We start from the raw sequence: 230686 nt of genomic DNA, 5'->3' as shown, positions 1-230686 counted from the left end.
ACCTTCGACGTCATGCTCGAGCGGCTCGAGGACCATGTCGCCCAGCAACGACGCTTCGCCGCCAACGCCTCCCACGAGCTGCGGACGCCCCTGGCCACCTCGCAGACCCTCCTGGAGGTGGCTCGATCGGACCCGAACGGGACGGATCGCGAACTGGTCGAGCGCCTGCACGCGGTCAACGCCCGGGCGATCGCGGTGACCGAGGCGCTGCTCCTGCTCAGTCGCGCCGACGCCCGCTCCTTCGACCCCGAGACCGTCGATCTCTCCCTGCTCGCCGAGGAAGCGGCCGAGCAGCTGCTCGAGATGGCGGAGCGCCGCGGCATCACCCTCGAGGTGACCGGCGTGCCCGCGGAGGTGCACGGCTCGCCCGCGCTGCTGTCGCGGCTGGTCGAGAATCTGATCCAGAACGCGATCGTCCACAACAGCGGGGACGGCGGATGGGTGGTCGTGCGCCTCAGCAGCGGGCCGAGGGGCAGCACCCTCGAGGTCGAGAACACCGGGGAGGTGATCTCCCCGGCGCTCGTGCGGACCCTGGCCGAGCCCTTCCGCCGCGGCACCGACCGTCTCCGTGAGCACCGCGGTGACCACGTCGGGGCCGGCCTGGGGCTCGCGATCGTGCGCAGCATCGTGGCCGCCCACGACGGCACGCTCGACCTCAGGCCGCGCACTGCAGGCGGCCTTATCGCCACGGTGCGTCTGCCGCGGACGGGCTGAGCACCCCGCCCCCGCCAGCGCTCCCGCTCCCGCGCCCATGCGCGAGTTCTGCTGGCCGCAGGACCGGTGCGGCCGTCGGCATCGGTCGTGCCGGTACATTCTCGGCCGATGCGATGGGGCCGATGGGGCCGACGCTGCCGGCGGGGAGGGCCGCGGGCTCAGGGCGCGGATCTCGGCGGTTCGCGCCAGGGCCTTGTGCTCATGGCCCCGCTCGGCTTATGATCCTTCGCTCTCCCTCGTGAACCCCGGTCGATCCAGCGCGCCCGCGCGCGCAGAGACGGAGCTTCTGTATGCCCGAAACCGGCCGCCCCGCCCGCACCCCCCAGAACGCTGACCAGCCCGCCTCCGGGCAGCCCGGCTCCGACGACCAGCCCGCCGACCGACCGACCGCCGACCACCTCGCCGCCGAGCAGCAGCACGTCGACCGTGCCTACGCCCAGCTGGACGCCGAGCTCGCCCAGCTCGGCGAGCGTCAGGAGGCGGCGCTGGGCCAGGTGGCCGAGGACGGGGTCGCCCTCAACGAGCGCGACGCCGAGGTGCGGCGGCTCGGCGCCCGACGGAAGGCGCTGCAGCACGCCGAGCACGGCGCGGTCTTCGGCCGCCTCGATCGGGAGGACGGCCTGCGCCTGCACATCGGACCCGCCGGGATCCGCGAGGGCGATCAGCGCCTGGTCATCGACTGGCGGGCCCCCGCGGCCGAGCCGTTCTACACCGCCACCGCCCGCGCCCCGCAGGGGCTGCGGCGCCGGCGCCACCTCGCGATCGAGGATCGGGCCGTGGTCCATGTGGACGACGATCTCTTCGGCGACGTCGACGGGGCTGAGGGGCCGGACGGGGCCGAGGGCGTCGCCGGGGAGGGCGCGCTGCTGCGCGCGCTGAGCCGTTCCCGCGATGGCCGCATGCACGAGGCGGTCGCCACCCTGCAGGCGGAGCAGGACGCGATCGTGCGCGCCCCGCGCTCCGGCGTGCTGGTGGTCCAGGGCGCCCCCGGCACCGGCAAGACCGTCGTCGCCCTGCACCGCGCCGCCTACCTTCTGTACAGCGCGCCGGAGGTGCTGCGTCGCGGCGTGCTGGTGATCGGCCCGTCGGCCCGCTTCCTGCACTACATCGGCGACGTGCTGCCCGCTCTCGGCGAGACCAACGTCGTCACCAGCACCATCGCCGGCCTGCTGCCCGGCCTCGACGACGTCGGTCCCGCCGCACCGGAGGTGGCCCGCCTGCTGGGTGAGGCCTCGATGGCCGAGATCCTCGACGCGTTCCTCACCTCGCTGCAGGGCGCGAGCGAACCCGCGGGCCACACCCTGGTCTGGGACGGGGACGAGCTGCTGATCCCGCGCGAGAGCATCGAGCGCGCCACCGAGCGCGCCCGCACGCAGCACCGGCACCACAACGACGCCCGCGAGGTGTTCGTCGAGATCCTCCTCGGCGAGCTCACCGCGCTGGTCGCCGAGGCCGACGCCGCCCTGCTCGCCGACGTCGAGTCCGGTTTCGAGGCGGAGGTCGGGCGGCTGGACGCCTCCCTGGAGAAGGATCCGGACGCCCTCGGCCCGCGTCAGGACGAGGAGGATCGGGCAGGTCAGGAGGCGCTCACCGAGGCCCAGCTGCGGGCCGAGCTGGCGGCCGACGACGCGGTCGCCGAGGCCTTCGATGCCCTGTGGCCGTGCCTGACCCCGGAGGGCGCCGTCACCAGGATGCTGCGCGAGGGGCTCGACGAGACGACCGCCCCGCAGCTGAGCCCGGCCCAGCGCAGCCTCCTCGCGGGCACGGCGGAGGAGCCCTGGACCTCGGCGCACGTGCCGCTGCTGGACGAGGCCGCCGAGCTGCTCGGCGAGGACGACGCCGACGACGCCGCGGCCGCCGAGACCGCCCGGCGCCGACGCGTCGATCACGCCCGACGGGTGATCGCCTCGACCCCGGACCTGGCGGGCCTGGTCTCTGCCGAGGAGCTCGCCGAGCGCTCCGCCGAGGCCGACACCCGGGACCTCGCGACCCGAGCCCTGGCCGATCGCACCTGGGTGTACGGGCACGTGATCATCGACGAGGCCCAGGAGCTCACGCCGATGCAGTGGCGGATGCTCGCCCGCCGCTGCCCCGTGAAGTCCATGACCGTCGTCGGCGACATCGCCCAGACCTCCGCCGACCTCGACACCACCACCTGGCCCGAGAGGCTCGCTGCGCTGCGCGCCACCCCACGGGTGGAGGAGCTCAGCATCTGCTATCGCTCGCCGCGTGAGCTGGTCGCGGCCGTCGAGCCTCTGCTGCGGGTGCTGCGGCCCGATGCGCGGCGCCTCGATGCCGTCCGCGCCACCGGGAACCTCCCGGTGATAGCCGACGGCGACCTCGACGAGGACGAGCAGATCACGGCCTGGGCGCGGCGCGAACGCGGGGAGGGGCGCGGCGCCCTCCTCACCCCCGACGTGCCGCGGGTGCTCGCCGTGCTCGAGGAGTCCGGGATCGACGCCTCGGCCGATGACCTGCGGGCCCGCCTCGTGGTGCTCGCCCCGGAGGCGGCCAAGGGACTCGAGTTCGATCACGTGCTGGTCCACTGCCCGGATCGCATCGTGGAGCAGAGGGGACTGGCGACCCTCTACGTCGCCCTCACCCGCGCGACGGCGACCCTGGCCGTGGTGCAGCGCGGCTCGATCGACGTCGACCTCGGCGGGTCCTGGGCGCGCGGATCGCTGGTCGGGCAGTCCGGGTGAGGCGGGAGGTCGAGGGCCCGGGGCCAGGACGCGCACCGGGTCATCGTGTTCGTCCGTGCGCGCGTGAGGGCGGGGTCGGAGGGCAGAGGTTCCGCGGCGCCCAGCGCTGCTGAGGGCGCGGTGGTCGCCTCACCCCGGAAGTCGCAGGGCGACATCGGTGTAGGAGACTCCGCCCGCCGTGTGCTCCCGTCCCGGCACGATCGCCATCCCTCGGCCGAGATAGAACGCCAGGCTGGAGTCGCGGGACTCGGCCCACAGGGTCGCTGCGCGGCGCCGGCGGAGGCGGTCGACCACCGCGTCGAACAGGGCGGACCCGATCCCTGTGCCCTGCAGCGCCGGGTCCACCGCCATCTGCCGGAGGCGCCAGGCCGGTGAGGCGGCATCGAACTCGGGTGCGGACGGCACCACGGTCACGACGCCCACGGCGCTCCGCCGATCGAGCACCGCCAGATGGAAGGTCCCTTCGACCGCGTCGTCCGCCATCAACAGATCGAGATCCGTGCGGTCGGCCCGCAGGAGCCGTCGCCGGAGCGCGAAGGTCTCCGTCACCGCCGTCTCCACGGGGTCGTGGTCCATGGGTCCTCCTCGCCGTGACGCCAGGTCACGGGTCTGCACGAGGGGTGGACCTCACCCCTCCCGCACCGCCCGGAACGCCGGCAGCACGACCTCCTCGCGCAGGGCGGTCCGCGCCTCGGCCGAGGCGAATCCCGCGTCGAGCCCGGTGAGCACCACGTGCTCGAGGTCCTCGAGATCCCACTCGAAGGCCTCGGCGACCAGCATCATCTCCCGGGAGGTGCTGGTGCGGCTCATGAGGCGATTGTCGCTGCTCAGCGCCACCGCGAAGCCGCGCTCGTGCAGGGCGCCCGCGGCATGGGTCGCGAGGTCCTGCGCGGCCCCGGTCTGGAGGTTCGAGCTCGGGCAGACCTCCAGGCAGATCCGCTCGCGGTGCACCCGCGCGGCGAGAGGGCCGAAGCCCACGGCGGCGCCCGACGAGCCATCGGCCGTGGTGACGTCCTCGATCAGTCGCACTCCGTGCCCGATCCGCTCGGCCCCGCAGTCCAGCGCGTTCGCGATCGACGTCGGCCCGTCGGCCTCCCCGGCATGGATCGTCACGTGCACGCCATGACGTCGGGCTCGCTCGAACTGCGCCCGGAAGCGGTCGGCGGGGAATCCGGCCTCGGGCCCGGCCAGATCGACCCCGACCACGCCCGTGCCGCGCCGCGCGATGGCGAGATCGACCAGGTCATCGGTGGGGTCGCGCTGCCGTAGGTAGGCCAGAAGCTGCCCCACCACGATGCGTGACCCGTCCCGCTCGGCGGCGGCCGCCCCCTCGTCGAGCCCGTCCTGGACGGCCTGCACGGCCTGCTCGAGATCGAGCTCGCCGGCGGTGTGCTGATGCGGCGCCCACCGGGTCTCGGCGTAGACCACCCCGTCGGCCACCATGTCCTCGACGAACTCCCGCGCGATGCGCCGCAGCGCGGGCGCGGTCTGCATCAGGGCGAGGGTGCGCTCGAAGGTGGAGAGATAGGAGGGCAGCGATCCGGAGTCCGCGGCGGCGTGGAACCAATCGGCCACGTCCTGGTCGGTGGGGGTCTCGGCGCCGCCGGGGACGTCGACGGTCCCGTCGGCCTCGCGGGCGGGCACGATCGGGGGCGGCGCGACGCCGAGCTCCGCGCACAGGGCGAGCACGGTCGACGGGCGCAGACCGCCGTCGAGATGGTCGTGCAGGGCGACCTTGGGCAGTGAGCGCACGAGGGTGGGGGAGAGCTGCATCAAGGCAGGATACGGCGCGTTCCCCGTCGCCAGCCAGAGCATGCCTCGCCCCTCGGCCCGAAGGCGGTCAGCCGCGTGCAGCAGCGGATCAGGGGGAGCGACACGATCCTCCCGCACTCGACGTCTGATGTTCATGGGAGCGCTACCACGGGTGGTTATCGTGCTGCGGCGCCCACCCCATCACCCCAGGAGATCCCATGCCGGCACCCGCCGCCGCACCTGCCCTCAGCCGCCGCCGCCTGCTCCAGATCAGCGGGGCCTCCGCCACCGTGATCGCCCTGGGCATCGATGCCCCGGATGCGCTCGCCGATCCGCCACAGCAGTCCGAGGACCTCTTCTCGCTCGGCATCGCCAGCGGTGCCCCGCGACCGGACGGGGTGGTGCTGTGGACGCGCCTGGCACCGGAGCCGCTGGCCGAGGACGGGCACGGCGGCATGGACCTCCATCCCGTCAGCGTGCGCTGGCAGGTGGCTCGGGACGCCGCCTTCACCCAGATCGTCCGGCACGGCCAGGCGCTGGCCCAGCCGGAGCTGGCCCACGCCGTCCACCCGCACGTGGACGGCCTCGAGCCCGCCACCGAGCACTTCTACCGTTTCCTCGTGGGTCCGCAGACCAGCCCCGTCGGCCGGTTCCGCACGCTGCCCGCGGCGGGCGCCGAGGTCGACTCGTTCTCCTTCGGCCTGGTCTCCTGCCAGGCCTGGTACCACGGTCACTTCACCGCCCACCGGCACCTGGCGGCGGAGGAGGAGCTGGACCTGGTGGTCTTCGTCGGCGATTATATCTACGAGTACGGCATCACCGAGTCGAACCTGTGGCGCCAGGGAGCCGAGGTCGCGGCCCCGCACACCGTCGAGGCCGAGACGCTCGAGCAGTACCGCCTGCGCTACAGCCTGTTCAAGACCGACCCCCACCTGCAGGCGGTCCACGCCCGGGTCCCGGCGGTCGCCGTCTGGGACGATCACGAGGTCCAGAACGACTATTCCGGCACCGGCTCCAGCACCGGCATCCCGGACGACCTGTTCGCCCACCGCATCGCGGTCGCCTACCGCGCCTTCTACGAGAACATGCCCCTGGACGTCACCGCTCTGCCCGACGGCCCGGAGACCGATATCACCACCGGTTTCGACGTCGGCGCGCTGGCGCGGTTCTCGATGCTGGACACCCGGCAGTTCCGCGATCCGGCACCGGTGGACGAGGCGGACCGTCTGGACGAGGAGCGCACCATGCTCGGCGCAGAACAGGAGGCCTGGGTGACCGAACGGCTCGAGCGGTCCCCGGCGACCTGGAACATTCTCGCCAATGGGGTCGTGGTCGCGGCGATCACCGAGGACCGCATCGACATGTGGGACGGCTTCCCGGCGGCGCGGCGGCGCCTGCTGGAGTCGATGGCGGCCTCCTCGAATCCGGTCGTGCTCACCGGCGACATCCATAAGCATGTCGCCGCCGAGCTGCGCGCGGACTTCGAGGATCCCGACTCCGCGACGATCGGCGTCGAGCTGGTGTGCACGTCGGTCGCCTCCGACGGTGACGGCGCGGAGACGGACGAGTACACGCAGGACTGGCTCCAGCACGAGTACGTGCGGCTCTACGACGGTCGACGCGGCTATGTGCACGTACGCCTGAGCAGCCGGGAGATGGTCTCCAGCTTCCACGTCGTGGACTGGATCGAGGCCGATGACACCGCCCCGAAGCAGCGAGCGGCACGCTTCACCACCCCCGTCGACGACCCCGGCCTCATCCAGGCCTGACAGGAGCCACCATGAGTCCCCGCCCGAAGACCGTGACCGGCCTGCGCGCCGAGCCCGCCCTCGCCTCGACGACCCTGACCTGGGAGCCCCTGGGGTGGGACCCGCTGATCGACCACTACCGGATCTATGCGGTGCCGGGCGAGAGCGCGCCAAGCACGACGGAGGAGACCGACCTGCTGGCCAAGACGGTCTACCCGCTCTACCGCCACACTGGTCTCGACCCGGCGGGGGAGACCTGGACGTACATGGTCCTGGCCGTCTCCGACGCCGGGAGGCGCGGGAAGCCCTCGCCGCCCGAGACCTCCGCCTCGCAGCCGTCGGTGACCGCCACCGGCCGCGAAGTCGCCGCCATCGGGACGTTCGACGGACGCACCCTGGAGTTCCTCCATGCCCCGAGCGGGTACGCGACCATCCCCGAGCAGTTCCCCGACGCCGTCATCGACTACACGCAGGGCACCGACTCACCGGGCGCCTCCTGGCCCTACCTGCTGCCAGGGCCGGAGGACGCCTGGGCGGGCAGGACGCCCCATCGGGCCCGATGGACTCTCACGCTCGAGACGGAGCCCGTCGAGGACCACGACCTCGCCGTGTGGCTCGTGGACACCACCCGTCTCGGTGGGACCCTGCAGGTCCGCGCGAACGAGGAGCACCTCACCGACATCGAGCTTCCCCTCGGTGCCACACGCGGCTCCCGCGAAGGCGATGCGACGGTGCCGGGCTCGACGCTGCGGCGCTCCTTCCATGAGGTCGCCGTCCCGGCAGAGGTGCTGCAGGCCGGTCGCAACGTCCTCGAGCTCGAGCTGACCGAGGGCGGCTGGCTGGCCTGGGACGCCGTGGGACTGTTCGCGCGCACGTGAGGCGGCGCGGCGACGCTCTGGTGACCGACTGGTTGGCACGTGGCCGGCCCGCCCCCGCCCCGCACATGGATGCGCCGAGCCGGTCCCCGCCTCCGGGCGAAGAACGGCATCGTCCCTGGTGAGCTGGAGGATCCAGGGGAGGGGCGCCGTTGCCGGGCAGCTCTCGCCCGCAGCCGGGCACGCTGCCGGTCACGCACGTCGACGGCCGCTCCTTGGGTCGACGGCGGCAGGTGTGGTGCGCTCAGGACATGATTACGACGACGACATCACTGAACGCCATTCGCACGATCGCCGAGGCCGAGGGTCCGTTCGCCACCGTCTACCTCGAGGGCCGCTCGCCCGCGGAGGACGCCGCCCAGCAGGTCAGGCTGCGCTGGGAGGAGCTTCGTCGCCGGCTCACCGAGGCCGGGGCGGAGGATGCCCACCTCCAGCCGCTCGAGGACGCGATCCTGGTCGAGGACATCGGGGAGGTCATGGCCGACGGCCGCGTGCTGGTCACCGGCTCCTCCGGGCTGCTGCTCGACGCCCCCTGGGACGCAGCTCTCGGAGCCGGGGACGCCGCCCACTTCGCCGACGAGGCCCAGCTCGGGCCGTACCTGCGCGAACGATTCCGCTCGGTGCGAATGCTGGTCGCCGTCGCCGACCAGCAGGGCGCCCTGGTCCGCCAGGTCGTGGTCGCCGCGCAGCACACGCTGGCCGAGCAGGGCGAGCAGGAGATCGGCGCCACCTCCGACGAGTCGGTGCACAAGCCACGTCAGGGCGCTCTCTCGCACAACCAGATCCAGCGCCGGGCCGACGAGGCGGTGAAGCAGAACGCCCGCGGCGTCGCCGAGCACCTGGAGACCGTCGCCGGGGACTGGGACCCGGACCTGCTGGTCCTGGCCGGGGAGGTCCAGGGCCGCACCGCCCTGCGGGAGGAGCTGCCGGTGGCGCTGGCCGAGATCACCACGGAGATCGAGGCCGGCGGGATCGGGGACGACGGCGCCGAGCAGGCCCTGGCCGACGCCCTGCGCGAGCTCGCCACCGAGACCGGCGCGCAGCGCTCCCAGGAGCTCACCGAGCGTTTCGACCACGGCCGGGCCCACCGCCTGGCCGTCGAGGGCATCGGCGCGGTGCGGGGCGCGATCGAGCGCGGCGCGGTGGAGACGCTGCTGCTGGAGAGCGAGCGGCAGGCGGCCGACGAGGCCGCGCTGATCGCCGCGAGCGCCCGGATCGACGCCCAGGTGGGCGTCGTCGATGCCGAGGTCCACGACGCGATCGCCGCCGTGCTCCGCTTCGAGATCGCCGAGGACGCCGGCTGACGCAGCCCGGCCCAGCAGGGGCCGCGCTGCGGGCGCCCGGCATCCCGTCCGGCGACTTCATCCGCACCGTCCAGAAGCGCCAGGGACGGTCCGTCGGTGCCCCCGAGGAGGTCGCCTGACGCATGGGCTTCCTCAGCGACGAGGAGCTGCGTGAGCGCGCCGAACCGCTGCTGAGGTCCGGCTACGGCCGCTATCTGCTCGATGTCCTGGCCCGCGAGCGCGCGGATCGCCCCGTCTGACCCTCCCACCGGCCAGCCTGCTTGATCCGCCTGCCCGACTGTGCGCCAATGGGCGACTGCCCTGCCGTCTGCTCCCGCCTGTCGACGCGCCCGGGCCGCAGCGCCGCCCCCGGCCTGCCGATGACCTCGAAGGAGAGCGCACATGCAGACCATCGACCTGTTGGTGATCGCGGCCTATCTGGTCGCCACCGCCTGGCTCGGGCTGAAGCTGAGCGGTCGTCAGACCGGGTTGAAAGGCTACTTCCTGGGTGGGCGTGACCTGCCGTGGTGGGCGGTGTGCCTGTCCGTGGTCGCGACCGAGACCAGCGCCCTGACCGTCATCGGCATCCCGGTGATGAGCTACCTGGGCAACCTCGCCTACCTCCAGCTGGGGCTCGGCTACATCCTCGGGCGCGTGGTTGTCGCCTTCTTCATGCTGCCGCGCTACTACGACGGGGAGATGGTCACCGCCTACGCCTACCTCGGCAAACGCTTCGGCGCCAGCACCCAGACCACAGCCGGCGTGACCTTCCTGGTCACCCGACTGCTGGCAGACGGGATCCGCGTGCTCGCCGCCGCGATCCCCCTGAAGGTCATCCTCGACGGGCTCGGCGTGGACCTCAGCTACTTCGCCATCACCGTGATCCTCTCCGTGGTGACGATCCTGTACACCTTCATCGGCGGCATCACCGCCGTGGTCTGGGTCGACGTGGTCCAGATGCTGCTGTACGTCGCCGGCGGCATCATCGCGCTCCTCCTGGTGGCCTCCACCACCGGGATGGGGTGGCTGGGTGACGCGGCCGAGGCCGGCAAGACGCAGATGTTCGTGTTCGCGGACAACCCGATCAGCGGGGAGAACTCCTTCGTCGCGTCCCTGCTGGGCGGTGCGGTGTACGCGATGGCCTCCCACGGCTCGGACCAGATCGTCGTCCAGCGCCTGCTGGCCTGCCGCTCGAAGGTCGAGGCCCAGAAGGCGATCCTCGTCTCCGGGGTGATCGTGACGGTGCAGTTCGCGATCTTCCTGGCCGTGGGCCTGGCCCTGTGGGGCTACTACCAGCAGGCCACTCCCGCCGACCTGGGTCTGACCCGGGACGACGAGGTGTTCCCGCTGTTCATCGTCGAGGCGATGCCCGCGGGGCTGTCCGGTCTGCTGCTGGCCGGGATCCTCGCCGCCGCGATGTCCACGCTGTCCTCCTCGCTGTCGGCGCTGTCTTCCTCGACGGTCACCGACGTGGTCGGCAAGCTACGCAGGACCCCGATGACGGATGCGCAGGGCCTGCGGATCGGCCGCTGGGCCACCATCGGCTGGGGCCTGGCGTTCATCGCCCCGGCGACCGTCTTCCGGTCCGACGAAGGCAGCATCGTGGTGCTGGCCCTGGGCGTCGCCGGCATCACCTACGGCGGGCTGCTCGGCGCGTTCGTGTTCGGCATCGTGAACAAGCGCGCCCGGGCGGTCGACGCGAACATCGCCTTCGTGCTCGCCGTCGCGGTCAATGCCTTCTTCTTCGTGATGGAGAAGTACGTGATCGGTGAGGTGTGGGTGGCTTGGCAGTGGTACCCGCTGCTCGGCGTGATCGTCACCTTCGTGGTCGGCGGGTTGCTGTCGCTGCGGCACGAGGAGCCCGTCGAGATCGCGGAAGGCACATCGGTGGACAGCGAGCTCCGCTGAGCGGGACGCTGGGTCGGCAGGCACCGGAGAGCAGGCACAGGAAGAGAGAGCGCGATGACCGAACCCGCACCCTTCGAGGTCTTCGCCGAGGGGGTCCACCTCCACGGCACCACGGCCGTGCTGCGGCCCGGGGACCTGCTCACCCCTGAGCGGCCCTCGAACTACCGCGAGGACACGGCGCTGAGCCACGTCTACGTCACCGAGACCCTGCACGCCGCGGCCTGGGGCGCCCAGCTCGCGCACGGCGACGGCGAGCCGCGCATCTACGTGGTGGAGCCGACGGGAGAGCTCGAGGACGATCCGAACGTCACCGACAAGCGGTTCCCGGGCAATCCCACCCGCTCCTACCGCACCCGGGAGCCCGTCCGGGTGGTCCGGGAGCTCGAGGACTGGCCCCGCCACAGCCCGGAGAGCGTGGCGGCGATGCAGGAGGGCCTCGCCGAGCTGCGGCGGAAGGGCGAGGACGTGATCATCGACTGATCCGCGCTGAGCGGGTCAGTGCTCGTACACGACCTCCCCGTCCTTGATGGTCGCGAGCACCTCGAGGTCCCGCAGCTCCTGCGGCGCCGTGGCCAGCGGGTCGGCGGAGAGGATCACCAGGTCCGCACGCATGCCCTCTCGGAGCAGCCCTTTGGAGTCCTCCTCGCCGTACTGGAAGGCGGCCTCGGTGGTGACGGCGCGCAGGGCCTCCCAGGTGGAGATGCGCTGTTCGAGGCCGACGGGCCGGCCGGCACGGCTGATGCGGTTCACGGCCGCCCAGATCGTCAGGAGCATGTCCGGGGGAGTGACGGGGGAATCCTGGTGCATGGTGACGCGCACTCCACGGTCCAGGGCGGACCGGGCAGGGGAGACGCGGCGGCCACGGGCCGGTCCGAAGTTGCGCAGATGCACGTCGCCCCAGAACCAGGTGTGCCCCGAGAAGATCGAGGCGATCATCCCCAGCGGCGCCATGCGCTCGAGCTGATCATCGCGCACGGTCTGGGCATGGATCATCACCGGCCGCGCCTCGAGCAGCGCGGAGTGCTCCGCGCCGACGCGCTCGGTTGTGGTGACCCACAGCTCGGCGGCCGCGTCCCCGTTGCAGTGCACGATCAGCTGGCGTCCCTGGGCGGCGACCGCGCGCGTGAACTCCTCGACCTCTTCGGGGGTGTGGATCGGGTAGGCGCAGCCGGGGTCCTCGTCGCCCACGACCGGCGCATACGGCTCGCTCATCCAGGCCGACCGGGCCTGAGGTGACCCGTCGAGGATCATCTTGTAGCCGCCCAGCCGCAACCGGCCGACGTAGTCGCCGGCGAAGTCGGGATGGGCGTCGTAGACGCTGGTGCCGGTCTGGACGAGGGGATAGACCACCACGTCGAGCGCGACGTCTCCGGCCCGGGCGGCTGCCACCAGGCCGTCCACGGTGGTGGGGTCGGCCGCGCCCTCCTGGGCGGTGGTGATGCCGTGGCGCAGGTAGTCCTCCGCCGCCAGCTGCACCGCCCGCGTGGGGTCGGCCGCGCCGCCGGGAAGCAGGCCGCCGACCCCCTCGGGATCCAGGACGGGCATGAACGCGGCCATGGCCGGATGCTCCTCGACGTAACCGTCCGGGGTCCCATCGGCCGTGCGACCGAAACGCCCGCCTTCGGGATCGGGAGTCGCTGCGGTGAGTCCCGCACCCTCGACCAGCACGGAGTTCCCGACCGCGACGTGCATGCTGCGGTGCAGCGCGAACACCGGGATCTCGGGGGAGATCTCATCGAGGTCGTAGCGGGTGGGGTGACGGCCCTCGGCCAGTAGGTTCGGGTCGTACTTCGCCCCGATCAGCGGGGAGGCATCCCTCGGGTCGCGCTGGGCGAGGCGTTCACGGAAGGCGACGATGATCTCGGCGATCGAGGTGGCGTGCTCGAGGTCGACCAGCGCCATGAGCGCCCCGTGCTGCAGCAGGTGCCCGTGGGAGTCGATGAACGAGGGCATGAGGGTGCGGCCGGCCAGGTCCACCTCCGCGGCGTCGGCCGCGAGCTGCGCACGTGCCGGCTCGAGGTCGCCGACGAACGCGATGAGCCCGTCCCGGACGAGCACGGCTTCAGGGGCGTCGTCCTGGTCGGCCATCGTCAGGATGCGGCCGGAATGGTAGAGCCTCTCCACGGTGGGGTTCCTTCGTCGAGTCGGTGCAGGAGGTTGGGTTCGTCGGTCGGCTCGGGACACGAGCTGCGGGAGCCCGGAGGGCGCGTGACCCGGCGGTCACTCCGCCGCGGTCGTCGCCGGGGTGGGGATGCTCTCGGTGGGCTCGGCGACGGTGCCTCCCAGCGTCCAGGTCCGCCTCCCGAAGCAGCGGGTGATCAGCATGATCACGAAGTACGCAGCAGTCAGCGCCGCCATGATGCCGAAGGCACCCAGGACCCCCACCTCGCCCGCGAAGGCGGCGGAGATCGTGAGCATGGCGGGGATGTAGAGCATCTCGGGCAGGTTCATCAGCCCCATCTCCGCCATGGTGGTGGTGCGCATGCGCGGATCGAGGATCCTCACCAGTGCGAGCCCGGTCGGGGTGGTGCCGGTCAGCGTGCCGTACATGCCCATGGTGCGCTCGAAGTCGTGGTCGCTGCCGTAGCGCTGCCCGATCGCGAACACCAGTGCGACGGTGATCGCGGTGACCAGCACGACGGTGACCAGGATCGGCACCAGCCAGGCCGCGACGACAGCGGCCTGCACGGCCATGAAGGAGGCGACCACGACGTAGTCGGTGGTGAGACCGGTGATCTTGGCCTGCATCTGGCGGTCCAGCAGGTGCTCGACCTTGATCTTCCGCAGCACCCAGCGCAGGAAGTAGGCAGCGAGCAGGCCGTTCATGAACATCATGCCGCTGATGGTGTCGCCGATGAACCCGGGGAGATGGCCGAAGATCCAGGCCAGGCCGTGCGCGAGCACGTAGGCCACGCCCATCATCGCGGCGTGGAACGTGAGGGTGTCGATGTTGCCCGAGAAAGTGGTCTCGGTGCCCATGGACTCCGTCTCCTCCTCCTCGCGGAAGTAGCCCTTGCTCACGGAGTCGGAGATGCCCATCGAGTGGGTGGCAAGGCCCTTGCTCATGCCCCATTTGGCCAGCGGCACGCCGACCAGGAAGGCGGCGGCGAAGCCGGCGGAGGCGAACGCGAGGCCGACGTCCACCGCGCCGGCCCAGCCCTGCTGCTCGAAGATCCCCGCGAAGGTGACGGCCTGCCCGGGGCCCTGGGCGAAGGCGAAGGGCACCATGAATCCGTAGATGGCGTCCATCCCGCCGAAGCGACCGGTGGTCGCGACCACGGCCACCCCCACCAGTGCCTGCACGGCGAAGACGAAGGTCCAGGTCAGTCCCATCGCCCAGGCGCCGCGCAGCAGCACTTTCCGGGTCTTCCCGCCATCGGTCCTCGTGGACGCCGGCGGCGGGGTCAGCCCGATGGAGATGAACGACAGCGTGAACAGCACGGCAGTGAGCTCGGCGAACAGTGCGCTGTCGACGCCGTCGAACACGCCCGAGAGGCCCACATTCATCGCGATGGCTCCGAGGAAGCCGGCGATCACGAAGGCGGGGACCATGTTGGTGCGGAAGGCGGGGATCCAGCGCCGCACCACCATCCCGAGCAGGCAGAAGGCGCCGATGAGGGACAGGCCGAACAGAGCGGACACGCGGAACTCCTCGCCGCTCCGTCCCGGGCGCCTCAGGGGCGCCGTCGGAGGGAGCGCGTTGTGGTCGTCGTCGTGGGGACCGTACCCGCATCAGCGGGCCGCGCCGTGACCTGCCCGCCCTCTGGGAGAGAAACATCAGGTGACGATCGGCGCTGGTGGGCGCGGAACCCTCTGCTGGTGTCGCACACTCGCGGGGGGCCTGCACCCCTCTCGGGGGCGGCCGGAACGGTGCGGTACTGTCCACCCTGCGCATCGGCGAGAGGAGAGGGAGTGGAAGCGGCTCATGAGCACTGACGCGGATGATACCCGGCCCGCATCGACCACCGCGGGCCCCGGGGCCGACGACGACGGAGCGCATTCGCGTCGGGTCGCGAGGGCCGCGCGGCGTGGTCGTTCCCGGCGTCGCCTCCGCAACCGCCTGCTGCAGGGCGGGGTGCTGGTCGGCGTGCTCGCCCTGTGGTGGCTGATCACGGCGATCAAGCTCGTGGACCCGCTCTACCTGCCCAGTCCTCAGGCTGTCCTCGGGGCCTTCATCGACGCGAACCGCTGCCTCGTGATCGACGAGGGCACCGGGCGCACCGTGTGCGGCGTGCAGAACTACTACCTGTGGGAGCACCTGGTCGCTTCCTTGCAGCGCATCGGTGTGGGCGTCGCCCTGGCTGCGATCTGCGGCATCCTGCTGGGCGCCCTCATGAGCATGTGGGAACCGGCCAACACGGCCCTGGCCCCGTACCTCAACTTCCTGCGCGCCCTGCCGCCGCTGGGGTACATCGGCCTGATCATCGTGTGGGTCGGGATCGGCGACATGTCCAAGTACCTGCTGCTGTTCCTGGCGGCTTTCCCGCCGATCGTCATCGCCACCATCGACGGCGTGCGCGGCGTGCGCGAGGACTACATCTCCGCCGCCCGCTCCATGGGTGCGGGCCCACCGGAGATCGCCCGCTTCGTGGTGCTGCCCGCCGCCACCGCCTCGATCCTCTCGGGCGTGCGCCTGGCCATCGGCTTCGCCTGGACCACCGTGGTCGCTGCGGAGCTGAACAACGGCATTCCCGGCATCGGCGGTCTCGCCTACATCTCCGGCACCCGGCTGAACACGGACCTCACGATCGCCTGCATCATCGTCATCGGACTGGTGGCCGTCGCGCTCGACGGCTGCATCCGGTGGATCGGCGGCCGCCTGGCGCCCTGGTACGGAAAGGTCTGAGAGCCATGAGCCCCACCGTGACCCGGCCCCGCAGCGCGACGCTGCGCCTGGCCGCCGCCTCCCTCGGGCTGGTGATGGCGCTGAGCGGCTGCGTGCAGTCCGGCCGCACCAGCCACCCCGACAACTTCGAGGGCTCCGTCGCCTGCCCCGTCGAGCCCGACCCGTCCATCACCTCCACCGCACGTATCGCCTGGCAGGCCATCCCCAACGGGGACCTGGTGGTCAAGGACCTCGAGCTGCTCGAGACCTGCATGCCGAACGCGGACATCACCTGGATGAAGATGAACTCCGGGGGTGACGTGATCCAGGCCTTCGGCTCCGACTCCGTGGACATCTCCCAGGTGGGCTCGAGCCCCGCGGTGAAATCCGCGTCCCCGCCGCTGTCCAAGGACGTCAAGGTGATCTGGGTCAGCGACGTCATCGGTGCCGCGGAATCCCTCATCGCCAAGGACCCCGAGGTCGAGACGCTCGCCGATCTGTCGGGCAAGACCATCGCCGTCCCCTTCGGCTCCACCGCGCACTACTCGCTGCTGACGGCGCTGGGGGAGGAGGGGCTGACCTCCGACGTGCGCGTCATCAACCTCGCCACCGATGCGATCCTCGCCGCCTGGCAGCGCGACGAGATCGACGCCGCCTGGGTGTGGGAGCCCACCCTCACGCAACTGGTCGAGACGGGCCATCCGATCCTCTCCAGCGAGGACAGCGCGGGCCTGGGCGCTCCCACCTTCGACCTGATCGCCGGAACCAGCACCTTCATCGAGGACAACCCGGACTTCCTGCGGATGTGGACCCAGGTGCAGGCCGAGGGGACTCGCCTGATGAACGAGGAGCCCGAGCTCGCCGCCGTCTCCATCGGTGTCCAGCTCGGCATCACTCCCGAGGAGGCGACCAAGCTCCTGGACGGCTACCAGTACCCCACCCTGGAGGAGCAGGCCGGGCCCGAGCTCTTCGGTGGGGACGGGCTCTCGACGGCCTTCGCCTCCACCGCGGAGTTCCTGGAGCAGCAGCGCGAGATCGACGCGCTCGCCGAGGACTCCGTGTACGAGAAGATGCCCTACGCCGACACGATCGAGGAGGTCGCCCCGTGACCGACAGCTCCGCGACCGGCCCCGCGCCCGACCCGACGGTCGGGAAGCGAGCGGGCTCGCCCGTCGTCTCCCTCGAGAGCATCTCCCAGCGCTACATCACCGACGCGGGGGACGTGGTCCATGCCCTCGCCGAGACCGACCTGCAGATCCCCGAGGGACAGTTCGTCTGCGTGGTGGGCCCCTCCGGGTGCGGGAAGACCACGCTGCTGAAGATCATCGCGGGCTTCCTCGACCCCACAGGCGGTACGGCGCGATATCGGGACGCGCAGATCACCGGCCCCGGCGCGGAACGCGGCGTCGTGTTCCAACAGCCCAACCTCTACCCCTGGTACACGGTGCGCGAGAACGTGGCCCTGGGGATGCGGATCCGCAAGGTCGGTACGAAGCAGCGCAGGCAGAAGGCGCAGGAGTACCTCGAGATGGTGGGCCTGGCGGACTCCGGCGACTCGAAACCGTACGAGCTCTCCGGCGGCATGCAGCAGCGTGCGCAGATCGCGCGGGTGCTCGCCAACGAGACCGACGTGATCCTCATGGACGAGCCCTTCGGCGCGCTCGACGCCATCACCCGCGCCCGCTTGCAGGCCGACCTGCTCGACCTCCAGCGCAGCCAGCACCGCACCGTCTTCTTCATCACCCATGACGTGGACGAGGCCGTGTTCCTCGGCGACAGGGTGCTGGTGATGAGTGCGCGGCCGGGCCGGGTGGTGCTCGATCAGGACGTCACGCTCTCCGCGCAGGCCGGCCGCACCCTCGGCGAGGAGATGCGCCGATTGCCGGAGTTCATCGACCTGAGGGAACGGGTCGCGGGCGCGATCGAGCACTGAGATCGGGATCGGCGGTGGGCACGTGGTTCATCGCAGCCCGCGGGTGAGGCAGACTGAACACCGTTCCTGACCGGAGCCTGTGAATAATGGGGTCCGACATCGTGCGAAAGGCGTAGATCGATCGTGAACATCACCCTCGCGGCAGCTGCGATCTCGGATCGGGGCCGCAGGCTCCTGACGGGGATCTGGGACGAGGCACTCCGGCTCGGTGGTGAGGCGTACGACATCACGAACGCAGCGGTCGAGGTGACCGATCGACGGGCGGTGCTCAACGCGCGCGCGGTCGAGGGCGCCTGGAACGTCCCGACCTGGCTCGCGGACGAGTACGGCGTGCTCTCCCTCTCGCAGCCTCCCGTGTCGTACACCGAGGAGATCCCCCGTGACGGGTGGGAGCGGTGGGCGCGGGAGGCCTTGCGCGAGGACCGCGGCCGACGGACCGTGCAGCCGGGATACTTCGGGGCCTCGCTCTGGCGGGACGGCGGTCTCGAGGTCTGGAACGACGTCTTCGGCTTCGGGCGCGCCTACGTCGTCCAGAACGAGGATTTCGTCGCCGTCGGGAACCACATCGGGATGGTCTCGCTGTTCTCCTCACGGCCCCTGGAGGTCGACGTCTACGGAGCCGACCTGCTCGCGCAGGTCGGGTTCTGGCCCGAGGACCGTTCGACGATCAGCGACGTGCGTCGGCTGGGTCCCGCCGAGGTGGTCGGCGTCGGCATCCACGACGAGGTCTCCTGGCGCCGGTACGCCACGGACGAGGAGTTCTACGCCTACCGGGAGCGCGAACCGGACTTCGAAGCGGTCGCCGCCTCGATGGCCGTCCTCACCTCCAACATCGGCGCGATCGCCGTGCAGGAGCCGACGGTCCACCTCTCCGGAGGGCAGGATTCCCGGGTGACGGCCGCGGCATGGCTGGCCGGCGGGAAGCCTGCGAAGCTCCAGACGATGGGGACGTTGCAGGGTGAGGTCGACGTCGCCGAGGCGCTCCTGGCGGCGATCGACCAGGACGGCTCCCTCGAGGCGACCGGCATCACCCACCGGGTGACGTACCCGAACCCGGGCCGGATCTCGGACTTCTCGATCGAGGACCGCCTCGCGGCCGCACTGCTGATGTGGGACGGCGACTTCGCCCCGGGGAACCTGAAGGCGCCGGTCCGGCGACCTCCTGCTCGGTCGGGCCTCACGATCGGTGGCGCGAACGGCGAGGTCATGCACGGCATCTATTACTCGACGCCGAAGATGCTCGAGGCGGCCCGCGCGATGGAGCACCCGATCGACCGGGTGGGGCGAGCCTTCCTCGGAAAGGTGAACACCCCGGAATCCCGGGTCTCGACCCTCCAGTTCATCGAGAACCAGAAGGCGTTCACGCGTTCGCTCGGGCACGAGGACGCCACCGCGCTCAACGTGTTCCAGATGCATTCGAAGTTCCGTCGGTGGATCAACGCACAGCTCAACTCCGCCTCCTTCGTGCTGCTGCTGAACCCTGTCTTCGTGCGCGCAGGCATCGACCTGACCCCTGAGCAGCGCCTCGACAAGGTGATGCAGAAGGCGATGTCACGGGCCCTCATCCCTCAGTGGGAGGACATCCCCTATTACAAGGCGACCCCGGAGGACTCGAAGAAGTCGGTCCGCGTCCAAGGGGTGCGGACCTGGCAGACGTCCCCCGGGTCCATGGAACGGCTGATCCACGATCGGACCGCCTGGCAGCGCTGGTTCACCCCCGAGGCGATGACGGGCATCGAGAAGGCGGTCCACGACGGCGAGGGCAATGCGATGCACGAGTCCAACCTGAACAAGGCCTACGTGCTCGACGCGCTGCCGGATCATGTCGGTGGCCTGGAACGGGTGCGCACGCAGCTGTGGAGCGTCGCTGCGTGAGGCTCCATGGCGCGGACGCGGCGCGTCTGCCCGGTGCCGGCGCGTGGCGGTATCACCGCTCGCCCGCCCGCGGGGGCAGGGCGGCATGAGCGATAGTCTCGGCCGAGTGACCACTGACTCTCGGCGTCGCCCGGCAACGCCGGTCCCCAGCTCTCGTCACCGACATCTGCTGCGCAACGCCCGGCTCCTCCTGCAGGCAGGGGCTCAGCATCTCGCCGACGACCCTGCCCTGTTCGCGATCCAGGTCGGCAGGCGGATGCCCTTCCCCCTCCGGGTGCGGATCGGCATGGTGCTCGAGCGCGCGACGAGCGCGCTGGCCGGGGTCGGGTCCCTCGGATCCGTGATGGCGGGTCACCAGGAGTCCGCCGAGGACGCCCTCGTGCGCTCCGGCGCCGGTCACCGCCTCTCACGGCTCTCCGGGGAGGTCGCCGTCCTGCTCGACCGGCCGGATCTGCTCACAGCCGCCTCGCCGGCGTCGACGAGGGCGCGCGCGGCCTGGGCGCGCGGGGACCTGCACGCCGCCGTCGATCTCCTCCAGGACTCCGGGGCCGGGGAATCGAGATCCGCCCGTCGTCTGCGCAGCGAGCTGCAGCTGCTGGAGCCGGGATTCACGATGCTCGCGGACGGTGCTCCCGCGGCGACCCCTGCGGGGGATCGGCCACCGGGCGGCCCTCTGCGGGTCCTGCATCTGCTGACGAACTCCCTGCCGCACACCCAGTCCGGATATTCGTTGCGCAGCCACCGGATACTCACCTCTCTGCGCGAGGACGGCATCGAATCCGTCGCGCTCACCCGCACCGGGTATCCGGTGATGATCGGAGTGCTCACGGCCCGGGACGAGGACGTCGTCGACGGGATCCGGTATGTCCGGGCACTGCCCGGAGCGCTTCCGCAGACCCAGGAAATGCGGCTTCAGCACGAGATCGAGGAGGCGCTGCGCCTCGTCGACGAGTTCCGGCCCGACGTCATCCACGCCACCACGAACTATCTCAACGCCCTGGTGGCGCAGGCGGTCTCGACGGCGACGGGGCTGCCCTGGGTGCTGGAGGTGCGTGGGCTCATGGAACAGACCTGGGTGGCCGCGCACAGCACCGCGGAGGGGCGCCGCTCGGCCGCGGAGTCCGAGAAGGCCGCGCTGATCGCGGCCCGGGAGGCAGAACTGGCACGCTCCGCCGACGCGGTCATCACTCTCTCGCGGACCATGGCGGACGAGCTCGTCTCGCGCGGGGTGGACGCCGGCACGATCTCGCTGATCCCCAACGGGGTCGACGACTCCCTCTTCGCGGGGCACGTGGACAGCGGGGCGGCCCGGGCCAGCGTCGGACTGGGTCCGGGCTGCGGGATCCCCGAGGACGCCTTCCTGGTCGGCGCGGCCAGCGCGCTCGTGGACTACGAGGGCTTCGACGTCCTGCTGCGCGCGGTGGCACTCCTCCTGGCGGACGAGACGCTCCCGCCGGAGTCGCGCGAGAGGATCCATGTGGTCCTCGCCGGCGACGGGACGGCCCGCCCCGGCCTGGTCGCCCTCGCCGACGAGCTCGGGATCGCCGACCGCGTCCACCTTCCCGGGCGGGTCCCGCGCAACGAGGTCCGCCGCTGGGTCGAGGCGCTCGACGTCGTGACCGTTCCGCGTCGTGATCTGGCGGTGTCCCGTCTGGTCACTCCGCAGAAGCCGATCGAAGCGCTGGCGCTCGGGCGCCCGTTGATCGTCTCGGACCTCCCGGCGCTCCGTGAGGTCCTCACGACGGAGGACGGCAGCCCGTGCGCGCAGTTCGTCCGACCGGGCTCGGCGGAGGACATGGCACGTGCGATCGCCCACGCGCTCTTGGACGGCGGTGACCTCGGCGTGCACGCTGCAACGGGCCGGACGATGGCGCGGAAACGCTCCTGGTCCGAACAGGTGAGACGATACCGCGTGGTGTACGAGCAGATTCTGAGGAATCGTGGAGGAGGTGACGCGGATGGCCGGTGACTCCAAGGTCGCACAGCAGGTCATGGACCGACTGGAAGCCCGAGGCCTCCAGGCCGAGGGCCTCTTCCCGGTCGGTGTCCGCCCCGGTCTCGGGGAGTACCTGGGACAGCTCTGGCAGCGACGACATTTCATCTGGACCGACGCGCGACACCGGGTCGCGACGCAGAACAGTCGGAACCATCTGGGCAGCGTGTGGCTCGTGCTGCGCCCGCTGCTCGATGCCGCCCTGTACTTCGTCGTCTTCGGCCTGATCCTGGACATGTCCGGGCGCACGGTGGAGAACTTCGCGGCCTACGTCATCATCGGCATCCTCATGTTCCGCTCCACCATGCGCAGCATCAGCCAGGGCACCAGCACTCTCCAGACCGGCAGGTCGATGATCCGGGCGTTCTCGTTCCCCCGCGCATCGCTGCCGATCGCCTCGGAGCTGCGCGACATGCTCCAGATGCAGTACACGATCGGTGTGGTGCTGGTGATGATCATGGTCATCCCACCCCATGAGCTGCCACAGACCAGCTGGCTGCTGATCATCCCCATCTACGTGCTCCAGTTCGTGCTGAACCTGGGGATCAACCTGTTCGTCTCCCGGCTCGGCTTCCTGATCCCCGACGTCAGCCAGCTGATGACGGTGGTGGGACGCTTCCTCATGTACGGATCCGGCGTGATCTTCCCGATCGAGCGCTTCCTGGATCACCCGACCGTGAATGCGGTGGTGCAGTTCAATCCGATCTACCAGATGATCAAGATGTACCGGCAGGTCCTCATGGACGGGGGCGTGCCGCCGCTGGAATCCTGGCTGATCCTCGGCGGCTGGGCCGTCGGGCTGCTGATCATCGGGTTCCTCTTCTTCTGGCGGGGGGAGGAGAGCTATGGCGGCGGACAGTGACGTGAACCTTCCCGCGAACGACGGCGATGCGGAGACGGACGACCAGCGGTGGGAAGCTCCCGCCGAGTCGCCGGTGACCGTCGTCGCCGACAACATCCGGATGCGGTACCGGGTCCTGCGCACCGACCGGACGCCTCGCTCCGGACTCCGGGGAAAGCTCCAGCGCAAGCAGATGGTGAGCGTCGCCGCCCTGCGCGGAGTCTCCTTCGCCGCCCGCTCGGGGGAGTTCATCGGCATCATCGGGCGCAACGGCTCCGGGAAGTCGACGCTGCTGCGCACCCTGGCCGGACTCGAGGCGCCCAGCACCGGCACGGTGCTGACCACCTCCCGCCCCGTGCTGCTGGGCGTGAGCGCGGCACTCATCCCGGAGCTCACCGGTGCCCAGAACGTGAAGCTCGGCGCTCTCGCCATGGGGCTCACGCCGAAGAAGGCGGAGGAGATCTTCGAGAACGTGGTCGAGCTCTCCGCCCTCGGCGACGCGATCGACCTCCCCATGAAGACGTACTCCTCCGGCATGGGGGCACGCCTCAAGTTCGCCATCTCGCTGGCGGCGGATCCGTCGATCCTCATGATCGACGAGGCCCTCGCGACGGGGGACGCGACCTTCATGGAGCGATCGAAGCGGGCGATGGACACAATGCTGGAGAAGGCGGGGACCGTCTTCCTGGTGAACCATGCGGCGCAGACCATCGAGAACATGTGTTCGCGCGCCATCTGGATGGAACGTGGTCAGGTGGTCATCGACGGTGACGCGGTGGAGGTCGCCCGAAAATACCGATGGTTCGCCCACAACCTGGCCCAGGGCAAGGAGGAGAAGGCCGCCGGCCTGCTCCGCGACGCCCTCCTCGAAGGAGACGCGAAGCGTCGTGCCGAGAAGATCTTCCCTCTGTCCCTCGAGGGCCAGGCGGCCGCGAACCGCGACGCCTCCACCGACGTCCCGGAGTTCGAACCGGATCCCTTCACCCGCGTCTACGACCGCTCGCACCTCCCTCCCCGGAAGTCGTTCCCGCCCACCGTCATGCCCGATGATCTGAGCTGAATCCCCCCCCCGCGACCCCTCGAGCCCCACCACCCCTGAAAATGGAGCTGACCATGGCCAAGAACATCATGACGATCTATGGCACCCGACCTGAGGCGATCAAGGTCGCCCCGATCATCAAGGCGATCGAGCAGGCCGACGATCTCGAGAACATCATCGTCGTGACCGGCCAGCATCGGGAGATGCTGGACCAGGTCAACACCATGTTCGGCATCGTGCCGGACCACGATCTGAACATCATGAGCGCCGGTCAGAGCCTCAACGGGATCGTGGCGAAGGTGATCTCCGGCGTCGACGAGGTCCTGGAGCAGGAGCAGCCCGATGCCGTGATCGTCCAGGGCGACACCTCCACCGTCATGGGAGCGGCGGTGGCGTCGTTCAACCGGCAGATCCCCGTCGTGCACCTCGAGGCCGGCCTGCGCTCGGGCGACATCAACTCGCCCTTCCCCGAAGAGGCGAACCGGAAGCTCACCAGCCAGATCGCCGCTCTCCACCTGGCGCCCACCTCGACCAGCAGAGCGAACCTGACCCGCGAGGACGTCAGCGAGAACGACATCGTGGTCACGGGCAACAGCGTCATCGACACCCTGCTCTTCGCCACCCGCAACGTCGAGGTGACGTTCGACGACTCACGGCTCGAGGAGCTGCAGCAGAGGCGGGCGGCCGGGAGCACCGGGCCGATCCTGCTGGTGACGGCGCACCGCCGCGAGAACCTCGGTTCCGCGATGGAGGACATCGGGAAGGCCGTGGCCGACCTCGCGGCCAAGCACCCGGAGCTGACCGTCGTGTTCCCGATCCACAAGAACCCGAAGGTCCGCTCCGCCATCAAGCCGGCGGTCGAGGGGCTCGACAACGTCGTGCTCATCGAGCCGCTGTCCTACGCCCAGTTCACGCGGGCGCTCAGCCTGGCCGACATCGTGCTCACGGACTCCGGCGGCGTGCAGGAGGAGGCCCCCAGCCTCGGCAAGCCCGTCCTGGTGATGCGGGAGAACACCGAGCGTCCGGAGGCCGTGGTGGCCGGCACCGTGAAGCTGATCGGGACCCACCGTCAGCGCCTGGTCGACGAGGTCTCCCTCCTGCTCGACTCCGCCGAGGCGTACGCCGCGATGGCGAACGCGGTGAACCCGTACGGTGATGGTGATGCCGCGCGACGCACCGTGGAGGCGATCCGGTGGAAGTCCGGCAACGCCGAACGGCCGCAGGACTTCGGCGGGCAGACCGACTGAGACGCCCCCGGGGGGAGAAGTACGTGACGACCGAGAACGAGAAGGCCGGAGGCGGAACTTTGAGAGCGAAACTGCGCAGCGTCACCCTCATCATCGGAGCAGGGGCGATCCTCGTCCTGGCGCTCATGACCGTGGCTGCGGGACTGGGATCGTGGGTGGTCGCCCTCATCGCGGGCATCCTCGGCATCGTGCTCGTCGTCGGGGCCTGCGTCGGACTCCTGCGGATCGCAGGGCGTCTCACGGCCTCGAACGATCGCATGGCGACACGCACCGGGAACCTGGAGTCACGCTCCACGGCGCTCGGGGAACGGGCCGACGCCCTCGAGGAGAGGCTCTCCGAGGAGGCCACCGGGCTCCGCGCCGACCTGGCGACGGCGTCCGCGGGTCTCGACGCGGCCGGAGCGCGACTGGATCGGAACGAGGCGGCGGCCGGCGAGCTGAGGGGCGAGGTCGCGAGCCTCCACACCGGTCAGGACGGCACGAACGCTCGACTCATGGGGGTCCGCAAGGATCTTCGCACGCTCCGTGCGCGGGTTCCCGCCGGGTTCCTCGAACCCGTCGAGGCCGATGTCAAGGAACTGCGCATGACCACCAAGACCGCGGTGCGCACCTCCTTCGAGTCCGCCATCCAGCTGGGCCGCGACCCGAGGTCGCTGCTGACGACCGGGCAGGCGTCGCGCCTCTTCGTCGACTATCTGCGGCGTGAGGAGTTCCTGCAGCTCCGCCCGCTGATCGAGAACTTCGATGTGCTGGAGAAGCAGAGCCTCACCATCCTGCGCAGCCTCTACCGCTTCTACCGGGCGGCCGGCTACTGGGATCTCGCCTCAACGGTCGTGACCACGGTGCACGAGAAGTCGCAGCGGGAGAACGACGCGAACGCCGTGGCGAAGATCCAGCACGAGATCGAGCTGTTCTCCCAGCCCACGCTGGTCGGCGCCGAGCTCTCGGACGGATGGGCCCACGATCCCGAGGGCCCGATCCTGCACATGGTCGGGCGCGTGCTCCCTCACACCCAGACCGGGTACACGCTGCGCACGCAGTACACGGCCGTCGCGCAGGCCCGCCGGGGTCTGCCGGTGGCGATCGTCGGTCAGGCCGGGATCACCGGAATGACCCTCGAGGAGATCGAGCAGTACTCCCACCAGGGCATCGACTACTTCCTGCTGCCCGGCCCGGTGCGCAACGAGATGCTCGTGGACGAATGGCTGCGGGTGAACATGATCGGCCTCGCCGAGCTGGTCCAGCAGGTGCGCCCGAGCGTGCTGCACGCCCAGTCGGACTTCTTCAACGCGCTCATCGTCAGCGCGGTCGGTCGGAAGTACGGGATCCCCACGATCTACGAGTCGCGCGGGTTCTGGGAGGAGTCCTGGCTCTCCCGCACGATCACGGCGAACAGCTGGAGCGCCGATGCGGAGATGATGTTCGGCATGTACGGCATGCCGGCGGCCTACGAGCTGCGCAAGCACGCGGAGGAGGTCGCGCGCCTGCTGCCGGACCACGTCTTCACCCTCGCCGAGGTCATGCGGGACCACATCCTCACCTCGGCGCACGGCGGCATCGCCGGCGAGGACGTCTCGATCGTGCCCAATGCGGTGGAATCCGAGAACTTCCCGGTCCAGGACCCTGATCCGGAGCTGGCGGCCGAGATCGGCCTCCCTCAGGACGCCGTGGTGGTCGGCTACATCTCCTCGATCGTCGAGTACGAGGGGATCGACACCCTCATCGACGGCTACCGCCTGGCCGCCGCGCGATCGACCACCCCGATGTGCCTCCTGCTGGTCGGGGACGGCGACTACCTCGAGACGCTCCAGGCGCATGTCGCGCAGAAGGGGATCGAGAACGTCATCTTCACGGGCCGGGTCCCGCACGAGGACATCCTGCGCTACTACGGCCTCATCGATCTCTTCGTCGTACCTCGGAAGAAGTCGCAGGTCGCGGACCTGGTGACACCGTTGAAGCCCTTCGAGGCCTTCTCCACAGGGCGCTCGGTGATCCTCTCCGACGTCGGCGCCCTGCAGGAGATCGCCGATCAGTCCGGTGCGGTGGAGACCTTCCGCGCCGGCTCCGCGGACGACCTGGCCCTGAAGATCGCTGCTCTGATCGAGGATCCGGCGCGACGCCAGGAGCTCAGCGAGAAGGCAGCGCGCTGGGTCCGGAACCACCGATCCTGGGACAGGAACGTGAACGAGTACTACCGCATCTACCGGAAGCTGGGCTACGACGGGCCGGAGAACCTGCCCCTGGAGTCCGAGCTCGCTCTCGACGAACGCGGCATGAACCCCGGGGAGCTGCTCGAACAGCTCGCCGCCGCGGACCTCCCCGCCCTCAAGGGCTGGTTCACCATCCAGGACATCCGCCAGAGCCCGGAGTCGATCCTCGAGACCGGCTGGCGGTTCGCGAGCTTCGAGCCGGTGCCTGTGGCGCATATCGAGGACTGGGCGCACTACGGCGAGGAGCACCGCTCCTGGGGCTTCCACCTCCATGCGTGGGAGTTCATGGACCCGCTGCTCCGCGCCTACGACGAGACGGGTGATCTCGACTGGCTCCGCGAGGCCGTGCGCATCGCGGTCAGCTGGATCGAGATCCATCGCCTCGCGGACGACGAGGACGATCCGATGGCGTGGTACGACATGTCGCAGTCGCTGCGCACTCCGCGCCTGATCTCTCTCGCCCTGCGGGCATCGCGTGTCGCCGAGATGCGCGACGAGGCCGTGGTCCTCGCCCAGGCCGTCGCCTGGCACCTCGAGGAGCTGCATCAGGACCGCGCGTTCAACCCCAACAACAACCACGGCTTCTACACGGCGGTCTCGCAGGTCCACGCCGCGAAGTACGCCTGGATGTTCCCGGACGCCGGGCCGACCGCGGTCGAGGGGCGCGCCCGGCTCGCGCAGATGGCGGAGTCCCAGTTCGCCCCCGACGGCGTGCATCTCGAGCACTCGCCCGACTACCACCGGATGCTGCTGAACTCCTTCGAGCTCGCGGTCAACGACGGGCTCATCGAGGACGAGGAGGTCAAGGGCAGGGTCGAGCGGGCGGCGCACGTGCTCGGCTGGATGATCCAGCCCGACGGTGCACTCGTCCAGTTCGGGGACTCCCCGGAGACGAAGATCGTCAAGCCGGAGTCGCAGTCGATCGATCCGCAGACGCAGTACCTGCTCTCCGACGGCACCGAGGGTGAGCGCCCGGGACAGGAACTGGCGGTCTACCACGACGGCGGCTACGCCTTCGTGCGCTCCCCCCAGCCGGACGGCCCCGGGACCCTGGCACGCTCCGGGTACCTCGCCTTCAGCGCCGCCTTCCACTCCCGGGCCCACAAGCATGCCGATGACCTGAACGTCGTCTGGTACGACCGGGGGCAGCAGATCCTCACCGACGGCGGCCGGTTCGGGTACGGCGACCTGCTGCCGCAGGACTCCTCGCTGCGCCGGGAGGGCTTCTACTACGCGGCGCCGGAGCGGCAGTACGTCGAGGGCACGATGGCTCACAACACGCTGATGATGGACGGCCGGAGCCAGGAGCGGCGCACCCGCAAGCCCTACGGCAGCGGGCTGGGCGAGTGCTCCCGCTCCGAGGACGGCGTGTTCGACCTGTCCGCTCGCGTCCACCACGCCGATTACATCCACCGACGCCGCATCGTGTACACGCCGGGGGAGGAGCTCCTGGTCAAGGACTCCGTCTTCTCGCAGTCCCCGGAGACCCGGGAGGGGACCCTGTGGTTCAACGTCTCGGGGCACTTCGAGCTCGAGTCCGTCGGCGGCGAGGGCGAGATCGTCTTCGTCTCGACGGCTGCCGGTGAGAGCACCCGCCTGGTGATCGCCGGGCCGGGCCGTGTCCTCGAGCCGGTGCGGGGACAGACCAGCCCGATGCGAGGCTGGCGCTCCCGTCAGGACCGCTCGATGGAACCGACCTGGTCGGTCGGCTTCACCTTCCCGATCGACACCCGCGCATCCGTCGACACCCGGCTCCGCCTCGACTGAGGTCGGCGCTTCCCCCACCTCAGAGCGACGAGAGGACCCTTCGCCGTGAACATCAATTTCGTCTGCGCCGCCCGGAACCCGGGGGCCCGTGACCGCCTTCCCACCCTCTTCCGAGCCGTCGTCGAGGACGCCCGCACCGTCTTCGGGGACGCCGTGGACCACCAGTGGTCCGACGGCCGCGTCGCCCTGTTCAACGCGGACCGGATGGAGGGCGCCTGGAAGCCCTCGACCTGGCACAAGGAGGGCTCGGAGATCATGGCCGTCTCCCAGCCCCCGATCCCCGTGGACTACGACACCTCCCCGGAGACCTACTGGGACGAGCTCGCGCCACTGGTCCGCCGTGGCGAGCTGGGACGGCTCCTGCCCAACCACTTCGGCATCCACCGCAGCTCGGACGGGTCCGTCCGCGTCTGGGCCGACACCCTCGGGCTGGGGCGCTGCTACTACGTGGTCACGGACGACTTCGTGGCCGCCTCGAACCACATCGGCATCCTCACGCACTTCCTCGACGGCCCGGCGAAGGTCGACGAGGAGGCCGTGGGCCGCTACGTGCTGGCCGGATGGTTCATGCTCGACGACTCGCCGATCCGCGGCATCCGCCGGCTGCGGGAGTCCACCTGCCTCGACATCAGCCCCGGCGGCGCGGTCAGCTTCCCCGAGCACACCGACCTCACCGAGCTCGTCGGGCAGCGCCCGGACCGCCCGGACTACGGCGGCGTCATCGACCAGACGCGGATCATCGCCCGCAATCTCGATGCGCTCAGCGTCAAGACCCCCACGCTGTACCTCAGCGGGGGCCGGGACTCCCGGATGACCTCCTCGATCTGGCTGAGCGGCGGCAGCAGCGCCCGCGTCATGACTCTGGGCACCCTCGAGGCGGAGGCGGAGATCGCCCAGGAGCTGATGGCGACCTTCGACGGCGATCAGCAGCCCGACCAGGAGATCCGGCACGACGTGACGGTCCCGACCCCGGGCGGGATCACCATGTCCCTGGAGGAGCGCTTCGCCAACGCCTTCGCCATGTGGGACGGCGACGCCGCGCCCACCAACATCAAGTCGAACACGCGGATCCCCGGCCGCTCCGCGGCCCTGAGCATCGGCGGGGTCGGCGGCGAGATCATGCACGGGTACTACTACCACCGCCCGGGCGACTACGAGCGTCTCGCGAAGCTTCCCCACCCGGTGGACTACGCCGCGCGCGCGTTCCGCGGGAGGTTGGCCACCGAGACGTCCCACGGGGCGTTGGAAGGCGTCTTCGACCACTACTACGAACGGGCCGTTCGCCACGGCCGCCCCGACATCGCCTCGCTGGACTACCTCTACCTGACCGAGAAGTTCCGCCGCTGGGGGAACCAGGCGCTCGGCTCCATGGCCGCGATCATGCTGTCCGGCCCGGCGTATGTCCGGGCCTGCTTCGACCTCGAGCCCGATGACCGGGTCAACAAGATCTTCCCCGACGAGATCGTCCGGCGCGCGCTGCCGAAGTGGTCCGACATCCGCTACTACAAGGCACAGGTCGCCGACTCCAAGCGGAGCATGAAGCGCAAGCTCGCGACCTACGACACCGACCCCGAGTACTTCCACGAGGTGTTCCGCTCCCCGCGACTGTGGCCGGAGTTCCTGGAGCAGGGCCAGATCGAGGAGTTCCTCGAGATCATCACGACCGATGAGGCACTTCCCGTGCACGAGTCCTGGCTCAACCGGGCGCTGTGGATCGACCGGCTCGACTCCCATGTCGACGACCTCAACCGGCGAGCACGGGAGGTCCGCGCGTGATGAGCTCGATCGCCCGGGAGCACCTCACCGCGCGGCTGATGACGAGCTTCTTCGCCCCGCGCTCCACGGACGTCTCCCGGGCGGAGAGGCTGCTGAAGGGTCGGGTGAAGCTCGGCGAGGACGTCGTGCCCGTCACCCGTCCTGCCGCCTACGACGACACCGGGGAGCTGGCGCGTAACCACGTCCTCATGCTGCAGTCGCTGCGCTGGCTCGATCCGTTGCGCCGCGTCCGGGACGAGATCGCCGGTGCGGACGAGGCCTGGTCGCGCATCTTCGAGGCCTGGTCCCGCTCGGCAGCGGCGACGAACCCCGAATCCGCCGCCTGGGGGACCCATCCCCTCGAGCAGCGCTCGGTCACGATCGCTCTCGGGGCACCCGAGGGGAGCGCGGCCATCGGCGCGATCCCGCGGCACCTCGAGATGCTCGAGCGTTCGGAGCAGGAGGCCGCGCCCGCGGCGCGGCGGCTGCGCGTGCTGCAGGTGCGCCTCGCGCTGCAGCATCGGCGCGGGGACACCGACGAGCAGCTGCAGGAGACCGCGCTCCGGGCCGCGACGGAGACGTTCCGTGAGGACGGCTACGCCATCGCTGAGGATCTCGCGAGCATCGTGGACACCGCTGGGGAGTGGGAGCAGGAGCTGGGATCCCTCGGCATCCCGCGGGACCACCCGATCTTCGAGCGTCTGCGCGACGAGGACTTCTGGATCCACGCCATGAGCCCCGACGGGACCCTGGTCCCGATGGGCGATGCGCTGCCGGATCCCGTCCCCGGCGCAGAGCTGCCGCAGATGCGCTATGTCGTCACCGGAGGAGAGGAGGGCACGCCACCGACGACGATCCGTCACGTGGATCCCGAGGGCCTCGTCTCGCTGCGCAGCGGGTGGGGAGAGACCGAGCGGGACGCTCGCGACGAGACGCACGTCAGCCTGATCCTCGGTCCGGTGCGGGGCCGGGAGGCCCACCGGGACCCGTCCCGCCTCACGTACCACTCGCAGGGCCGGGACTGGCTCATCGATCCGCCGGTCCCGGACGCGGCCGGAGAGGACTCCCACTCGATCATCCATGTCGAGGACGTCCGCTACCGCATCCTCGGCGGGGCCGAGCTGGTACGTCAGTATTCCGACGACCGTCTCGACGGATTCGTCGTGAAGAACGCGCTGCACCTGGCGGTCCAGTGGCAGCGGCACATGGTCTTCGCCCGGACCGGGAACTATGTCCTCGTGGACGACACCGTCCGGTCCTCCACAGAGTTCCGCGCGCACCAGCAGTGGATCGTCGCGCCCGATGTCGACGTCGAGACGGTGCCGAGCGGGTTCCGGCTCCACGCCGACGACAAGACCGTCTCGATCGTCGCCTCCACGGGGTCGGTGCACGAACCGACGGTCGACGAGGTGAAGGACGGCGACGGCGCACGCATCGCCTGGCGCCTGCGCGTGCCCCTGGAGGGCACCAGCGCGCGAGCCGTCACGATCATCTCCGACGTGGTGGACCCCGAACGGTTCAGTGCTCGCCGCGTCCCCCACGCGGGCAAGGAGTTCACGGTTGACATGGCCGACAAGCAGCTCGACGAGACCTTGGTGGTCACGCCGGAGCTCTCGGCGATCGTGCCGTCGGGCCTGGATCCGGACGACGCCGTCGCCCGGACGGTCGCCTACGCCGCGGCCGGTTCGCTCAGCGACGAGGAGGCTCTCGAGCAGCGCCTCGCCGTGCGCCGGGCCGTCGAGTCCGTGAAGTCGCAGATCCGGGCCGAAGGAGAGAGCCCCGAGTCGCGCCGTCGAGGGCTGCAGGAGCTGCTGTCGGCGGCGGAGGAGCTGCGAGTGACCGGACTGCGCGACCACGGGCTCGCCGCGGCACTGATCGACATCGCGGGCACGGATCTTGACTCCGTCATCGCAGAGGACGCCCTGGTGGGCAACGTCCGTCGCAGTGCCCTGGTGGACTGGGCGGAGCAGTCGCTCGTCCAGCCCTCCTACACGGTGCCGGTGCGGACCACGCTCGATCCTGCTCGTCTGCCCGAGGGCATCGAGGAACCCGCCATCTGGAGCGTCGACCTCGGGCAGCTCGTGCCGTCCACGTACCTCCTCGACGGCCCCGGGGACGTGCTCACGATCTACTTCCACGGGGCGACGGATCGCTCGCGCCTGTCGATGCCGAGATTCGAGCGGATGCGCTCCTTCTCCCAGCTCGGGCTGGGCCCCGTCATGTTCTTCTCCGATCCGTGCCTGGACCTCGACTCACGGATGATGCTGTCCTGGTACGTGGGGAACGAGGACGTCGACCTCCACCTCGCGATCGCCCGGATGATCGAGGCCTACGCCCAGCGCAGGGGCCTCGAGAAGGTCCTGCTGGTCGGGAACTCCGGGGGCGGTTTCGCCGCTCTCCAGCTCGGCGCCTATCTGCAGGGGACCCGCGTGGTCTCCTTCAACCCGCAGATCCAGATCGATCACTACGTGCCCCGTATCGCCGAGACGGCGCACTGGGCGCTGTTCGGCAGGGACACCGTCTCGGACGATCCCGAGCAGGCACCCCGCATGGACCTCATCGAGCGGTATCGCCGGATCGGCTTCGATCAGGACGTGGTTCTCATCCAGAACCCCGGCGACGACATGCACCACCAGGAACATTTCCTGCCCTTCCAGGAAGCCTTCGGAGCCTCCGCGAATGCGCATCGGCTCACCGCGCACACGCCGTATCTGGGGCCCGGTCACCGGGTGCCTCCGCCCCAGGAGTACCTCGACTACGTGCGTGAGGCCGCGCGAGGCCCGTCGGATCAGTGGTCCCTGCGAGGACTCCGTAGCGGACGCGGCTGAACGGGCGCTCGTCACGACAGGACGGAAACACCCATGACCGGCGAAGCAGCCGACCCCACCGCAGGCGACGCATGGATCCAGCACGAGATCCGCCGTACCGCCTTCGAGCATGCCTTCGGCGGGCCGATCGACACCGACGGCCGCGCCGCCCTCGCACTCCGCTTCGATCATGGCCTGGCGAACTTCGCGCGGCATGTCCTGCCCTTGACGATCGAGCGCGGGCTGACCGTCTCCCAGGCCCATAACCCGCGGAACTGGGACCTGCGCGAGAACGAGGGCGTCACGCCGGAGGAGATGGACGACTGGATCCGCGCCGGCCACGTCGAGGTGTGGAACCATTCGGCCTCGCACCGCGGCATCTCGACGCCCGAGGACGTCCACGAAGAGATCGTCGCCTCCCTCGCGGAGATCGAGGAGCAGCTGCCGGCTGCCGCGGGCAAGGTCTGGGGGTTCAATCCTCCCGGGGTCCCGGGTGAGGACTACGCCGGTTTCGGGAAGGGGACGCATCCGTCGGACTGGGTCACTCTCCCCGGGCGCACGATCCTCGCCCACCACGCGGTGGCTTCCGGCCACGTCTCCGGGACCACCCAGCGCGTCCTCGACGGACGGGTGCGCGACGGCCTGGCCCACGTGACCCTCGACGCGCGAGGGGTCGGCGAGATCACGAAGCGGATCGATGCCGTCGTGCGCAAACGGCGGGGGTTGCAGCTCATGCTCCATCCGTCACGGCTGGGCATGGAGGGCAAGCTCACCGTCGAGGCGCTGACCATGATCCTGGACCGCATCGTGGAGCTCCGCGACCGGGGAGATCTCGTGACGTTGTCCCCGTACCAGCTGCACCTCGCCGACGCCGGCGGTGTCGCTCGCGATCGCGCTGCGAACTGACAGCTTCCGGCGTCGACATCCGGTACGCGGGTCCGCGGGGGCCTGCACTCCGGGGCCCGGAGGGCGCGGTCCGAGCGCCCGCCCCGGGTACGCTCGGCGAATGGGGAAGCGGCACATCACTTCCGGCGAGCACACCGTCTACCGGTCGCTCGCAGAGTTCATGGACGCCCGTGCACACCCGGCGGGAGTGCTCACCATCATGCGTGGCGGCGTGCCCATCGACGTCCGGCACGATCCCCGCGGATATGGGACGACCACGGTGTTCTTCCACGCGGCGCTCACGGGCGGCAGATACACGTTGCCCCTGTTCGCCGGGACCCGCATCAGCGAGACGATGCCGACGAACCGGGTGCATGTCGCGGACCCTTCCCTCTACCTCGCGGACAACCTTCACCTGGGCTGGTACGCGGGCAACCACAAGCAGCCCCGCCTGCAATGGGCGATTCGCGGCATCCTCAACCACCTCGTCCCCCCGGACCAGAAGATGGTGACCTTCGGCTCGTCGGGAGGCGGGTTCGCCGCCCTCTATTACGCCGCCCGCCGCGAGGGAGCGGTCGCGGTCCCGGTGAATCCGCAGACGAACCTCGCGAGGTACAGTCCGGTGGCGGTCGCCCGGTATGCCAGGCTCGCGTGGGGACTCACAGGCGACGACGTCCTGTCGAGGATGACGGCGTCGACGGACCTCACACGTCTTTACCGGGGTTCCGCGCGACGCGTGTTCTACGTGCAGAACCAGAACGACAGCACCCACATGGAAGGCCAGTACGGCCCGTTCATGGCCGCGCTCCCGGAGGGGCACGACGTGCACCCGGTGCTGGTCGATGGTGCGGCGGGGCACGTCCCGCCCGACAGATCGATCGTGCGGTCCGTGCTGGCCGCTGCTGTCGCCGGAGACGAGGTACCGCCCGGGATCACGACATCGGCCGCGAGTTGACGGCTCCGTCGGGGCGGTGCATCGATTCCTCACGAACTCCGGATCGTGGCGGGTCCTTCGCCGTGGTCGCGCCGTCCGCGGGCCGGGTCAGAGATCAGCCAGCACCGGGTCGTAATGGCGCATGATCTCCCGGTTGAGCTCCTTCGCACTCCGTGCCTCCCCGGGGATGCCCCAGAAGGTGGAGAACAGCCGACGGCTGTTCAGCGCCGCATGGGACTGCACCGTGACGGCGAACGTCGCGATCTGCAGCGCCGCCCAGTTCGCCATCCGCTGCTCCCAGTAGAAGAGGTCGCCGACGTCCGCCCCGTGGAGCTCGGCGCCGTAGTTCGCGCGGACCAGAAAGCTCTTCAGCGCCGCGAGGGTGAACTTCTCGTACTCCTGCGAGGCCTCCTTGCGCTTCGCACCGGCGTACAGGGCGTAGTGGCGCTTCAGCGGATCCTCCGGAAGCCAGGGCTTGAACAACCTGCTGTAGGAACCCCGCATCACACCGCTGCCGTGCCCGTAGAGGAAGATGTCCCTGGGGCCCGCCGTGCCATCCATCAGCGCGGGCAGGAGCGGGGTCCCTCGCGTGAATCCCGCTGCCTTCTGAGCTGCCGTGCGGAGTTCGCGGAACCGCGCGGAGTCCTCGCGATGGCCGAGGTCCAGCCACCTGTGCTCCACACCGAGGTGAGCCACCATCGGCTCGATCCGCTCCCGCTCCTGCGCCGGCATGGAATCCCAGGTCTCGCAACGCAGACCGATGCCCTTGCTGCGCAGGGTAGCGATCACCGAGCGGGAGTCGGTTCCCCCCGTGAGCCCGAGGACGGGTCGATAGCGAGGTGCGAGGAACTCGGCGTAGCGGGTGAAGTACTCGTCCCAGACGGCGAAGGCCTCATCGCCAGTGGTCTCCCGGGCAGGGCGGAGCGGCCAGTAGCGCGACGTCCGGGCGCTGCGCAGGTGGACCTCGTTGTTGGGCGGCAGCAGAGCGACCTCGTCGAAAAGGGTGAGGTCTCCGGGGAGGAATCGAGTGTTCCTGGCCTTGTACTCGGGGAGCGCCATGTACCGCCGCACCGCGCGGGACTGCGGGACCTCCAGCGCCTCCGCGAGGAGCGCGGCGTGAGATCCCGCCATGGCGCCCGTCCCGGAGTAGAAGAGGGTCTGGGAACCGAGCGGGTCATGCAGTGCACTCACCTCCCCGGCGGTGACCAGGAACAGTGCGAAGCGGCCGCTCAGGTCCTCGAGCGGAGCTCTCTCACCGCCGGCGACCGCGAGCAGCAGCTCGTCCAGCGACCGCCCGCCGTGCGCGACGAAGACATCGCCGACCGCCACCGCCACCTCGCCGCGCGCGGTCGCGACCGACTGGACGGATGCCTCGGGATGGATGAAGAGGTCGTGCCCCGCCAGTCGCATCCGGTGCCACGGCGAGACCGCGACGGGGGCAGGAACCGCCCCCTCGCGTTCCAGGCACAGGAACCCGAAGCGGTAGGCGAGATCGTCCTGCATGCGTGGCCTCCTGGGTACCTGATCTCGACGTGCTGCGCGTGATGCGACGACGGGAGAACGATACGGGAGGGCTCTGGGCGGCCGGCGGCGCTTCCGTGGCGGAGAGGCACCGGTGCGAGAGGATCTCCCCTATGATCCGTAGTCGGGACGAGAGCGCGACCGGCCCGGACGCCGGCGCGGCGCGATCCGCCAGACGCGAGCTGACGAAGGAGACGCCGTGGAACCGGCCCGATTGAACGCCCTGCTGCGCACCGTGGCCATCGGTCCGGAGAACATCTACCCGCCATCGGTCAAGGGGACGGTGATGGGAAACCTCCTGGAGGCCGTGGAAGATCTCCGGGTGGACCATCGGTTCCGGAAGAACGCCCGCGGCAAGCGGTACGTGCGGCTCCTGCGGGAGGACGGGTCGGTCCTCGGGGACATCGAGCCCGCCAGGCTCCCCAGCTGCCCGCGGGCGAGCAAGGCCATCTGCAATGACAAGGTGCGGACCTCGCAGGCCCTGCGGGCCGGAGGCGTCGGAGTCCCGGACTCGGCGACCTATCTGGAGCACCAGGGCGATATCGCCCTGCGGGAAGCATTTCGTGAGCGGGATGAAGTGGTCGTCAAAGCCCACTCGATGACCCTGGGCCGAGGCGTGTTCGTCGGGGTGCGCAGCCACGAGTTCAGGGATGTGTTCGAGGAATGCGTGGCACTGCAGCGCGACGCCGGGCGCGAGCCGCGCGTCCTGGTGCAGGAGGTCCTCCGCGGCTTCGAGATGCGCGCGACCGTGGTCGAGGGCGTCCTCGACAATCTGCTGGTGAAGATCCCGGGATACGTCACGGGCGACGGATCCGCCACGGTCGATCAGCTCATCGACGCGAAGAACGCACGACGAGGGGAATGCGGGTTCTTCCGGAACAAGCTGCTGCGGCGCGATCACCACACGATCGCTCATCTGGACGCCCAGGGTCTGACGGTGAACTCGATCCCTGCTCCGGGTCAGAACATCCCCCTCACCGCGATGGCGACCGTGTCGTTCGGCAGCGAGACCGTGCTCGTCACACATCTGGTCTCGGACCGCGTGAGAGAACAGGCGCTGCGCGCAGTCGCCGCTGTCCCGGGACTGATGACGGCAGGTGTGGACATCGTCGTCGACGAGTTCGCCTCGGAGCAGCCCAAAGTGCTGGAAGTGAACTCGTTCCCCCATATGACCTGCATTCATCCCTCGTACGGTCCCGGATCCAATACGGCCAGGAGGTACCTCAAGGCGCTGACGGCGCGGGATCGCGCCGCCAGCGGGGCATGGAACACCCTCGATGACGTCGATCGCTCGTACGTCGCGGGCGCGCTGTCCTTCTACGACCTGAAGCAGCAGCTCGCACCCCGCTGAGCCGAGGAGCGGGTGGTCAGGGATCCAGGGGAGCGCCGACCGCCAGCGCTGCCGTGAGGGCGTAGGCCGCATCCTGGTGGCCCGGTGCATTCGCACGGGGTCTCCCGCTCTGTGCGCGGACCTCACGGAGGAACGTCCGGGTGCGGCGGATGACCCGGGCATCACCGATGGCATCCTGCACGTCCGAGCGCTCGAGCGACCGTTCGGCCAACTCGTAGAAGTGGGAGAAGGCCGTTCGCTGATGACGCTTCTCGACGGGGCCGGGCCTGTGCTGAGCGAATACCAGGCCGGGTTCCGGGCGGACCCTCGCCAGCCGCGCGGAGAGGGCACTGGGCGCGGGGCTCTTCGGCGCTTTGGCGGAGTCGTCGTACGGCGCGTTCTTCAGACCCGGGACGAGGCTGTCCATCATGTCGAAGTAGGTCCGGCGATCGTCGGCCTCCGGCCGGTCCGCGATCGGATCGATCAGAATCGAGTTCAGGGGCGAGAAGGTCGTCCGGCTCTGCGGCGCGTGCCCGAAATGGAACCGGTTGCGGAACTCCCGGTAGTGGAGCTTCTGCGGATCGACCTCCGGTCGCATCCGGCAGAGGGATTCGAGGTCTCCGAGCACTTCGGCGGAGTACTCCTCGAACGTCTCCTCGGCGAAGTTCTTCCTGGTCGAGAGGAGACGGTTCCGGAGGGTCGTGCCCGTGAAGATGTCGCGGAAGGTCCCACCCCCGGCGCCATGGCAGCGGATGCTGAGAGCGTCGAACGCATGGGGACTGAGGTAGACGGGCATGTACACGCCCAGGCTGTGGCGCTTCCAGTTCTCGAGGGCCTGGTCAGGGCTGGTCGGCGTGCGCATCGGCATCGGCGGACCGTTGAGCTCCACCCCGTACTGACGCGCGACAGCGCTCGCCGCGATGAAGTCCTCGGGCATCCGCTCCTGCGATGCGATCTGCGCGCGGGTCCGCGCGTGCTCGAAGAGCCCCGACGCGTGGGCGAAGGCGAACACCACTCGGGAGTCGAGACCTCCGCTGAGGTCGGCGACGAAGGTGGTCCGATCGTCCGCGACGAGCGTCGCGAACCGTGATCGCCAGGTGTGCAGATGCGTCCCGAGCGCCTCCTCGTAACCGGGCACGTCGGAGTCCCGGTCCGAGGCGACGATGCGGGGCCCGTCGGCCTCGATCCTGACCGTGCAGAACGACGGCACGAGGGTCACGTCCTGGAAGAGCGTCCGCGAGGAGTTCAGCTGCGCCGTGAGCGCTTGGCGGACCCCGAACGCACGGAGCACCGTGAGGTCAGGACGGAGGGTGACACCGTGCGCGCGAAGGTGGGCCGCGAGCTCATGGAGCGAGGTGCTCAGCGCCCAGATGTCGCCCCGGCGGAACAAGAACAGCTTGCGGAGGCCACGGGCGTCCGTCCCGGACTCCCACCCTGCCTCCGTGCGACGGGTCAGGGCGTAACAGCCGTCGAGGCCGGGGCCGATCGCTCTCCCGGTGCCGCGGAAGGAGGCGAAGCCGTCGGGACCCGCGACGAAATCGGCCCCGACGAAGGCGTAGCCGTCGAAGGACTCGTCACGCGGAGGTGAGAAGCTCGAGATCGTCATGAGGGAACCTTCTCCCGGGCTGGTGCTCGCAGGTCAATGGGCAACTGACACCGCTTTGGTCGAGTCCCGATGGACGACGAGCGCTGCGGGGCCGTCATTCGCCACGTGGTGCCGGATCCGGAGGCGGTCCCCGCAGGGGTTCGCCAGGAACCCTTCTATCGTCTCCTCCGAGTGGAGCAGTCGGTGATGGACGAGGTGATCGATCGAGGTGAGAGTGCGGTCGGCGGTCACCGTGCGGCACACCTCGTCCCCCTGCAGCTGGTCGACGACGGTGCGGGTGGCGACGGTGCTTCCCCCGCGATCGACCAGGGGCTCGGTGCACAGGTTCCCCGCCGTCCGGTCCCGCGACCCGTTCGTGATCGTGCAGGAGGTGAGATGGGTGCCGGACATGACTGCCAGATCGCCCCTGCGTCCCGCGGCGAGGGGGAAGGTCTCGTCCACCACGAGGGCCTCCTCCTCGGGATCCAGGACGATCGGCTGCTGCGACTTCGTGGGGGCGTGGTGGAATGCCGATTCGTCCTCGGTCACGAGACGGATGGATGCCGTCAGGGACAGCTCCGCGTCCCCGTACTCGGGGTCCCAGTTCGGAGCGCTGACGTTGGCGGTGCAACGATGCGCGCCGGGCGTCTCGACATCGTAGGAGAGGAGCTGGGTCATCTGGCGGGTGGTCTGATGGATCAGGTTCTCGGTCCCGTTCACCGATTGGGTGTTCGTCGGCCCGTCGATGCTTCCGCAGGACATCCCGATGATCGCGTAGAGAGCGCGTCGCTCTCCCGTGCTCGCGGTATAGGTCGCGGTCACGGAGGCCTCGAGCAGGACGGACTGCTCCGCGTCGACGTCGAACCGGAAGGAGACGGGCTCCGTGTCGTCGGGCAGGGAGAGGGTCGCTGATCCGGACGCACTCGTGGCCGCTTCGGTCGGGGAAGGCGTCGGCGGCGGGTCCGGAGCGTCCTGTTCGGGGAAGAGCACGACGGCCAGGACGACGAGCAGGGCCGCGGTGACCCCGGCGATGGCCGTGATCCACGGTATTCGCGTGGGTCGCTTCCTGGTCGGATCGTTCATCGCTGCTCGCTGCCCGTCGTGTCAGCCGGCGATGCAGGGGGCGCCGCACGACGTGGGGCCAGTCATCCGACCAGGTCGTCGTACGTCTCCGCGATGAGCGTCGCGAGCTTCTGCCAGTCCCGGTTCTGCACGACCCAGTCCCGCGCCTGCGCACCGATCTGCCGGGTGTGCTCCGGATCGTCGAGCAGCCGGTCCAGCTGCTCGATGAGCGACTCCGAGCTGCCCTTGCGGTGAAGGTACCCGTTCACGCCGGGAGTGACGATCTCCTGGAGCGCGGCGACGTCCGAGGCGACGACCGCCTTGCCCATCGCCATCGCCTCGAAGGGCTTCAGCGGGGAGACCATCTCGCACACCGGCAGGGGGAGGCGGGGGAAGGGCGTGATGTCGATGAGAGAGTAGTAGCGCTCCACGTCCTCATGGGGAACCCGCCCCGTGAACGTGACGACGTGCTGCAGCTCGTTCTCCTCGACGTGGTTCTGGAACCGCTCCAGCTCGGCGCCGTCACCCACGATGAGGACGTGGAAATCCTCGCGCGTGCGATCCAGCACCTCGGCGGCCTCGAGCATCAGCTCGATGCCCTCGTAGTCGAGGACCGAGCCGACGTAGCCGATCACCGTCTTGCCGCCCACGCCGAGCTGCGAGGCGAGCTCCTCGTCCTTCGGGAGGGGGGTGAAGCGAGAGGTGTCCACGCCGTTCGGGACGACACGGATCTTGTCGCCGTCCACGCCGCGGCTGATCATCTCGTCGCGCAGGGCTTCGGTGATCGCGAAGACGCGGGTCGCTCCCTTGGCGGCGTCGGCCTCCATCCGGGCGATGTACCTGAACATGTTGCTCTGGGCCCATTCGGGATTGCGCGAGCCCCGCGTGACCTCCCAGAGCCCGCGGACCTCATAGATCGAGGGCAGGCCGAGCCGACGCGCTGTCTTGACGGCGGTGAGCCCGTTCCAGTGGTTCGAGGCGGCGTGGATGATCGCCGGTCGCTCCTGCTCGGCGAGCTCCAGCAGCGCCTTCGAGTAGCGCTCGGTGTAGAAGAACAAGGGATTCTTCTTCTCGATGTCACGGCTCGTCAGCAGGCGCCGGTACTCGACATTGCCCACGACGTCGCGCGAGGGGACATCGGGGATGTCCCCCATGCCCGGCATGTCGTAGGGGTAGCCCAGCCGGGTCACGCCGTCGACATCCCACCCGATGCGGTTCAGCTCCGAGAGCAGACCATGGGTCCGGGCGGCGTATCCGGCGGAGTTGTGCGGCAAGGAGTTGTGCAGGAGGTAGAAGACATGATCCTTCTGCGCCTCGTATGCCGGCTCGGGTCGCATCGTGGGGAAGGGGAACCCGGTGCGGCCCAGCTGGTAGTTGCTGACCGCATTGCGCCGGTGCTCGTCCTGGAGCCGCTTCGCCCAGCCGTCGTTCGGCAGCAGCTTCCGATACGCCTCGACGTACTGGGTGACCTGCGTGTCCTTGCCGGCGCCGCGGGCTCGTCGGATCGCGCGGCGGAGCGCGTTCATCGGCACGGCCCGCGGATCCGCGCTCGAGAGCAGCTCGGTCGCGACCGCGCGATTGCCGCGCGCGAGCGCCACGGTGATGTGGGCGCGGATGACGTCGTTCTCCCCGAGGCCGTCGCCGGCCTCCGCCAGGGTGCGTTCGGAGAAGGTGCCGTCGTCGTAGGCCTGGTTGATCAGGACGATCGCTCGGTTGACACGATCGGTGCCGGCACCGATGGTCCGCAGGGTGTCATCGAGACGGTGCGTGATCGCGTAGTCGAGCGCGGCGCGATGCGCAGCCGGCTCCTCGGGGATGTCGTCGCGGAGCCGATCGAGCGCCCAGGTCACTCGGTGGGACGGCAGATCGAGCTCCCTGACGAGATCGAGGTACAGCTCGAGGCCGTCGATGAGGGCCCCGTTGCGCGCGAGAGCCAGCGCGAGGACCTCCTCGGCCGTGCTGCCCTGGGAGTTCGCGATCAGGAATCGGGCGTACTCCAGCATGACCGAGCCGTCGAAGTCCGCGGCCTCCACGGCCTCGCGATAGGTGCCGAGGGTCTGCTCGAACGCCGTCGCGTCCTTCGCCCCGGCACGCGCCGACTCGAGGAGCCGCTCGGTCGTGGCCGAACGCGCCGTCCCCGGGGCCTGCGCCCCGTGGGACCGGCGGCTCCGCCCGCCGGCGGTCCGACTCACCGCCAGAGCCCCTTGGTGTCGATGACGATCTTCTCCTGCAGGAGTTCGCGATCGAGCGTCTTGAAGGGGTCGTGGTCGACCATGAGCAGCACGATGTCGGCACGTTCGAGTGCGGAGTCCAGCTCGGCGAGCTCGACGTTGTCGCGCTCGGCGAGCTCCTTGGGCAGCTCGTCGACGTTGGGCTCGACGACCAGCACGGTGCCGTCGGTGAGCTTTCCGGCGAGGGAGCCGGCGATGTTCCGGCTGGGCGACTCGCGCAGGTCGTCGATGTTCGCCTTGAAGGCGATGCCGAGCGCTGCGACCGTCGGATCCTTGAAGCGTGCCGCCTTCTCCATGACCTTCTCGATCACCAGCTCCGGCTTGGAGTCGTTGACCTCGCGTGCGGTGCGGATCAGGTTCGAGAACCGGCGATCGGCGGAGACGATGAACCACGGGTCCACGGCGATGCAGTGGCCTCCCACGCCCGGGCCGGGCTGGAGGATGTTCACGCGCGGGTGGTGGTTGGCGAGCTCGATCAGCTCCCACACGTCGATGCCCTGGCGGTCGGCGATGATCGAGAGCTCGTTGGCGAAGGCGATGTTCACGTCGCGGAAGGCGTTCTCGGTGAGCTTCGCCATCTCGGCGGTCTTCGCGTCGGTCAGCAGCAGCTCACCCTTGCAGAAGCTCGCGTAGAGATCGCGGTTCAGCTCCGCGGCCTCCGGGGACATACCGCCGATGATGCGATCGTTGTCCACCATCTCGATCATGATGCGGCCGGGGAGCACACGCTCCGGGGCGTGGGAGAAGTACAGCGAGTTCGGGAGGTTGGGCTCGTCGGTGAACTCGGGACGGGCCTCGAGGATGACCCTCGCCATCTGCTCGGTCGCCCCGGGAGGGGCGGTCGACTCGAGCACGATCAGCTCGCCGCCGGAGAGCTTCGGGGCGATCCCGCGGGCGGCGGCTTCGATGTAGGAGAGGTCCGCGTCGTGATCGCCCATGAACGGGGTCGGGACCGAGACGATGTAGGCGTCCGCCTCCGGGGTCTCCAGCTGTGCGGAGAGCTTGCCCTGGGCGACGCAGCCGGCGACGACGGACTCCAGGCCCTCCTCGACGAACGGCACCGTGCCCGCGTTGATCGCGTCGACGTTCGTCTGTTTCACATCGACACCGATGACGGTCTTGCCGGCCTGAGCGAGGACGGCGGCGGTCGGTAGGCCGATGTAGCCGAGACCGATCACGCTGACGGTATCGAGGGGGACGTTCGGGCTCATCGAACTCTCCTGGCGGGGTAGGGGCAGGGGGACGGGGCGTCCTCGCACACGGTATCGCCTCGTCGGTCGGCGAGTCACCGCCGTGACTCCCACGTGTCACAGAGACGACAGAAAATGGTCGGCGGCCTGGAAAAAGACCGCTGAGTAGGCGTTTTGTTCGCCCGGACCACACGCGACGTTTGCCGTGTGTTCACGGGGGTGAGCAACTGCTGGCCGGCGCTCCGCGGGACCGCTCGGCACCGTGCTGCGACGTGACGGCGGGCCGGGGACGGACGAGGCTCACTCGGACGTCCCGGCGTCACCGCCGTCGTCGGAGGCATCGGCGCCGCCGGCAGCGGAGAAGCGGAGCATCGTGACCGTGCCCGGCTCGCTGCTGACGGTCAGCGGCTGCTCCGGTGCGAGCCGGGCACCGGCGAACTCGCCCGTGACCGGGGCGAGATCCTCGAAGGTGCTCTCCGCCGCGTCGAGGGAATCACCGGAAAGATCCGAGCCCAGGGTCAGCTCCCAGCCGTTCGGGGCGAGGGCGCTCACGTCGTCGGGCGCGCTGATCCGGACCGGTCGGGTCCGGTAGAGCTCGTTCGAGGGGTCGCGCTGATCGACCATCACGAGCGTGAGCCCCCCGTCGTCCCCGAGCACGGCGTGGACGGAGACCTGGCCGTCGCCGGTCACCGACGGCGTCAGCATCCTCCCCGCCGGGAGGTCGCCCAGCATCATCAGCGCGAGGTAGCTCGTGCGTCCCTGCACGGTCCGGCCCGGCTCCTCGTACGGGCCGCGGGCACAGATCGGGCTCATCGGCGCGCCGCCCTCGCAGGCCTGCAGGGTGGAGTGGAACGCCGTGCGCTCCACCCCGAGCTCCGCGAGCGTCATCGCGAAGTCCACCGTCCACAGCGCCTGCGCATGGGTGCGGGAGGTGTCGTTGGTGCCGGGGCAGGAGGTGGGTCCGGTCTCCTCCATCCACAGCGGCAGGCCATGCTGATCGGCGACCTCGGCGCCCATCCCGACGATGGTGCGGGCGCGCTCGCGGATCTCGGGCGAGGTGAGGTCGTCGACCGAGGGGTTCGCGAGGGAGGACGCGGGCCCCTCGCAGTCCCACAGCGGGTACCAGTGCATGCTCAGGGCACGCTGATTCGGGATGTCCGATTCTGCGAAGGCGCGCCACCACTGGGCGTCGTAGGCACCGGGGCCGGCCACCGGGAGTCCGGGGACCGCCGTCTCGAGCGCAACGGAGTACTCCGACAGCGACTGCTGGTACGCCTCGGGGCCCCAGTTCGCATCGCGCACCGCCAGCTGAGGCTGGTTCGCGTGGAAGAACCCGTTGGGCTCGTTGCCGATCGCGACCGCCAGCAGACGATCCCCGAAGGCCTTCCGGGCGTGCGCGGCCATGTCCGCGGCGCGCGCCGGGTCGTCGTGCCCGAGGTCCAGATCGATCGTCACCGTCGCATCGACCTCCTCGGCCACGGCGGCGACGCGCTCGAGATCCTCCGCGGTGACGGTCGCCTGGGCCCACTCGGGGGCGGGCTCCTCGCTGGACGTCCACCACACGTGCCGGTCGATCCCGTTGCCGCCGAACCGCAGCGCCGGGTCCTCGAGCTCGCCCAGGGTGAGTGCGAGGTTCGAGTGCTCGGAGCCCCACATCGGGTTCGCCAGCTCGCGGGCGTCGAAGCTGAGACCGAACTGGTGGCCCGTGTGAGCGGCGTCCTTCCCCAGGCCGAGACCCACGAAGGTGGTCTTGCCCGGGGCGTCGGCGGGATCGGTCATCGAGAACTCGCCGGGAGAGGCGTCGTAGCCCGGAAGGAACACGCGCTCGGAGTCGGGTGGCTGCGTCGGGGACGAGGTCCCCTCCGCTCCGTCTCCTGGCCCGTCCTCGTGCGGCCGCAGAGCCAGGACTCCGATCACGAGGAGCAGGACGACGGCGAGGGCACCAGCCCCCACCATCAGCCATCGACGCCGTGTCACCGTTGAAGTCCTCCCTCGCACCAAGACGTCCGTCCGTCGCCCGCAGTGGCGGCGCCGTCGTCTGCGAGCCGCCTGCGCCCGTGAGGGGCGGGCTACCCCTCAGTGTGGTGCCAGTACTCCGATTTCTGGACCGTCGAGGCATCGGGCTTGTAATACGGAGGCGTCACGGACAGGTGAGGGCGCTCCCAGGCGACGTCGCGCCGGATCACCGCGGCCGGGACTCCGGCGAGGATGCAGTTGTTGGGGAAGCTCTTGGTGACCAGGGCGCGGGCGCCGACCACGGTACCGTTCCCGATCCGAGCGCCTCCCAGGAGGAAGGAGTCGATCGCGAGCCACACGTGGTTGCCGACCTCGATCGACTTCGCCGTGTTGACGCGCCGGCCGTCGGAGACGTCGAAGATCGGATGCCCGTCGTCGGTCCGCAGACGCACACCGGTGGCGATCATGACGTCATCCCCGATCGTGACGCTCGTGCCCTCCACGGCGGAGATGTCGACATGCGCGGTGGTCGAGACGTCGTCACCGATCTCGACGGCGGAATCCTGCCCCACCCTGATGCCGGCCTTCAGCGGGGCGACTCCGCGGTTCCCGCCGATCCGGCAGCGGCCGTTGTGGGAGTCGAAGCGGAGGTACAGCTTGTGGATCCTCGCGGTCGAGTCGACCGTCAGGACGTTGTTGGACCCACGGAACAGGACCGTGATGCCGGAGACGATCGGGGCGGAGCCGGTGAACTCGATGCGATTGCCGTTCGCGTCCTCGTAGGCGGCGATCTGGGTGATGGTGACGGCCACGGCTGTGCTCTCAGCCGATCTCGCGGGGAAGGGTCGCGGAGCGGACGTCCGTGGGGCGCAGGTCCTCGCAGACGACCTCCGGCCCGTAGAGCCGCTTCACGGCGGTGACCTCGGCGTCGGAGACGTCCGGGCTGATGACGAGCACGCGGATCTTCTCGACTCCCGCGGTGATCGCGATGCGATGGGCGAGGCGCGATGCCCCGCGTGCACCCGGGGGTGGGACCGCCGTGACGACCAGGCGCGCGCCGCCGCTCATCGCGTCCTTGTCGAGGTCGGCACGATCTGCGGCCGAACGGGCGAGCACGAGGGTCACCGCGTCGGCATCGGGATTCCCCGCCTCGACCTCGTACTCGAAAGTGCTCACCGGCGCGTTCGCCCCGGCGAGGAGCGAGTACGTCCGGGGCTCGAGGGTCGGTGTCAGGTCGAGCTCGGCGCAGAGGGCCGCCGGACGAGCGTGCGAGGCCACCTCGATCGGCGGCTCGGCGGCAGGGAGCAGCCCGTGCCGGAAGGTTCCGTCGGACCCCGTGAACAGCAGGGAGCTGACGGAGGCGGGATCGTGCAGCCCGTGCAGGAGACGCTCGGTGGGCACCGTGTACTTGACGAACGGGTACGCATGAGGGGAGATCAGCTGACGGAACTTCGTCCGTCCGAGGTCCCCGCCGAGCAGCGCGTTCTTCGTCGGGCCCGAGGGCAGGGGAGTGTCATTGCCGAGCCGCACCTGGAAACCGGCGCCGCTCTCGTCGGGGAACGACGTCAGCTGATCGCAGCTCACCGTCGGGGTCGAGTCGTCCTCGGCCTCTCCTCGGAGGAAGCGCTTCATCACCGAGAGGATGGTGGGCAGGGCCTTCTTGGCGACGTCGGCGTGCTCCCCGTCGACCCGGTACTTGGTGAGACCGGGGACGTCCTGGACGAACTCGACCAGCGAATAGTTTGACTGCTCGTCCCGGTCGGTGTAGAAGTAGTCGATCCGTCGGCCCTCGGAGAAGTACTGCCGCATGAGGTCGACGGGCTGCGGATCCGCGCGGAGCGCGGGCAGCCGGTAGAGGTTGTCGCGGAAGAACGGCTTGTTCAGGTAGTACGGCAGGTTCATCTGCGGGACGACGGCGAGCAGCTGAGCCCCGGGGAAGCCTTCCGCGTAGTAGGTCGCGATGCTGCCCCCCTTGGACGCCCCGAAGAGCATGAGCTCCCGCTCGGGGATGCCGTGCTTCTCGAGGAGACCCGCGATCTCGGCATGGACGCGCGGGCGCAGCGCTTCCCCCGCGTTGTCGGCGAGCATGTAGGTGCCGGCCACCATGTATCGGTCCTGGAAGCAGATCATGAGGGTGTCGGAGAGGTCGGCATCCGTGATCCCCTTCAGATAGCTCACCGCATAGGAGATGCGCGACGTCGACGGTCCGAAGCCGGGGAACGTGACGAGGACGCGCCGAGGGTTCTTGAGATTCCCGCGCAGGGAGTAGTGGAGGTCGCCGTGCTGCTCGACGCCGTACTGCTCGTCGTACCGGACCTGCTGAGCGGTCGTGAAGGCGCCGCGGCCGATCTTCAGGCTGTACTCGGCATCGATGTCGAGCCGGAAGTCGGAGGGCTGATCGGAGGTCACGATGATGTTCCGGTACTCGAGATCGAACCCTCGGGCAGGCGGTTCGATCTTGTTCCCGTAGACGACCCGGTCCCCTTCGAGGAACCGGAAGCTCGAGTTCCGATGCTTGTTCCAGTGGTGGATGGTGAGCTTCGCGAAGAAGGTGCCCTCAGGCAGCTGCTGGGAGGCCAGCCGGCGGAGCTTGGCGCCGTGGCCCTTCTCCTCGATCATCGTGCGGAGGCGGTGCGCGGCAGGGTCCTCGACCAGGCGTCGTGCGATGTCGCGGGACGTGGTCGAGTAGGCGATCGAGCGGGCACCGGAGCGGATGCCCCGCCGAAGGGGGGCGGTCACCTTGTTCACAGGCTGAGCATCCTTTCCACGATGGTCTCGCAGATGCGTGTCGGGTCCACACCTTCGAAGAAGATCTCTCGGCGGGCGTCGCTGGTCGGGTCCGGCTCCAGGTAGCGGCCGCTGACGATGTGGTCGATGATCCCCGAGTGGTCGAAGAAGGTCGGTCCCAGGCCCTGCGTCGTGTAGTCCAGGCGGCTCTCGTACGGCTGGTCCTCGAAGAACTCGTCGGCATCCCACTGGTAGTAGGCGATGGGGGTGTTGATGAACGCGGCGTCCAGGACCGCGGAGCTGTAGTCCGTGAAGACGAACTCGGCGGATCGGAAGGCTTCGCGGTAGCTCATCGAGGAGTGCACGACCCGATCCGAGAAGTGGAACAGGTGCGCCCTCTTCTCGACGTTGGGGTGGAGCTTGACCTCGAGCGTCAGATCCTGCTCCTCGAGGAAGCAGAGCAGGGACCGGTCCGTGAGCACGGCGTCGATCGCCTGGTAGTAGACCGATTTCGTGAAGGTGCCGCTCGAGTGCTGATGCAGATTGAACCGCCAGGTCGGCATGAAGAGGAGCCGGCGCTGCTCGGTGCGGGTCCGACGCAGTGATTCGAGGCGCGGGAGCCCCGAGTTGAGCGTCTCGACGGGGGCGAGCGCACCCAGGTAATCGGCTTCGAGCTTCCCGGTGGCGACGAAGACGTCGAAGTGCTTGGAGAGCACCCAGTCGCTCATGTCGTTGAGCTGGATCCCGTGCTGCAGGTAGACGAATCGTGAGTTCACGAGAGACTTCCCCTGGTGCTTCAGGTTGTAGATCTGCGACGACACCACCAGATCCGACTGGACGAAGAGCTTCCGGAACTCCGCGCTGAACATGGGGACGAGGCGGAAGCCCTCTTCCTCCAGGCGGGGCCAGTCGGGCGATTTCGGATTCAGCGCGAAGTAGATGTCCGAATACTCGGGGTAGTGATCCCTGAAGTAGCTGTACAGATGCTCTGCGTTGTCGTCGGCCTGCATCGGTCGATCGAAGAACAGGATCGTCGAGCGCGGGGTGATCGGTCGGCGGTAGAAATCGACGACCTTGGGATTGTGCAGGCCCGGCCGAAGACTCGTCGAGAGGTACGACTTGCCGATCTGCACGATGTCCTCGCCGAAGCGGCACCGGTAGAGCTCGATGTCCGCCTCGAGCCGCCCCTCGCCCAGTGCGAAGACGAGGTAGTTGTCCGCCGTGGAGAGCCGTTTGTACAGATGGCGGTCGTGGGAGCTGTCGTCGATCCATTGGATCCACGCGGTCTCGAAGGGCTGGAGAGTCCTGGACTGGTCCAGGATGTCGGTGAGACAGAACATGCGGATGAGCTCGCGCACGTGGGCGAGGGGGACGTCCGAATCCTGCGATTCGCGGAGTCCACGGAGGTAGAGGACGAGGAAGCGCAGGATGTAGGTGCGCATCGTCGGGGCCGCGTTCGTCAGCAGGGGCAGCAGTCGCGCGACGCCGCAGTCCAGCTGGAGGCCGATCGCCGCCTTGGTGTCCGACGCGATGGAGTACCCGACCTCCAGGGGCGCGACCCTGTTGATCGACCAGTAGAGGCGGTAGGCGATGTACAGCGCGGAGCGGTCGAGGTCGTACTCGGCGTCCAGGAAGTCGCGCAGACGCGAGGTGTTGTAGGCGATGCCGTAGACGTCGGTGTCCCGTGCGTACGCAGAGACAGCGTTCTTCGCGATGTTCTTCGGGAGGGCGCCGGTGAAAAGGGTCGGCTCGGCCAGGTAGACCGTCCGGTTCTGCAGATGCTGCAGCAGGGTCGAGAGGTAGGTGGCGGAGACCTCGTGCGTCGAGCGGACGAAGACGACGTACGTGCTGTCGATCTCGTCGCACAGGGCGCGGATCGAGGCGGTGTCCAGCTCCTCGTCGTGGACGCGGAGGGCGTACTGGTCCTCGTGCTTGAGTCGCGCATTGAGCAGCCTGCGGTAGGTGCCCCCCTCGCGGTCCAGCTCGCCTGTGCATTCCAGAACGACCGTGAGCAGGAGGGGGTCAGCACGCATAGAGCACCTCGGGGGTTACCGCGCCCCGGAGACGGCTCAGAGCCGGGGGGAGTCCGTGGCGCGCTTTCGTCGACCGCCAGGGATCAGACGGCCTCGAGAAGTCTAGTGAGCGCAGAAGGCATGCGGCAACACTCCGTCCTCAATGCGGACGGAGTGCCGGGGGACAAGTGTTCAGGAAATGCCGGCGGAGCCCTCGTCGTCGAATGTTTCGTCCATTTCGAGCGGAATTGCCCAGTGGTCCTCGGCAGCGTCGTCGTCGAGTTCCAGAATCGACGTGCGGTCGTCCTCGTCGGTCGCCCGAGGGGCGCCCGGGCACGTCGCCAGATCGGCCCCGGCGCCGGTGTCGTAGGCGAGCGGGTCGACGGAGTCCCAGGAGGTCTCCGTGAAGACCGGGCGAGAACGCTCCGCCCCGGCGGGGCGGACTGCGCTCGCCCCGCCGTGCCGGCGGGCACCGAGCAGGGCGCGAAGGTGTCCCGTGCGCGGGCCCGATGCGTGACGATCGCGGAGACGGACCGTCGCCTCGGGGTCGAACGCCGCAGTGAGTGTCATTCCGGTTCTCGCTTCCGTGGTGGTCATCCGGAAGTACCTTGTCTACGCGGCGAGGATGAACGGAAGATGACCGCATGGTGGCGGGGCGGGCAATCCGGGGCCACATCTCAGCGGCGGGACCGCGACGCCTCGCCTGCGGGACGAACGTGCTCGTCAGAACATGATGTGCGGGTCGTTCCGGCCGAACCAGGCGACGTCCCCGCTGGCCATCAGCTCCCGGTCGTCGACGGACCAGGCGTGACCGCCCGTCTCGCCACGGCGCATCTGGGTGAAGTTGAAGCGGTCGGCGGAGTAGATGCGGCCGTCGGCGGCGATGACGGTGTCGAGGAAGCCGGTGTCCTCCCCGCGGGAAACGTCGGCGAACGGGTGGGCGATGAACACATCGCGGTCCGCGGTGATCGTCGGCCCCATCACCCGGTCGGTGAAACGGTGCTCCATCCAGGGGAAGCGCAGCAGGGTCGCATCGGCCCCGGCGACGTGCATGTAGTGAGCGTGCTTGCCCACCACGTCGGCCCCGGAGAACTCGCGAGCCCGCAGCAGGTCGTGTAGGTAGAACTCGCCGTAGAGGTCGTCGTCGTCCATCTTGGACAGCACCTCCCCGTCGGCCCGCTCGACGGCGGCGTTCAGGCACGCCCCGAGACTCCAGCTGCTCGGAGCCTCCAGCACCACCACGTTCTCCACGCCGAGCTCCCGCGCCCGCTCGGCGGTCTCCGTCGGCGAGGAGAAGCCGTGCGTGATCAGCAGCAGCTGACGCTCCACCCCGGACTGCCGAGCCACCTGGCCCACGAGGTGATCCAGCTGGTCGGGACGGTTCGTCGCAGCCATGATGCTGACCGAGGCCAGACCCGCACCACCGGGCAGCCCCCGCTTCCCGGCCCTCTGCCCGAGTCCGACGGTGTCGAGCACCTGACGGGCGCGATGGGTGTAGGTGTGCTCGTGCCAGATCCGGCGCTGGGCGAGGTGCACGGTGCGATCGCGCAGCTCGGACGAGCGCACCAGAGCACGCACCACGTGCGCGGCGTCCTCGCGCTTCGCGACGACGGGAACCTCCTCCTCGGCGAAGAACTCACCGATCGCGGGGGAGGGGGCGGAGACCACCGGGGTGCCGGAGGCGGTGATCTCGAAGATGCGCCGCGCGCACATCGACGGGCTCGTGACCACGGAGTTCACGTTGAGGAACACCTTGTACGCCTTGTACGCGGTGAGCATCCGGTAGTAGCTCAGCGAGCCCACCACCCGGTCGGCCAGCGCCCCGGGGAACTGGTAGCGCTCGTCGTCGCCGAGGAAGCGGGAGAAGATCTCCAGGCCCAAGTCCATCCGGGCCGAGGCGTCGAGCGCCCCGCCCAGCAGCATGTCCATCTGGGCGCGGCGCTCGGGGAACTTGTGCGCGAAGTACATGCCGGCGAAGGCGATATCCCGCGCCTGGTGGCCGTGCTGCGGCCGGATCGGGTTGTGCACGGCGGGCTGCGCTGCGAACGGCAAAACCGCCACGTTCTCGTGCCCCAGCTCCTCCCGGTAGCGCGGAAGCAAGGTCACGTCGGTGGTGAAGACCTGGTCGAACAGTTTCGCGAGGGGCAGGAAGTCCTCGAAGTGTGGCGGGTCCTCCTTGTTCCAGAAGACCGTCGGGATGCCGTGCTCGCGGCAGTGGGCCACCAGTTCGCGCAGCGGCTCGGACGGTGCCTTCGAGCCGGTCAGCTGGTACTGCCAGGCGTCCTCGTTGCCGTGCCAGGCCGACTCCACCAGCAGCAGGTCCACCGGGTCCTCCGCGAGCTGCTCGCGCCATGCCAACGGAGTGACAGGGAGAGTCTCGAACTCGTAGCTCCAGGCCAGCATCGAGAAGTCGTCGAGGATCACGGCAGCGCGCAATCCCTCGACCTGCGGGGGCCGCCCACGCAGCTGCGCGGGCGGGAAGGACAGACGCCCTCCGGTGTCGCGGCTGCCCAGGCCGTCGCCCACGCCGTAGGAGGCGGTGCGGCGACGACGCCGCCAGGTGCGCAGCTGGCGGACCCCGCCGGTGCGCAGGTGCCACAGTCCCGTGCGGAGGGTCTGCAGACGGGACGTGGACTGCGCGGGCATGGGCACCTCTCGGCAGGGGAGCGGTTCTCGGACGCCTCATGGTCCCATGCCGGTCCGCACCGCAGGATGCGGTCCACCGAGCCGGTGGCGGGGCCCGACGGTTGTCGGGAGCGCCACAGGCCGCGGCGTACACCAGGGGCGGCCGGCGTCTCGTGGGTATTCTGACGCCCACCGTCCATCTCGGACGCGTCCCACCCCGCGACGAAGGAGCATCGTGACTGCTCAGCCCGCTGACACCGCGCCCACGCGCGTCGTCATCTACGGCAGCTGCGTCGCGCGGGACACCGTCGACCTGGCGGGCGGCGAGCGCTTCGACGTCGTCGCCTACATCGCCCGGCAGTCGCTGCTCTCCCAGGAACGCGACGCCTCGACGTGGTTCCCCGACGGCGCGGAGATCGACTCGGCGTTCCAGCGCCGGATGATGACCGGTGACTTCGTCGGCGACCTGGGGACCCGCCTCGCCGAGGTCGCGGACGAGACCGACGTGCTGCTGTGGGACCTCGTCGACGAGCGCCACGGCGTGCACGTCTTCGAGGACGGCGGTGTGGTCACCCGCAGCATCGACCTGGTGCGCGTGCCCGAGGTGCTCACCGTCGTCGACAGCGCTCGCCACATCGAGTTCGGCACCGAGGAGCACTTCGAGCGGTGGGCGCCGCGTGCCGAGCGGCTGCGGGAGACCCTCAAGGGTCTCGGCCTGTTCGACAAGACCGTGGTGCTGCAGGTGCCGTGGGCCCTGGTCACCGTCGACGGTCGCCACACCCCGCGCAGTATGGGAACCTCCGCGATGGAGGCCAACGAGGCCTACCTGCGCTACTACGAGCTCCTCCGCGAACTCGGCTTCCGGATCCTCGAGCTGCAGCCGCTGGGCGTGCTGGCCGACCCCGAGCACCGCTGGGGCCTGGCCCCGTTCCACTACACGCAGGACGTGTACGAGGAGATCGTCGAGCGGGTGCTCGCGGAGCTCGACGCCAGCACGGACTGACGGCAGCCGGGAGGCGGATCCGTCGTCGATGTCGATGTCATCGGCCTCGAGTGTGACGGCGGAAGTCCGACATACGGAGCGGACCGGACGACCTTCCGGGGCAGGGGCTCGCAAACATGCAACCTACGCCCTGGTAAGGCAGGCTGTAGGCGCCCCTGTGCCGTGACGCTGATCGGAGGCCCGTTCCCGTGGCACCCACCATTTCCCGGAACCCCACGGTCCAGGATCCTGTGCCGTCCCGCGACGCCGCCGAGGATCCCGTGGTCCGTGCCCGCGGCGCACGCCGTGCGTTCGCCTCGGACGCCGGCGAGGTGGTCGCTCTCGACAGCGTCGACGTGGACATCGCCCGCGGCGCCTTCACGGCCGTGATGGGCCCCTCGGGCTCGGGCAAGTCCACCCTCCTCCATGTCCTCGCCGGGCTGGACGCGCTGGACGGCGGCTCCGTGAGGGTGGACGGCATCGAGCTGAACGGGCTGAAGGACAGCGCTCTGACCAGGGTGCGGCGCGACCGCATCGGTTTCGTGTTCCAGTCGTTCAACCTGCTGCCGATGCTCACGGCGGAACAGAACATCCTGCTGCCCCTCCAGCTCGCCGGGCGCCGGGCCGACCCCGAGTGGTGGACCACCGTCGCGGAGGGCCTGGGCTTGACCGACCGCCTGCGCCACCTCCCCTCGCAGCTCTCGGGGGGGCAGGTGCAGCGGGTCGCCATCGCCCGCGCCCTCATCGGGTCCCCGGCGGTGATCTTCGCCGACGAGCCGACGGGGAACCTCGACTCCCGCACCACCGCGGAGGTCCTCGACCTGCTGCGGCGATGCGTCGACAGCTTCGGGCAGACGGTCGTCATGGTCACCCACGAACGGGATGCGGCAGAGCGCGCCGACCGCATCCTCACCCTCTCCGACGGCCGGATCGCCGTCGACGAGGACGGTCCGTTCGGGACGTCATCCGGGGAAGCGGCCGAGCAGTGAGCGCACGCGGCATCCGCCTCACCCCGCTGCGTCGGCACCTCGCAGCGGTCCTCACGATCGTCCTCGCCACGGCCTTCGTCGCCGCCATGGTCCTCGGGGCCACCCTGCTGCGCGACTCGGCGGCCGCCGACGCCGACACCAGCCTGCTGGGCACGGACCTGGTCGCGACCACGACGGATTCGGGGAAGCGGGAGGGAACGCCTCGGATCGAGGGCGCCCAGGAGCAGTGGCCCGTGCTCGACTCCTCCTTCGTGTCCGTGAACTCGAAGAGCAGCGACCGCGCCCGCTCCCTGCGGGTGTACACCCCGCCGCCGACCGACGTCGCCGAGGTGCCGCTGGTCGACGGACGCCCGGCGCAGGACGCCGACGAGATCGTCATCGAGCAGGCGACCGCGACCATGCTCGAGGTGGACACGGGGGACACCCTCACCGTCGCGACGTCCGCACGGGGCGGGGAACGTGAGGACGTCGCCCTGAAGGTCGTCGGGGTGACGGAGCCGCTGGATTCCGCGCTCCTGGCCACCGGGCCCCCGCGGATCCTGGTGACGAGCGCGAACGCGAAGAGCGTCCTCGGCGCCGAGCTGGAGGACGTGGCGACGTCCTGGCACGCCTCGGTCCCCGCCAAGGCGGATCCCGAGGAGGTCGCCGCCGCAGCGAGCATGGAGCATCTGGACGTGCTCACGGCGCGCGCCTCGCGCGTGGAGTTGGAGCAGAGCGCGGCCGGCGGATTCAGCGCCTTCGGCCCGGTGGTCGCCGCATTCATCGCCATCTCCCTGCTCACCAGTCTCCTCGTGGTCGCCAACACCCTCTCGGTGACCATCGCCCAGCGCACCCGTGATCTCGCCCTGCTGCGGACCCTCGGCGCCACCCGGGGTCAGGTCGCGGCCGTCGTCGGCAAGGAGTCACTGCTCGTGGCTCTGCTCGGCTCGGTGCTCGGGACCGTCCTGGGACATGTGGTGGTCCAGGGTGCACTGCTGGTCGCGCCGCACCTGGGGTGGACGCCCCGTGCCGCTGCCGCCCCCATCGGAATCCTCTCCGTGGTGCTCCCGCTGGTGGCGGGTCTGGTGGTGGTGATGTGCGCAGGGCTCCTCCCGCTGCGACGCGCCACCCAGGTGGCTCCGCTCGAAGCGCTGCGCGTCGTCCCGCCCGGGAAGGGTCCCGGCCTGCTGCGCGCCGTGCTGACGGCCGTCGGGGTCCTCGCCGGTGGAGGGCTGATGGCCGCCGGGGTCGTGGTCTCCTCCCGAGGGGCGGCCGGACCCGCCATCGCCCTGGGGGTCGCCGGAGGCGCCCTGACCCTGTTCAGCGTGCTGCTCGCGATGCGCGTCGTGGTCGCGCCGCTGGTACGGCTGCTCGGTGGGACGGTCGGGCGCCTCGGCCGGGTCCCCGCCCGCGTCGCCGTCGCGAACGTGCGGCGTCATCCGGGACGCAGCGCCTCGACCGCCGCCGCGCTGCTGATCGGGACGACCCTGATGTCCATGCTGGCCGTGGGTGCGCAGACGGCCGATGCCTCGCTGACCCGCGCCCTGGCGGAACGTGCCCCCGTGGACGCGGTGATCCGCGCTCCCGAACTGCCCCAGGAGGCGGTCGCGGAGCTGACCGCGATCCAGGGAGTCCACCGCGCTGAAGCCGTCCCGGCCGGGGAGATCACGGTCGACGGGAGCGATGAGCTCACCGTCTACGGCCCGACGGCCGAGCAGCTCGAGCAGACCGCGGTCCGCGAGGACCTCGCCTCCGTCGCGGACGGGGAGCTGGTCATCGGCAGCGACCGCGCGCAGTCCGTCGGCCTGCACGACGGGGAGACGATCGAGGTGCCCCGCTCCGGGTCGGGGAGCGAGGAGCTCGTGGTGCGGATCGACGGGAACCTCAAGCTGACACTGGTCAGTGCGAGCACCTTCGAGGGCATCTTCGGGGAGATCCAGCCCAGCTCCGTGTTCGTCGACTTCGCCGACCCTGGCTCCTCCGCGCGCGCCGGAACCGACGTGTTCACCATCGTCGGCGACCTCAACGGCGTGCTCGCCAGCACTCTCCCGGAGGCGCGGATGGACTCCGAGGGAGCGACGCGCGAGGTGGCGCAGCAGATCATCACGCTGATGCTCGGGATCACCTCGGGGCTGCTCGCCGTCGCCGTGGTCGTCTCCCTGGTGGGGGTCGCCAACACGTTGACACTCGGCGTGGTCGAACGCACCGGCGAGAACGCGCTGCTGCGGGCGCTGGGGACGACCCGGCGACAGATGCGCACGATGCTCGCCTGGGAAGGGACCCTGCTCTCCGTGGTCGGGGCCCTGCTGGGGGTGGTGGTCGGCGCCGTCTGCGGCGTCCTGGGAGCCATGGTGGTGCTCGCCGCCCGGTTCCCGGTGGTGATCTCCATCCCCTGGGAGCAGCTCGCCGCCGTGCTCGTGCTGACGGTGTTCGCCGGGGTCCTCGCCTCCGTGCTGCCGGGGCGCCGTGCCGCCCGGACCGCCCCCGCGCGAGCGGTCGCCGACGCCCTGTGAGGTGAGCCGGGGCAGGGCGGCGCTGCGGCGTCCCGGTGATGGCGACATCGAGGTCTGGGCCCTTCGCAGAGTCTCCCGATCGCAAGCTCAGATCGCGCGGGAATGCCACACCGTCCGTCCGGCGGTCAGCGCGGGAGCCTCCGCTCGGAGGAGCTCGGCGAACGCTGAGACGGCGGCGTCCGGCGACCGCTGATTGCGGTGGTACACCCGGATCTCACGCAGCCACAACGGCTCCGGAAGATCCGTCACGCTCAGTTCGTCATCGATCGTCACTCGCGCGGCCAGGGCGCCGAGGAGTCCGACCCCCAGACCCTCGCGGACCAGGGCGACCACGGTCGTCGGCTGCACCACCGTGATCATCTCTCGGGGTTCGACCCCGATCCGGTCGAGGCGGTCGCGGTAATCCTGCCACCCGCCCTGCGGATCCCCGCTGACGATGACGGTGATCCCCTCGAGCGACGATGGATCGGCCATGGTGCTCAGGGTCGGCCGGTGGTCTCGTCGAGTGACCATCTGGATCCTCTCGAAGAACAGTTCCTCCGAAGGAACGTTGTGGTGACGCTGAGGAACATCGGCGGTCCGTACGGCGAGGTCTATCTCCCCGGTCGCGACGAGGTCTTCGAGCACCGCCGGATCCGCTTCGCGCAGCTCAACCTCGACACCCGGGTACAGCGCTCGGAAACGCCGCACCAGGGGAGCGATGAACACGGCCATCGCCCCGGGGTAGCCACCGATCCGAACCCGGCCCTGCATCGTGGAGGATACGGCGCGGACGGCATCGTCGCCGTCACGCAGCTCGTTCAGCGCCGCGGTCGCGTGCGGCAGGTATGCCGAGCCTGCAGCCGTCAGTTCCACGCGGCGCGGCCCGCGGGTAAGGAGTGCGGTCCCGAGATGCTTCTCCAGTGTCGCTATGTGCGCGCTCACGCGAGGCTGGGCACGGTGGAGTGCTACCGCCGCAGCGGTGAAGGTGCCGTGCTCGACGACGGCGAGGAACGAGGCCAGGCAGGTGAGCGAGGGCGGTTGTCGCGGCGAGGTGGCCATACGGAAAAGCGTATGCCAAGTAGCCGATAAGAGCATTGGACGTATGGCGCGGACGTTCCTACTGTCGACTTCCAACACCGTCCCTCGACCCAGGACCACCATGACGACGACGTCGCAGCTCTCCTTCGATTCCGGCTCGCTGACCCGGGGGCAACGCCGCATCGCCCTCACCGCCATCGGCGGGTACTTCGTCGACGGATATGACCTCCTGATCCTCGGTGGGGCACTGCTGGCCATCACGCCGGAGTTCGGTCTCTCCGCGGGCGAGGTCGGGCTGCTGACCGCGGCCGCCTTCATCGGTATGGCAGTCGGTTCCCCGATCTCCGGGCCACTCACCGACCGTTTCGGACGCAAGCCGATCTTCTTCACCTCGATGGTGCTCTTCGTCGTCGGTTCACTGCTCACTCTCGCGGTCCCCTCCCTGGCGCCGCTCATCGCGCTGCGCTTCGTGATCGGAGTGGCGATCGGTGCCGACATGCCGCCGTCCGCGGCACTGGTCGCGGAGTTCATCCCGCGTCAGCGGCGCGGCACGTTCACCGGGATGGGCGGGGTCGCCTGGATGCTCGGCGGCGTGCTCGCCATCGTGGTGACCCTGGCGGTCTACCTTGTCGCCGGTCACGAGGATCATTGGCGCTGGGTCCTCGCCACCGGTGCCGTCCCGGCCGTGATCCTGCTGTTTCTGCGGCACAAGACCCCGGAGTCGCCGTACTGGCTGGAAGCACGTGGTCGACACGAGGATGCGCTCGCCGCATGGCAGTACGCCCAAGGGACGGAGGCGACCTCTGCGCCGACTCATCGCCCGATCGCTGCTACGGCACCGACCCGTCTGAAAGTCCTGTTCCGCAGACCTTTCGTCTGGCTGCTGCTGTGCATGGCGGTCTACTGGGGGTTCAACAATCTCTACGGCTCGGCGATCCTCCTCTATCAGCCCACGTTGATCACCCGGATCGTGACCCCTCAGGCCTATACCGCCCTGCTGTTCACCGGCGCGACGACGCTCGTGGCCGCCGCCGTCGGCACCATCGTGTGTCTGTGGCTGATAGAGACCGCCGGCCGTCGAATCGTGGCCTTGACCTGCCTCGGCCTTCTCATCGTGGCGTGCCTGACCATCTACTGGGGGATCGCCTCCGCCCCTGTGGTCCTGATCGCCTTCGGCGTCGCGATCGCGGTGATCAACGGAGGAACCTCGATCGCCTTCTACGCCTGGGCGCCGGAACTCTTCCCGGCAGCGATCCGCGGGCGCGCGGTGGGGATCGTCAATATGTTCGGGAAGCTGGGAAGCGTCTTCGGCACGCTTGCTCTCCCCACCCTCTATGACGCCATCGGCAACTCGATCTTCGTCGTGATCGCGGTGGCCGCCCTCGTGAACCTGGCCGTCGTCTATCTCCTCGCACCGGAGACGAAGGGCCGGAGCCTCGACGACCTCGCTCGCGGCGCGACTCGCTTCAGCACCACGACGTGAACTGCTCAGCCCGCCACCACTCCCATCCGTCCGATGAAGGGACTCCTATGCCCGAGCATCCGATCGCCACACAGGCCACGGTCGGCACCACATATCGCGATTCAGAACCCTGGTGGCCGGAGCCGGCGCGACCGGCGTCCGGGTCGCCGGACGTCATCCTCGTCGTCCTGGATGATGTGGGTTTCGGAAGCCTCGGGTGCTTCGGCTCGGAGATCGACACCCCGACCATGGACGGTCTGGCCGGTTCGGGTCTGACCTACACGAACTTCCACGTGACGCCGTTGTGCTCTCCGACCCGCGCCAGCCTGCTCACGGGTCGCAATCACCACTCAGTCGGCATGTCGATGCTCTCGAACGCCGACAGCGGTTACCCCGGCAAGCGAGGGGCTGTCTCCCCGCGCGCCGCCATGGTCCAGGAACTGCTGCGGGACCGCGGGTACAACACTGCCGCGTTCGGGAAGTGGCACCTGACCCCGATGGACCAGACCTCCAGCGCCGGCCCGTACGACCAATGGCCGCTCGGCCGCGGATTCGATCAGCACTACGGCTTCCTGGAAGGACTGACGGACCACTTCTTCCCGGAACTGGTCCAGGACAATCACAGGATCGATCCCCCGGCAGCGCCGGAGGACGGATACCACCTCACAGACGACCTCGTCGACCATCTGATCGACTACATCTCGGATCATAAGTCCGTCGCTCCCGACAAGCCGTATTTCGCCTACCTCGCCCTCGGTGCCGCCCATTGCCCACATCAGTCGCACGTCGAGTACCTCGACCGCGTGCGAGGCCGATATGACGAGGGTTGGGACATCGTCCGGGAACGCCGACTGCAGCGGCAGATCGACCTCGGGATCGTGCCCGCCGGGACCGAACTGGCCCCGCGTAACGACGGAGTGCAGCCTTGGGACGAGCTCACCACGGATGAGCAGCAGGTCATGGCTCGACTGCAGGAGGCCTTCGCCGCGATGCTCGAGCACACCGACGACCAACTGAGTCGCCTCATCTCGCACCTCGAGCGACTCGATGCCCGGGAGGACACGCTCATCCTGCTCATGTCGGACAACGGCGCCAGCCAGGAGGGCGGCCCTCACGGCACCACCAACACGATCGCCTACGAGAACGGCGACGCAGTGCGGGTCGAGGACGCCCTCGCGCAGATCGACGACATCGGAACCTGGCGCTGTCACAGCAACTATCCGTGGGGATGGGCGCAGGTCGGGAACACTCCTCTGAAGAGGTACAAGCAGAACGTGCACGCCGGCGGTGTCCGCGCGCCCCTGATAGTTTCCTGGCCCGCACGGCTCGGTGAGGTCGCCGGGCAGCACCGCGGACAATTCCACGACGTCATCGACATCGCGCCGACGATCCTGGACATCACCGGCGTCGAGACTCCCGAGGAGTACCGCGGCACCCCCCAGCTGCCAGTGCACGGAGTCTCCATGGCGTACTCATTCCGCGACGAGGCCGCGCCGACGAAGCGACCCACGCAGTACTTCGAGATGTACGGGCACCGTGCGATCGTCCACGAGGGCTGGAAGGCGGTCGCGTATCACGAGCGGCACACGCCGTATTCCGACGACCGCTGGGAGCTCTACGACCTGACCTCGGACTTCTCGGAGTGCAACGATCTCGCGGCGGAGCGTCCCGACGCACTGCACGAGCTCGTCGGACGGTGGTGGTCGGAGGCGGAGCGGTACGGCGTCTTCCCGCTGGACGACCGCAATTTCGCGGAGCGCGCGGCGAAATACCACAGCGCCGCATCGCCGCGTCGGCGCCGACATTTCATCCTGCACCGAGGAGTCGGACGGATACCTGCCGGCGTGACTCCGTTGATCTATGACCGCTCGTATCGAATCGACGCGACGGTGGACATCACCGGTGACGACGAGGGCGTACTGGTCAGCCAGGGTGACGTCAACGGAGGCTATGCCCTGTGGCTCGCCGACCACGAGCTCCACTATGAGTACAACCATCAGGGCGCGCGCCGCCACGTCTCCGGCCCCGCGCCCCTCAGTCACGGCCAGCACCGACTCACCATGAATTTCACCCGGACCGGGCCTCTGCAGGGTGTTGCCGAGATCCGAGTCGACGACGTTCCGGTCGGCTCCGTCGAGCTCCCTTCGACCGCCCGTTACATGGTGGCCTGGCAGGGTCTGGAGATCGGCAGGGATGCCCTCTCCCCGGTGAGTGAGAAGTATCCGCGGGAGTTCGCATTCACCGGAGAACTCGAGACCGTGGAGTTCATGCTCGCCGACGACGAGGGCGAAGAGCCTGTCTATTACGAACCTATCGACTGATCGAGGCAGGGCGGCGGGCCTTCGGCGGTCGCCCCGTTCCTGGCGCTTCCACGCCCTGGTCCCGCTCAGCCGAGGTACAGCTGACCCGGGGCATCGAAGATCGTCTCCGACATCGCCAGGGAGGCCGCGCCCACGGCGCCGACGTGCCCGCCGATGGCCGTCCCGCGCACCTCGACCTCGTGGTCGGCGCGCGCGACGTACTGCTCGTTGACCAGCCCCGGCACGAGGCGCAGGCACGCCGGGGCGAAAGCGGGCCATTGCGGCCCACCGAGGACGATGCTGTCCAGGTCGAGAAGGTTCGCCAGCTGCATGCCCACCCGTGCGAAGCCGCGGGCGGCGACCTCGAGGAGCTCGGTCGCGACCGGGTCACCATCGGCCTCCGCTCTCCGGGAGAGCTCGGCGAGCGAGGCCTCGACCACGCGGGCATCTCTCGTGTCGGCGCCCTCGGGGAGCACGCCCCGGGCGATGGCGGCCTCCACGATGCCGGCGGGGAGCGAGGCGACGGCGACGCAGCCCCGTCCCCCGCAGGCGCAGCGCTCGCCGTCTGGATCCGCCGTGAGATGGCCGATGTTCCCCAGATGCGAGAGCCGCCCGGCGGCGCTACCCGAGCCGCGCAGCACCTGCCCGTCGAGGACGAGGCCCGCCGAGACTCCCGTGCCGAGGTACAGGAAGGCGAGGTTCTCCGCCTCGCGCGGCGCCGCCCAGACCTCTCCGATCGCGGCCGCGGTGCTGTCCTTCTCAACGACGACGGTCAGCGCGAGGCGCTGGGCGAGCTGCTCGCGCAGATGGACGTGGCCCCAGCCGGGCAGCAGGGGAGGGCCGACGACCGCCCCGTGCTCCACGTCGAGGGGCCCGGGCGTCGCGACGCCGAGCGCGGCGACCAGCTCCGGTGCCACGGCCGCCTCGGTGAGCAGCGCACCGATCTGCTCCTCGATCAGGTCGAACACGTGCGAGGGCCCCGGAGACTCGGGCGTCGCCACCGTGGAGCTGTGGACGCTGCTCCCGGCCAGGTCGAGCAGGACGAGGCTCAGGCGCGCCGGATCGATGTGCAGGCCGAGGGAGTAGCGCCCCGTCGGCTCCACCTCATACACGATGCGCGGCGCCCCCACCCCGGACCGGACCCGGCCCGATTCGCGGATCAGCCCGGCCGCCACCAGGCGCTGGCAGATGTTGGAGAGCGTCTGCATCGTCAGCCCCGTGCGCTGCACCAGGTCACTGCGGCTCGTGCCGGGGGACCGGCGGATCAGATCCAGCACCAGGACCTGGTTGTACTCCGCGACGCGCGGCAGATTCGTGCCGCGGCGCGCGGACCGCTCCGTCGTGCCGAGGGACCGCGGTGTCATGACGCGATCGTACGGCCACCATTGACACTGTCAAATTGATCATGTCTACTGACGGCGCCGGTGAGGTGGCTCGTGGAGGAGACCTGGTGATGAGACGACGAACAGTGCTGGCTGCCGGCCTGCTGGCCGCCCCGCTGGCGAGCTGCGCCGGCGCCGGGACCGAGGGTGATCGCGTCTTCCGCCAGTTCGACCCGGTCGATCAGGCGGCCGGACTAGCCGACGCGGTCGAGATCTGGAACGCGGAGCACCCCGACTACCGCATCGCGATGGAGACCCTGTCGCCGAACAACCCGCAGCAGTTCGCCCGCGAGGCCAACGCCGGCTCTGGCCCCGACATCGCCCAGCTGGCCTTCACCGACGTCTCCTTCATGGCCGAGCCGCGCATCCTGACTCCACTGGAGAACCTCCTGGCCGCTTCGCCCGCCGAAGGAGGCGACGAGCTCCTCGCCACCGACATGACGACCTACGACGGCTCGATGTGGGCGGTCCCGTGGACCGCGGACACGATGGCCCTCGTCTACCGACCGGACGTGCTCGAGCAGGCCGGCATCACCGAGACTCCGCGCGACTGGGAGGAGCTGGCCGAGGTCGCCGCGAAGATCACCGGGGACTCCGGCGGCGAGGTCAGCGGCTTCGTATTCCCGGCGGGCGCCCAGTTCTCCAGCGCCCAGTGGTTCCCGATCAACTATTACCTCTGGGCCCATGGCTCCCAGCTGATCCGGGCCGACGGGGACCGCTGGAGCGTCGGCGTGGACGAGCAACAGCTGGTGGACGCGATGGAGTACTTCGACAGGTTCTTCACCGAGGGCATCACCCCGGTGGCGATGCAGGCGACCACCGACTACGGCGACCCGAGCATCGTCGGCGCGCTGGACGAGGGCACCTGCGCGATGACCTTCATGCCCCCGGCGGCCTTCCGGACCGCCGGCCAGAGCGTCGAGGCCGAGCTCCTCACCGCGCCCATGCCCGCAGGGCTCCAGGACGGGGCCGCCCACCTCGGCGGCCGGGCGTTGGGGATCAACGCCAACTGTGAGGAGCCCGAAGCGGCGTGGGAGTTCGTGAAGTTCCTCCTGAGCCCGGAGACCTTCGAGCACTATCCCCAGTACCCCGCCTCGGCCGGCACCCTCGAGCAGGTCGACGTCGACCCGGCGGAGCAGGGGTACATCGACCAGCTGCCGCACGCGGAGTCCTTCGCGCGGTACGCCGATGCGCCGATCACCATCGCCTCGCTCCAGGAACTGATCAACCAGCAGTTCTCCGCCGTCTACTCGGGGCAGTCCGAACCACCGGCCGCCGCCCGGAAGATCCTCTCCACACTGGCCACAGGGCTCGAGGACTGATCCCATGGTCACCTCCCGCTTCCGCGCCCTGCAGCCCTACCTGCTCAGCGCCCCGGCGCTGGCCGTGATCGGCCTGCTGTTCCTCATCCCCTCGACCTACAACGTCGTCCTGGCGTTCCAGAGCCTCTCGCCGTATCAGTCCCCGCGCGACGCGGAAGCAGTCGGGTTCGAGAACTTCGCGGATCTGTGGAGCAGCGGCGACTTGCCGCACGCCGCGTTCAACACCGTCTTCTGGCTTACCGCGATGACGGTCGTGCTGCGGCTCCTGGCCGGCCTCGGCCTCGCGCTCGCGCTCCAATCCCCGATCCTGCGCCGGTGGAAGCTGCGCGGCCTCTCCCGCACGATCATCCTCATTCCGTGGATGGTCCCCCAGGTCGTGGCGATCGCGGCCTGGCGCTGGATCCTCGACGGCAGGTCGGGGGTGCTGAACCAGGTGCTCAGCGGTTTCGGCATCATCGACGGCGGGATCCCGTTCCTCGCCCAGACCAGCACGGTGTGGTGGTCGATCATCGCGATCATCGTCTGGCGCGAGCTCCCGTTCGTGGTCATGGTCCTCGTCGCGGGCCTGCAGTCGATCCCCTCGGAGCAGTACGAAGCCGCCTCGGTCGACGGCGCCGGGCGCTGGATCTCCCTCCGTAGCGTCACGCTCCCCAATCTGCGGCCGGTCCTGACCATCGTGGTCCTGGTGACGGTCATCCAGACCTTCAACAACTTCGTCTACGTCTGGCTGACCACCGGTGGGGGCCCGGGCAATGCCACGGCCGTGCTGGCCACCGAGCTGTACACCGCGGCGTTCTTCGACAACGAGCTCGGCGCCGGTGCAGCGATCGGCCTGCTCATGACCGTGATCATGGCGATCTTCGCCGTGATCTACCTGCGCGTGACCGCGACCAAGGAGGATGCGTGATGGCCGCTTCCCCGCAGCTCGCCGCCCAGGGGGCGACGACGGCGGCGCGGGCGCCGCGGCGTCGCTCCCGGGAGAGTCGCCGCCCCCGCGACCTGCTGTTCCTGATCCCCTTCGGGCTGGTCCTGGCCGTGATCGCCTTCCCCGTGGTGTGGATGCTCTACAGCTCCCTGCGCCCGGCCCAGGAGATCTCCCAGGGCCTCACCTGGCATACCGTCTTCTCCGGGCTCAGCCTCGATTCCTACGCCCGTCTCTTCACGGAGACGAACTTCGGCCGCTACCTGCCCAACAGCATCATCGTGTGCGTGCTCAGCACCGCGATCACGGTGGTGATCGCGGTGCTGGCCGGGTTCGCCCTGTCGCGCTTCTCGTTCCGGGCGAAGCCCCTGATGATGCTGGTCCTGGTCGCGACCCAGCTGCTGCCCTTCGTCGTGCTGATCACCCCGGTGTACCTGTTCTTCGCCGAGCTGCGGCTGCTGAACTCCTTCGCGGGGCTGATCATCGTCTACGTGGCGATCACGACCCCGCTCGCCACCCTGCTGATGACCGGGTTCCTCAACGCGGTGCCGCGAACGCTCGACGAGGCCGCCCGGATCGACGGGGCCTCCACGCTCACCGTCATCGCCCGCGTGATCGCCCCGCTGGTGTGGCCCGGCATCGTGACCGTCGCCGTGACCGCCTTCATCGCCATGTGGGACGAGTTCCTCTTCGCCCAGGTGTTCCTCACCAGCGAATCCCTCAAGACCGTGCAGGTCGGGATCGCCGGTCTCTTCGGCGAGTACGGCACCGACTGGGGCGTCGTGATGGCCGCCTCCGTGCTCGCCGCCCTGCCGACGATCCTGTTGTTCTCCCTCCTGCAGCGCCGGCTGGTCGCCGGGATGACCGCAGGAGCCGTAAAGGAGTGAGCATGACCGCGCACCGCCGCCCGAACATCGTGATCCTCTACGCCGACGACCTCGGGTGGGGCGACCTGGGTTGCTTCGGGGCCGACGACATCCCCACCCCGCACCTCGACGCCCTGTGTCGAGCCGGCGTGAGGCTGCCCCGGTGGTACTCCAACTCCCCGGTGTGCTCCCCCTCCCGTGCGTCCCTGCTGACCGGCAAGTATCCAGGTCACGCCGGGGTGGAGTCGATCCTGGGCGGACGCCGCGACACCCCCGGCCTGCCCGCCCAGCCGACGCTCGCCTCGCTCCTGCGCGAGCGCGGCTACCGCACCGGACTGTTCGGCAAGTGGCACCTGGGTGCCGACGCCGCCTTCGCCCCCGGCCACTACGGCTTCGACGAGACCTTCGGCTTCCGCGCCGGCTGCGTGGACTACTACTCCCACATCTTCTACTGGGGCGAGCACGACCCGGTCCACGACCTGTGGGAGGACGAGGACGAGGTCTGGCGCAACGGCGAGTACCTCACTACCGTCATCGGGGACCGGGCCGCGGAGTTCATCCACCGCAGAGCGAGCGAGGGCCCGTTCTTCTGCTACGTCCCCTTCAACGCCCCGCACTACCCGATGCACGCCCCGGCCGAGCACATGGAGCGCGTCTCGCACCTGCCGCCCGGGCGCCAGGAGACGGCCGCTATGGTCGCGGCGATGGACGACGCGATCGGCGAGATCCTCCGTGCCCTCGAGGAGAGCGGAGTGAGGGAGGAGACGCTGGTGCTGATGTCCTCGGACAACGGCCCCTCCCGGGAGAGCCGCAACTGGCTGGGCGGCGAGGAGATCTCCTACACCGGCGGCTCCGCCGGCGGTCTGCGCGGCTCCAAGGGCTCCGTGTTCGAGGGCGGGATCCGCGTGCCGGGGATCATCTCCTGGCCCGCGCAGTTGCCCGCCGGCACCGAGCTAGGCCAGGCCGGGATGATGATGGACGTGCTGCCGACCGTGCTGCACGCGGTCGACGGGGCCGATCCCGCGCTGGCGGGGATCGACGGGATCTCCCTGCTCGGTCTGCTGCGCGGCGATGCCGACGACATGGCGGCGACGCCGACGGGTGAGGGCGTCGCCCACCGGCCGCACGGACCCGAGCGCAGCCTGGTCTGGACCTACCAGGGCCAGTGGGCCGTGCGCCGCGGTCGCCACAAGCTCGTCGTCGATGCCCGCGAGGGCATGGACCCGCCCGCCAGCATCGAGGTGGCGCTGTACGACTTGGAGGCCGACCCGGCGGAGAGCGTCGACATCGCGGCGCAGGCCCCGGAGGTGCTCGCCGCGCTGGAGGAGGAGCTCGCTGCCCACCGGCTGCGCGCCGCCTCGCGGGGCTGACCCGAACCGGCCCCGCCCTCATTCGGGACAGGCGACCCACAGTTGGTGTATCGATAGACTAGATCCGCCCCACCTCGCCTCCTCCTCATGAGGTGTCGAGGGCGAGGCGGCTCCAGCCCGTCGGCGACCCTGAGGAGACTTCGATGTCGACCCCTGAGATCCTGCTCGTCCGCGGCGAGCAGCCCCCCGAGCACCGCGAACGCATTCGCGCCGCAGCAGGGGGCGCCCGTGTGGAGTTCGTCCCCGACCTCGAGGAGGACCCCTCGCTGCTGGCGCGGGCCACGGCCATCGCCGGCGGCGCGCCGCAGGGCGTCCTCGCCGCTGCTCCGCGTGTGCGCTGGGTCCACAGCTGGGCCGCCGGCCCCGACGTCGACCTCACCGACGAGGTGCGCTCGAGCGACGTCGTGCTCACCTCGTCCGTGGGCAACGGGGCGATCCCGCTCGCGGAGCATGCGATGCTCCTCATGCTGCAGCTGGACCGTGACTCCGAGCGCTGGGCCCGAGCGCAGCGCGAGCGACGGTGGGAACGCCACCAGCACGGAGAGCTCGCCGGCGCGACACTGGGCCTGTTCGGCGTCGGCCATGCCGGAGCCGACCTCGCCGCGAAGGCAGCCGCCTTCCACATGCGCGTGCTCGGATGCCGACGCCGTCCCTCGATCCCCGTGCCGCACGTCGAGGCGATGTATGGCTTCGACCAGCTCCACACCTTCCTCGCGCAGTGCGACGTCGTCGTCGTGAGCGTCCCGTCCACCGCGACGACCCGCGGGGCTCTCGATGAGGCCGCCCTGCGCGCGATGCGCCCCGGAGCCCATCTGGTCTGTATCTCCCGCGGCGGGATCATCGACGATGCCGCCCTGCTGCGTGCTCTGCACGACGGGCACCTCGGCGGCGCCGGACTCGATGCGCACTCCCTGGAACCGCTCCCGGAGGACAGCCCCTTCTGGGGCGCGCCGCGCACGATCATCACGCCGCACAACGGGGCGACCACGCCCGGCACTTCGGCCCGCGGCTTCGCGTACTACCTGGAGAACGTGGCGCGCTTCGTGCAGGGCCGGGACCTGCTGCGAGTGGTCGACAAGGCCGCAGGATACTGAGGGATTCGCGCGGACCTCTCTGCACACCCTCCTGCGATCCTTCCCGCGGTCCTCCCTGAAGCCCCGCACGATTTCTTTCTCGTAGCCCTCGCCTCCTCGGCCGCCTCACGCCGTCTTTCCGGCGCCGGCGCGCCCTTGACAAGTGCAGTGGTGTATCGAGACACTACGCGGACCAGCATGGATGCTGACCAACTTGCATCGAACCGCTCAATGGGTCAATCGGTGCACCTCAGGGACACGGAGGTCTCAGCGTGAAACGAGTGGCATTTGTCGGCCTTGGGATCATGGGTGCACCCATGGCACGCAATGCGGGCCGCGCCGGATGGGATGTCATCGGGCACACGCGCACGCCCGCCTCGCGGGAGCGAGCACGCGCCCAGGGCATCGAGGTCGTGGACGATCTGGCGCAAGCCGTCCGTGGCGCAGACGTGCTCGTCACCGTGCTTCCCGACGCCCCGGACGTCAGCGCCGTCCTCCTGGAGGACGGCGCGCTCGATCTGCTGGACCGCGGCGCCCTGGTCATCGACGCCAGCACCGTCGCCCCCGCCGCCTCCCAGGCGATCCATGAGGCATGCGCCGCCCGGGGCCTCACCGGCCTCGACGCGCCCGTCTCCGGCGGAGAGGCAGGAGCCGTCGACGGCGTGCTGTCCTTCATGGTCGGCGGCGAGCAGGAGGCCTTCGATCGCGCGAGGCCCCTGCTGGAGAGCATGGGGACGACGATCGAGCGCGTCGGCCCTGCCGGGGCGGGCCAGACCGTCAAGGCCGCGAACCAGCTCCTGGTCGCAGGTCATCTGCAGCTGCTCAGCGAGGCGCTCGTCCTCCTCGAGCGCGCGGGGGTCGATCCCGGCCCCGCGGTGCGCGTGCTCGGTGGAGGGCTCGCGGGCAGCACGGTGATGCAGCGCAAGGCATCGAACATGCTCGCCCACGACTACCGTCCCGGCTTCCGGCTCGACCTGCACCGCAAGGACTTGCGCATCGTCAGCGACACGGCGCAGCAGGACGGGCTGTCCCTGCCCCTCACCGCTGCCGTCACCCAACTCGTCAATGCACTGGTCGCCCGCGGTGTCGGCGGGCTCGATCATTCGGCGCTGCACGCCCTCACCCGCCAGCTGAACGGAGCGCGCGATGACGCCTGAACCCCTCACCACCGTGACGACGGCCGACGCACCCGACACATCGCTCCGCACCGCCTCCGGTGCTCCGGCCGGCCGTCGCACCGGCTGGTGGCACCGCCCCTTCCGCACCTTCCAGACGAACCTCCGCGAGATCGACGCCGACCTCGACGTGGAGCGCGCCCTCGACGCCATCGCCGCCCACGGGGCGGACACCTGGCTGCTGAACACCGGCGGGATCCTCTCCTGGTATCCGACCGACCTCCCGTACCAGGAGCGCAACCCGCATCTCGCAGATCGGCCGGGCGGGGACCTGATCGGGGATGCCGTCGCCGCCGCCGAACGACGCGGCATCCGCGTGCTGTCCCGGATGGACTTCTCCAAGGTGGTGCCCCGCATCGCCGCGGAGCATCCCGAGTGGTGCTTCGTCGGGCCGACGGGTGCCGGTCAGGAGTACGAGGGACTGGTGAGCATGTGCCCCAGCGGCGGCTACTACCAGGACCATCTGATCCCGGTCCTGGAAGAGGTGCTCGACCGATACCCGGTCGCCGGATTCTTCTGCAACTGGTTCGGCTACAACGAGGTCGACTACTCGCGCCGTTACCACGGCGTCTGCCACTGCGGTGCCTGCATCGAGCGCTACGCCCGCGAGGTCGGCGATCCGCTGCCCGCAGGCCCCGCGGATCCCGGGTACTCCCGCTGGCAGGAGTTCGCCCGCACCACCATCGACGACCTCACCGCCCGCATCGCAGCGCGCGTCGCCACCCGGCGCGCCGACGCCGTGCTGGTCCAGGGTGCGCGCAGCGACATCGTCTTCCACGAGGCGAACAATGCTGTCGGGCGCCCGCTGTGGCCCCACGCCACGGGGGAGGCCGTCAGTGCGATCCGCTCGAGCCGGCCCGAGGCACCGATCTTCGTCAACGCGGTGTCGTTCGTCGACATGCCCTACCGCATGGCTCCTGAGCAGGGGGAGCATCTTGCGCTGTACCTCGCCCAGGCCATCTCCCGCGGTGCCAACCCGTCGACGTACATCATGGGACCGCCCGACCGCATCGACTACCCCGGCCTCGAAGCCGCCGCGGCGATCACCCGCTTCCATGCCCGCCACGACGCGCTCTACGCTCGGCTGCAGCCGGCAGCGCGAACGGCGCTCGTCCGTCCCGGGGGAGCAGCGGGTGCGGCCCGCGACGGGAGCGATGCGCTGAAGGAGTTCCGCGGCCTGCATCTCGTGCTCCAGGAACGCCACGTGCCCGTGGACGTCGTGCCCCAGGAGCTCCTCGCCGAGCTGGAGGCGTCGACCCTTCGTGAGCGGTGGGACGTGCTCGTCCTGCCGGATCTCGAGGAGCTCGGGGCTGCAGCCGCGACCATCGACGCGTACGTCGAGTCCGGTGGACGGGTCCTCTCCACCGGGGCCTCCGGGCTGGACGCCCAGGGCCGGCAGACGCTCGAGACCGCACCGACCCGGACCAGCGGTCCTCCGCCGGAGGAGGGTGATGCCCTGCGGTCCTCCTATGCGCGCACGCCGGGCGGACTGCTCATGCTGCATGGCGTGCTGCATCACGAGACGGCGGCGTCAGGGGCGGAGACCCTGTGGACGCATCTGCCCCCTGCCCCCTTCGGTCCCCCCGAGAAGGCCTACGGGCACGAGGACGACGGCACCCCGGTCCTCGCTCTCGCGCGAGCCGGTCGCGGACACCACCTGCGTGCAGCCTGGACCATCGGCCGCACCTACCTCGAGGTCGGCACGTCCGACCTGCGTGACGCGCTCCTGACCGCACTCGCCCCGCTGCTCCCGCCCCCCGAGGTGCTCCTGGAGGGCGCGCCCGACCAGGTGGAGGTCGTCCGCAGCACGTCCCAGGGCAATGACGTCCTGCACCTGCTGAACCTCAGCGGCGTGCGACGGGCGAGCGTCGGCCCCGCCCTGCCGATCAGCGGGATCAGGCTCCGCGTGCACGGAGAGGGTGTGCCGCGCGTACGGGCCCTCGTCGCGGGCATCGACTGCCGAGTGCGTCCCGCGGGCGACGGCCACCTGGCCGAGGTGCCGACCCTCGGGGCGTTCGAAGTCCTGCGAGTGGAACGGACGTGAGGGCCTCCCGCACCACCCGGGCCCCGGCGCGGGTCGGGTGACCGCGCCATCGACCACGGCGCCCATGACCCCCGAGCCGTGAGCTCGGGCCGACGGGCCGGCAATCCGCCCGGACCGTATCGCTGCAAGGACGCACGATGAGGAGACGCACGATGAACGACCTGAAGCGACGGACCCTGTTGGGAATGCTCGGGACCAGCGCAGTGACGGCGCCCCTGCTCGCCGCCTGCGGCGGTACCGGAGGCGGACCCGCCGGCTCCAGCGGAGACGGCAGCACCTTGCGCTTCGCCTACTGGGGCGGCGCCGAGCGCCAGGCGCTGTACACCGAAGGCATCGCCGGCTTCATCGAGGAGACCGGAATCCAGGTCGAGGAGCAGTTCGCCTCCTACGACGCCTTTCAGGAGCGCATGACCACACAGATCGCAGGCAGCGACGTGCCCGCCGTGTTCTGGATCCCCTCGGCCCAGGTGATGACCTACGCCGATGCCGGTATCTACCGGACGCTGGACGACGTCGAGAGCTTCGACCTGAGCGACTTCGAGGACGAGGACATCGAGAGCTATCAGCTCGACGGGGTCCTGAACTCCTTCCCGAAGTCCGTGTTCTCGGCCTGCGTGCGCTACAACCGGACGATGCTGGAGGAGGCGGGAGCCGAGCTGCCCAGCGGCGAGAACTGGACCTGGGACGGCTTCGCCGAGTTCTTGATCGACTACTCCGCCGACAACGGCGAGGGTCGCAAGGGGACGACCTACAACGCGTACTCCGACATGGCGCTCGAGGCGTGGATGCGCCAGCGAGGCGTCGACCTGTGGACCGAGGACGGACGGCTCGGCGCGGGTGCCGACGACTTCGCCAGCTGGTTCGACTGGTGGGAGAAGCTGCGGGAGAAGGGAGCCACCACCACGATCAGCGAACAGGACGGCGCCCAGCCGGACTGGACGCTCACCGGCGACATGGTGCTTACCACGTTCGCCAACACGAACCACATCATCGACGAGGCGCCGATGTTCCCGGACTACGAGTTCGCCATGGCGGAGGTCCCCGCGTCCGCCGATGCGCTCGAGGGGTGGCCCTTCCTCTACCTCAGTCGGTTCGCCATGTACGAGGGCGCCTCCGACGAACTCGTCGCGGACGCCGGCGCCTTCATGAGCTACACGGTGAACTCGCTGGACATGCTGAAGATCGTCGGCCTCTCCGCAGGTGCGCCGCCGAACCCCCGGCTGTTGGAGACGGCGAAGGCGGACGCCGGGCCGCTGGAGACGAAGGTCCTCGAGATCACTTCTCAGATCCGTGAACGGGACCGCGGCCCGCGCTACGAGGCCCCGGACGGCACCGGCACCTGGCGCGACAAGGTGGTGGCGGCGATCGAGCAGATCACCCTCGGCGACGCGTCGATCATGGATGCCTCCCAGGGCCTCGTCGACAGCATCGACGCGGAGATGGGGAGCGCCTGATGTCCACGGTCACCGACCGGCCGGTGCCGGCGGGCGGCCAGCTACCGCCCCCGGCACCGGCCCGGCGTCGTCGCCGTTCGCAGGCCGGCATCGCGCACGTCTTCCTCACGCCCTTCCTCCTCGGCCTGGTGCTCATCACGGCCGGTCCGCTGCTCGCCTCGCTCTATCTCGCATTCACCGACTACGACATGCTCAGTGCCCCGAGCTTCGTGGGCATCGAGAACTTCGAGCGGATGTTCGCGGATCAGAACTGGAGGGCATCGGTGTCGGTCACCCTGCGGTACGTGGTCATCTCGGTGCCGCTGCAGCTGGCCTTCGCACTCCTGCTGGCCGCGGGGCTGGACAAGGGCATTCGCGGGCTCTCCTTCTACCGCTCCGCGTTCTACCTGCCCTCGCTGCTGGGCTCCAGCGTCGCCATCGCCATCCTGTGGCGGCAGATCTTCGGCGACTCCGGGCTCATCAACCAGGCCCTCGCCCTCATCGGCATCGAGGGCTCCAGCTGGCTGCAGAATCCGGACACGGCGCTGTCCACCCTCATCGTCCTGAACGTGTGGACCTTCGGCTCGCCGATGGTGATCTTCCTGGCCGGCCTCCGGCAGATACCCGAAGAGCTGTACGAAGCGGCACGGGTGGACGGGGCCGGAAAGATTCGCGAGTTCCGTTCGATCACCATGCCGTTGATCACTCCGATCATCTTCTTCAACCTGATCCTGCAGACCATCGGATCTTTCCAGGCGTTCACGCAGGCTCACATCATCTCGGGCGGCCTCGGCGGTCCTCTCAACTCCACACTCTTCTACACGCTGTACCTGTACCGGCAGGCGTTCGTGAATTACAACATGGGGTATGCAGCGGCCATGGCGTGGGTTCTCCTCGTCGTGATCGCCGTCTTCACCGCGGTGTACTTCCTGACGTCCAAGTACTGGGTGCATTACGGAGACGAATGATGGCTGCACTCCTCACTGCCGCACGCGGGGGCGGTGCCGCCGCCCCCTCCGCCCTCGATGCCCGGCGCCGCCCTCGCCGTCGGCTGCGTCGCCTCCTGCGACACCTGTTCCTGCTGGTTTTCGTCCTGCTGATGGTCTATCCACTGCTATGGATGGTGGTCAGCTCCTTCAAGCCGGGGGAGCTGGTGCTGACCCAGCCCGGGATCGTCCCGGAGGCCGTCACGCTCGAGAACTACCGATTCGGGTGGAACGCCCTCAACGAGCCCTTCACCCACTATCTGATCAACTCGTTCCTCGTCGCCTTCGGGGCGATCCTCGGGAACCTCTTCTCCTGCTCATTGACGGCCTACGCGCTGGCCCGACTGGAGTTCCGTGCCCGCAAGGCATACTTCGCGATAGTCCTGGGGTCCGTCATGCTCCCCATGCATGCGCTCGTGATCCCTCAGTACATCGCTTTCTCCGAGCTGGGCTTCGTGAACACGTATGTGCCGCTCCTGCTGCCGAAGTTCCTGGCGACCGACGCGTTCTTCATCTTTCTCCTGATGCAGTTCATCCGCACCCTCCCGCGGGAGCTCGACCAGGCGGCGATGATCGACGGCGCCAGCCCGTTCCGGATCTTCTGGTCGGTGATCCTGCCGCTCCTGCAGCCGGCCCTCGTCACGACCGCCGTCTTCACGTTCATCTGGACGTGGAACGACTACTTCACACCGCTCATCTACTTGACCCAGTCGGAGATGTACACGGTCTCGGTCGCGCTGAAATCGCTCGTGGACGTCCAGACCAGCAGCGGCACGGGGATCCTCTTCGCCATGTCCCTCATCTCCCTCGTCCCCATCTTCATCTTCTTCATCACTGCCCAGAAGTACCTGGTGCAGGGCATCGCGACGACAGGACTGAAATGACCGCAGCATCCACCGCCCCGTCCACCCAGACTGCGCCCGCGACCCCGGCCGCCGGGCTCCGCACCGCCTCCTGGTACCGCGGTGCGACCCGCTGGACGCAGGTCACCTTCGTCGAGGACGATCCGCGCCACGTCGACCTCGACCAATGGATCGACATCATGCGCCGCAGCCGCTCCAACGCGCTGTGCGTCAGCGCGGGCGGGTACATCGCCTACTACCCCACGAAAATCCCGCTGCACCACCGCAGCGTCCACCTCGGGGACAGGGACCTGTTCGGCGAGTTCGTGGAGGCCGCCCGGGGGCTCGACATGCACGTCATGGCGCGCGTCGACCCGCATGCCATCCACGCCGACGCCGCCCGGGCGCACCCCGAGTGGCTCGCACGGGACGAGCACGGCGCCGCGATCGAGCATCCGTCGTTCCCGGGGATCTACCTCACCTGCCCCTTTAGTTCCTACAACCGAGAGGTGATCACGGAGATCGCGACGGAGATCGTGCGCGACTACGACGTCGACGCCATCTTCGCGAACCGCTGGCAGGGCACGGGAGTGTCGTACTCCGCCAGCGCCCGGGACGGCTTCCGCGCCGCGACGGGGCACGAGATCCCTGCCTCCACACTCGAACAGGACGCCCCCGCCTGGCACGAGTACCGTGCCTGGAGACGCCGCGAGCTATCCGGTCTCGTCGGCCTGTGGGACGACGCCGTGCGGAACGTGCGCCCTCACGCCCGCTTCCTGCCGAACCTCGGCTCGTTCGCCGCGCACGAGCTGGATCCGGATCTCGTGCGCCGGCACTATCCGATGCTCCTGATCGACAAGCAGTCCCGCGCAGGCCTCGAGCCGATGTGGGGTGCGGGCCGCAACGGCAAGCGCAGCCGTGCCACCTTTCGGGACCGGCCCGTCGGCCTCATCACCTCGGTGGGGCCCGAGAACGGACACCGCTGGAAGGACTCGGTGAACGCGGGGCCGGAGACGGCGATGTGGATCGTGGACGGTTTCGCGCACGGGGCCTTCCCCTGGTTCACGAAGTTCAACGGCGTGCTGGCCGACGACCGCTGGGTCGAACCGGTCGCGACCGCCTTCGCCACCCACGCCCAGGTCGAGGACGCCTACGCCCGCACCGAGCCGACCGCACAGGTGGCTCTGATCGAGACCGTGCCCTCCACCAGCCCCGACGAGACGCGGGCGGCGGCGAACCGTGACGGTGCCTACCAAGCGCTGGTGGATTCCCGCATCCCCTTCGAGATGGTCTCCGCCTCCCGGCTGACGCCGCAGGAACTCGACCGCTTCCGCGTCGTCGTGCTGTGCGATGTCGCCGACCTCGACGCCGAGTCGCACCGGGCCCTGCGGGAGTTCGCCGCCACCGGCGGATCGCTCGTGGTCACCCACCGGGGTGCGCACGGTCTCGAGGACCTCCTGGGCCTGGAGTCCGCGTCGACGGAGCGGGGACCGCTGCGCAACACCATGGCCGCTCTCTCGGAGCGCGGCCCGCTCCTCTCCGGTTTCGGCAACGCCACCCGGATCATCGCCGGTGTGCACACGATCGCCGTTCGCACTCGCGACGAGGTCGGTGTGCCGCTGAGGTTCTTCCCGGACTATCCCGACCTGCCGATGGAGGAGGTCTATCCGCGGCGGGCACCCGCCGATCCGGCCGTCACCACCTGGGAACGGCCCGATGGAGGCCGCAGCGTCTACATCGCCTTCGACCTCACCGAGCTCTACTGGAGCGCCCTGCAGGACGACCACCGGCGGTTGCTCGCCAATGCCGTCGACTGGGCTCTCGACGAGGACCCCGCGGTGCGGGTCGAGGGTTCGGGGATGATCGATGTCGCGGTACGGATTGGTCCGCACGAACTCGTCGTCTCCCTCGTCAACCTCACGAACCCCATGACGATGCGTGGCCAGATGCGGGAGATCCTGCCCAGCCCGCCCCAGCTCGTGGACCTCGCCGCCCCGCCTGGGGGGCGCGACCCGCAGGCGCAGCTGCTGGTCGCCGGCAACGCGGCGGAGATCGAGCGGACCAGCGACCGCAGCGGCCCGCGATGGCGGATCCGCGTGCCCTCTTTCGACCTGCTCGAGTCCGTGCACCTCACCTGGAAGGAGCCCGACGATGGCTGACCTCGCTTTCGCCGCCAATTTGACCATGCTCTACACGGAGCGACCCTTCCTGGAACGCTTCGCAGCCGCCGCCGCGGACGGATTCGCGGGCGCGGAGTTCGTCTCGACGGAGGGCCAGTCGCCCCGGGCGGTCGCGGCCGCCGCGCAGGCCGCCGGCCTGCCCGTCGTACTCGTCAACGGTCCCACCGGCGACTGGGCGGCGGGGGAGCGGGGCATCGCCGCGCTCCCGGGGCGCGATGACGACTTCGCGGCGGAACTGGACAGGACGGCGCAGGTCGTCGGGGCACTGGACGTCCCGCTCGTGAACATCCTGGCCGGCCGTCTCGAGGAGTCCGCCGACGTGTCTGCCGCCGAGTCGCTGCTGGTGGAACGCCTGCTGCGTGCCGCGGACCGGCTCGAGCCCCTCGGAGCCCGGGTGACTCTCGAGCACGTCAATGTCCATGACGTGACCGGGTACGCGCTTCCTGTGCCGGAGGACGTCGAGCGGATCCGCGAACGGGCGGGCCGGGAACGGGTGGGCCTGCAGCTCGACGTCTATCACGCGGCGATGCAGGGCCTCGACCCGGTGGCCGAGATCGAACGCCGACTACCGGACATCGCACACGTGCAGATCGCCGACGCGCCCGGGAGGCACGAGCCCGGAACCGGGGAGCTGGATTTCCCCTCGGTGTTCGCCGCGCTCCGGGCCCGGGGGTACACGGGGTGGGTCTCCGGGGAGTACGTGCCTCGTGACGGCGCGGGCTGGCTCGCCCGTGCACGCGCCCGCCGCTGAGCGCCCGGGCAGCAGCTTCGGACGGCGTGCTGGAGTGTGGGTCCCCATCGTGCGGCGTGCTCAGGGCACGTCGGGGGCGCGCCCCGTGCTCCCGCGTACGAGGAGCTCCGGGACGTGGAGCACGGGGCGCTCGCCGGGCGCCGCCCCGAGCACGTCGAGGATCTCCCAGGCAGCCGCGCGTCCTCGCAGCACGCCGTCGCGGCGCACGGTCGTCAGCTGCGGCTCGACCCACTCGCCCATGGTGAGCCCGTCGAACCCGATCACGGAGACGTCATCGGGCACGCGGAACCCGTCGAGCTTTGCAGCACGCATGCCCGCCATCGCCATCGGGTCCGACGCGTAGATGAGCGCGGTGGGCCGGTCGGGGCTCCGCAGCAGTCGCAGGGTCTCCTCGGCGGCCTCGTTCGCGGAGTACGACGTCTCCACGGCGATCCCGTCGATCCCCGGACGATCGGCGACCGCGGCGTCGAAGGCGCGACGACGATGCATGGCGACCACCCGCTTCTCGTCCCCGCCGACATAGGCGATGCGCGTGTGGCCGTGTCGCACCAGGTGCGCGACCGGGGACTCCATCCCCGCGCCCGGGGGATCGACGTCGACGTTACGCAGCGGGATCTCTTCGGCCGGAGTGCCGAGCAGGACGGCCGGCATCCGCAGCTCGTGCAGCACGTCGAAGCGCCGGTCGCCGACGACGCTGTCGGTGAGGATCACTCCGTCGACCCGGTTCGCGGAGACCAGACGACGGTAGAAGTCGAGCTCGTCCTCCTGGTCCCTGTCCCGCACATGGAGCAGGAGCCCGAAGTCGAGCGGGCTGAGCACCGATTCGATGCCGGCGATCACGGCGGAGGAGATGGGGGAGATCTCCACGACGTCCCGAGAGCGGTAGACGACCAGGCCGATCGCGCGGGTACGGGCGGAGCGCAGGGCCACAGCGGCCGAACTCGGTGACCAGCCGAGCTCGCGGGCCGCGTCGAGGATGCGCGCGGTCGTGGCTTCGGAGATGTGGCCGGTGCCGTTGAAGACCTTCGACACGGCGGAGCGGGAGACCCCCGCCCCCGCGGCGACGTCGGAGATCGTCGCCCGCTTGCGCCCGTCGGCTCGACTGGTCATCGGCATTGCCCTCTCGGCGACATCCGTCCTGCCTTTCACGTCCGCGCAGCGGCGGGGTCGACCTCTCGCACCACGGCGCCGGCCTCGACCCGTCCGCCTCTCGCGTCGCGGGACGTCAGCCCGTCACGCGAGGGAACGAGGGTCGATGGAACGATACACCAGTGCCGCCGTCCCACCACGTTCAGCGATTCCTCACGGCCTCGGGCAGAGATGGTCGCCGGCTTCCCGAGCACCTCCTCAGCGTGGGCAGGCGACGCCGGGGCCCTCAGCTCTCCGGGTACTCAAGCCCCAGCGTCCGCTGCAGGAAGTCATTGCGGAACCGACCCCGGGGATCGGCCTGCTCGGCCAGCTGCCGGAAGTCCGCGAGCCGCGGGTACTGCGCCTGCACCTGGTCGCCGAGGAGGGTGAACCACTTGCCCCAGTGGGGGCGCGGCGAGAACGGGGCGAGGGCCTCCTCGACCACTGGCAGCACTGTGAGCACCGCATCGGGGTCGTTCCGCCAGGTCAGATGGATGCCCAGGGAGTCCCGCCGGTACGCCGGACTGAGCCAGAGCTCGTCGGCCGCGACCGAGCGCAGCTCGGAGACCAGCACCAGGTCGGCGAAGCGGTCGGCGATCGCGTGCAGGGCGCGCAGCGCCTCGGGGGCACGGTGGCGCTCGACGAAGTACTCGGTCTGTATCTCGTCGCCGCGGCTCGGGCTCGCATCGGGCCGGAAGTGGGGCAGACGCTGCCACCACGGCCCCGAGACCCCGCCCTGCACCGTCTGGTTCGGGTTCTGGCCCTCTGCCCGCTCCCCGTCGGCGACGCGGGCCCATCTCGCGCCCCAGCGGGAGGCGTCCAGAGCCGGGTCCCAGGCGTCGGTGCGGGACTTCAGCCAGACCTTCCCCGCGTTCTGCCGGTCGTGCCAGGCGGGCATGATCGAGACGCTGTAGGCGCAGGACATGATCTCGTCGAGATGCTCGAACAGCGACGACCAGGGCAGGTCGAACCAGACGTCCTGGCGCACCTCGAAGTCGGGGACCAGGTCGAGGGTCACCGCGGTGACGATGCCGAGCGCGCCGAGGGAGAGCACTCGGCCGCCGAAATCGGGGCAGTCCTCGCGAGTCCATCGCTGCTGCCGGCCGTCGGCGGTCACCACGTCGAGACCGGAGACGGCCGAGGAGAGGCTGCGATGGGCCACGCCGGATCCGTGGGTGCCGGTCGCGCAGGCTCCGGCGACGGAGATGTGGGGCAGTGAACCCATGTTCGCCAGCGCCCACCGGGTCTCGCCGAGCTTCGAGGCGATGCGGCCGTAGGTGCTGCCGCCGGAGACGGTGACCGTGCCCGAGGCGTCGTCGAGCTCGAAGCTCTCGGGCAGGGCCTGCACAGAGACCAGGGTGCCCTCGGTGTCGGCGATGTCGTTGAAGGAGTGCCGGGTGCCCAGGGCACGCAGGCGCGGCGAGGCGGCCACCACCTCCTGCAGCTCCTCGATGCTGCGCGGTGCGCACAGTCGCTGCGCCGCGAAGGTGTGGCAGCCCGACCACGTGGCCCCGACGTCCTGCATCCCGTCCTCCTCCTGGCACGCGGTGGTGAGGGTGTTACTCATGAGTCCGCTCCCTGTCCCTGCGGGATCCCCGTGCCCTGCGCCGTGCCGGCGGGCGCGGTCTCGGCGAGATCATTGCGGAAGGTCTCCCCGGCGCGCCAGATGCACAGGGCGCTGATCGCACAGGCGAGCAGGAGGTAGGCACCGGCCGGCCACCAGGAGCCCGCGAGCGCGGTGAGGAACACGGCGATCGCGGGCGTGGGCCCGCCGCCGATCAGGGCGGAGCCCTGGTAGACGATGCCCAGGCCCGTGTAGCGGACGCGGGTGCCGAACAGCTCGGCGAACAGCGCGCTCTGGATGCTGAACATCAGGCCGGTGCCGAGGGCGTGGACCACGACGATGATCGCCCAGGTGGCCAGGGCGTTGCCGAGCGAGATCACCGGGAAGTAGAGGAGGCCGCCGCCGATCGCGCAGATCGCGATGCCGGTGAGGTACACGGGCCGTCGGCCGATCTGATCGGAGACTCTCCCCGCCACGGGCAGCACGAACAGCTGGACCGCGGAGGAGATCACGAACCCGGTGAGGATCAGCGCGCTGTCCATCCCCAAGGTGGAGGTCACCCAGGAGACCGCGAAGACGTTGATGATGTTGAAGGTGACGGCGTCGGTCATGCGCGCGCCGATGCCCAGCAGCACGGCGCGGGGCTGCTCGCGCAGCAGCGCGAACAGGGGAGCGGAGTGCTCGTCGGTGTCGTCCGTCTCGAAGGCGGCGGTCTCGGGCAGATGACGGCGGATGTAGAACCCGAGAGCGAGGAAAGGCCCGCTGAGCAGGAAGGGGATGCGCCATCCCCAGGTCAGCAGCTGGTCATCGGGCAGCTGCTCGACCAGCGCGAAGATCCCGCTGGACGCCAGCAGCGCCGCGGGCGTGCCCAGCTGATGGAAGCTGCCGGCCAGGCCGCGCTTGCCCCGCGGCGCGTTCTCCAGGGCCAGCAGGGAGCCGCCGCCGTACTCGCCGCCGATCCCGATGCCCTGGACCAGCCGCAGCAGCACCAGCAGGACCGCACCCAGGCCGCCGGCCACCGCGTACGAGGGCAGCAGACCCATCAGGAAGGTGCCGCCGCCGATCAGGAACACGGTGATCATCAGGACCGGCTTCCGGCCGATCTTGTCCCCGAAGTGGCCGAAGATGATCGCGCCGAGGGGGCGGGTGAGGAAGGCGACGGCGAAGGTGCCGAAGGACTGCAGCAGGGCGACGGTGGGGGAGGCCTCGGGGAAGAAGACCTGGGGAAGGATCAGGGCGGCGGCCGTCCCGTAGATCCAGAAGTCGTACCACTCCAGGAACGCGCCGGTGAAAGCGGCGAAGGTGGCTCGGCGGGAAGTCGCCGCGTCGGGTTCGTTCCCCGGCGCGCGGGAGGGGGCTGACGTCATCGTCGACCTGCTTTCGTCTCAGGCGCCGCCACGCTCCGTGACGGTGGTCGCGCCGGTTCGGCGACAGCGACTGCGAGGACGCTAGAAGGCGCGCATTTTTCCGTCAATGGGCCGACAGAAAACTCGGGCTCACGCTTGCGGGATGCGCGTCCGGTCCGGCCCTCCGGCGGTGCTTCTGCCCCGCTCGGCGATCTGTGCGCCGGTGTTTCTGTCGGGCACTTGGCGAAAAGGTCCTCGGTGCCTACGATGCCCGCATGCATTCGCCTGGCGCAGCCGCCGTGCGCTCGCGATGGAGGCACGAGGACCAGATCCTCGCCGCGCTGCGCCGCCAGGGCGCGATGCGACGCGCCGATCTCGCCGCCGCCGTCGGCATCTCCCGCACCACCCTCTCGGAGATCGTCACCGACCTCATCGAGCGCGGAGCCGTGCAGGTCACCTCGACCGATGCCGCCGCACGCCGCGGCTCCGGCCGGCCCGCCGAGCTGCTCTCGCTGAACCCCCGCTCGGGCCAGTACCTCGGGATCGACATCGCCCACGCGGCCGTGCACCTCGCGGTGGTCGACGCGAGCCATCAGGTCATCGCCGCCGAGCAGCGCGAGATCGCCCCCGATGCGCCGTGGGAGGAGCGGATCAGCCTCGCGCTCGCCGCCATCACCGACATGGAGCGGGCGGGGACGCGTCTCGAGGCCCTGCAAGGGGTGGGAGTCGGGCTCCCCGGCCCGTACTCACCTTCCTGGAGCGGTGACCACGCGGAGGCGCGGGCATCGTCGTCGGCGGCGCGCCGCCTGGTCGAGGACGTCGTCCAGGAGCGGTTCGGCGTCGGGCCGCTGCTGGACACCAACACGCGCCTGGCGGCGCTCGCCGAGGCCCTCCAGCGCGGCGAGGCGGAGGAGGACCTCGTGTACATGCGGGTCGCGACCGGCATCGGAGGAGGAGTCGTGGTCGACGGCCGGCTCGTCCACGGTGGGCGTGGGCTCTCCGGCGAGTTCGGGCACGTCACGGTGCACCACGAGGGCCGACGGTGCCGCTGCGGCAAACGCGGATGCCTCGAGACCGTCGCCTCGCTGCCCGCGGTCCTGGAGACCTGTCGCGGACGCGGGCTGGACCTGGCCACCACCGAGGAACTGCAGCGGGCCGTGGGCCGCGCCGATCCGGTCCTCGAGGACGCGCTGCGCGAGGCCGGAACCGCCGCGGGGAAGGTGCTCGCCTCGACGGTGCTCGCGCTGAACCCGACCCAGCTCGTCGTCGGCGGGACACTCGCCCGCATCGCGCCGCTTTTCGTCCAGCAGATCGCCTCGACCATCACCTTCGAGGTCCACCCCATCGACGGGGCGCGCCCCGAGGTGCGGGTCTCCGAGCTCGGCGACTCCGGGGGAGCGCGGGGCGCGATCCACGCCCTGCTCCACCGCTCGTCCCTGCTCGTCGACTACCCCGGAGGCCTCCGGGAGGCCTCCGGGGGCTGAGCGCGCCCCAAGGTGGCGCGCCATCGCGATACCCCGCCGGCAGGCCCCTGCGCCGCCGGGGCGGCGCGCCGTCCCGGCACCCGCCGGCGGGCACCGCCCCCGCGTCGACCGAGCGCATGCGCCGCGTAAGCTGGGCGCATGTCGGAAACTCGTCTCACCACTGCGGTCGATGCTCTCGGGGCCGCCATCGTCTCCGGGCATCGGGAGCCGGGGGAGTCGATGACGATGCAGGAGCTCGAGGCGCAGTACTCCGTCTCACGCTCGATCATGCGCGAAGCGGTCAGGGCGCTGCAGACGATGGGTCTCGTCACGACCACCAAGCGGATCGGGGTCACCATCCTGCCCGCGAGCCGCTGGAACCATTTCGCGCCGGAGGTGATCCGCTGGAAGCTCGACTCGGAGGACGACGCCGCTCCGCTGCGGTCACTGAACGAGCTGCGGGCGGCGGTGGAGCCGGTCGCCGCGGGTCTCGCTGCCACACATGCCCCGTCGTCCTACCGACTGCGGCTGCTCGAGCTGGCCGGTGAGATCCGCACCGCGGTGATCACCGAGGACCGCGAGCGGTTCCTCGCGGCCGACGTCGAGTACCACGACCTGATCCTGCGCGCCTCCGGCAACGAGATGTTCGCCCAGCTGCAGAACCCGGTCGCGGCCACGGTCGCCGGGAGGGACGAGCTGGGGCTGCTCCCGAACATGCCCGACAGTCGTTCGCTCGCCCTCCATCAGGAGATCGCCGAGGCGATCCACCTCGGTGACGCGGCCCGCGCCCAGGACCTGGACGCGGAGCTCGTGGCCTTCGTGATCCAGGAGACGAGACCCTCGTGGGAGGGCAGTCAGCGCTTCTACCCGGCCGACGCCGAGTGACGGGTGCGCGCGTGCTCGAGGACGGCGGCGAAGGCGTCCGCGAACACTCGTGCGACGGTGTCGTGCGTCTGCGCTCCGGAATGAGGCGTCGCGATCAGGTGGGGAGCGTGCAGGAGGGGATCATCGGTCGGCACGGGCTCGCGGTCCCAGACGTCGACCGCCGCTGCCGCGAGGTGACCGGATTCGAGCGCCTGCCGCAGCGCCTCGCCCTCGACCACTCCCGCCCGTGAGATGGAGATCAGCACCGACCGCTCCGGCATCATGGCCAGCTGGGATGCTCCGAGCAGCCCCGTGGTTCCTGCGGTCAGGGGGAGATGGACGCTGACGATCCGCGACTGCGCCAGGAGCTCCTCCAGGGGCGCGAAGGCGGCGCCTCCTTCGAGGTCCGGTCCTGGGCGCACCGCGTCGTAGTAGAGGATCTCCATCCCGAGGGCCGCAGCCCTCGAGGCGACGGCCCGCCCGATGTTGCCGAGGCCGATGACGCCCCAGGTGCTCCCCTGGAGCTCGAAGGTCGACGAGAGGCGATCGTTGGGACGCCAGCGGCCCTCCTTCATGCTCGAATCCAGGCGCACCAGGTCCCGCGCGCATGCCATGGCGAGCGTCAGGGTCATCTCGGCCACGGCGACCGAGTTGCGGGCGGGGAGGTTCGCGACCTCCACCCCTGCCCGCTCCGTCGCCTCCAGATCGATGCCGTCCAGTCCGGCGCCCAGGCGCTGGATGAGGCGGAGGTGAGGGGCGGCTTCGATCATCCGGGCATCGATCCTGCGGCCGCCGTTGACGATGTAGCGGGAGCGGCGGAGGTCCTCGGTGGTCGGTACGCCGTCCGGCGGGATCGTCAGTCGCACCTCCGGCGGAGCCTGCCGGCGCATCACCTCGATCACCTGCTCGTCGGTCTCGCCGAGCCACAGCACGTCGATCACGACGTCGCCTCCTTCGTGGGCGTTCCGTGAGTTGTCGTTCCCCGATCACGGGGGTCCCGGACGAACAGCACGAGCGCGGAGGCGAGGACGCCGAAGAGGGTCAGCACGAGCAGGGATGCCCGGTCCGATCCGGTCAGGTCCTTCAGGAATCCGAAGATCGTCGGCCCGACGAATCCGCCCAGCGCTGCGATCGAGTTCACGAAGGCGAGGCCGGCGGCGCCGCCGCTGGTGGTGTCCAGGTAGGAGGACGCCAGGGACCAGAAGGCGGACATCGTCCCGTATCCGAAGAACGACAGGCACAGCGCGATCAGTCCCGCCGCGGGCCCGACGAGGGCGCTGGCGGCCAGGCCCGCGGCGATGCACAGGCAGCCCAGCAGCACGTAGAGGTGACGACGCCCGTGCTTGTCCGATTGCTGACCGAGGACGAACAGTCCGATGATCTGGAAGGCGTAGGGGGCCACGGACAGGGAGGTCACCTCGAGGGTGGACAGCCCGCCGATGCGGGAGGTGATCGCCGGCAGCCAGAAGATCAGGCCGGCGTTCGTGATCTGCATGCAGGTGTACACCCCGGCCAGCAGCAGCACGCGCGGCTGGCGCACGATGTGCCAGATCCGGGTCTCGTGCGAGCTGCTGTCGCCGATGTCCTCGCGCAGCGAGCGCTGCAGGGCGGCCTTCTCGCGCTCGTCGAGCCATCGGGCATCGCGGGGTGAGTCCACCAGGACGAACAGGCACAGGATGCCGATCGTCACGGTCATGAGTCCCTCGATCAGGAACAACCATTGCCAGCCGTGCAGCGACGCCCTGCCGTCCAGGCCCAGCAGGACCCCGGAGAGGGGTCCCGCGAGGAGGTATGCGGCGGGCCCTGCGGCGCTGAGGAGAGCCATCACCTTGCCGCGCTCCCGACTGGGCAGCCACTGGGAGATGAAGTAGACGGCGCCGGGGAAGAAGCCGGCCTCCGCGGCGCCGAGGGCGAAGCGCAGGATGTAGAAGCTCGTGGTGTCCTGCGTGAACATCATCGCGAAGGTGACCAGGCCCCAGGTGATCATGATCCGCGCGAGCCAGCGGCGGGCCCCGAAGCGGTGCAGCAGCAGGTTGCTGGGCACCTCGAAGAGGAAGTAGCCGATGAAGAAGATCCCGGCCCCCAGGCCGAAGGCGGCATTGCTGAGGCCGATGTCCGCCGAGAGCGTCTCGCGGGCGAAGGCGAGGTTGCCGCGGTCGAACTGGTTGAGCAGGTACATCAGCGTCACGAACGCGACCAGGCGCACCACGATCCGCCGGTAGATCGGTCTCTCCAGCGGCGCGGGCGCAATGGTGGAGGGTGGGCTGGTGCTCATGAGGGGTGACCCCTTCGTCAGGCTCGGTCCGAACGGCCTGACGATAAAAGCATACGTAAGGAGAATTCACAAGGCACAGAACATATGTAACTGACGCGAAGGGTGCTCCAGCCCTTGGCGCCGCACGTGGCCGAGCTCCGCGGACGCCCGGAGGGGTCAGCGCCGAAAGGGCCGAGGGCCGAATGGCCGGACGTGCGTCTCGGCCTGCGGCGGCACCGCGCCCGACGAGCCGGGCACGGCGACCGCGCGCCGCATGGAGGTCACCGCCCGTACGCCCGGGCCGGGATCTGCGTGGAGAGCTTCCCGCCGGAGACGTCCAGGAGGGCGCCGGTGATGTAGGAGGCCGCGTCGCTCGCGAGGAAGATCAGCAGATTCGCGACGTCGTCGGGGGTCTCCCAGCGGCGCAGGGACAGGGTGTCCAGCAGGCGGTCCTGGGACTCGGCGGGCATCTCGGCGAAGCCGTTCATCACGGTGGGCACCATGCCCGGCGCGTAGGCGTTCACGGTGATGTCCCAGGGGCCGAGCTCGGAGGCGAGCACCCGGGTCAGCTGCACCACGGCGGACTTCGAGGCCGCGTACGCGGCGCTGGCGACGCTCGGCACGATCGCGGCGAACGATGCGGCGTTGATGATCCGGCCCCCGCCGGCGGCCTGCATGAGCGGGGCGACGGCCTTGCTCACGAGGAACACGCCGCCCACGTTCACGTCGAAGCAGGCCTTCCAGCGGGCCCATTCGATCTCGGCCACCGGCCCCTCGACGTTGATCCCGGCGTTGTTGACCAGGACATCGATCGTGCGGTGCCGCCGTGCCACCTCGTCGACCGCCGCCTGGACCGAGTCGGGGTCGGCGACGTTGCAGACCACCTGCTCGACGGCATCGTCCGCGTCGGCCCCGGCGGGATCGGGCTCCGGGAACGCGAGGTCGAAGGCGACCACCTTCGCGCCCTCGGCGGCGAAACGCTGTGCGATCACCGCTCCGATGCCGCGTGCGGCTCCGGTCACCACGACCACCTTGTCCCTGAGATCCAGCTCCATCGCGTCGTCCTCTCCTGCGGCCCCGTCGGCCGCTGTGCGTTCCGGCGCGCCCCGTCGGCCGCCGTCTGTCTCGGGCGTGCCCCGACGACACGTCCTCAAAAAGCATACTATTGGGTGTGAGTGGCTGTCGGCGCGGAGAGGGATGCGGCCGTCCCGGGCGCCACCACGACCGTCGAGCGATCCCGACGCCCGCACGACGACGGGCCCGCACGACCGCCGATCCGTACGACCGCAGACCCGCACGACCGCAGACCCGCACGAGCACACCCGTGCACGACGAAAGGGACCCCATGACAAGCACGACGAAGCGCACGCTCTGGATCACCGGCGGAGGCAGCGGCATGGGCCGCGCCGTCGCCCTGGTCGCCGCCGGACTCGGCTGGGCCGTGGCCGTCAGCGGGCGACGGCGCGACGCGCTCGACGCCGTCGTCGCCGAGATCCACGCCGAGGGCGGTGAGGCGCTCGCCCTCCCGGTGGACGTTCGCGACCGGGGAGCCGTGGCCGAGGCCGTCCGGCTCGTCGTGGAGCAGTTCGGGAGCCTCGAGGGGGTCGTGCTCGCCGCCGGTCAGAACGCCCCGCGACGGCGGTGGGACGACCAGCAGCTCGACGAGTTCGAGAGCATCGTCGGCACCAACCTCACGGCCGTCGCGACCGCCATCGACGCGGCGCTGCCCCGGCTGAGGGAGGGCGGGGGGACCGTGGTGGCGATCTCCTCGTATGCCGGGTGGAGCTTCCAGCCGGGCGCCGGGGTGGCCTACTCGGCGAGCAAGACCGCCGTCTCCTCCCTCGTGCGCACCTTGAACCAGCAGGAGGCGGCTCACGGCGTGCGCGCCTGCCATCTGTGCCCCGGTGATGTCGCCACGGATTTCCTGGAGCAGCGGCCCGAGGTGCCCGACACCGCCGCGCGCGAGGTCATGCTCAGCCCCATGGACATCGCGCGCACGGTGGCCTTCGTGCTCGAGTCCCCGACGCACGTGCGGGTCGACGAGCTGGTCGTCTCTCCCGTCTCCCAGGCATGAGCGCCGGCGGGACCGCCTTCGATCGCGCGCTGGACCTCCTGGGCCGGTCGATCGTGGGCGGAGAGCTGCCCGCGGACCATGCCGACACCATCGAGGGGCTCGTCGAGCACACCGGAGCCTCCCGCAGCGTGGTGCGCGAGGTCAGTCGGGTGCTGACCTCCCTGGGCATGCTCAGCGCCGGCCGGCGGGTGGGCCTGAGGGTCCTCGCGCAGGAGCACTGGGACGTGCTGGATCCCCTGGTGATCCGGTGGCGCCTCGACGGCCCCGAGCCCCAGGCCCTGATCGACGAGCTGCGGGCCCTGCGCCTTGCGATCGAACCCGCCGCCGCGGCCGCCGCGGCCACCCGGGCTGGACGACGCGACCGCGGCGCGACGCGGGAGCTCGAGGAGGCCGCTGCGGACCTGCGGGACGCGGCCGACGAGCCCGAGGCGGCCGCCTTCCTGCGGGCCGACCGGGCTCTGCATGCCGCGGTGCTCGACCTCTCCGCGAACACCCTGTTCACGAGGCTCCGCGCCGTCGTCGACGAGGGATTGCAGGAGCGGGCGCTCCGCGAGCGCGCCGAGCTGCTGCCGGACCCTCACGATCTTGCGCTCCACCTGCGCGTGACCGAGGCGATCCTCGCCGGGGAGCCGGGGTCGGCCGCGTCGGCGATGCGGGAGATCGTCGAGCGCACCTCCTCGGCGCATCCCTGATCAGGAGGCGAGCAGGGCCTCCGCGAGCGGCTCGTCGAGGACGAGGACGTCGACGAGTCCTCCCCGGACCGCCGCCCGCACGGCGTCGGCGCGGTGGGCCCCGGCGCACGCGCCGATCACGTTCGGGATCGCGCGCAGCTGGTCGAGGGTGAGGCCGACGATCCGCTCTCCGACCCCCACGTCGACCGGATGGCCGGCGGCGTCGATGACGCGACCGGAGACGACGGCGCTCGCCCCCGCCTCCGCAGTGCTCGTCACGAGGTCCCCGGGCAGCAGCGGAAGGATCGAGGAGCCCTCGGGCGTCCAGGTGCCGATGCCCACCACCGCGTGATCCACCCGGGCCGCGCGCGCCATCACCCCCGCGATCTCGGGCGCCCTCAGGAGAGCCGTGGCGATATCGCCCGAAGGGGCCACCAGTGGGGCGTAGATCGGATGCGCGGTCCCCTCGGCGATGCGCGCGACCTGCCGGATCACCTCGACCGATCCGACACGGTCCCCCGGGAAGGTCAGCGCCCCGGCCAGCTGCACGACGTCGCAGGGGGCCAGCTGCTGCAGCTTCTCGGGCAGTGCCTCGACGATGCGGGACCAGACGATCCCGAGTGCCTCCCCGGGCCGGACGGTCTCGGAGAGGTAGTCGGCCAGTCCTTGCGCCACGGCATCGATGCCCGGGAACGGAGGGACGCCCCGGCCTCGGGGGATCACCATCACCTGGCGCACGCCGAGGCTCTCCTCGACCCGTGCGGCGAGGCCGCGGCCCGAGGCCTCCGTGTCCTCCACGCGAATGGTCACGATGCCTGACTCGCGCGCTTCGGTGAGCACGCGCGCCACCTGCCACCTGCTCAGTCCGGTCTCCTGGGCGATGTCGACCTTCGAGCGGTCGTGCAGGTAGTACGCCCGGGCCACCTCGAGCATGAGGGGTCTGCTGATCGTCTCGGTCCGTCGTCTCGCGTCCACCACGACACCACTATCGCACATGTGAGCAGTCCGAAAATGCACGCTTGCGCGGCCCGGTGTGAGATCCTACACTCGCTTCAACATTCGAGCGGTACCCGTAGTGCTCGTCTGTGCATCGAGGTCCCGGGTTCAGAGAGGCACCATGTCCGAAGCACGTCCGAACGTCGTCTTCATCATCACCGACCAGCAGCGCTTCGACACGATCGCCGCGCTCGGCCACGAGCACGCGATCACTCCGAATCTCGACCGCCTGGTGCACGCGGGGACATCGTTCACCCGTACGTACGTCACGTCCCCCTCCTGCGCACCGTCGCGGGCCAGCCTGTTCACGGGCATGTACCCGCACACCACCGGGGTGCTCAAGAACAACGATCCCTGGAGCCACTCCTGGGTCGAGCTGCTCGCCGACTCCGGATACCGCTGCGTCAACGTCGGCAAGATGCATACCTACCCGTACACCACGAGCGTCGGGTTCCATGAGCGCCACGTGGTGGAGAACAAGGACCGTTCGAACCCCACGCTCCCCTTCTTCCTCGACGAATGGGACAAGGCCTTCCGTGCTCGGGGGCTCGTCAAACCGGACAGGGCGACGAAGTACCGGGCCCTGGAGGACTACGGCGAGCGGCTCGGCGCCTTCGAGTGGGAGGCCCCCGACGACCTCCACGTCGACAACTTCGTCGGAGGTCTCGCCTCGCACTGGCTCGACGTGTATCCCGGTGAGGAGCCCTTCTTCCTGCAGGTCGGTTTCCCGGGCCCGCACCCGCCGTACGATCCGACCCCCTCCGCCCTGGCGCAGTACGACGGCATGGCGATGCCGGCCGCGCACGACTCCGCGGAGGACCGGGCGAGCCAGCCCTTCGCCGTCCAGGACCTGATCCGAGACAACCTCGAGGTCGACCACGACGGCATCGTGCACCTCGAGCACCCCACCGCCGAACAGGTCTCCCGCCAGCGTCGCCACTACATGGCCAACGTGACGATGATCGACGAGCAGGTCGGCGAGATCATCGACGCGCTCGAACGGCGGGGCGTGCTCGAGGAGACCGTCATCATCTTCACCTCCGATCACGGTGACTGCCTCAACGATCACGGGCACATCCAGAAGTGGTCGATGTACGAACCGAGTGCGCGCGTGCCCGCCGTGGTCGCCGGCCCGGGGGTGGCGGCCGACCGCCGGCTCGACGGGCTCACCTCGCTGTTCGACCTGGGGCCGACGATCCTCGAGGTCGCCGGGATCACCCCTCCGGCGTGGATGGAGGCGACGTCGCTCGTGCCCGCGCTGCGCGGCCAGGAGTACGCGGGACGCGAGTTCGTCTTCTCCGAGCACGCTCGGGACATGGTCCTGCAGAAGACCGAGCTCATGACGATGGTGCGGGACGAGCGCTTCAAGCTCGTCGAATTCATCGACCACGAGGACGGCCAGCTCTTCGACCTGCGGGAGGACCCGCACGAGATGGCGAACCTCTGGGACGACCCCGGCTTCCGCGACCAGCGGGATCGCCTGTCCACGGTGATCTCCCGATGGAGAGCTCAGAGCGAACTGCACACGGCCGACTGGTCCGCGTCCTTCCGCTGACCGCCCTACCCCGCCGGCCCGCATGACACCACAGCGACAAAGGAGTAGCGACATGCGCATCAACTCATCCCGAGGCCTGATCCTGCTGGTCGCGGCCGTGATGGCCGGAGGCGCCGTCTCCGGCTGCGAGGCCGGTGGCGGTGGCGGAGAGGACGGAGCGGCCTGCGACGCCCTCACGATGGTCGTGCCGTACGCGCCCGGAGGGAGCTCCGACACCGTTGGTCGGGCGCTCGCCGATGCCGTCACCAAGCAGGACGGCATCCGCGTCGAGGTCACGAACCCCACCGGGGCGAACGGCACGGTCGCCGCGACCGAGCTGGCCACGCAACGACCCGACCCCTGCCAGGTGATCTACCTCCCCAACGGCCCGTTCGCGTCCATGCCGTACTTCCAGGACGTCCAGTTCGAGCCCGCCGATTTCCGGGGGATCGCCGCGGTGAACGAGGAACCGATCCTCCTCGTCGTCAACGCCGACGGCCCATGGAAGAGCGTCGAGGACCTGCGCGGGGCGGCGGACCACCGGTTCACGTACGCCAACTCGGGGACGGGCAGCTACACGCAGCTCGCGATGGCACAGACCTTCGCCGAGCTGGACCAGGAGGCCGAAGGGATCCCCTTCGACGGCTCCGCCCCCGCGATCACCGCCCTCCTCGGCGACCAGGTGGACGCCGTCGCGGTCCACCCGGGTGAGGCGATGCAGTACCTCGAGTCCGGCGACCTCACGGCGCTCGCCGTCTTCGGCCCCGAGAGGCTGGAGTCGCTGCCCGAGGTGCCCACCGCTGCTGAACAGGGCGTCGACGTCGAGCGCTCCGTGTGGAAGGCGGTCTACGCGAACGCCGAGATCCCCGACGACGCAGCCGCCCACCTCCAGAGCTCCTTCGAGGAGGCCCGGGGCTCGGATTCCGTCGCCTCCACCCTCTCGAACCTGAACTCGGAACCGTCCGAGGTCCCCGCCGATGAGCTGATCGGGAAGCTCCAGGCCGAGCACGACGAGAATGCGACGACCTTCGCAGAGCTCGGGATCATCGATGGTTGACCGGGCGCCGGCGAACGCTGTGCCAGGAGAGCACGTCATGGACACGGAACATCCCTCGCAGGAGCCGACCGGGCCGACGGAGGCCGAGGCGCCCCCGTCGGCCCGACAGAAGGCGCTCAAGCCGATCGGGGCCGGCGTGCTGGCCCTCGTCGGAATCGGCGCGATCATCTGGGCGATCACCTTCGACGTCGGCTCCCTCGACCGGCCCGGGGCCGGCCTGTGGCCGGTGGCGCTGGGAGGTGCGCTCACCCTCGGTGCCGCGGTGTTCCTCGGGTTCAACCGTGACGGGAAGGAGGGCGCCTTCGGCCGGGAGCAGGTCGATGCGGTGATCGCGATCGCCTCGATCATCGCGTTCATCCTGCTCTTCCAGCACGTGCACTTCGTCCCTGCCGCTCTCGTGCTGATGGCCGGCTGCCAGCTCGCCGCCGGCGCCCGGAGACCACTGCCGATCGCCGTGACGTGCGTGCTCGCCACGGCCGCCGCGTGGGTGCTGTTCTTCGTGGTCCTCGGCGTCTCGACCCCGCTGTAGCCCGCGCTCCGGACCCGCTCGAACCAGCCATGAACACCAAGAATTCGAGGACACGCTGATGGAAGAGTTCCTGCTGGGGCTGTCGACGGCCCTCACGTTCCAGAACCTGCTGATCGTCTTCGTAGGAGTGCTGGTCGGAAACCTGATCGGCGTCCTGCCCGGGCTCGGATCGGCCGGGACGATCGCCCTCCTGCTTCCCATCACCTTCGCGATGCCGCCGGAATCCGCGATCATCATGCTCGCCGGGATCTTCTACGGATCGGCCTACGGCGGCACGATCACGTCGGTGCTGCTGAAGATCCCCGGCGAGGCGACGACCATCGTCACCACCTTCGACGGCTACCAGATGGCGCGCAAGGGCCAGGGAGGCGTGGCCCTCGGGGTCTCGGCCATCGGGTCCTTCGTCGGTGGGACGATCGCGATCGCCGGGCTGCTCTTCCTCGCCGCCCCCATCGCGCGGCTGGCTCTCGGATTCGGTCCCGCGGAGTACGCACTGCTCGCCCTGGTCGGGATCGTCCTGGTCGCCTACCTGGCCAACGGCGGGATGCTGCGCGGGGTCGTGGTGGCCTGCGTCGGGCTGCTGCTGGCCACCATCGGGACCGACCCGATCGACGGGACGAGCCGATTCACCCTGGGGGTCCCCGCCCTCGCGGGCGGCATCGAGTTCACGGCGGTCGCCATGGGCCTGTTCGGGATCGGCGAGCTGTTGCACACGATCGAGGAATCCAAGCGCAATCCTCCGCAGTCGCTGGGCTACGGCCGGGTGCTCCCGAACCGACGGGAGATGAGAACCTCCACGGGCCCGTTCGCGCGGGGCTCGGTCATCGGGTTCCTCCTCGGCATCCTCCCGGGCGGCGGCGCGACGATCGCCTCCATGGCGTCCTATGGCGTCGAGAAGCGCGTCTCGAAGCACCCGGAGAAGTTCGGGACCGGGGCGATCGAGGGTGTCGCCGGGCCGGAGACCGCGAACAACGCGGCAGCGAACGCGTCCTTCATCCCGCTGCTCAGCCTCGGCATCCCGGCCAACACGACGATGGCCGTCATCTTCGGCGCACTCATGATCCAGGGGATCACTCCCGGGCCCCAGCTCATCCAGACCCATCCGGAGGTCTTCTGGGGCGTGATCGTCTCGATGTTCATCGGCAACCTCATGCTCCTCGTGCTGAACATCCCTCTGATCCACCTCTTCACCCGGCTGCTGAGCGCGCCGATGCGCTTCCTCGGCCCTCTCACCCTGCTGGTGACCGTGGTCGGGGTGTACAGCGTGAACTATTCGGTCTTCGACATCTGGGTCGCCCTCGTCTTCGGCGTCCTCGGCTACGTGATGAAGAAGTTCGGGTTCGAGGTGGCGCCGCTGGCACTCGCCTTCGTGCTCGGCCCTCTGCTCGAGGCCAACGTGCGCCGGAGCCTCCTCCAATCCGACGGTTCGTTCGGGGTCTTCGCCGGCAGCCCGATCTTCGTCGTCCTGATCGTGGGCGCCCTGCTCTGGGCGGTGATCGGGTGGACGGGCCGGCGTCGCGCGGCGGCGTCCGAACCGGAGCAGGTGGCGCGCTGAGAGAGACGTCCGGGTCCCGGACGAGATGTGCGCTCACGCGGGGAGGAGGCTTCGGGTGCGCTGATACTGTCCCTCCGGGCACGGCCTCCGCCGATCGGGCACCGAACGTCTCCGCTCCGTCGGATCGTTAGTGTGTACCGATCGTCGAGAGGACCCCCGTCCATGACCCTCCGCGCCGCCGCACTCCGCACCCGCGCCCGCGCCGCCGCCCGGGACGCCCTGTACAGCCCGCCCTCGCGCAAGCTGGCCCGCGTCCTGGCCCACGACCCCCGCACTCATCGGGTCCGCGCGGCGCTGGAGCAGCGCGGGCACGGAGAGGTGCTGCGACGTCTCGCCTCCGAGACCCTGCCGCGGCACACCTTCTACCTGCGGCTGAGGATCAGGAACTGGAAGAAGTTCGACGGCCGGGAGTTCCGCCTCCTCCAGGGGGGCCGGGTCGTCTACGGCAACCAGATCTCGGCCCCGCCCGAGGGACAGCCGCTGGAGTACCGCAACATCATCGTCACCTCGGACGACCCGTCGGACTTCACCCTCGACCTCCCCGTGAAGCACACGATCCACGTCGGCCGCGGAGCCTTCTCCACCGAGGAGCAGGACAGCTACGACGAGCGCTACCACGTCGAGCAGCACGGCGACGTGCGCTACTCCGTGCGCGGCAACACTGCCAATCCCTCGCGGATCCTGGTCACCTTCCCCGGCTTCCCCCCGGCCAACTCGCGCGTCTCCTATGCGGTCAGCTACCTCAAGGCGCTCACCGACGAGGACCTCGAGGACGCCCTCATGGTCTGCTTCCAGGACCGCTACGGAGTGGCCGGGACCTACATGCTCTTCGACAACGCCGGCCGGCCCCTGCACGACCGGGTCACGACCGCGCTGACCGATCTGCTCTCGAGGTACGAGCTCGCACAGGAGGACATGCTGTTCTTCGGCGCGTCGAAGGGGGCCTCGATCGCGGCGATGACCGCGCGGGACCTGCCGGGCGTGCGCCAGGTGCTGGTGGTGCCACAGATGAACCTGCCCTACTACTTCGCCAAGCCGGTGCTGCGCCACGGCCTGTACCGGGATCAGCGGGTGTGGGACGCCGAGCAGCCCTCCGTGCTGCTGCGGCGCTATCTCGCCGAGGGGCGGCGGATCGACTGGTTCTACACCGACAGCGACCAGGACTCGAACTATTCGCTGATCGAGTACGCCCGCGACGTCCCTGGCCTGACCAAGCACCGCCTCAACGGTGCCCACGCCACCGTCGCGAAGAAGTCCCTGCCCACCGTGCTGAGCATCCTGCGCGCTTTCGCCGCCGGCGGGGACGAGGACGCGGCGCCGCGACCACTGCCCTGCGGAGAGCTCGTGGCCACCGTCCACGAGGACGGGGTAGAGATGAGCGTCCGCCTCGAGGACGTCACCGATCTCAAGGAGGCCGCCAACGTCTACCTCGAGGGCACCCTCGGGGACACCCGGTTCCGGCAGCTGCTGACGGCCGACGGGGACCCCTCGCGCCGGGCGACCGCCCCGAAGCAGCGCCTGGATCCCGTGCTGCACCCCGTGGACGCCCTGACCCGAGTGATCGCCTTCGACGGGACCACCCGCACGCTGTCCGGTGAGCTGCCCGCCGTGGTCACCGACGACGGCGCGCCCGCCCCGTCCGCCGCGGCGCCGATCCCTCTGCCCGGGGAGCTGAGCGCCGCAGCGGACGAGCCCCGCGACTACGCGGTGCTCGGGGCGAGCAACCGTCCCTCCACCCGGGTCCGGTACGTCTCGGCCGGGCTCGATCCGAGCGCCGACAGCGCCGAGCTCGTCGTCGTCCCGGCCGCCGAGCTGCCGGAGGCGCGGCCCGCGGAGCCGCCCACCGCGGTCCGCGCCCGGTTCGTCATGGCCGCCCAGGACGGATGGCGGGACCTGGCGCTGCTGGCGCGTCGCGTCGCCCTCGTGGCCCGGGTCGATGCGATCCGGGTGGTGATCGAGGACCCGGACCTCCCGGACCACCAGCTGCGCGCCCTGCAGAAGCTCTACGGCATCGACGTCGACCTCACCGACCACCGCCGCCGCGACGCCGACTGAACGGCGCTGACCGGGAGCTCCACCGAGCCTCTCAGGGCCTGTCGCGCCGCGACGGCACTGTGAGAGGATCCCTCCACCCGATCAGGAGGCATGGCGACGTGAGCAGCACCGAGACGACGGACGGGGCCTCGAGCGTCATCGCCCTCGACCAGATCGATGCGCAGATGCTCGACCTCGTCGGCGGCAAGGGCACGGGTCTCGGCCGCATGATGCGCCACGGTGAACGCGTCCCGCCCGGGTTCTGCGTGACCACCCGCGCCCACCGCGCCGGCCGCGTCCCGCGCGAGGACGTGCTGGAGGCCTACCGTGCGCTCGGCAGGGGAGCGGTCGCGGTGCGCTCCAGCGCCACCGCCGAGGACCTCCCCGACGCCAGCTTCGCCGGAGTGCAGGACACGTATCTGGGCATCGAGGGAGAGGACGCCCTGCTCGAGGCGATCGAACGCTGCTGGGCCTCCCTGCACAGCGACCGCGCCACCGCCTACCGCGACGCGCTGGGATGGGAGGACGGACCCCGCATGGCCGTGGTCGTCCAGCGGATGATCGCACCCCGCGCCGCCGGAGTGATGTTCACGGCCAACCCGCTGACCGGGACCCGCGGCGAGACCGTCATCGACGCGACCGCGGGACTAGGCGAGGCGATCGTCGACGGCTCCGTCGAGGGCGACCACTACGTGCTGGGCCGCGAGGCGCCGACCGACTCCCACGGTGTGCTCAGCACGCCGGACCTGCGCGCTCTGCAGGACGCCGGTCGGCGTCTGGAGGCGGCATTCGGCGCCCCGCAGGACGTCGAGTTCGCCCTGGACGACGACGGGCTCTGGCTGCTGCAGTCCCGGGCGATCACCACCCTGTTCCCCCTGCCGGCGCCGGAGGAGGGGACGAGCGGCGACGAGAACCTGCACGCCTACCTCGAGGTCGGTCACATGCAGGGCCTGCTCGAGCCGGTCACCCCGATGGGGATGACCGCCCTGACCGAGCTCGCCGACTGGTGGGGGCGGAACATGGGGATGGGGCTCTTCATGGATGCGCTGACCGACATCGGAGGCCGGATGTTCATGGACCTCACGCCGATGCTGCGCCACCCCCGGATGCGTCGCCGCGTGGGCGCGGCGATGGAGGTCTACGGGGCCGACGTGCGCCGCCACGTCGAGCAGCTGCTCGAGGACCCGCGCTTCGCCCCTCGCCGCGAGAAGATGTTCGACGTCGGCCAGATGGTGCGCGGCCTGGCGCCCATGATGCCCCGTCTGCTCGCGGATACAGTCACCGCGGGCCTCGCCCCGCAGCGCACCCTGGAGCGCTCCCGGGAGGTGCTGGAGTCGATGCTCCGACAACCCCCGCTGCGCAAGGACCTCCCGGCCACCGCGCGCATCGCCGCGATCCGGGAGCTGAGCGGTCCCGTCCTCGGCAAGGCCATGACCCCGCTGCTGGCGCCGCTGATCATGGGCCTGTCGGCGCGACCGCTCGCCGAGGCGCTGCTCGGGGACACTGTCCGGCCGGAGGAGCTCGCGGCGATCGGCCGCGGCATGCCGCACAACATCACCACCACCATGGACCTGGCGCTGTGGCAGGTCGCCACTCGCGCCCGGGAGCACGGCGACCTCTTCCGTGAGACCTCACCGCCCGAGCTGGCCCGCCGATACGCCGCCGGCGATCTGCCCGACGTCGGTCTCGAAGAGTTCCTCGCGCGGTACGGGTACCGCAGCGCCCGGGAGATCGACCTCGGAGTGCCCCGATGGGTCGAGGATCCGGAGCCGGTGTTCGCCGCGCTCGCCGGGTACCTGCGGGTCACCTCCGCCGAGGATGCCCCTGACGCCCGATTCGCGCGCGCCGCGGACGACGCCGAGCGCACCCTCGAGCAGGTGGTGACGCGGGCGGCCCGGAGCCGACCGCTGCGGGCCCGCGCCGCCCACTTCACTCTGCGCCGCTGGCGGGACCTGGCAGGCCTGCGGGAGCTGCCGAAGTTCGTGTGGGTGATCCCGCTGCTGGACATCCGCCGCCAGTTGCTCCTGCTGGGCGAGGACCTGGCCGCACAGGGATGCCTGGAGCAGGCCGCCGACGTCATGTTCGTGACGCTCCAGGAGGCGCAGGAGTCGGCGGAGTCCGGCCGGAACCTCTGCGACCTGGCCCGGGACCGCCGCGCCGAGCATCGCCGGGAGAGCCGCCGCATGCAGGTCCCGCGGCTGCTGCTGTCCGACGGCACGATTCCCGAGAACGTGCCGGATCCGCAGGCGCCGCAACTGACGGAGGACGAGCACCACCTGGTGGGCCGCCCCGCCGCGGCCGGGCGTGCGACCGGGAGGGTCCGCGTGGTCACCGATCCGGGCAAAGCCACCATGGAGCCCGGCGAGATCCTGGTGGCGGCGACCACCGACCCCGGCTGGACCCCGCTGTTCCTCACCGCCGCCGGGCTCGTGACCTCGACGGGCACGCCCGTCGCCCACGGCCCCACTGTCGCCCGCGAGTACGGCATTCCCGCCGTGATCTGCCTGCGCGGCGCCACTGAACGCCTGCAGACCGGCCAGCTCGTGACGATCGACGGCGCCACCGGAACGGTCGAGCTCCACGAGGAGTGAGGGCGCGCCTTCCGTTCGGTCCCGACCCTTGTGGGGCCGGAACCGCCTGCCTAGCGTCGAGGGCGGCAGCGGACTCGACGAGGAGCAGCGATGGCAGGCAGCCGAATCGATGATCTCTGGGGTCGGCGCACCCCGTACCGCAGCGGCGGAACCTGGCCCGTGCGGGTCGACGAGCACTACGAAGAGGGCATCACGCCCGCCGACGTCGAGCAGTGGGTGCCCACCGCTTCCCTCCTGCACTCCAACGGCGATGCCATGGACATCGCGGTGGCCGACGGCCGTATCGTCGGGGTCCGCGGTCGCGCCGAGGACCGCGTCAACCACGGCCGCCTGGACATCAAGGACCTCCATGCCTGGACCGCGAACAGCTCCGCCGACCGCTTGACCGTCCCGCTGGTGCGCCGCGACGGCGAGCTGGTCGAGACGGACTGGGACACCGCGATGGACACCGTCGTGGCGCGCTGCCGACGGGAGATGGAGACGAAGGGCCCGCGGTCGATCGGCTTCTACACCAGCGGCCAGCTGTTCGCCGAGGAGTACTACACATTGGCCACCCTCGCCCGCGCAGGTCTGGGCACCAATCACCTCGACGGCAACACGCGGCTGTGCACCGCGACCGCCGGGGAGGCGCTCAAGGAGAGCTTCGGCAGCGACGGCCAGCCCGCCTCCTACACCGACGTCGACCACGCCGACGTCATCGCCCTGTTCGGCCACAACGCCGCCGCGACCCAGCCGGTGCTGTGGATGCGGATCCTGGACCGCCTGGCCGGGGAGGCTCCGCCGCAGCTGCTGGTCGTCGATCCCCGGACCACCCCCGTCGCCGAGCACGCCACCGTCCACCTCGCGCCGCGCCCGGGCACGAACCTCGCCCTGCTGAACGCCCTCGTGCACGAGACCATCGCTCGTGGCCACGTCGATCGCGACTACGTCCACAGCCACACCGTCGGCTACGAGAAGCTGGCCGCGCAGGTCTCCGGCTGCACCTCGCAGTGGGCGGCGGAGATCTGCGGACTGGCTGCCGCCGAGATCACCGCCGCCGCCGAACTGCTCGGCGGCTCCGAACGGTTGCTGACCACCGTGCTGCAGGGCTTCTACCAGTCCCACCAGGCCACCGCCGCCGCAGTGCAGGTCAACAACCTCGTGCTGCTGCGCGGCATGCTGGGCCGGCCCGGCTGCGGGGTGCTGCAGATGAACGGGCAACCCACCGCGCAGAACACCCGCGAGTGCGGCGCGAACGGCGACCTGCCGGGGTTCCGGAACTGGCAGAACGACGAGCACATTGACCAGCTCGCCGAGGTGTGGAACGTCGACCCGCTGCGGGTGCCGCACTTCGGGCCCTCCACGCATGCGATGCAGATGTTCCGCTTCGCCGAGCAGGGCTCGCTGACCTTCCTGTGGATCTCGGCCACCAACCCGGCCGTCTCCCTGCCCGAGCTCGCCAGGATCCGCACGATCCTGGCCGACGAGAACCTCTTCGTGGTCGCCCAGGACATCTTCCCCACCGAGACCACCGCTCTGGCCGACGTCGTGCTGCCTGCGGCGACCTGGGGCGAGAAGACGGGCACCTTCACCAATGCCGACCGCACCGTCCACCTCTCCCAGCAGGCCGTCGCCCCACCCGGGCAGGCTCGCTCCGATCTCGACATCTTCTGCGACTTCGCCCGCCGCATGGACCTGCGCGACCGCGACGGCGAGCCGCTCGTGCACTGGCACGACCCGGAATCGGCCTTCGAGGCATGGAAGCGCTGCAGCGCCGGCCGACCCTGCGACTACAGCGGGATGAGCTACGCACTGCTGCGTGAACGCGGCGGCATCCAATGGCCCTGCACCGCCGAACATCCCGACGGCACCGAACGGCTCTACCTCGAGGGCGAGTTCTGGGCCGCACCCGCGAACTGCGAAACCTACGGCCGTGACCTCGGCACCGGCGCCTCCGTCGAGGCCACCACCTATGAGGCGCTGAACCCCCAGGGCAAGGCACTGCTGAAGGGGGCCGCCTACACCCCGGCCCATGAGGAGGTCGACGACGACTTCCCGCTGCACCTGATCACCGGGCGCACCATCTTCCACTTCCACACCCGCACCAAGACCGCTCGCGCACCGGCGCTGAACGACGCCGCCCCGCAGGTCTGGGTGGAACTGGCCCCGCAGGACGCCGCGGAGCACGACCTCAGCAGCGGAGACCAAGCGGAAGTCGTCACGGCTCGCGGCAGCCTCCGGGGCGAGGTGCGGATAGGCACCTGCCGCACCGGGGTCGTCTTCGTCCCCTTCCACTACGGCTACTGGGACTCCGACCACCCCGCCGGACCCGCCTCGGCGGCCCAGGGGACCGCCGCCAACGAGACGACCGTGACCGACTGGGACCCCGTCTCCAAGCAGCCGCTGTTCAAGCTGAGCGCGGCCCGGCTGGAGAAGGTGACGTCATGAAGGCGGGCCTGCGATACGTGCTGGAGAAGACCTACCGGGCCGAGGGCGCGGTGATCGCGCACCTCCAGGCGCTTCTCGAACGCCACCCGGCCGAGCACGAGGTACGGCACGTCTCGATCGATCTTCTGGAGCTCTCGCGCAGCAACCGTGAGCACCTGGCCGCTGTCGCCGCCGAGCAGGACCTGGACCTCACCGCGCTCGAGGAGGACTCCGAGGACCATGACGCCACGGTCCAGGGCGCCGGGGTCGAGCCCGGCACCCCGCTGGGACTGCTGGAGGATTTCCGCGAGCTGCTCCTGCGCGCCTCGGGTGCATCGTTGGACTGGGAGATGCTCGCCCAGCACGCTCAGGCCGCCCACGAGAGGACGCTGCTGGACCTGGCCTCGCAGTGCCATCCCCAGACTCTCCGGCAGATCGCCTGGGCGAACACCATGCTCAAGACCTCCTCGCCGCAGGCGCTGGCGTCGCAGTAGCAGTCGCGGCGCGAAGCGAGGGGCGGCGGTTTCCATCGTGATGCACGGGGAGATCTGCCCGAAGGGAGTTTGCCCAGTAGAATCGGTACATGACTGAGACTGCTGCCGTGGGACGGAAGCCGCTCGGCGGCCCCTCGGGCCGGCGGGTGGCAGCGCATCGTGCTGAGATACGCAGGGTGCTGAGTGAGCACCGCATCTCTGCCCCTGAGGTTTTCGGCAGCACTGCTCGTGGTGATGACCACGAGGGAAGTGACGTCGACATCCTGGTGGACCTTCCGGCGGGGATCAGCCTGATCGACATCATCGGAATTCAGTTCGAGTTGGAGGACCTCCTCGGGGTGCCGGTTGATCTCGTCCCGCGGAGCGGGCTGAAGGACCGTGTGCGTTCCCATGCCATGACGGATCTGGTACCGCTGTGAGACGCTCCGACGCCGACCTCCTGGACGACATCGCAACAGCGATCACCTCGATCCGCTCCCACCTGCAGTACGGGCCGATCTCCGTCGAGATCGTCATGGATGCGGTTGCCATGAGACTGCTGGAAGTCGGCGAAGCGGTGAAGTCGCTCAGTGAGGAGGTCACGAGCTCGGAACCGGACATCCCATGGCGAGCCGTCGCGGGTATGCGGGACTTCCTGGCACACCACTACTTCGTCACGAATCCGGAGGTCATCCAAGCGGTGATCGACAAGGATCTCGAGCCACTCGACATGGCCGTCGGACGGCTACTGGAGCGTGCACGACGCTCCTGAGACGATCGGCCCCGCCGGACTTACCGGCTGTGGGGTGATCGGTACCTGGAGATGTACTGCGGGAAGTCCCACGCCTCCTGGCCGGCGGCGCCGTCGAGGAAGTCCTCCGTCGCCTGTCTGCCCTTGCGGTAGAGCATCTCCTGGTCCTCGTCGGAGAGGTCGAACTCCGCCGGACGCACCGCATCGGTGTCGATGAAGATCGTGCGGGCACGGGAATGCGAGGACTCGATGTGCATGCGGTCGTAGAAGCCTGTGACCGTGTCCACGACTGCCTTGGCGAAGCTCAGCGGCCCCGAGATCTTGTTGACGACGCCGAGGTGCGTCTCCGGTCGCGCGGAGAGCTTGATGCCGAAGGTGGGCCAGCGCGGCTCCTGCCCTTCGGGACGGTCGAACACCGAGACCGGGAAGTTCGACAGCAGCCCCCCGTCGACCAGCCACGCCGACTTCCCCGTCGCCGTCCTCCACCGCACGGGGCGGAAGAACACCGGGATCGACATCGAGGCCCGCACCGCCTCGAGCACGGTCAGCTGCTCAGGTGATCTCCCGAGGTCGTCGGCGTCCTCCGGGAGGAACCGCAGACGACCGGCGGAGAGGTCGGAGGCCGTCAGCACCAGGCGGAACTGCGTGTCGTCCTCCTGCTCGAGCCCCGGTTCCGGGTCGCGGTACAGCAGGTCGGAGAAGGTGCCGGTGCCGTCGGGGCGGCCATGGGTGGTCAGCTGCTGCTGCAGCCAGCTGGTGAGGTAGTCCCCGCGGTGGATGCCGTTGTGCAACAGGATGCTCAGGGCCTTGCCGAGCAGGAACCGGGTGTAGAACGGGCCGTCCTTGAAGCGCCGGTAGTCGGTCTCCCGCAGGATCTTCACCATCGTCGCCCCCGAGATCCCGGCAGTGCTCAGCGCCCCGGCGATCGCGCCGGCGGATGAGCCGGCGACCCGGTTGACGCGGTAGCCCCGCTCCTCGAGGACCTCGAGGGCGCCGGCCAGGGCGATCCCCTTGACCCCGCCGCCTTCCAGGACCAGGTCCACCCGCTGGGTGCCGGCGGCGTCGGATGCGGACGTGGGGGAGTGCGCGTCGGCCATGGCGCCAGGGTAGGGCCGGGCAACGGCGAAGCTGCTGAGGCGAGGCCGGGCGGCGTGGTGCCGAGGCGCGATGACGCCCCGATGTCGCAGAGCCGGGCGCGGCCCTCGTGCCCAGGGGCCTCGTCGGTCCCTTGCCTCCGCGACGCGCATCGGTGACGATGGAACGTGCTCTGGATCACTACGAAGGGATGCATCATGGTCATCGCACGCACTCACCTGCTGCGACGGACTCTCACCCCGGCCCTGACCACGGCCGGTATCGCAGTTCTGGTCCTCGCACCGACGGCCGCTCGGGCCGACACCGGCGGCACGGCCGAGGCAGCCGCCGGCACGAACGGGACGACGCCCGCCACCGTCGGTGCAGCCACTCTCGGGCCGGACGGCTATAAGGCGCTCGAACTCGGCATGTCGGAGGATGACGCCGTCGCCACCGGCCTGCTCACCGACCGGCAGGAGATCGGCGACTGCGCCTGGTACTACCTGGACCCCGACGAGGGCGCGCAGAACCCGGGCGCGGGCGTCGTGGTCTCACCGACGCGCGGCGTCGTGAACATCCCCGGCACCGAGAACAGCCAGACGCCGGAGGGGATCACGATGGGCTCGGTGGACGACGAGGAGGGGTCCACCACCGAGCAGATCGAGGCCGGTTACGACCGGTACACGGTCGACAAGACAGGCCCCACGCCGCTCTACACCGCACCGGCGCCCGGGAACTCCCAGGCGCATTACATCTTCGCCATCGGCGAGGACGGTCGGGCCAAGGACATGGGCCTGACTGCCGACGACGATGGCGAGTGCGGGCTGAACGACTGAGTCGCCGGCGGTGCCGCGCGGTCGCGGCACCGCGATCGAGCCGGCCGCATCGCACCGTGAGCGAGTGCGGGCGTCGACGCCGGCCGGCCGCGTAGCGCGGGCACGCAGCACGGGCAACGAGCGCCGGCAGCAGTGCGGGACCGTGCGTCAGCTGAGCCCGCGGCCTCACTCCAGTCCGATGAGCTTCCCGCTCTTGGCCAGCTCGGGATCGGTGCAGGAGGCCAGGTCGAAACAGCACGGCCGACGCTTGCCGCCGCGCATCTTGTCGATCGAGACGTCGACCCGCTTCGCGCGGGTATCGGGATTCTTCGTCGCGCCCACCCAGCGCACCCACTCCCAGCGGGCCATCGAGGTGATGCCCGTCCAGGTCTCCTCGATATCGGGCGCCTGCTCGAGAGCGGAGGCCAGATCCTCCGGCACCTCCGGCTCGGGCCAGTCCTTGGTGGAGGTCAGCTCGAAGGTGACCTCGTCGCCGTCGCCCGCCCCGAGGGCCGCCAGCAGCTCGTCATCCAGTGAGACCCAATGCCCCTTGCGACCGTCGGGCTCGAGCACTGTCTCGATCTCGTGATCGTTCAGGGCGCCGATCGCCGCGACCTGGCCACGAGAGGGCAGCTGCGCGCTCGCGGACTCGGGCAGAGGCAGGATCAGGCGCTCACCGACTGCTCGAACGGTCGCGGTGCCCGTGATCGTCGTCGGGGTCTTCGTGGTGGCCATGAGGCGCTCTCCTCCAGGTCGGGCCGGTCGGGATGTCGATCAGCTTACGAGGGGCGCAGGGGAGGGGCTTCTCGGATCCTGATCGATGCTCATCGGCTCGGCCATCTCGGCCATCTCGGCCATCTCGGCCATCTCGGCCGTCTCTGCCATCTCGGCCGCCTCGGCGCATGAGCGGGCGACCTCCAGCTGTCGAGACGGCGAACGCGCTCGGTGTCGGTCCGTTCCGGCACACGCGGTGCCGGCGATCGGTCCCCGGCCGGGTTATGCACCGTCACGACCGGTTCCGGCCGCCCCACCGGTCGTGCGGCCCGCAGAACTCGTGCCGCTCACGGCGGGTGACATACCGCGCGGATGCGCAGCGTGCCGTGCGGGACGGCTGGCGTGCCGCACGAGACCGGAGCGCCTGCCCGTGCCGGTTAAGCCGTGGTACAGGGAGGTGGCCCACCCTGGACAGCGCTTAACCTAAGAGGACGGCGCGAACGGCTCCGCCGACGGACGGAGGATGCATGACCACCACGCTCCGTCCTCGCCGCTTCGGCTCTCTGCGCGACAAGCACTCCCGGCCCTACCTGATGACCGCCGGACTCTCGATGATGGGCGACAACATCGAGCACGTCATCACCTACTGGGTGCTGTGGCAGACGTTCCACTCTCCCTGGCTGGTCGGCTTCCAGGTGATCAGCCATTGGCTGCCCTTCCTCCTGCTGTCGGTCCTGTTCGGCACCCTGGCGGAGAAGTACGACTGCCGACGCATCATCCAGATCGCCCAGGGCCTGTTCGCCCTCGTGTCCCTGGCCTGGGGCGTGCTGTTCCTGACCGGCACACTGGAGATGTGGAGCGCCTGCGTGCTGCTGGTGCTGCACGGATGCGCCGGTGCGCTGTGGGGCCCGGCCGAACAGCTGATGCTCCACGACTTCGCCGATCCCCGCGAGCTGCCCAGCGCGGTGCGGTTGAACGCCACCTTCAAGAGTCTCGGCGTGCTGGCCGGGCCCGTGGTCGGTTCCGTGCTGATGCTGCTGCTCGGGACGACCTGGGGCATCTTCGCCAATGTGCTGTTCTATCTGCCGATGACCCTGCTGATGCTGCGCACCCCCTTCACCGGGCACACCCGCAGCGGCATGACACTGCGCGAGCGCGTTTCGATCCTGGACACCGGGAAGGTGCTGCGCGGTGTGGCCGGGGACAAGGTGCTGGTGGGGATGATCGTGCTGGCCGGTCTCATCGCGGTGTGCGTCGGTTCCTCGCTGACGGTGTCGATGCCCAACTTCGCCGACGCCCTCGGTGCGGGCGAGGAGGGCGACCTCGGCTATGGTCTGCTGCTGTTCGCCAACGGCATCGGCGGCGTGGTGGGTGGTTTCCTGCTCGAGGCCACCGGGATCATCCGGGCCGACGTGAAGGCGGCAGTCGTCGCCGCCGTGGTGTTCGGGCTGACCAGTGTCCTCGTCGCCACCACCACCCACTACGCGGTGGCGGTGGCGGCGCTGGTGGTCGGAGGCGTCGCGAACCTCGCCGCCACCTCCGTGGGGCAGGCCATCGTGCAGCTGCGGGCGCCGGAGCACCAGCGTGGACGCGTGGTCGGGGTCTACGGGATGGTCGCCAGCGGCATGCGCACCGGCAACGGCATCACCCTCGCCGGGCTCGGGGCGGTCGTCGGCGTCAGCGGCGCGGTCGCCGTGGGGGGACTGGGGCTGGTGGCCGGGGCGCTGGTGATCGCCCTGCTCATCGGGCTGCAGACGGCGCGCGGCCGACGGGCCTGACGGCCGGGGTCGCTGTCCGATCGAGCTCGGCGTACGGACGAACTGCCGGAAGACGGCGCGCGGCGGAAGGAAAGGGCGCCGAACTGCCCCAGATGGCGCGGGGTGGAGAGGAGTGAGCGCGGGCCGCGGCTCAGCGGCCGAGGCGGCGGCTGATCCCGAGCGCGAGCGCTCCGACGCCGAGGGCGATGAGCGTCAGTGCCAGAGGAGCACCGATCTCGCTGCCGGTCTCGGCGAGATCATCGCTGTCGGATTCGGAGGAGTCGCCACCGTCGGACGAACCGTCGCTCCCGCCTGCGCCGGTATCACCTGCGCCGAACGCGCCCAATGCCTCGCCGAGGCGGAGCGCCTCGGCGACGGTGCGCTCCTGGGCGGCGGTCAGGTTGCCGTCGGGATCGACTGGAGCAGGGGCCTGCGAGGCCTGGGGGCTGCCCGGCTGCTCACCGCCCGCCGTCGGAGCGGGGTCTCCGTCCGTGGTGGGGGAGTCCTCGGGCGGCGTCGCGGACGAGTCGTCCTCCGGTGTGGCCTCGTCGCCGCCGGCACCGTCGTTCTCACCGCCGGAGGTCTGCTCGGGGCCCCCTCCCGTGTCATCGGACCCGGTGCCTGAGCTGGAGCCCTCACCCAGGTCGCCGGAGCCGTCGCTGCTCCCGTCGCCGCCGATGGTCGTGCTGTTGGTCTTCGGCGGTTCGGTGGGTTCTTCCGTCGGCTCCTCGGTGGGCGGTTCGGTGGGTTCTTCTGTGGGCTCCTCGGTGGGCTGATCGGTCGGTTCTTCCGTCGGCTCCTCGGTGGGCTGATCGGTGGGTTCCTCCGTCGGCTCCTCGGTGGGTTCTTCCGTCGGCTCCTCGGTGGGCTGATCGGTGGGTTCTTCCGTCGGCTCCTCGGTGGGCTGATCGGTGGGTTCTTCCGTCGGCTCCTCGGTGGGCTGATCCGTCGGCTCCTCCGTGGGCTCGCCCCCGTCGCTGGGGCCGGTGACGGTGAAACTGGCCGTCGCCTGCGAGGCCCCGCCGCTGACGGCGACGTTGTATTCGCCAGCGGCCTGCGGGGAGTAGCTCTGCGCGGGGATGCTGCCATTCTCATCGGTCTGGACGGTCACGGTCCGGGAACCGCCCTGTCCCGACTGCGGGATGATCTGTACGGTGACATCGGTACGGTGCTCGAAGCAGTCCGCCGCGATCGTGACCGTCTCCCCGACGCTCGCCTCCGTGGGGGACGCACTCGCCTGGACGGCCTGGCACACCGTCGGCGTCATCGGTGCCGTCGCTCCTCCGAGCGGCTCCGCGAGGGCCGACGAGGGCAGCAGAGCGCAGGATGCGACCAGCACCAGACCAGCACCGATACCGGTGACGGTCGAACGGGCACTGCGGGTCACGGAAACACTCCTCGGAAGACAGGCACAACCCGTCATACTCTAGAGGGAGGCTCCATAGCAGTGCGCCCAAACGGGTCACATGACCGGGCAAACTCTTGGTGAACCCCCTCACCGGCGTCGACCCGAAGGAGCACAGATGAGCCAGGACGAGGCACCGGTCGCCGCCGACTTCGACGAAGGGTCCCCTGACCAGGCCCGACACCTTCTACATGGCACTCCGGTCAGTGCTCCGACGAGCCCTCTGGCAGGCTCCGTGGCCGGTTCTCCGACGCGATCGGCGAGGGCCGGCGATGTCGCCGGCATCCCCGCCCTCACCGAGGCGGAGGCCCAGGACATCGCCTCCGAGGCCCAGGACGTGATCGATGAGATCGCCACCGTCGTCGAGGGCAAGAAGGAGGTCGCCCAGATCTCCCTGCTCGTGCTGCTGGCCGGCGGCCACCTGCTCATCGAGGACATCCCCGGCGTCGGCAAGACGATGCTCGCCAAGTCCCTCGCCGCCACCCTCGGCGCCGAGCGCCACCGCATCCAGTTCACGCCGGACCTGCTGCCCGGCGACGTCACCGGCGCGAGCGTGTTCAACCAGTCCACCGGCGAGTTCGAGTTCCGCCGCGGCGCCGTGTTCACCCAGATCCTGCTGGCCGACGAGATCAACCGCGCCTCCCCGAAGACCCAGTCGGCGCTGCTGGAGGCCATGGAGGAGCGCCAGGTCAGTGTCGACGGCGCCACCTACGAGCTGGCCGAGCCGTTCATGGTCGTCGCCACCGCCAACCCTGTCGAGATGGAAGGCACCTACCGTCTGCCCGAGGCGCAGCGCGACCGCTTCCTCGCCCAGACCTCCATGGGCTATCCCGTCGCGCCGGCCGAGAGCCGCATGCTCGCCGCCCAGGCCGGGCCCGTCCCCGCGGGCGACCGCGAGATCCTCGACGCCGTGACCGTGCGCACCACCCCGGAGCGGATCGCCGCCCACGTCCGTGCCGTGCGACGCGTCCACGCCTCCCCGCTGATCCTCGACTACGTGGTGCGCCTGGCCGATGCCACCCGCACCCACCCGCAGGTCACCCTCGGTGCCTCGCCCCGCGCCGGCGTCCACCTGGTGCGGGCCGCCAAGGCGCACGCCGCCCTCGCCGGCCGCACCTTCGTCGGGCCCGAGGACGTGCGCGCCGTGATCATGCCGGTGTGGCGCCACCGCATGCACCTGACTCCCCAGGCCCTCTCGCGGGGCGCCAGCGCCGGGGAGCTGGTCGACCAGGTGCTGCGGAGCACCTCGCAGAGGTGACACCGCCGTCGCCCGGGACGGTCCTGCGGCCCACCGCACGCGGCATCGTCGTCTTCGTGCTGGCCCTGCTGTGCTGGATCGTCGCGGACCTCACCCGGGTGCTGCCCGCCCGGTACCTCGCCGCCGGACTGCTGCTGGCGCTGCTGATCGGTGCGATCGGGATCGGCCTGGCGAGCATCGGGCTGCGCGCCCGCCGCCAGGTGATCGACGACGCCGTCCCCGTCGGCTCCGTCGCCCGCATCCAGCTCGAACTGCTGGACGCCTCACCGCTGACCACCCTGCCCCTGGCCCGCGGCGCGGTGCGCGAGCACCTGCCCGAGGCCCTCGGCGGCCAGGGTGACCTGCCGCTGTCGCGTCGCATGCCGCACGTGCTGCGGGTGCGCCGCCGCGGTGGCCATCGGCTCGGCCCCTACAGCCTCATCGTCCGCGACGTGTTCGGTCTGTTCCACCTGCGCCGCACCGTCGACGACGGCCTGCACCTGACCGGGCTGCCGGTGGTCGCCGAGCTCGCCCCCGCCTCCGAGCGCGCCACCGGCATCACCCGCAACGGCCCGCTCGGCGCCACCGCCGTCCCCGGTGTCGGGGAGATCGGCCCGATCGCCCGTCCCTACGCCGCCGGCGACGACATCCGCCGCATCCACTGGCGCGCCAGCGCCCGCACCGGCCAGCTCATGACCCGCGAGGACGAGCCCACCGCCGGCCACAGCGCCGTGATCGTCCTGGACACCACCCGCCGCGGCGAGGCCAGCGACGAGGTCGAGGACCGTCTGGTCTCCCACGCCGCGACCGTGCTCGAGAGCCTCGGCCTGAACGGCTGGGACGTGCGCATCCTCGACGCCGGCGGTGAGGAGATCACCCGCAGCGGTCGCCGCCGCGGCATCCCCGGCCCGTCCCCGCTGGGCAGCGAGGCCGATGCCGTCGAGCAGCGCGCCTCCCTGCTGGCCCTGGCCGGCGTCGACTTCGACGACGAGGAGGCCGCCACCGGTATCGGCGTCGACCACGCCGCCGGGCACACCGCGCTGGCGATCGCCCTGGGCCTGGACCACGGCGAGCCCTTCGCCGGCCTCGAGCTGGACCGCTTCGCCGGTCGCGCCGCCCACCGCACCGCCATCGCACTGCGCCCCGTGCTCGAGGACGAGGGGCCCGGTCGCCCCCGTCGGGCCCGACGCATCGACCCCGCCGGGAGCGGGGACTTCTCCCACGCCCACCGCGAGAGCTTCGGCCACACCGACGAGACGCACGCCGCCCAGTTCGCCGCGGCCAGAGAGGCCGCGGGCCCCACCCGTACCCGACTGGGCAGCTGGACCCTCGTGCGCGGCACCACCGCCGACACGCTCGACGAGCTGCTCACCGCCGCCGACGCGGAGGAGGTCTCATGAGCCCGCTGATGGGACGACCCACCCTGGAGGGCAACGCCCTCGTCGGCCGCTCCCTCGTGCTCCTGCTGGCGGTCCTGCTGGCGTCCGCGCCGTTCTCGATCCTGCTGGCCGGCTCCTCCTGGTTCGTCCTCACCCTCACCGCCGCGGCCCCCGTGATCGCCGGCGGGCTGATGCTGCGCCACCTCGTGGACCGTCAGGTGCTGGTGCCTCTGCTGCAGCTGGTGGTGGTCGCGGTGCTGCTGCTCGTGGTCGAGACGGCCCACGGCCTGATCAGCGTCTCCGAGGGGCCGCTCGCGATGATCACCCAGCAGATCGCGATCTTCCCCGGCGCCGTCAGCGAGCTGGCCTCCGGGATGGCACCGGTGACCCTCGGCTCCCGCGGCACCGTCCTCGTGGTCGCGCTGATAGCCCTGGGCACCCTGGTGCTCGACCTCGTGTTCCTCGATCTCGGCTGGCACACGCCCACCGGTCTCGCCCTGATGGGATCGCTCCTGATCCCCGCCCTGCAGCAGCCCTCCGGCGGGGCCTGGTGGACCGTCGCGGGGCCGCTGGTGGCGGGGACGATGATCCTGGCCACCCGCACCGTGCACGCCGACCCCGCCTACATCGAGGGCGACCGCCGGCCGCAGGCGGGCCCCCTCCCGAGACCCCTGCGCGCGGCGGGGGCCGCCGCGGTCTCGATCGTGATGGTGGCCGCGCTGGCCATGCCGGTGGGGCTGGTGCTCCCGCAGATCGCCCCCACCCAGGTCGCCCTCGACATGGACGTGATCAATCGCTGGCAGAACCGCGACATGCCACAGCTGGGCCCGGTGATGATCGACGACGACGTCTCGGTGCGCCGCTCCCTGCTGCAGCAGGACGACATCGAGGTGCTGAACTACACCACCACCGCCACCCAGCCGTCCTACCTGCGCCTGCGCACCCTGAACACCTTCGACGGCGAGACCTACCGCAATGATTCCGAGGGCGAGGACCAGGCACTGGGCCGCTCGTCCTTCTCCGATGCCCGCGGCGACGGGGAAACGCTCGACCCTTCCTCCGGTGACCTCATCCGCTCCGAGTTCAGCGTCTCGAGCCTCGGCGGGGACCGCCTGCCCGTGCCGGACAACATCCGCGCCGTCGACACCTCCGAACCCCGGGTCAGCCGCGCCCTGTCCCCGCAGCCCTCCAACGGCGCGATCGCCGTCGGCCGCACCAGCGTGCCGCTGACCGGCCTGGACTACACGGTCCTCTCCGAGAGGAATCCCGCCAGCGCCGACGAGCTGCGCACCGTCGACCCCACAGTTTTCGAGCAGCCCCTCGAGGCCGGCTACACCTCCCGCGAGGAGGTCCCGCAGATCGCCACCGACCTCGCCACCCAGGTCAAGGAGGACGCCGGGGCCGAGAACGCCTTCGACACCGCCGTCGCCTACCAGCAGTACTTCCGCAGCTCCTTCGCCTACTCACTGACCGTGAACTCCCCGCCGGGGGAGGATCCGCTGGAGTCGTTCCTCTCCGACCGCATCGGCTACTGCGAGCAGTTCGCCTCCACCTTCGCGCTGATGATGACCTCGCAGGGCTATCCCACGCGTGTGGCCATCGGCTTCACCGCCGGCGACCAGCAGGGCGATCAGTGGTCGGTGAGCTCGAAGAACGCCCACGCCTGGCCGGAGGTGTGGTTCGGCCCCGAGCACGGCTGGGTGCGGTTCGAGCCGACGCCGGCCGCCGCCGCCAACGGGGTCAGCACCCCCGGCGTCACCGAGGCGAACAGCGCGACCGAGGAAGGGCAGTCCACCGGCGGGCCGAGCGAGGAGCCCACCCCGGAGGAGACCACGGAGGAACCCACCAGCGAGGAGGGCACCACCGAGGACGACCCGGAGGACACCACCGATGCCGCGAGCTCCGACGGCGGGGGACTGGTCACCGACCCCCAGACGGTGCAGCGCGTCGAGGGCGGGCTCTTCGCGGGACTGACCATCGGCATCCTCCTCGCCGCAGGCGGCGCGGCGGCGGTGCTGCTGATCCGTCGCCACCGGGTCCACCTGCGCGAGGAGCGTTGGAGCGCGCTGGCGCGCGGCGGGGCCCGTGGGAGCGCTGGTGGCGAGGGTGCTGGTGCGCAGAGCGGTGGCTTCGGCGGAGACGCGGGCGCGCTCGCCGTCGAGAGTCACCGGCGACGGGCCGGCGAACTGGCCTGGTCCGAGCTGACCGGGGAGCTGACCGTGCGCTCCCGGGCGATCCGCCTGCTGGGGTGGACCGGGGCCTGGGGCAATCCACCGCAGCAGCTCGCACTCGACGCCGCCCTGCCCCCGGCCCGCGCCCTGGAGGACCTGCTCGACCAGATCGCCGCCGGCGACACCGAGGTCACGCCCGAGCATCGCGAGACCGCGGACCGCATCGCCTCTGCCTACACCGCCGCGCTCTACGCCGCACCGCTGCCCGAGGCGGAGGACCCGGCGGACGCAGCCCCGGCATCACCATTCGCCCAGGAACCGGCCCGGACGACGGAAGACGGTGGGAGCGCCACGACGGCCACGATGGCCGCGGCCCCGCTGCGCGAGGACGCCGACCGGCTCATCGCCCTGATCCGCAACTCGCGCTGAGGCGGTAAAGCGCCGGGGACGACGAGGCGGCATGGCGATTGGAGCTGCTCGTCAGCCTCGCACGCGCTGATCCACCAGGCCGTCGGGCCGACAGACCGACCTCACGCCGTCAGAACGCTCCGTCGAGGACCGCGGCGGTGCGGGCATCCTGCTTGGCCCGATCCCGCGGGTAGGTCTTGTAGAAGGCGAACCAGAGGACCGCGTTGAGCAGGTACGGCACGGTCATGAACCACAGGAAGGTCCCGCCCAGTCCGATCGCGTCGGCGATGTTGCCGGCGAGCATGGAGAAGATCGCCGCGATGCCTCCCTGGACGAAGGAGAACAGGAAGGCGAAGGCCGTCGCCCCCAGCTGTTGCGGGACGACCGTCGAGATGATCGGCAGCACACAACCGGAGAAACCGATCGAGAACACGAGACCGAGAACGAACGAGGCGGTGTAGACGAACAGGCGGCCGTCGAAGGGCAGCTGGGTCACCAACGCCACGGTGAGGGCGAAGGTGACCAGGTAGATCTGCATGAGCATGACCCGGCCCTTCGCGCCGAACTTCTTGTCGAACAGGTCCCCGAGGTAGCCGCCGGCGAACGCCGAGAACATGATCCCGATGGAATGCACCGCCATGATCACGGTCGATTCGGGCACCGAGTAGCCGCGCACGTCCACCAGGAACGTCGAGTAGAACGGCAGTACGGCCACGGAGGTCACGAAGGGGATCATCGCGACCGTCAGGGCGATGGTGGGGATGCGGAACAGCTTGAGGGCATCGGAGAACTTGAAGACCCCGGCCTCCGGGTCGCCCGCGATCCTGGTCCGGGTCCGTTCGGGCTTGGGGACCCACACGAGGATGAGGATTCCGGAGACGATGGAGACCAGGCCCATCACCCACATGGCGTACCGCCACCCGTCAGGGTTGTTGCCGAACAGGCCGATGGCCGGGCCCAGCACGATCCCCACGCCCCCGCCGATTCCCCGTACGAGCCCGTACGCCTTGCCGCGTTCGGTCTTGGCGAAGAGGTCCGGCAGCAGTCCGTTGAGGATCGGCTCGGAGGCGACGGTGCCGATCGCCGAGAGCGCGAAAAGCGCCACCAGGACCGGGTAGTTCGGGGCGAATCCTGCGGCCACGGTGAACAGACCCCACACGCCGGTCACGAGGAACAGGATGTTCTTGCGGCCGTAGCGATCGGCCATCATCGCCCAGAAGGGCCCGAATATCATGCGGGAGAACCGCGGCAGCGAGGTGAGGATTCCCAGTGCGCCGTAGTCGAGCCCGAAGGCCGTTCGGATCAGGGGGAAGAAGGTGTTGATCAGCCCGGACTCGGAGTTGTCGACTGCTTGGGAGAAGCCCAGGGCTGCGACGGTGCGTCCGCGTCCGGGACGCTTGTCGTCAGCCCCGGAGGCGTCGTGGGAGGGCGCCGGTGAGGCGTCCTCCGGCGTGCTGGTGATCGACATGGCGGTGCTTCCTTGCTATCGCGGTAGTGCGTCTGGGGTGGCGCGTTGTGGGTTGACGGCGGCGGCATGCCGTTGCGTCGAACAGGCCGTTCGTCAGGACGGCGGGGAGCAAAAATCGCGAGCGGCGCCGTGAGCGGTGCTCGGTCCTGGATCGGGGAAGAGACGCTCCGTCGAATCCATCGGCGCGGGCCGATATCCAGGAGGAGACAGGGGGTGCACCAGGCAGTCGGCAAGGCGGTCGCTCTCGACGGGCACGTCGCCTCGGCCTCGGCGGCGGACGCCGGCTCTGATGCTCGCCGACAGGTGTGCCATGTTCGCTCCCTCGCGCTCTCGCAGTCCTTCTGAGACGACCCCCGATGGACGGATGGCCGTCAGTCATGCTGGCCGCCTGACCCCGAGCCCGGGAGTGGTTGCCGGTGGTTGCTTCGACGGTCGTGGACCTCGGCAGGTCCGCGCTGCTCCGGGCCGGCGACCACATCACGCTGATCCCTTCCCGGGCTCCCGAGAACCTCGCTGCGATCATCGAGCAGATCACTGGAAGACCGGGACTCTCAGCAGATGCATCAGCTCAGGCCCGACGTGGGACAGCGCTGCGGCGACGTCGAGATGGAAAGATGGGCGGAACCCTGTGAGAGGAGCGGTGGAGTGTCCGAGGTAGAGCAGAGCCCGGGCTGCGGATGCGGCTGCGGGATGCCGACGAGAGAAGGTCTCGCCGGCAGACCCCGCGACGACGGGCCCCAGGGAGGCGCCGCGTCGACGGACGGTGGCCAGCACGGCATCGAGCAGGCACATATTCCTGCCGGGACCTTCACGATGGGGGACTCCTCCGGTGACAGGAACCGCGCCGACGGGGAGACCCCTCGCCACGAGGTCGTGGTCAGCGCCTTCGACATCGACGCCACCACCGTCACCAACGCCGACTTCGCACGCTTCGTCGAGGCCACCGACTACCGGACCGAGGCCGAGCAGTTCGGGTTCTCCGCCGTCTTCCACCTCGCCGTGGCCGCCGACCCGGACGAACTCATGGACCCGACCGCAGGCACCCCGTGGTGGCGCGGCGTGCGCGGGGCCGACTGGCGCCGTCCCGGTGGTTCCCGCTCAGACATCGAGGGGCTCGAGGATCACCCCGTCGTCCACGTGAGCTGGAATGACGCCCTCGCGTACTGCGGCTGGGCAGGCCGGCGCCTCCCCACCGAGGCGGAATGGGAGTACGCCGCGCGCGGCGGGATTGACAGCGCGAAGTACCCGTGGGGCGACGAGGAGGTCGACGACGGCGGCTGGCGCGTCAACATCTGGCAGGGCGACTTCCCCCGGACCAACACCCTCGAGGACGGCTATCTCACGACCGCCCCTGTGCGCGCCTTCGCCCCCAACGGCTACGGGCTCTGGCAGGCGGTCGGCAACGTCTGGGAGTGGTGCCAGGACTGGTTCCATCCCGCCACCTACCGCCGTGGCACCACCGCGGAGCAGCGCACCGTGGTCCAGGACCCCGCCGGCCCCGAGACCGCCCAGTCCCGGATCCTGCGCGGTGGCAGCTACCTGTGCCACGTCTCCTACTGCAACCGGTACCGGAACTCGGCGCGTTCGCAGAACACGCCGGACTCCTCGATGGGCAACGGCGGCTTCCGCACCGTCGCACGGAAGAGGGAACATCCATGAACACCCCACGACGATTCCCCGGCAGCGTCTACCGCGAGGGGGACGAGCCCGACCCGCGTTTCAGCCTCGCCAACGAGCGCACCTTCCTGGCCTGGCTGCGCACGGCCCTGGCGATGTATGCGGGAGCTTTCGCGCTCGAGGCTCTCGCCCTGCCCGACGCGATCGCCTGGCGCATCGCCGCAGCGGGGGTCTTCCTCGTGCTCGGCACGCTGGCCGCGGCGCAGGCCTGGTTCGGCTGGCGCGCCACCGAGAAGTCCCTGCGCCGCGGTGCCCCGCTGCCGGGGCTGGCCGCCGGAGCGGTGCTGGTGATCGGTGTGGTGGTCGCCGCAGCGCTCGTCACCATCGGGCTGTACGTATGACCCAGGACCCCGCCGACCTCGTCTACGACCCGGGCCTGCAGCCCGAGCGCACCTTGCTCGCCTGGCGGCGCACGTGCCTCTCCTTCGCGGTCACGAGCCTGGTGGGGATGCGCTTCACGGTCTCCGCCCTCGGGGGTATTGCCGTGCTGGTCGGCGTCGTGGGCGCCGCTCTCGCCGTGCTCGCCTACGCCCTCGCCGCGCACGGGTACCGGCGCGCGCACCTCTCCCTGCATCGGGACGGGATCCTCTCCCGCGGCGGCCTGCCGATGCTGGCCGCGACGGCAGCGGTGCTGGTGATCGGCGGGCTGTGCACGGCGTATCTCGTCGTGGGGGTCATCCGCGCCTAGCTGAGGACGGCGGCGGGAAGTGGGGTCCGGACGACAGATGCGGTGTCGTCCGGTCAGGGGGCCCGTGATTCTTCGCGTCCCGGCCCCTCCGCACGAGTTCCACCCTGCGTCGCAGCACCATCCGCGTGGGCGCCGTCTATTCGGGTCAGGTCATCCGCATAAGCGCCGACCCCTCGACGCAGGCGCAGGTAGAGATCGCGGAGCGAGCCGGCTCTGCCCGATTCCATCTGGGTGGCCCATTCGCGGTAGGCGACATGGGCGATCGAGCCGATTGCGGCGACGACGGCCATCGGGGTGGGGTCCTCGGGTGAGACTCCGGGGGCTCGACGGGCGGCATCAGCCAGGCGCGCATTGAGCCTCTCTCCGCCCTGGATGCCGACCATCACGACGGCGGGCTCGGCCTCGGCGACACGGCGTTCCCGGATCAGCCGCACCGCGTCCTTGCCCGTCTCATCGGTCTGCCGGAAGTGCTCGAGCCAGGCGTCGTCGAGCACCGGGACGAGGGGTGCGCCCTGCTCCAGGAGCGTGACGACATGGTCGATGAGGGCATCGAACTCGGTGTCCCCGAGGTACGCCGCGGACTCCTTGGTGGGGTAGTGGCGGAAGAAGGTCCGTGGAGAGACCCCGGCGGCGGCGGCGATCTCATCCACCGTGGTGGCTGCGACGCCCTTGGTCTCGAACAGCTCCATGGCCGCGTCGTGGATGTCAGCGAGGGTCTGGCGACGTCGCCGCTCACGAAGGCCGAGCGGCGGATCCGCGTCGAGCTTGTCTGCGGTCATGATCACCACCTTAGCGACTGTTCACGCATCGGCAGTGGTGCCATAGTGGCAGTCCTGCCAGTTTTAGGATGCCGAGGAGATCCGTGACCACCACCGACAAGCCTGAATCCGCCCAGCAGGCGGCCCGGACCGGCCGGGGCCTCCCGCCCGGCACTCTGCCGGTCATCGTCCTGCTCGTCGCCTCCGCCTTCGTCGCGATCCTCAACGAGACGATCATGTCGGTGGCGCTGCCCGTCCTCATGGACGAGTTCGCCATCGCCGCCAGCACCGCCCAGTGGCTGACCACCGGGTTCCTTCTCACGATGGCCGTCGTCATCCCGCTCACGGGGTTCCTGCTCCAACGGGTGAAGCTTCGAACGCTGTTCCTGGTCGCGATGTCGCTGTTCGCCGGCGGCACCCTGCTCGCGGTGCTCGCCCCCGGCTTCGGGGTGCTCGTCGTCGCGCGGGTCGTCCAGGCCTCCGGAACCGCGATCATGATGCCGCTGCTCATGACGACCGTCCTCACGCTCGTCGCCCCCGACCGGCGCGGACGCATGATGGGCATCATCTCCATCGTCATCGCGGTGGCACCCGCGGTGGGCCCCACGGTCTCCGGCATCATCCTCGATGCCCTCAGCTGGCGCTGGATGTTCGGATTGGTCCTTCCGCTCGCGGCGGTGGCCCTGGGGCTCGGCGCGATCTGGGTCCGCAACGTCACCGAGACCACCCCGGTGCGCCTGGACATCCTCTCGGTGATCGTGTCGGCGATCGGGTTCGGTGGCATCGTCTTCGGGCTCAGCACGATCGGCAGCACCTCGGGCGGCGGTCTTTCGGCCTGGATCCCGCTGGTCGTGGGCGTGCTCGCACTGGCCGCCTTCGTCGGCCGTCAGATCAACCTGCAGCGCACGGACTCTGCCCTGCTGGACCTGCGCACCTTCCGCAGCAGCTCCTTCACCATCGCGGTCGTGCTGGTCGTCATCGTCTTCATGGCGCTGTTGGGCTCCCTCACGCTGCTGCCGATGTACGTGCAGCAGGTGCTGGGGCTGAGCGCCCTGGATACCGGGCTGATGATGCTTCCGGGTGGCATCCTGATGGGCGTCATCGCGCCGGTGGTCGGGAACTTGTTCGACCGGTACGGCCCGCGCCCCCTCATCACCCCGGGAATGATCGTCGCCGCGACCGCACTGTGGGGCATGACGACCTTCGGCGAGGCGACGCCGGTGTGGTGGGTGATCGCGGTGCAGGTGACCCTCAACGTCGGTCTCGGTTTCGTGTTCACCCCGCTGATGACTTCCGCCCTGGGGTCGCTCCCCACGGGCCTGTACTCCCATGGCACTGCCACCTTCAACACCATCCAGCAGGTGGCGGGTGCGGCCGGCACCGCCGTGTTCATCAGCCTCATGTCGGCGCGCACGGCCTCAGGGGCTGCTGCCGGTGCGCCGCCCGAGGCGGCCATGGCGTCGGGAGTGCACACGGCCTTCCTGGCCGGCGCGGCGATCGCCACGGCCGCGGTGCTCCTGGCGCCGTTCATCAAGCGCGCGCCGGAGGCGCTCGAGGTAGCGGCCTGAGGTCGTGATCGAAGCCCGGGATCGCTGCGGGTCTAGCTGTAGTTGGTCATGACGTTGTCGACGCCGGTGTGAAGTCGTGAGGCCGGGGGCTGGTCGCCGCAGGCGGTGTGGGGTCGGTGGAAATTGTAGTGATGGACCCAGATCGCGATCGCTTCGCGCCGCTCGGTCTCGGAGCCGTAGGGGCGGGCGTAGAGGCACTCCTCGGCCAGGATCCGCTGGTAGCGCTCGATCTTGCCGTTGTGGCGAGGTGTGTAGATCCTCGTACGCTGGTGCCGGGAGATGAAAGCGCAGGTCGATCGCCGAAACGCTGAGGCGGTGTAGTTGCTGCCGTTGTCGGTGACCAGCCGCGTGATCCAGGTGATGCCGTGCGCGGCGAAGAACACGCGGGCGCGATGGAAGAACCCGATGGTCGTGATCGCTTTCTCGTCCTCGAGCGACTCGGTGTAGGACAGGCGGGAGAAGCCGTCCTCCATGGAGTGGAGGTAGGTGTAGCCGACCTTTTGCTTGTGGGCGCGCTTGCCGGCGAGGGCCAGTTCGCTGCCACGACCATGGGCCCGCCAGCCGCCGCCGTCGGGAATCTGACCGACCTTCTTGACGTCCATGTGGACTATGTGGCCGGGGTAGCGGGCGGTGATCTTCCCTGGTGAACGCAGGTTCTCACCGTCTGGGGTGATATCGCGGATCCGGTTCAAGCCGAGGCGGTCCAGCCACCTCGTCACCGTCCTCACGCAGCACGCGAACCCGTGGCCGTCGGCGAGCTCGCGGGCGATCCGGCGCGCGGACCACTTCCTCTTCCGCCGCCAGGACTCGATCAGCTCGAGCACCCAGATCGGGAGGCGGGTGGGGCGGTTCGCCGGCGCGCTGGAGTGGTCTTGCAGGCCTGGGTCGCCGTGCTCGCGGTAGCGGCCGACCCATTTCGAGAGCGTGGTGCGAGCGATGTGAAACTCGGCCGCGACGTGGGCGATCGGGCGACCGGAGTCGATGACCTGCGCGACAGCTCGCTGCCTTCCAACGACGGTCAGCGGCGCATTACGGTGGTGCATGGAACGGGCCTCTTCCTGCGAGACGGTTGCTTAGACACCACCCATCGTGCAGTCCAGGGGCCCGTTCCTTCATCCCATACGCCGTGACCACAACGTCATGACCCGCAACATCTAGCGGCGCCGAGCTCGGTACGGCAGGTCGGCTGTTGGTCGTCTCGGCAGCGCCGACCACCGCGTCGACGCTGCCCGGCGATCAGTCCTTGATCGGGTCAGAGACGTCGCGGGCGCCGGGGGTCTCCTCGGCGGCTTCCTGGTCGTGGGGCGCGCCGGCCTGGGCACCCTTGCCGAACTTGCGGTGGGGGGCCTGCGCCTCGAACATCCGGGCCGCGCGCAGCGAGTCCACCTCCCCGACGACGGGGTTCGGCTGGTGCGTGGCACGGGTGCCGCCGTACAGCGAGATCAGGTTCATCGCGACCGCACGCTGGTTGCGGTGGCCGATCATCTTGGTGATGTGCACGCCCAGCCAGGCCGCCCAGCCGACCGATCCAGAGAGCCCGCCAAGGTGGGGGATCTCCGCGATCGCGGCGTGACGGCCGATCGTGGCCATGGTGCCCAGGTCGGTGTAGGAGAACCTCTTGCGCGGCTTGCCGGCGACCTCGGCGGCGATGTTCTTCGCCGCCGCCTGGCCGGTCTGGATGGCGGGCTGCGCGAGCTGGGGGAGGGGATCGTCCTGGCCGGCGATGTCACCGGCGGCGTACACGCCGGGGAAACCCTTGACCTGCAGGTAGTCGTCGACCGAGAGGCGGCCTCGCTTGTCCTGCGGCAGACCCCAGCCCTTCACCGAGTCCGGGATGCCGACGCCGGCCGCCCAGATGGTGATGTCGGATTCGAGGACGGAGTCGTCGTCGAGGACCACGTGGTCGTAGCCGACGGACTTCACGCCGTGGCCCAGGCACAGCGTGACGCCGCGGTCCTCGAGCTCGTCGGCCGCGTACTGGCGGAACTCGGAGGAGAATTCCTTGATCAGCTCCTCGCCGCGATTGATCACTCTGACCTGCAAGGTCCCGGGGTCCATCTCGGGATAGAGGATGTCGAGCTCCTGCATGCGGAAGTCCGCGAGGGCTCCGGCGATCTCGACGCCCGTCGGCCCGCCGCCGACGATGCACACGTTCAGCTTGTCGTGGACGGGCGCGTCCTCGCGGGTGGAGCGCTCCAGCTCGGAGAAGATGCGGTCGCGGATCGCGAGGGACTGGGAGCGCGTGTACATCGGCATCGCGTGCTCCTCGGCCCCGGTGGTGCCGAAGTAGGCGGTCGTCGCGCCGTTGGCGACGATCAGGTAGTCGTAGGACAGCTCCTGGACGCCCTTCTGGCCCTCGTTGAGGCGGACCACCTTGCGCTCGGGCTCGACTCCCTCGACCTCGCCCTGGCGGTAGCGCATGTTGGGGACCTTCAGGGAGAGCCCGCGCAGGAACATGGTGACGTCACCGGGGTTCAGGCCGGCGGTGGCGACCTGGTACAGCAGCGGCTGGAACGTCTTGTAGACGTTGCGGTCGATGAGGGTGACTCGCACGCGGGCGTCGCGCAGGGCGCCCACGGCGTGGGCGCCGGCGAAGCCGCCTCCCAGGATGATCACGTGCGGCCAGCTCGCGCCGTCCTTCGCAGGAACGGTGGGGCGGGGGGCGAGGAAGGGCAGGACCATGGGGACTGACTCCTTGGAGTGACGGTGGTCGGCGTCCCCGCGGGATGCTCGTGGCGTTCCCGAAGTGGGTGCCGGCGTCGGCGGGAGATGGGTGAGGAGCGGCGGGCTGCGGGCGGTGCCGGGTGCGACCCGGGGTGGCGAGCCCGAGATCGGTCGGGCTCGGAGCCGGAGACGGGCGCACGGGTGGCGGGCCGTCCGAAGTCCTCATCGATGCTACCCACATCCGCGGGGCACCGATACCTGGGCGCGGGGGCATTCGAGCGTCGTCACACCCGGCAAGCGGTCACCGGTGACCTCGATCTCGCCGCGGCCGCCCCCGGAGATCCGGGTCAAGCACCGGCAAAGTCGCCGTCGAGGTCCGGTCATTCCCGAGACGCCGGTCACCTCCGTGGGTGAACAATCGATGTCAGGTGTCGGCCAGGTCGGGGAACCCCTGGGCGTGTCTGGAGCCACGTGAGCTGAGATAGCGGGGAGCACACCGCCGTTCCCGTCCCTCCCTCCTCAGGAGCCCTTTCCATGATCGACACCCCCGCCCGGCGCTTCGCGCGCAGCGCGTCCGTGGGACTCGGGGCCGTCGCCCTGGTGGCCGCGTCGGCCGCCGCGCCGTTCGGTGCCGCCGTCGCCGCCGACCCCGGCGACGAGGTCAACCTGCTGAGCTTCAACGACTTCCACGGCGCCCTCGATGCCGGCAACGCCTTCGCCTGCACCGCGGTGACCGCCCGGAGCCAGCACGAGAACTCCGCACTGCTGTCCGCCGGGGACAACGTCGGCGGCAGTGCGTTCGCCTCCGCGGTCGCGAACGACGAGCCCACCCTCGATCTCCTGGGTGCCCTGGGTGTGGACGCGAGCGCGATCGGCAATCACGAGTACGACCAGGGCCAGGAGGACCTCAACGGACGCATCTCCGACAGCGCCGACTTCCCCTACCTCGCCGCGAACGTCGTCGAGAAGGAGACCGGCGAGCATGCCCAGCAGCCGTACTCGATGGTCGACGCGGGCGAGGTGAAGGTCGCCGTGGTCGGCGCCGTCACCACCAAGACCGTCAGCAAGGTCAGCCCCGCCAAGATCGAGGGCCTGCAGTTCCTCGATCCGGTCGATTCGGTCAACGACGCGATCGAGGAGCTGGACGCCTCCGGCGAGGAGTACGACGTCCTGGTCGCCTCCTACCACGAAGGCGCCAGCGGCAACGGTGCCCCGGGCGAGGCCCCGGCCAACTCCGACCCGGTCTTCGACAAGATCGTCAGCGAGACCTCCCCCGAGGTCGATGCGATCTTCAACGGCGACTCCCACCAGACCTATGCCTACAACGCCCCGGTGCCCGGCCAGGACGGCGAGGTGCGCCCGATCATGCAGACCGGCGCCAACGGTGCGAACCTCGGCTCGGTCATCCTCGCGCTGGGCGAGGACGGCGACTGGGACGTCACCGAGGGCGGGACCGAGCTGATCCCCACGGAGAACGCCGACCTCGCCTCCTGCGAGGGTGACGAGACCTACCAGGAGGCCTCCACCATCGTCGCGGACGCACTCGAGAACGCCGAGGAGGAGGGCTCGGAGCCGGTCGGCACCATCGCCGACGACATCACCACCTCCTGGGGGTCCTCCGTCGCCGAGTACGACGGTGAGGGCGTGCGCCGCACCCAGGACCCGGTCAGCGACCAGGCCAACACCAAGGGAGATGACCGCTCCCGCCATTCCGCCGCCGGCGACATGCTCGCCGATTCCATGAAGTGGTGGCTCGAGGACGAGGGGGCGGGATCGGAGCACGAGGTCATCGGCTGGATGAACCCCGGCGGCATCCGTGCGGAGCTCTGGTACGACGCGGCCGGCGAGGACGGCGACGGCGTGGTCACCTACGCCGAGGCCAACTCCATGGTGCCCTTCGGCAACACCCTCAACTCCGGCGAGGTCACCGGCGCCCAGTTCATCCAGATGCTCGAGGAGCAGTGGCAGCGCGATGAGCAGGGCGCGCCCACCAGCGAGTTCCTCGCTTTCAGCGTCTCGAACAACGTCGAGTACACTTTCGACTCCACCGGCGAGATGGACGAGCACATCACCGAGGTGCGCATCGGCGGCGAGCCGATCGACCCCGAGGGCACCTACACGATCGTCACCGCGAGCTTCCTCTTCGAGGGCGGCGACAACATGTGGACCCTCTCCGAGGCCGCCGACGTGCGCGACTCCGGTGTGCTGGATCGCGACGCCTTCATCGAGTACCTCGAGGCGAACTCGGACCTCGCCCCCGACTACTCGCAGCGTCAGCTGGACCTGCAGGTGCTCGACGGCGGCGAGGATGATGCCGTGGCGGGCACCGATCGCGACGCGGTGCTGCGCATCGGCGGCCTCGATTCACTCAGCCTCGGCGCTCCCCAGATCGAGAAGGTCGTGGTCGACGCCGGGGAGTACGGCACCTTCGAGGCGCCCTACGAGATGGTCGAGGACCAGGGCCGTGCCTACGCCGACGTCACCCTCACCGACGGGCTGTGCGTCCCAGAGGGCACCGACGTGCCGCTGAGCATCACCGCGATCCCGGATGCCGGCACCGAGATCACCGCCGACCTCCCCTCGTTCACCGGGAGCTCCGGTGAGATGCCCGACGGCTGCAGCGGAGACGAGGGCGCCACGCCGCCGCCGAGCGACGGCGGGGACGAAGCCGACGTCTCCCAGGGTGAGGATGGCCAGGGCGGGGACGGTCAGGGTGACGGCTCTGAGGGCGAGGACCCGCAGGGTGGCGCTGACCAGGGTGATGACGCCCAGGGCGGCGGCTCCCAGGGCGACATTGCTCAGGAAGACGACACCGAGGCCCCGCCGGTGGACGACGGCACCGGTGAGCCCACGGCGGGCGATACCCCGTCGGACCTGGCCCGCACCGGGGCCGACGTCGCGCCCTACGTCGTGGCGATCGGGTTCCTCGCCCTCGCCGGAATCGGAGCGCTCGGGCTGCGACACCGCCTGACGCACCGCTGACGCGAGCTCGACGGCACCCTCACCGCTCGAGATCGACATGAGGACCAAGATGAGACCCGCAAAGTGGTCCCCGTGTCGATCTCGATGCCCGGGCCGTCGGTGTCGGCAACCCGTACCCCCGGGGAGCTCGACGATCCTGGGTATCTCCGTCCGTCCCACGTGCCCGGGGGATGCCGCTCGACCTGAACCGTCCGACCTGTCCCGTCTGACCTGAACCGTCTCACCTGAACCCGTCGGCCTCGTGCGTCGGACCCCGGCACCAGACTCGCCCCATCACGACCTTCAGGAGATCCCCGCGATGAGCACTCCCCTCCACGGCGCCGCACCGCGCGCGCATCGGGCCCTCCACGGCACCGCACCGCGCGCGTATCGGGCCCGTCTCGGTGCTGTCGCGGCTGCACTTGCCCTCGGTGTCAGCCTCGCCCCCGGGCTCGCCCCCTCTGCCGAGGCCGCCGAGGTGTCGATCGCCGAGATCCAGGGCACCGGGGCTGCCAGTCCGCTGGTCGGCACCTCCGTCGTCACCGAGGGCGTGGTCACCGCGGTCTACGCCACCGGCGGCCTGGACGGCTACGTCATCCAGACCCCGGGCACCGGGGGAGCGCTCGACCTCTCCCGCCACGAGGGCTCCACCGCCGTGTTCGTGTATTCCGCGGAGACCGCCGACGAAGTCGCGGTCGGCGATTCCGTGCAGGTGGCCGGCGAGGTCTCCGAGTACCACGGCTCCACTCAGATCACCGGCGGCGCCGAGGGCCTGCAGCCGCTCGCCGAGCCGCTCGACCCCGTCGAGCCCACCACCCTCGAGGGTGGATTCCCGACCGATGAATCCCAGCGCGAGAGCCTCGAGCACATGCTCTACCTGCCCGGCGAGGACGACTTCACCGTCACCGACGTCTACGACACGGGCCGCTTCGGCGAAGTGGGCCTCGCGATCGGCGACGAGCCCCTGCAGCAAGCCGGCGACGTGATGCGACCTGGCGAGGACGCCACCGCCTACTTCGAGCGGCAGGCCCAGAACCTGGTGCTGCTCGATGACGGCCGCAGCACAGACTTCACCGAGCACCCCGAGCAGCCGATGAGCTGGCTGACCACGCAGGAACCGGTGCGGGTCGGTGCGAGCGCCACCTTCGCCGAGCCCGTCGTGGTCGCCTACTCCTTCGACCAGTGGCGGCTGAACACCACCACCCCCTGGAGCGGGGTCGACGCCGACGGCGTGGACTTCGCCGGCACCCGCCAGGACGCGCCCGACGAGGTCGGAGGCGACCTGCAGCTGTCCACCTTCAACGTGCTGAACTACTTCACCACTCTCGGCGAGGACACCCCCGGCTGCGAGCCCTACACGAACATGGAAGGTGAGGGCACGAACGTTCGCGGCGGCTGCGACCTGCGCGGCGCGTGGGGAGCCGACGACCTCGAGCGCCAGCAGTCCAAGATCGTCGAGGCCATCTCCGGCACCGGCGCCGAGGTGGTGGGCCTGATCGAGATCGAGAACTCCGCGCGCCTCGGGGAGACCCCCGACGAGGCCACCGACACCCTGGTCGCCGCGCTGAACGAGCGTGACGGCGAGGGCACCTGGGACTACGTCCCCACCGCCGATACCTACGCGGCCCAGGGCCTGGACGGTGGCCAGGACATGATCACCAACGCGATCATCTATCAGCCCGCGGCCGTCGAGCCCACGGGCGAGGTGCAGATCCTCGCCGGTCACGAGGCGTTCGACAACGCCCGCGAGCCCATCGGCCAGGAGTTCGTGCCCGTCGAGGGCGGGGGTGAGAGCGAGGACGAGGAGCAGGTCGAGGGCGAGCCGTTCCTGTTCACCATCAACCATTTCAAGTCCAAGGGCTCGGCTGACGCGGAGGATGCAGAGCTCGAGGAGGACCCTGTCCAGGGCAACGCCCGCACCTCCCGCCTGCAGCAGGCCGAGGCGCTGCTGGACTGGGGTGAGGCCACGGCCGAGGAGCTCGGCGTCGAGGACGTCTTCCACGGCGGCGACCTCAACGCCTACACCCAGGAGGAGCCGCTACAGCTGTTCTACGAGCAGGGCTACGTGGACCTCGGCGACACCTATGACCCCGAGGGCTGGTCCTACAGCTACGGCGGCATGGTCGGCTCCTTGGACCACGTCCTCGCCAATGCCGCGGGTGCCGAGCGAGTCACCGGCGCGACCGATTGGCAGATCAACGGGCCCGAGTCCGTCATGGCGCAGTACTCGCGGTACAAGAACAACGCCACGGACCTCTATGAGGAGGGCGTGTTCGGCTCCTCGGACCACGACCCGATGATCGTGGGCCTGGACGCGGGCTTCCCGGAGGACGCCGAGGAGGGCGACTGCGCCGATGGCGGCCACAGGGAGCATCCCGGGAAGGCGCATGGCCATGGTCGGGGAAACGGGCCACGCGGGACCGACGATCCCGACCCCGGGAACAACAGCGGCCCCGGCAGCAACAGCGGCCTCGGCGAGAACGACAGCGGCCCCGGGAACAACAGCGGCACCCCCGGCGGCAGCAACAGCGGCATCGGCCACGGCGCCGCCAGGAATGGCTGACCGCCTCATCGGCTCCTCGCCGGAGCCGCACTGACGACGGACGGGCCCCTTCGGCCCGGTCTGACCGTCGTCGGCCCATCGAGATCGACATGAGGACCACTTTGCGGGCCACAAAGTGGTCCTCATGTCGATCTCGACCGCCCGGGGGGCAGGCCTCGAGACTCCGCAACGCGGTGGCCGAAACCCTGTCGCCCTCGCCCCCACTCCTGCCCGAGAATGGCCCTCATGAGCACTTCCGCCGGCCCAGCGTCCTCCGGGGCTCTCGCCCGCCGTCTCCGACTGGACGACGCCGTCGTCATCGGACTCGCCTCGATGATCGGGGCGGGCGCCTTCGTCTCTCTCGGAGCCGCCCAGGACCTGGTGGGCACTCTGGCGCCGCTCGCGGTGCTGTTGGCCGGCGTGGTCGCCCTGGGCAACGCCACCTCGACCGCACAGCTCGCTGCTCAGCACCCGTCCTCCGGAGGTACTTATCACTTCGGCAACCAGCAGCTGGGGCCCTGGTGGGGTTTTCTCGCCGGCTGGTGCTTCGTGATCGGAAAGATCGCCTCCTGTGCCGCGATGGCCCTGGTCATCGCCGCCTACCTGGTGCCCGAGCCGGCCCAGCGCCTCGTGGCCGCGCTGGTGATCATCGTCCTGACGGCCGTGAACCTCGTGGGCATCACCCGCACCGCCGCCCTCGCCCGCGTGCTGGTCACCGTGGCGGTCGCCGCGCTGCTGCTGACAGCCGGGCGTCTGGTCGTCGGTCTCGCCGTCGCCCCGATCGACCCGTCCGAAGGGCTCGACTCCACCGACGGGGACGCCGGCCTCACCCATCTCTCGACCATCCCGGGGCCACTGGCCGGGGAGGCCGCGGGGCTGTGGGACGGTGGCCTGGCCGCGGCGCTCGGCGCCGGCACCGGGGGCGTCGTCGGGATCGCGCTCGTCGTGCTGCAGGCCGCCGCCATCATGTTCTTCGCCTTCGCCGGCTACGCCCGGGTGGCGACCCTCGGCGAGGAGGTCCTCGACCCCCGTCGCACCATCCCGCGGGCGATCCTGGTGGCCCTGGCCCTGGTCTGCGCGCTGTACCTGGGCCTGTCGATCCTGCTGGTGTTCGTCGGCCCCGCCCCCACCGGCGAGGGCTGGGGGCCGGCGCCGTTCCTCAGCGCTCTGGAGTCCGTGGGCGCGGGCCCGGCGTGGGAAGCGATCATCACCGTCGGTGCCGTCGCAGCTGCTGCCGGGGCGCTGCTGGCCCTGGTCGCGGGCGTCTCCCGCACGATCCTCGCCATGGCTCGCGAAGGGGACCTGCCGCGACCCCTCGCCCGCTCCAGCAACCGGTACGCCGTGCCGCAGCGGGCGGAGGTCGTCGCTGCGCTGGCCGTGCTGGTGCTGGTGCTGCTGGCCTCCGACGTGCTGGTCGCGATCACGGCCTCGTCCTTCGGAGTGCTGCTGTACTACGCGGTCGCGAACCTCGCGGCCTTCACCCAGGCCGGGCAATGGCGGATGTTCCCGAGGTCGCTGCAGGTGATGGGGCTGGTCGGATGTGTGGTGCTGGTCGCAGCCCTGCCCGGGCGCTCCCTCGTGGCAGGGGTGGGGCTGGTCGCGGTCGGCCTCGCCTACCGGGGGATCGTGCTGGCGGCGCGGAGGAGCTGATCGGGCCCGGCGGCGCGTGCTGCGAGAGACGCAGGCCGCCCCGACGAACCGTCCCGACGGACAGCTCGGGTGCACCGACTTCGGCTCTGATCCCGCCGACACTTCAACCTTGACTTATATAAGCGTGGGCGCAATGATTGGCACGTGCACGCTCTCGACGTCCTGGGTGACCCGGTGCGGCGGCGGATCCTCGAGCTCCTCGCCGACGGGGAGCTCAGTGCGGGCGAGATCGGGGACGCCGTGCAGGAGGAGTTCGCGATCAGCCAGCCGGCGGTCTCGCAGCACCTCCGGGTCCTGCGGGAGCACGGGTTCGCCACCGTCCGGCCGGAGGGCAGGCGGCGTCTTTATGCGGTCGACCCTCGCGGACCCCGGGAGGCCAGCGACTGGCTGAGCCCCTTCGAACGGTTCTGGCTGCCCAGGCTCGACGCCCTGGGCACCGAGCTCGCCCGGGGAAAGCGCGAGCGCCGCCTCGCGGCCGGGCAACCGCCCACCACCCACCCCGACGAGGCGCACCACGCCCCGCATGCCCCCGCAAGCAACCTCCCACCACCTCACGAAGGAGACCTGACATGGTCGACGTCCCCGCCCAGCTGACATCCGTGACCCGCAGCTACCGCACCGAGGAGATCGACGGCGAGCCCTCGCACGTCCAGAGCCTCGAGCAGACCTACCCCGCCGCGATCGACGACGTCTGGGACGCCGTCACCTCCGCCGAGCGGATCCCGCGCTGGTTCCTCCCGATCAGCGGCGACCTCCGTCTCGGCGGCCGATACCAGTTCGAGGGCAACGCCGGGGGCGAGATCCTCGCCTGCGAGCCGCCCGCCGATGGCACGGCCGAGTATCGCGCCACCTGGGAGATGATGGGAGACGTGTCGTGGGTGACGGTCCGCCTCGCCGAGGACGGCGACGCCACCCGCTTCGAGCTCGAGCACATCAGCCGTGAGGCGGACATCCCGGCGGAGATGTGGGAGACCTTCGGCCCCGGCGCCACCGGCGTCGGCTGGGACGGCGGACTGCTCGGCCTGGCCCTGCACCTCGGCGCCGTCGAGGGGTCGCTGGCCCCGTCCGAGGCCGAGGCCTGGGCGGTCACCGAGGAGGGCAAGTCCTTCTACCGAGGTGCGGCCGATGGATGGGCGGTGGCTCACGCGGCTTCCGGTGTCGATGCGGATGTCGCCCAGCGCAATGCCGACGCGACCTACGGCTTCTACACGGGCACCGGCGACTGACCGACAACGACCGGGTCGGCGCGGACCGGCCGCGGCGATGAGGGCGGTCGGGATCTCAGCTCGCCCGGGCGATCACCACGAACTCCCGATCGGGGCGGTCCGGCGCCTGGCGGATCTCCTCGACGGTGAATCCGGCTGCTTCCACGGAAGAGCGCAGTTCGCGCTCCTCCCGGAAACGCAGCGTCGTGGTCGAGGTGACGATGCTGCCGTCCTCGAACGTGAAGTCGTCGGCGAAGGTGACCAGGGGCAGTTCGACCTCGCAGAGGGTCGGGCGCCCGACCCCGACCACCCGGCCCATTCCCGGCACCTCCCACACCTGCTCGGCGCTCTCGGCCTGCCACTCCTCCCAGGACCGACGCGCGGGCCGACGGGATTCGAACACCAGATGCCCGCCTCGGCGCAGGGTGGCGCGCAGCGCCCGCAGGGTGCTCGCCCAGCCCTCGTCGGTCACGAACACCTGCGCCACGTTCCCGGTCATCACCGCGGCGTCGGCCACGAGAGTGGACAGATCCTCGGCGGTGCCGAGGACCCAGCGCACGAGTTCGGCCGACGGCTTACCGCGGGCGACCTCGAGGGAGGCGGCGGCAGGATCGACGCCCGTGACGTCGAGACCGGAGGCCGCGAGCCGAACGGCCAGCGCTCCGGTGCCGCAGCCGATGTCGACCACGGTGCGGGCTCCGAGCTCGGCGAGGATCGACTCGTAGCGGTCGAGATCGTCGCGCTCACCATTGAACGTGTCGTAGCAGGCCGCCAGGCGCGGGTCGGCGTAGAGCGCGTCCGGAAGGGACCCGGGCGGAGGAGGAGAGCCGGAAGTCACGGGTCGAGGGTAGGGCGCGCCGGTGACGGTGGCGAGCGAATTCCCCGTGGTCACGAGGTCCCGCGCCTGCTCAGGCGAAGGACGTCCAGGTGGTGTCGGCGTCGATCAGCCAGTGATTGCGCAAGGTCAGCGCGCGCTCGAGGCCCGCGACGATGCCTGCCCCCAGCAGAGCCGTGTTCGCCCAGACCGGCAGGCTGATCGGTGAGGTGAAGGTGCCCACGTGCTCGGCGACGATGTCGACCTGGGTGATCAGCTCCGCGGCCTGGGGGACCATCAGCACGAGGCCCACCAGCAGGATGACCACCGCGAGCGCTCCGATCGCCCGGCTGACCCGCGGGAACCGTCGGCCGAACCGGGCTCGCAGACCCTCCAGCGAGCGAGGGTACGGGCGCAGCATCCGGGTCGGACCGTCCTCGGGGACGTAGTGCATGCGGGAGAGCCCGTACGTCCCCATCTTCACCTCGATCACGCCGCCCGAGACCGCGAAGGCCACCGGCGGGTCCGCGACCTTCTCCTGGAGTCCGTCCCGGTACAGCGCCACCGGCGGGGGTGGAGGCCCCTCCTGTTCCGTGTCGGTCCAGGTCTCGTCGCTGTCGCGGTCCTCGAGGTCGTCCGCGAAGTAGTGCACGTCCACGGTGCAGACCTCGGTGCCCCCGGCGGCGTCGTCGAGCTCGAGCGTGAACAGGGTGCGATGGAAGATCTGCCAGAGCTGATAGTCCGGCAGCGCGCTGCCGTCGCCCGGTGCGGCATTGCGCAGGTGGCGTCGGCGTCGGTGCGAGTCGAACACTGATCCTCCCGGGCCGCTGGAGCGGGCGCCGGCGGGCGCCTCGCATTCCATTGCACCCGATCGCCGGACCCATGACCAGTGCGACTGCGGGATCTCCTCCGAAGGTAGTACCGGACGCCGGACGCCGGACGCCGGACGCCGGACGCCGGACGCCGGACGCCGGACGCCGGACGCCGGACGCCGGACGCCGGACGCCGGACCCCGGGCCCCGGAGACCGGGCACCGGCTCTCCGGTCGGCGAGCAGCCGGTCAGGCGGTGCGCAGCTCCCGCGGCAGCTCCTCGAGCAGCCGCAACCACAGCTCGGAGGACGTCGGGTAGCTCGGCACCGCATGTCGCAGCACGCTCACGGGCACCTGCCCGGTGATCGCGATGGTGGCGGCATGGATCAGCTCGGAGGCCTCGGGGCCGACGAACGTGGCTCCGACCAGGGTCTTCGTCGTCGTGTCGACCACCAGCTGGGCGGTGCCGGTCACGTCGTCGCGCAGCAGGGCGGAGCCGGCCGCGCCCCCGAAGGGGACCTGTGTCGTGACCACCTCGTGCCCGGCCGTGCGCGCGGCCGCCTCGGTGAGGCCGACGGAGGTGACCTGGGGATCGGTGAACACCACCTGGGGAACCGGTACGGTCTCGGGCACGGGCTCCAGCGGCTCCCCGGTGACGCCGGCGCGGATGGCCTGCCCGATCACCCGGGCGCGGTACTTGCCCCAGTGCGTCAGCGGTGCCTCCCCGCTCGCGTCGCCCACCGCCTGCAGCCAGTCCGGCAGCGGCGAGCCGGTCGCCTCGGGGGTGGTGGGGCCCGTCGCGCCGATGACGTCCTCGGAGGTCAGCCCGATCGTCCCGAGCCCGACATCCTTCAATGCGGGCCGGCGCCCGGTGGCGGCCAGCAGCTCGTCGGCGCCGACCTCGCGTCGGCCCTGCGCGTCCTCCACCTGGAGCGTCACGCGCCCGCCGTGGATCCTGCCGAGCCCGGTGTCGCGGGCGTCGGTGCGCTCGCCGTCGACCACGGAGGTGCCGAGCTCGACGCGCACGCCGAGAGCCTCGAGCGCCTCGCGCACGTGCTCACCGGCGAAGGGCTCGTAGCCCGTCAGCAGTCCGTCCCCCCGCACCAGCAGCGTCACCTGCGCGCCGAGGGCGGCCAGCCAGGTCGCGGCCTCCACGGCGACCACGCCGCCGCCGACGATCGCCAGCTGCTCGGGGACCTCTCGCACCCCGGTCGCATCGCGCGAGATCCAGGGGGTGAAGGGCTGCAGCGGCTCGGGGATCACGGCCTGCGAGCCGGTGGCCAGCACGACCGCGCGCCGGGCCCGCACGCGCGTCGGCCCCGCGCCGTCGGGGGATTCGACGAGCACTTCCCGTTCCCCGGCGATCCGGCCGTGGCCGCGCACCACCTGCAGGCCCGCGCCCTCTGCCCACTGCACCTGCCCGGAGTCGTCGTAGTGGGAGACCCAGGCATCGCGCCGGGCCAGCAGCTCCTCGCGCCGGACCTCGGGGGTGGTGATCCCCGGCAGATGGGCGGCGGCGTCGGCCACGGACAGCGGGCGCAGCAGCGCCTTCGAGGGCATGCATGCGTAATAGGAGCACTCTCCGCCGAGCAGCTCGCCCTCGACGAGCACGGCGGTCATCTCGGTGCCTTCGATCGCGTACTGGGCGACGTTCTCGCCGACGGGACCGCCGCCGAGGACGACGACGTCGGCGGTGATGTCGGGGGCTGAGGTCGGGGTGGACTGCGCATCAGGAGCCATGTAGGCACGCTACGCCTGCCGGGGCGCGGCGTCACGGGTGCGGTCGGTGCTGGTGACGGGCCCGTCCGGGTGGGCCGCCCGGCGCCGGGAGCGCGAGGACGGCTGCACCGGAGGTGTGCCTCCCGCTGCAGCGACCGAGCATCACCGCCACCTGTGATGTGCGTCACATCCGCGCGCTAATTCTGCACCCGCCACCCGGAAGAAATCGCGCCCTCTAGCGTGGGCGCCATGTCCACGACGGGGTCTCATCAGGCTCCCGCCTCTGCACGCGAGAGGGAGGTCATCGAGGCCTTCCGTGCAGGCGGGGTGCTGACCCGCGCCCGGATCGCCGAGACGACGGGGCTGGGACGCTCCACCGTCTCCGCCGTCCTGACCCGCCTGACGGACGAGGGCGCGATCGCGGTGGTCGGGCACGACGAGCAGGACGGCCGCGGCCGCCCCACCGAGCGCCTCGCAGTCGATCCCGACGCCGTGCGCGCGATCGGCATCGACCTCGCCCACGGCGCGGTCCGCGTGGTCACCCTGAACATCCTCGGCGAGACGCTCGCGCAGGAGGAGCGCGCACACGAGGACGCCCTCGGCGGCGGCCCCCGGCACCGGATCGTGCACGAGCTGCTCGACGGGCTCGACCTCCCGGAGCGCACCCCCGCCCTGCGCGGCATCGGCCTGGGCGTCTCCGGTCCGATCTCCCTCACGCGTCCGGAGCGGGCCCCCTGGCGCGCCCTCGTCGCCGACCTCACCGCGCGTCACGGCTTTCCCGTCCAGGTGGACAACACCACGCGCTTCGCCGCGTTCGCGGAGCACCTGGCGAGCGCGGAGGACGGGCGCACTACCCTGCACGTGCGCTGCTATCAGGGCGTCGGAGGGGCTGTCGTCCGGGAGGGCGCTCTCGACCTCGGAGCGACCGGCATGGCCGGGGAGGTGGGCCACCTCCCGGTCGAGGAGCCCGGCATGACCTGCCGCTGCGGACGATCCGGCTGTCTGGAGACGGTCGCCTCCACCCCTGCCGTGCTCGCCGCCCTGAGGACCCACGGGATCGTGCTGCGCTCCCCGTCAGAGCTGCCCGGGGCGCTCGTTGCCCACCCGAAGGCGCTGCGGCCCGTCCTCGATCGCGTGGCACGGTCGATCGCGCGCGCCCTCGTCCTCACCACCACGCTGGTGGACCCCGACGAAGTCATCCTCACCGGTGACCTCTTCGACACCGACGACCATCTGCTCGACGCCGTCCGCCCCCTCGTCGCCGAGGGGGTGGGGGAGCGATTCCCGCTGGTGCCGCTCGCCCGCGGCCGCCTCGACGCCTTCGCCGGCGCCGTCGGCGCCGCCCTCGTCGTGCTCTCCCCGCGAGGTCGCGCCACACAGGGATGACTCCCCGCGCCCGACCGCCTCCGGCAGCCGCCCCGACGCCCCTGTCGACCAGGAAAGGACCTGTTCGCATGACCCGTCCGACCCCCGCTTCCGCCGCCTCCTCGCCCACCGCGGCGAGCCCCACCGTCCCCCGCGCCGCACGTCGCCGCGCACTGGGCGCCGCACTGGCCGCGTCCATCTCCGGTCTCATGTTCGGCTGGGACGCGATGGCGCTGAACGTCGTCAAGAACGCACTGGCCTTCCACACCGGCGCGAGCACCGGCCTGCTCGGCTTCGCCGTGGCCTTCGGCGTCCTCAGCGCCGTGCTCGGGGCGTTCCTCGCCGGGCGCCTCTCCGACCGGGTCGGCCGCCGGGCGATCATGGTGATCGCCGCGATCCTGTTCATCGTCTCCTCCGTCGGCACCGCCTTCGTCGGCAGTTCGATGGCGATGTTCCTGTTCTGGCGCCTCTTCTCCGGGATGGCGATGGGTGCGGCGATGACCATCGCCCCCGCCTACGTCTCCGAGACCTCGCCCGCCTCGATGCGCGGCATGCTCGTCTCCCTGCGCCAGTTCATGCTGATCATCGGGCTGTTCGTCTGCGGCCTGCTGGGAGACGCGATGCTCGGGGCCGCTCCGGCCCCGACCGGGGACGCGCCGCTGTCGACCTCCCACCTGGGGATCGCGGGCCTCGACCTCGAGGTGTGGCAGTGGGCCTTCCTCTCGGTCGCCGTCGGCGGCGTGATCTACCTGGTCGCCTCGCTCGTGACACCCGAGTCGCCACGCTTCCTCATCTCCCGCGGCCGCCTCGAGGAGGCCCGCGCGGTGCTCGTGCGCACCGTGGGTGAGCAGGGCGTCGATCAGCGCGTCGAGGAGATCAGGTTCTCGCTGGGCGATCACGGCGGCGGCGGATTCCGCTCTCTGCTCACCCCGAGCGGATCGAACCTGCAGCGCATCGTGTGGGTCGGCATCGGCCTGGCCGCCCTGCAGCAGCTGGTCGGGATCAACGCGATCTTCTACTACGCGACCACGATCTTCTCCACCATCGGCTTCGACGAGCAGGATGCCCTCCAGCAGACCCTCGTCCTGACGGGCGTGAAGATCGCAGCGATCATCGTCGGCATGCTGCTGGTGGACCGGATCGGGCGGCGCCCGCTGCTGCTGTGGGGCTCGGTCGCGATGTTCGCGGCCCTCGTGGTCACGGCGATCGTGATGCTCACCGCCCCGCAGGTCGCCCAGGACGGCGGCGGTCTCGCCCCCGACCTCGCCTCGAATCCGATTCGCGGGGTGCTGGCCCTGGTGGCGCTGTGCCTGTACGTGTTCGCCTATGCGGGCACCTGGGGACCGATCATGTGGGTGCTGATCGGCGAGATGTTCCCCAACCGTCTCCGGGGCGCCGCGACCTCCGTCGCCGGCGGGGTGGAGTGGGCCTCGAACTTCGCCGTCACCCTGACCTTCCCGGTGCTCGCCGCCTGGTCCATCGGCACCACCTACGCCCTCTACGCCGCCGTCGCCCTCGTCTCGATCGTGTTCGTGCTGAAGTTCGTCCCCGAGACCAAGAACCTCGAGCTCGAGCAGATGGACCAGCTCGCCACCTCCCGCTCCTGACCCGCCGCCCCGACCGGAAAGGCCCCCGCATGTCCACCACCCCCTCCGCACCCGTCGCCGCCACCACCGGCTCCGCCGCACCCGAACCGCAGGGTCGCCGCAGCATCCTCATGCTCATGACCGACCAGCATCGGGTCGACACCATGGGCTGCTACGGCAACACGATCTGCCGCACCCCGACGCTCGACGCGCTCGCCGCGAGCGGGACCCGTTTCGACAACTGGTTCACGCCGACGGCGATCTGCACCCCGGCTCGCGCCTCCCTCTTCACCGGCGCCGCCCCCTTCCGTCACAAGCTGCTGGCCAACCACGAGCGCAACGTCGGCTACATCGAGGACCTCCCCGAGGACCAGTGGACGGTGCCCGAGGCGCTGCGCGAGCACGGCTACGAGTGCGGACTCGTGGGCAAGTGGCACGTGGGCGAGGAGCGGACCGCCGCCGACTTCGGCTTCGAGGCGGAGCACTACCCGGGCTGGCACAACACTGTTGACCATCCCGACTACCTCGCGTGGCTCGAGGAGCACGGTCATCCGCCCTACGCGATCAGCGATCGCATCCGCGGCACCTTCCCCAACGGGGAGGTCTCCAACCTGCTGGCCGCGCGACTGCACCAGCCGCTGGAGGCGACCTTCGAGCACTACCTCGCCGACCGCACCATCGAGATGCTCACCCGCTACGCCGAGGGCGCCCGCACCGGCGAGACCCCCTTCTTCGTGGTCTCGAGCTTCTCCGGCCCGCACCTGCCCTACGTGATCCCCGACGAGTACTTCGACCTGTACGACCCGGCGGACGTGGAGCTGCCGCGCTCGATCGCCGAGGACTTCGCCGACAAGCCCCCGGTGCAGGAGAACTACTCCCGGCACTGGGCCTTCGACACCCTCACCGAGGAGCAGTCGCGCAAGCTCATCGCCGTGTACTGGGGCTATGTGACCATGATCGATCACGAGTTCGGGCGCATCCTGGCGGCCATGGAGGAGCTGGGCCTGGCCGACACCACCGCCGTCGCCTTCAGCTCCGACCACGGGGAGTTCACCGGCTCCCACCGGCTGCACGACAAGGGGCCGGCGATGTACGACGACATCTACCGCACCGGCGGCCTGCTGCGGGTGCCCGGGTGCCCGCCCCAGGTGCGCGAGGAGTTCGTGACGCTGCTGGACCTGCCGGCGACGTTCCTCGATCTCGCGGGGCTCGACACCTCTCCCGCGGTGGACTCGCGTTCCCTGCTGCCGATCGTGCGCGGTGAGCAGGTGGAATGGGACGACCACGTGCTGTGCGAGTTCCACGGGCACCACTTCCCGATCGCCCAGCGCATGTTGCGCGGTCGCCGCTACAAGCTGGTCGTGAACCCGGAGTCCCGCAACGAGCTCTACGACCTGGTGACCGACCCCGACGAGCTCACCAACCGCTACGACGACCCGGAGCTCGAGGGGCCGCGCGCGGAGATGCTCGCCGACCTCTACCGGCGGCTGCAGGCGCGCGGCGACAACTTCTATCACTGGATGAGCTCGATGTACGAGGTGGGTCACCTCGACCACGACCCGACCATGTCGGGCCTGGACGAGGCGACCTACCAGGGGTAGCGGGCGACGGCGGAGCGGTCGGTGGTGCGGTCGACGGTGCGGCCCCCGGCGGCGACCGGCGGTGGGCCATGGGGTCGTCGATGACGCTTGGCTGACTGCCCGCCGCTGCCCCGGCCAGCACCTTGACCTCGAAGAACGTGCCCGGACTGGCGATCGGGGAGCCACCGGCGGTCAGGTTCGACCGCGCTCGAGGGCGTCGGCGACGAGGGAGCGGGCGTTGTCGACCGCCGCGTCCTGGCGGTAATCGGGATCGACGGGATCTTCGTCGGGCCCTCCGACCTCGCCGCCTCGATGGGCCTGCTCGGCCGGCAGTCCCATCCGGACGTGGTCGCGGGTGTGCGCCGCGCGATCGACGCGGCGGCTGCAGCGGGACTGCCCGTCGGCGTGAACGCCTTCGATCCCGAGGTGGCGCGCGGCTACGCGGCCGACGGAGTGGACTTCCTGCTCGTCGGGGCCGACGTCGCGCTGCTCGCCCGCGGTTCGAAGGAGCTGGCGGCAAAGTGGGTTCCCGCCGAGTTATGCACCGCCCCGACCGGTGTGGGGTCCTGCACCGGTCGTGCGGCCGGCAAAAGTCGATCAGGGTTGGGCCCGGTCGGGCGGGGGCTGCCTAACCTGAGCGGCGTGCTGGGCCAGGTGACTTGGGCCGGAACAGGACAGCGCGGGACGTGTCGCGTCGCGTTGCGTGTCGTGCCGGGTCGGCGTGCTCATCCGTCGGCCGCCGCTCGTAGGCTCGGGCCCATGAGAATTCTGCACACCTCGGACTGGCACCTGGGGCGCACTCTGCACAAGGTCGACCTGCACGAGCACCAGGCCGCCTTCCTCGACTGGCTCGTCGACCTGGTGACCGAGAAGAGTGTCGACGTCGTCGTGATCCCCGGCGACGTGTACGACCGCGCCGTGCCCGCCGTCTCGAGCGTGACGCTGCTGGACGATGCTCTCGCGCGTCTCGCCGACACGGGTGCCACCGTGGTGCTGACCTCCGGCAACCACGACTCCGCCGAGCGGCTCGGCTTCGGCCGCGCCCTCATGCGCGCCGGCATCCATCTGCTCACCGACGTGCCCGGCATCGAGCACCCGGTCAGCGTGCAGGACGCCCACGGCGAGGTGTTGTTCTTCGGCCTGCCCTACCTCGAGCCCGACCGCGCCCGCACGGAGCTCGCGGCCGACGGCGCCGAGCCGCTCGCCCGCAGCCACGAGGCCGTCACCCGTGCCGCCCTGGACCGCGTGCGCGAGCGGGCCGCGGCGCATCCGGGCGCCCGTACCGTCGTGCTCGCCCACACCTTCGTCACCGGGGGAGAGGCCAGCGATTCCGAGCGGGACCTGTCCGTCGGCGGCGTCGACTCGGTGCCTGCGGGCGTGCTCGGTGGCATCGACTACCTCGCCCTCGGCCACCTTCACGGGTGCCAGGACCTCACCGGCACCGTCGGCGCCCCCGCCTGGTACTCCGGTTCGCCGCTCGCCTTCTCCTTCTCCGAGCGCCGGCACCGCAAGTCCGTACTGCTCGTCGACCTCGGTGCCCGCGGGGAGGAGGACGGCGCCGTCGCGGTGAGCGTCGAGCGGATCGAGACCCCGATCCCGAGACCCCTGACCGAGCTGCGCGGCACCCTCGAGGAGATCCTCGCCCAGCAGGATCTGCACGGCACCGATTGGGTCAAGGCCGTCGTCACCGACACCGCCCGGCCCGCGCACCTGCAGGAACAGCTGCGGGAAGCCTTCGAACACCTGCTGGTCACCGAGTACGAGCCCGAGGGTCGCATCGCGCGGGAGCACTCCCCGGTGGTGCGTCGCGAGCAGAACCCGCTGGAGGTGATGGACGAGTTCCTCGCCGCGGCCACCGGCGCCGACCCCACCTCCGCCGAGCATCAGGTCCTCGAGCAGGCCTACACGCAGGCGCGCGGAAAGCGGGAGGCCTCGTGAGGCTCCATCACCTGCGCCTGACCGGCATCGGCCCCTTCGCCGGCACCGTGGACATCGACCTCGCGGCTCTCGGGGCCAGCGGCATGTTCCTGCTCGAGGGGCCGACGGGGTCGGGCAAGTCCACGATCCTCGACGCGATCGTCTACGCCCTGTACGGCCACGTCGCCGGCAGCGCCACCAGCGGCGACCGCATCCGCTCCCAGTTCGCTCCACCCACCGCGGCGAGCGTCGTCGACCTCGTGTTCGAGACCGGCTCCGGCATCTACCGCGTGCGCCGCCAGCCGCCCTTCGATCGGGCGAAGAAGCGCGGCACGGGGACCACCCCGGAACAGGCAAAGGCCGTGCTGTGGCGGATCGGCTCCCCGCAGCTGATCCCCGCCGTGGTCGCGGACACCGCGGGCGGCGGCGCCGACGTCGAAGCGCTCGCGACCCGCATCGACGAGGTGGGTCGCGAGATCCAGCGCGCTGTCGGGCTGACCCGGGAGCAGTTCACCCAGACCGTCCTGCTGCCGCAGAACGAGTTCGCCCGCTTCCTGCGCGCCGGCACGGGGGAGCGCCAGCAGGTGCTGCAGCGCGTGTTCGGCACCGAGATCTACGCCGACGTCGAGAAGCAGCTCGAGGAGATGCGCAAGGCGGCGAAGCGGCAGGTCGATGCCGCGACGGAGACCCTCGGGCGAGCGCTGGCCCGCTACCTCGAGGCGGCCGGGGTCGGGGAGGAGCGCGCGGCCGCGCTGCAGGAGAGCGCCGCCGCGCTGCGCCTCGAGCCACTCGCCACGCTCGCCGACGAGCACCTCGCCGGCGCCACCGCCCGCGCCACGGCGGCCACGGAGCATGCCGAGACCGCAGCCTCCGCCGAGCAGCGCGCCCGCACCGCCGCCGACGAGGCCCGAGCTGCCCGCAAGCGCCTCGACCGCCGCCGCGACCTCGACACCCTCGCCGCTCGCCTCGAGCAGGAACGGCCGACGGTCCAGAGTGCACGCACGGCCCTGCGCCGCGACGAGACGGCCCGGCCCGTCGCGGCGCTCCTGCAGCGCCGAGACACCGCCTCGACGAAGGCCGGTGACGCCATCGAACGCCTCGCCCAGCGGGCGAGCACCACCCGCACCGATCACCCCGCGCTCGTCGACCTGCTCAGGGCCGCCGCGGCCGGGACCGAGCACGAAGAGTCCGCCTCCACCGCCGACGACGCGGACGACGCCACCATGGCCGCCGCCGCCGCCGACGACGACGACGCCGCCGCGCCCGCGGCCGACGAGGCCGCCCGGCATCTGACCGAAGCAGCTGACGCGGCGACCTCCGCCGCCGGCGCACTCGCCGATCTCGTCGCCCTCGAGGACGCCCTGCCCCGCCGTGAGCAGGAGCTCACCGACCGCCGCGAGAGCCTCGCCGCTGCGGTTCGGGCCCTCGAGGCACTCGTCCAACGGGCCGCGGAGCGCCCCGCTACCCGGGAGAAGCTCGTCGAGGACCGTGAACGCCGGCGCACCGCCGCGGCCGCGCTCGGTGACGCTCGCCTCGCCCTGCGCACCGCCGAGGAGCAGCACGGCGCCGCGACCGCCGCCGTAGCCCAGCGCAAGGCCGTCGAAACGGCGAAGGCCCAGGCCGCTCGCGCCCTCGCCGCCGCACAGGAACTCGCGACGGCCGAGGCCGGGCTGCGCCACCGCCGCTTCGCCGGCATCGCCGCCGAGCTCGCCGTCGACCTCACCTCGGGCAAGGCCTGCCCCGTCTGCGGAGCGCTCGAGCATCCTCACCCGGCAGATCCCGCCGAGGACTCCGTCACCCCCGATCAGGTCGAAGCGGCCGAGACCCGTAGGAAGACGGCCGAGACCGAGCAGACCCGCGCTGATCAGGCCCACGCCCTCGCCGCGCAGGAGCTCACCCGGCTCCAGGAGGCAGCCGGGGAGCGCACCCCCGAGGACGCCCAGCAGGCGGTCACCGCGGCGAAGGATCGCGTCGCCGCCGCCCGGGACGCGGAGACGAAGGCCGGCGAACTGGACGCCAGCATCACTCGGCACGACGAGGAGACCGCACGACTGGCCACGCGCCGCGAGCAGGAGGCGCTCGCCGTCGAACGCGAACGCACCGCGATCAGCGAGCTCGAGAAGACCCTCGAGGCCGACCGCACCAAGATCATCGAGGCACGCGAGGACGACGAGAGCATCGCCGCTCGTCGCCGCGGCCACCTCGACACCGCTCGCGCCGCGACCGGCCTGCGCGAAGCACTGCGCGAACGCACCGAGGCCGAACAGCAGGCCGCAGAGCTCGCTGCCGAGGCCGAGGAGGCCCTGGCCGCCTCCGGCCTCGCCACCGACGACCAGGCCCGCGCGGCCGTCCTCGAAGATCCCGAGCGCCGCCGCCTCTCCGGTCTCGTCGAGACCCGCGCCGTCGAGGAATCCCGCCTGGCCGACGGCCTCGCCGAAGAAGGCATCACCGAGACGACCGCGACCGACGAAGCCCGCCAGGAGGCGGAGGCGGCCCTCGCCGCGACGACCGAGAAGCTCACCGCCGCCCAGAGCGCCTCCCGCGAGGCCGCCGGCATCGCCGCGCGCCTGGAGGCGGTCGCCGAACGCGGGGCCGAGGCCCGCACAGCGCTCGCCGCCGCGTCGGCCCAGGTCGAGACCGTCAGCGAAGAGGCCGGAGTCGTGGTGCGCGTGGCCGACCTCGCGACCGGACGTTCCGCCGACGGGGACCGCGTGCAGCTGTCCACCTACGTGCTGATGTGGCGACTCGACGCCGTGGTGCAGGCCGCGAACGCGCGACTGGCCCTGTTCTCGGGCTCCGACCTCGAACTGCTGCGCGACACCGGCAGTCGCGGTGCCCGCAAGACCGGCCTCGACCTGCTCGTCATGGACCGCCGCACCGACCAGGTGCGCGTTCCCGAGACGCTCTCGGGCGGCGAGACCTTCTTCGTCTCGCTCGCCCTGGCGCTCGGGCTGGCCGACATCGTCACCGGCGAGGCCGGAGGAGTGCGGATGGAGACCCTGTTCATCGACGAGGGCTTCGGCTCGCTCGACCCCGAGACCCTCGAGACGGTGGTGCGGGAGATCGGCCGGCTCGCCGAGCACGGCCGCACGATCGGAATCGTCAGCCACGTCGGGGACATGAAGGCGCAGATCGCCGAGCAGATCCACGTGCGCCGCGGCGCCGACGACCGCTCGAGCGTGACCATCACCGCGTGAACCACCGAGCCGGAGGTGCGCCATGATGGACCCCGCTCGGCATCCCCGCCGGCCGCTCCCCGCTGTGCCCCGCAGGCTGAAACCCGTTGGCTGCGCCCCGCAGACTGCACCCCGCAGGAAGGACCTCCATGACCCCCACCCGGACCGGGTCCACGATCATCGGCATCGGTCATCACCGGCCGGATCGGATCCTCACCAACCGTGACCTCGAAAAGATGGTCGAGACCAGCGACGACTGGATCCGTCGCCGCACCGGGATCGAGGAGCGACGCATCGCCGGCGAGTCCGAGACGGTCGCCGAGATGGCGACCCACGCTGCGCGCGCGGCCCTCGCCGACGCCCGGATCGACCGCTCGGAGGTCACCCAGGTCATCGTCGCGACCTGCTCCGACACCGAGAGGTCCCCGAGCGCGGCCGGTCGCGTCGCCCATGCGCTCGGCCTCTCCGCCCCCGCAGCCTTCGACATCGGTGCCGCCTGCTCCGGATTCAGCCACGCCCTCGCCGTCGCCGACCAGGGAATCCGTGCCGGCGCCTCCGGGACGACCCTGGTGATCGGAGCGGAGAAGCTCTCCGCCGTCACCGACTTCACCGATCGCACCACCTGCGTCCTCACCGCGGACGGCGCCGGCGCCGTGGTCCTGCGTGCGGTCGAGGATCCCGGTGTGTTCCCGGTCGTGTGGGGCACCGTCCCGGATCTCGTCGAAGCGGTGACCATCAGCCCGCCGGACGGGTTCTTCGCCCAGGACGGGCGCAAGGTGCTCGGATGGGCCCTGCGGGACGCACCGGTCATCGCCCGCCAGGTGGTCGAGGCAGCCGGTCTGCAGATGTCGGATATCGACGTCTTCGTGCCGCACCAGGCGAACCTGCGGATGATCGAGCCGCTCGCCGAGTCGCTCGGACTGCGCGAGGACACGATCGTCGCCGACGACGTCACGACCTCCGGGAACACCTCCGCCGCCACCATCCCGCTGGCGATCTCACGGATGCGCGAGGCCGGCCGTCTCCCCGCCGGTGCCACCGCGCTGCTGATCGGCTTCGGGGGCGGATTCTCCTACGCGGGACAGGTCGTGCGTCTGCCTTGACGGCTCACCGGGCGAGCTCGGCGATGTCCTGGGGCATGCCCTCGCTGCCGGGGACTTTCGCCCAGGTCCCGTCGTCCTGCCGGTGCACGCTGGCGTTCCCGTGATCGGCCGAGAGCACCCACAGCACGTCCGCTCCCCGCTCCCACACCACACCGGGCACGTACCGGTTCACGTGGCCGAGATCGTCGGTCCACACCTCGATGCCCTCGGCGTCCCGGATCGTCGGATGCAGCTCGACGCCGTCGGGAACCAGCGCCGCCGTGAAGTCGCCGGACGCACTGGTGACCGGATGCTCCTGCGTGGCCAGGCGCTCGTCGGTCTCCCTGGACGTGCATCCTGCCGCGACTCCCGCCGCGAACAGGCCGACGGCCGTCAGCAGGGATCGCCTGCTGGTCCACGTCCTCGACATGCCGTTCGCCTCAGTGCCGCGCGTCCCGGTCGGGAACGTCCACGTGCTGACGATCCCACGCATCCTCGACGTCCAGCGGGCGCTCGTGCACGAACAGCGGCACGCCGAGCCGGGTCAGCCACGGCGCGACCAGCGCCCCCAGCAGCGCTCCCAGCGAGTTGGCGAAGACGTCGTCGATGTCGGCGATCCGCACCCCGCACGGGTACAGCCCCCAGGCGCCGGTGTACTGGGTGGCCTCGATCAGCACCGACAGCATCACCCCGATCGCCAGCGAGGTGGTGGCATCCAGCCGGAACACCCCGCGCAGCACCGCTCCGAGCGGCATGAACAGCACGACGTTCGCCGCCAGCTGCAGCAACGGCCAGCTGACCAGCAGGCCCGGCAAGGACGTGCCCTCGGCGCGCACCTCGAGGATCTCCCCGATGGTGCTGAAGGGGTAGGGTCGCAGCTCGCCGCCCGTCCGGTTGCTGCAGGTCTCCGCGATCTCGTAGGCGGGAGCGACGGTCAGCCCGGCCAGGCCCATGGTGTAGATGCAGATGACGGCCACACCGACCAGCCGCAGCGGCCGCACGCTGCCGAAACGTCGGCGCTGCAGCAGTACGGCAGGGGCCAGGATGAGGACGAAGAGGCCGAGGCCTCCGACCACCCCGACCACGCCCAGGCGCAGGAACTCGCTCACGAGGGGAACGCTACGGCGCGCGCCTCTGAGCGGCCACAGCGGGGTCGGGGAATGCACACCACCTCCACCCGGCGGACACGTGCAGGTCTTCTCAGCAGGTCTTTCGAGGGCCCTCGCGGCCTTGAGGCGTGACGCCCCTCACGCCGAGCGGCCGGGCCCTGCTCCACCTGCGGTATGCCGAGGGGTCGCACCCCTGGGTCCGTCCCGGCACCGGGTGGTCCACCGATCCGCGGGAGCGGGCCGGGTAGAGGGCAGTTCCTTGAGCGGTTCACCGCGCGTCGGCCCCGCCGATAGGATGGTCAAGGCCCGGTACAGCGCTTCCCCGTCGGCCGCTCGCGCCCGCACCCCTGCTTCTCCCGGAGGACCCGTGGACTCCCTCACCGTCCAGATCATCGTGACCGTGCTGGTCGCTCTGGCGTACATCGTCGGACTGGTCGGGATCATCGTGCCCGTGCTGCCGGGCACGATCACCCTGGTGATCGCGACGCTGATCTGGGCGATCGTCGCCGGCGGCTGGACCTCCTGGGTGGCGTTCGGGATCATCCTCGTCCTCGGCGCGATCGGCATGACCACGAGCTACGTCCTCACTGGGCGCACCCTGCACAAGGCCGAGGTCCCGATGTGGCCGATCTACGTCGGCATCGCCAGCGGTATCGTCGGCATCTTCGTGATCCCGTTCCTGGGTCTGCCGATCGGCTTCGTCATCGGGCTGTACGTCGCGGAGGCGCTGCGGCAGAAGGACTGGAGGAAGGGCCTGAGCTCCGCCTGGATCGCGATCAAGGCGCTGGGCCTGGGCATCATGATCGAGTTCTCCCTGGCCATGCTGGCCACGATCGTGTTCGCGATCGCCGTCGTCGTCCACTTCGTCGCGGCATGACCGCGCCCACCCCGCCGTCCGACAGCACCCGATCCGACCCCGCGGCGACCACCACCGCCGACCCCTCGTCGCGCACCGCGCCCCCACCTCCGTCGCCCGCCTCCGCGCGCCCGGTCACGAATCTGGACCGCCCGCACCCCGCGGTGCTGGTCCCGGGCCTGAAGCGCCTGCTCACGGGGGCGCGGGAGCAGCGCACCTGGTTCATCCTGGCGGTGCTCGGCGCCACCGCCTTCGCGCTGCTGCAGATCGCCACGTCCTCGATCATCGGTCGCGTCACCGAGGACGTCATCGTCCCGTCCTTCCTCCGCGGCGCCCCGGAGGTCGGCCTGGTCCTCGCCGGCGGCCTCGCCATCCTCGGCATCGCCGTGGTCCGCGCCGTCTCGGTGATGGCACGCCGCGTGTTCGCCGCCGCCGCCCAGTTCGACCTGTTCGGCCTCTACCGCGAGCGCCTGGCCGCGGTGTACGCGAAGGTGCCGCTGCTGTGGCACCGCCGCCAGTCCACCGGCACGCTGCTGAGTTCGGTGTACTCCGACGTCGAGGCAACGTTCTTCGCGATGGCGCCGTTCCCCTTCGCGCTGTCCACGATCGTGATGCTGGTGTACGCCACGATCGTCGTCGCCCGCATCGATCCCGTGATCCTGCTGGTCATGCTCGCGCTGATCGTGCTGCTGATCATCCTCAACGTGCTGCTGCAACGGTTCGCGACCCCGATCGCCGTCCGCTCCCAGCAGCTGCGCGCCGAAGTCGCCGAGATCGCCCACGAGTCCTTCGACGGCGCGAACGTGGTGAAGTCCCTGGGCCGCGAGGACGTCGAGGAGGAGCGGTTCGACCGGGCGGCCGACGACCTGCGCGAGGCCGGCATCCGCTTCGGCTACGTGCGCGGCTGGTTCGACCCGATGATCGACGCCCTGCCCAACCTCGGCATCCTCGCCGTCGCGGTGCTCGGCGCCTGGCGCATCGGCGACGGCCACCTGACCACCGGGCAGCTGGTCGAGGTGTCCTACCTGTTCACGCTGATGTCACTGCCGATCCGCTCCTTCGGGTGGGTGCTCGGGGACCTCTCCCGCACCGTGGTCGGCGGCGGTCGCGTCCAGCAGATCCTCGACGTCACCGAGGAGCGCACCTACGGTCCCGACCCGCTGCCCGACGGGCCCGGCGTGCTCGCCCTGGACGAGGTCTCCTTCATCTACCGCGACGACCCCGCCGAGGTCATCCTGGGCCGCGGGACGAGCACCGAGGACCACGTGCGCACCTCCGAGGCGCTGCACGAGGTCACCCTGCGCGCCGATCCCGAGGGCGGCACCCGCGTGCTCGCAGTCGTCGGCGCCACCGGCTCCGGCAAGTCAACGCTCGCCCTGCTCACGGCGGGCCTCGTCCACCCCACCTCCGGTGCGGTCCGCCTCGACGGCGCGGACCTGCGCTCCCTGACGGCCGACGCCCTGACCGCCGATGTCGCCCTCGTGCTGCAGCAGGCCTTCGTGTTCGACGAGACGGTGCGCTGGAACGTCACCCTCGGTGACGACATCGACGAGGAGACCGTCCGCTGGGCCCTGCGGGTGGCCCAGGCCGAAGCCTTCGTCGATACCCTGACCGACGGGCTGGACACCCAGCTGGGGGAGCGCGGCGGTTCGCTGTCCGGCGGCCAGCGCCAACGCATCGCCCTGGCCCGTGCACTCGCGCGCCGACCGCGCCTGCTGATCCTCGACGACGCGACCAGCGCCTGTGACCCGAGCGTGGAGCTGGCGATCCTCGACGGCATCCGCCGCGAGATGACCGCCTCCACGCTGCTGCTGATCGCCTACCGCAAGTCCACGATCTCCCTCGCGGACCAGATCGTCTTCCTCGACCACGGCCACGTCGCCGCCGCCGGCACCCACGAGCACCTGCGCCAGGCCGACGCGCGCTACCGCTCCCTGGTCGATGCCTACGACGAGGCCGCGATCAGCCACAACCTGCTGGAGTCCTCCGGCCCGCAGCCCAGCGACGGCCCCGACCCCTCGGTCGCGGTGCCCGCCGAGCGTGCCCGCACCGTCGCCGACGCGGTCGAACGCCACGGCACCAGCCGCTACCGCCACGAGGACGACACCGCCGTGGCCGACGACTGCGAGGCCGACCGAGAGGAAGACCGAGAGGAAAGAGCCGACGACGAGCGGGAGGAGGGCCGATGACCGCCGCTCCCGCCCGCGACTCCTCACGACTGGGCACCGAGGTCGCGACCGACGAGTCCGCCCTGCACACCGTCCGCCGCGGGCTCTCGCTGACCCCCGACGCCCTGCACGGCCTGTGGATCACGATCCTGCTCGCCGTCATCGCCACCGCCGGCAAGGTGGTGGTCCCGATCGCGGTGCAGGCCATCCTCGACCGCGGCATCATCGCGCCCGAGACGCCGGACGTCGCCTTCGTCGCCGGTGCCGCGGGACTGGCGGCCTTCGTGCTGCTGGCCACGGCGACCTGCAACATCGTCATGAACCGGCGACTGTTCCGCCTGGCCGAGACCTCGCTGGCGACCCTGCGCAAGCGCGCGTTCCGCCACATCCACGACCTGTCCCTGCTCACCCAGGGCACCGAGCAGCGTGGCGCCCTGGTCTCCCGCGTGACCAGCGACGTCGACACCGTCAGCCAGTTCATGAGCTTCGGCGGCATCATGCTGGTGGTGATGAGCATGCAGCTCGTCCTCGCCACCGCGGTGATGGTCTTCTACTCCTGGCCGCTGGCGATCGTGGTGTGGATCTGCTACTTGCCGATCCTGCTGGTCATGGGCACGCTGCAGCGCCGCATCCGGGTCCGCTTCCAGCAGGTGCGCACCGAGGTCGGGCGGATGCTCGGCGCCGTCTCGGAGGCCCTGGTCGGCTCCGCCACCGTGCGCGCCTACGGCGTCGAGGCCCGCACCCGTGGCACCCAGACCGCTCGCGTCCGCGACGTGCGCGACGCCCAGTTCTCCGTGCTGAAACCCCAGTCGGCCTCCTTCTTCCTCTCGGAGACCGCCGACGGGCTGGCCACCGCCGTCGTCGTCGTGGTCGGCATCCTGCTGGGCACCGAGGCGCTGGGGATCTCGCTGTCGGGCGCGGACCTCACCGCCGGCGGCGTGATCGCCTTCGTCTTCCTGGTCTCCCTGTTCAGCCAGCCCGTGCGCATGGGCATCGAGATGCTGATGCAGGCGCAGAACGCCGTGGCCGGCTGGCGGCGCGTGCTCGGCGTGCTCGACACCCCGGCCGACGTCGCCGATCCCGGCGGGGCTCTGGACCCCCGCACCGGCATCCGCTCCGCGCCCGTGGCCGGCGCGACGCCGCTGCCGGAGGGCCTGCTGGACATCGAGATCCGCGACCTGCGCTATTCCTACCCGACCGGGCCCGAGGTGCTGCACGGCATCAGCGTCGACATCCCCGCCCGCAGCCGCATCGCGATCGTCGGGGAGACGGGCAGCGGCAAGACCACCTTCGCCAAGCTGCTGACCCGCATGATGGACCCGGCCGGCGGCGAGCTCTCGATCGGCGGGATCCCGCTGCACCTGATCCCGTACTCCTCGCTGCGCTCGCGCGTGATCATGGTGCCGCAGGAGGGGTTCCTCTTCGACACCACGGTCGCCGGCAACCTGGCCTACGGCGCCCCCGACGCCACCGCGGCGGACATGCGTCGCGCCCTGGACGAGCTGGGACTGGGCACCTGGGCCGACGAGCTGCCCGAGGGCCTGGACACCCCCGTCGGCCAGCGCGGCGAGTCCCTGAGCGCGGGGGAGCGGCAGCTGGTGGCGCTGGCTCGCGCCTACCTCGCCGATCCCGACGTGATCGTGCTCGACGAGGCCACCAGCGCCGTGGACCCGGCGGCCGACGTGCGGCTCCAGCAGGCGATCGACGGCCTCGCCCGCGGCCGCACCACGATCACCATCGCCCATCGGCTCTCCACCGCGGAGCGGGCGGACCGGATCATGGTGCTCGACCACGGCGACCTCGTCGAGCACGGCACCCATGACGAGCTGGTCGAGCTCACCGGCGGCATCTACGCTGGACTGCACCGCTCCTGGGTGGCTCACCGCCGGTCGCGCTGAGCGGCGAGGCCCCGTGGGTCCGGGACCTTCTTCGGGCGCGGACGGCGAGCGGAGGGCTCGAGGGCTGCTCCTGCCCGGGGCCGCGTTCCCGATCCTCGTGCGGGTCATCGCCGGCGAGATCCCGACCCCCACGTACTGAGCCGCGGTGAGCAGGAGACGGCCGGGGCCGTGGTGCGGGGTTCTAGGATCTTCCTGTGCCAGACTCCTCGACCCCTCCCGATCGGACGCACCCGCCGGTCCCTCCGATCTCGGCGCGCGACGAGCCCCGCTTCGGCAGCGTCGAGCGGAAGGGGGCGCTGGCCGCGGCCTTCCACGACCAGGGCGCGGACTACGACCGCCTGCGTCCGGGGTACCCGGGGCCCGTGCTCGAGGCGATCCTGGCCCGGCTGCCAGGGGAGCGGGCCGACGACGGCGCGACCGTGCACGACGTCGACCCCACAGCGCCCACGGACGTCGCTCTGCCCCCGCGTCCCCGCGCGATCGACCTCGGCGCAGGCACCGGGAAGCTCTCCTGGGCGCTGGTGGAGCGCGGCCTCGACGTCACGGCCGTGGACACCAGCCGCGCCATGCTCGCGGCCGCTCTGCGCCGCGTCCCGACGCCTGCCGCGGGCCCGAACTCGACGCCCGGTCTCCTCGCCACTCACCGCGCCTCGGCCGAGGACACCGGCCTCCCCGCCGCCTCGGCCGAGCTGGTCACCGTCGCCCAGGCCTGGCACTGGTTCGACGCGAGTGCGGCCTCCGAGGAGGTCACGCGACTGCTGGCGCCGGGTGGCGTCCTCGCGCTGGTGTGGAACATGCTCGACGTGACGATCCCGTGGGTGCACCGCCTCTCGCGGATCATGCACGCCGGTGACATCCATCGCGAGGATTTCCTGCCCACCGTCGGCCCCGGCCTCACCCTGCTCGCACGCGGCGTGCACGAGTGGCAGGACCCGATGCCCACCCAGGACATCATCGACCTCGCCCGCACCCGCAGTTACGTCCTCACGGCGACCGAGGAGCGCCGCGATGCAGTGCTCGCCAACCTCGACTGGTACCTGCACGAGCACCTCGGGCACGCCCGCGGCGACGTCGTCGGTCTCCCGTACCGCACCGACTGGTTCCTCTACCGGCCGACGGAGGCCTGAGCGGACCGATCACCCGAGCGGATCACCGCGCGCTGCGTGCCCGATCGGAGCGCCCCGGAACCATGGGGAGTGCTCCCCATGGTCCCGCGGCGCGGAGCGCACTAGGGTCAGGACGCATCAGAGCGTCCGCGAGCGCGGACCCGAGCGGTCAGGGGACAGGGATGAGCGGCTTCTTCGGCGCGGACACCGAGGCGCTTCGCGAGCACGCCGACCGGATCCGGACGGGTTCGGGGCGGCTCGAGGATCTCCGTGACACCCTCTCCTCGCAGGTCTCCTCCGTCGAATGGGTCGGCCCTGACGCCGACACCTTCCGCGATGACTTCACCGGGCGCGTCTCCGGACTGTTCGACCGGGCCGCCGCCGACCTCGACGCCCGACGCACGGACCTGGAGCAGCACGCCGAGGAGCAGGACCAGGTCAGCGAGCCCGGTGGCGAGGGCGGCGGAGGCGGCGGCGACGGCTCCTTCGGCGACGCCCTCTCCGACCTGCTGGCCAACCCTCTGACCAGCGTGCTCAGCACCGGGCTCACCACCACCCTGGCCGGCCTCTCCGTCTGGGAGGGCATCAAGCAGGGGCGCAACCTGGTCGCACTGCGCCAGGCGATGAACACGGCGGGGGACGCCGCCCGATCCGCCCAGACCTTCATCCGCTCCGGGATGGTCGACGACGCCGCGGGGATGCTCGGCAAGCTCGGCACCGCAGGGCGCTTCCTCGGCGGCGCCGGCGGCGTGTTCAGCATCGCCAGCGGGATCAGCGACATGGTCAACCCGCCGCACGACGGGTGGCGGGGCGTCGGCGATCGCGTCGCGGGTGGGCTCAGCGTCGTCAGCGGCGCCGGCGGGCTCGCCGTCGCACTCGGCGCGGGCGCGGCCCTCGGACCGGTCGGACTGGGCGTCGTCGCCGCCGCGGGCATCGGCGCCGGACTGTGGGCGGCAGGCAATGCGATCTACGACAACTGGGACTCGATCACCTCCTTCGCCGGGGACGCCGCCGGTGCCGTCGGCGACTTCGCCAGCGACGCGGGTGACGCCGTCGGCGAAGCGGCCGACGCCGTGGGGGACGCGGTCGGAGACGCGACCGATGCGGTCGGCGACTTCGTCGGCGGGATCTTCTGAGCCGAGGACCACGAGTTCCATCACCCGGGCGGCGGCCCCCGGCACGGGAGCCGGAGGGTCCGCGCCGGGGTGCGTGCCCTCGACCTTCTGCGTAGTCTTCGACCATGACTTCCGCACCGCAGCAGGGTTCGAGCGCGCCGAGCTTCTCCGCCGACGACGTCCGGATCGCGACCGAACTGCTCAGCCGGCCCCTCACCGAGCCGGTCACCGAGATCGTCACCCTCACCGATGAGGAGCTCACTGCCCTCGACGGCCTGCAGCACGAGTCGCTGACGCCGACCCCCTGGCTCTCCGAGAGCGCGGTGCAGCAGGCCGATCGTGCCCTCGCCACCAGCGCCGCGATGCGCTCGATGATGGCGCGCGGCATCGTCGCCTCGAGCACCGTCGTGGACCCCCGACGGTACGAGGAGGGCAGCCACGAGCCGGCACGGATGCTCGCCGTCCCCGAGCTCCAGGGGGTGGCAGTCCTGCGCCGCACCTCGGACGCGGTGATCATCGCCGAGCGCCGCACGGAACGGGGCACCGCCTACGGCTACTTCTACGTCTTCCACGTCGACGGCGGCGTGCGCGTGCTGTGGGAGGCCTTCGACGCCGACGGCTTCCACCTGTTCTTCCTGCTGGAGGGCGACGTCCTGGCGGAGCAGCTGATCGCTTTCGTCGACCCGATCGGTGGGATCGGCGAGGCAGACGGGGAGGTCGAGGAGGTCCCCGCCGCGCAGTTCGGCGAGAGTCCGACGGCTGCCCGCCTGGCCGGGGCACGTGCCGTCACCACCGTCCTCGTCCTGCACCGCGAGGCCGGGGACCCGGCGGGCTTCACCCTCCTGGCCACTCCCGAGGCGGTCGAGCTGATGGAGACCGACGCGGAGGGCGACGAGGCCGTCCAACGGGTCGGCGCCGTCTCCCGGCAGTCCCTGACGGCGATCCTCGAGGACGTGGTCGCCGGCACCGCTCCCGAGGCCGACCCGGCCGCGCCGCAGTGAGCGCGCGCTCCGCTGCGCGCCGTCATCAGGACGAGCTCGGCGCGGTGCTCGCCGTCCACGCCGACCGTCCAGGCCCGGTGGTCATCGGCCTGTTCGTGCTGGTCTGGGCACTCTTCTCCGGGCTCACCCTGATCGCGCCGGGGGAGTCCCCGGTGCTCGCGCTGGCCCCGACGGTCGTGTTCGCGCTGCTGGCCGCGGCGATCCTGGTGCTCGTCAGCGGGGAACGGCTCGTGGTGTGCGAGCGGGGACTGCTGGTCGGCTCGGTCGCCCCCGGTATGCGCCCCTACGCGGTCCGCTACGACCAGATCGTCCCCGGCAGCCTGGTCCCCGTCACCGGAGCGCGCCGCTACGGACGCGAGACCGGGACCGGCGGCTTCCCGCAGTCCACGGTGCGGCGCTCGGCCTGGACCCGCCGCGGCCTCCACCTGGTCGGCCCCTCCGCGGCCGAGGCCCGCCGCCGTCGCGCGGTGATCGCGTCCCTGCAGGACCCGCCGCCGCGGTCGGTCGACGGTCGCTGGGTGTGGTTCGTCGGCGTCGGATCCACGGCACCGGAGCAGGTCGCCGCACAGATCGCCCGGGCGGCCGAGGCCGCGGGAGCCGTCCCCCTCGCCCGCTCGATGGCCGCGGCACCGGTCCGGGAGCTCAGCGGGGACCCCGCCGACGCCGCCCGGCACCTGCCTGGCCTGCCCTGACCCGCGGCACCACCTGCTGGATCAGTCGCGCACGTCCGCCCTTGCCTGCTTCAGCGGCCCTGCCGGCGCTCAGCCTGCCGCGCCTCCGGCGTCGGAGGCCCCGCCGCCGGTACCGCCGCCCTCCGGGGCGATGCTCATATCGGTCACGCGCCAGCGGTCGCCGTCCCAGGCGATCTGGGCGACCAGCTGACCGGAGACCTCGTCGAGGCGGCTCGCCTGCAGGTTCGGGTCATCGACCAGAACGCTGGCCTCCTGGGTGAAGTCCGCGGTGACCTCTCCGCTCGCGGGCGGCTCCCCGGTGCCCTCGAAGCTCGCCGAATGCACCTCGAAATCGCCGTCGACCAGGTAGCCGCCCTGGTCCGCGAGCAGCTGGGCATTGTCGAGGAAGGTCGCGCACACCTGGCACTGGGGATCCACGGAGTCCTCCCACACGGAGACGTCCCCGCTGCTCATCATGTAGCTGTAGGACTCCAGCAGGTAGGTCAGCGTCGCCTCGGCACCCTCCGAGCTCTGCTCCGTCAGCCCCGCGGGCTCCTCGGGGCGGGGCAGCTCGGGGCGCGGCGGCTGGTCGTCGGGGTCGGCCGTCGGCCGATTCTCCGGGTTCTCGGGATTCTCAGCGTTCTCAGCACCCTGCGAGCTCTCGGCCGCCTGCTGCTCCTCCTCGTCCTGGGGCCCGAACACGGAGCTGAGCCCGATCGCGCCGAGCGGGATCACCAGGACGAGGGCGAGCACGGCGACGATGATGCGTTGGGCAGGTCGATTCACGCCGCCCACGGTAGACGACACACCTCCCTGCGCGGTGAGCGGACGTCGGGGGCATCACCCCGTTCTCCCTCCGGCGCCCCGCCCTCGGTCCCGCCCGCATCCCCCGTCCGGTGGACCGACAGAAGTCTGATGCCGACCGTCCGACCCGAGGTCTATGCTTCGCACGGTGCGCGGCGCGGTGCTGCCCGTGCCGATGACGAAGGAGACCCGTGACCCTGCTGCGACTCGTGCTCAGCGCCCTGAAGCCCTACCGCCTCTGGATCACCCTGGTGGTGATCTTCCAGATCATCGGCGTGCTGGCCGCGCTGTACCTGCCCACCCTGAACGCGGACATCATCGACGACGGCGTCGCCCAGGCCGACATCCCGGTGATCTGGGACCTCGGCCTGCTGATGCTGCTGATCTCCTTCGGCAACATCATCGCGCTGGTGGCCGCGAACTTCTTCGCCGCCCGCTCCGCGATGCGGGTGGGCAAGGACCTGCGCACGACCGTCTTCTCACAGGTCTCCTCCTTCTCCCCCAAGGAGCTCAGCGAGTTCGGCACCCCGTCGCTGATCACCCGTTCCACCAACGACGTCCAGCAGGTGCAGATGCTGGTCTTCTTCTCGCTGAACATGCTGGTGCAGGCCCCGGTCACCGGCATCGGCGGCGTCGTCCTGGCGCTGCGCGTGGAGCCGGGCATGGCCTGGCTGATCGCGGTCATGGTGCCGGTCATGCTGGCGGCCGTCGGCACCCTGATCTTCCGGGCGGCCCCGCTGTTCAAGCAGATGCAGGGCAAGATCGATGACATCAACGGGGTGCTGCGCGAGCAGATCACCGGCATCCGGGTGCTGCGCGCCTTCGTCCGCGAGGACCGTGAGCGCGAACGCTACGGCGTGGTCAACGACCAGCTCACGGACCTGAACCGCCGGATCGGGCTGCTGATGATCCTCATCAACCCGATCATCATGGTCATCCTCAACGTCTCCAGCGTGATGGTGCTGCTGGTGGCCGCGCCTCGCATCGACTCCGGGCAGATGGAGGTCGGCTCGATCACGGCGTTCATCGCCTATCTGATGCAGATCCTCATCGCGGTCATGATGGCCACCTTCATGACCATGATGATCCCGCGCGCGATGGTCTCGGCCGAGCGCATCACCGCCGTGCTCGAGACCGAGACCAGCGTCCACCAGCGCACCGACGGAGTCCGTGCGATCGAAGGCCCCATCGAGCTGACCTTCGAGGACGTCTCCTTCACCTACCCCGGCGCCGAGCGACCGGTGCTCGAGCACATCTCCTTCTCCGCTCGCGCCGGCCAGAGCGTCGCGATCATCGGCGGCACCGGCGCCGGCAAGACCACGCTGATCAACCTGGTGCCGCGGTTGATGGACGCGAGCGAGGGCCGGGTGCTGCTCAATGGCCACGACGTGCGCGATCTCGACGCCCGCGTGCTCTGGGACCAGGTGGGTCTGGTCCCGCAGCGGCCCTACCTGTTCTCCGGAACCATCGCCTCGAACCTGCGCTTCGGCAATCCGGCGGCCGACGAGCAGCAGCTGTGGCACGCGCTGACCGTCGCCCAGGGCCGCGACTTCGTGGCCGCGATGCCCGACGAGCTCGAGTCCCCGATCGCCCAGGGAGGTACGAACGTCTCCGGCGGCCAGCGCCAGCGACTGTGCATCGCGAGGGCGCTGGCGGCGACGCCGTCGCTGTACCTGTTCGACGACTCCTTCAGCGCGCTGGACCTGACCACCGACGCGAAGCTGCGCGCGGCCCTGGTCCCCGAGACCCGTGACGCACTGATGCTGATCGTCGCCCAGCGCGTCACCACCATCACGAACGCGGACCTCATCCTGGTGCTCGACAACGGCCGGATCGTCGACCAAGGCACCCACGATGAGCTGCTCGAGGGCTCGGAGACCTACCAGGAGATCGTCAGGTCCCAGGGCGTCGAGGAGGAGGTGGCCTGATGACGAGTTCTGAGGAGAACGAGGAGAACCCGGAGAACGAGAAGAAGGCACAGAACGCACCTGACCCGGAGGCGTCGGCCTCGCCGGAGGACGCCCCGGCTCCTGCGGGCACCCCCACGCCCGCGACGGCGCCCGCCGGCACTCCCACGGCGGTCGCCACGCCCGCGGCCCCGGCCGGCGACGAGGCGTCGACGGCCGCGGAGATCGCCAGCGAGAAGGACGCCCAACGCGGATTGCGCCCCGGCCAGAGCGCCAAGAATTTCTGGCCCTCGACCAAGCGCCTGGTCCGCGAGATCGGACCGGAGAGCACGTTCCTGGTCCTCGCGATCCTGATCGGCGTGGTCTCGGTGGCGCTCAGCGTCGTCGGCCCCAAGATCCTGGGCCGCGCCACGGACATCATCTTCACTGGGGTGATCTCGAAGAACCTGCCCCCGGGCGCCGATCCGGAGGAGGTGATCGCGCAGACCCGGGCGCGTGGCGAGGAGCAGTTCGCCGAGATGCTCTCGGGGATGACGCTGACCCCCGGCGAGGGCATCGACTTCACCGCGCTGCATCAGACCCTCGCCCTGGCCGTCGGCCTCTTCGTCGCCTCCGGACTGCTGATGTGGCTGCAGGGCGTCGCGCTGAACCGGATCATCTACCGCGTGGTGTACCGGCTGCGCCGCGAGGTCGAGGAGAAGCTGCACCGCCTGCCGCTGAAGTACTTCGACCGGATGAAGCGCGGCGAGATCCTCTCGCGTGTCACCAACGACATCGACAACCTCCAGAACACCCTGATGAACACGGTCACCGGGCTGGTGAACTCGATCCTCACGGTGCTCGGCGTGCTGGTCATGATGCTCACGATCTCCTGGCAGCTCTCGCTGATCGCGCTCGCCGTGATCCCGGTGGCGGTGGTGGTCACCGCGGTGGTGGGCTCGAAGGCGCAGAAGCTGTTCGCCCAGCAGTGGGACGCCACCGGCGTGGTCAACTCCGAGGTCGAGGAGGCCTACACCGGGCACGCGCTGGTCACGGTGTTCGGTCGTCGCCAGCAGGTCGCCGAGCGCTTCGAGGAGCGCAACGAGAAGCTGTTCAGGGCCAGCTTCGGGGCGCAGTTCGTCTCCTCGCTGATCATGCCGCTGATGATGTTCGTGGGGAACCTGTCCTATGTCGTGGTGGCGATCGTCGGCGGTCTCCGCATCGTCTCCGGCCAGCTCACCCTCGGCGACGTGCAGGCCTTCATCCAGTACTCCCGGCAGTTCACGCAGCCGCTGTCCCAGGTCGCCTCGATGGCCACCATGCTGCAGTCCGGTGTGGCCAGCGCCGAGCGGGTCTTCGAGTTGCTGGATGCCGAGGAGCAGCAGCCGGAGACCACGATCGACACCGCCGCCGCCGGCATCGGGGAGGGTCGCGTCGAGTTCGAGCACGTGCGTTTCTCCTACAGCCGCGAGCGGGAGCTGATCCGCGACCTGTCCCTGGTCGCGGACCCCGGCCACACCGTCGCGATCGTCGGCCCCACCGGAGCCGGCAAGACGACGCTGGTGAACCTGGTGATGCGCTTCTACGAGGTCGACGACGGCCGGATCACCATCGACGGGATCGACATCCGCGAACTCACCCGCGCCCAGCTGCGCTCGCGCACCGGAATGGTCCTCCAGGACACCTGGCTGTTCAAGGGCACCCTGCGCGAGAACATCCGCTACGGCCGGCTGGACGCGACCGACGAGGAGGTGCTGGAGGCGGCCCGCGCCACGCACGTGGACGACTTCGCCCGGCAGCTGCCCGACGGGTACGACACGGTGGTGGACGACGACGAGACGACGCTGTCCGCCGGGGAGAAGCAGCTGATGACCATCGCCCGCGCCTTCCTGGCCCGCCCCGATCTGCTGATCCTCGACGAGGCCACCTCGAGCGTGGACACCCGCACCGAGGTGCTGGTGCAGAACGCGATGAACCGGCTGCGGGAGGGGCGGACCTCCTTCGTCATCGCCCACCGGCTCTCCACGATCCGCGACGCGGACCTGATCCTGGTGATGGAGGCCGGCGACATCGTCGAGCAGGGAACCCACGAGCAGCTGCTCGCGGCCGGCGGCGCCTACGCGCGGCTGTACCGCTCGCAGTTCGAGGGCGCCGCGGTGGACATCGACGCCGAGGAGGAGCTGGCCGCCCAGGGGGCGGAGCCCGAGGTCCCCACCGCCACCGGCGGGATCGCCCCGGGCGGGGTGTGAACCACGCCGTCAGCTGAGCTCGACGAGCGCGGCCGGCGAGGCGTCCGCCACGCCGAATTGAATCTATACAACGACATGAATACTATTCACTAGTGTCTTCACTCCGTCCCCGCCGGCGCACCCTGCTGCGCGCGCTCCCGTTCGCGCTCGGCGGCGCCGCCCTGGCCCCCGCACTCGGGGCCTGCACGCACGCCTCCGAGCGCCTGGACGCCGAGACCAACGCGATCCCCGAGGTCGACCTCGGCGGCATCGAGGAGCAGCCCGAGCTGGCCGCCCTCGTGCCGCAGGAGATCCGGGAGCGCGGGGAGCTCGTCAACGGCGCTGCCCTGAACTACGCGCCGGGTGAGTTCGTCGGCTCCGACGGTGAGGCCGTCGGTTACGACATCGACATCCTCGCCGCCGTCGGCAGGGTCCTGGGCCTGCGCACCCGGACCGAGTCCGCCGTGTTCGCGCAGATCATCCCGGCCATCGGCTCCACGTACGATGTCGGCATCTCCAGCTTCACCATCGACCCGCAGCGGCTCGAGCAGGTCTCGATGGTCTCCTACTTCGCTGCCGGCATGTCCTACGCCGTCAAGAGCGGGAACCCCTACGGCATCACCCCGCCGGACCTGTGCGGCTCCCGCGTCGCCCACCAGGTCGGCACGTACATGGACGACGTCGTCGTCGAGCGTGACGAGCAGTGCCGGGCCGACGGCGGCAGCGGGATCGTCGATCAGCCCTACGTCGGCAACGCCGACGCCGCGACCGCCGTCGCGGGCGGCAAGGCCGATGTCCTGATCGGCGACTCGCCCGTCATCGCCTATGCCGTGGACCGCTCGCGCGGCACCCTCGAGCAGGTCGGCGACATCGAGGACGCGGCGCTGAACGGCATCGTCGTGGCCAAGGACCAGCCGGAGCTGGCCGAAGCGATCCGCGCGGCGGTGCAGCACCTCATCGACTCCGGCGCCCTCCGCGAGATCCTCGCGGCCTGGGGCAACGAGAACGGCATGATCGAGACCTCGGAAGTGGACCCGCAGCAGTGAGCACACAGACCTCCGCCCCCGCCGCCGGCCACCGCCACGGCTCCGACCCGATCCCGGGCCGGATCCGGGCCAAGGCCAGCCCCCGCCCCGGCACCTGGATCAGCGCCGTCGTCGTCGCGCTGCTGGTCCTGGGGCTGATCAACTTCCTGGTCACCAATCCCGTCTTCGACTGGGCGACCGTGGCGACCTACATCCTCGATGTCAAGGTGGTCCAGGGCGTCGGCTGGACCCTGCTGATCACCGTCCTGGCCATGGTGCTGGGCACGATCGTGGCGCTGACCGCCGCGATCATGCGTCGCAGCGAGAACCCCGTGCTGCGCGGCGTCTCCTGGGCGTACATCTTCGTCTTCCGCGGCACACCGGTGTACACGCAGCTGGTGTTCTGGGGACTGTTCGCCGTGATCGTCCCGAAGATCGCCCTCGGCGTCCCCTTCGGTCCCGAATGGTTCTCCTTCGCCACCCGGGACTACTTCCCGGCGTTCTGGGCCGCTGTGGTGGGCCTGGGCCTGAACGAGGGCGCCTATCTCGCCGAGATCATCCGCTCCGGGCTGAACTCCGTGGACAAAGGGCAGACGGAGGCCTCCAAGGCGCTGGGCATGGGCAACGGCAACATCCTGCGGCGCATCATCATCCCGCAGGCCATGCGCGTGATCGTCCCGCCGCTGGGCAACGAGACCATCGGCATGCTGAAGACGACCTCGCTCGTGCTCGCCGTCCCCTTCACCCTCGATCTGACCTTCGCGACCAACGCCATCGCCAACAAGCTGTATGCCCCGATACCGCTGCTCATCGTGGCGGCGATCTGGTACCTCGCCATCACCAGCGTGCTGATGGTGGGCCAGTACTACCTCGAGCGGTACTTCGGCCGCGGCTTCGACGACCGCCCCGGCGGAGCGTCGCGCCGCTCCCGCCAGGCCGCCGTGAACCGCGCCGGCACGACCCCCAAGGACTCGCTCCCGGAGGTGGAGCTCTGATGACCCACGCCGCCACCCCCGTGCCCGAGGAGGCCCCGTCCGAGAGGACCGCTGCGGCCTCCGGCCGTCGCGCCGCCGCCCCCGCGCCGCTGATCCAGCTCGAGAGCATCCACAAGGCCTTCGGCGATCTGCACGTGCTCAAGGGCTGCGATCTCGAGGTCGCCCCCGGTGAGGTCGCCGTGCTCGTCGGGCCCTCCGGGTCCGGCAAGTCCACGCTGCTGCGCTGCATCAACCAGCTCGAGGAGCCGACGGCGGGGCGGGTGCGGATCGCCGGCGTCACCCAGGGCTACGTCGAGGAGCCGCTGCCCGATGGTCGCTGGCAGAAGCTCTCCACCGCCGAGATCGCCCGCCAGCGCGCCCGCATCGGCATGGTGTTCCAGCGCTTCCACCTGTTCCCGCACATGACCGCACTGGCGAACGTCATGGAGGCGCCCATGCAGGTGCTGGGCCGGACCAAGGCCCAGGCGCAGGAATCCGCGCTCGCCCTCCTCGAGCGGGTGGGCCTGGCCGACCGCGCCGACCACTACCCCTCGGAGCTCTCCGGCGGTCAGCAGCAGCGCGTCGCCATCGCTCGTGCGCTCGCGATGGAGCCCGAGCTGATGCTGTTCGACGAACCCACCTCGGCACTGGACCCGGAGCTCGTCGCCGAGGTGCTGGCCGTGCTCAAGGAGCTCGCCGAGGGCGGCATGACCATGATCGTGGTGACCCACGAGATGGGCTTCGCCCGCGAGGTCGCCGACCAGGTCGTGTTCATGGACGACGGCATGATTCTCGAGCAGGGCACCCCCGAGCAGCTCATCGAGCACCCGCAGTCGGATCGTCTCCAGGGCTTCCTCGCCTCGGTGCTGTGAGGGCACGGGCGGCGGGCGGCAGAGCGCGCGCCGCGCCGGCCCGTCGCCGCTCGCGGCGGTCGTGGGGACTTCTCCCCATCGCGCTCCGAGGCGACCTTCCCTAGGATCGTCCGGGAACGGACAGCGTGGACCGCGAGATGGTGGGAGCCTGGCACGGCGTCGGGTCGGGGACGAAGGGGACGATCAACATGGCAGGGTTCTACGGAGCGGACACCGAACAGCTGCGAGGTTTCGGCGACCTCCTCGAGACGCAGAACGGCCGGCTCTCCGAACTCGCCTCCCAGCTTGCCTCGCAGGTGAACTCGGTGGAGTGGGTCGGTTCGGACGCCGACGACTTCCGCTCCGAGTTCTCGGGCCGTGTCAGCGGACTGTTCGACACCGCCGACGGGCTGCTCCGCCAGCGCCGCGGCGAGGTCGAGGAGCACGCCGAGCAGCAGGACGAGGCCAGCGATCCGAGCGACGGGGGAGTGCTCGACGCGATCGGTGACGCCGTCGGAGACGTCATCGATGGTGCGGTGGGCGTCGCGACCGCCGTCGGCCAGGGAATCTGGGATGTGCTCAACCATCCGCTGACGGCCGGTGTCCTGGAAGGGCTCGGCCACCTCGGTACGGCGCTCTCGGACATCAAGGGACTCGGGTTCCTCGGCTCCCTGGGGAAGGTCTTCGCCCCGATCAGCATCGTCACGGGCGTCAACCAAGCTCTCAACCCGAGCCACGAGGGCTGGCGCGGGGTCGGCGACAGGATCGCCGGCGGGTTGAGCGTCGTCGCGGGGGTCGCGGCGTTCATCCCCGGTGGCCAGCTGGTGGCGGGGATCGCCGGTGGTGCCGCCGCCCTCTGGAACGCGGGCAACTGGGTCTACGACAACTGGGACGGGATCACCTCCACGGTGTCCGATGCGTACGACGCGACCACGGGTGCCATCGGGGACGCGGCCGAGGCGACCGGCGAAGCCATCGGGGACGCGGCCGAGGCGACCGGTGATTTCGTCGGTGACGTCGCCGAAGGCGTCGGCGACTTCGTCGGCGGTCTGTTCTGACCCGCGCCCCGCTCACGCCCTTCAGCACCCCGCTCACGCCCTCCCTCGCCCCGACCCGACCCCGTAAGGTGAAGCCATGACGACGACGCCAGGATCCGGCGATGCCACCGCCGCCCCCCAGTACTCGGAGACCGACTTCCAGCTCGCGATCGCGGTGGTCACCCAGGAGCTCGAGGAACCCGTTCAGCACATCGTGACGCTGTCCGACGAGGAGCTGCTGGCGATCGAGGGCATCCAGCACCGCCAGCTCTCGCCGCTGCTGTGGGCCGAGGAGAACCTCCGCTCCGACGAGGAGAGGGCCATCGCGGTCGCCTCGGCCACCCGCTCGATGATCGCCCGAGGCCTGGTCACCACGTCCACGATCAAGGACCCTCGTCTGCCCGAGCAGACCGCTCCGGACGACGAGATCGCACCTGCGCTGCGCGGGACCGTCGTCGCCCGCCGGGCCGCGGACTGGGTGCTCGTCGCCGAGCGCACGACGTCGCAGGGCAAGGCCGTCGGTCAGTTCTTCGTCTTCGACCTCGAGGACGATCGTCGGGTCATCTTCGAGGTGTTCGACGCGATGGGCATGCACCTCTTCTTCGCGCTGTCCTTCGAGGACCTCGCCGAGCAGTTCTGGCTGTGGGTGGATCCCGCTCGCGAGATCGGCGAGGTCGACGGGGAACCGGAGGAATTCTCGGCGGCCGGCTTCTCCGACAGCGAGAAAGCCCGCAGCCTCGGGGAATCGCGAGCCGCGAGCGCGGTGGTCGTGCGCGGTCGCGGCGAGGACGCCGAGCTCTCGGCGTTCACGCTCTTCGCCAAGCCGGGCCAGGTCGAGCTCATGGAGACCGAGGGGACGGGCGACGGTGCCCTGGTGCGCATCGCGCCCATCTCCCGCCCGAGCCTCGATGAGCTCGTGGAGTCGCTGTTCGAGAAGCGCGACGAGTGAGCCTGCACGGATTCCTGCGCAGGAACGGTGGGGAGATCGGTCGTCCGCTCACCATCTACCGCAATGGCTACGGAGCCGGGACGGTCATCGGCGCCGTCGTCCTCTGGATCGCGTGCAGCGTCCTGTTCCTGCTGCATCCCGATCTCGGCCCTGTGCAGAAGGCGCTGGCGGTGGTGATCCTGGCTGTCGTCGTCGTGGCCGCGCTGCTCCTCATGGCCGGTGAAGTGCTGGTGGTCGCCGAGCGTGGCCTGGCCCTCGGGACCTCGAACCTTGGACGCTCCCCGTTCGTCGTGCGCTACGACCAGATCACGGTGGGATCTGTGGTCCCCGTGCATCGCTCGCGCCTCTACGCGAGGACGACCGGCCGGTACGGCATGACGTCCACGGTGCGGAACTCCGCGTGGATCAACCAGGGCATCTACTTCGTCGGGCCGTCCGCGCGGGACGCGCGTCGTACGGGAGCGGTCCGCGGCGCTTTGTCCACCTCGTCCGGTGGTTCGATCGACGGCCGCCACTTCTGGTTCGCCGGCACGGGGTCGACTCCTCCGGAACAGGTCACGGCACAGATCGCACAGGCGGCGGGAACCATCGGCCTGCAGCAGTTCGCGCGCGCGACGGCCGCCGCCCCGCCTCGTGAGCTGACGGGGAAGCGGGCCGACGCCGCCCGGCTGCTTCCGGGCTTCCCTGCCCACAGATGACCGGATCGCGGCCCACAGCCGGGCTGAGCGGTCAGTACCGAGCCAGGCGCTCCTCGAGCTGCTCGTCGCGGGAGACGCGCTGCGCCGGTCGGGTGGCGAGCGCCGCGGCGATCGCCGTGGTCAGCGGGATCGCGAGTACCAGGCCGATCGACGCGATCAGGGTGCGGAAGACCTCGGCGGCGATCTCGCCGGAGGTGAGGGTGTCCAGGAGGGAGCGGTTGATGGTGGAGGCGAACATCAGCAGCGGCAGCGCGGAGCCGATGTACGCGTAGGCGAGGGTGTAGACGGTCGAGGCGATGTGGTCACGGCCGATCCGCATGGTCGCGGTGAACACCTCGAACCGGGAGGCCCGCGGCATGGCCGCCCGCAGCTCCCAGGCGGAGGACGCCTGTGTGATGGTGACGTCGTTGAGTGCCCCGAGGCCCGAGATGATCACCCCGGCGAGGAACACCGCCGGCATCGACAGCTGCGGATAGGTCCCGTACAGCATCTGCGCCGCTTCCCCGTCGGTCCCCGTCATCCCGGTGGGGCCCCCGCCCAGCAGGGCGAGGGCGACGGTCACGGCGATGCCGCCGAAGGTGCCGAGCACCGCCGTCATGGTGCGCACCGAGATCCCGTGGGCGAAGTACACGCACGGGAAGATCATGGCTGATGCCGCCACCAGTGCGACCAGCACGGCATTCTCCCCGGCGAAGATCGCCGGCAGCATGAACCACAGCACGATCGCCACGCCGGCCGCGAGCCCGACCATGGCCCGCAGACCGTTGCCGCGGGCCACCAGGGCCACCAGCAGCAGGTAGGCCACCAGCAGCACCGCGAGCGGGAGGGTGCGTTCGTGGTCGAAGTAGTACAGCAGCGGCACACTCTCCGCCCCGCCACCGGTCGCTGCCTCGCCCTGAGCGCTCTCGGCCAGGGAGAGCACGCGCAGCCGGTCACCCACCTGGATGCCGTCGGCGGCGACCTCGGGCGGCACGTCGACCTGGACACTGGTCCCGTCGTAGGGCGCCGCCCGGCCGACGGCCCCGACCAGGACGGTCTCGCTGGGCCGTCCGTCGATCTCGGCCTCGGTGACGGTGACCGGGACGATCTCCACGCCCTCGGCGAGATGCTGGGAGGTGTCCACGCGCTCCGCGTCCGTCGGCCACAGCACCACGAGACCGACGACGGTCGCCACCAGCAGCAGACCGGTCAGGACGGCCAGGACGACGCGCGGCCCGCGGGGCACGCTGAAGGGACGACGCTCCCTGCGATGGTGGGCGTGTCCGGGCCCGGTCCCGCTCATCCGAGCATGTTCCTGCTCATCCGGTCTCCGCTCATCCGGCCCGTGCCCGTCCGGGCTCGCTCACCACTCCAGGATCTGCCAGCGCTTCTTCTTCGCCACCGCGTACAGCCCGAGGTCCGGGGAGATCGCGGTCGGGGTGCCGACCAGATCGAGCCAGGAGGCGTCGGCGTGCGAGTCGCCGTAGCCGTAGGAGGCCGGGAGATCCGCACCGTGCGCGAGGGCGTACTTGCGCAGCCAGTTGGCGCGGGCCTCGTCGACCAGCGGGGGAGTGGCCAGGTAACCCGTCATCACCCCGGTCTCGTCCTCGTCCATGTGGGTCGCGACGACCTCGTCGAACAGGTCGGCCAGCGGCTCCACGAGCACGTCCAGCGCGCCGGAGACCAGCACGGTGCGATGGCCGGCGGCGCGGTGGCGCTCGATGACCTCGAGCGCCTCGGGACGGATCGAGGCGCGGATCCGTCGCCCCGCCTCGCCCTGCATCAGGGAGCGCAGCTCCTCGCCGCGGTACCCCTTGTAGCGGCGGTTGACCAGGCGGATCAGCTCGGAGCGGTCGCGCTGCTCGGCCCGGAGGTAGCCGGGCACCGCCGCCAGCAGAGAACCGATCTCGGCCGGCCACACGCGGCGCGGCCTCGTCGCACGGACCACCGCGAAGTACTGCTGGACGATGTTGGTGGCCAGCACGGTGCCGTCGAGGTCGAACACCGCGAGCGCGTTCGTGTCGTGAGTGAGCTCAGGTGCCGGGCGGGAGGCCCGCTTGCGCTGGGCGGACTTCGCGCGGGAGTAGGCCTTGGTCAGGTCGGTGACCGCCGGCAGGTGCTGCTGCTGGAAGTAGTCGCGCCAGGTGAGCCCGGTGACGTCGAAGTCGTGGCCCTCCAGGAAGTCGGCCGGGAGCTCTTGGCGCAGGGCGCGGGTGTTGGCGTCGTCGAAGACCATCTCCGTCTTCGTGTACTGGCGGTACAGCTCGATGTACATGCGCAGCGTGGTCAACCCCGAGGTCGCCTTGTGCAGCCCGGAGGTCCATTCGCGGGTGCGCCGGGTGGCGGGCAGGAAGGCGACCGCTGCGGAGCCGGCCTTGGCGGCGAGCTCCTTGGCGCGGAAGCGCTGCTCCACCATCTCGACGGCGGGGAAGGTCCACTCGGGGACCGCGATCGGACGGCCCTTGTCGTCCTGCAGCGGATGCTCCACGAAGTACTCGCGCACTGCGGTGAACATCTCGTGGAAGGGCAGGGGGTTCGAGGCGCCGGAGACCACCTGGAAGTAGGCCTCGTCGCCACGGCGGGAGACGTCCTGCGTGGCCAGGGCCACGATCACGTTGACCACGTAGTCCACGGGGATGATGTCGAGGATCGAATCCGCCAGGCCCGGGAACTCGGGCAGGGCACCGCGGCCGTAGGCCATGATCAGCGGGTCGGCGACCTTGTACCCGTCGATCCACCCCGGGAACGGCTTGCGCACGGCGGACTCGATGATCGAGGGGCGCACGAAGGAGACGCGGTGGCCGGCGTCGGCCCACAGCTCCTCGGCGACCTGCTCGGCCATGGCCTTGGTGAAGGTGTAGATGTCGGTCCAGCCCACGGACTGGGCGCGGGTGCGGCCGAAGTCGACCAGCCGCTCGTCGACCCAGGCACGACGGGCCTCCTCGGAGGCGGCGGCGACGGCCTTGGGACCCATGCGGCCGTCGCGCAGCTTCGCCCCGCGGATCTGGGAGCGCAGGGTCTCGGGCCGACGGGACTCGGCCTCGACCCGGTCGCGGGCCTCGAGCGCGGCCTGGTACTCGGCGCGCCAGTCGACGTCGGTCTGCAGGGAGCCCTCCTGCCGCAGACCCTTGGCGATGCCGCCCACGTACGCGGTGGAGACGTGGATGACGTGCGGGTCCTGCCCGGAGGCGAGCAGCGCCTCGTACAGGTTGCGGGCGCCGCCGACGTTGGTGCGGAAGGCCTCGTCGATCGGCGGGTCGAAGGAGACGGAGGAGGCCGAGTGGATGACCACGTCGATCGGCTCCTCGATCGCGGGCATGTCGGTGAGGTCGCCCTCGAGCACGTCGACGCGCGCATCGAAGGCCTCCTTCACGACGGCCTTGCCGTCCTGGCCCTCCGCGCCGAGCGCGTCTGCCCAGGAGGAGAAGACTGGCTTGCGCAGCAGCTGCTCGAGACGCTTGCGGCCGCTGAGCGAGCCCTTGGGGCGCACGACGGCGGTGACGTGGGTGTGCTCGGTGGTCTCCAGCAGGGAGCGCAGCACCGCCTGGCCGAGGAAGCCGGTGACGCCGGTCAGCAGGATCCGTCGGTCCCCCTGTCGGGGTCCGCCGGTGGGGGCGGACGGGTCGGCGGACGTGGAGCTGTTCGACATGGGTTCCCTCTGTGGACGGGTGCGGCAGGAGGTGGGGAGGGCACGGCCCCGGTCGCGATCGACGCGCCTCGGGGCCGCCTCACCAGCGTTCATCCCCGCGCTGGTCAGGGCCCCGCTAGTGTATCGTAGCCGTCATGCACAGGGCCTTGATCACCGGCGGCACCGCGGGCATCGGGGCCGCCTTCGCACGAGCCTTCGCAGGCCGCGGAGCCGCGCTGGTACTGGTCGCGCGCGATCCGGTCCGACTGGACGAGACCGCGACGCAGCTCCGGGACGAGTACGGCGTCGAGGTCGAGACCCTCGTGGCCGATCTCTCCGACCGCGAGGCGCAGCAGCGCGTGGCCGACCGTCTCGAGACCGACGTCGACCCGGTCGACGTGCTCGTGAACAACGCCGGTTTCTCGGTCAGGGCGAGCCTGCTCGCGGAGGACCTCACTCCGCACGACCTCGGCTTCGAGGTGATGATCCGCGCCGTGCTGAAGCTGGGCGGCGCCGCCGGGCGCGGCATGGGTCGCCGCGGCGGGGGCTGGATCATCAACGTCGGGTCCGTCAGCGCCCTGGTGACCCAGAACAACTACTCGGCCATCAAGGCCTGGGTCGGCAACTACTCCGAGTCCCTCGGCGTTCAGCTCGACGGGGACGGTGTCCAGGTCACGGCCCTGATGCCGGGGTGGGTGCGCACCGAGTTCCACACCCGCGCGGGCATCAAGGGCTCCTCGATCCCCGGCGTGCTGTGGCTGAGCCCCGACCGCCTGGTCGAGGATTGTCTGCGCGATGTGGCCCGCGGCAAGCCGGTCTCCGTCCCCTCCAAGCGCTGGAAGCTGATCGCCGCGGTCCTGCGCACCACCCCGCGTGGCATCGTGGCCCGTCTGAGCGCCGTGCTCAGCCATCGACGCAGCCGGGAGAAGTGAGCGGATGAGCCACCAGGACCCTCCTGATCCCGCGGAGGACCCAGCGCCGGACCCCGTGGACCGCAAGAAGTCCGCCGGCCCCGCGGCCGAGGGCTCCGCCGGCCCCGCGGCCGCGGGCAAGGAACCCGGTCCCGGCCGACGGCTCATCGATTCGCTGTCTGCGCGCTCACGCGGCGAGGGCTGGGAGAAGCCGCAGGGGGAACTGGCGAAGTACCGCTCGGGATGGCGCGCGGGCCTGCGGTTCGTGCTGCAGCGGGTGCTCTTCCGCGCGATCGTGGCGTCCGCGGTGACACCCCAGGTGAAGGTGCCGCGCCGGGTCAAGAGCGTCCGCGGGCCGTTCGTCCTGGTCGCCAACCACACCAGCCACGTCGACGGCCCGCTGCTGGCGATGAGCCTCCCGTGGACCCAGGGCCGATACCTGTGCACCGGGACAGCGGCGGACTACTGGTTCGACCACTGGCACCGCCGGATCTTCGTGCGCTCGATGCTCAATGCCTTCCCGATCGATCGCGGGGGCTCGCGCAAGCACTCGGGCACCTCCCGCCGTCTGCTGCGCTCCGGCGTGCCGATCCTGGTGTTCCCCGAGGGCGGTCGCCAGCAGACCGGGAAGATGGCGGACTTCAAGCCCGGTGCCGCCGCGCTCGCCATCGGCGTCGGCGTCCCCGTGATCCCCGCCGCGATCGTCGGAGGGTACGAGGCGATGCCGAAGGGGTACAACTGGCCGAAGAAGGGACGCCCGCCGGTCGCGGTCGTCTTCGGCGAGCCGATGATCTCCGAGCCGAACGAGTCGGCCGTCGAGTTCTCCGCCCGGATCCAGCAGCGCGTCCACGACCTGTACGACGAGAACCACGAGGAGGTCCTGGGCGAGGGCGTCCAGGACGAGGAGGGACCTGCATGAGCGATCGGCTCAGCGCCCGCGAGGTCAAGCGGCACAAGTGGTGGGGGTGGGGTCTGGACGACGTCACCTTCCGCTACGACAACAAGCCCGCCTTCCCCCCGCTGGCGAAGAACAAGGTCGGCGTCGATCTGGACTCGAAGCAGCCCGTCGAACCGGATCTGGCGGACCTCGAGGTGCCACCCGGTCGTCTGCCCGCCGCGATCCGCTCCCGGCTCACCGACGTGGTCGGCGAGGAGAACCTGGCCGACGACGACGAGTACCGCGTCGTCCACTCCTTCGGGCGCTCGCTGCCGGACCTGTTCCGCGTGCGCGCCGGTGACTTCGCCCGCCTCGTCGACGCCGTGGTCTACCCGGTCTGCGAGGAGGAGGTCGCGGCGATCCTGCGGATCGTGCTGGAGGAGGATCTGGTGCTGATCCCCTACGGCGGCGGCTCCTGCATCTCCGGCTCCGTCACGCCCGAGGTCGACGAGCAGCGGCCCGTGCTGACCATGAACGTGGGCCGGATGCGCGAGGTGATCGAGATCGACGACACCGCCGGCCTGGCCCGGGTCGAGGCAGGGGTCTACGGCCCGGACCTCGAGGAGCAGCTGAACGAGCTCGGCTGGACAGTCGGCCACTTCCCGGACTCCTTCACCTACTCCACCCTCGGTGGCTGGGCGGCGACCCGCTCCTCGGGCATGCAGTCCGACAAGTACGGCGACATCGAGGACATCGTGCGCGGAATGCGCGTGGTCCACCCCGACGGCGTCGCCGTGACCAAGGCGATCCCGGGGCGCGACTCCGGCCCCTCCGTGCACGAGATGATCCTGGGCAGCGAGGGCCGCCTCGGCGTGATCACCGAGACCACGGTGCAGGTCCACCGCATCTCCCCGGTCCGTCAGGTCATCGCCTACATGTACCCCGACTGGGAGCACGGGATCCGGGGAATGCACGCGATCGCCCGCTCCACGGACGTCGCCCCCACCTTCACCCGGCTCTCCGACGGACCGGAGACCGAGTTCAGCCTGTCCATGGTCAAGGAGCCCTCCTCGACCAAGGGCAGGGTCGCGGCGAAGGTGCAGGAGGGCCTGTTCGCCTACCTGCGCTCGAAGGGCTGGGACACGACCGACGAGATGTCGATCTCCTACGTCTGCTTCGAGGGCTCCAAGGAGTCGGTCGAGCAGCAGAAGTCGATCGTGAAGAAGATCGTGAAGAACGCCGGGGGCATCACCCTCGGCGCCGGGCCCGGTGCGATCTACGACCAGAAGAAGTTCGACACGCCCTACCTGCGCGACTTCCTGATGAACTACCAGGTCTTCGGCGACGTCTGCGACACCGGGGCGACCTGGTCGTCGATCAACGAGGTCCACTCGACGGTCTACGACGCGTTCTACGCGGTGCAGGAGGAACAGGGCCTGCCGGGCTTCATGTTCTGCCACATGTCGCACAGCTACCACTCGGGCGCGTGCCTCTACTTCACCTTCGCCTTCCCCTACTCCTCGGACGGGGAGGCGCTGGAGCAGTACTACGCGGCGAAGAACGCGGTGCAGCAGGCCTTCGTCGACCTGGGCTCGACCGTCTCCCACCACCATGCGGTGGGCACCGAGCACCAGCCGTGGATCACGGAGGACATCGGTGAGGTCGGCGTGCGCATGATCAAGGGGCTGTTCGAGGACAACGACCCGGGGCACAACCTGAACCCGGGCAAGGTCACCACACCCTGAGCGGGGCGCCGCCGATGCACGACATCCGGGTGCTGCGGCACGGTGAGTCCACCGCGAACGTCGAGGGACTGATCGTCTCGACGCCGGGGCGGCGCGCCCTGACCGAGGTGGGTCTCACCCCGCGCGGGCGCGAGCAGGCCCGGGAGGCCGGGCGCGGGGCGCTCGAGCAGGGCCTCGGGGCGGACACGCTGGTCCTCTCCAGCGACTACGCCCGCGCCCTCCAGACCGCCGAGGAGTTCGCGAGGGTCCTCGGGGCGGCCGCCCCGCGCCAGGATCCGCGCCTGCGCGAGCGCAGCTTCGGGACCCATGACGAGGGGCCGGCGAGCGCCTATGACCAGGTGTGGACGGTGGACCGCGCGCGGGGCACGCACGATCACGAGGTCGAGCCGGTCGAGGAGGTCGCCGCGCGCGTCGCGCAGGTGCTGCGGGAGGCCGACGCACGGACCGCCGAGGCACCCGTCGTGCTGGTCGCCCACGGCGACGTCCTCCAGATCGCGCTCGCGGTGGGCGCCGGGGTCGACCCCCACGACCACCGCGACGTCCCGCACCTGGGCAATGCCGAGCTGCGCCGGCTCGGCCCCCGCCGCTCATGACTCAGGCCCGCCCGGTGCCGGTCGAGCTCGTCGTGCGCGGCGATCGCGCCGGGGTGCAGGCGACCCTCGAGGAGTTCTTCCTCGGCCGCGGCTGGAGACTGCGTGAGCGCGGGGACGACCGCCTCGATGTCGAGCGCGGCAGCCGTCGCCGCACCGTCTTCCTCGGTGCCCTGGCCGGGAAGGCCTTCTACCTCACCGCGCGGATCGAGATCCGCGCGGGAGAGCATGCCACCGTCCTGCGGTACCGCGGGGATGCCGGTGCGGGGGCGGCGCTCGGCGGGATCCTCGGGCGCCACCGTGCGGCCCGCGCGCATCAGGAGACCGCCGCCGCCCTCGCCGGGCGCTTCGAGAGCGAAGGTCGGATGGTGCAGGTGCGGCGGGGCTGATCCGAGAGCGCGCGGTCCGCGCCGCGCCCGACCGCAGAGCCTCGATCACGCCTCGAGCACCGCCATCATCCCCGGGAGGTCCTCGGCGAGGTTGTCCGCCCAGAGCTCCCAGTCGTGCGTCGCGCCGGCGATGAGCTCGAAGTCGTGGTCGATCGCGGCATCGTCCAGGGCATCGCTGAAGCTCTGCAGGTTCGGGTGCACGACGTTCTCGACACCGTCGCCGAACATCTCCCCGAGCTTGTCCTGGAAGGCGATGAGGAGGTCCTGATCGCCGTGGAGCCCGTCGAAGAAGTCGTTCCACGGGCCGTCCCCGGTGCGCAGGAAGACCCGCTTGTCCCGGTACCGCTCGAGGTTCTCGATCGGGTTGTATCCGCTGGCGATCCGTGGGAACAGCTCAGGTCCCCAGGTCGCTCCCGAGGGATTCGCGGTGGCGACGTACTTCTCCGCATCGAAGGCGGGGCAGATCCAGATGGCCCCGGCCACGGCCCAGCTGTGCCAGTCGCGCTCGCTGCAGTCCGCGGGACCCGAGTAGGAGCTCACGGACCGGAAATGGCCCCAGTAGCGCTGGCCGAGGGACAGCGCGCCCCAGCCGCCCATGGAGAGACCGCCGATCGCCATGCGCTGCGGAGCGGTGCGGAAGTTCGCGTGGACGAACGGGAGCACCTGATCCATGATGAACGACTCCCAGTTCGCCTCGCGCCCGGGCAGCGGGGCGTTGGCGTTCGAGTAGAAGGAGCCGGCACCCCCGTCCGGCATCACGACGATGACGTCGTGCTGCTCGGTCTCCTCGAGCACCGTGCCGCCGCCCTCCGTCCACTCCAGGGAGTTCCCGCCGCGACCGTGCAGGAGCAGGAGCACGGGAAAGCGCCGGTCGGGGTCCTCGAGATAGCTCGGCGGGACGGTGACGCGCACCGACGGCGGGAAGGTCTTCACCATGCCCCCGGTGTCGAAGCGGAAGTCGACCGAGCGGAGATCGGGATGGCGCCACGGGCTGCCGTCGATCATGCGCAGACCGGCGGCATCGTGGAACTCGCCGAGGGCGGCGCTCGCGCGCCCGGCGCCGAGGGCCACCAGCGGCCCCGCGGCGGCGGCGCCGAGGAGGAGGGAACGGCGGGACGGGGCGAACGGGGTGCTGCGCAGCATGGGCTCTCCACGGGTCAGGAGCAATTGTGTCACACGGCACAGTGCCCGGATCCTCCAGACGGCCGCAAGGACGGCAGGTCGGGGCGGGGTGTCCACGGTGCGACGCCGGTGCGGTGCAGCGTGCCGGAGAGGCGGGCAGGCCCCCTCGCCATTGAGGGAACCTGCGGACGACCATAGCCCTCTACCGATGAGTATCGCGTCACATCCGGGTCACGGTTCGGTCGTGTCCTCACCATGCGAGGTGATGGCGCCCGTCACGGCGGCCCTCCGGCACATCTGTCGCGGCGCGTCGCGGACCACCCTCTTCCCTCGTGGGAATATTTCCCTACGATGGACGAACTGCGCTGACGGGTCGCCCGCAGCGCATCCTCCACCCAGCAAAGGACTGCAATGACACTGCGTATCGCCGTGTTCGGCGAGAACAGGCACGAGAAGGTCGATCCGAAGGTCCAGGAGATCTACCCCGAGGGCATGCACACGGTCATCGCCGACGGCCTGCGCGAGCTGCTGGCCGCCGACGGTGTCGACGCCGAAGTGCGCATCGCCCTGCTCGACGACATCGAGGAGTCGTTGTCCGAGGAGGCCCTGGCCGAGACCGACGTGCTGACCTGGTGGGGCCACATGGCGCACGCCGACGTCCCGGACGAGGTCGCCGCACGGGTGGTCCGACGGGTCCACGAGGGCATGGGCCTGGTCCCCCTGCACTCGGCGCACTACTCCAAGCCGTTCAAGGCCCTGATGGGCACCACCTGCTCCCTGCTGTGGCGCAACGAGGGCGAGGAGGAGCGGGTGTGGACCGTCAATGGCTCCCATCCCATCGCCCGCGGCGTCCCGCACCCGATCGTCGTGCCGGAGCAGGAGATGTACGGCGAGATGTTCGACATCCCCGCGCCCGACGAGCTCGTCTTCGTCTCCTCCTTCGCCGGCGGTGAGGTGTTCCGCTCCGGCGCCGCCTTCCGCCGCGGCAAGGGCAAGGTGTTCTACTTCAGCCCCGGCGACCAGGAGTACCCCGTCTATCGCCAGGCCGAGATCCGCCGCGTGCTGGCCAACGCCGTGCAGTGGGCCCGTCCCGAGGACCGCCCGGCCGCCCCGGTCAAGATCGCCAATGCGCCGCGCGACTGGTTCCGCGCAGAGGACGCCGAAGGAGTCACGCGTGTCATCTGACGTCGACATCACTGCAGGCCACGGCACGGACACCGCTGCCGCGCCCACGCTCGCCCCGCACCTGACCGGTTTCCCCCGGGTGCCTGCGGACCGACCGGCCCGGGTGGTCGTGGTCGGTGCCGGGGGCATGGGCAGCTGGTGGGCGCGCGAGGTGGTAGACAGCGACGTCGCCGAGCTGGTGGGCGTGGCGGATCTCGTCGAGGGCGCCCCGCAGCGCGTCATCGAGCAGTCCGGGATCGCGGATCCGTCGGCCGTCGCCGCCGGCACCGACGGCGTCGACCTGGCTCGTCAGGTGGGAGCCGACCTGCTCATCGACCCCACCGTGCCCGTCGCCCACCACCCGGTGACGGTCAAGGCGCTGCACGCCGGGATCCCGGTGCTCGGCGAGAAGCCCGTCACCGAGACCCTGCCGGAGGCGATCAGCCTGGTCGCGCACACCGAGCTGACCGGGGTGCCCTTCATGGTCTCCCAGTCCCGACGCTTCTTCCGCCAGGTGCGCCAGCTGCGCAGCTTCGTCGCCGCCCACGGGCCGACGGTGCTGACCAGCGCCTTCTTCTCCCTGTTCACGGAGATGGGCGGCTACCGGCGCACGCAGCTGCACCCGCTGCTGCGGGACATGGGCATCCACGCCTTCGACACCGCCCGGTACATCATGGACGCGGACCCGGTGGCGGTCACCGCCCGCGGCGCCCAGCCCGAGTGGAGCGTGTACAGCCACGACGCGACGGTCACGGCGACCTTCGAGATGTCCGACGGCTCGCTGTTCGTCTACAACGGCACCTGGAACGCCCGCGGACTGCCGACCTACTGGAACAGCGAGTGGCGGATCGGGGCCCAGCAGGGCTCGGCCACGTGGGACGGCAAGGGTGCTCCCGTGCTCGGGACCGAGGACGAGGAGTCCACGGAGCGCCTCCAGGCCGCGGTCGCCGCCGAGACCGGCGAGGAGCCCGACCAGATCGCCGCTTCCCTCATCGAGTGCGTCAGCGCGCTGCGCGAGGGGCGCACCCCGATGTGCGAGGTCCACGAGAACCTGCTCAGCTTCGCCATGGTCGAGGCGGCCGTCGCCTCGGTCGACCGGGGTGAACGGGTGGAGATCGACGACCTGCTCGAGCAGGCCCGGATCGAGGCGATCGCCGCCGAGACGGACCCGCGGGCCCGCGACCTCATGCAGTCGTGGAGCTCGGTGCGCGAGGTGCTCGCCGCCGCGCAATGAGCGCCCGCCGGCTGTGAGCCGCCGGAACCCGGTCCCTCCCTCGAGGGGCCGGGCTCCTTCGTGTGCCCGTGGTCACCGACCCACTGCGTAGCCCTGGGCGCCCCGAGGGTTCGCGGCGGCTCGGAGCACTCCGGTGGCCGGATCACGCACGACGCAGGAGAGGCGGCCCAGCGCCCAGTCCCCGGCCCGCGTGACCCGGTGGCCGCGGCGCTCGAGCCCGGAGATCACCTCCTCGCCCAGCCGGTCCTCGACCACCGCGCCGCCCGGCTCCCAGGTGCGCGGCCAGAAGGATCCGGCTATCGCGGTGCTGTGCAGGGCCGGTGCGTCGATCGCGGCCTGCGGGGTCCAGCCGCCCACCAGCAGGCGCAGGATCAGCAGGAGCTGCCACTGGTCCTGCTGATCCCCGCCGGGGGAGCCGAGGGCGAGCACGGGAGCGCCGTCCTGGAGCACCAGGGTCGGGGTGAGCGTGGTGCGGGGACGGCGCCCCGGGGTCAGGGCCGAGGGGGAGTGCTCGTCCAGCCAGGTCATCTGCAGGCGGGTGCCCAGGCAGAACCCGAGCCCGGGGATGGTCGGGGAGGACTGCAGCCAGCCGCCCGAGGGGGTCGCGGAGATCATGTTCCCCCACCGGTCGACGACGTCGAGATGGCAGGTGTCCCCGCGCACGATGCCGTCCGCGTCGGCACCGGGGTCGCCGGTGACGGCCGACGACTGCTCCGCCGGTGCCTCCTGCGCCGGCCCGGCCGCACCGCGGGCCGCGGGCACGGAGGGCTCCCCGCCGCCGGCGGAGACCGGGTCGCGGTCGGATCGCGCCGCCTGCTCGGCGGCCGTGCGCAGGGGAGGGGCCGCGCCGGTCGCCCCCGCGAGGTGGCCGGGCCGGAACTCGAGCGAGGCCCGCTGCCCGATCAGGGCGCGCCGCTCGGCGGCGTACTCCTCGCTCAGCAGCACCGAGAGGTCCACGTCGACGGCATCGCCGTAGTAGGTGTCGCGGTCGGCGTAGGCGAGCTTCAGGGCCTCCAGCACGGTGTGGGCGCCGAGCTCCGTGGAGGGGTCGAGGTGGTCGTCGGGGAGGCCTTCGAGGATCGCGAGGGTCTGCAGCAGCACGGGTCCCTGCCCCCACGGGCCGGTCTTGGCGATCGTGTACCCGCGGAAGGTGAAGGTGGTGGCCTCCTCGAAGGATGCCGAGGCGCCGGCGAAGTCGGCCGCGGTGATCACCCCGGCGTGGTCGGCGCCGTCGGAGTGCCGGTGCACGGTGGCGGCGAACTCGGCGGCCTCATCGGCCACGCGTCCCGTGCGCCACTCGGTACGGGCCGCGGCGACGCGTGCGACCCGTGGGTCCGGGACGTCCTGGCCGACGGCCTCTCCCGCCGCGATCAGCTCCCGCAGCACCCGGACGTAGCCCGGATCGGTGATCAGCTCCCCGGGTCGCGGGACCCGCCCCGCGGGCATCCATCGCGCGGCCGACGTGGGCCAGTGCGCGGTGAACAGCTCGGCGACCGCCGCGATCTGCTGGCACACCCGCGGCAGGACCGGGTGCCCGTCCTCGGCGTACCCGATCGCGTACTCGAGCACGTCGGCCACCTCCCAGGTGCCGTGCTCCTGGAGCAGCAGCAACCAGGCGTCGACCGCGGCGGGCACGGCGGCGGCCAGGGCTCCGGCGCCCGGCACCAGGTCGAGCCCTTCGGCGCGGTAGTGCTCGGGCGTGGCGGCGGCCGGGGCGGCGCCCTGCCCCATCAGGACCACGGGACGCCCGGGTTCCTCGGCGGTCGCGAACAGGCCGGTCATGTCGCCGCCGGGACCGTTGAGGTGGGGCTCGACGACGTGCAGGACGAAGGCGCCCGCCACCGCGGCGTCGAAGGCGTTCCCGCCGCGCTCGAGCACCGACTGCGCTGTCGACGAGGCGAGCCAGTGGGTGGAGGCGACCATGCCGAAGGTGCCCTCGAGGGTGGGACGGGTGGTGAACTCGCCGGGCGGGGCGAAGGCGGGCATCGGTGTCCTCCTGGGCTGCGGGGTCCCGGTCATGGTAGGCCGATCGTGCGATCACGCGCGGGGCGCGGCACCCTGCGGACCGGGACGAGCGGAGACGAGGACGCCCGCACGCTCGAGGTGCGGCAGCTCCCGATGCAGCGCCGTCTCGACGTCGGCCGTGATCGACCCCGCCTCGGTGAGGTCGAGGCTCGAGGGAAGCTCGAGCTTCAGCTCGGCCTCGAGACGGTGCCCGCTCCAGCGAGCCCGGACACCCTCGACCGCGAGCACGCCGGGCACGGCGACGGCCGCGGCCTCGATCCGGTCCAGCAGCTCTGGCTCGATCCCGTCCATCAGGCGCCGGATCACGGTGCGCATCGAGGTGATCAGCACGGTGATCACGACCGCGGCGATCATCAGGCCGATGAGCGGGTCGATCCAGGGCAGACCCAGCCAGGCACCGATCACGCCGATCGCCACCGCGAGGGAGGTGAGGGCATCGGTGCGGGCGTGCTGTCCCTCGGCGACCAGGGCCGCAGAGCCGATGCGCCGGCCCGCACGGATCCGGTAGATCGCCACCAGCTCGTTGCCGGCGGCGCCGACCAGAGCTGCCGCCAGCACCCAGCCCAGGTGCGTCATGGCGCGGTCGCCGGACAGTGCCCGCACGGATTCCCCGACGATGAGCGCGGCCGAGAGGGCGACCACTGCCCCGATCAGCAACCCCACCAGGTCCTCCGCGCGCCGGAATCCGAAGCTGTAGCGGCGGGTCGGGGCCCGCCGGCCCAGTCGGAAGGCGAGTATCAGCGGGATTGTGGTGGCCAGGTGGCCGAGGTTGTGCAGGGTGTCGGCGAGCAGCGCCACGGAACCGCTGAGCGCGACGATCACGATCTGCAGCGCCGCGGTGGCGCCCATGCCGGCGAGGCTGATCCACGCCGCCCGCAGACCGATCGAGCTGGCTTCCTCAGCAGTGCGGATGGCATCGCCGTGGTCGTGGCTGTGCGGGATCAGCGCATGGCGCAGACGGGCGGGGAGCCCGGCGTGTGCAGGACCCGGACCGTGGTGATGGTCCTGGCGGCGGGTGGTCGAACGGGTTTCGGGGAGGCGGCTCACAATGGCAATGTATCTGCGCAGTCATGCAGATAGCAAGATCCGCGTACGATGGAAGACATGCATGACGAGCCGGTGCGCGCCGTCCCCGACGAGGAGCATGCGCAGATCGCCGCGAGCACCTTCCGGATGCTCTCGGACCCGACGCGCGTGAAGATCCTCTGGTTACTGTTCCGGGAGGAATCCAGCGTCAACGCGCTGGCGGAGTCCGTCGGGGCGCCGTCGGCGGCGGTCAGCCAGCACCTGGCGAAGCTGCGCCTGGCGGGACTGGTCCAGAGCCGCAAGGAGGGCACCTTCGCCTATTACCGCGCTTCCGACGCGCACGTCAGACGCCTGCTGGTCGAGACCCTCTCGCACGCCGAGCACGTCACAGGAGCGGCGGAGGCCGCGGACCCGCACAGCTATTGATCTGTCCTGCTCAGCCCTCGCTCGCGAGCGCCTTCTGCTGATCCTCGTCGGCCTCCGGCGCGCCGTCCACGGGGAGTTCCGCAGCACGCTCCCGGCGGTGCGACCGGACGGAATGGACGACCGCGGCCGCCCAGAGGGCGGCGATCATGAGGAGCACGAGCAGCCGCAGGTCCCCGGGTGCGGCGATCGCGTCGCTGCCCAAGATCGTGCGCGTGTTCGTGAGCACGATGACGCCGCCCACCAGGGAGCCGAGCACGCGCGGCGGCACCAGCCGCACGAGCCACGCGGCGATCGGGGCGGCGATCAGGCCGCCGGCCAGCAGGGCGAGGACCCAGGTGAGCTCGATCCCGGCGGTCCCGAGGCCCACGAGGAAGCCGAGCGAGGCGGCGAGGGAGACCACGAACTCGCTGGTGTCGATCGAGCCGACGACCTTGCGGGGCTCGATGCGCCCGCTCGCGAGCAGGGTGGGCGTGCCGACGGGCCCCCAGCCTCCTCCGCCGGTGGCGTCCATGAAGCCGGCCACGACACCGAGCGGAGCGAGGAAGCGCCGGCGCAGCGGCTTGCCCAGATTGCGGCGGTCGAGTCCCTTGAGGGTGAATCGCACGAGCACGTAGACGCCGAGCGCCAGCAGGATCCCGGACATCAACGGCTCGGCGACCTCGGTGGAGAGCCAGGACAGGAAGCCGGCGCCGGCGAAGGCCCCGAGGGCACCGGGGAGCGCGATGCGCCGGACGACCTTCCAGTCCACGTTCCCGAACTTCCAGTGCGCGAGACCGGAGGCGAGGGTGGTGCCTATCTCGGACAGGTGCACGGTCGCGGAGGCGGCCGCGGGGTTGGTGCCGATGGCGAGCAGAAGCGTGGTCGAGGTGACGCCGTAGGCCATGCCGAGGCTGCCGTCCACGAGCTGGGCCCCGAGCCCCACGAGGGCGAGCAGGAGGAGTTGGCGCATCGGGCAGGTCCTTCCGAGCAGGTGTGTGGGCTCTCCACACGAAGGATGTCTACTCGATGAGGACCCCCCGGGACAATAGGGGAGACATGAAGCGTCATAAGGCGGAGTTATGAAGATGGCCTCCGCCGGTGCGGGCGGGGCGGCCGGCGGGGAGAACGCGGTCACGACTGCCCGTGCGCGACGAAGCCCCGGTCAGAATCGCTTCTGACCGGGGCTTCTGCGGTGCGCCCGGAGGGATTCGAACCCCCAACCTTCTGATCCGTAGTCAGATGCTCTATCCGTTAAGCTACGGGCGCCCGTCGGCTTTCCGACCTGACCGAGTCTAGTGCTCGGCCCAGGTGGGCGCCAATCCGGGAGCCATGACCCTGCTCACACGGCTCCAGAGGGGCGCACCGACCCGGGTCTCACTGTCCCGGAGGCTGCGGAGGCCTGCTCCAGCCCTGCTGGTCCTGCGAGCCGCTGCCCGGCTGACCCCACTGCTGGCCCTGATCGCCTTGCGGGGCGGGCGGGGAGGGCTGGCTCCACGGCTGGCCCTGATCGCCCTGCGGCGCGGCAGGCGGCGGCGGGGCCTGACCCCACGGCTGGCCGTGCTGCGGAGCCGCCGGCGGCGCGTCACCGGCGGATATCGAGGCCGCACCCGCTGTGCCACCGAAGGCTGCCGGGGCTGCCGGGCCGGACCCGCCGGGGCCCTTCGGGCCCCTCTTCGCGCGGCGGGAACGGACCACGAAGAAGATGACCGCTGCGAGCACGAGCAGCAGGAGGAAGCCGACCACGAGCACGATGACGATCACGATGACCCAGGGGAAGCCGCTGGACTCCGCGGTGATGTCCACGCCCTGGGAGAGCTCGGTGACATCGGTGTAGGTGACCGTCTTGCCGTCGACGGTCCCGCCCGCGGACTCGAGGACCTTGCCCGGGAAGGTGAAGGACATCCGGAAGTCGAACGCGGAGGCATCGGCGCCGTACCCGCTCGCGAGCACGTCGATGTCCTCCTGGGTCAGAGCCTGGTCGGCACCGAAGTCGAACGTCAGATGGTACTCACCGCCCTCCTCGGCCAGTTCCATCCCCTCGCCGAATTCGCCGCGCTCCAGCATGCCCTCGGCGCGGCACCCCCAGATCCCGTCCTCGTCGTAGGCGCTCACCTCGACCTCGCCGAACGAGGAGCCCTCCGCCTGCATCTCCTCGCACAGGGCCTCGGCGCTGTCGAACTGCTGCTCCGCGTAGGAGGACTGGAAGCCGATATCGAAGGCGAGATTCATGGTGTCGGCGTCCTGGATCTCGTAATCCGCGTACAGGCGGCCACAGCCGGCCAGGAGCAGGACGAACGGCAGGACGAGGACGGCGAGGAGCCGGCGCCGCGCCGAGATGGTGTTCATGATGTTCCCCCGTCGGGTCAGGATGTGTGGACCGCGGCGCGCCCGCACGAGGGGCTGCGACAAGCTCAGAGTACCCGGGCAGGGGGAAAAGCGCGGTGGGGAGAACTCCCCATCGCCCTGGGCCTGCGGACCCTACTTCCAGAACATGAGCATGCCACCGCCGACGAGCATCACGCCGAAGCCGGCGGCGAGATTCCAATCGCCGATCGGCAGCGGCAGCGCGCCCGAGGAGAGGTAGAAGGTCACCAGGTACGCCAGGCCCACGAGGAGGAGCACGACGGCGGTGGGCGCCAGCCAGGCCGGGTTCGGGGCCTCGGCGGCGACCCGGCGGCCCGTCGTGCGCGCGGACTCGGCGGCGGCAGCCCGCTTCGGGGAGCCGGCCCGGGTGGCGTCCTTCGCCTTCTCGGAGACCTCGCTGCCGGAGGACGCCGCCGAGCTCTTCGAGCTCGCGGCGTCCTTGCCCTTGTGCTTGCCCTTCGAAGCGACAGGGTCCTTGCCGGTCTTCTTGCGCGACGTCACCGGGTCCTTGCCGGAGGCGCTGCCCGTGGTCCCCTCGTCCTCGGCCGACTCGCCGGCGGTGACGGCCCCGGCCCCCTCGGTGCTCTCCTCGGCGTCCGCGGCGGTGGTCTCGGCACCGTCCCCGGTCGCAGGATCGGCGGAGTCGGGGGAGAGGTCGTCGGGCTCGTCGGTCCCGGGCGCGACGGCCGTCGTGTCGGCCGTCGTCTCCGACGCGGCCGGCGCCGACGACTTCTTCCTGCTCTTGGCCATGAAACGGTGCTCCCTCGAGGCGGCCTGTCGTGCGGCGCGCCGCACGGGCCCGCAGACGCGGGCCTTGGCCTAGGGTAATGGTCGTCGGCGGAGCGCGCGAAGCGAGGAGTGACCATGGTCGAGGACGCCGGGCGGACCCGCGGCCCTCGCCGCGGTCTCGGCGTCGCCCTCGTGATGGTGCTGTGCGGCGTGCTGTTCGCGACCACCGCCCGCATCTCCGGCGGCGGCTCGATCCGCGACGAGAGCGGCGACGTGGCCGGCGTGCTGCGGGAGCGGGGCCGCACCATCGAGCAGCTCACCGACGAGGCGGCCGACAAGCGCGCCGAGATCGAGCGGCTGTCCGCGGAGGGCGGGGACGCTGCCACGCAGGAGCGCTCCACCCGCGTCTCCGAGGCGGTGGGCCTCAGCGAAGTCAGCGGTCCGGCCCTGCAGATCACCCTGACCGACGCTCCGACCAGTACGCTCGGTTCCATGCCTGATGTCGAGCCGGACGATCTCGTCGTCCACCAGCAGGACATGGAGTCCTACATCAACGCCCTCTGGGCAGGAGGAGCGGAGGCGATGATGCTGCAGGACCAACGGGTCGTCGGCGGCAGCGCCTTCCGCTGCGCCGGCAACACCCTGCTGCTCGAAGGGCGCGTCTACTCCCCGCCCTTCGTGATCACCGTGATCGGGCCCACCGAGCAGATGCTGGCGGCCCTCGACGACACCTCGGGGGTGCAGATCTACCGTGAATGGGTCGATCACGTCGGCCTCGGGGAGCAGATCAAGACCCTCGAGGAGACCACCCTCCCGGGCTTCGAGGGGTCCTTGACCCTCGAGACGGCACAGGCCGGATGATGGCCGCTCGTCCCCGCCACCGCGCCAGCTCGCGCACCACCGTCCTCGGCCGGACGATCGGCGTGCTCGGGGAGCTGCTGATCACCCTCGGTGCCCTGCTCCTGCTCTTCCTCATCTGGCAGCTGTGGTGGACCGACGTCATGGCCGACCGCGAGCAGTCCGGGATCATCGCCGGCCTGGAGGACGAGTGGGGCGACGTCGATTCCGAGCGCATCGCTCCCGCCCAGGACGGCCCGCCGCCGGTGCCCGACACCCTCGGGGACTCGATGGTCTGGGGAACCATGCACGTGCCCGCCTTCGACCGCGAGCGTTTCCCGCTCGCCGAGGGGGTGAGCCTCGAGAAGGTCCTCAACGTCAAGGGCGCCGGGCACTATCCGGACACGGCGCTGCCCGGCCAGGTCGGCAACTTCTCGGTGGCCGGCCATCGCAACACCTACGGCCGCGTCTTCGAGGACATCGCTCGCCTGAAGGGCGGCGATCCGGTCGTGGTCGAGACGGCCGACGCCTTCTACGTGTACGAGGTCACCGAGTCGCTGGTCGTCGACCCGGGAGACGTCGAGGTGATCGCCCCGACCCCCGGGGAGATCGGGGTCGAGCCCACCGAGCAGATGATGACGCTGACCGCATGCCACCCGATGTACTCCGCCCGCGAGCGCTACATCGTCCACGCCGAGTTCGCCTACTGGACGGACCGCGACGACGGCATCCCCGAAGCGCTCGCGTCCACGGAGGAGAACTGATGTACGCCTGGCTGTTCCGCCGTCTGCCCGGCCCGCTGTGGGCGCGGATCCTGCTCGCCGTGGCCGTGCTGGCCGCGGTCGTGGTGCTGCTGTTCGGCTGGGTGTTCCCGGCGATCGCGCCGTTCATGCCGTTCAACGACGGCCTCGTCGGCGGATCGGAGGTCAGGACCTCCACCCCTTGACCCGGGGGCCCGGCTCGCGCGCCGCTCAGCCCGCGGTCATCAGGGGCACGAGCCCCGCGGAGCGTTCGACAGCGTCGCGACCGTCGCACAGCTCGAGGAAGCGCGCCAGCATCAGATGGCCGTTCTCGGTCAGCACCGACTCCGGATGGAACTGGACGCCGTGCAGCGGCAGCTCGCGGTGGACCAGGCCCATGATCATCCCGTCCGCGGTGCGGGCGGTGACCTCGAGGCTGGCGGGGATCGTGGCCGGGTCGACCGTGAGCGAGTGGTAGCGGGTCGCGACCATCGGCGACGGGGCGGCGGCGAACACGCTGCGCCCCTCATGGGTGAGCTCGCTGGTGCGGCCGTGCATGAGCTGCGGGGCGTGACCCACCGTGGCACCGAAGTACTGGCCCAGGGCCTGGTGGCCCAGGCACACCCCGAGCATCGGCACGGCACCGTCGGCGCAGGCCCCGATCACCTCGAGCGTGCGGCCGGCGGTGGTGGGCGTGCCGGGCCCGGGGGAGAGGAGCACCCCGTCGAACCCGGTCAGGTCCACGCCGCCGGAGGCGTCGCCCGGCACCTCGTCGTTGCGCACGACGACCGTCTCGGCCCCCATCTGCTGCAGGTAGCCCACGATCGTGTAGACGAAGCTGTCGTAGTTGTCGACCACGAGGATGCGGCTGTCCGCGACGGGTGTCGCCTGCTCAGTCATTCCCGTTCCCCTTCTGGTCCCCGTCGGCGATGCCGTTGCCGCGACCGATCGCGTTGCCGTTGGTGTCGTCGCCGGCGTTCCCGGTGCCGCCCCCGTCGTCGCTCGGGCTCTCGCTGGGATCGTCCGAGGGCGTCTCGGTGGGCGTCGGGCTGTCGCTCGGCGACTCGCTGGGCGACTCCGTCGGGGTCGGGGACTCCTCCGGGCCGCTGGAGACCACGATCATCACCGTCGAACCGCGCTCGGCCTGCTCGTTCGCTGCGGGCTCGGTGCGGATCACGCGCCCCTTCTCCACGGAGTCGGAGGCCTCGGTGCTGGTGTCGAGGCCGAAGCCCGCGTCCCCGAGCGTGTTCTGGGCCTCCTCGAGGGTGTGGCCGGTGACGTTCGGGACCGTCACCGGGCCGGGGGCGGTCGCCACCACGAGGGAGACGGTGGAGCCGTAGGGCGCGCTGCCGCTGTCGGCGGTCGGGGTCTGGGTCAGCACGGTGCCCGGATCGGCCTCGGTGGTCTCCTTGTCGGAGGCCTCGGGCACCTCGAAGCCGTAGCCCTCGAGGGTCTCCCGGGCCTTGTCGACCTGGGTCCCCTCGACGTTGGGCACTTCGACGTCGCCCGAGGCGAAGCGCACCTCGACCTCGGAGCCCTTCTCCGCGGTGGCACCGCCCTGCGGGGTGGTGCGGGTGACGGTGCCCTGCTCCTGGGGGGCGTCCTCCGGGTCCCCCTCGACCATCACCAGCCCGACGTCCTCGAGCGCCTGCTGGACCTCGTCCCGGGTCATGCCCGTCAGGTCGTCCGGGACCGTCACCGCCTCGGGTCCGGCCGAGACCGTCACCTCGACGGTGGTGCCGACCGCGACCTGCTCGCCCTCGGCGGGGCTGGACTCGATGACGATCCCCTCCTCGACCTCCTGGGACTCCGTCTGGGTGAACTCCGCCTCGAGACCGGCGTCGCCCAGGAGCGATCCGGCCTCCTCCTCGGTCTGCCCGGCCACGGCCGGGACCGGGACCATCTCGGGGCCGTCGGGCTCCCAGGGCCGCAGGAAGGCCAGGGCCGCGCCGACCAGCGCCAGCACGGCGATGATCACCAGGATGATCAGCCACCAGGGGCGCTTGCGCTCGGGCTCCTCCTCGACCTCGCCGGGGGAGTGCGGGGACGCACCACCGGAGGCGACGGGGGTCGGGGCGGTGGACCAGTCGGCGACCCGCCCCCCGGCGCCCGCGGCACCGACGCCGGCCATGGCCGGCAGCGCCTCGGTGGCCTCGTCCAGGGGGTTCAGCACGGTGGTCGCCTGTCCGTCGGCCCCGCCCGGGACGGCGCCCTCGATCAGGGTCGGGGCGCGCCCGGCGACCACGGCGGCGATGTCGCGGGAGAATGCGACCGCGCTCGGGTAGCGCTCCTCGCGGTCCTTGGCCAGTCCGGTGAGGATGACCGCGTCCAGCGCCGGGGTGATCGCCGGGTTGTAGGCCGACGGCGGCTGCGGCTCCTCGCGCACGTGCTGGTAGGCGATCGAGACCGGGGTGTCGCCGGTGAAGGGTGGGCGGCCGGTCATCAGCTCGTACATGACGCAGGCGGCGGAGTAGATGTCCGAACGCGCATCGACCAGCTGCCCACGGGCCTGCTCGGGGGAGAGGTACTGGGCGGTGCCCATGACGGCCTGGGTCGCGGTCATGGCGCTGGTGGCGTCCGCGATCGCCCGGGCGATGCCGAAGTCCATCACCTTGACCGCGCCGGCGTCGTTGATCATCACGTTGCCGGGCTTGATGTCGCGGTGGACGATCCCGGCGCGGTGCGAGTACTCCAGCGCGCTCAGGAGCGCGGCCATGATCTCTCCGGCCCGGCGGGCGTCCATCGGGTGCTCGGGGTCGATGTGCTCGCGCAGGGTAGTGCCGTGCACGTACTCCATCACGATGTACGGGATGGTGACGTCCGCCCCGGTGACCGTCGTCTGGGTCTCCTCGCCGGTGTCGTAGACCGCGACGATGGAGGGATGGTTCAGGGCGGCGGCGCTGTGGGCCTCGCGGCGGAACCGCTCCTGGAAGTTCGCGTCACGCGCCAGGTCGGAGCGCAGCACCTTGACGGCGACCGTGCGGTGCAGGCGGGTGTCCTCCGCCAGGAACACCTCGGCCATCCCGCCGGTCCCCAGGATCTTCCCCAGGGTGTAGCGGCCCCCCAGGACCACGTTCTCTTCGCTCACTGAACACCTGTCCTCGCGCCGTGGTCGACACCGACCGATCCGAACATCGTACGTGCTGACAGCGCCTCACCCGTCCCCGGGTGCTCGACGCCCGTCGCCCCCAGGGGCAACCACCCCAGGCCGCCCGCGACGGCCACCGCGATCACCACCACCAGCAGGACCAGCAGCACCAGTCCGGGCAGGGTGAACGGCCCGAGGCTGCGTCCCGTCGACGTCCCGCGCACCGTGCGCGCCGAGGCCGGGGTGTCCACGTCCCCCAGCCCGCCGGGCGCGGAGGCCCGCTCGGAGCCGTCGGCACCCGTGCGCGCAGACGCCGCCGACCCGCGCGACGGGGAACTGCCGTCCGCGGCGGACGCCCGCGGGGAGCGGGGAGGAGGCGCCGGGGAGGCGGCCGACCTCGCCGAGGGGGCGGAGGGCCCTGACAGCGCCGAGCGCGCGGAGCCGCCGGAGGTCGCAGAGCCACCGGAGCGGTGACGGACGCCCCGGCCCCGGCCCGACATCGGCAGCGGCATGGCGGCGGTGCGGGTCCCCGTCGGTGAGGCGCCCGGGCGCTCGTGCTCGCCGCTGGAGCCGGCGGGCCGCACGGCGTTCTCCCCGGTCCAGTCGTGGTCCTCGACCCGGGTGACCGGGATCGCGCCGGTGGTGAAGCGCGGCTCCACGCCGCGCTGGATCGCCTCCAGGATCCGCGCCACCGCCGCGGCGGAGCGGGGACGGTTCGCCGGGGCCTTGGCCAGGGTCATCATGACCAGCTGGCGCAGATTCGCGGAGATCGCCTCCGGCAGCTCCGGCGGCTGCTGCTTGACCTGGGCCATCGCGATCTCGACCTGGCTGGACCCGGTGAAGGGCCGGTGCCCCACCAGCATCTCGTAGGCCACGATCCCCAGCGCGTAGATGTCCGACAGCGACGTGGCCTGCTTGCCCATCGCCTGCTCGGGGGAGAGGTACTGGGCGGTGCCCATGACCAGTCCGGTCTTGGTCAGCCGCGCCTGGTCCCGGCTGCGGGCGATCCCGAAGTCTGTGATCTTCATGGACCAGTCGTTCTGCTCGTCGACCAGCACGTTCTCCGGCTTCACGTCACGGTGGACGACGCCCTTGGAATGGGCGGCGTCCAGCGCGCGGGCCAGCTCGATGAGGATGGAGACGACCCGCTTCTCGGGCAGCCCGCCGGAGTTCTCCTCGATGATGTCCGACAGCGGGCGGCCCGGGCAGAGCTCCATCACGATGTAGGCGCGCCCGTCGAGCTCGCCGTAGTCGTACAGGGCGGCGATCGCGTCGTGCGAGAGCGCCGCGGTATGGCGGGCCTCCGCGCGGAACCGCTTGAGGAAGCCCTCGTCGCCCGCGTACTCCTCGCGCAGCACCTTGACGGCCACGTCGCGCTCCAGCTCCTGGTCGCGACCCTTCCAGACCTGTCCCATGCCGCCGGTGGCGATCAGGGACGTGAGTTCGTAGCGCCCTTCCAGCACGAGCCCCGCCTCGGTCCTCATTGCGTGATCACCGCCTCCATGACGTCCTGCGCGATCGGTGCCGCCGTGCGCGACCCGTATCCGCCCTCCTCGACCACGACCGACACCGCGATCTTCTGGTCGTCCTGCTGTCCGTACCCGACGAACCAGGAATGCGGGGCGCGGTCCTGACCCCACTCGGCGGTGCCCGTCTTGCCCCCGACCTCGGCGCCGTCGATCGCGGCGGCCGTGCCGGTGCCGTCCTCCACCACGCCGACCATCATCTCGCGCATCTGAGCGGCGTTCGAGGCGCTCAGCGGCTGGCCCAACTCCTTCGGGCTCAGCTCGCCCACGGTCGAGAGGTCGTTCGTGCGCACCGCGTCGACCAGCTGCGGCTCCATGACCACCCCGTCGTTCGCGAAGGCGCCGGCCACCATCGCCATCTGCATCGGCGTCACGCGGTCCTCGTACTGGCCGATCGAGGTGGTGGCCAGCTGGGCGTCGTCGAGGTCGCTGCCGATCGTCGACGGCGTCACCGACAGCGGGATCTCCAGCTCCTGGCCGAAGCCGAACTCCTGGGTGGTCTGCGTCAGCTGCTCCTCGCCGAGGGCCACCCCGAGCTGGGCGAAGGAGGTGTTGCAGGACTGCCGCAGCGCGTCGGCGAGGGTCGACTCCTCGCCCGGGCCGCAGGGATCGGTGCGGCCCGCGGAGAAGTTGTTCATCACCGCCGAGGAGTTCGGCAGCTGGTACGTGCCGGGGCCCGGGATGACGGACTCGGCCGTGTAGTCCCCGCTCTCGAGCGCGGCCGAGGCCGTGATCAGCTTGAACGCGGAGCCCGGCGGGTAGAGGTCCCCGCCGATCGCCCGGTTGGTCAGGGGGCGGTCGGGATCTTCGTTCAGCCCCGACCAGGCCTCCTGCACCTCGGAGGTGTCGTGCGAGGCCAGCTCGTTGGGGTCGTAGCTGGGGGAGGAGACCATGGCCAGCACCGCGCCCGTCTCCGGATCCAGGGCGACGACGGACCCGCGGCGCCCGTCCAGCGCGTCCCAGGCGGCCTCCTGCGCGGCGGAGTCGAGGGTCAGCTCGACGGAGGCCCCGCGCCCCTGCTCGCCCGAGAGGATCGCGGAGATGCGGTGGTAGAACAGGGCGTCGGCCTCGCCGGAGAGGGTGTCGTTCAGCGAGCGCTCGATGCCGGAGAAGCCGTAGACCACCGAGTAGTACCCGGTCACCGGCGCATACATCGCCCCGGGGTCGTAGCTGCGCTGGTAGCCGTAGGTGTCGCCCGAGGCGCTCGAGGTCGCGATCGGCTCCCCGTCCACGACGATCGGGCCGCGATGACGGCCGTACTCGTTGTAGGTGGTGCGCAGGTTCTGCCCGTTCGCGTTGAGCCGATCCTGGGCGATGACCTGGAAGTAGGTGGTGGAGGTGAACAGCAGCACGAAGAGCACGCTGACCACCAGCCACACATGGCGCAGGGGCTTGTTCATGCCGGCACCTCCGAGGACGGCCGACCGGCGCTGCCGGGGGCTGAGGCGCCCGGGACCTGCCGGGCGGCGGGCCGGCGGGCGGCGTCCGAGAGCCGCACCAGGATCCCGGCGATGATCCAGTTGCACACCAGCGAACTGCCGCCGGCGGCGAGGAAGGGCAGGGTCAGTCCGGTCAGCGGGATCACGCGGGTGACGCCGCCGACGACGACGAACACCTGGAGCGCCACCACGAAGCCGAGACCCCCGGCCAGCAGGGTGCCGAAGCCGTCGGAGATGCCGACGGCCGCGCGGACGGCGCGCTGGACCAGCAGCAGGTACGCCAGCAGCAGGGCGAAGGCCCCCACCATGCCGAGCTCCTCGGCGAAGGAGGTGAAGATGAAGTCCGACTCCGCGTGGGGGACCACGTCGGGGCGCCCCTCACCCAGGCCCGCCCCGGTCAGACCGCCGTTGGCGAGCCCGAACAGGCCCTGGTTGATCTGCCCGCAGTTGGCGAAGTTCTCGCTCGCCAGCGGGTCCAGCCAGCAGGTGATGCGGGTGCGGACATGGCTCATCTGGGTGGCCGCGAACACCGCCGGGGGCAGGAACATGACCGCCCCGATCACCAGCCAGCTCAGGCGGTCGGTGGCCACGTACAGCATCACCACGAACAGCCCGAAGAACATCAGCGAGGTGCCCAGGTCGGTCTGGAACACCAGCACTGCCATGGCGAAGCCCCAGGCCACCAGGATCGGGCCGAAGTCCGACCAGCGCGGCAGGTGGATGCCGAGCACCTTGGGGCCCGCGAGAGCGAGGGTGTCACGCCGGGAGACCAGGTAGCCGGCGAAGAAGATCGCGAAGGCGATCTTGGCCAGCTCCGCGGGCTGGAAGCTGTTGCCCGCGATGGAGATCCAGATCCGTGACCCGTTGCGGGCCGAGCCGAGCCCGGGGACCAGCGGCATCAGCAGCAGGATCGCGCCGACCACGGCGCTGATCCAGGTGTAGCGGCGCAGCCAGCGGTGGTCCCGCAGCAGCACGATCACGGCGACGCACAGCAGGACCCCGACGATCGCCCACAGCATCTGCCGATCGGCGCCGGCGGAGGTGCGCAGACCGTAGATCTCGTTCGCGGCGTGCACGCTGTCGATCATGGCGACGCCCAGCAGGTTCAGCAGCACCACCAGGGGGAGGATCACCGGGTCCGCGTAGGGGGTGCGCCACATGACGACGACCTGCAGCACCAGGGCCAGCACCGTCACACCGATGCCGTACCGCATGAGGTCCTCGGGCAGCTCGTCGAAGCGGCCCAGGCTCACCAGGGCGTAGGCACCCACGCCGATGATCACCGCGAACGCCAGCAGCACCGCCTGGATGATGCGGCGCGGGCGGGCGGTGTAGGAGACGATCGTGGCCACTAGGAGTCCTCGCCCTCACCGGTGGTCGACGGCGTGGGGGTCGCGGGTTCGCCGCCGCCGTCGGAGGATGCGCCTCCGCCGTCGGACGGCGCCGGCTCCGTGGCCTCGGGCGGCAGGTTCGCCATGGCCGCCTGGTCCAGGCGGTCGATGATTTGCTCGGCGGACTCGCGGTCCCCGGCGGAGATGGTCCGCTCCACCTGCTGGCGCGTCACCTCGGGCAGGTCCTCGACGGAGATGTCGGTGACCTCGATGGGCTCCGACAGCGAGATCGGGCCGAGGTCCTGGGACAGGCCCTGGTAGAGCACGACGTTGGTGCCGTCCGTGCCCACGAAGAACTGCCGCTGCGACCAGGCGTAGCCGGCCCACAGCACGCCGCCGAGCAGCGCCACCAGCAGCGTCACGGCCACCAGGGCGGGCCAAGGGCTGCGCCGCGGTGGCTCGTCCTCGGTGAAGTCGTCGTCCTCGTAGGGGACCTCGGGCTCCTCGCGCGTCAGCGCAGCGGCCTTCGCGGCCGGGCCGGAGGCCGCGGTCGGCTGGTGGCGGGTGCGGGCCGCCGAGCCCACGATCTGCGGGGAGGTCGAGGGGGCCTCCTCGGCGCGGGGCAGCTCGTCGAGGTCGACGACGTCGGCGACGAGGCAGGTGATGTTGTCGGGACCGCCGCCCTTGAGGGCGAGCTGGATCAGTTCGTCGGCGCACTCGCCGGGATCTTCGAAGGCCTTGAGCGTCGCGTCGATGGTGTCCAACGAGACCAGGCCCGACAACCCGTCCGAGCACAGCATCCAGCGGTCGCCGGCGTGGGCGGGGCGCAGCGAGAGGTCGAGCTCGGGGTCGGCGTCGACGTCGCCGAGCACGCGCATCAGCACCGAGCGCTGGGGGTGGCGCTCGGCCTCCTCCTCGGTCAGGCGGCCCTCGTCCAGCAGGCGCTGGACGAAGGTGTGATCCTTGGTGACCTGGATGGTCTCGTCCTCGCGCAGCAGATAGGCGCGGGAGTCCCCGATGTGGGCGAGGGCGAACTTGCCCTCGGCGCGCAGCATCGCGGTGATGGTGGTGCCCAGGCCCCGCAGCTGGGGCTCGTCGCGGGCGCGACGGAGGATCTCCTGGTTGGCGTCGAGCACCGACTCCTCGAGGGTGGCGACGATGTCGGAGGCCGGGGTCTCGGAGTCGAGCCGTGCGAGGCGGCCGATCGCCACCGAGGAGGCGACGTCGCCGCCGGCGTGACCGCCCATGCCGTCGGCGACGACCAGCAGGTGACTGCCCGCATAGCCGGAGTCCTGGTTGTTGGACCGTACGAGACCGACGTCGGAGCGGGCGGCGTACCGCAGGGCGATGCTCATCGCGGACCTCGTCTCAGCTCGATCTCGGTGCGGCCGATCCGTACCTGGGCGCCGGGCCGGAAGGGCACGGACCCCTCGATCCGTCGTCCCGACACCAGGGTGCCGTTGGTGGACCCGAGGTCCTCCACCATCCATTCGCCGTCGCGCTCGTAGACGCGCGCGTGACGGTTGGAGGCGTAGTCGTCGTCGAGCACGAGGGTGCACTCGGGAGCGCGACCGATGAGGATCGGGGTGGAGCCGAGCGTCAGCGAGGTGCCTCGCAGCGGCCCCGCCGTGACGACCATGGCCGTCGCGGTGACCTCGGGATCGGTGCGCATCGCGGCCGGGTCGGTGCCGGCCGCCGCGGCCGCCCCGCCGATCGGTCCGGAGGCCGGACGCTGCTCGCGCCGCGGGTCACGGCTGGACCGGGTGACCACGGTGGTGCCGAACAGGTCGTTGCGCAGCACCAGGACCACCACGATCACGAACACCCACAGCGCCAGGACGAAACCGAGGCGGAGCGCGACGAGGGTCAGTTCGCTCATGGGGCGCTCACCAGCTGACCGGGCCGGCCGCCGGGAGCAGCACGGTCAGCCGGGTGCGGCCGACCTTGATCAGGGAGCGGTCCTGCAGCGTCACCGGCGTGCTGATCCGCTCGCCGTCGACGAAGGTGCCATTGGTGGAGCCGAGATCGGTCGCCACCAGGGCCCCGGCGCCGCCGGGCTGGTTCGCCGCGGGCGTCGGGTCCGTGCGCAGCTCGAGGTGGTGCCGGGAGACCCCGGTGTCCTCGAGGATGATGTCCGCGTCGCCGCCGCGGCCGATCACGGTCACGGGCCCGGTCAGGAGGTACTGCTGGCCGTCGATCTCGACGATCGGGCTGCCGCCGGACTCCGAGCGCGCCGCGCCCGTCGCAGGGGCCACGCTGCCGCGCTCGGTGCGGGACTCGGTCTCGAACCGGCCCGCGCGCACCTCGTCGTCGGCCGCGAGGTCCACGTGGACCCCGCCGACGAACATGTAGCGCTGCTTCTCCGCATGCTCCATGAGCACGCGCTGCAACTCGTCGATCAGGGTGTCCTGCCAGGAGTTGAAGCGCTCGAAGTCCTGGGAGTGCAGGTAAATGGTGTAGACGTTCGGGGCCAGGGTCCGGGTGCGGTCGAGCACCTGGATCTGGTCGTCGCATTCGCGCTTGAGCCCCTGTGCGAGGTCGAGCGGCTTCAGCTGGCCGCGGCCCGGCGAGAACACGCTCGTCACGCCGCGGTCGAGTCCGCGCTCGATCCGATCCAAGATCCCCACGGTGGTCCTTCGCTGTCGCTGTGCCTGCGCCCCGACGGCCGACGGGGCTGTTCGCCCTTCCGATCGTAGCGCGTGGCCAGGTCATCTACCGGGCGACAGGGCGGTGGGGGTGGCAAGAGAATCGTGCAGGTCTCGTAAAGGAGGGCTCGCGCCGGGACGGCGGCGGGCGCTCGGGCCCACCGCCGTCCCGTTCCGGGGCCCGCCACGTGCGGGCGGGGGCCCCGGTGCTCCGGCCGCGTCCCCGCGGCGTCGGCCCGCGTTCCCCCACGCGGCGCCGGCGAGGGACGGGCGGAGCCCCCGTCCTCCCCCTGACGGAGTCAGTGGATGAGCACTCGGCGACCCTCCACGAACCACGACCTCTGCCACAGCATGTCCGTCGCCGCGGTGGAGAGGCGGCAGCACCCGTGCGAGGCGGGATAGCTGGGGATGGAGCGGGATCCGTGGATCGCCCATCCGCGGTCGTAGTAGCCCGGGCAGTACAGGTCACCGAGGGGGCCGCTCTGCCAGCCGTCGGCGTAGAGGCTGTACATGGCGAAGTCGCCCGTCGGCGTGATCGCCGTCTTCCAGCGCCCTCCGGAGTAGTAGCGCTCGCCGCTGCCGGTGGAGGTGTTGAGGACGTACGACAGTTCCCCACCCGTGGTGGCGATGAGGAGCTGCCGGGACAGGTCCACCTCGAAGCCGACCCCGCTGGTGATCTTGCGCGAGGGTCTCACTCCCTCCGCGATCGCGGTGTGCGTCCGGGAGCCGACGACGCCGTCGGGGCCGAGGCCCGCTGCCTTCTGCAGCGCGAAGACGGCCTGCTCGGTCAGGTGCCCGAAAGTGCCGTCGGCGGTGCCCAGCCAGTACTTCAGGCTCGCCAGGTCCTTCTGCAGCGCGGAGACCGCGGCCCCCTCGCTGCCCCGACGGAGCGTCGGGGCGGCCTGCGCGGCCCCGGTTCCGAGCGCGAGTCCTGCGCCCAGCGTGCCCACCCCGAGCAGCAGGGTGCGACGGGACGGTGCGGTGACCGGCAGCGACGGACGGTCGGATCTCTCGATGGTGCTCGCGAACATGGGTTCCCCCTCATGGATGGTCTCGGCCCGGTCCCTCCGGGCCCGTGATGTCGACCCGGCAGGTGCCAGGTCCTTCCCCCGGCGCCACGTCCGTGTGACGCCGCATACATCATGGGATGCAAAAGAGAGGGTCAACAAGAGGAAAAATGTGCAGGTCCCGAGGTTTCGTGTGCGTAGATTGTGACGCCGCAGGTAGGAGGTCGCACGGGAGGAGCGGGCGCCGCGGTCAGGCGATGCGCCGCGCCCGCGGGCCTGTGCCATATTTGGGGGCGTGGAGAGCGAGACCGTGCCCGAGATCCCCGTCGACGTCGCGTTCGAGCACGCGCTGGGGGTGTCCGACGCCGAGCACACGCTGCTCACGCAGGGGGAGGACGACCGGGTCTGGGACCTGGCGAGCGTCTCCAAGCCCCTGACGGCCCTCGGGGCGCTGATCGCCGTGGACCGGGGACTGCTCGATCTCGACGATCAGGCCGGCCCCGAGGGGGCGACCGTGCGCCACCTGCTGGCCCACACCGCCGGGTACGCCTTCGACGGCGCGGATCCCGTCAGCGCCGTCGGTGCCCGCCGCATCTACTCCAACACCGGCTTCGAGGTGCTCGCCGACCATCTCGACGAGGCCACCGGGTACGACCTGGAGGACTGGATGGAGCAGACCGTGGTCCAGGGCCTCGCCCTGCGAGACCTCGAGGTGACCGGATCCCCGGCCGCGGGATACCGCGGCAGCATCCGCGACCTGCTCGCCCTCGGCCGCGAGCTGCTCGAACCCACCCTGATCTCCGTGGAGCTGTGGCGCGAGGCGACCAGCGTGCAGTTCCCCGGGCTGGCCGGCATCCTGCCCGGCTACGGCCGGCAGCGGCCCAACGACTGGGGCCTCGGGTTCGAGATCCGTGACGGGAAGTCGCCCCACTGGACCGGGGCCGGCTCCAGCCCACGCACCTTCGGGCACTTCGGGCAGTCCGGCTCCTTCCTCTGGGTCGACCCCGAGGCAGGCCTGACCGCCGCCTTCCTCGGGGCCGAGCGCTTCGGCGAGACGCACGTGCGGATCTGGCCCTCGCTGACCGACGAGATCCTCGCGCGCCATCGTGACGGGGGCGGGGGGTGAGCACCCTCGAGCTGCTCGACGAGCTCGGCTTCGAGGCCTGCGCCGTGGTGCTGGGCCCCGAGGGTGTGCGCGAGCAGCGCGGTGACCTCGACCTGCCGCGGCCCTGGCGGTCGGTCACCAAGACCCTCACCGGCCTCGCCACCGCGATCGCGCTGCAGGAGGGTCGTGTCGACCTCGACGACCCGGCGGGCCCCGAGGGGTCCACGCTGAGGCACCTGCTCGCCCACGCCTCCGGATACTTCTACGAGTCCGCGCGGACCCTGCAGGCGCCCGGGCTGCGTCGCCACTACTCCAACTACGGCATCGACGAGGCCGCCCGCCATGTCGAGCGCGCCACCGGGTACGACTTCGGCGACTGGGTGCTGGAGAAGGTCGCCGACCCGCTCGGGATGACGCACCTGGACTGGGGCGGATCGCCGTCGGTCGGTGCCGTCGGCCCCATCGCCGAGCTCGGCCTCTTCGCCGCCGAGGTGCTGCGGCCCACGCTGCTGGAGCCGGAGTGGTCCCGTGAGCTCACCACCGCTCATTTCCCCAAGCTGGTGGGCATCATGCCGGGCTTCGGCAAGCAGACCCCGAACCCCTTCGGCCTGGGGTTCGAGATCCGCGGGGACAAGTCGCCGCACTGGACCGGAATCCGGAACTCTCCGTCGACCGTCGGGCACTTCGGGATGCGCGGGACCGCGTTCTGGGTCGACCCCGAGGCCGATCTCGCCCTCGTGATCGGCAGCGCGCACGACTTCTGCGACGCCCACCGCGAGGTCATGCCCCGTCTGGGCGATGCGGTGCTGGCGGCCCATGCCCGCTGAGGTCCGCCGATGATGTGACGCGCACCTCAGGGGCTTATACAGTCGGGGCGACCGCGATCAGCTCGACGAACACGCCGAGCGCACCGAGGAGCAGCCCAGATGTTCGACGACAGGGAACTCACCGAGTCCCGGATCCGCCGTTTCGCCCAGGACCACCTGGTCCCGCGGATCTACCAGGAGACGGCTCCGGTGAGGATCACCGCGTACCGCGTCCCGGGCGAGCCGATGCCCCCGCGCGAGGCGATCGCGAAGGAGTACACCCCGATCGAGATCGGCGCCCCGCTCGGGCGCGCCTGGTCCACCACCTGGCTGCACGTGAGCGGGACCGTCCCCGCGCAATGGGCGAAGGACGAGGGGTCATCCCCGGAGCTGCTGGTCGACCTCGCCTTCACCGGGCAGCCCGGGTTCCAGGCCGAGGCCTTGGTGTTCACCCCCGACGGCGTCCCCCTGAAGGCCATCAACCCCTGCAACCGCTATCTCCCCGTCGCCCCGGGCGAGGAGCTGGACCTCTACCTCGAGTGCGCCGCGAACCCGATGGTCTCGGGCGGGTGGGCCTTCGCGCCCACCCCGCTCGGCGATCCCGCCACCCTCCCCGACGAGGAGCTGTACTCGATCGCGGAGCTCCACCTCGCCCGCCGCGACGTGCGGCTCTGGGAGCTCGCCGAGGACTTCCGAGCGCTGGGCGGACTCATGGCCGAGCTGCCGGAGACCTCCGTGCGCCGACACGAGATCCTGCGCGCCCTGGAGGCCGCGTGCGACACGGTCGACCCCGACGACATGCCCGGCACCGCGGAGGCGGCCCGCCAGGCGCTGCGCCCGGCGCTGGAGCGTCCGGCGAACCGGTCGGCGCTGACCGTGCTCGCGACAGGTCACGCCCACATCGACTCGGCGTGGCTGTGGCCCGTGTGCGAGACCGTCCGCAAGGTGGCCCGCACCTTCGCCAACGCCGCCGCGCTGATCGAGGACGATCCGGACATCACCTTCTCCGCCTCCTCCGCGCAGCAGTACCGGTGGCTGAAGGACCGCTACCCGGAGCTGTTCGAGCGCGTCCGTCAGCGGGTCGCCGAGGGCCGCTTCGTGCCGGTGGGCGGCATGTGGGTCGAGTCCGACACCAACCTGCCCGGCTCCGAGGCCATGGCTCGCCAGTTCATCGCCGGCAAGCGGTTCTTCCTGGAGGAGTTCGGCGTCGAGACCCGGGAGACCTGGCTGCCGGACTCCTTCGGCTACTCCGCCGCGCTGCCGCAGATCGCCGCCCTGGCCGGTCAGGAGTTCTTCCTCACCCAGAAGGTCTCCTGGAACCAGGTCAACACCTTCCCCCACCACACCTTCCACTGGGAGGGCATCGACGGCACCAGCGTGTTCACCCACTTCCCGCCGGCCGACACCTACAACGGCGAGCTGACGGGCCGGGAGCTGGCCCGCTTCGAGCGGAACTTCAAGGAGAAGGGCCGCTCCACGCTCGGCATCGACCTGTTCGGGCACGGCGACGGCGGCGGTGGCCCGACCCGCGAGATGATGGCCGCGGGCCGCCGCGCCGCCGATCTCGAGGGCTCCCCGAGGGTGGAGTTCGGCACCGCCGAGGACTTCTTCGAGCGGGCCCGGGACGAGTACGCCACCGCGCCGGTGTGGAACGGCGAGCTGTACCTCGAGCTGCACCGCGGCACCTACTCGGCGCAGCTCGGCACCAAGCAGGGCAACCGGCGCAGCGAGCAGGTGCTGCACGAGGCCGAGTTCCTGGCCGCCCTCGCCGCGATCCGGACGGGCTCCGGATACACGTATCCGCACCAGGAGCTGACCGCGCTGTGGGAGAACACGCTGCTGGGGCAGTTCCACGACATCCTGCCCGGCTCCTCGATCGCCTGGGTCCATCGCGAGGCCGAGCAGGGCCACGCCGCGACCGCCGAGCGCGCCGAGGCGCTCATCGCCGAGGCACTGTTGGCGCTCGGCGGGGAGCCGACGGGCGCCCCGCCGTCGGAGACGTCGCCGGGGGCCGAGGCGCCCGTGCTGCTGAACACCGCCCCGGTGCCCCGCCGCGGGATCCCCGCCTACGCCGCCGGCCCGCCGGCCACCGGTCCCGAGGGCGTGGTGGTCTTCCGCGAGGGCGGCACCATCACCGTCGAGAACGCCACGCTGCGGGCCGTGCTCGACCCCTCCGGCGCCCTGACCTCGCTCGTGGACCGCGCCAGCGGGCGCGACGCGATCGCCCCCGGCTCCCGCGGCGCGCTGCTGCAGCTGCACCGCGACACCCCCAACGCCTGGGACGCCTGGGACATCGACGAGTTCTACCGCCACGTGGTGCGTGACCTCGACGCCCCCACGGACGTCGAGGTCAGCGAGGAGGGTGCGGGCGTGCGCGTCGCCTTCACCTACACCACCGCCGTGGGTCGGGGCGCCCCGACCGCGGGGGTGACCGGGGCCGGCTCCACCATCGTGAAGACCTACGTGCTGCGTCCGGGCGACGAGGCCCTCGAGATCGACCACGACATCGACTGGCGCGAGCGCAAGAAGGCCCTCAAGCTCGCCTTCGGCCTCGACCTGCGCGCCGCGCACATGAGCAGCGAGATCCAGTTCGGCCACGTCGATCGCCCCGTCCCGGTGAACACCTCCTGGGACGCCGCCCGCTTCGAGACCTGCGCGCACCGCTGGGTGCACCTGGCCGAGGGCGAGTACGGAGTGGCCATCGCCAACGACTCCACCTACGGTCACGACGTGCTGCGCACCGTGCGCGAGGAGGACGGCGGCACCACCACGACGGCGCGCCTGACCCTGGTGCGCGCCCCGGAGTACCCGGATCCCGGCGCCGATCACGGGCGGTACTCGCTGCGGGTCGCGGTGCGGCCCGGCACCGGGATCAGCGGAGCCCTCGAGGAGGGCTACCGGCTCAACCTGCCCGAGCGGCGGGTGAGCGCCGCCGTGGCCGACGCCGTCGCACAGCCGCTGGTCACCGTGGATGCCCCGCGAGTGCTGGTGGAGACGCTGAAGCTCGCCGAGGACCGTTCCGGCGATCTCGTGGTGCGCCTGTACGAGTCGCAGGGCTCCAGGACCGCGGTGAACCTGCGGCTCGACGAGGCGCTGGCCGGGGGAGAGGTGAGCGTCGTGGACCTGCTCGAGCGGCCCTTCGGCGGGGACGCGCCGGCGCACCTGTCCGCCCTGGGGCGCGGGGAGGACGGCGCCGTCGAGCTCGCCTTCCGCCCCTTCGAGATCAAGACCCTGCGCATCGCCCGGCGCGGCTGAGCCGGAGCGACGGGCGAGTTCTGCTGGCCGCAGGACCGGTACGGGACCCGGGACCGGTCGTGCGGGTGCATGAGCGGACGTGCCGCAGCCCGCCCGCGCCCCCGCCGCCCGCGCTCAGGTGTTGTGGACCAGCGGGCCGACAGGATCGCGCCAGCCGGCCAGGACCTCGAACATCCTCACCATGCGCACGGTGGAGCGCACGTCATGGACGCGCAGGATGCGGGCGCCCTGGCGCATGACCCAGGCGGCCGCGGCTAGGGAGCCCTCGAGCCGTTCCTCCTTCGGCAGGCCCAGCGACTCCCCGACGACGTCCTTGCGGGACAGGGCCGCCAGCACCGGCAGGCCGAGGGAGGTGTACTCGGACCAGTCGCGCAGCACCTCGAGGGTCTGCAGCGTGTTCTTGTTGAGGTCGGGTCCGGGATCCACGACGATCCGGTCCCGTGGGACACCGGCCTCGAGCGCCCGCTCCAGGCGGGCGGCGAGGAAGTCCCGCACCTCCTCGACCACGTCGTCGTACCGCGGCCGGGGGTAGGCCTGGCGCGGTCGCGCGACCGAGTGGGTGACCACCAGCGAGGCCCCGGTGCGCGCGACGGTCGGAGCCATGTCGGGATCCGACAGACCGGTGGTGTCGTTGATGAGATCAGCCCCGGCCTCGATGCTCGCCGAGGCCACCCGCGCATGGAAGGTGTCCACCGACAGCAGCACGTGCGCGGGCAGCTCACGGCGCAGCGTGCGGATCACCGGGACCACACGCTCGATCTCCTCGTCGACCGGCAGCGGCTCCCCGGGCGCGAACTTGACCCCGCCCACGTCGATCAGGTCGGCGCCCTGCGCGGAGGCCTCGAGACCGGCGGCCACGGCGGTCTCCAGGTCCCAGGTGCGGCCGTCGTCGAAGAAGGAGTCCCGGGTGCGGTTGACGATGGCCATCACCAGGACGCGGGTGGCGGTGTCCGGCAGCGGACGCGGGGTGGGAGCGTCGGCCGCGTCCCCCACCGGAGCCTCAGCCGTGCGGGCTAGAGTGGCGTCCACCGTGACCGAACGCTCCGGTGAGCTGTCGTCGTGCGCGTTCGTCATGGCGTGTTCCTTCGCTGTTCAAGCGGGCGTTCCTCGTCTTTGAGCGGCACCCGACCTGCACTATCTTGAGACGGACACGAAACTACACGATCCGGTCGCGGCGCCCTCCGCAGGCCGGGACACGGACCCTTGGGAGGACCCACGCAATGAAGATCGTCGTCGCCGGTGGAGATGGATTCTGCGGATGGCCCACTGCCCTGTACCTCTCGCAGAAGGGCCATGACGTCACCATCGTGGACAACCTGGTGCGACGCGAGATCGACGAGGAGCTCGGGTCCAACTCGGTGACCCCGATCCTGGAGCTCGAGGAGCGCGTGGCAGCCTGGAAGGAGGTCTCCGGCAAGGACATCGCCGTGAAGATCGCCGACCTCACGGACTACGACGCAGTGGCCGCGATCTTCCGGGAGATCCAGCCGGAGTCGTTCGTGCACTTCGCCGAGCACCGCTCCGCCCCCTACTCGATGATCGACCGCGAGCACGCGATCGAGAACCATCGCAACAACGTCGAGGGCACCCTGAACGTGCTGTGGGCGATCAAGGACTTCGCCCCGGACTGCCACCTCGTCAAGCTCGGCACCATGGGCGAGTACGGCCAGCCGAACATCGACATCGAGGAGGGCTGGATCGAGATCGAGCACAAGGGCCGCAAGGACCGCCTGCCGTTCCCGAAGGCCCCCGGCTCCTTCTACCACCTCACCAAGGTGCACGACAGCGACAACATCATGTTCGCCTGTCGCATCTGGGGCATCCGCGCCACCGACCTCAACCAGGGCGTCGTCTACGGTCTGGAGACCGACGAGACCCGGCTCGATCCCCGCCTGGTCAACCGCTTCGACTACGACGCGGTCTTCGGCACCGCCCTGAACCGGTTCATCGTCCAGGCCGCCATCGGCCACGACCTCACGGTCTACGGCAATGGCAGCCAGACCCGCGGCTACCTGGACATCCAGGACACCGTGCGCTGCATCGAGATCGCCTGCGAGAACCCTGCCGACCGCGGCGAGTTCCGCGTCTACAACCAGTTCACCGAGCAGTTCTCCGTCAAGGAGCTGGCCGAGAAGGTGCAGAAGGCCGCCCGCGACCTCGGCCTCGACGTCGAGCTGGCCACGACGGAGAACCCGCGCGTGGAGAAGTACGACCACTACTACAACGCGGTCAACACCAACCTCCTGGATCTCGGCCTGGAGCCGCACCTGCTGACCGACGAGCACCTCACCGAGGTCCTCAAGGTCGCGATGAACAACACCGACCGGGTCGAGCGCGAGCTCGTCATGCCCACCGTTACCTGGAAGTGAGCACCTTTCCGTGAAGATCGCGATCGTCACGGAGACCTTCCTGCCCTCCGTCGACGGCGTGGTGACCCGCCTGCGCCACGCCGTCGAACGGTTCACCGACCTCGGCCACGAGGTCATGGTGATCGCCCCCGAGCTGGGTATCAGCGAGCACCATGGGGCCAGGGTGGTGGGCATCCGCCCGGTGACGCTGCCGTTCTACAAGCATCGGCGCTTCACCCTCCCGCACCCCACCGTGGACGGCATCATCCGCGGCTTCCACCCGGACGTCGTCCATGCCGCCCAGCCGATCCTGCTGGCCTCCTCGGGGGCCTACGCCGCCCGCCGTCAGCGGATCCCGCTGGTCGCCAGCTACCACACCCATATCCCGCGCTACCTGGACCTGTACAAGGCCTACCGCTGGGGCAAGCCCGCGGTGTGGTGGCAGATCAAGCGCAACCACGCGCTGGCGGACATCAACCTCGCCACCTCCCAGTCCATGAAGCAGGAGCTGGCCGAGAAGGGCATCGCCGACCTGCACGTGGTGCGGCGCGGGGTGGACACGCAGACCTTCCATCCCCGTTTCGCCTCCGAGGCGATGCGCGAACGGCTCACGCAGGGGCATCCGGACAAGAAGCTGCTGGTCTTCGTGGGTCGCCTGGCCGCGGAGAAGGAGATCCACACGCTGCGGCCGATGATGGATCGCCGTGACGACGTCGCCCTCGCGATCGTCGGCGACGGCCCGTATCGCACGGAGCTCGAGCAGCACTTCGCCGGCACCTCGACGCTGTTCCCCGGCTTCATGGAGGGCGAGGAGCTCGCGAGCGCCTTCGCCAGCGCGGACGCCTTCGTGTTCCCCTCGGTCACCGAGACCCTGGGACTCGTGATCCTCGAGGGCATGGCCTCGGGGCTCCCGGTGGTCGCCGCCCGGTCGGGGCCGACGATGGAGCAGGTCACGGACGGGGTGAACGGGCTGCTGTTCGACTCCAAGGACGAGGCGAGCCTGGATGCGGCGCTGACCCGACTGGGCGATACGGAGCTGCGCGGGGGCATCCGCGCGGCCGCCCGCGCCGAGGCGGAGAAGTTCTCCTGGGAGAACGCCTCCGACGACCTGCTGCGCTACTACGAGATGGCGATCGAGAAGCACCGATGAGCTCCGACCGCTCCACCACGGCCTCCGTCCCCACCGAGCCCATGACCCAGCCCCGCCCGGTGCCGCTCGAGAACGACCGGGTGCGCCTCGAGCCGCTCGGTGCGCAGCACGTCGAGGGATTGCGCAGGGTCGTGGCCGACGGAGAGATCTGGCGCATCCCCCATGCGCCGCACGTGCCGCCGCCGGAGCAGGTCGCGGACCGGGTGGCGACCCAATGCGCTTCCGACGAGGCGGGGCAGACGGCCTCCTGGGCCGTGGTGGAGCCCGGCAGCGGCCGGGTCCTCGGGCACACGACGTTCCTGAACATCTCCCGGCGGGACCGACGCCTCGAGATCGGCAGCACCTACATGGCGGCCTCGACCCACGGCACCGGGGCGAATGCCGCGGTCAAGCTGGCGCTGCTCACCCACGCCTTCGAGGAGTTGGGCTGCCTCGGCGTCGAGTTCCGGGTCCATCACCTGAACATCGCCTCGCGCCGCGCCGTCGAACGCCTCGGCGCCCAGCAGGACGGGATCCTGCGCGCGCACCGGATCATGCCCGACGGGACGCTGCGCCACACCGTCGTCTACTCGGTCCTCGCGGACGAGTGGACGGGCGTGAAGGCGTCGCTGGAGCATCGCCTGCGCCGCTGAGGTGAGCGGCCGGCCGCGCCGACCTTCGTGACCTGCGCGTGTGACGTGCCTCTCGCGCTGCGGGGTCACAGGGGTCCACAGCGGTTCTTCTGGCCGCGAATGTTTCGGCGTATGACGGTGTGCTGGCGTCCGCGGCGGGGCGCGCAGAAGGATGCCAGCATGACCAGCACGGTGCCCGCCGACCTCTCCACGACCGACGCACGCCCCGACGGCACGGGAACCCACCGGGCGTCCGCGATGCGCCGCGACGGCGTCCGCCTGGACGGCATCGCCCGGGCCTTCCCCGCCGCCGAGGGCCCGCGTGAGGTCCTGCGCGGCCTCGACCTCGAGGTGCCGGCGGGAGAGATCCTCGCCGTCGTCGGCCCCTCCGGCTGCGGCAAGTCGACCCTGCTGCGCCTGGTCGCGGGCCTCGACGTCCCCAGTGCCGGGGAGATCCGGATCGGTGGCACCGCCCTGCGCGGCACCGACCCGCGCACCGCGGTCGCCTTCCAGGAGCCGCGACTGCTGCCCTGGCGCACCCTCGAGCACAATGTCGCCCTCGGCCTGCCTCGCGGCACCGCCCGGCGTGCGGGCCGCGACCGCGTGCGCCACCTGCTGCAGCTGGTCGGTCTCGAGCACGCCGCCACCCAGCGGCCCCGCGAGGTCTCCGGTGGCATGGCCCAGCGCGCCTCGCTGGCCCGGGCGCTCGCCCGCAGCCCCGAGGTGCTCCTGCTCGATGAGCCCTTCGGTGCCCTGGACGCCCTGACCCGCCTGCGCATGCAGGACCTGCTGCTCGAGATCCACGCGGCAGAGCCCACCACCGTCGTGGTCGTCACCCACGATGTCGAGGAGGCCCTGTACCTGGCCGACCGCGTGCTGCTGCTGCGCTCCCTGCTCGAGGACGCCGCCTCTACCTCGATCGCCCGCGCGGTCGAGGTGCCCGGCGCCCGTCCCCGCGATCGCGCCGACCACGCCCTGGCCGAGCTCCGCGTCGAGCTGCTCGCCGGCCTCGGCGTGCACACCCACCAGGGCACTTCCTCTGCCCCTACCGCTTCCCCCACCCCCACGGAGACCCCCTCATGACTCACCGCATCAGCCGCCGCTCCGCGACCGCGCTCGGCATCACCGCGGCTGCCGCGCTCGGCGTGACCTCCTGCGTCCCCGGCGAGGGCTCCTCGCAGTCGGCCGAGGGCAGCGAATGGTCGACCACGTCCCTGACCATCGACTGGGCCACCTACAACCCGCTGAGCCTGGTGGTGCGCGAGCAGAAGCTGCTCGAGGACGCCCTCGGCGACACGGTGGAGGTCACCTGGGTGCAGTCGGCCGGGTCCAACAAGGCCAACGAGTTCCTGCGCTCCGGTTCGGCCGACATCGCCTCCACCGCCGGCTCGGCCGCGCTGCTGGCCCGCGCCAACGGTTCCCCGATCAAGGTCATCGACATCTACAGCCAGCCCGAATGGGCCGCGCTCGTGGTGGGTGAGGGCAGCGACATCACGGGCCCGGCCGATCTGGCGGGCCGCGCCGTCGCCGCCACCCCGGCCACCGACCCCTACTTCTTCCTGGTGCAGGCCCTCGCCGAGGGCGGGCTCGGCATCGACGACATCGAGCTCCAGCCCCTGCAGCACGCCGACGGCCGCTCCGCCCTCGAGGGCGGCAGCGTCGAGGCCTGGTCCGGGCTCGACCCGATCATGGCCGCCGCCGAGGAGGAATCCGGTGCGCAGCTGGTCTACCGCAACGTCGACTTCAACACCTACGGCTTCCTCAATGCCACCGAGGATTTCATCGACCACCACGCCGATGTCGCCCAGGCCGTGGTCGACGCCTACGAACAGGCCCGCACCTGGGCCCTGGAGAACCTCGAGGCCACCGCGCAGCTGTTGGCCGACGCCGCCGGGATCGACCTCCCGGTCGCCACCACGGTGATCCAGGAGCGCTCGAACCTCGACGTCAGCGGCGTGCCCGGCGATGATCAGCTCGCCGTGCTCGAGGCGATCTCCCCGATGCTGTCGGACTCCGGCGACGTCCAGGGCGGCGCCGCCGCGGTGGAGAAGGCCCGCGGCGGGATCATCCACGACGCCTTCGCGACCGCCGCGGTGGAGAAGCAGTGAGCACGACCGCCACCGCCACCGGGACCGCCCCGTCGCTCACGCCGCCGTCGGCGCGCCCCGCCCTCTGGGACCGCACCGGCGTGCGCCTCGCCGCCGGAGCGGTGCTGCCCCTGGTGATCCTCGCCGCCTGGCAGCTCGTGACCGCCGCCGGGCTGGTGCCCGCCTACCGGCTGCCCGGCCCGCTGACCGTGCTGCAGGCGGGCGCGGACCTCGCCGGCCGCGGTGAGCTCGGCCTGCACGTGGCGATCTCCGTGCAGCGTGTGCTGATCGGCTTCGCGATCGGCTCCGTCGTCGGCCTCGCCGTGGCCGCGATCGTCGGCCTCTCCCGTGCGGGCGATGCGCTGCTGAACCCGACGCTGGCGGCGCTGCGCGCGGTCCCGTCCCTGGCCTGGGTGCCGCTGCTGATCCTGTGGCTGCAGATCGGTGAGGAATCGAAGGTCACCCTGATCGCGATCGGCGCCTTCTTCCCGGTGTTCACCACCGTCGCCTCGGCCCTGCGGCACATCGACCCCCACCTGGTGGAGGCCGGGCGCTGCTTCGGCCTGCACGGCTGGTCCCTGTTCCGCACCGTGCAGCTGCCCGCCGTCGTGCCGTCGGTGGTCTCGGGCCTGCGCCTGGCCCTGGCCCAGGCCTGGCTGTTCCTGGTCGCGGCCGAGCTGATCGCCTCCTCGATGGGCCTGGGCTTCCTGCTCAACGACTCCCAGCAGACCGGTCGCGTCGACCGGATCCTGCTGACCATCGTGCTGCTGGCCCTGCTCGGCAGCCTGACCAACGCCGTCCTCGGCCTCGCCGAGAAGAAGCTGCTGAAGAAGTGGACATGAGCATCACCGAAGAAGTCCGCCTCGTCGAATCCCGCACCTACCCGGCGCCCGCAGCCCTCGCCGCGCAGGCGAACGTCGACGCGGGAATCTACGAGCACGCCGCGACCGACCCCGTCGCCTTCTGGGAGGAGGCCGCCCACCGCCTGTACTGGCGCACCCCCTGGCACACCGCTCATGAGTGGGAGCCGCCGACGCCGGACCCCGCGACCGGGGAGCTCTCCGTGCCCGCCGCCCGCTGGTTCGTCGGCGGGAGGCTGAACGTCGCCGAGAACTGCGTGGACCGGCACGTGCACGCGGGCCGCGGCTCCACGGTCGCCCTGCACTTCGAGGGCGAGCCGGGGGACCGCGAATCGGTCACCTACCGCGACCTCCAGCGCCGCGTGTCCCAGGCGGCCAACGCCCTGACCGATTTCGGGATCGGTCCCGGCGACCGCGTCGTGGTCTACCTCCCGGTGCTGGTGGAGACCGTCGTGATCGCGCTGGCCTGCGCGCGCATCGGCGCCGTGCACTCCCTCGTCTTCGGCGGCTTCAGCGCCGAGGCCGTGCGCTTCCGCCTCCAGGACACCGGTGCGAAACTGCTGGTCACCTCCGACGGGCAGTATCGTCGCGGGAAGGCCGTCGAGGTGAAGTCGGCCGCCGATACCGCCGCCGCGGACCTGCCCGATCTCGAGCACGTCCTCGTCGTGCGCCGCACCGGCCTCGACATCGCATGGACCCCGGGCCGGGACGTGTGGTGGCACGAGAGCGTCGAGGTGGCGAGCGAGCACCACGATCCTCAGCCCTTCGACGCCGAGCACCCGCTGTTCATCATCTACACCTCCGGCACCACCGGGAAGCCCAAGGGGCTGGTCCACACCTCCGGCGGCTATCTCGCCCACACGTCCTGGGCGCACTGGGCGCACTTCGACGCGAAGAGCGAGGACGTCCACTGGTGCACCGCGGACCTCGCCTGGGTCACCGCCCATACCTACGAGATCTACGGCCCGCTCAGCAACGGCCTCACCCAGGTCATCTACGAGGGCACCCCCGGCCAGCCGCACCGTGAGCGTCACCTCGAGATCATCGAGCGCTACGGGGTGACCGTCTACTACACGGCGCCCACCCTGATCCGCACCTTCATGTCCTGGTTCGGCGAGGAGCTCCCGGCCGGGTACGACCTCTCCTCGCTGCGCCTGCTGGGCACCGTCGGCGAGGCCATCAACCCCGAGGCGTGGGTGTGGTTCCACCGCACCTTCGGCCGTGGCGAGCTCCCGATCGTCGACACCTGGTGGCAGTCCGAGACCGGAGCCGCCATGCTCGTCCCGCTGCCGGGCGTGACCACCCTCAAGCCCGGCTCGGCGACCGTGCCGCTGCCCGGCATCGACATGGCGGTGGTCGACGAGGACGGCGCCGAGCAGCCGCCGGGCGTGGCCGGCACGCTGGTGGCCCGTCGGCCCTGGCCCGGGATGGCCCGCACCGTCTGGGGTGATCCGGAGCGCTACCGCGACTCGTACTGGAAGGACTATGCCGGCCGCGGCGAGCACGGCGGCTTCTACGTCGCCGGGGACTCCGCCACGGTCGACGCCGACGGATGCTTCTGGATCCTCGGTCGCCTCGACGACGTCGTGAACGTCTCCGGGCACCGCCTGTCCACCATCGAGATCGAGTCCGCCCTGGTCGCGGACCCGTCGGTCGGGGAGGCCGGTGCCGCCGGGGTGGACGACGCCCTGACCGGGCAGGCCGTGGCGGTGTTCGTCATGCCCTCGGACGGGGGCGTCCCGCTCGACGCCGCCGCGCTGCGCTCCCGCGTCTCCCGCGAGATCGGACCGATCGCCAAGCCGAAGCACGTGATCACCGTGCCGGATCTGCCCCGGACCCGCTCGGGCAAGATCATGCGCCGCCTGCTGGCCCGACTGGTCCACGCCGAGCGTGAGAGCCGCGCGGGACGCGTGCCCGCGCCGCTGGGGGACATCACGTCCCTGCAGAACCCAGAGGCGGTGGACGCGGTCGCCGCCGCCCTGGCCGCCCTCGGCGCGGACGACCCTGCTCTCGCGCCGCAGACCTGACAGACTCCCACCCGCCCGGAGCCCGACCGTCGGAGACCCCCGACGCTCGGAACCCCGACCTTGGAGGAAGCATGACCCCCACCGTCCCCACCTCGACCTTCGAGACCCCGCTGAAGTTCGCCTACTGGGTACCGAACGTCTCCGGCGGACTCGTCGTCTCCACCATCGAGCAGCGCACCGACTGGCAGCTGCCGTACAACAAGCGCCTCGCCCAGATCGCCGAGAACTCCGGCTTCGAGTACGCCCTGACCCAGACCCGCTACGCCGCCAGCTACGGCGCGGACAAGCAGCACGAGGCCTCCGCCTTCTCCCTCGCCCTGCTCGCCGCCACCGAGCGACTGCGCGTGATCGCCGCCTTCCACCCCGGCATGTGGCACCCCGGCGTGCTGGCCAAGTGGCTGATCACCGCCGACCACCTCTCCGAGGGACGCGCCGCCGTCAACATCGTCTCGGGCTGGCTCAAGGACGAATTCGTGAAGTTCGGCCTGCCGTGGCTCGAGCACGACGAGCGCTACGTGCGCACCGAGGAGTTCATCTCCGCCCTGCGCGGCCTGCTCACCGAGAACGGGTACTCCCAGGACGGCGCGTACTATTCGATCGACGACTTCACCCTGAACCCGAAGCCCGTCGACGTCCCCGGTCGCCCCCACCCGGAGATCTTCTTCGGCGGCAACTCCACCGCCGCCCAGGACGCCGCCGGCCGCGTCGCCGACTGGTACTTCTCCAACGGCCGCACCCTCGAGGGGTACGAGGAGAACGTCGCCGGCGTCCAGGCCTCCGCCGCGAAGGCCGGACGTACGCCGCGCTTCGGACTGAACGGCTTCGTCATCGCCCGCGACTCCCGCGCCGAGGCCGAGGAGACCTTGCGTGAGATCGTCGCCAAGGCGCACCGCCCCGCCGTCGAGGGCTTCCAGAAGTCCGTGCAGGAGGCAGGGGCCTCCACCCAGGACGGCAAGGGGATGTGGGCCGGGTCGTCCTTCGAGGACCTCGTCCAGTACAACGACGGCTTCAAGACCCGCCTCATCGGCACCCCCGAGGAGATCGCCGATCGCATCATCGCGTACAAGAAGGTCGGTGTGAACCTGATGCTGACCTGCTACCTCCATTTCACCGAGGAGGTCGCAGCCTTCGGCCGCGACGTGCTGCCGATCGTGCGGGAGAAGGAGGCCGACCTCGCCCGCGCCCGCGGCACCGAGCTGAACACCGACCTGCTGCCGGTGGCGCCCGGAGTCAGCGCCGAGGAGGCCGCGGCCGCGACCGCGCAGACCCTCCCCGCCGACCACCCGTCCACGGCGGGGGTGGCCGCGTGAGCGAGGAGCGCACCTTCGGCTTCCGCACCCGTGCCCTGCACGCGGGCGGCACGCCCGACGCCCAGCACGGCTCCCGGGCGGTGCCGATCTACCAGACCACGTCCTTCGTCTTCGACGACGCGGCCGACGCGGCGAACCTCTTCGCGCTGCAGAAGTACGGGAACATCTACTCCCGGATCGGCAATCCCACCGTCGCAGCCTTCGAGGAGCGCATCGCCTCCCTCGAGGGCGGGATCGGTGCGGTCGCGACCGCCTCGGGGATGAGCGCCGAGTTCATCACCTTCGCGGCGCTCGTGGGCGCCGGGGACCACGTCGTCTCCTCGGCGCAGCTCTACGGCGGCACGGTCACCCAGCTCGACGTCACCCTGCGCCGCTTCGGTGTGGAGACCTCCTTCGTCGCCTCCTCGGATCCCGAGGACTTCCGCGCGGCCTTCCGCGAGGAGACGAAGGTGCTGTACGTCGAGATGATCGGCAACCCCTCCGGGGAGATCGCCGATCTCGAGGGGCTCGCCGCGGTGGCCCATGAGCACGGTGTGCCGCTGGTGGTCGATGCGACCCTCGCGACGCCGTATCTGGTGCGACCGCTCGAGCACGGGGCCGACATCGTCATCCACTCCGCCACCAAGTTCCTGGGCGGGCACGGCACGACGCTCGGCGGCGTGGTCGTCGAGTCCGGCCGTTTCGACTGGGGAGGAGGGAAGTTCCCCTCGATGACGGAGCCGGTCGCCTCCTACGGCGACATCCGCTGGTGGGACAACTTCGGCGAGTACGGCTTCCTCACCAAGCTGCGCTCCGAGCAGCTGCGCGACATCGGCCCGTCGCTGTCCGCGCAGGCCGCCTTCCAGCTGCTGCAGGGGGTCGAGACGCTGCCGCAGCGCATGGACGCCCACCTCGCGGGGGCGAAGGCGGTGGCCGAATGGCTCGAGGCGGATCCGCGGGTCTCCTTCGTGACCTGGGCCGGTCTGGACTCGCACCCCCATCGCGAGCGCGCCGCACAGTACCTGCCGCTGGGCCCGGGCGCCGTGTTCGCCTTCGGGGTGGGCCCCGTCGGGGAGTTCGCGAGCGACGAGGACCGGGCCTCCGCGGCCCGCGCGACGGGAGAGGCGGTGATGGAGAACCTGCAGCTCGCCTCGCACCTGGCGAACGTCGGCGATGCCCGCACCCTGGTGATCCACCCGGCCTCGACCACCCATCAGCAGCTCAGTCCGCAGCAGCTCGTCGAGGGCGGGGTGCGGCCGGACCTGATCCGCATCTCGGTGGGCCTCGAGGACGTCGAGGACATCCTCTGGGACCTCGACCAGGCGATCACGGCGGCGACAGGAGAGACGCGATGACGGACACGACCCAGCGCACCTGGCGGGGCCCCTCGGCGCCGCAGCGACTGGCGATCCTGCGACGGACGAAGAGCATCGCGATCGTCGGCGCCTCGGCGAATCCCGCCCGAGCCAGCTACTTCGTGGCCACGTACCTGCTCTCCAGCTCGCCGTACGACGTCTACTTCGTCAATCCTCGGGCCGAGACGATCCTGGGCAGGCCCGCCTACGACTCGCTCGCCGATCTCCCGGTGGTCCCGGACCTGGTGGACGCGTTCCGCCGGCACGAGGACCTGCCGGGCGTGGCGCAGGAAGCGATCGACGTCGGCGCGAAGGCGCTGTGGCTGCAGCTGGGCTCCTGGCACGAGGAGGCCGCCGCGCTCGCCGAGGACGCAGGCCTGGACGTGGTCATGGACCGCTGCGTGAAGATCGAGCACGCCCGCTTCCACGGCGGGCTGCACCTCGCGGGCTTCAACACCGGAGAGATCAGCTCGAAGAAGCAGCGGGTCAGCGGCCGGGGCTGACCCGTGGCCCGCAGGTCGGGCGCGGGCCGGGGACGCCCCCGGCCCGCGTTCCGCCTCTGCTCACCCCACGGGGCGTGAGAAGTCGATCGTGACGCCGGGGGCAGCGGCGATCCGCACGCAGGCGGAGCGCTCGCCGAAATCCATGTCGGTCGGTTCCCGCACGACGACGGCGCCGCGGGAGACGGCCTGCTCGAAGGCCGTGTCGACGTCCGTGCAGTCCAGGTGGATCACGATGCCGCGGGAAGGCTCCTCGCCATCGCCCGGGGCGTTGATCCACAGCGGGATGCTTCCCGGCGCGGTCAGCGAGGCGAAGCTGCCGAAGTCCGCCTCGATCTGCCAGCCGAGCACATCGCGCAGCGCGGTCGCGGCGGCGGAGGGGTTCTCGAGGAGGAGGGTGAGGGCGCGGATACCTGACATCGGGCGACTCCTTCGTCGGGTGCGGTGGTGGAGCTCCAGCGTACGGAGGTCGACGGACGTTCGGGGTGAGAGGTCACCCCTCCACCCGCAGACCGAGGTGGCTCGCGAAGGCCGGCGCCAGCGCCGTGACCTGCTGGGCATCGAGAGTCGCCCCGGCCATGCCCTCGAGATTGCTGATCGAGCCCATCTCGAGCCCCCGCAGGTCGACGTCCTTCAGCCGTGCGTGGGCGAGGGCGACGCTGCCCGCCCGGCAGTTCACGAAGGAGACGCGGGCAGCGGCGGCGCCGGTGAGGTCGAGCTCCTCGAGGGTGCAGTCCTCGAGCAGGACGTCCTCGAGGGTCGCGGAGCGCAGGTTCAGCCAGGCGATCTTGCTGCCGACGATCCTGACCTGACGCACCGCGGCGTCGTCGAGGTCGAGGGCCCCGAGCCGCGAGCCTGACATCTCCACGTGACGCCAGGTGGAACGGGTCGCCCTCAGCACCGGCGCGTTCAGCCGCTCGATCCGGGTCTCGATGAGCCGCGCGGACTGCAGGCCCGTCTCGTGCGCGGTGACATCGATCAGCTCGCACTCCGTGAAGGTGGTGCCGGTGAGGTCGCGGCCGGAGACGTCTCCGCCGGTGACGCGCACGGCGTCGTACGTGGCCTGGGCGTGCAGCTCCTGCGCCGCGAGGTCCTGCAGCTCGGGCAGGACGAGTCGCTCGAGGACGGGCCGGCGGGTGGTGGACCGGGTGCGCATGGGTCTCCTCGTGCGAGTCTGGGGCGATGGCGCATCGATCCTCTCAGCCGGGCCCGACAGCCGGGCCCGGACCCGGCGTGGACTGCATGCTGCGCGAGGCGACGGCCGACGACATCGGCGTGCTGCAGCGGGCGATCCATGCCGCGTGGAGATGGCGTGAGACGTGGGACGAGGCGGCGTTCGCGCAGCACCTGACGACAGGGCGGGCGGACTCCTACCTCGACGGTTTCGGACGGCGTCCGGGCGACGCAGGGGTGGTCGCGGTCGACGGGGCGCCGCTCGGGGCGGCGTGGTACAGGTTCTTCTCCGCGACCGACCACCGAGCGGGGTTCGTCGACGAGGACGTGCCGGAGCTCGTCGTCGCGGTCGAGGAACGGGCGCGGGGCCGGGGAGTGGGCCGCAGCCTGGTCGAAGGGTTGCTCGACCTGGCGCGCGAGCGCGGCGTGGAACGGGTGAGCCTTCACGTGAGCAGGGAGAACGAGCGAGCTCGGCACGTATACGGCGCCTTGGGATTCGAGGAGACCACCCTGGGCGACGCGCGGGGAGCGGTGCTGGTTCGGAGCACGGGGGCCGTCCTTCCCTGAGCGCGCCCGGGAGGTCGCAGTCGCGCGAGTCCGCGGAGACGCTCCGGCAGGATTCGAACCTGCGACCCACTCCTTATGGGGGAGCTGCTCTTCCGGGCTGAGCTACGGAGCGAGGCGTCGGGTGCGACCGGTGGTGCACCGACGACGTCGTGCCTCCATCGTGCGGAGTCCGACCTGACGTTGTCGAGCGCTCTGTCATGAACGGACGCATGCTGACGCGAGGTGTCGTCGGAGCTCATCGAGCGTGCAGTGCGATCGTGGATTGTTGGAGGTGGTATCCAGGGCCTGAAAGATCCTCCACAAAGGGGTGTTATCCACATTCTGCAGGTGAGGCTACGGTGTGGTCTGAGAACGTACTCAGTATCGGGCGCCGGTGCCGATGTGGTGACTGAAGTGGATTCTCAAGGCCGTTCCGACCACCATAGGAGGGTGCCGGGCGCGAAGCATCTGAGATGTGGTTGTCGAAGTGATCCTCCCTCCCCACTCGATGTTTTCCACAATCGGTGCGGCATCGTGTCGTCTGTTGCACCTCGTGGGGATCATGGAGGCATGAACGCATTCGCGCAGGATTTCGACGCAACCGGTGTTGGGGACCCGATCCAGCTGCTGCTCGAGACCGTGCGCTCCGGCGGGCCGACGGCGGTGGCCGAGCTGCTCGGTGACCAAGGGCACCTCCTCGTCGAGCTCGCCACGGACCCGGGTCGCCTCTTCACCGCGAAGGATGCCGCCGCAGGCGAGTACACGGCCGTGATCAAGCGCGTCCAGGAGCAGCGTGCCGCGATGGATGCCCTCGAGATGCGGGCCATGGTGGGCCTGGCAGACGCGCTGCGCACCGAGATCCGTGCTGAAGCCATGGCCGAGGCGGCCCACGAACCGGAGGCCGCCGAGTCGGACGAGACCACAGAGCTGCTGGCCGAGCGCTCGGCTGCCCGGGACGTCTCGATGACCTCCCGACGCTCCCCGTACATGGCCGACCGCACCCTCACCGCGGCGCGCCGCCTGGTCGAGTCCATGCCGAAGATGCTCCACGCGCTCGCGACCGGGAAGATCACCAGCGGTGTCGCTCGCTCCACGGCCACCTCCGTCGCGGCGCTGACCCCTGTCCAGCGCACCCAGGTCGACGCGATCCTCGGCGCACGACTGGCCTCCTTGGACGGCTGCGGCTCCCAGGACTGGGACGGCGCCGTCGCCAAGGCCATCGCCGAGTCCGATCCGGAGGGTGAGGTGAAGCGACATCAGCACGCTCGCCAGAATCGCCACGTCACCGTGCGGCGCGGGAAGAACGGCATGGCCAGCATGACCGCGCATCTGCCGGCGCTCGAGGCGATGAAGGTCCGCAAGCGCCTCGCCCTGGAGGCCGAACGGCTCCGCGCGAGCGGCGACCGGCGTGGTCACCAGCAGATCCAGACCGATTCCTTCGTCGACACCCTTCTGGGGACCGAGGACGGGATGGATCGCACCGACCTGGACATCGGGGTGATCATCACCGATCGTGCCCTGCTCCACCCCGGCCAGGGGGACCTCGCGCACATCGAGGGCTACGGCCCCGTCCCCGCGGAGGCGGTCCGCGAGGATCTCCAGGGGCCTCTCGCCGAGTTCAGCGGGGAGGCCGAGGGCGCCCTCGGGGATGACGCGCCCGCGGCCCGACGTACTCTGCGCAGGCTCTACACCCACCCCACCACGGGAGAGCTGGTGGCCGTCGAGTCCGTCGGTCGCGCCTTCCCCAAGGCTCTGGCACGGTTCATCCGTTGGCGGGATACGACGTGCCGGGGGCCGTTCTGCGACGCGCCCATCCTACCGGGGACCAGCATCGTTCGATCGAGAATTATGAAGCGCCCTGGGTTCCGTTCCGAGTCTCAGCAAGGAGAATCGGAGTATGCCCAAGAAGTTCAGTCCGGAGCTGCGTGACCGTGCCGTGCGCATGGTCTACGACCGCCAGGCACTCGAAGGTGGCCCACGATCGGAGTCGATCCGTGCTGTCGCGCCCCAACTCGGCGTTGGCATGGAGACGCTGAGGATCTGGTGCAACCGCTACGGGCCAGCCGAGCCCTCGGCCGGCCCCGCGGAGTCTCTCGAGGAGGAGAACCGCAGACTGCGTCGAGAGCTCGCCGAGTCCCGGCGGGCCAACGAGATCCTCAAGGCCGCCTCCGTGTTTTTCGCCAGGGAACTCGACCACCCCACGACGAAATGATCGCCTTCATCGATAGGCATCGCGATCACTTCGGGGTCGAGGCCATCTGCCGCGTCCTGGGCGCGACGGAACGTGGGTTCCTCACCTCTCGCGGATACCGTGCCGCGAAGCAGCGCCCGGCATCGGCCAGAGCGGTCCGTGACGAGGTGCTCGTCGAAGAGATCCGTCGGATTCATGCCGAGAACTACGGCGTCTACGGGTATCGGAAGATGCATCACGCGATGCGCCGTGCCGGATGGGAAGTCGGCCGCGACCAGACCGCTCGGCTGATGAAAGCTGCTGGTCTGTGCGGGATACGCCGTGGTCGAAAGGTGTTCACGACGAGCCCTGCTGGTGGCCTGGACCGTCGTCCTGATCTGGTCGAGCGGAACTTCACGGCTGCCGGACCGAATCAGCTCTGGGTCGCTGACATCACCTACGTCCGGATCCCGTCCGGGTTCTGCTACACCGCGTTCATCACGGACGTTTTCACGCGAAGGATCGTCGGCTGGGCAGTGGCCACCAGCCTCCGCACTGAGGCACTGCCACTGCAGGCTCTCGAGCAGGCCCTCCAGACCTCCCCGGCAGAAGCGTCTCGGACTGGGCTGATCCATCACAGCGATAGGGGCAGCAACTACGTCTCGCTGGCCTACTCCGATGCGCTGATCACCGCCGGAGTCCAGGCCTCGGTCGGATCCGTCGGAGACAGCTACGACAACGCCCTGGCTGAGACCGTCAACGGCCTCTACAAAGCCGAGCTCATCCACCGACGCCGCACCTGGCCCTCAGCGACCGCCGTCGAGATCGCCACTCTGGACTGGGTCACCTGGTGGAACACGAAGCGCCTGCACGAAGCACTCGACTATCGCACCCCGGCCGAAGTCGAAGCGTCCTACACTCACCCCACGACGACCGCGCCCGCGACCGTCTAACCACGGAACGGAACCCAGGGCGCTTCAGTGTGAGTCATGGACATGTTGCGGTTCCTGTTCTGGAGCGGGTGGGCTGACTGCGGAAGTTCTGTCCTACCGCGACCGGGAAGACATTCTCCGATGGCAGGGAGGGATCACGTGTCCTCGTCGACGAGGCCCTCGAGTGCATTGTGAGCGGCATGCTCGCGCAGATGGTCCGCGGTGTAGGGGATGGTGAAGCGGACTTGTCCGTGGCCGGCCGACTCGATGATGCCGTCGCGGATGAGGCGTCGGCGGTACTCGCCGGCGTACTGGGCGCTCACGCCCATCCGCTCGGCGATCTTCCCTGTGCGGGAAGGGCCGTCGTCTTGGGCCATGGCGAGCAGGTAGGTGCGGTCGACGCTCGATAGCGGACGCAGGGCGGGGGTGTGGACGTGCCGGCCGAGGCGGCGTCGTGCAGCGGCGATTCCAGTGTCGACGTCCTCGGTAGTAATCGGGCCAGCGGTCGTGTGGGCCTTGAGGGTGTGGTAGCCCACGAGCTGGATCATGAAGGGATACCCGTCGACGGCATCGGCCGCCAGGTCGAGCCCGTGGACGTCGATCTCGTGCCCGCTGTCGGCGATCGTCCCCGCAAGTGCGGCTCGGACCTCTGCGCGGCTCACGCGGCCGATGGGGTGGTGTTCGGCGCGGCGCAGGAACGTCGCCCCTGGGTGGTCGAGCAGCTCTTCGATGGGAGTGGAGAGTCCCGCCGCTGCGAAGGCGAGCAGACGTTCCTCTCGGCGGCCGTACTGGATGATCTCGCCGAGCTTGCGGAGATCTTCGATGTCAGCGGCCTGGACCTCGTCGATGGTGATGACGAGGCCTTTCCCGTCGGCCTGGAGAGCGTCGGTGAGCTCGGTGATCTGCGATCGGAGCGTCGACTCTGCGGGGTAGCGCTCGGTCCACGAGGCGCTGCCCCCGAGGGGGCCGATCGTTCCGCTCGCGGACCCGAGCTGTGCCGGCGGCTTGCTGGAGTGCTCCTGGAGCAGGCGCGGCAGATGGTCATGAGTAAGGCGCTCCAGGAGTCCGCTGCTCGAGCTCTCGGTGATGACCAGCCATCCGGCGCCCTCGGCCGCTCGTCGGTAGGCGTCGAGCAGCACGGTCTTGCCCATCCCGCGCTGTCCGGACAGGAGGACCGTTAGGCCAGCAGGGTCTAGGATCCCGTCGAAGGTGTCCTCGAACTCGTCGATCAGCTGGTCGCGGCCGACAAGGAGGTGTGGGTAGGTGCCGAACGACGGCTTGAATAGGTTGCGTGGCATACAAAAAGTATAAAGGGCAGCGCCCACATCAAAAAGGATCAAAAGATCCTCGGACTACGTTCAGGCTGACGGGGCGGGTGACGAGCTATCCGGCGATCGCGGTAGAGGCCTCCTCGAGCTCCGCGGGCAGTGGCGCCTTCTGCTCAGCCCTGAGCTTGCTGGGGGAGAACCATTCCTCGAGCGTGCCCTCGGTCAGGAAGGCCAGTATCCGATTGTGAACCTCACCGCCAGCATCTCGCGCCTCACCAGCCCTCATCGGCCGCACAGATCCAGACATCCGAGAGGACGGCCGCCGTGGGCGAGGCTCTCGGCTGCATACCGCTCGCGCATCTCGCGATCGGATTCAGGCCCCGGCGCCGCCGTCGACGGGCACGATCGCGCCAGTGACATACGAGGCGCGGTCGCTGAGTAACCAGGCGGCGACCTCGGCGATCTCACGCGGCTCGCCGAGCCGGCCCAGGGGCACGGAAGCGGCAGTAGCCGCGAGGGTTCCGGGCGCCGCCTCCTCCCATATGTCCATCATCTCGGTGGCCGTGGCGCCCGGGGTGATGGCGTTGACCCGGATGCCGCCGGCCGCCCAGCTCACGGCTGCCGTCTCGGTCAGGCTGTTCAGGGCGCGCTTCATGGCGCCGTAGGCGGGCAGTGCCGGGCTCGCTCGGCGGCTACCGATGCTCGACGTGTTGACGATGGCGCCGCCGCCGTTGCTGCGCATGAGAGCGGCTTCGGCGTTCATGGCGATCCAGTGCGCGCGGAAGTTCACGGTGAACTGCTCGTCGATGTCGTGGTCGGTCGTGGTGTCGGCCGGACCGAACTGCTGCTGAGGGGCTGCACCGTTGTTGAACGCTCCGTCGAGGCGTCCGTGCAGCTTCTCGACACTGCCGACGACGGCGCGGATGCTCGACGGGTCGGCGAGATCGAGGGCGAGGGCGTCCGCAGTGCCGCCGGTTTCGCGGATCTCATCGGCGATGCGGTCGAGGGCTTCCGTGCCACGAGCGGCGAGGACGACCGAGGCGCCCTCAGCGGCGAAGAGGCGTACTGCGGCCGCGCCGATGCCGCGGCTCGCGCCGGTGATGAGAATGACCTTGCCGGCGAGCAGGCCGACGGGAGTGGTGTTGATGTTGTTCGTCATGGTGACAACTCTGCGCTCGGGCGAGCGCCAGATACAGGCACAGGCTGTACCAGGCTCACACTGACCCGGTCAGCGTCTGATTCTGACGGCTCGTCACTGTCGCGAGGCGGAGAACCGCTGAACCCCCAGCACGCCGAGCAGCCTGATCTTCTCCTCGTCCTCGCTGTGCGGTTCGGCGGTGAGAACCAGGAGCGCCTGCGACCAGTCCTCGGTGAACAGCGCTTGGCAGTCGACCTCGATCGACCCCACCTCGGGGTGGATGATCACCTTGTGGTCGGCGAAGCGCTGGGCGACCTCGTGCTGCTCCCAGAGTTCGACGAACTCCGCACTGCTCCCGTGCAGCTCCGAGACCAGCTCGGCGGCCCGCGATGAGGTTCCCATCGCACCGTACGCTGCGCGCAGACCGGCGACGAGGGTCCGACTGTGTCGAGCGTGATCGCTCTGCGGATAGTGCTGCCGGCCCGTTTCCGGGTGGACGAACCATCGCCACGACTCATACCTCTCCCACCCTGTCGCGCCAGCGTTATTGCCGAGCAGCGCCGCAGCGAGTCTGTTCTGCAACAGGGTCTCCCCGAGGGCGGAGATGATCAACGCAGGTGTGTCGGAGAGCCGATCGAAGACGCGGTGCAGCGCCGGTGCGACGTGCCCGGTGGCCCCCAGGCGATCGGGGACGGCGTGCCCCGCCGTGCGGTAGAGATAGTCGCGCTCGTCGGCCGTGAGCCGTAATGCCCGGGCGAGCGATGAGAGAATCTGAGTGCTCGGCTGCGGTCCGCGTTGCTGTTCGAGGCGCGTGTAGTATTCGGTCGACATGAGGGCGAGCTGCGCGACCTCTTCACGTCTCAAACCCGGCGCTCGGCGTCGCGGTCCTGATGTGAGGCCGACATCGCCGGGTTGCAGTTCACCGCGACGACGGCGGAGGAACTCGGCCAGGGCTTCACGATCCATGCCTCCATGATGCACGCACTGCGAGACGGCATCCAGGGATCGACGATCCCTCGATAAGCGGTCCCTGGTAGGGCTCTCCTGCGCGGCGGAGACTCTGAACATGCGAATCAACGGAAACACCATCTTCATCCCGGGCGCGACGAGCGGCATCGGCCTCGCTCTCGCCGAACGACTGCACGATGCGGGTAACACGGTCATCGTCGGCGGACGTCGCCGCGAGCTGCTGGCCGAGATCGCCGCCCGGCATCCGGGGATCGACACGGTCGTGATCGACACGACGGATGCCGCATCCATCGCGTCCGCAGCATCAGAGGTCATCGAGCGTCACCCCGACCTGAACGTTCTTGTGGCGATGGCGGGCATCATGCGCATCGAGGACTGGACCCGTCCGTCCGGTTTCGTCTCGACGGCGGAAGAGACCGTCACGACGAACCTGCTCGGCCCGATCAGACTCATCGGAGCGTTCATCGAGCACCTGCAGACTCGCGAGGATGCGACGATCATGACGGTCTCGTCAGGGCTTGCGTTCGCACCCCTGCGGGTGACCCCGACGTACAACGCCACGAAGGCCGCGATCCACATGCTCAGCGAGTCGCTCAGACTGCAACTCGCCCACACCTCGGTGCGGATCGTGGAGCTGGAGCCGCCGTCGGTGGCGACCGACCTGATGCCAGGTCAGAGCGAGAGCTCGTTCGCGATGCCGCTCGACGCGTTCGCCGACGAGGTCATCTCGATCCTGCGCGACGAGCCCGACGTGACCGAGGTGCAGGTCGAGCGTGTGAAGTTCCTGCGATACGGCGAGGCGCGCGGCGACTACGCCGAGGTCGTCAAGACCCTGAACGCGAGCGACCCGCACGCGGCGGAGTGATATGTAGTTCGTCAAGCGGGCAGGATGATGCGCCGCCAGGCCGGGTGCCGGGCGGCGCATCATCCTGCTTTCCGGGGGGCGTCCGCGCCAACCCGAGCCCCGTCCCGCGTCAGGACGCCGGGAACTCAACCCCGGCCAGACGCTCCGAGACATCCCAGATGCGCTTGGCATCTTCGGCTCCGCGCAGACGCGAGTACAGTCTCTGCTCGGCCGGTGCCCCTCCGAGATGGCCCGGGCCGCTCGGCCCGTACAGCGCGCCCGGCTTCGCCGCCGGATCGGTCGCCGCCGTGAGGGCGGGCATGCCCGCCGTCTCGACAGTGCCGAACAGGATGCCGCGCTCGGATAGCTTGCGGATGAGCCTGCGGCGTGGCGTCTCGCGAGAACGGCCGAGTTCCGGGCGAGCTGCCAGCAGATTGGTCGGAGCCACTCCAGGATGCGACAGGTTGCTGCTGATGCCCCAGCCGTTGGCCCTGCTGCGTCGATCCAGCTCGAGCCCGAACAGTCCGAACGCGATCTTCGACTGGCTGTACGCACGAGCACCGTTGTACGACCGCTCCCAGTTCAGATCGTCCCAGTTGATGGAGTTCTGATTCGCCGCGACACTGATCTGCGAGGTCACCCGTGCACGCCCCTCCTTGAGGAGCGGCAGCAGGTGCGCCACGAGCGCGAAGTGCCCGAGGTGGTTCGAGCCGAACTGCAGCTCGAGTCCGTCGGCGGTCTCCTGCCGTTCGGGCGGGGTCATCACACCGGCGTTGTTGATGAGGATGTGAATCGGCGCACCCTCATCACGCAGGGTCTCGCCGAGGGCGGCGACGGAGGCCAGTGACGAGAGATCGAGGTCGCGCAGCGACACGTCGGCCCCTGGAACGGCCTGCACGATCTTCGCCATCGCGGTGTCTCCCTTGCGGAGATTGCGGACCGGCATGATCACCTGGGCGCCGGCACGGGCCAGGCGGGTGGCGATGCCCAGGCCCATCCCGTCGCTCGCGCCGGTGACCACGGCGCGCGTACCCGACAGATCCGGGATGCTGATATCGACCTTCTTGCGTGCCATCTTCTCGCTCCTGACTCTCGACTCGACCAAGGTTCTCGCGGATGCTATTGGACGGCGCCGCCGCTGACGAGCAGCGCCTGTCCGCTGACCCAGGCGGCGAGGTCGCCGGCCAAGTACTCGGCGGCGTCGGCGACATCCTCCGGAGTGCCGGGTCGCCCGCCGAGCGGCCGCATCCCGGCGTTGACCTGATGGAACTCGTCGTCCTCGGTGACCTGTGTGAACACACCCGCCCCGGCGATCACCGTCGGGAGGATCGTGTTGACCGTGATGTTCCGCGGGCCCAGTTCGAGGGCGAGCACCCGTACGAGCTGGCGCGAGGCGGTCTTGCTCGACGAGTACAGACCGGTGCCGGGTACGGGGCTCACCGTCGAACTCGAGCCGATGTTGATGAGCCGGCCGCCGTCTGTCAGCAGTTTCGCCGCCTTCTGCAGCGTGAAGAACGCGCCCTTGGAGTTGATCGCGAACAGCCGGTCGAACTGCTCCTCCGTCGCGTCGAGAACCGGTTCATCGACGATCTCGACACCGGCATTGGCCACGACGATGTCGAGGCTTCCATACGTCTCGACCGCGGTTGCGAACAGCCTGTCGATCTCCGCCGGCGTCGCGATGTCCGCCTGCACGGCGATCGCGTCGCCCCCGGCCGCTTCGATCTCCTCGACGGTGCGGCGCGCGTTCTGCTCGTCGCTCGAGTAGTTGACGACGACGCTCGCGCCCAGGCGTGCGTACCTCTGGGCGATCGCCTTGCCGACGCCGCGGGCCGATCCTGTAACCACCGCGACCTTTCCAGCCAGATCCGACATCTTCTTCTCCTCTGCGAACTGTCTACGTGTGTGTATTGCTTACGTAGTTCAGGATCGCGCGGGCCCGCAGACCTAACCAGGGTCTGTCGATGCCTGGTATCGACGAGAAGCGAAACGAAGGGACGGCGCTGCCCGTTCCGGAGTGCGCCGCCTCGCAACGCGCCACAGGAGGCCGCATCAAGTCGGACTTGCGATTCTCTGCCACAGTCGTCTGGAGCAACCTGCCACTCCCGAACCCCACTGATCGTGTACGGCAGCAGATCATCGAAGCAGGCAAAGGCATTCTCGAGGCAAGGGCCCAGTACCCGGACCGCTCCCTCGCCGACCACTACAACCCACTCGCTATGTCCCCCGCCCTCATCAAGGCGCACGACGCACAGGGGACTGATGCGCGATCAGGTGTCAGCTGGGGTTAGGCCGCCAGACTGACGGTCGGGTTCATGATGGTCTCGTACTCGATGGGGGTCAATCGACCCAGTCGGGCCTGCCGGCGTCGGCGGTGGTAGGTGCGTTCGATCCAGGTGATGATCGCGGTCCGCAGCTCTTCTCTGGTCTGCCAGCGCTTGCGGTCCAGGACGTTCTTCTGGAGCAGGGCGAAGAAGGACTCCATGGCGGCGTTGTCACCGGCGGCACCGACCTGGCCCATCGAGCCGATGAGGTGGTGGCGGTTCAGAGCATGGACGAATTTCTTTGCTCTGAACTGCGAACCTCTGTCGGAATGCACGATGCAGCCAGCCGCATCTCGGCGCCGCGATACCGCGTTGCCCAGGGCGTTCACTGCGAGGCGAGCCTTCATTCGGGAGTCCATGGAGTAGCCCACGATCCGGCCGGAGAAGACGTCCTTGATAGCGCAGAGATAGAGCTTCCCCTCGTCGGTCCAGTGCTCGGTGATGTCGGTGAGCCAGAGTTCGTTGGCGTCGTCGGCGGTGAATTCGCGCTTCACGAGGTCATCGTGGACCGGTGGACCGGGCCGCTTTCCATTCTTGCCGCGCTTCTTCCCGAATACGGACCACCATTGGTTGTCCCGGCAGATCCTCCACGCCGTGCGCTCACACATCTCTACGCCTGCTGCTGCGGCTTCGCCGGCCAAGAAGCGGTAGCCGAACTCCGGATCGTCGCGATGGGCATCCAGCAGGGCATTGGCTCGATAGGCCTCGGTCAGCTCAGCTGCAGTGACCTGCTGGTGCAACCAGCGGTAGTAGGGCTGGCGGGAGAGCTTCAGGACCCGCAGGGACACCGCGACGGGAATGCCGTCTGCGGCGAGCTCGCTCACGAGCGGGTAGAACCTTTTCCCGGCAGGTTCGCTTGGGACAGGTAGGCGGCCGCGCGGCGCAGGACCTCGTTCTCCTGCTCGAGCAGCCGGTTCCGGCGACGCAGATCGCGCAGCTCGGTCGATTCCTCCCGAGTTTTCCCGGGCCGGGCACCGTCTTCGACGTCAGCCTGACGCATCCAGTTCGTCAGGCACGACTCGGAGATCCCGAAGTCCTTCGCGATCACGGCGAGCTTCTGACCAGGTTCACGGTTCCTCGCGACGCGGACGACGTCGTCCCGGAACTCCTGGGGGTAGGGAGCAGGCATGGTGCACATCCTTCCCTGCAACGCTCCTCAGCGCCACAGATCACGTGACACCTACCTGCGCATCAGTCCCCCCAGATTCCCGGGGCACGGCATCGTTCGGCCCTGCACTAATCCTGCGGTGGTGTTGCTCGGAGTTCCGGATAGGCACCCCAGGTCGCGTTCGTGCGAGCCGCGTGCCTGATGGCAGTGTTGATGCTGATGCCGAGGGTGTCCGCGACGATGCTGGCCGGTACCTGTTGGACGAGTTGGTCGATCCGTGCCTGCTGGGCCTTCCGGATCTGGATCCGGTGGCGGGCGAGATGTAGGGCGACGTTGGCTTCGCTGGTGTGGTGCTGGGGCGTGGCTCCGGGGAACAGCCATTCTGGTGCATCCCCCACGAACGGTCGGTGACCGCTCAGCTCCTCGAGATGTCGGCTAAGCAGGTCCGCGATGGCTTCGGGCAGCGTGAGCGGAGTCGTACCAAAGGCGATGCGAATGGTTCCATCGTGCGCCGTGATGTCGGAGAGGTGCAAGCGGACGCAGTCGGAGAGCCGTTGGGCGAACACGAGGGCGAGCAGGCCGATGATGCGGCTGCTTAGAGGGATGCTGTCGTCCTCGATGAGGAGGTCAACCTTGCTCCAGAGGGTGTCGTCCGGAACCGTAGTCGAGGGAATGGTAGGTGTGCGACGAGGCACGGTGACTGGGCCGGTTAATCCCCGGCGCACTGCCCAGTTCAGGAACGTTCCGACGGCAGCTTGCGAGCTATGGCCGGCGAAGTACCGATCCACCGTGGCCTGACTCAATGAGGGCAGGTCAAGACCGTGGTTGGTTATCCAGTACAGGAAGTTCGCGATCTTGCGCAGATCGGTGGCGCGTGTGTCGTAAGCGCCGGTCGAGAGAGTCCGCTTCGAGGATCGCTGGCGGAGCTTACGGAACACTTCCCAGTTGAAGTACTGGCCGACGATGGCCGCGTGTTCGGCAGGAAGGTCAGCGATGAACGTGGCGGCGAAGTTTTCGAGGTCGTTCAGTCGAACATCGATCGCGGGTAGCGTGCCGGCGCTGATGAGCATGCGTCGTAGGTAGCGCACTCGAGGCGAGGGGGGTAACGCGTCGAGCGTGGTGTGGCTGATCGGGGCTTGGTCTGTAGCCATTGCGCGCAGCGTCTCTCCGATGGGGTTCCGCCGTAGCCACCGTACGACCGAGCGTGGATCACGAGCCGTCAGGAGATGGTCGTACAGCGACGTCAGGCCCCGGTGAACGCCACCGTGACCGTCCGCAAGCACGTCACGGAGGCGAGCAGTCAGCCGGCAGGTGCCGCACTGCGAACCGGTGAGCTGCTCCTCGCCCCCACAGGTAGTACATGCGAATCGTGGCGGTACGCCAGCGCAGGCCGCACAGACGATCTGCCGAGATGGATCGTAGAAGGCAAGAACCTTGATGTAGCCGCAACTCGGGCAGCGACCGGGGTGCCGACGAAGCCTGGAATAGCAGGCGTTGCAGATGCGCTGCTCGAGGATCACGTACCGGGCCGCGACTTCTCGAGCACAGCGGTCACAGCCGATCTGAACCGTGACCTTCTGCCGACTCACTCGTTTGGGCGGTGCAGCCGAGGCCGGACGGGGCGCAGATCGCCTATCGTCGGCCCGGTGTGCTGCGCTGCTCCTGCTGCTCGGCGTGGTCGCTGGACCTGGACCTGGGGGATCTCGATGAGGTCGTTTGGAGTGCAGTCAAGGATTCGGCAGAGTGCGGCGAGCACTTCGACGTTCAATCGCTCGGGAGTCTTGGTCACGAGGCGGTAGATCTGTTCGCGGGAGAGCTGTACGCCTTGGTCTCGTAGGGGGTCGATCAGATCGGTGGTGTTGAACATCCCCGAGGTAGCCATGATCTGGCGCAGCTTCCAGGTGATCGGGGCGTCAGGTGTGGGAGTCGTCGGCATGGTTTCCTCCGTAGATGCGTGATAGTGCTTGGCTGATCATGCGGTTTTTGAAGTCGTCGCCGACAGAGGTGTATATCGCGGTGGTGGACGCGTAGGCGTGTCCGACCTGGTCCTGCACGAACTTTTCGGCGTACCCCCACTCGATGAGGTTCGTGACGTAGGTGTGGCGTAGAGCGTGCACGCTGAGCTCCCCGGGTAGCCCGGCTTCGTCACGGATCTGGGCGAAGCGAAGGTCGATGTAGCGCAACGAGACCCGAGTCCCTCGTTCGGTCAGCCACAGGGGGCCCGTTGATTCGGTAGTGAAGCGGGGACGAGCCTGGTCGATCCATTGGGCCAGACCTTCCGTGATCCAGTCGAGTTCGGGAAGTGTGCACCGAGCGGCGCCTTGGGCCCGATCCGTGAGCTCCCTTCCCCCAGCGCACCTCCACGGCTCCGAAGCGTCCGAACCGCGGGGCCGCACCGTTGGGCCTCAGGTCCGCTACATCTAGCCTTACCGCCTCGGCGCGACGCAGCCCGTATGCGTAGATGGTCTTGAAGATCTGGGAATCGCGCAGCGCCGCCAGGGCCCCCTTTCGACCGCGTCGGAGGATGACTTCGACTCGCTGGTCGGCCGCGGAGAAGAACGTCTCGAGCTCGTCGTAGGTCAGAGCGCGCCGCTGTGCGCGTCCTTCATAGCCGAGCAAATGTGCGAGCGTGTTCCACTCATGGCAGACCTGCTGCGGCGTCGTTCCGAACCGCTCCTCGCAATCCACCGACCACTGGTAGCGAGGGTCGGTGAGGTAGTCGCAGAACAGACGGATGATGGAGTGGTAGCCCCGGATCGTGGACCGAGCCGCCGGATGCGTCCGCGACATCACGCGCGTGGTGTAGTCCTCAAGATCTCCAGGAGACCACTCCCACGGGTATCGGCCAGCGAACTCCTCGAAAGACCGGACGACTCGCTCCCTACTCCCGATGGTCCGCTCGGAGAGCCCTCGGCTGCTCTGCTGATCCGCCCAACCGGAGAGCATCGCGTCGAACACGAAGCGATGCTCGTCCAGCGCACGCACGTTGCGGAGCTCGCGAAGCGGAGATACACCAGGGCGGTTCTGATCCACGACGCCAGTATTGCATCCGTTGCAACAATGATGCATCAAGCCTGGCCAGACGGGGGCAGATTCTGCCTTCGTCGACGTGCGCGGGGCTGGGGCTCTGCCAGCGGCGATGCAGCATCTGGATCTGCCCGGCGATGACGTGACTGATCGAGAGCCCCGACAGACCATTGAAAGGAACCCAGCCGAACCCTCATAGGCAGAAACAAGGTT

Annotated in this window: 185 protein-coding genes, 2 tRNA genes and 2 pseudogenes (1 of these 189 cut by a window edge); 119 read left to right on the top strand and 70 right to left on the bottom strand. The window is 70.4% G+C overall.

Annotated elements, in window-relative coordinates; genetic code table 11:
- Both JOF43_RS00930 and JOF43_RS00925 read left to right on the top strand, forming a co-directional pair.
- Positions 1 to 714, top strand: partial view of a sensor histidine kinase gene (locus JOF43_RS00930; RefSeq protein ID WP_209897960.1) — the 3' portion only. 375 nt of this gene lie to the left of the window's left edge; 714 of the gene's 1089 nt are visible here — the last part of the coding sequence; its start codon lies beyond the left edge, outside the window; it ends in the stop codon at positions 712 to 714.
- A gap of 290 nt (positions 715 to 1004) precedes the next feature.
- Positions 1005 to 3416 (top strand): HelD family protein, encoded by a 2412-nt coding sequence (locus JOF43_RS00925; protein WP_209897957.1) that lies wholly within the window; start codon positions 1005 to 1007, stop codon positions 3414 to 3416.
- A gap of 129 nt (positions 3417 to 3545) precedes the next feature.
- Here the strand turns inward: JOF43_RS00925 and JOF43_RS00920 are convergent, their stop codons facing one another.
- Both JOF43_RS00920 and JOF43_RS00915 read right to left on the bottom strand, forming a co-directional pair.
- The gene (locus JOF43_RS00920; RefSeq protein ID WP_209897955.1) at positions 3546 to 3992 is read right to left on the bottom strand and encodes a GNAT family N-acetyltransferase; all 447 of its coding nucleotides are present in this window, start codon (positions 3990 to 3992) and stop codon (positions 3546 to 3548) included.
- Positions 3993 to 4043: 51 nt separating this feature from the next.
- Complete coding sequence (locus JOF43_RS00915) at positions 4044 to 5189, bottom strand: adenosine deaminase (protein WP_209897954.1); 1146 nt, start codon at positions 5187 to 5189, stop codon at positions 4044 to 4046.
- Positions 5190 to 5386: 197 nt separating this feature from the next.
- Here JOF43_RS00915 and JOF43_RS00910 point away from each other — a divergent pair, with 197 nt between their 5' ends.
- The 6 genes and pseudogenes from JOF43_RS00910 (at position 5387) to arr (ending at position 11462) form a co-directional block, all read left to right on the top strand.
- Positions 5387 to 6937, top strand: a complete 1551-nt coding sequence (locus tag JOF43_RS00910; RefSeq protein ID WP_209897952.1) for an alkaline phosphatase D family protein — start codon at positions 5387 to 5389, stop codon at positions 6935 to 6937.
- 11 nt (positions 6938 to 6948) lie between these two features.
- Positions 6949 to 7794, top strand: a complete 846-nt coding sequence (locus JOF43_RS00905; RefSeq protein WP_209897950.1) for a polysaccharide lyase family protein — start codon at positions 6949 to 6951, stop codon at positions 7792 to 7794.
- 248 nt (positions 7795 to 8042) lie between these two features.
- The gene (locus JOF43_RS00900) at positions 8043 to 9095 is read left to right on the top strand and encodes a baeRF2 domain-containing protein (protein WP_209897948.1); all 1053 of its coding nucleotides are present in this window, start codon (positions 8043 to 8045) and stop codon (positions 9093 to 9095) included.
- 47 nt (positions 9096 to 9142) lie between these two features.
- Positions 9143 to 9334: pseudogene (locus tag JOF43_RS00895) on the top strand (glucose-1-phosphate thymidylyltransferase); the annotation flags it as partial.
- 142 nt (positions 9335 to 9476) lie between these two features.
- Positions 9477 to 10982, top strand: coding sequence for a sodium:solute symporter (locus JOF43_RS00890; RefSeq protein ID WP_209897946.1), 1506 nt, complete (start codon positions 9477 to 9479; stop codon positions 10980 to 10982).
- A gap of 54 nt (positions 10983 to 11036) precedes the next feature.
- The gene (gene arr / locus JOF43_RS00885; protein WP_209897944.1) at positions 11037 to 11462 is read left to right on the top strand and encodes an NAD(+)--rifampin ADP-ribosyltransferase; all 426 of its coding nucleotides are present in this window, start codon (positions 11037 to 11039) and stop codon (positions 11460 to 11462) included.
- Between the two features lie 15 nt (positions 11463 to 11477).
- Here arr and JOF43_RS00880 read toward each other — a convergent pair whose 3' ends face one another.
- Together JOF43_RS00880 and JOF43_RS00875 are read right to left on the bottom strand one after the other, a co-directional pair.
- A complete protein-coding gene (locus JOF43_RS00880) occupies positions 11478 to 13106 on the bottom strand; it encodes an amidohydrolase (RefSeq protein WP_209897941.1) in 1629 nt (542 codons plus the stop codon).
- A 96-nt stretch (positions 13107 to 13202) separates the two neighbouring features.
- Positions 13203 to 14624, bottom strand: coding sequence for a sodium/glutamate symporter family protein (locus JOF43_RS00875; RefSeq protein WP_209897939.1), 1422 nt, complete (start codon positions 14622 to 14624; stop codon positions 13203 to 13205).
- Between the two features lie 283 nt (positions 14625 to 14907).
- Here JOF43_RS00875 and JOF43_RS00870 point away from each other — a divergent pair, with 283 nt between their 5' ends.
- The 13 genes from JOF43_RS00870 (at position 14908) to JOF43_RS00810 (ending at position 35114) form a co-directional block, all read left to right on the top strand.
- Complete coding sequence (locus JOF43_RS00870) at positions 14908 to 15828, top strand: ABC transporter permease (RefSeq protein WP_209897937.1); 921 nt, start codon at positions 14908 to 14910, stop codon at positions 15826 to 15828.
- 5 nt (positions 15829 to 15833) lie between these two features.
- Positions 15834 to 16916 (top strand): taurine ABC transporter substrate-binding protein, encoded by a 1083-nt coding sequence (locus JOF43_RS00865; protein ID WP_209897935.1) that lies wholly within the window; start codon positions 15834 to 15836, stop codon positions 16914 to 16916.
- Positions 16913 to 17740: an ABC transporter ATP-binding protein gene (locus tag JOF43_RS00860; RefSeq protein WP_209897933.1), complete on the top strand. Its 828-nt coding sequence runs from the start codon at positions 16913 to 16915 to the stop codon at positions 17738 to 17740. Before JOF43_RS00865 ends, JOF43_RS00860 begins: the two co-directional genes overlap by 4 nt.
- A 123-nt stretch (positions 17741 to 17863) precedes the next feature.
- Positions 17864 to 19615 (top strand): hypothetical protein, encoded by a 1752-nt coding sequence (locus JOF43_RS00855; protein WP_209897931.1) that lies wholly within the window; start codon positions 17864 to 17866, stop codon positions 19613 to 19615.
- 106 nt (positions 19616 to 19721) lie between these two features.
- Positions 19722 to 21584, top strand: coding sequence for a glycosyltransferase (locus tag JOF43_RS00850; protein ID WP_209897930.1), 1863 nt, complete (start codon positions 19722 to 19724; stop codon positions 21582 to 21584).
- On the top strand, positions 21574 to 22470 hold the full coding sequence (locus JOF43_RS00845; RefSeq protein WP_209897928.1) for an ABC transporter permease: 897 nt from the start codon (positions 21574 to 21576) through the stop codon (positions 22468 to 22470). The genes JOF43_RS00850 and JOF43_RS00845 overlap by 11 nt, the downstream gene beginning before the upstream one ends.
- Positions 22454 to 23509 carry an ABC transporter ATP-binding protein gene (locus JOF43_RS00840; RefSeq protein WP_209897926.1) on the top strand — a complete coding sequence of 352 codons (1056 nt, stop codon included), beginning with the start codon at positions 22454 to 22456 and terminating at the stop codon, positions 23507 to 23509. Before JOF43_RS00845 ends, JOF43_RS00840 begins: the two co-directional genes overlap by 17 nt.
- Positions 23510 to 23562: 53 nt before the next feature.
- The gene (gene wecB / locus JOF43_RS00835) at positions 23563 to 24735 is read left to right on the top strand and encodes a non-hydrolyzing UDP-N-acetylglucosamine 2-epimerase (protein ID WP_209897925.1); all 1173 of its coding nucleotides are present in this window, start codon (positions 23563 to 23565) and stop codon (positions 24733 to 24735) included.
- Positions 24736 to 24758: 23 nt separating this feature from the next.
- On the top strand, positions 24759 to 28712 hold the full coding sequence (locus tag JOF43_RS23100) for a glycosyltransferase (RefSeq protein ID WP_209897923.1): 3954 nt from the start codon (positions 24759 to 24761) through the stop codon (positions 28710 to 28712).
- 45 nt (positions 28713 to 28757) lie between these two features.
- A complete protein-coding gene (locus JOF43_RS00825) occupies positions 28758 to 30488 on the top strand; it encodes an asparagine synthetase B family protein (protein ID WP_209897921.1) in 1731 nt (576 codons plus the stop codon).
- Positions 30488 to 33295: a hypothetical protein gene (locus JOF43_RS00820; RefSeq protein WP_209897919.1), complete on the top strand. Its 2808-nt coding sequence runs from the start codon at positions 30488 to 30490 to the stop codon at positions 33293 to 33295. The genes JOF43_RS00825 and JOF43_RS00820 overlap by 1 nt, the downstream gene beginning before the upstream one ends.
- A 33-nt stretch (positions 33296 to 33328) precedes the next feature.
- Positions 33329 to 34180 carry a polysaccharide deacetylase family protein gene (locus tag JOF43_RS00815; RefSeq protein ID WP_209897917.1) on the top strand — a complete coding sequence of 284 codons (852 nt, stop codon included), beginning with the start codon at positions 33329 to 33331 and terminating at the stop codon, positions 34178 to 34180.
- A gap of 100 nt (positions 34181 to 34280) precedes the next feature.
- Positions 34281 to 35114, top strand: coding sequence for a hypothetical protein (locus tag JOF43_RS00810; RefSeq protein WP_209897915.1), 834 nt, complete (start codon positions 34281 to 34283; stop codon positions 35112 to 35114).
- 87 nt (positions 35115 to 35201) lie between these two features.
- Here JOF43_RS00810 and JOF43_RS00805 read toward each other — a convergent pair whose 3' ends face one another.
- Complete coding sequence (locus JOF43_RS00805) at positions 35202 to 36596, bottom strand: asparagine synthase-related protein (RefSeq protein ID WP_209897913.1); 1395 nt, start codon at positions 36594 to 36596, stop codon at positions 35202 to 35204.
- Between the two features lie 217 nt (positions 36597 to 36813).
- Between JOF43_RS00805 and JOF43_RS00800 the strand changes: the two genes are divergently transcribed.
- Positions 36814 to 37965: an ATP-grasp domain-containing protein gene (locus JOF43_RS00800; protein ID WP_209897911.1), complete on the top strand. Its 1152-nt coding sequence runs from the start codon at positions 36814 to 36816 to the stop codon at positions 37963 to 37965.
- A gap of 16 nt (positions 37966 to 37981) precedes the next feature.
- On the opposite strand, the gene JOF43_RS00795 is transcribed toward JOF43_RS00800, so the two are convergent.
- The 10 genes from JOF43_RS00795 to JOF43_RS00750 all read right to left on the bottom strand — a co-directional run bounded on the left by JOF43_RS00795 (position 37982) and on the right by JOF43_RS00750 (position 53353).
- Positions 37982 to 39550, bottom strand: coding sequence for a macrolactam cyclase family protein (locus JOF43_RS00795; protein ID WP_209897910.1), 1569 nt, complete (start codon positions 39548 to 39550; stop codon positions 37982 to 37984).
- A gap of 33 nt (positions 39551 to 39583) precedes the next feature.
- Complete coding sequence (locus tag JOF43_RS00790) at positions 39584 to 40612, bottom strand: hypothetical protein (RefSeq protein WP_209897908.1); 1029 nt, start codon at positions 40610 to 40612, stop codon at positions 39584 to 39586.
- Between the two features lie 62 nt (positions 40613 to 40674).
- A complete protein-coding gene (locus JOF43_RS23095) occupies positions 40675 to 42783 on the bottom strand; it encodes a glycosyltransferase (protein ID WP_209897906.1) in 2109 nt (702 codons plus the stop codon).
- Positions 42780 to 44033, bottom strand: coding sequence for a UDP-N-acetyl-D-mannosamine dehydrogenase (gene wecC / locus JOF43_RS00780; RefSeq protein WP_209897904.1), 1254 nt, complete (start codon positions 44031 to 44033; stop codon positions 42780 to 42782). Before wecC ends, JOF43_RS23095 begins: the two co-directional genes overlap by 4 nt.
- Before the next feature lie 279 nt (positions 44034 to 44312).
- On the bottom strand, positions 44313 to 45989 hold the full coding sequence (locus tag JOF43_RS00775) for a hypothetical protein (RefSeq protein WP_342592053.1): 1677 nt from the start codon (positions 45987 to 45989) through the stop codon (positions 44313 to 44315).
- Positions 45990 to 46081: 92 nt separating this feature from the next.
- The gene (locus tag JOF43_RS23090) at positions 46082 to 46780 is read right to left on the bottom strand and encodes an acyltransferase (protein WP_209897902.1); all 699 of its coding nucleotides are present in this window, start codon (positions 46778 to 46780) and stop codon (positions 46082 to 46084) included.
- Between the two features lie 10 nt (positions 46781 to 46790).
- Positions 46791 to 48716 (bottom strand): hypothetical protein, encoded by a 1926-nt coding sequence (locus JOF43_RS00765; protein ID WP_209897900.1) that lies wholly within the window; start codon positions 48714 to 48716, stop codon positions 46791 to 46793.
- Entirely contained in the window at positions 48713 to 50728 is a 2016-nt protein-coding gene (locus tag JOF43_RS00760) for a CDP-glycerol glycerophosphotransferase family protein (RefSeq protein ID WP_209897898.1), read from the bottom strand. Before JOF43_RS00760 ends, JOF43_RS00765 begins: the two co-directional genes overlap by 4 nt.
- A gap of 171 nt (positions 50729 to 50899) precedes the next feature.
- Positions 50900 to 51304 (bottom strand): hypothetical protein, encoded by a 405-nt coding sequence (locus JOF43_RS00755; protein ID WP_209897896.1) that lies wholly within the window; start codon positions 51302 to 51304, stop codon positions 50900 to 50902.
- Between the two features lie 126 nt (positions 51305 to 51430).
- Positions 51431 to 53353, bottom strand: coding sequence for a glycosyltransferase family protein (locus tag JOF43_RS00750; RefSeq protein WP_209897894.1), 1923 nt, complete (start codon positions 53351 to 53353; stop codon positions 51431 to 51433).
- A gap of 214 nt (positions 53354 to 53567) precedes the next feature.
- On the opposite strand from JOF43_RS00750, the gene JOF43_RS00745 reads away from it, so the two are divergent.
- The 3 genes from JOF43_RS00745 to JOF43_RS00735 all read left to right on the top strand — a co-directional run bounded on the left by JOF43_RS00745 (position 53568) and on the right by JOF43_RS00735 (position 57795).
- Entirely contained in the window at positions 53568 to 54335 is a 768-nt protein-coding gene (locus tag JOF43_RS00745) for a DUF6270 domain-containing protein (RefSeq protein ID WP_209897892.1), read from the top strand.
- Between the two features lie 188 nt (positions 54336 to 54523).
- Entirely contained in the window at positions 54524 to 55303 is a 780-nt protein-coding gene (locus tag JOF43_RS00740; protein WP_377783588.1) for an ABC transporter ATP-binding protein, read from the top strand.
- A complete protein-coding gene (locus tag JOF43_RS00735; protein WP_209897890.1) occupies positions 55300 to 57795 on the top strand; it encodes an FtsX-like permease family protein in 2496 nt (831 codons plus the stop codon). The genes JOF43_RS00740 and JOF43_RS00735 overlap by 4 nt, the downstream gene beginning before the upstream one ends.
- Before the next feature lie 87 nt (positions 57796 to 57882).
- Here the strand turns inward: JOF43_RS00735 and JOF43_RS00730 are convergent, their stop codons facing one another.
- Complete coding sequence (locus JOF43_RS00730; protein ID WP_209897888.1) at positions 57883 to 58836, bottom strand: LysR family transcriptional regulator; 954 nt, start codon at positions 58834 to 58836, stop codon at positions 57883 to 57885.
- A 100-nt stretch (positions 58837 to 58936) separates the two neighbouring features.
- Between JOF43_RS00730 and JOF43_RS00725 the strand changes: the two genes are divergently transcribed.
- Both JOF43_RS00725 and JOF43_RS00720 read left to right on the top strand, forming a co-directional pair.
- Positions 58937 to 60298: an MFS transporter gene (locus tag JOF43_RS00725; RefSeq protein ID WP_209897887.1), complete on the top strand. Its 1362-nt coding sequence runs from the start codon at positions 58937 to 58939 to the stop codon at positions 60296 to 60298.
- A 47-nt stretch (positions 60299 to 60345) separates the two neighbouring features.
- Entirely contained in the window at positions 60346 to 62598 is a 2253-nt protein-coding gene (locus tag JOF43_RS00720; RefSeq protein ID WP_209897885.1) for an arylsulfatase, read from the top strand.
- Between the two features lie 65 nt (positions 62599 to 62663).
- Here the strand turns inward: JOF43_RS00720 and JOF43_RS00715 are convergent, their stop codons facing one another.
- A complete protein-coding gene (locus JOF43_RS00715) occupies positions 62664 to 63941 on the bottom strand; it encodes an ROK family transcriptional regulator (RefSeq protein ID WP_209897883.1) in 1278 nt (425 codons plus the stop codon).
- Between the two features lie 89 nt (positions 63942 to 64030).
- Between JOF43_RS00715 and JOF43_RS00710 the strand changes: the two genes are divergently transcribed.
- The 12 genes from JOF43_RS00710 to JOF43_RS00655 all read left to right on the top strand — a co-directional run bounded on the left by JOF43_RS00710 (position 64031) and on the right by JOF43_RS00655 (position 78923).
- Positions 64031 to 65281, top strand: a complete 1251-nt coding sequence (locus tag JOF43_RS00710) for an ABC transporter substrate-binding protein (RefSeq protein ID WP_209897881.1) — start codon at positions 64031 to 64033, stop codon at positions 65279 to 65281.
- A 4-nt stretch (positions 65282 to 65285) separates the two neighbouring features.
- Complete coding sequence (locus JOF43_RS00705; RefSeq protein ID WP_209897879.1) at positions 65286 to 66188, top strand: carbohydrate ABC transporter permease; 903 nt, start codon at positions 65286 to 65288, stop codon at positions 66186 to 66188.
- On the top strand, positions 66188 to 67090 hold the full coding sequence (locus tag JOF43_RS00700; protein WP_209897877.1) for a carbohydrate ABC transporter permease: 903 nt from the start codon (positions 66188 to 66190) through the stop codon (positions 67088 to 67090). The genes JOF43_RS00705 and JOF43_RS00700 overlap by 1 nt, the downstream gene beginning before the upstream one ends.
- 2 nt (positions 67091 to 67092) lie before the next feature.
- Complete coding sequence (locus JOF43_RS00695; protein WP_209897875.1) at positions 67093 to 68439, top strand: sulfatase-like hydrolase/transferase; 1347 nt, start codon at positions 67093 to 67095, stop codon at positions 68437 to 68439.
- Between the two features lie 143 nt (positions 68440 to 68582).
- On the top strand, positions 68583 to 69533 hold the full coding sequence (locus JOF43_RS00690; RefSeq protein WP_209897873.1) for a D-2-hydroxyacid dehydrogenase: 951 nt from the start codon (positions 68583 to 68585) through the stop codon (positions 69531 to 69533).
- A 251-nt stretch (positions 69534 to 69784) separates the two neighbouring features.
- A complete protein-coding gene (locus JOF43_RS00685) occupies positions 69785 to 70669 on the top strand; it encodes an NAD(P)-dependent oxidoreductase (RefSeq protein WP_209897871.1) in 885 nt (294 codons plus the stop codon).
- Complete coding sequence (locus JOF43_RS00680; RefSeq protein WP_209897869.1) at positions 70659 to 72731, top strand: alpha-amylase family protein; 2073 nt, start codon at positions 70659 to 70661, stop codon at positions 72729 to 72731. Before JOF43_RS00685 ends, JOF43_RS00680 begins: the two co-directional genes overlap by 11 nt.
- Positions 72732 to 72883: 152 nt before the next feature.
- Positions 72884 to 74185 carry an ABC transporter substrate-binding protein gene (locus JOF43_RS00675; RefSeq protein WP_245353973.1) on the top strand — a complete coding sequence of 434 codons (1302 nt, stop codon included), beginning with the start codon at positions 72884 to 72886 and terminating at the stop codon, positions 74183 to 74185.
- Complete coding sequence (locus JOF43_RS00670; RefSeq protein ID WP_209897867.1) at positions 74185 to 75132, top strand: carbohydrate ABC transporter permease; 948 nt, start codon at positions 74185 to 74187, stop codon at positions 75130 to 75132. The genes JOF43_RS00675 and JOF43_RS00670 overlap by 1 nt, the downstream gene beginning before the upstream one ends.
- Positions 75132 to 76034, top strand: a complete 903-nt coding sequence (locus JOF43_RS00665; protein ID WP_209902978.1) for a carbohydrate ABC transporter permease — start codon at positions 75132 to 75134, stop codon at positions 76032 to 76034. Before JOF43_RS00670 ends, JOF43_RS00665 begins: the two co-directional genes overlap by 1 nt.
- The gene (locus JOF43_RS00660; RefSeq protein WP_209897866.1) at positions 76031 to 78151 is read left to right on the top strand and encodes an alpha-amylase family protein; all 2121 of its coding nucleotides are present in this window, start codon (positions 76031 to 76033) and stop codon (positions 78149 to 78151) included. The genes JOF43_RS00665 and JOF43_RS00660 overlap by 4 nt, the downstream gene beginning before the upstream one ends.
- Positions 78144 to 78923 (top strand): hydroxypyruvate isomerase family protein, encoded by a 780-nt coding sequence (locus tag JOF43_RS00655; RefSeq protein ID WP_209897864.1) that lies wholly within the window; start codon positions 78144 to 78146, stop codon positions 78921 to 78923. The genes JOF43_RS00660 and JOF43_RS00655 overlap by 8 nt, the downstream gene beginning before the upstream one ends.
- Before the next feature lie 60 nt (positions 78924 to 78983).
- Here JOF43_RS00655 and JOF43_RS00650 read toward each other — a convergent pair whose 3' ends face one another.
- From JOF43_RS00650 to JOF43_RS00640, 3 genes are all read right to left on the bottom strand, one after another.
- A complete protein-coding gene (locus tag JOF43_RS00650) occupies positions 78984 to 80033 on the bottom strand; it encodes a LacI family DNA-binding transcriptional regulator (protein WP_209897862.1) in 1050 nt (349 codons plus the stop codon).
- 265 nt (positions 80034 to 80298) lie between these two features.
- Entirely contained in the window at positions 80299 to 81618 is a 1320-nt protein-coding gene (locus tag JOF43_RS00645) for a D-arabinono-1,4-lactone oxidase (RefSeq protein ID WP_209897860.1), read from the bottom strand.
- Positions 81615 to 82982, bottom strand: a complete 1368-nt coding sequence (locus JOF43_RS00640; RefSeq protein ID WP_209897857.1) for an MFS transporter — start codon at positions 82980 to 82982, stop codon at positions 81615 to 81617. The genes JOF43_RS00645 and JOF43_RS00640 overlap by 4 nt, the downstream gene beginning before the upstream one ends.
- A 254-nt stretch (positions 82983 to 83236) precedes the next feature.
- On the opposite strand from JOF43_RS00640, the gene JOF43_RS00635 reads away from it, so the two are divergent.
- Both JOF43_RS00635 and JOF43_RS00630 read left to right on the top strand, forming a co-directional pair.
- Positions 83237 to 84445 (top strand): ROK family transcriptional regulator, encoded by a 1209-nt coding sequence (locus JOF43_RS00635; protein ID WP_209897855.1) that lies wholly within the window; start codon positions 83237 to 83239, stop codon positions 84443 to 84445.
- A 138-nt stretch (positions 84446 to 84583) separates the two neighbouring features.
- On the top strand, positions 84584 to 85309 hold the full coding sequence (locus JOF43_RS00630) for a FadR/GntR family transcriptional regulator (RefSeq protein ID WP_209897853.1): 726 nt from the start codon (positions 84584 to 84586) through the stop codon (positions 85307 to 85309).
- Here JOF43_RS00630 and JOF43_RS00625 read toward each other — a convergent pair.
- The 3 genes from JOF43_RS00625 to JOF43_RS00615 all read right to left on the bottom strand — a co-directional run bounded on the left by JOF43_RS00625 (position 85288) and on the right by JOF43_RS00615 (position 88597).
- A complete protein-coding gene (locus JOF43_RS00625; RefSeq protein ID WP_209897851.1) occupies positions 85288 to 86229 on the bottom strand; it encodes an NAD(P)-dependent oxidoreductase in 942 nt (313 codons plus the stop codon). The two genes, JOF43_RS00630 and JOF43_RS00625, sit on opposite strands and share 22 nt — an antisense overlap.
- Entirely contained in the window at positions 86226 to 87563 is a 1338-nt protein-coding gene (locus JOF43_RS00620; RefSeq protein WP_209897849.1) for an MFS transporter, read from the bottom strand. Before JOF43_RS00620 ends, JOF43_RS00625 begins: the two co-directional genes overlap by 4 nt.
- A gap of 260 nt (positions 87564 to 87823) precedes the next feature.
- Positions 87824 to 88597, bottom strand: a complete 774-nt coding sequence (locus tag JOF43_RS00615; RefSeq protein ID WP_209897847.1) for an SDR family NAD(P)-dependent oxidoreductase — start codon at positions 88595 to 88597, stop codon at positions 87824 to 87826.
- A 290-nt stretch (positions 88598 to 88887) separates the two neighbouring features.
- On the opposite strand from JOF43_RS00615, the gene JOF43_RS00610 reads away from it, so the two are divergent.
- Positions 88888 to 89616 carry an SDR family oxidoreductase gene (locus JOF43_RS00610; RefSeq protein WP_209897845.1) on the top strand — a complete coding sequence of 243 codons (729 nt, stop codon included), beginning with the start codon at positions 88888 to 88890 and terminating at the stop codon, positions 89614 to 89616.
- Positions 89613 to 90308 carry a FadR/GntR family transcriptional regulator gene (locus tag JOF43_RS00605; protein WP_209897843.1) on the top strand — a complete coding sequence of 232 codons (696 nt, stop codon included), beginning with the start codon at positions 89613 to 89615 and terminating at the stop codon, positions 90306 to 90308. The genes JOF43_RS00610 and JOF43_RS00605 overlap by 4 nt, the downstream gene beginning before the upstream one ends.
- On the opposite strand, the gene JOF43_RS00600 is transcribed toward JOF43_RS00605, so the two are convergent.
- Positions 90309 to 91265 carry a sugar-binding transcriptional regulator gene (locus JOF43_RS00600; RefSeq protein ID WP_209897841.1) on the bottom strand — a complete coding sequence of 319 codons (957 nt, stop codon included), beginning with the start codon at positions 91263 to 91265 and terminating at the stop codon, positions 90309 to 90311.
- 139 nt (positions 91266 to 91404) lie between these two features.
- Here JOF43_RS00600 and JOF43_RS00595 point away from each other — a divergent pair, with 139 nt between their 5' ends.
- From JOF43_RS00595 to JOF43_RS00550, 10 genes are all read left to right on the top strand, one after another.
- Positions 91405 to 92838, top strand: a complete 1434-nt coding sequence (locus tag JOF43_RS00595; RefSeq protein WP_209897839.1) for a sulfatase family protein — start codon at positions 91405 to 91407, stop codon at positions 92836 to 92838.
- Between the two features lie 52 nt (positions 92839 to 92890).
- Positions 92891 to 93874: a Bug family tripartite tricarboxylate transporter substrate binding protein gene (locus JOF43_RS00590; protein WP_209897837.1), complete on the top strand. Its 984-nt coding sequence runs from the start codon at positions 92891 to 92893 to the stop codon at positions 93872 to 93874.
- Between the two features lie 37 nt (positions 93875 to 93911).
- Entirely contained in the window at positions 93912 to 94403 is a 492-nt protein-coding gene (locus JOF43_RS00585; RefSeq protein ID WP_209897834.1) for a tripartite tricarboxylate transporter TctB family protein, read from the top strand.
- A gap of 58 nt (positions 94404 to 94461) precedes the next feature.
- A complete protein-coding gene (locus JOF43_RS00580; RefSeq protein WP_209897832.1) occupies positions 94462 to 95958 on the top strand; it encodes a tripartite tricarboxylate transporter permease in 1497 nt (498 codons plus the stop codon).
- A gap of 162 nt (positions 95959 to 96120) precedes the next feature.
- Complete coding sequence (locus JOF43_RS00575) at positions 96121 to 98013, top strand: hypothetical protein (protein WP_209897831.1); 1893 nt, start codon at positions 96121 to 96123, stop codon at positions 98011 to 98013.
- A 98-nt stretch (positions 98014 to 98111) separates the two neighbouring features.
- Positions 98112 to 100583: a PEP/pyruvate-binding domain-containing protein gene (locus JOF43_RS00570; protein ID WP_209897829.1), complete on the top strand. Its 2472-nt coding sequence runs from the start codon at positions 98112 to 98114 to the stop codon at positions 100581 to 100583.
- Positions 100584 to 100673: 90 nt separating this feature from the next.
- Positions 100674 to 103010, top strand: coding sequence for a molybdopterin oxidoreductase family protein (locus tag JOF43_RS00565; protein ID WP_209897827.1), 2337 nt, complete (start codon positions 100674 to 100676; stop codon positions 103008 to 103010).
- Positions 103007 to 103483 (top strand): hypothetical protein, encoded by a 477-nt coding sequence (locus JOF43_RS00560; RefSeq protein WP_209897825.1) that lies wholly within the window; start codon positions 103007 to 103009, stop codon positions 103481 to 103483. Before JOF43_RS00565 ends, JOF43_RS00560 begins: the two co-directional genes overlap by 4 nt.
- A gap of 89 nt (positions 103484 to 103572) precedes the next feature.
- A complete protein-coding gene (locus JOF43_RS00555; RefSeq protein ID WP_209897823.1) occupies positions 103573 to 103902 on the top strand; it encodes a nucleotidyltransferase family protein in 330 nt (109 codons plus the stop codon).
- On the top strand, positions 103899 to 104234 hold the full coding sequence (locus tag JOF43_RS00550; protein WP_209897821.1) for a HepT-like ribonuclease domain-containing protein: 336 nt from the start codon (positions 103899 to 103901) through the stop codon (positions 104232 to 104234). The genes JOF43_RS00555 and JOF43_RS00550 overlap by 4 nt, the downstream gene beginning before the upstream one ends.
- A 20-nt stretch (positions 104235 to 104254) precedes the next feature.
- On the opposite strand, the gene JOF43_RS00545 is transcribed toward JOF43_RS00550, so the two are convergent.
- Positions 104255 to 105310: a patatin-like phospholipase family protein gene (locus JOF43_RS00545; RefSeq protein WP_209897819.1), complete on the bottom strand. Its 1056-nt coding sequence runs from the start codon at positions 105308 to 105310 to the stop codon at positions 104255 to 104257.
- A gap of 195 nt (positions 105311 to 105505) precedes the next feature.
- Between JOF43_RS00545 and JOF43_RS00540 the strand changes: the two genes are divergently transcribed.
- On the top strand, positions 105506 to 106123 hold the full coding sequence (locus JOF43_RS00540; protein ID WP_209897817.1) for a hypothetical protein: 618 nt from the start codon (positions 105506 to 105508) through the stop codon (positions 106121 to 106123).
- Positions 106124 to 106288: 165 nt separating this feature from the next.
- Here the strand turns inward: JOF43_RS00540 and JOF43_RS00535 are convergent, their stop codons facing one another.
- Entirely contained in the window at positions 106289 to 106837 is a 549-nt protein-coding gene (locus tag JOF43_RS00535; protein WP_209897815.1) for a YdeI/OmpD-associated family protein, read from the bottom strand.
- A gap of 506 nt (positions 106838 to 107343) precedes the next feature.
- On the opposite strand from JOF43_RS00535, the gene JOF43_RS00530 reads away from it, so the two are divergent.
- Positions 107344 to 108594, top strand: a complete 1251-nt coding sequence (locus JOF43_RS00530; RefSeq protein WP_209897813.1) for an MFS transporter — start codon at positions 107344 to 107346, stop codon at positions 108592 to 108594.
- A 130-nt stretch (positions 108595 to 108724) separates the two neighbouring features.
- Here the strand turns inward: JOF43_RS00530 and JOF43_RS00525 are convergent, their stop codons facing one another.
- Positions 108725 to 109960: a PT domain-containing protein gene (locus JOF43_RS00525; RefSeq protein ID WP_209897811.1), complete on the bottom strand. Its 1236-nt coding sequence runs from the start codon at positions 109958 to 109960 to the stop codon at positions 108725 to 108727.
- 136 nt (positions 109961 to 110096) lie between these two features.
- Between JOF43_RS00525 and JOF43_RS00520 the strand changes: the two genes are divergently transcribed.
- From JOF43_RS00520 to JOF43_RS00510, 3 genes are read left to right on the top strand one after another with little or no spacing between them, the layout of a single operon-like run.
- Entirely contained in the window at positions 110097 to 111236 is a 1140-nt protein-coding gene (locus tag JOF43_RS00520) for an AAA family ATPase (RefSeq protein WP_245353971.1), read from the top strand.
- A complete protein-coding gene (locus tag JOF43_RS00515) occupies positions 111233 to 112615 on the top strand; it encodes a DUF58 domain-containing protein (protein WP_209897809.1) in 1383 nt (460 codons plus the stop codon). The genes JOF43_RS00520 and JOF43_RS00515 overlap by 4 nt, the downstream gene beginning before the upstream one ends.
- Positions 112612 to 115194, top strand: coding sequence for a transglutaminase TgpA family protein (locus JOF43_RS00510; protein ID WP_209897807.1), 2583 nt, complete (start codon positions 112612 to 112614; stop codon positions 115192 to 115194). The genes JOF43_RS00515 and JOF43_RS00510 overlap by 4 nt, the downstream gene beginning before the upstream one ends.
- Before the next feature lie 109 nt (positions 115195 to 115303).
- On the opposite strand, the gene JOF43_RS00505 is transcribed toward JOF43_RS00510, so the two are convergent.
- Complete coding sequence (locus JOF43_RS00505; RefSeq protein ID WP_209897806.1) at positions 115304 to 116641, bottom strand: MFS transporter; 1338 nt, start codon at positions 116639 to 116641, stop codon at positions 115304 to 115306.
- Positions 116642 to 116854: 213 nt separating this feature from the next.
- On the opposite strand from JOF43_RS00505, the gene JOF43_RS22865 reads away from it, so the two are divergent.
- From JOF43_RS22865 to JOF43_RS00490, 4 genes are all read left to right on the top strand, one after another.
- On the top strand, positions 116855 to 116986 hold the full coding sequence (locus tag JOF43_RS22865) for a hypothetical protein (protein ID WP_281065002.1): 132 nt from the start codon (positions 116855 to 116857) through the stop codon (positions 116984 to 116986).
- Between the two features lie 345 nt (positions 116987 to 117331).
- Positions 117332 to 118300 (top strand): formylglycine-generating enzyme family protein, encoded by a 969-nt coding sequence (locus tag JOF43_RS00500; RefSeq protein ID WP_209897804.1) that lies wholly within the window; start codon positions 117332 to 117334, stop codon positions 118298 to 118300.
- A complete protein-coding gene (locus tag JOF43_RS00495) occupies positions 118297 to 118659 on the top strand; it encodes a YidH family protein (RefSeq protein WP_209897802.1) in 363 nt (120 codons plus the stop codon). Before JOF43_RS00500 ends, JOF43_RS00495 begins: the two co-directional genes overlap by 4 nt.
- A complete protein-coding gene (locus JOF43_RS00490; protein WP_209897800.1) occupies positions 118656 to 119006 on the top strand; it encodes a DUF202 domain-containing protein in 351 nt (116 codons plus the stop codon). The genes JOF43_RS00495 and JOF43_RS00490 overlap by 4 nt, the downstream gene beginning before the upstream one ends.
- A 53-nt stretch (positions 119007 to 119059) precedes the next feature.
- Here the strand turns inward: JOF43_RS00490 and JOF43_RS00485 are convergent, their stop codons facing one another.
- Entirely contained in the window at positions 119060 to 119785 is a 726-nt protein-coding gene (locus tag JOF43_RS00485; RefSeq protein ID WP_209897798.1) for a TetR/AcrR family transcriptional regulator, read from the bottom strand.
- Positions 119786 to 119853: 68 nt separating this feature from the next.
- Between JOF43_RS00485 and JOF43_RS00480 the strand changes: the two genes are divergently transcribed.
- Positions 119854 to 121332: an MDR family MFS transporter gene (locus JOF43_RS00480; RefSeq protein WP_209897796.1), complete on the top strand. Its 1479-nt coding sequence runs from the start codon at positions 119854 to 119856 to the stop codon at positions 121330 to 121332.
- Between the two features lie 32 nt (positions 121333 to 121364).
- On the opposite strand, the gene JOF43_RS00475 is transcribed toward JOF43_RS00480, so the two are convergent.
- Together JOF43_RS00475 and JOF43_RS00470 are read right to left on the bottom strand one after the other, a co-directional pair.
- Positions 121365 to 122375, bottom strand: a complete 1011-nt coding sequence (locus JOF43_RS00475; RefSeq protein ID WP_209897794.1) for an IS481 family transposase — start codon at positions 122373 to 122375, stop codon at positions 121365 to 121367.
- A 193-nt stretch (positions 122376 to 122568) separates the two neighbouring features.
- Positions 122569 to 124014 carry an NAD(P)/FAD-dependent oxidoreductase gene (locus JOF43_RS00470; protein WP_209897792.1) on the bottom strand — a complete coding sequence of 482 codons (1446 nt, stop codon included), beginning with the start codon at positions 124012 to 124014 and terminating at the stop codon, positions 122569 to 122571.
- Between the two features lie 516 nt (positions 124015 to 124530).
- Here JOF43_RS00470 and JOF43_RS00465 point away from each other — a divergent pair.
- The 5 genes from JOF43_RS00465 to JOF43_RS00445 all read left to right on the top strand — a co-directional run bounded on the left by JOF43_RS00465 (position 124531) and on the right by JOF43_RS00445 (position 132375).
- Positions 124531 to 126978: a 5'-nucleotidase C-terminal domain-containing protein gene (locus tag JOF43_RS00465; protein WP_209897790.1), complete on the top strand. Its 2448-nt coding sequence runs from the start codon at positions 124531 to 124533 to the stop codon at positions 126976 to 126978.
- A gap of 298 nt (positions 126979 to 127276) precedes the next feature.
- A complete protein-coding gene (locus tag JOF43_RS00460) occupies positions 127277 to 129520 on the top strand; it encodes an ExeM/NucH family extracellular endonuclease (RefSeq protein WP_209897788.1) in 2244 nt (747 codons plus the stop codon).
- A gap of 225 nt (positions 129521 to 129745) precedes the next feature.
- Positions 129746 to 131149: an APC family permease gene (locus tag JOF43_RS00455; RefSeq protein WP_209897786.1), complete on the top strand. Its 1404-nt coding sequence runs from the start codon at positions 129746 to 129748 to the stop codon at positions 131147 to 131149.
- Between the two features lie 144 nt (positions 131150 to 131293).
- Complete coding sequence (locus tag JOF43_RS00450; RefSeq protein WP_209897784.1) at positions 131294 to 131743, top strand: ArsR/SmtB family transcription factor; 450 nt, start codon at positions 131294 to 131296, stop codon at positions 131741 to 131743.
- Positions 131719 to 132375, top strand: a complete 657-nt coding sequence (locus JOF43_RS00445; protein WP_209897782.1) for an SRPBCC domain-containing protein — start codon at positions 131719 to 131721, stop codon at positions 132373 to 132375. The genes JOF43_RS00450 and JOF43_RS00445 overlap by 25 nt, the downstream gene beginning before the upstream one ends.
- A 55-nt stretch (positions 132376 to 132430) precedes the next feature.
- On the opposite strand, the gene JOF43_RS00440 is transcribed toward JOF43_RS00445, so the two are convergent.
- The 3 genes from JOF43_RS00440 to JOF43_RS00430 all read right to left on the bottom strand — a co-directional run bounded on the left by JOF43_RS00440 (position 132431) and on the right by JOF43_RS00430 (position 135719).
- A complete protein-coding gene (locus JOF43_RS00440; RefSeq protein WP_209897780.1) occupies positions 132431 to 133192 on the bottom strand; it encodes a class I SAM-dependent methyltransferase in 762 nt (253 codons plus the stop codon).
- 70 nt (positions 133193 to 133262) lie between these two features.
- The gene (locus JOF43_RS00435; protein WP_209897778.1) at positions 133263 to 133979 is read right to left on the bottom strand and encodes a hypothetical protein; all 717 of its coding nucleotides are present in this window, start codon (positions 133977 to 133979) and stop codon (positions 133263 to 133265) included.
- A gap of 249 nt (positions 133980 to 134228) precedes the next feature.
- On the bottom strand, positions 134229 to 135719 hold the full coding sequence (locus JOF43_RS00430) for a dihydrolipoyl dehydrogenase family protein (protein ID WP_209897776.1): 1491 nt from the start codon (positions 135717 to 135719) through the stop codon (positions 134229 to 134231).
- 228 nt (positions 135720 to 135947) lie between these two features.
- On the opposite strand from JOF43_RS00430, the gene JOF43_RS00425 reads away from it, so the two are divergent.
- From JOF43_RS00425 to JOF43_RS00415, 3 genes are all read left to right on the top strand, one after another.
- Positions 135948 to 137084 carry an ROK family transcriptional regulator gene (locus tag JOF43_RS00425; protein ID WP_209897775.1) on the top strand — a complete coding sequence of 379 codons (1137 nt, stop codon included), beginning with the start codon at positions 135948 to 135950 and terminating at the stop codon, positions 137082 to 137084.
- A gap of 68 nt (positions 137085 to 137152) precedes the next feature.
- The gene (locus tag JOF43_RS00420; RefSeq protein WP_209897773.1) at positions 137153 to 138670 is read left to right on the top strand and encodes a sugar porter family MFS transporter; all 1518 of its coding nucleotides are present in this window, start codon (positions 137153 to 137155) and stop codon (positions 138668 to 138670) included.
- Positions 138671 to 138699: 29 nt separating this feature from the next.
- Positions 138700 to 140250: a sulfatase family protein gene (locus JOF43_RS00415; RefSeq protein WP_209897771.1), complete on the top strand. Its 1551-nt coding sequence runs from the start codon at positions 138700 to 138702 to the stop codon at positions 140248 to 140250.
- A gap of 171 nt (positions 140251 to 140421) precedes the next feature.
- Here JOF43_RS00415 and JOF43_RS22400 read toward each other — a convergent pair whose 3' ends face one another.
- Positions 140422 to 140568, bottom strand: a complete 147-nt coding sequence (locus JOF43_RS22400; protein WP_245353969.1) for a hypothetical protein — start codon at positions 140566 to 140568, stop codon at positions 140422 to 140424.
- On the opposite strand from JOF43_RS22400, the pseudogene JOF43_RS23240 reads away from it, so the two are divergent.
- The 4 genes and pseudogenes from JOF43_RS23240 to JOF43_RS00395 form a co-directional block, all read left to right on the top strand.
- A pseudogene (locus tag JOF43_RS23240) lies at positions 140500 to 140664 on the top strand (aldolase/citrate lyase family protein); the annotation flags it as partial. The gene JOF43_RS22400 and the pseudogene JOF43_RS23240 sit on opposite strands and share 69 nt — an antisense overlap.
- A gap of 324 nt (positions 140665 to 140988) precedes the next feature.
- Positions 140989 to 142167, top strand: coding sequence for an exonuclease SbcCD subunit D (locus JOF43_RS00405; RefSeq protein WP_209897769.1), 1179 nt, complete (start codon positions 140989 to 140991; stop codon positions 142165 to 142167).
- Entirely contained in the window at positions 142164 to 145343 is a 3180-nt protein-coding gene (locus JOF43_RS00400; protein WP_209897768.1) for an AAA family ATPase, read from the top strand. Before JOF43_RS00405 ends, JOF43_RS00400 begins: the two co-directional genes overlap by 4 nt.
- Before the next feature lie 128 nt (positions 145344 to 145471).
- A complete protein-coding gene (locus JOF43_RS00395) occupies positions 145472 to 146425 on the top strand; it encodes a beta-ketoacyl-ACP synthase III (RefSeq protein WP_209897766.1) in 954 nt (317 codons plus the stop codon).
- Between the two features lie 4 nt (positions 146426 to 146429).
- Here the strand turns inward: JOF43_RS00395 and JOF43_RS00390 are convergent, their stop codons facing one another.
- The gene (locus tag JOF43_RS00390; RefSeq protein ID WP_209897764.1) at positions 146430 to 146834 is read right to left on the bottom strand and encodes a hypothetical protein; all 405 of its coding nucleotides are present in this window, start codon (positions 146832 to 146834) and stop codon (positions 146430 to 146432) included.
- A gap of 10 nt (positions 146835 to 146844) precedes the next feature.
- Positions 146845 to 147513: a VanZ family protein gene (locus JOF43_RS00385; protein ID WP_209897762.1), complete on the bottom strand. Its 669-nt coding sequence runs from the start codon at positions 147511 to 147513 to the stop codon at positions 146845 to 146847.
- A 367-nt stretch (positions 147514 to 147880) separates the two neighbouring features.
- Here JOF43_RS00385 and JOF43_RS00380 point away from each other — a divergent pair, with 367 nt between their 5' ends.
- The 7 genes from JOF43_RS00380 to JOF43_RS00350 all read left to right on the top strand — a co-directional run bounded on the left by JOF43_RS00380 (position 147881) and on the right by JOF43_RS00350 (position 156349).
- A complete protein-coding gene (locus JOF43_RS00380) occupies positions 147881 to 148390 on the top strand; it encodes a DUF456 domain-containing protein (protein ID WP_342592051.1) in 510 nt (169 codons plus the stop codon).
- Entirely contained in the window at positions 148387 to 150558 is a 2172-nt protein-coding gene (locus JOF43_RS00375) for an ABC transporter ATP-binding protein (protein WP_209897759.1), read from the top strand. Before JOF43_RS00380 ends, JOF43_RS00375 begins: the two co-directional genes overlap by 4 nt.
- Complete coding sequence (locus JOF43_RS00370; protein WP_209897757.1) at positions 150555 to 152435, top strand: ABC transporter ATP-binding protein; 1881 nt, start codon at positions 150555 to 150557, stop codon at positions 152433 to 152435. Before JOF43_RS00375 ends, JOF43_RS00370 begins: the two co-directional genes overlap by 4 nt.
- A 194-nt stretch (positions 152436 to 152629) precedes the next feature.
- Positions 152630 to 153562, top strand: coding sequence for a class I SAM-dependent methyltransferase (locus JOF43_RS00365; protein WP_209897755.1), 933 nt, complete (start codon positions 152630 to 152632; stop codon positions 153560 to 153562).
- Positions 153563 to 153723: 161 nt separating this feature from the next.
- Positions 153724 to 154677, top strand: coding sequence for a WXG100 family type VII secretion target (locus JOF43_RS00360; protein ID WP_209897753.1), 954 nt, complete (start codon positions 153724 to 153726; stop codon positions 154675 to 154677).
- 104 nt (positions 154678 to 154781) lie between these two features.
- The gene (locus JOF43_RS00355; protein WP_209897751.1) at positions 154782 to 155657 is read left to right on the top strand and encodes a hypothetical protein; all 876 of its coding nucleotides are present in this window, start codon (positions 154782 to 154784) and stop codon (positions 155655 to 155657) included.
- Complete coding sequence (locus tag JOF43_RS00350; protein ID WP_209897749.1) at positions 155654 to 156349, top strand: hypothetical protein; 696 nt, start codon at positions 155654 to 155656, stop codon at positions 156347 to 156349. Before JOF43_RS00355 ends, JOF43_RS00350 begins: the two co-directional genes overlap by 4 nt.
- A gap of 69 nt (positions 156350 to 156418) precedes the next feature.
- Here JOF43_RS00350 and JOF43_RS00345 read toward each other — a convergent pair whose 3' ends face one another.
- The gene (locus JOF43_RS00345; protein ID WP_209897747.1) at positions 156419 to 157114 is read right to left on the bottom strand and encodes a DUF6318 family protein; all 696 of its coding nucleotides are present in this window, start codon (positions 157112 to 157114) and stop codon (positions 156419 to 156421) included.
- 209 nt (positions 157115 to 157323) lie between these two features.
- On the opposite strand from JOF43_RS00345, the gene JOF43_RS00340 reads away from it, so the two are divergent.
- From JOF43_RS00340 to JOF43_RS00305, 8 genes are all read left to right on the top strand, one after another.
- A complete protein-coding gene (locus tag JOF43_RS00340; protein WP_209897745.1) occupies positions 157324 to 159060 on the top strand; it encodes an ABC transporter ATP-binding protein in 1737 nt (578 codons plus the stop codon).
- The gene (locus JOF43_RS00335; protein ID WP_245353968.1) at positions 159060 to 161267 is read left to right on the top strand and encodes an ABC transporter ATP-binding protein; all 2208 of its coding nucleotides are present in this window, start codon (positions 159060 to 159062) and stop codon (positions 161265 to 161267) included. The genes JOF43_RS00340 and JOF43_RS00335 overlap by 1 nt, the downstream gene beginning before the upstream one ends.
- Positions 161268 to 161359: 92 nt before the next feature.
- On the top strand, positions 161360 to 162292 hold the full coding sequence (locus JOF43_RS00330) for an ABC transporter substrate-binding protein (protein WP_209897743.1): 933 nt from the start codon (positions 161360 to 161362) through the stop codon (positions 162290 to 162292).
- Positions 162289 to 163266, top strand: coding sequence for an amino acid ABC transporter permease (locus JOF43_RS00325; protein WP_377783627.1), 978 nt, complete (start codon positions 162289 to 162291; stop codon positions 163264 to 163266). The genes JOF43_RS00330 and JOF43_RS00325 overlap by 4 nt, the downstream gene beginning before the upstream one ends.
- On the top strand, positions 163266 to 164117 hold the full coding sequence (locus JOF43_RS00320; protein ID WP_281065001.1) for an amino acid ABC transporter ATP-binding protein: 852 nt from the start codon (positions 163266 to 163268) through the stop codon (positions 164115 to 164117). Before JOF43_RS00325 ends, JOF43_RS00320 begins: the two co-directional genes overlap by 1 nt.
- A 188-nt stretch (positions 164118 to 164305) precedes the next feature.
- The gene (locus JOF43_RS00315) at positions 164306 to 165154 is read left to right on the top strand and encodes a hypothetical protein (protein WP_209897741.1); all 849 of its coding nucleotides are present in this window, start codon (positions 164306 to 164308) and stop codon (positions 165152 to 165154) included.
- 76 nt (positions 165155 to 165230) lie between these two features.
- Positions 165231 to 166082: a hypothetical protein gene (locus JOF43_RS00310; RefSeq protein ID WP_209897739.1), complete on the top strand. Its 852-nt coding sequence runs from the start codon at positions 165231 to 165233 to the stop codon at positions 166080 to 166082.
- Positions 166079 to 166780, top strand: a complete 702-nt coding sequence (locus JOF43_RS00305; RefSeq protein WP_209897737.1) for a hypothetical protein — start codon at positions 166079 to 166081, stop codon at positions 166778 to 166780. The genes JOF43_RS00310 and JOF43_RS00305 overlap by 4 nt, the downstream gene beginning before the upstream one ends.
- A gap of 31 nt (positions 166781 to 166811) precedes the next feature.
- Here JOF43_RS00305 and JOF43_RS00300 read toward each other — a convergent pair whose 3' ends face one another.
- Together JOF43_RS00300 and JOF43_RS00295 are read right to left on the bottom strand one after the other, a co-directional pair.
- Positions 166812 to 168062 carry a YibE/F family protein gene (locus JOF43_RS00300; protein ID WP_209897735.1) on the bottom strand — a complete coding sequence of 417 codons (1251 nt, stop codon included), beginning with the start codon at positions 168060 to 168062 and terminating at the stop codon, positions 166812 to 166814.
- 60 nt (positions 168063 to 168122) lie between these two features.
- Positions 168123 to 170408 carry an HAD-IB family hydrolase gene (locus JOF43_RS00295; protein WP_209897733.1) on the bottom strand — a complete coding sequence of 762 codons (2286 nt, stop codon included), beginning with the start codon at positions 170406 to 170408 and terminating at the stop codon, positions 168123 to 168125.
- Positions 170409 to 170542: 134 nt separating this feature from the next.
- Here JOF43_RS00295 and JOF43_RS00290 point away from each other — a divergent pair, with 134 nt between their 5' ends.
- Genes JOF43_RS00290 through JOF43_RS00270 form a run of 5 tightly spaced genes read left to right on the top strand, consistent with a single transcriptional unit; the run spans position 170543 to position 174899 of the window.
- Complete coding sequence (locus tag JOF43_RS00290; protein WP_209897731.1) at positions 170543 to 171319, top strand: SDR family NAD(P)-dependent oxidoreductase; 777 nt, start codon at positions 170543 to 170545, stop codon at positions 171317 to 171319.
- Positions 171320 to 171323: 4 nt separating this feature from the next.
- A complete protein-coding gene (locus JOF43_RS00285) occupies positions 171324 to 172217 on the top strand; it encodes a lysophospholipid acyltransferase family protein (protein WP_209897729.1) in 894 nt (297 codons plus the stop codon).
- The gene (locus JOF43_RS00280) at positions 172214 to 173920 is read left to right on the top strand and encodes an FAD-binding oxidoreductase (RefSeq protein ID WP_209897727.1); all 1707 of its coding nucleotides are present in this window, start codon (positions 172214 to 172216) and stop codon (positions 173918 to 173920) included. The genes JOF43_RS00285 and JOF43_RS00280 overlap by 4 nt, the downstream gene beginning before the upstream one ends.
- A 14-nt stretch (positions 173921 to 173934) precedes the next feature.
- The gene (locus tag JOF43_RS00275) at positions 173935 to 174513 is read left to right on the top strand and encodes a histidine phosphatase family protein (RefSeq protein WP_209897725.1); all 579 of its coding nucleotides are present in this window, start codon (positions 173935 to 173937) and stop codon (positions 174511 to 174513) included.
- Entirely contained in the window at positions 174510 to 174899 is a 390-nt protein-coding gene (locus JOF43_RS00270) for a hypothetical protein (protein ID WP_209897723.1), read from the top strand. The genes JOF43_RS00275 and JOF43_RS00270 overlap by 4 nt, the downstream gene beginning before the upstream one ends.
- 45 nt (positions 174900 to 174944) lie before the next feature.
- On the opposite strand, the gene JOF43_RS00265 is transcribed toward JOF43_RS00270, so the two are convergent.
- Positions 174945 to 176042, bottom strand: a complete 1098-nt coding sequence (locus JOF43_RS00265) for an alpha/beta hydrolase (protein WP_209897722.1) — start codon at positions 176040 to 176042, stop codon at positions 174945 to 174947.
- A 390-nt stretch (positions 176043 to 176432) separates the two neighbouring features.
- Between JOF43_RS00265 and JOF43_RS00260 the strand changes: the two genes are divergently transcribed.
- Both JOF43_RS00260 and JOF43_RS00255 read left to right on the top strand, forming a co-directional pair.
- Positions 176433 to 177206, top strand: coding sequence for a ThuA domain-containing protein (locus tag JOF43_RS00260; protein WP_209897720.1), 774 nt, complete (start codon positions 176433 to 176435; stop codon positions 177204 to 177206).
- Positions 177196 to 178419, top strand: a complete 1224-nt coding sequence (locus tag JOF43_RS00255) for a Gfo/Idh/MocA family protein (protein WP_342592050.1) — start codon at positions 177196 to 177198, stop codon at positions 178417 to 178419. Before JOF43_RS00260 ends, JOF43_RS00255 begins: the two co-directional genes overlap by 11 nt.
- A gap of 72 nt (positions 178420 to 178491) precedes the next feature.
- On the opposite strand, the gene JOF43_RS00250 is transcribed toward JOF43_RS00255, so the two are convergent.
- Positions 178492 to 180405: a gamma-glutamyltransferase family protein gene (locus tag JOF43_RS00250; protein WP_209897716.1), complete on the bottom strand. Its 1914-nt coding sequence runs from the start codon at positions 180403 to 180405 to the stop codon at positions 178492 to 178494.
- Between the two features lie 51 nt (positions 180406 to 180456).
- Positions 180457 to 181491, bottom strand: coding sequence for a cation diffusion facilitator family transporter (locus JOF43_RS00245; RefSeq protein ID WP_342592049.1), 1035 nt, complete (start codon positions 181489 to 181491; stop codon positions 180457 to 180459).
- A gap of 57 nt (positions 181492 to 181548) precedes the next feature.
- Here JOF43_RS00245 and JOF43_RS00240 point away from each other — a divergent pair, with 57 nt between their 5' ends.
- Positions 181549 to 181896: an ArsR/SmtB family transcription factor gene (locus tag JOF43_RS00240; RefSeq protein WP_209897714.1), complete on the top strand. Its 348-nt coding sequence runs from the start codon at positions 181549 to 181551 to the stop codon at positions 181894 to 181896.
- Positions 181897 to 181906: 10 nt separating this feature from the next.
- On the opposite strand, the gene JOF43_RS00235 is transcribed toward JOF43_RS00240, so the two are convergent.
- From JOF43_RS00235 to JOF43_RS00220, 4 genes are all read right to left on the bottom strand, one after another.
- Positions 181907 to 182845: a sulfite exporter TauE/SafE family protein gene (locus tag JOF43_RS00235; RefSeq protein WP_209897712.1), complete on the bottom strand. Its 939-nt coding sequence runs from the start codon at positions 182843 to 182845 to the stop codon at positions 181907 to 181909.
- 223 nt (positions 182846 to 183068) lie between these two features.
- Positions 183069 to 183141: transfer RNA gene (locus tag JOF43_RS00230), tRNA-Arg, on the bottom strand.
- A gap of 108 nt (positions 183142 to 183249) precedes the next feature.
- On the bottom strand, positions 183250 to 184221 hold the full coding sequence (locus JOF43_RS00225) for an LppM family (lipo)protein (protein ID WP_209897710.1): 972 nt from the start codon (positions 184219 to 184221) through the stop codon (positions 183250 to 183252).
- Positions 184222 to 184353: 132 nt separating this feature from the next.
- Positions 184354 to 184989 carry a cell division protein CrgA gene (locus JOF43_RS00220; protein ID WP_209897708.1) on the bottom strand — a complete coding sequence of 212 codons (636 nt, stop codon included), beginning with the start codon at positions 184987 to 184989 and terminating at the stop codon, positions 184354 to 184356.
- 114 nt (positions 184990 to 185103) lie between these two features.
- Between JOF43_RS00220 and JOF43_RS00215 the strand changes: the two genes are divergently transcribed.
- The 3 genes from JOF43_RS00215 to JOF43_RS00205 are packed head-to-tail and all read left to right on the top strand — an operon-like array spanning position 185104 to position 186751.
- Positions 185104 to 185829 carry a DUF881 domain-containing protein gene (locus tag JOF43_RS00215; RefSeq protein ID WP_209897706.1) on the top strand — a complete coding sequence of 242 codons (726 nt, stop codon included), beginning with the start codon at positions 185104 to 185106 and terminating at the stop codon, positions 185827 to 185829.
- Positions 185829 to 186569 carry a class E sortase gene (locus JOF43_RS00210; protein ID WP_209897704.1) on the top strand — a complete coding sequence of 247 codons (741 nt, stop codon included), beginning with the start codon at positions 185829 to 185831 and terminating at the stop codon, positions 186567 to 186569. The genes JOF43_RS00215 and JOF43_RS00210 overlap by 1 nt, the downstream gene beginning before the upstream one ends.
- A complete protein-coding gene (locus tag JOF43_RS00205; protein WP_209897702.1) occupies positions 186569 to 186751 on the top strand; it encodes a hypothetical protein in 183 nt (60 codons plus the stop codon). The genes JOF43_RS00210 and JOF43_RS00205 overlap by 1 nt, the downstream gene beginning before the upstream one ends.
- A 25-nt stretch (positions 186752 to 186776) precedes the next feature.
- Here JOF43_RS00205 and JOF43_RS00200 read toward each other — a convergent pair whose 3' ends face one another.
- From JOF43_RS00200 to JOF43_RS00160, 9 genes are all read right to left on the bottom strand, one after another.
- Positions 186777 to 187445: an anthranilate synthase component II gene (locus JOF43_RS00200; protein ID WP_209897700.1), complete on the bottom strand. Its 669-nt coding sequence runs from the start codon at positions 187443 to 187445 to the stop codon at positions 186777 to 186779.
- Positions 187438 to 189633 (bottom strand): Stk1 family PASTA domain-containing Ser/Thr kinase, encoded by a 2196-nt coding sequence (gene pknB, locus JOF43_RS00195; RefSeq protein WP_209897698.1) that lies wholly within the window; start codon positions 189631 to 189633, stop codon positions 187438 to 187440. The genes JOF43_RS00200 and pknB overlap by 8 nt, the downstream gene beginning before the upstream one ends.
- Positions 189630 to 191117 (bottom strand): serine/threonine-protein kinase, encoded by a 1488-nt coding sequence (locus JOF43_RS00190; RefSeq protein WP_209897696.1) that lies wholly within the window; start codon positions 191115 to 191117, stop codon positions 189630 to 189632. The genes pknB and JOF43_RS00190 overlap by 4 nt, the downstream gene beginning before the upstream one ends.
- Complete coding sequence (locus JOF43_RS00185; RefSeq protein WP_209897694.1) at positions 191114 to 192559, bottom strand: peptidoglycan D,D-transpeptidase FtsI family protein; 1446 nt, start codon at positions 192557 to 192559, stop codon at positions 191114 to 191116. Before JOF43_RS00185 ends, JOF43_RS00190 begins: the two co-directional genes overlap by 4 nt.
- On the bottom strand, positions 192556 to 193950 hold the full coding sequence (locus JOF43_RS00180; RefSeq protein ID WP_209897693.1) for an FtsW/RodA/SpoVE family cell cycle protein: 1395 nt from the start codon (positions 193948 to 193950) through the stop codon (positions 192556 to 192558). The genes JOF43_RS00185 and JOF43_RS00180 overlap by 4 nt, the downstream gene beginning before the upstream one ends.
- Positions 193950 to 195284: a PP2C family protein-serine/threonine phosphatase gene (locus JOF43_RS00175; protein ID WP_209897691.1), complete on the bottom strand. Its 1335-nt coding sequence runs from the start codon at positions 195282 to 195284 to the stop codon at positions 193950 to 193952. The genes JOF43_RS00180 and JOF43_RS00175 overlap by 1 nt, the downstream gene beginning before the upstream one ends.
- Positions 195281 to 195808: an FHA domain-containing protein FhaB/FipA gene (locus JOF43_RS00170; protein WP_209897689.1), complete on the bottom strand. Its 528-nt coding sequence runs from the start codon at positions 195806 to 195808 to the stop codon at positions 195281 to 195283. Before JOF43_RS00170 ends, JOF43_RS00175 begins: the two co-directional genes overlap by 4 nt.
- Positions 195809 to 195815: 7 nt before the next feature.
- Entirely contained in the window at positions 195816 to 196556 is a 741-nt protein-coding gene (locus JOF43_RS00165) for an FHA domain-containing protein (RefSeq protein ID WP_209897688.1), read from the bottom strand.
- Positions 196557 to 196873: 317 nt separating this feature from the next.
- Positions 196874 to 197605: a L,D-transpeptidase family protein gene (locus tag JOF43_RS00160; RefSeq protein ID WP_209897686.1), complete on the bottom strand. Its 732-nt coding sequence runs from the start codon at positions 197603 to 197605 to the stop codon at positions 196874 to 196876.
- 271 nt (positions 197606 to 197876) lie between these two features.
- On the opposite strand from JOF43_RS00160, the gene JOF43_RS00155 reads away from it, so the two are divergent.
- From JOF43_RS00155 to JOF43_RS00145, 3 genes are all read left to right on the top strand, one after another.
- The gene (locus JOF43_RS00155; protein WP_209897685.1) at positions 197877 to 198707 is read left to right on the top strand and encodes a serine hydrolase domain-containing protein; all 831 of its coding nucleotides are present in this window, start codon (positions 197877 to 197879) and stop codon (positions 198705 to 198707) included.
- Positions 198704 to 199513, top strand: a complete 810-nt coding sequence (locus JOF43_RS00150; RefSeq protein ID WP_209897682.1) for a serine hydrolase domain-containing protein — start codon at positions 198704 to 198706, stop codon at positions 199511 to 199513. Before JOF43_RS00155 ends, JOF43_RS00150 begins: the two co-directional genes overlap by 4 nt.
- Positions 199514 to 199612: 99 nt before the next feature.
- Positions 199613 to 202747, top strand: coding sequence for an alpha-mannosidase (locus JOF43_RS00145; protein ID WP_209897680.1), 3135 nt, complete (start codon positions 199613 to 199615; stop codon positions 202745 to 202747).
- A 114-nt stretch (positions 202748 to 202861) separates the two neighbouring features.
- On the opposite strand, the gene folP is transcribed toward JOF43_RS00145, so the two are convergent.
- A complete protein-coding gene (gene folP, locus JOF43_RS00140; protein WP_209897678.1) occupies positions 202862 to 203821 on the bottom strand; it encodes a dihydropteroate synthase in 960 nt (319 codons plus the stop codon).
- 146 nt (positions 203822 to 203967) lie between these two features.
- Here folP and JOF43_RS00135 point away from each other — a divergent pair, with 146 nt between their 5' ends.
- From JOF43_RS00135 to JOF43_RS00090, 10 genes are all read left to right on the top strand, one after another.
- Positions 203968 to 205116, top strand: a complete 1149-nt coding sequence (locus tag JOF43_RS00135) for an NAD-dependent epimerase/dehydratase family protein (protein ID WP_209897675.1) — start codon at positions 203968 to 203970, stop codon at positions 205114 to 205116.
- Between the two features lie 10 nt (positions 205117 to 205126).
- A complete protein-coding gene (locus JOF43_RS00130) occupies positions 205127 to 206245 on the top strand; it encodes a glycosyltransferase family 4 protein (protein WP_209897673.1) in 1119 nt (372 codons plus the stop codon).
- Positions 206242 to 206877, top strand: a complete 636-nt coding sequence (locus tag JOF43_RS00125; RefSeq protein ID WP_245353967.1) for a GNAT family N-acetyltransferase — start codon at positions 206242 to 206244, stop codon at positions 206875 to 206877. The genes JOF43_RS00130 and JOF43_RS00125 overlap by 4 nt, the downstream gene beginning before the upstream one ends.
- Before the next feature lie 159 nt (positions 206878 to 207036).
- Positions 207037 to 207939, top strand: coding sequence for an ABC transporter ATP-binding protein (locus JOF43_RS00120; protein WP_209897671.1), 903 nt, complete (start codon positions 207037 to 207039; stop codon positions 207937 to 207939).
- Positions 207936 to 208964 carry an aliphatic sulfonate ABC transporter substrate-binding protein gene (locus tag JOF43_RS00115; RefSeq protein ID WP_209897669.1) on the top strand — a complete coding sequence of 343 codons (1029 nt, stop codon included), beginning with the start codon at positions 207936 to 207938 and terminating at the stop codon, positions 208962 to 208964. Before JOF43_RS00120 ends, JOF43_RS00115 begins: the two co-directional genes overlap by 4 nt.
- Positions 208961 to 209785: an ABC transporter permease gene (locus JOF43_RS00110; protein ID WP_209897667.1), complete on the top strand. Its 825-nt coding sequence runs from the start codon at positions 208961 to 208963 to the stop codon at positions 209783 to 209785. The genes JOF43_RS00115 and JOF43_RS00110 overlap by 4 nt, the downstream gene beginning before the upstream one ends.
- Complete coding sequence (gene acs / locus JOF43_RS00105; protein WP_209897666.1) at positions 209782 to 211830, top strand: acetate--CoA ligase; 2049 nt, start codon at positions 209782 to 209784, stop codon at positions 211828 to 211830. The genes JOF43_RS00110 and acs overlap by 4 nt, the downstream gene beginning before the upstream one ends.
- A 71-nt stretch (positions 211831 to 211901) precedes the next feature.
- Positions 211902 to 213140: a dimethylsulfone monooxygenase SfnG gene (sfnG, locus tag JOF43_RS00100; RefSeq protein WP_209897664.1), complete on the top strand. Its 1239-nt coding sequence runs from the start codon at positions 211902 to 211904 to the stop codon at positions 213138 to 213140.
- Positions 213137 to 214474, top strand: a complete 1338-nt coding sequence (locus tag JOF43_RS00095; protein WP_209897662.1) for an O-acetylhomoserine aminocarboxypropyltransferase/cysteine synthase family protein — start codon at positions 213137 to 213139, stop codon at positions 214472 to 214474. Before sfnG ends, JOF43_RS00095 begins: the two co-directional genes overlap by 4 nt.
- A complete protein-coding gene (locus JOF43_RS00090) occupies positions 214471 to 214977 on the top strand; it encodes a CoA-binding protein (protein WP_209897660.1) in 507 nt (168 codons plus the stop codon). The genes JOF43_RS00095 and JOF43_RS00090 overlap by 4 nt, the downstream gene beginning before the upstream one ends.
- 60 nt (positions 214978 to 215037) lie before the next feature.
- Here the strand turns inward: JOF43_RS00090 and JOF43_RS00085 are convergent, their stop codons facing one another.
- Both JOF43_RS00085 and JOF43_RS00080 read right to left on the bottom strand, forming a co-directional pair.
- A complete protein-coding gene (locus JOF43_RS00085; protein ID WP_209897657.1) occupies positions 215038 to 215394 on the bottom strand; it encodes a VOC family protein in 357 nt (118 codons plus the stop codon).
- 73 nt (positions 215395 to 215467) lie between these two features.
- Positions 215468 to 216130 (bottom strand): pentapeptide repeat-containing protein, encoded by a 663-nt coding sequence (locus JOF43_RS00080; RefSeq protein WP_209897655.1) that lies wholly within the window; start codon positions 216128 to 216130, stop codon positions 215468 to 215470.
- Positions 216131 to 216156: 26 nt separating this feature from the next.
- Here JOF43_RS00080 and JOF43_RS00075 point away from each other — a divergent pair, with 26 nt between their 5' ends.
- Positions 216157 to 216714 carry a GNAT family N-acetyltransferase gene (locus tag JOF43_RS00075; protein WP_209897653.1) on the top strand — a complete coding sequence of 186 codons (558 nt, stop codon included), beginning with the start codon at positions 216157 to 216159 and terminating at the stop codon, positions 216712 to 216714.
- Between the two features lie 38 nt (positions 216715 to 216752).
- On the opposite strand, the gene JOF43_RS00070 is transcribed toward JOF43_RS00075, so the two are convergent.
- Positions 216753 to 216826, bottom strand: a tRNA-Met gene (locus tag JOF43_RS00070).
- 437 nt (positions 216827 to 217263) lie between these two features.
- Between JOF43_RS00070 and JOF43_RS00065 the strand changes: the two genes are divergently transcribed.
- Both JOF43_RS00065 and JOF43_RS00060 read left to right on the top strand, forming a co-directional pair.
- The gene (locus JOF43_RS00065) at positions 217264 to 218622 is read left to right on the top strand and encodes a DUF222 domain-containing protein (protein WP_209897651.1); all 1359 of its coding nucleotides are present in this window, start codon (positions 217264 to 217266) and stop codon (positions 218620 to 218622) included.
- A protein-coding gene (locus JOF43_RS00060; protein WP_245353966.1) for an IS3 family transposase occupies positions 218591 to 219816 on the top strand; the annotation gives its coding sequence in 2 pieces (ribosomal slippage) (positions 218591 to 218876 and positions 218876 to 219816; 1227 coding nt in all). The genes JOF43_RS00065 and JOF43_RS00060 overlap by 32 nt, the downstream gene beginning before the upstream one ends.
- Positions 219817 to 219950: 134 nt before the next feature.
- Here the strand turns inward: JOF43_RS00060 and JOF43_RS00055 are convergent.
- The 4 genes from JOF43_RS00055 to JOF43_RS00040 all read right to left on the bottom strand — a co-directional run bounded on the left by JOF43_RS00055 (position 219951) and on the right by JOF43_RS00040 (position 223167).
- Positions 219951 to 221093, bottom strand: coding sequence for an AAA family ATPase (locus tag JOF43_RS00055; RefSeq protein WP_209897649.1), 1143 nt, complete (start codon positions 221091 to 221093; stop codon positions 219951 to 219953).
- Between the two features lie 85 nt (positions 221094 to 221178).
- Positions 221179 to 221349: a hypothetical protein gene (locus JOF43_RS00050; protein ID WP_209897647.1), complete on the bottom strand. Its 171-nt coding sequence runs from the start codon at positions 221347 to 221349 to the stop codon at positions 221179 to 221181.
- Positions 221350 to 221436: 87 nt separating this feature from the next.
- Positions 221437 to 222222 (bottom strand): SDR family NAD(P)-dependent oxidoreductase, encoded by a 786-nt coding sequence (locus JOF43_RS00045; protein WP_209897645.1) that lies wholly within the window; start codon positions 222220 to 222222, stop codon positions 221437 to 221439.
- A gap of 93 nt (positions 222223 to 222315) precedes the next feature.
- Positions 222316 to 223167, bottom strand: coding sequence for a helix-turn-helix transcriptional regulator (locus tag JOF43_RS00040; protein ID WP_209897643.1), 852 nt, complete (start codon positions 223165 to 223167; stop codon positions 222316 to 222318).
- A 100-nt stretch (positions 223168 to 223267) separates the two neighbouring features.
- Between JOF43_RS00040 and JOF43_RS00035 the strand changes: the two genes are divergently transcribed.
- Positions 223268 to 224035, top strand: coding sequence for an SDR family oxidoreductase (locus JOF43_RS00035; protein ID WP_209897641.1), 768 nt, complete (start codon positions 223268 to 223270; stop codon positions 224033 to 224035).
- A 109-nt stretch (positions 224036 to 224144) separates the two neighbouring features.
- Here JOF43_RS00035 and JOF43_RS00030 read toward each other — a convergent pair whose 3' ends face one another.
- Positions 224145 to 225089: an SDR family oxidoreductase gene (locus tag JOF43_RS00030; RefSeq protein ID WP_209897638.1), complete on the bottom strand. Its 945-nt coding sequence runs from the start codon at positions 225087 to 225089 to the stop codon at positions 224145 to 224147.
- Positions 225090 to 225133: 44 nt separating this feature from the next.
- The gene (locus JOF43_RS00025) at positions 225134 to 225889 is read right to left on the bottom strand and encodes an SDR family NAD(P)-dependent oxidoreductase (RefSeq protein ID WP_209897636.1); all 756 of its coding nucleotides are present in this window, start codon (positions 225887 to 225889) and stop codon (positions 225134 to 225136) included.
- A gap of 89 nt (positions 225890 to 225978) precedes the next feature.
- On the opposite strand from JOF43_RS00025, the gene JOF43_RS23085 reads away from it, so the two are divergent.
- Positions 225979 to 226305 (top strand): type IIL restriction-modification enzyme MmeI, encoded by a 327-nt coding sequence (locus tag JOF43_RS23085; protein WP_342592048.1) that lies wholly within the window; start codon positions 225979 to 225981, stop codon positions 226303 to 226305.
- On the opposite strand, the gene JOF43_RS00020 is transcribed toward JOF43_RS23085, so the two are convergent.
- From JOF43_RS00020 to JOF43_RS23080, 4 genes are all read right to left on the bottom strand, one after another.
- Positions 226302 to 227467 (bottom strand): IS3 family transposase gene (locus tag JOF43_RS00020; RefSeq protein ID WP_245353964.1). Its coding sequence is split into 2 segments (ribosomal slippage): positions 226302 to 227180 and positions 227183 to 227467, totalling 1164 coding nucleotides; the frame shifts between segments, so codons are not numbered across the junction. The genes JOF43_RS23085 and JOF43_RS00020 overlap by 4 nt on opposite strands.
- A gap of 107 nt (positions 227468 to 227574) precedes the next feature.
- The gene (locus JOF43_RS00015) at positions 227575 to 228516 is read right to left on the bottom strand and encodes a site-specific integrase (protein ID WP_209897634.1); all 942 of its coding nucleotides are present in this window, start codon (positions 228514 to 228516) and stop codon (positions 227575 to 227577) included.
- Between the two features lie 515 nt (positions 228517 to 229031).
- Positions 229032 to 229382: a helix-turn-helix domain-containing protein gene (locus JOF43_RS00010; protein WP_209897632.1), complete on the bottom strand. Its 351-nt coding sequence runs from the start codon at positions 229380 to 229382 to the stop codon at positions 229032 to 229034.
- Complete coding sequence (locus JOF43_RS23080) at positions 229360 to 229842, bottom strand: tyrosine-type recombinase/integrase (protein WP_342592047.1); 483 nt, start codon at positions 229840 to 229842, stop codon at positions 229360 to 229362. Before JOF43_RS23080 ends, JOF43_RS00010 begins: the two co-directional genes overlap by 23 nt.
- Positions 229843 to 230686 lie beyond the last annotated feature (844 nt).

This window comes from Brachybacterium sacelli (assembly GCF_017876545.1).
GTDB lineage: Bacteria > Actinomycetota > Actinomycetes > Actinomycetales > Dermabacteraceae > Brachybacterium > Brachybacterium sacelli.
This window is presented reverse-complemented; position numbering and strand designations above follow the sequence as displayed.

Excerpts from the sequence above, each read along its gene's own strand:
- JOF43_RS00205 (WP_209897702.1), top strand. The coding sequence starts at position 186,569 with ATGTACGCCTGGCTGTTCCGCCGTCTGCCCGGCCCGCTGTGGGCGCGG.
- JOF43_RS00840 (WP_209897926.1), top strand. The coding sequence starts at position 22,454 with ATGGCGGCGGACAGTGACGTGAACCTTCCCGCGAACGACGGCGATGCG.
- JOF43_RS00700 (WP_209897877.1), top strand. The coding sequence starts at position 66,188 with ATGGCCGCTTCCCCGCAGCTCGCCGCCCAGGGGGCGACGACGGCGGCG.
- JOF43_RS00900 (WP_209897948.1), top strand. The coding sequence starts at position 8,043 with ATGATTACGACGACGACATCACTGAACGCCATTCGCACGATCGCCGAG.
- JOF43_RS00650 (WP_209897862.1), bottom strand. The coding sequence starts at position 80,033 with ATGACCAGTCGAGCCGACGGGCGCAAGCGGGCGACGATCTCCGACGTC.
- JOF43_RS00420 (WP_209897773.1), top strand. The coding sequence starts at position 137,153 with ATGACCCGTCCGACCCCCGCTTCCGCCGCCTCCTCGCCCACCGCGGCG.
- JOF43_RS00545 (WP_209897819.1), bottom strand. The coding sequence starts at position 105,310 with ATGGCCGACGCGCACTCCCCCACGTCCGCATCCGACGCCGCCGGCACC.
- JOF43_RS00660 (WP_209897866.1), top strand. The coding sequence starts at position 76,031 with ATGACCGCAGCATCCACCGCCCCGTCCACCCAGACTGCGCCCGCGACC.
- JOF43_RS00275 (WP_209897725.1), top strand. The coding sequence starts at position 173,935 with ATGCACGACATCCGGGTGCTGCGGCACGGTGAGTCCACCGCGAACGTC.
- JOF43_RS00810 (WP_209897915.1), top strand. The coding sequence starts at position 34,281 with ATGGGGAAGCGGCACATCACTTCCGGCGAGCACACCGTCTACCGGTCG.
- JOF43_RS00870 (WP_209897937.1), top strand. The coding sequence starts at position 14,908 with ATGAGCACTGACGCGGATGATACCCGGCCCGCATCGACCACCGCGGGC.
- JOF43_RS00425 (WP_209897775.1), top strand. The coding sequence starts at position 135,948 with ATGTCCACGACGGGGTCTCATCAGGCTCCCGCCTCTGCACGCGAGAGG.
- JOF43_RS00595 (WP_209897839.1), top strand. The coding sequence starts at position 91,405 with ATGTCCGAAGCACGTCCGAACGTCGTCTTCATCATCACCGACCAGCAG.
- JOF43_RS00270 (WP_209897723.1), top strand. The coding sequence starts at position 174,510 with ATGACTCAGGCCCGCCCGGTGCCGGTCGAGCTCGTCGTGCGCGGCGAT.
- arr (WP_209897944.1), top strand. The coding sequence starts at position 11,037 with ATGACCGAACCCGCACCCTTCGAGGTCTTCGCCGAGGGGGTCCACCTC.
- JOF43_RS00225 (WP_209897710.1), bottom strand. The coding sequence starts at position 184,221 with ATGAACACCATCTCGGCGCGGCGCCGGCTCCTCGCCGTCCTCGTCCTG.
- JOF43_RS00145 (WP_209897680.1), top strand. The coding sequence starts at position 199,613 with ATGTTCGACGACAGGGAACTCACCGAGTCCCGGATCCGCCGTTTCGCC.
- JOF43_RS00820 (WP_209897919.1), top strand. The coding sequence starts at position 30,488 with ATGAGCTCGATCGCCCGGGAGCACCTCACCGCGCGGCTGATGACGAGC.
- JOF43_RS00670 (WP_209897867.1), top strand. The coding sequence starts at position 74,185 with ATGTCCACGGTCACCGACCGGCCGGTGCCGGCGGGCGGCCAGCTACCG.
- JOF43_RS00865 (WP_209897935.1), top strand. The coding sequence starts at position 15,834 with ATGAGCCCCACCGTGACCCGGCCCCGCAGCGCGACGCTGCGCCTGGCC.
- JOF43_RS00170 (WP_209897689.1), bottom strand. The coding sequence starts at position 195,808 with ATGAGCGAACTGACCCTCGTCGCGCTCCGCCTCGGTTTCGTCCTGGCG.
- JOF43_RS00510 (WP_209897807.1), top strand. The coding sequence starts at position 112,612 with ATGAGCCCGCTGATGGGACGACCCACCCTGGAGGGCAACGCCCTCGTC.
- JOF43_RS00390 (WP_209897764.1), bottom strand. The coding sequence starts at position 146,834 with ATGTCGAGGACGTGGACCAGCAGGCGATCCCTGCTGACGGCCGTCGGC.
- JOF43_RS00605 (WP_209897843.1), top strand. The coding sequence starts at position 89,613 with ATGAGCGCCGGCGGGACCGCCTTCGATCGCGCGCTGGACCTCCTGGGC.
- JOF43_RS00590 (WP_209897837.1), top strand. The coding sequence starts at position 92,891 with ATGCGCATCAACTCATCCCGAGGCCTGATCCTGCTGGTCGCGGCCGTG.
- wecC (WP_209897904.1), bottom strand. The coding sequence starts at position 44,033 with ATGAGCCCGAACGTCCCCCTCGATACCGTCAGCGTGATCGGTCTCGGC.
- JOF43_RS00010 (WP_209897632.1), bottom strand. The coding sequence starts at position 229,382 with ATGCCGACGACTCCCACACCTGACGCCCCGATCACCTGGAAGCTGCGC.
- JOF43_RS00630 (WP_209897853.1), top strand. The coding sequence starts at position 84,584 with ATGTCGGAAACTCGTCTCACCACTGCGGTCGATGCTCTCGGGGCCGCC.
- sfnG (WP_209897664.1), top strand. The coding sequence starts at position 211,902 with ATGACCCCCACCGTCCCCACCTCGACCTTCGAGACCCCGCTGAAGTTC.
- JOF43_RS00815 (WP_209897917.1), top strand. The coding sequence starts at position 33,329 with ATGACCGGCGAAGCAGCCGACCCCACCGCAGGCGACGCATGGATCCAG.
- JOF43_RS00395 (WP_209897766.1), top strand. The coding sequence starts at position 145,472 with ATGACCCCCACCCGGACCGGGTCCACGATCATCGGCATCGGTCATCAC.
- acs (WP_209897666.1), top strand. The coding sequence starts at position 209,782 with ATGAGCATCACCGAAGAAGTCCGCCTCGTCGAATCCCGCACCTACCCG.
- JOF43_RS00050 (WP_209897647.1), bottom strand. The coding sequence starts at position 221,349 with ATGAGGGCTGGTGAGGCGCGAGATGCTGGCGGTGAGGTTCACAATCGG.
- JOF43_RS00285 (WP_209897729.1), top strand. The coding sequence starts at position 171,324 with ATGAGCCACCAGGACCCTCCTGATCCCGCGGAGGACCCAGCGCCGGAC.
- JOF43_RS00680 (WP_209897869.1), top strand. The coding sequence starts at position 70,659 with ATGACGCCTGAACCCCTCACCACCGTGACGACGGCCGACGCACCCGAC.
- JOF43_RS00055 (WP_209897649.1), bottom strand. The coding sequence starts at position 221,093 with ATGCCACGCAACCTATTCAAGCCGTCGTTCGGCACCTACCCACACCTC.
- JOF43_RS00085 (WP_209897657.1), bottom strand. The coding sequence starts at position 215,394 with ATGTCAGGTATCCGCGCCCTCACCCTCCTCCTCGAGAACCCCTCCGCC.
- JOF43_RS00480 (WP_209897796.1), top strand. The coding sequence starts at position 119,854 with ATGCCGAGGAGATCCGTGACCACCACCGACAAGCCTGAATCCGCCCAG.
- JOF43_RS00290 (WP_209897731.1), top strand. The coding sequence starts at position 170,543 with ATGCACAGGGCCTTGATCACCGGCGGCACCGCGGGCATCGGGGCCGCC.
- JOF43_RS00795 (WP_209897910.1), bottom strand. The coding sequence starts at position 39,550 with ATGACGATCTCGAGCTTCTCACCTCCGCGTGACGAGTCCTTCGACGGC.
- JOF43_RS00695 (WP_209897875.1), top strand. The coding sequence starts at position 67,093 with ATGACCGCGCACCGCCGCCCGAACATCGTGATCCTCTACGCCGACGAC.
- JOF43_RS00090 (WP_209897660.1), top strand. The coding sequence starts at position 214,471 with ATGACGGACACGACCCAGCGCACCTGGCGGGGCCCCTCGGCGCCGCAG.
- JOF43_RS00235 (WP_209897712.1), bottom strand. The coding sequence starts at position 182,845 with ATGCGCCAACTCCTCCTGCTCGCCCTCGTGGGGCTCGGGGCCCAGCTC.
- JOF43_RS00720 (WP_209897885.1), top strand. The coding sequence starts at position 60,346 with ATGCCCGAGCATCCGATCGCCACACAGGCCACGGTCGGCACCACATAT.
- JOF43_RS00580 (WP_209897832.1), top strand. The coding sequence starts at position 94,462 with ATGGAAGAGTTCCTGCTGGGGCTGTCGACGGCCCTCACGTTCCAGAAC.
- JOF43_RS00030 (WP_209897638.1), bottom strand. The coding sequence starts at position 225,089 with ATGGCACGCAAGAAGGTCGATATCAGCATCCCGGATCTGTCGGGTACG.
- JOF43_RS00635 (WP_209897855.1), top strand. The coding sequence starts at position 83,237 with ATGCATTCGCCTGGCGCAGCCGCCGTGCGCTCGCGATGGAGGCACGAG.
- JOF43_RS00565 (WP_209897827.1), top strand. The coding sequence starts at position 100,674 with ATGGCAGGCAGCCGAATCGATGATCTCTGGGGTCGGCGCACCCCGTAC.
- JOF43_RS00495 (WP_209897802.1), top strand. The coding sequence starts at position 118,297 with ATGAACACCCCACGACGATTCCCCGGCAGCGTCTACCGCGAGGGGGAC.
- wecB (WP_209897925.1), top strand. The coding sequence starts at position 23,563 with ATGGCCAAGAACATCATGACGATCTATGGCACCCGACCTGAGGCGATC.
- JOF43_RS00615 (WP_209897847.1), bottom strand. The coding sequence starts at position 88,597 with ATGGAGCTGGATCTCAGGGACAAGGTGGTCGTGGTGACCGGAGCCGCA.
- JOF43_RS00490 (WP_209897800.1), top strand. The coding sequence starts at position 118,656 with ATGACCCAGGACCCCGCCGACCTCGTCTACGACCCGGGCCTGCAGCCC.
- JOF43_RS00200 (WP_209897700.1), bottom strand. The coding sequence starts at position 187,445 with ATGACTGAGCAGGCGACACCCGTCGCGGACAGCCGCATCCTCGTGGTC.
- JOF43_RS00460 (WP_209897788.1), top strand. The coding sequence starts at position 127,277 with ATGAGCACTCCCCTCCACGGCGCCGCACCGCGCGCGCATCGGGCCCTC.
- JOF43_RS00505 (WP_209897806.1), bottom strand. The coding sequence starts at position 116,641 with ATGTCGATCACCAGCACGCCGGAGGACGCCTCACCGGCGCCCTCCCAC.
- JOF43_RS22400 (WP_245353969.1), bottom strand. The coding sequence starts at position 140,568 with ATGGGACTGCCGGCCGAGCAGGCCCATCGAGGCGGCGAGGTCGGAGGG.
- JOF43_RS00220 (WP_209897708.1), bottom strand. The coding sequence starts at position 184,989 with ATGGCCAAGAGCAGGAAGAAGTCGTCGGCGCCGGCCGCGTCGGAGACG.
- JOF43_RS00160 (WP_209897686.1), bottom strand. The coding sequence starts at position 197,605 with ATGTTCGCGAGCACCATCGAGAGATCCGACCGTCCGTCGCTGCCGGTC.
- JOF43_RS00250 (WP_209897716.1), bottom strand. The coding sequence starts at position 180,405 with ATGCCCGCCTTCGCCCCGCCCGGCGAGTTCACCACCCGTCCCACCCTC.
- JOF43_RS00080 (WP_209897655.1), bottom strand. The coding sequence starts at position 216,130 with ATGCGCACCCGGTCCACCACCCGCCGGCCCGTCCTCGAGCGACTCGTC.
- JOF43_RS00910 (WP_209897952.1), top strand. The coding sequence starts at position 5,387 with ATGCCGGCACCCGCCGCCGCACCTGCCCTCAGCCGCCGCCGCCTGCTC.
- JOF43_RS00710 (WP_209897881.1), top strand. The coding sequence starts at position 64,031 with ATGAGACGACGAACAGTGCTGGCTGCCGGCCTGCTGGCCGCCCCGCTG.
- JOF43_RS00845 (WP_209897928.1), top strand. The coding sequence starts at position 21,574 with ATGGCCGGTGACTCCAAGGTCGCACAGCAGGTCATGGACCGACTGGAA.
- JOF43_RS00075 (WP_209897653.1), top strand. The coding sequence starts at position 216,157 with ATGGCGCATCGATCCTCTCAGCCGGGCCCGACAGCCGGGCCCGGACCC.
- JOF43_RS00675 (WP_245353973.1), top strand. The coding sequence starts at position 72,884 with ATGAACGACCTGAAGCGACGGACCCTGTTGGGAATGCTCGGGACCAGC.
- JOF43_RS00215 (WP_209897706.1), top strand. The coding sequence starts at position 185,104 with ATGGTCGAGGACGCCGGGCGGACCCGCGGCCCTCGCCGCGGTCTCGGC.
- JOF43_RS00725 (WP_209897887.1), top strand. The coding sequence starts at position 58,937 with ATGACGACGACGTCGCAGCTCTCCTTCGATTCCGGCTCGCTGACCCGG.
- JOF43_RS00015 (WP_209897634.1), bottom strand. The coding sequence starts at position 228,516 with ATGCTCATCAGCGCCGGCACGCTACCCGCGATCGATGTTCGACTGAAC.
- JOF43_RS00370 (WP_209897757.1), top strand. The coding sequence starts at position 150,555 with ATGACCGCCGCTCCCGCCCGCGACTCCTCACGACTGGGCACCGAGGTC.
- JOF43_RS00690 (WP_209897873.1), top strand. The coding sequence starts at position 68,583 with ATGTCGACCCCTGAGATCCTGCTCGTCCGCGGCGAGCAGCCCCCCGAG.
- JOF43_RS00640 (WP_209897857.1), bottom strand. The coding sequence starts at position 82,982 with ATGACGTCAGCCCCCTCCCGCGCGCCGGGGAACGAACCCGACGCGGCG.
- JOF43_RS00485 (WP_209897798.1), bottom strand. The coding sequence starts at position 119,785 with ATGACCGCAGACAAGCTCGACGCGGATCCGCCGCTCGGCCTTCGTGAG.
- JOF43_RS00790 (WP_209897908.1), bottom strand. The coding sequence starts at position 40,612 with ATGAACGATCCGACCAGGAAGCGACCCACGCGAATACCGTGGATCACG.
- JOF43_RS00315 (WP_209897741.1), top strand. The coding sequence starts at position 164,306 with ATGGCAGGGTTCTACGGAGCGGACACCGAACAGCTGCGAGGTTTCGGC.
- JOF43_RS00665 (WP_209902978.1), top strand. The coding sequence starts at position 75,132 with ATGGCTGCACTCCTCACTGCCGCACGCGGGGGCGGTGCCGCCGCCCCC.
- JOF43_RS00750 (WP_209897894.1), bottom strand. The coding sequence starts at position 53,353 with ATGCCCGCGCAGTCCACGTCCCGTCTGCAGACCCTCCGCACGGGACTG.
- JOF43_RS00175 (WP_209897691.1), bottom strand. The coding sequence starts at position 195,284 with ATGAGCATCGCCCTGCGGTACGCCGCCCGCTCCGACGTCGGTCTCGTA.
- JOF43_RS00465 (WP_209897790.1), top strand. The coding sequence starts at position 124,531 with ATGATCGACACCCCCGCCCGGCGCTTCGCGCGCAGCGCGTCCGTGGGA.
- JOF43_RS00280 (WP_209897727.1), top strand. The coding sequence starts at position 172,214 with ATGAGCGATCGGCTCAGCGCCCGCGAGGTCAAGCGGCACAAGTGGTGG.
- JOF43_RS00925 (WP_209897957.1), top strand. The coding sequence starts at position 1,005 with ATGCCCGAAACCGGCCGCCCCGCCCGCACCCCCCAGAACGCTGACCAG.
- JOF43_RS00555 (WP_209897823.1), top strand. The coding sequence starts at position 103,573 with ATGACTGAGACTGCTGCCGTGGGACGGAAGCCGCTCGGCGGCCCCTCG.
- JOF43_RS00430 (WP_209897776.1), bottom strand. The coding sequence starts at position 135,719 with ATGGCTCCTGATGCGCAGTCCACCCCGACCTCAGCCCCCGACATCACC.
- folP (WP_209897678.1), bottom strand. The coding sequence starts at position 203,821 with ATGACGAACGCGCACGACGACAGCTCACCGGAGCGTTCGGTCACGGTG.
- JOF43_RS00185 (WP_209897694.1), bottom strand. The coding sequence starts at position 192,559 with ATGAACAAGCCCCTGCGCCATGTGTGGCTGGTGGTCAGCGTGCTCTTC.
- JOF43_RS00295 (WP_209897733.1), bottom strand. The coding sequence starts at position 170,408 with ATGTCGAACAGCTCCACGTCCGCCGACCCGTCCGCCCCCACCGGCGGA.
- JOF43_RS00240 (WP_209897714.1), top strand. The coding sequence starts at position 181,549 with ATGCATGACGAGCCGGTGCGCGCCGTCCCCGACGAGGAGCATGCGCAG.
- JOF43_RS00655 (WP_209897864.1), top strand. The coding sequence starts at position 78,144 with ATGGCTGACCTCGCTTTCGCCGCCAATTTGACCATGCTCTACACGGAG.
- JOF43_RS00320 (WP_281065001.1), top strand. The coding sequence starts at position 163,266 with ATGACCCACGCCGCCACCCCCGTGCCCGAGGAGGCCCCGTCCGAGAGG.
- JOF43_RS00760 (WP_209897898.1), bottom strand. The coding sequence starts at position 50,728 with ATGCGTGCTGACCCCCTCCTGCTCACGGTCGTTCTGGAATGCACAGGC.
- JOF43_RS00645 (WP_209897860.1), bottom strand. The coding sequence starts at position 81,618 with ATGAGTAACACCCTCACCACCGCGTGCCAGGAGGAGGACGGGATGCAG.
- JOF43_RS00025 (WP_209897636.1), bottom strand. The coding sequence starts at position 225,889 with ATGTCGGATCTGGCTGGAAAGGTCGCGGTGGTTACAGGATCGGCCCGC.
- JOF43_RS00705 (WP_209897879.1), top strand. The coding sequence starts at position 65,286 with ATGGTCACCTCCCGCTTCCGCGCCCTGCAGCCCTACCTGCTCAGCGCC.
- JOF43_RS00560 (WP_209897825.1), top strand. The coding sequence starts at position 103,007 with ATGAAGGCGGGCCTGCGATACGTGCTGGAGAAGACCTACCGGGCCGAG.
- JOF43_RS00120 (WP_209897671.1), top strand. The coding sequence starts at position 207,037 with ATGACCAGCACGGTGCCCGCCGACCTCTCCACGACCGACGCACGCCCC.
- JOF43_RS00040 (WP_209897643.1), bottom strand. The coding sequence starts at position 223,167 with ATGGATCGTGAAGCCCTGGCCGAGTTCCTCCGCCGTCGTCGCGGTGAA.
- JOF43_RS00585 (WP_209897834.1), top strand. The coding sequence starts at position 93,912 with ATGGACACGGAACATCCCTCGCAGGAGCCGACCGGGCCGACGGAGGCC.
- JOF43_RS00260 (WP_209897720.1), top strand. The coding sequence starts at position 176,433 with ATGACACTGCGTATCGCCGTGTTCGGCGAGAACAGGCACGAGAAGGTC.
- JOF43_RS00335 (WP_245353968.1), top strand. The coding sequence starts at position 159,060 with ATGACGAGTTCTGAGGAGAACGAGGAGAACCCGGAGAACGAGAAGAAG.
- JOF43_RS00455 (WP_209897786.1), top strand. The coding sequence starts at position 129,746 with ATGAGCACTTCCGCCGGCCCAGCGTCCTCCGGGGCTCTCGCCCGCCGT.
- JOF43_RS00500 (WP_209897804.1), top strand. The coding sequence starts at position 117,332 with ATGCCGACGAGAGAAGGTCTCGCCGGCAGACCCCGCGACGACGGGCCC.
- JOF43_RS00575 (WP_209897831.1), top strand. The coding sequence starts at position 96,121 with ATGACCCTCCGCGCCGCCGCACTCCGCACCCGCGCCCGCGCCGCCGCC.
- JOF43_RS00310 (WP_209897739.1), top strand. The coding sequence starts at position 165,231 with ATGACGACGACGCCAGGATCCGGCGATGCCACCGCCGCCCCCCAGTAC.
- JOF43_RS00045 (WP_209897645.1), bottom strand. The coding sequence starts at position 222,222 with ATGACGAACAACATCAACACCACTCCCGTCGGCCTGCTCGCCGGCAAG.
- JOF43_RS00540 (WP_209897817.1), top strand. The coding sequence starts at position 105,506 with ATGGTCATCGCACGCACTCACCTGCTGCGACGGACTCTCACCCCGGCC.
- JOF43_RS00905 (WP_209897950.1), top strand. The coding sequence starts at position 6,949 with ATGAGTCCCCGCCCGAAGACCGTGACCGGCCTGCGCGCCGAGCCCGCC.
- JOF43_RS00890 (WP_209897946.1), top strand. The coding sequence starts at position 9,477 with ATGCAGACCATCGACCTGTTGGTGATCGCGGCCTATCTGGTCGCCACC.
- JOF43_RS00530 (WP_209897813.1), top strand. The coding sequence starts at position 107,344 with ATGACCACCACGCTCCGTCCTCGCCGCTTCGGCTCTCTGCGCGACAAG.
- JOF43_RS00470 (WP_209897792.1), bottom strand. The coding sequence starts at position 124,014 with ATGGTCCTGCCCTTCCTCGCCCCCCGCCCCACCGTTCCTGCGAAGGAC.
- JOF43_RS00115 (WP_209897669.1), top strand. The coding sequence starts at position 207,936 with ATGACTCACCGCATCAGCCGCCGCTCCGCGACCGCGCTCGGCATCACC.
- JOF43_RS00035 (WP_209897641.1), top strand. The coding sequence starts at position 223,268 with ATGCGAATCAACGGAAACACCATCTTCATCCCGGGCGCGACGAGCGGC.
- JOF43_RS23085 (WP_342592048.1), top strand. The coding sequence starts at position 225,979 with ATGCCTGGTATCGACGAGAAGCGAAACGAAGGGACGGCGCTGCCCGTT.
- JOF43_RS00755 (WP_209897896.1), bottom strand. The coding sequence starts at position 51,304 with ATGACCACCACGGAAGCGAGAACCGGAATGACACTCACTGCGGCGTTC.
- JOF43_RS00265 (WP_209897722.1), bottom strand. The coding sequence starts at position 176,042 with ATGCTGCGCAGCACCCCGTTCGCCCCGTCCCGCCGTTCCCTCCTCCTC.
- JOF43_RS00920 (WP_209897955.1), bottom strand. The coding sequence starts at position 3,992 with ATGGACCACGACCCCGTGGAGACGGCGGTGACGGAGACCTTCGCGCTC.
- JOF43_RS00210 (WP_209897704.1), top strand. The coding sequence starts at position 185,829 with ATGGCCGCTCGTCCCCGCCACCGCGCCAGCTCGCGCACCACCGTCCTC.
- JOF43_RS00355 (WP_209897751.1), top strand. The coding sequence starts at position 154,782 with ATGACTTCCGCACCGCAGCAGGGTTCGAGCGCGCCGAGCTTCTCCGCC.
- JOF43_RS00610 (WP_209897845.1), top strand. The coding sequence starts at position 88,888 with ATGACAAGCACGACGAAGCGCACGCTCTGGATCACCGGCGGAGGCAGC.
- JOF43_RS00475 (WP_209897794.1), bottom strand. The coding sequence starts at position 122,375 with ATGCACCACCGTAATGCGCCGCTGACCGTCGTTGGAAGGCAGCGAGCT.
- JOF43_RS00065 (WP_209897651.1), top strand. The coding sequence starts at position 217,264 with ATGAACGCATTCGCGCAGGATTTCGACGCAACCGGTGTTGGGGACCCG.
- JOF43_RS00190 (WP_209897696.1), bottom strand. The coding sequence starts at position 191,117 with ATGAGGACCGAGGCGGGGCTCGTGCTGGAAGGGCGCTACGAACTCACG.
- JOF43_RS00715 (WP_209897883.1), bottom strand. The coding sequence starts at position 63,941 with ATGACACCGCGGTCCCTCGGCACGACGGAGCGGTCCGCGCGCCGCGGC.
- JOF43_RS00520 (WP_245353971.1), top strand. The coding sequence starts at position 110,097 with ATGAGCCAGGACGAGGCACCGGTCGCCGCCGACTTCGACGAAGGGTCC.
- JOF43_RS00125 (WP_245353967.1), top strand. The coding sequence starts at position 206,242 with ATGAGCTCCGACCGCTCCACCACGGCCTCCGTCCCCACCGAGCCCATG.
- JOF43_RS00375 (WP_209897759.1), top strand. The coding sequence starts at position 148,387 with ATGACCGCGCCCACCCCGCCGTCCGACAGCACCCGATCCGACCCCGCG.
- JOF43_RS00415 (WP_209897771.1), top strand. The coding sequence starts at position 138,700 with ATGTCCACCACCCCCTCCGCACCCGTCGCCGCCACCACCGGCTCCGCC.
- JOF43_RS00360 (WP_209897753.1), top strand. The coding sequence starts at position 153,724 with ATGAGCGGCTTCTTCGGCGCGGACACCGAGGCGCTTCGCGAGCACGCC.
- JOF43_RS00730 (WP_209897888.1), bottom strand. The coding sequence starts at position 58,836 with ATGGCCACCTCGCCGCGACAACCGCCCTCGCTCACCTGCCTGGCCTCG.
- JOF43_RS00535 (WP_209897815.1), bottom strand. The coding sequence starts at position 106,837 with ATGGCCACCACGAAGACCCCGACGACGATCACGGGCACCGCGACCGTT.
- JOF43_RS00445 (WP_209897782.1), top strand. The coding sequence starts at position 131,719 with ATGGTCGACGTCCCCGCCCAGCTGACATCCGTGACCCGCAGCTACCGC.
- JOF43_RS00805 (WP_209897913.1), bottom strand. The coding sequence starts at position 36,596 with ATGCAGGACGATCTCGCCTACCGCTTCGGGTTCCTGTGCCTGGAACGC.
- JOF43_RS00135 (WP_209897675.1), top strand. The coding sequence starts at position 203,968 with ATGAAGATCGTCGTCGCCGGTGGAGATGGATTCTGCGGATGGCCCACT.
- JOF43_RS00405 (WP_209897769.1), top strand. The coding sequence starts at position 140,989 with ATGAGAATTCTGCACACCTCGGACTGGCACCTGGGGCGCACTCTGCAC.
- JOF43_RS00300 (WP_209897735.1), bottom strand. The coding sequence starts at position 168,062 with ATGAGCGGGACCGGGCCCGGACACGCCCACCATCGCAGGGAGCGTCGT.
- JOF43_RS00915 (WP_209897954.1), bottom strand. The coding sequence starts at position 5,189 with ATGCAGCTCTCCCCCACCCTCGTGCGCTCACTGCCCAAGGTCGCCCTG.
- JOF43_RS00620 (WP_209897849.1), bottom strand. The coding sequence starts at position 87,563 with ATGAGCACCAGCCCACCCTCCACCATTGCGCCCGCGCCGCTGGAGAGA.